Genomic DNA, 230,686 nt, shown 5'->3' with positions numbered 1-230,686 from the left:
CCGATCGAGGCGCACGCGCTGCTCGCGACCTACGGGCGGGAGCGGGCCGGGGACGACCCGCTGTGGCTGGGGTCGATCAAGTCCAACATCGGTCACACGTCGGCGGCGGCCGGTGTGGCGGGTGTGATCAAGATGGTGATGGCGATGCGGCACGGCGTGCTGCCGCGGACGCTGCACGTGGACGAGCCGTCGCCGCACGTGGACTGGGAGTCCGGGCGGGTCGAGCTGCTGACCGAGGCGCGTCCCTGGCCGGCGGGCGAGCGCCCGCGACGGGCGGGCGTGTCGTCGTTCGGCGTCAGCGGCACCAACGCGCACCTCATCGTCGAGGAGGCGCCGGCGGACGAGCCGGCCGAGACCCCCGAGGGCGAGGTCGCCCGGCCCGCCGGCGCGGTGCCGGTGGTGCTGTCCGCGCGCACCGACGCGGCGCTGCGGGCGCAGGCCGAGCGGCTGCGCGAGCGGGTGACCGCCGACCCGGACGCGTCGGTCGCGGACCTCGGGTTCTCGTCGGTCGCCTCGCGGGCGCTGCTGGAGCGCCGCGCCGTGGTCGTGGCCTCCGGGCGCGACGAGCTGATCGAGCGCCTGGCCCAGGTCGCGGCGGGTGTGGGTGCTGTCGGCGGGAAGTCGGCGTTCCTGTTCACCGGCCAGGGCTCGCAGCGCACCGGCATGGGCCTCGAACTCACGGGCGCGTTCCCGGTGTTCGACCATGCACTGACCGACGTGTGTGCGGAGCTGGACCCACGACTGGGGCGCTCGGTACGGGAGTTGATCGCGGGCGGCGGCGAGGAGCTGAACTCCACCGAGTTCACGCAGGCCGCGCTGTTCGCCGTCGAGGTCGCGCTGTTCCGCCTGGCCGAATCGCTCGGCCTGCGGGCCGACTACCTGGTCGGGCACTCGGTCGGCGAGATCGCCGCCGCACACGTCGCCGGGGTGCTGTCGCTCGCCGACGCCGCCGAACTCGTCGTCGCACGCGGCCGGTTGATGGGTGCGCTGCCCGCCGGCGGCGCGATGGTCGCCGTGCAGGCCGGCGAGGCCGACGTCGCCGAGTCGCTGGCCGGCTTCGAGGGCCGACTGGAGATCGCCGCCGTCAACGGCCCCACCGCGGTGGTCGTTTCGGGCGACGAGGACGCCGTCGAGGAGTGGCTGCCCGAGGTCGAGGGCCGCAGGACGACGCGCCTGCGCGTCTCGCACGCCTTCCACTCGCCCCGCATGGAGCCCATGCTCGACGAATTCCGTGCGGTCGCACGGAGGTTGACGTACGCCGAGCCGCAGATCCCGGTGGTCTCGAACGTCACCGGCAGCCTGGTCGAGGCCTTCGACGCCGAGTACTGGGTCCGGCACGTCCGCCAGGCCGTCCGCTTCGCCGATGGCGTGAACACCCTGTGGGAGCTGGGAGTCCGCCGCTTCCTGGAACTGGGCCCCGACGCTGTGCTGACCGCCATGGCCCGTCAGTGCGTCGACGAGGACGCGGAGGCCGTGTTCGCGGCGGCGCTGCGCGCCAAGCAGGACGAGCGGGAGACCTTCGCCGGATTCCTCGGCCGGGCCCACACCGCCGGTGCGGGCGTGGACTGGAACGCCTTCTACGCCGGCACCGGCGCCAGGACCGTCGACCTGCCGACCTACGCCTTCCAGCGCGAGCGTTTCTGGCTGGCCCCGAACGCCGGAACGGCGGACGCCGTCGCGGCCGGACTCGGCCGCATGGACCACCCGCTGCTGGCGGCGGCGATCTCCGTCGGCGACCGCGACGAGTGGGTCTTCACCGGCCGCGTCTCCACCGAGACCCAGCCCTGGGCCGCCGAGCACGTCCTCCTCGGCACCATGGTCGTGCCCGGCGTGGCACTGGTCGAACTGGCCATCGCCGCCGGCCGCCGGGTGGGCGTGCCGGTGGTGGACGAGCTGGTGCTCGAGTCGCCGCTGATCCTCGAGGACGGTGTCGCCCGGCAGCTGCAGGTCACCGTCGGCGAGCCCGACGACGACGGCCGCCGCGACGTGGCGCTCTACTCGCGCCCGGAAACCGACACGGAGGACGGCGACCGGGACATCACCTGCCACGCCCGGGGCGTCCTGGGCGCCGACGCCGCGCCCGTCGCGGACTGGCCGGCGCAGTGGCCGCCGCAGGACGCCGAGCCGATCCCGGTCGACGAGCTGTACACGCGCCTCGCCGACATCGGCTACGACTACGGCCCGCTCTTCCACGGCGTCGAGGCCGTCTGGCGCGCCGGCGACGAGACCTACGCCGAGGTGACCCTGCCCGAGGGCCACGAGGGTTTCGGCATCCACCCGGCGCTCTTCGACTCCGCCCTCCAGAGCGGCGTCATCCTGCTCACCGAGAACGGTGCCGGCGCCCACCTCATGCCGTTCAGCTGGAACGGCGTGCAGCTCGACCGCACCGGCGCCACGCGGCTGCGGGTCCGTTCCACCATGACCGGCGGCACCTCGCTGCGGCTGGACGCCGTCGACGCGGACGGGACGCCGGTGGTCTCCGTGCGCTCCCTCATCGTGCGCCCCGTCCAGCAGGCGAACCTCGAAGGTGCCGGGCGAGGCAGGCAGAACGCGCTGTTCCGGGTCGACTGGGCCGCGGTCACCGCCGAGGACTCCGCCGGGCCGGTCCGCATCGCGCTCCTGGGCGCGGGCGACACGGGCGAAGAGCACCACTACACCGATCTGGCCGCGCTGGAGGAGGCGCTCGCCGACGGCGCCGAGGCGCCGCAGGCGGTCGTCGCCGCGATCGAGGCCCCGTCCGGTGCCGCTGATGCGGCGGAGGCCGCGCGGGTGACCGCGGGCCGGGCGCTGGAGCTGGTGCAGCGCTGGCTGGCGAGCGAGTGGCTGACCGACGCGCGGCTGGTCGTGGCGACGCGCAACGCCGTCGCGGTGGGCGAGGAAGCGCCCGACGTGGCGCAGGCCCCGGTGTGGGGCCTGGTGCACAGTGCCCAGTCCGAGCATCCGGGCCGCGTCCTGCTGGTGGACCTCGACGGCGACGGCGAGCCGGACTGGAGCGGGCTGCTCGCTTCGGACGAGCCGCAGCTCGCGGTGCGCAAGGGTGAGGTGCTGGCGCCGCGGCTCGTGCGCGCCGAGACGGCGGCACCGGGTACGGGCTCGCCCCTGGATCCGGACGGCACGGTGCTGATCACCGGTGGTACGGGTGGTCTGGGCGCGCTGTTCGCCAGGCACCTGGTCGAGCGGCACGGCACGCAGCACCTGCTGCTGGTGAGCCGCCGCGGCCCGGCCGCCGAGGGCGTGGACGAGCTCGTCGCCGAGCTGGAGGCGCTCGGCGCCCGGGCGCGGGTCGCCGCCTGCGACGTGTCCGATCGCGTCCAACTAGCCGAGCTGCTGGGCTCGTTGGAGCGGCCGCTGACGGCGGTCGTGCACGCGGCAGGCGTGCTGGACGACGGTGTCGTCGAGTCGCTGACCGCCGAGCGGGTGGCCCGGGTGATGCGTCCGAAGGCGGACGCGGCCTGGCACCTGCACGAGCTGACCAAGGACCGGGACCTGTCGGCGTTCGTGCTGTTCTCCTCGGTGGCCGCGCTGATCGGCAGCCCCGGCCAGGCGAACTACGCCGCCGCCAACTCCGCCCTCGACGCGCTCGCGGCGACGCGGCGCGCGGCAGGGCTCCCGGCGACCTCGCTCGCCTGGGGCCTGTGGGCGAACGCGACCGGCATGACCGGCGAGCTGGACGAGGCCGAGCTCGCCCGGCTGGAGCGGATGGGCGTCGGCGCGCTGCCGACCGAGCTCGGGCTGGACCTGTTCGACCGGGCCCTCGGCGCGGACACCGCGCTGCTGGCGCCGGTGCGGCTGGATCCGGCCGCGCTGCGGGTCCAGGCGCGGGCCGGGATGCTGCCGGCACTGCTGCGCGGACTGGTCCGGGTGCCGGCACGGCACGCCGCAGCGGGCGGGTCGCTGGCGCAGCGACTCGCCGAGGTGGCGGAGGCCGACCGGGAACGGGTGGTGCTCGAACTGGTGCAGGCGCAGGTCGCCTCCGTCCTCGGGCACGCGTCCGCCGCCGCGATCGGCGCCGAACGGACCTTCAAGGACCTCGGGTTCGACTCGCTCAGCGCGGTCGAACTGCGCAACCGGCTCACCCAGGCCACCGAGGTGCGGCTGCCCGCCACGCTGGTCTTCGACCACCCGAGCCCGCTGGCCGTCGCCCGGCTGATCCTCACCGAGGTCGGCGCCGTCACGCAGGCGCCGCGCCCCGCGGCGCGCCCTCGGCGACGGACGGCCACCGACGAGCCGCTGGCGATCATCGGCATGAGCTGCCGTTACCCCGGCGGGGTGACCTCGCCGGACGAGCTGTGGGAGCTGGTCGCGTCGGGCCGTGACGCCGTGTCGGGGCTGCCGACCGACCGCGGCTGGGACCGCGACATCTACGACCCGGACCCCGACCAGCTCGGGAAGGTGTCCACCCGTGGCGGCGGGTTCCTGGACCGGGTGGGCGAGTTCGACGCGGAGTTCTTCGGGATCAGTCCGCGTGAGGCGCTCGCGATGGACCCGCAGCAGCGGCTGCTGCTGGAGACGGCCTGGGAGGCGTTCGAGGACGCCGGCATCGACCCGACGTCGATGCGCGGCAGCGACACCGGCGTCTTCTGCGGCGTGGTCACCACGGACTACGGCGACGCGATGACGGCGGAGATGGAGGGCTACCGCCTGACCGGCAACACGACCGCCGTGGCGTCGGGCCGGATCTCCTACACCCTGGGGCTGGAAGGGCCCGCGGTGTCGGTGGACACCGCGTGCTCCTCGTCGCTGGTGGCCCTCCACGTGGCCTCGCAGGCGCTCCGCAACGGCGAGTGCTCGATGGCGCTGGTCGGCGGCGTGACCGTGCTGGCGGGGCCGTACCTGCTCACGGAGTTCAGCCGCCAGCGGGCGGTGTCGCCGGACGGGCGCTGCAGGGCGTACGCGGCCTCCGCGGACGGCACCGGGTTCGCCGAGGGCGCGGGTCTGCTCGTCGTGGAGCGGCTGTCGGACGCGCGCCGCAACGGTCACCGCGTCCTGGGCCTGATCCGCGGCGGCGCGGTCAACCAGGACGGTGCGAGCAACGGGCTCACCGCGCCGAACGGCCCGTCGCAGGAGCGCGTGATCCGGCAGGCGCTGGCAAACGCCGGGCTGAGCGCGGCCGACGTGGACGCCGTCGAGGGCCACGGCACCGGCACCAAGCTCGGTGACCCGATCGAGGCACAGGCGCTGCTGGCGACCTACGGGCGCGAGCGGACCGATGGCCCGCTGCTTCTCGGCTCGGTCAAGTCCAACATCGGGCACACCTCGGCGGCGGCCGGTGTGGCCGGCGTGATCAAGATGGTCATGGCGATGCGGCACGGCGTGCTGCCGCGGACGCTGCACGTGGACGCGCCGTCGCCGCACGTCGACTGGGCCTCGGGCGAGGTCGAGCTGCTGACCGAGGCGCAGAAGTGGCCGGCTTCGGAGCGGCCGCGGCGTGCGGGTGTGTCGTCCTTCGGTGTGAGCGGCACGAACGCGCACGTCATCCTGGAGGAGGCGCCGGTCGAGGACCGGGCGCCGCTCCAGGGCGATCCCCGTCCGCTGGCGGCGGTGCCGGTGGTGGTGTCCGGCCGGAGTGAGGCGGCGCTGCGCGAACAGGCCGACCGCCTGCGGGCACACCTGCTCGCGCAGCCGGACGTCTCAGTCCTGGACGCCGGCTTCTCGGCGGCGACGACGCGAGCGCAGCTGGAGCGCCGCGCCGCGGTGGTGGCCTCCGACCGTCAGGAGCTGCTCGCCGGGCTGGCGGCCCTTGCCACCGCGGAGCCTGCCGCCAACGTCGTCGAGGGCCAGGCGGTCGGCAACAAGCCCGTGTTCGTGTTCCCCGGTCAGGGGGCGCAGTGGGTCGGCATGGCGGTCGAACTGCTCGATTCCTCACCGGTGTTCGCGGCGGAGATCGCCGCGTGCGGTGAGGCGCTGGCGGAGTTCGTCGACTGGAGGCTGGAGGACGTCCTTCGCGGCAGCGAGGGCGCGCCCACGTTCGAGCGGGTGGACGTCGTGCAGCCGGCCCTGTTCGCGGTGATGGTGTCGCTGGCGGCGCTGTGGCGCTCGTACGGCGTCGAGCCGTCTGCCGTGGTCGGCCACTCCCAGGGCGAGATCGCCGCCGCCTACGTCGCGGGCGGCCTGTCGCTGCGCGACGCGGCCCGGATCGTCGCGGTGCGCAGCCAACTCGTCCGCGACCGGCTCGCAGGCCTGGGCGGCATGATGTCCGTCCCCCTGCCCGTCGACCGCATCGAGGAACTGCTCAAGCCCTACGACGGCCGCCTCTCCGTGGCTGCCGTCAACGGCCCCGCCGCCGTGGTCGTCGCGGGCGAACCCGCCGCGCTGGACGAGGTGTTCGAGGCCTGCGAGCGCGACGGCATCCGGGCGCGCAGGATCAAGGTCGACTACGCCTCGCACTCCGCGCAGGTCGAGATCATCGAGACCGACCTGCTGGAGGTGCTCGCCCCGGTCGAGCCGACCAGCGGCCGGGTCCCGTTCTACTCCACCGTCGTCGGCGGGTTCATCGACACCTCGGCGATGGACGCGGCCTACTGGTACCGGAACCTGCGCGGCCAGGTCGGCTTCGAGCCGGCGATCCGCGCGCTGATCGACAACGGCACCGGCTGCTTCCTGGAGATGTCCCCGCACCCGGTGCTGACCATGGCCGTGGAGGACGTCGTCGAGGCGCAGGACGCCGACGACCGGGTCTCCGTGGTGGGTTCGCTGCGCCGTGACGAGGGCGGTCCGCGACGGTTCACGACCTCGCTCGCCGAGGCCCACGTGAGCGGCGTCGCCGTCGACTGGCCCGCGTACTTCGCCGCCAGCGGCGCACAGCAAGTACCGCTGCCCACCTACGCGTTCCAGCGCGAACGGTACTGGCTCACCCCCAGCGCAGGCACCCAGGACGCCACCGCGGCCGGACTCCACCGCGTCGAACACCCCGTCCTGGCCGCCGCCGCACAACTCGGCGACCGCGACGAATGGCTGTTCACCGGCCGCCTGTCGATCGACGCACAGCCCTGGACCCGCGACCACGTCGTCTTCGGCATGGTCCTGGTCCCCGGCACCGCCCTCGTCGACATGGCCCTCACCGCCGGCGCCACCGCCGGCTGCCCCGTCCTCGACGAACTCGTCATCGAAGCCCCACTCATCCTCGACGAGGACACCGCACGCCACCTCCAAGTCACCGTCGGCCAGCCCGGCGACGACGGCCGCCGCGAAATCGCCGTCTTCTCCCGCCCCGAAACCCACAGCCAGGACGGACAACCGGAAACCACCTGCCACGCACGCGGCTGGCTGACCACCCACGCCAAAGCCCCGGCCCCGTTCCCCCTACAGTGGCCGCCACCCGGCGCCCAGCCCGTCCCCGTCGAAACGCTCTACGCCGGCGTGAACGAGCACGCGCACCTGACCGACCTCGGCTTCGACTACGGCCCCGCCTTCCGGGCCGTGCAGGCGGCGTGGCGCCTCGGTGAGGACGTCTACACCGAACTGGAGCTGCCGGAGGTCGCAGGCTCCGCCCGGGGGTTCTGCCTGCACCCCGCCTTGTTCGACTCCGCGCTGCACGGCGGGCTCGGCATGCTCGACGAGGGCACCGACTCCCAGGGCGGGCTGCCGTTCTCCTGGTCCGGGGTGCGGATCGAGCGCGCCGGCCTCACCCGGCTGCGGGTGCGGATCGGCCTGGCCGGTGAGACCGCGTTGCGGCTCGAGATCGCCGGTGAGGACGGCCTGCCGGTCGCGAGCGTGGAGCGGCTCGACGTCCGTCCGGTGGAGCAGGCGCAGTTGGAGGCCGCCCGCCGGAGCGGGCAGCGTTCGCTGTACCGGGTCGACTGGGCCGCCGTCGCGGCCGGGAAGTCGCCTGCGCCGGCGCGGGTGGCGATCCTCGGAGAGCTGGCCGATCTGGGTGAGCGGTTCGCGGATCTGGACGCGCTGGAGAAGGCGCTCGCCGACGGCGCGGCAGTGCCGGACGCGGTCCTCGCCGGATTCGACACCCCTGCCCGGACCGGCGACGCGGCCGAGGCCGCCCGGATGACCGCGGGCCGCGCGCTGGAACTGGTGCAACGCTGGCTGGCCAGCGACCGGCTGGGCGACGCACGGCTGGTCCTCGTGACCCGCAACGCCGTCGCGGTGGGCGACGAGACACCCGACGTGACGCAGGCCCCGGTATGGGGCCTGGTCCGCAGCGCCCAGTCCGAACACCCCGGGCGATTCATCCTGGTGGACCTCGACGGCAACGGCGAGCCAGGATGGGAGTCGCTCCTCGACCTCGACGAGCCGCAACTGGCGGTGCGCAAGGGTGAGGTGCTGGCGCCGCGGCTCGTGCGCGCCGAGACGGCGGCACCGGGTACGGGGTGGTCCCTGGATCCGGACGGCACGGTGCTGATCACCGGTGGTACGGGTGGTCTGGGCGCGCTGTTCGCCAGGCACCTGGTCGAGCGGCACGGCACGCAGCACCTGCTGCTGGTGAGCCGCCGCGGCCCGGCCGCCGAGGGCGTGGACGAGCTCGTCGCCGAGCTGGAGACGCTCGGCGCCCGGGCGCGGGTCGCCGCCTGCGACGTGTCCGATCGCGTCCAACTGGCCGAGCTGCTGGGCTCGTTGGAGCGGCCGCTGACGGCGGTCGTGCACGCGGCGGGCGTGATGGACGACGGCGTGGTCGAGGCGCTGACCGCCGAGCGGCTGGCCCGGGTAATGCGCCCGAAGCTCGACGCGGCCTGGCACCTGCACGAACTGACCGCCGGGACGGACCTGTCGGCGTTCGTGCTGTTCTCCTCGATGGCCGGGCTGGTGGGCAGCCCCGGCCAGGCGAATTACGCGGCGGCCAACGCCTCCCTCGACGCCCTCGCACACCAGCGGCGCGCGGCCGGCCTGCCGGCCACCTCCCTGGCCTGGGGCCTGTGGGCGGACGCGACCGGCATGACCGGCGACCTCGGCGAAGCCGAGCTCGCCCGGCTGGAGCGGATGGGCTCCGTCGCGCTGTCGGCCGAGCTCGGGCTGGAACTGTTCGACCAGGCCGGGGACTTCGATGCGGCGCTGCTGGTCCCGGCCCAGCTGGACATGGCCGCGCTGCGGGTCCAGGCGCGGGCGGACCAGCTGCCCGCCCTGCTGCGCGGACTGGTGCGCATGCCGGCACGACGCGCGGAGCCCGCGGGCCCGTCGCTGGCGCAGCGGCTGGCCGGGGTGGCCGAGATCGGCCGGGAACGGGTGGTTCTCGAACTGGTGCAGGCGCAGGTCGCGGCCGTCCTCGGCCACGCCTCCGCCGCCGCGATCGAGCCGGACCGGCCGTTCCAGGAGCTCGGGTTCGACTCGCTGGGCGCCGTCACGTTGCGCAACAGGTTGAACCAGGCCGTGGGGGTGCGGTTGCCCGCGACGCTGATCTTCGACCATCCGACGCCGGCGGCGATCGCCCAGCTGCTCCTCTCCGAGATCGGCGGCGCCGCCACGGAGCCGCTGATCGACCAGGAGCTGAAGAAGCTGGAAGGCCTGCTCACCGCAGCCGAACCCGGCGAGCAGCAGCGGGTCGCAGGACAGCTGCGCGCGCTGCTGGCCGCCCTCACCGATGGCGGCGGCGGCCAGAGCAAGAACGATCTCATCGAGGCGGCCACGACCGCCGACGAGGTCTTCCGGCTGATCGACGCCGAGTTCGGCGAGGCCTGACGAGACCGCCCGGGTGCGGCCGCGGTCCACGCGGCCGCACCCGGGCCTCGCCTGCCGAGCACCACCGCTTATCTGTCTTGGGGACGGGGAGATCCGGAACTTATGCACGCGTACGAGGCCGAGCGACGGCCCGATGACCAGAGGATCCCGATGAACGACCATGCCGTCGCCGTGGTGGGGATGGCCTGCCGCGTCCCGGGTGCCGACGACATCCATGCCTTCTGGCGGATGCTGCGGGGCGGTGAGGACGCGATCACCGAGGCACCCGCGGACCGGGCCCACGACGTCCCGGAGCTGGCGCCGTTCCGCCGGGGCGGGTACCTCGACCGCGTCGCCGACTTCGACGCGGGCTTCTTCGGGATCTCACCGCGCGAGGCCGCGGCGATGGACCCGCGCCAGCGCATGGTGCTCGAACTGAGCTGGGACGCCCTGGAGGACGCCTACCTCCCGCCGGACAGCCTGCACGGCAGCGCCACCGCGGTCTTCCTCGGCGCCACCGGCGACGACTACGCCTCGCTGGTGCACCGCCACGGCGCCGACGCGCTGTCCCACCACTCCATCGCCGGTCTGAGCCGGGGCCTGATCGCCAACCGGGTCTCGCACCGACTCGGCCTGCACGGGCCGAGCCTGACCGTCGACACGGTCCAGTCCTCCTCCCTGGTCGCGGTGCAGATGGCCTGCGAGAGCCTGCGCTCGGGCGCCGCCCGGCTCGCGCTGGCCGGCGGCGTGCACCTGAACCTGGTGCCGGAGAGCACGCTCGCCTTCGCCCGCTCCGGCGCGCTGTCGCCGGACGGCCTCAGCTACACCTTCGACGCGCGCGCCAACGGCTTCGTCCGCGGCGAGGGCGCCGGCGTGGTCGTCCTCAAGCGCCTCGCCGACGCCCTCGCCGATGGCGACCCCGTCTACTGCGTGCTGCTCGGCGGCGCGGTGAACCACGACGGCGACGGCCAGGCGCTGACCGTCCCCGACGGCGACGCGCAGCAGGCCCTGCTGCGGCAGGCGTACGACCGGGCGGGGGTGGACCCCGGGCAGGTGGCGTACGTCGAACTGCACGGCACCGGCACGAAGGTGGGCGACCCGGTCGAGGCGAGCGCGCTCGGATCGGTGCTCGGCACGGCCCGCGACGCCGAACGGCCGCTGCTCGTCGGCTCGGTGAAGACCAACATCGGCCACCTCGAACCGGCCGCCGGCGTGCTGGGCCTGATCAAGGTCGCCCTGTCGATGAAGCACGGGATCCTCCCGGCGAGCCTCAACTACGAGAGCCCGAACCCGGAGATCCCGCTGGAGCAGTGGAAGCTGCGGGTCAACGCGCAGGCCCGGCCCTGGCCCGAGGGCCCCCGGCTGGCCGGCGTCAGCTCGTTCGGCGTCGGCGGCACCAACTGCCACCTCGTCGTCGCCGACCACCTCGCCTCCAGCCCGGCGCAGGAGGCCCCGGTGCAGGAGGCGCCGGTGCAGGAGGCGCCAGAGCTCTCCGCCCCGGTGCCCGTCGTGGTCTCGGGCGCGTCCGCGACGGCCGTGCGGGCCCAGGCCGAGCGGCTGCGGCAGTGGCTGGAGTCCCGGCCCGAGCTGCGCCCGGCCGATGTCGGCTACTCCACGGTGACGACCCGTTCGGCGCTCAAGCACCGCGGCGTCGTCGTCGCCGCGGACCGCGCCGAGTTGCTGGACGGCCTCACGGCGCTCTCGGCGGGCGAGCCGTCGGCGGCGGTCGTGGCGGGATCCCCCACGGAGACCGGCTCCGGCGTCGTGTGGGTCTTCCCGGGCCAGGGCTCCCAGTGGGTCGGGATGGCCCTGGGCCTGTGGGAGTCGTCCCCGGTGTTCGCCGCCCGGATGACGGAGTGCGAGCAGCTGCTGAGCGGCCTCGTCGACTGGTCGCTGCGGGACGTGCTCGGTGACGAGGCGGCGCTGGCCCGCGTGGACGTGGTCCAGCCCGCGCTGTTCTCGGTCATGGTCTCCCTGGCCGAGGTGTGGCGCTCGGCCGGTGTGGTGCCGGACGCCGTCGTGGGGCATTCGCAGGGCGAGATCGCGGCCGCCTGCGCGGCCGGCCTCATCTCACTGGCCGACGGGCTCCGGCTGGTCGTCGGGCGCAGCCTGGCCATCGACGCCGGGCTCTCGGGCCGCGGGACGCTGGCCTCGCTGGCCGTGCCCGCCGAGCAGGTGGACCAGTCGCGGGTCTCGGTCGCGGCGGTGAATGGCCCGAACGCGGTCGTCATCGCCGGCGCCGTCGACGCGGTGCACGAGGTCGTGGCCGAGTACGAGGCGCAGGGGATCCGCGCCAAGGTCATCCCGGTCGACTACGCGTCCCACTCCTCCCACGTGGAGGCGATCCGGGACGAGGTGCTGCGGGCCGCCGACGGCATCACGGCGACCGACAGCGGTGTCGCGTTCTATTCGACGGTCACCGCCGGCCCGGCGGAGGCGGCCGAGCTGGATGCCGAGTACTGGTACCGGAACCTGCGGCAGCCGGTGCGGCTCTCGGAGACCATCACCGCGCTGGCCGAGGACGGGTACCGCGTCTTCCTGGAGATCAGCCCGCACCCGGTGCTGACCACGGCCATCGAGGACACGGCGGCCTCTTCTGCCGTCCAGGGCGGCGTGGTGGTCCAGGGCACGCTGCGCCGGGGCGACGACGAGGCCCGCCGTCTGCTGCTGTCCATGGCCGAGCTGTACGCCCTGGGCCTTCCGGTCGACTGGAGGCCGGCCTTCCCTGACGCCCGCCGGGTGGAGCTGCCCACCTACGCCTTCGAACGGCAGCCGTACTGGGTCTCCGGCGAGCGGGCGGCGTCGCACGTGCCGCCGTCGGCCGCGGGCACCGGGATTGCCGAGACCGCCCAGACCGCCCAACCCGCCCAGCCGGAGCCCGCCGGGATGCGCGAGCAGGACCTGTGGAAGCTGGTCCGCTCGCAAGCGGCAGTGGTGCTCGGCCACCCCGACCCGGCGCTGATCGGAGCCGACAGCACGTTCAAGGAGCTCGGCTTCGACTCGGTGACGGCCGTCGAACTGCGCAACCGGCTGAACACCGCGGCCGGACTGCGGATGCCGACCTCGCTGCTGTTCGACCACCCGACCCCCGCCGCAGTCGTCCGGCACATGCGCGAACAGCTGTCCGGGCCCGGCGCCGACCGGCCCGCCCACCGGGCGAGCACCGCCTCCTCCCCCGCCGCACCGGCCGACGACCCGATCGCGGTCATCGGCATGGGCTGCCGGCTCCCCGGCGGCGTGAACTCGCCGGAGGACCTGTGGCGGCTGGTCTCCGAGGGCGGGGACGCGATCTCGGGGTTCCCTGACGACCGCGGCTGGCAGGTGGCCCCCGGCGCGGACTTCCCCCGCTGGGGCGGCTTCCTGGCCGGTGCCACGGACTTCGACGCCGCCTTCTTCCGGATCAGCCCGCGCGAGGCGCTGGCGATGGACCCGCAGCAGCGGCTCGTACTGGAAACGGTGTGGGAGGCGCTGGAGCAGGCCGGTCAGGACCCGGCGGCGCTGCGCCGCAGCCGGACGGGCGTCTTCATCGGCGCCATGGCCCAGGACTACCTCCCGCACCTGGAGGACGTCCCCGACAACCTCGGCGGCCACGCCCTGACCGGAAGCGCCACCAGCGTGGTCTCCGGCCGGGTCGCCTACGCGCTGGGCCTCGAAGGGCCGGCGGTGAGCATCGACACGGCGTGCTCGTCGTCGCTGGTGGCGATGCACCTGGCGGCCCAGTCCCTGCGCTCGGGGGACTGCTCCCTGGCGCTGGCGGGCGGAGTGACGGTGATGTCGACCCCCGGCATGTTCATCGAGTTCGCGCGCCAGGGCGGGCTCGCCGCCGACGGCCGCTGCAAGGCGTTCTCCGCCGCGGCGGACGGCACCGGCTGGTCCGAGGGCGTGGGCGTGCTGGTGCTCGAACGCCTCTCGGACGCGCGGCGCAACGGGCACCGCGTGCTGGCCGTGCTGCGCGGCAGTGCGGTCAACCAGGACGGCGAGAGCAACGGGCTCACCGCCCCGAACGGACCGTCGCAGGAGCGGGTCATCCGCCAGGCGCTGGCCGGCGGCGGCCTGTCCCCGACGGACGTCGACGCGGTCGAGGCGCACGGCACCGGCACGTCCCTGGGCGACCCGATCGAGGCCCAGGCGCTGCTGGCGACGTACGGGCAGGACCGCGAACAGCCGCTGTGGCTGGGGTCGGTGAAGTCGAACATCGGACACACCCAGGCCGCGGCGGGGGCCGCGGGCATGATCAAGATGATCATGGCCATGCGGCACGGAGTGCTGCCGCGGACACTGCACGCGCAGGAGCCGTCCCGCCAGGTCGACTGGTCGTCGGGTGCGGTCGAGCTGCTGACCGAGCAGCAGCCGTGGCCGGCGGCCGACCGGCCGCGCCGGGCCGGTGTCTCGTCCTTCGGGATCAGCGGCACCAACGCGCACGTCATCCTCGAACAGGGCGATCCCGCCGAGCCCCAGGAGCGGGCCGACGAGCAGGAGCCGGCCGGCCTCGTGCCGTGGCTGGTCTCGGCGCGCGGCAGCCGCGCGCTCGCCGGGCAGGCGAAGCGGCTGCGGGCCGCGGCGTCCGCCGAGCCGGCGCCGCGGGTGGCCGACGTGGCGCACTCCCTCGCTGCGGACCGGACGGCGTTCGACCACCGCGCGGTGGTGCTGGGCTCCGGGCGGGAGGAACTGCTGGCCGGACTGGACGCGCTGGCTCAGGGCGACCGCTCGGCGGCCGTGATCACGGGCAGCGCGGCGGCCACACCGGGCGTCGGCGTCCTGTTCTCCGGGCAGGGCAGCCAGCGGCTCGGCATGAGCCGCGAACTCGTGCGGACCTTCCCCGCCTTCGCGCGGGCCTGGGCCGAGGTCTGCGCCGAGCTCGATCCGCTGCTGGACCACGCGATCGACGACGTCGTGACGGCCGAGCCCGACTCCGGGCAGGCGCCGCTGCTGAACGAGACGGCGATGACGCAGCCGGCTCTCTTCGCCTTCGAGGTGGCGGCGTTCCGGCTGCTGGAATCGCTGGGCGTCTCCCCCTCGGTCCTGGTGGGCCACTCCATCGGCGAGCTGGCCGCCGCCCATGTGGCGGGGGTCTTCTCGCTCGCCGACGCGGCGCGCCTGGTCGCCGCCCGCGGCCGGCTGATGCAGGCCCTGCCCAAGGGCGGGACCATGCTGGCCGTCCAGGCCGACGAGGACGAGGTCACCGACGCGTTGGAGGGATACGAGGAGTCCGTCTCGATCGCCGCCGTGAACAGCCCCACCTCCACGGTGGTCTCCGGCGCCGAGGACGCGGTCGCCGAGATCGAGACGACGCTCGCCGCCATGGGCCGCAAGACGACGCGGCTGCGGGTCTCGCACGCGTTCCACTCGCCGCTGATGGAGCCGATGCTGGATAAGTTCCGCGAGGTGGCGCGGTCGGTGTCCTACGCGGCGCCGCGCATCCCGGTCGTCTCGAACGTCACCGGCGGCCTGGCCGAGGGCGGTGCGCTGGAGCAGCCGGAGTACTGGGTGCGCCACGTCCGCGAGGCCGTGCGGTTCGCCGACGGGGTGCGTGCCGCGGTGGCGGCCGGGGCGGAGGTCCTGGTCGAGGTCGGCCCGGACGGGGTCCTGTCCGCCATGGCGCGGGAGACCCTGGCCGACTCGGCACCCGACCTGCCCGTGGTCGCCGTCGTCCGCAAGGACCGGTCCGAACCCCGAGCGGCGGTCGAGGCGTTGGCGCGACTGCACGTGGCGGGCGTGCCGGTCGACTGGCAGTCCTACCTCGGCGCCGTCGGTGCCGCCGGGCGCCACGTCGACCTGCCCACCTACGCCTTCGACCGGCAGCGGTACTGGGCACAGCCCGCGAAGCCGCAGGGCGATGTCGGCAGCGCCGGACTCGCCGCGGTCGAGCACCCGTTCCTCGCCGCCTCCACCGACCTCGCGGTCGGCGACCAACTGGTCCTCAGCGGCCTGATCTCGTCGGCCGACGACCCCTGGCTGGCCGACCACGCCATCTTCGGCACCGTGGTCCTCCCCGGGGCGGCCTTCGTGGAAGCGGCGCTGCACACCCTGGACGACGCGGGGTGCCGGAGCGTGGAGGAACTGACCCTCCAGGCGCCGCTGCTCCTCGGCGAGGACGCCGTCCGGCTCCAGATCATCGTCGGCGCGCCCGAGGAGTCGGGCCGGCGCCCCATCGGTGTCCACTCGCGTCCGTCCTCGGCGGCGGGCTCGTGGACCACGCATGCGACCGGCTTCCTGTCCACCGGCACGGGGCCGGTGCCCGACGCGTCCGCCTCCGACGTGTGGCCGCCCGAGGGAGCCGCGCCCGTAGACCTGGCGGACTTCTACCCGGAGCTCGTCGACCGCGGCTACGTCTACGGGCCGGCCTTCCAGGGGCTGCGCGCCCTGTGGCGGCAGGGCGACGAGGTCTACGGCGAGGTCCGGCTGCCCGGCGACGTCCCCCGCGCCGGCGCCGGGTTCGCCGTGCACCCGGCCCTGTTCGACGCGGCGCTGCACCCGATGCTGTCGCTGCTGACCGGCTCGGATCCCACCGAGGTGCTCCTGCCGTACTCCTGGTCGGGGGTGACCGGCCACGCGCTCGGCGGCACGGACCTGCGGGTCCGGATCGCCCGCAAGGATGCCCACGAGGTGTCGCTGCAGATCACCGGCCCCGGCGGCACGCCGGTGCTGTCCGTGGAGTCGCTGACGCTCATGCCGGCGTCCGTCGAGCAGCTGGCCGGCGGGAACGCCGCGGACGCCCTGTACGCCGTCGACTGGACGGCGCTGTCCGAGGCGCCCGCCCCCGGCGGCTCGGTGCCGGGGGCGGAGTTCGCCCACGTGGCCCCGGGTGGGGACGGGGACGTCCCCACGGCGGCACGGGCGAGCGCACAGCGGGTGCTCGACCTGGTGCAGAAGCGGCTGCGGGACGAGCGGTCCGACCAGCGTCCGCTGGTGATCGTGACGCGTCGCGCGGTGGCGGTCACCCGGGACGAATCGCCCGACCTGTCCGGCGCCCCGGTCTGGGGCCTGGTCCGGTCGGTGCAGGCGGAGCACCCGGACCGGTTCGTCCTGGTCGACACCGACGAGGACCAGGCGTCGCTGCGGGCGCTGAAGACGCTGGATCTGTCCCGCGAGCCGCAGCTGGCCCTGCGCGGCGGCGTGGCGTACGTGCCGCGGCTGGCCCCCGCGCCGACCGCGCAGGCCGCACCGCCGGCCTGGAACCCGCAGGGCACGGTGCTGCTCACGGGCGCGACGGGCGCTCTCGGCGCGCTGTTCGCCCGGCACCTGGTGACCGAACACGGGGTGCGGCACCTGCTGATGCTCAGCCGGCGCGGATCGGCGGCACCGGGAGCGGCCGACCTGGCCGCGGAGCTGGCCGCGCTCGGAGCGGGCGTCACACAGGCGGCCTGCGACGTGTCCGACCCGGCCGCGCTCGCCGAAAGGATCGCGGAGATCCCGGCGGAGGCACCGCTGACGGCGGTCGTCCACCTGGCGGGCGTGCTCGACGACGGCGCCGCGGAGTCCCTGACGCCGGACCAGCTGAACCGGGTGTTCCGGCCGAAGGTCGACGCAGCCTGGCACCTGCACGAGCTGACCAAGGACCTGGACCTGTCGGCCTTCGTCCTGTACTCGTCCGTCGTCGGGACGCTCGGCAACGCCGGCCAGGCGAACTACGCCGCGGCCAACGCGTTCCTGGACGCCCTGGCCGCGCACCGCAAGGCCGCCGGCCTGCCGGCGATGTCGCTGGCGTGGGGCCCGTGGGAGCTGGGCATGGCCGGCACCCTCGGCCAGGCCGATCTGGCCCGGTTCCGGCGCAACGGGATGGTGCCCCTGGACGCCGCGAAGGGGGCCGCGCTGTTCGACACCGCGCTCGCCCTCGACACGGCGACGGTGGTGCCCGCCGTGGTCGACGCGTCCGCGTTGCGGCAGCTGGAGTCCGTGCCCGCGCTGCTGCGCGGCATGGCCCCGCCCCGGCAGCGGCGCGTCGAGGAGCGCACCGAATCGACGATCGCCCAGCGGCTGGCGGCCTTGTCGCCCGACGAACAGCGCGGTGAGCTGCTGGACCTGCTGCTCGCCACGGCGGCCGTCGTGCTGGGCTACGCGGACGTCGACGACATCGACGCCGACATGTCCTTCAAGGAGATCGGCTTCGACTCGCTGAGCGGGGTGGAGTTCCGCAACCAGGTCAAGAAGGACACGGGGGTCCAGGTCCCCGCGACGGTGATCTTCAACTACCCGACCCCGGCGGCACTGGCGGAACGGATCCGGGAACTGCTGTTCCCGGAGGACGCACCGGACGTGGAACTCCGGGAAGACGACGAGGACTCGGCAGCGGACCAGCTGGATGACGAGATCGACGCCCTGGACGTCGACGACCTCATCCAGCGCGCACTGAATGAGTAGTGGGATGATGAAATCTGAAGACCTGAAGGCCGTCCGCCGGTTCGTCAAGGAGCATCTCGACGGCCGTCACGCCGAGTTGGACGCGTTCGAGGAGAAGCCCTCGGACGTCTACGAGCGGTTCCGGGAGACCGGGCTGGCGAACTGGTGGCTGCCCGAGTCGCTGGGCGGCCGGGGCCTGAGCCTGGAGGACGGTGTCGAGATCGTCAACGAGCTCGCCTACGGCGACGCCGGTGTGGCGTTCACGTCGTTCATCTCGGTGCTGGGCACCAGCATGGTGCAGCTGTACGGCTCCGAGGAGTTGAAGGAGCGCCACCTCAGGCCGATGGTCGAGCGGGGCTCGTTCTGCGCCACGCTGGGCAGCGAGCGGACGGCGGGCAGCGAACTCGCCAAGATCGACACCGTGGTGGCCGTGGACGGGGACGAACTCGTCGTCACCGGCGAGAAGTTCTTCTCCACCAACACCGACTTCGCGGACTTCCTGCTGGTCGTCGGCCGTTCGGCCGAGGACCCGGAGCAGTCCGCCATGGTGCTGATCCCGCGCGACACCCCCGGCATCGAGATCGTGAAGCGCTGGGACGTCATCGGCGTGCGCGCCTCGTACACCTACCAGGTCAGCCTCAAGGGCTGCCGGGTGCCCGTCGCCAACCGCCTGGAGGGCTCGGGCCTGCGGCTGCTGGAGATCGGCCTCAACGCCAGCCGCATCCTGATCGCCACCACCGCGCTCGGCATCGCCCGCCGCGTCCGCGACCACTGCATGACCTACGCCAAGACCAAGCCGCTGCACGACGGCACCCTGCTGGACAGCCAGGTGTTCGCGGCCAAGCTCGGGCAGATGGAGATGCAGATCGACGTGATGAAGAGCCACCTGCTGCGCGCCGCCCGCGACTACGACGCGATCATGGCGAACCCGGACGCCGCCGACCTGTTCCACCGGCAGGGCACCCTCAAGTCCGCGCTGACCGCCAAGATGTTCTGCGGCCAGGCCGGTTGGGAGGTGGCGAGCGTCGGCTCCGAGATGTTCGGCGGGCTCGGGTACACCCACGAGTCGCCGATCGGCAAGCTGATGCGGGACATGCGCTACGTCTCCGTCGTGGAGGGCGGCGACGACGTCCTGCGCGATCTGGTGTTCGGCCGGTACGTGATCCCGGTGCCGCGCCGCTCGTAGGACCGACCGGCCCGCACGTTCGTCCGACCCCCCGGCCCTGGCCCCCGGCCCCGCGCACCGGCGCTCGGCCGGGGGCCTGCCGTCACTCCTTGGGGGCTTCCGGCTCCTCCGTGAAGTCGACCTTCTTGAACTGCCGGTTCATCGACTTGGCCAGGAACCAGGTGGCCGCGCCGAGGGCGGCGAACACGACGAAGCCGAGGAGACCGGGGGTGACCTTGGCGTCGTCGACCGCGAGGTCGGCGGCGAGGTGGAGGAGGTTCACGGGGGCGCTCATATCTCTATGGTGGCCCGGCTCACACGGAGCCGGGCCATCGGGGGGGTGGGTCAGTCGCGCGTGTCGGCGGCCTCGGCCGCCATGGTGGGGGTGCGCAGGCCGGCGAACAGGTCGTCCTCCGGCAGGTCCACATCGATCAGGGTACGGGCGAGCTCGTAGTCCTCGGTGGGCCAGACCTCGCGCTGGACCTCCAGCGGGACGCGGAACCACGGGCCGTCGGGGTCGATCTGGGTGGCGTGGGCGATCAGCGCGCGGTCGCGGGTCTCGAACCAGTCGTCGCAGCGCACCCGGGTGGTGATCTCGCGCTCCTTGCGGCCGCTCTTCTCCCAGCCCGCGATCCACTCGCCGTACGGCGAGTCGTGGCCGTGGTCGGTGAGGTACTGGTGCAGGGCGCGGATGCGGCCCATCGGGAAGCCGTGGTTGTAGTACAGCTTCAGCGGCTGCCAGGGCTCGCCGGCGTCCGGGTAGGCGTCCGGGTCGCCGGCGGCGTCGAAGGCCACCATGGTGATCTTGTGGGTCATGATGTGGTCGGGGTGCGGGTAGCCGCCGTTCTCGTCGTAGGTCGTGATGACCTGCGGCTTGAACGCGCGGATGAGCCGGACCAGCGGCTCGGCCGCCTCCTTCACGTCCTGGAGGGCGAAGCAGCCCTCGGGCAGCGGAGGCAGCGGGTCCCCCTCGGGGAGGCCGGAGTCGACGAAGCCCAGCCAGGCCTGCTTGACCCCGAGGATCGCGCGCGCCTCGTCCATCTCCTTGCGCCGCACCTCGTGGATGTTCTCCTCGATGTACGGGTCCCCCTGGAGCTTGGGGTTGAGGACCGACCCGCGCTCGCCCCCGGTGCAGGTGGCCACGAGCACGTCCACCCCCTGGTCGACGTACATGGCCATGGAGGCGGCGCCCTTGCTGGACTCGTCGTCCGGGTGGGCGTGCACCGCCATCAGTCGCAACTGCTCAGTCAACGCCTTGCGTTCCTTCCAGATAGTCCGGGCGTCCCGCGAAGTCCGGTCCGCCCGCCGTCCGAGCCGCTCACTTCGGGACCGCGTCGCCGCGGGACCGGCCGTCGTACACCCGCCGGCGCGGCCGAGCCCTGCCCCCGCCGCATCGGCCGCGGGCGTGCCCCTCCTATAGTGACGGACTGGAGGAGCGTCGCATTCCCCAGCACCACCCGCGCGGCCCTTCCCCGGAGAGGAATCGGCCCCATGAGTGCTGACACCGTCGCCCCCCAGCCGCCCCAGGGGCGCTACGGCCGTCGCGACGACCGCGATTCGGACCGCCGCCTGAAGGTGGTCGGCGCGGTCTGCGGCGTCCTGGGCCTGGGCGTGGTCGCCTGGCTGGGCGGCTCGTACCTGCTCCGGGAGACGGCGATCAACGGCTCGGTGCCGACCTTCGAGGCGGTCTCGGACGCCGAGGTGCAGCTGCACCTGGCGGTGCGCAAGAGCGACGGGACGGCCGGCAGCTGCACGGTCCGCTCGCAGGGCCGGGACGGCTCGGTGGTCGGGCTGGCCGACTTCCCGGTCCCGGCCGCCGGGTCCAGCTACGACGCGGTGGTCAGCCTGCGCACCACCGCCCGGGGCACCACGGCCGAGCTGCTGGGCTGCACGCCCGCCGGATGACCCGCGGATGACCCGCGAACCGGCCGGGTATTCGGTGGCGTCCGGCCGGGCGACCGGCGCATATTCGTCTCGGTGAACGGGCATCCAGAGAAGAGCCCCGCACCCGGTTGCTGTACACCTTGGCGCAACGCTGTCGTCAATGGCGCGCCAACGACCCTCCCGCTTGTCGGCAGGACTTGTTAGGCTCGTGGTTTCGCCCCTTCCGCACCGGATGGTACGGGAGCGGGCGTTGCTTTGTAGTTAAGACCGATATCACCACCAACCCTGCTGACGACTCACACCCTCAGCACAGCCCCAGCACCTACGAGGAGCACCTGTGACCCAGACCAGTGAGAACGTGACCTGGCTCACTCAGGCCGGCTACGACCAGCTCAAGGCCGAGCTGGATCACCTGACCGGGCCCTGGCGCATCGAGATCGCCCAGAAGATCGAGGCGGCGCGCGAGGAGGGCGACCTCAAGGAGAACGCCGGCTACCACGCCGCCAAGGAGGAGCAGGGCAAGTACGAGATGCGCATCCGGCAGCTGACCCAGCTGCTGGAGCGCGCCAAGGTCGGCGAGGCCCCCGCGGACTCGGGTGTGGTGGCCCCGGGCATGATCGTCACGGTCGCCTTCGACGGCGACGAGGACGACACCATGGAGTTCCTGCTCGCCTCGCGCGAGGTGGCCGGCGCCGACGCCCTGGACATCTACTCCCCGCAGTCGCCTCTGGGCCGCGCGATCGACGGCAAGAAGATCGGCGACGAGGCCACCTACGAGCTGCCGAACGGCAAGCAGGCCATGGTGAAGATCCTCAAGGTCACGCCGCACGCCGGCTGACCGGACGGCGACCGACGCGAAGGGCGGCCGCGGAGCTTCCGCGGCCGCCCTTCGGCGCGTCCGGGCGCCGTTCACCCCACGGCGGAGCGGTACCTGCGCACCGACGGCCAGGAGAACACCACCGTGATCGTCATGGCACCGCCGTCGCGACGACCCGGATCGGCCCCGGGGTCAGCTGGAGACGACGAACCCCGCGTCCCGCAGCTCGCCGACCACCGCCGCGCAGTGCTCCGGGCCCTTGGTCTCCAGGTGCAGGTCCACCTCGACCTCGGTCAGCCCCAGCCGCGGGTCGGTCCGCACGTGCGCGACGTCCAGCACGTTCGCGTCCACCCGTGTCAGCACGCCCAGCAGGTCGGCCAGCGAACCCGGCTTGTCCGCCAGCCGCACCCGCAGCGACAGGTACCGCCCGGCCGCCGCCAGCCCGTGCCGCAGCACCCGCTGCATCAGCTGCGGGTCGATGTTGCCGCCCGACAGGACGGCCACCACCGGGCCCTCGAAGGAGTCCGGCCGCTCCAGCAGCGCCGCGATCGGCGCGGCCCCGGCCGGCTCGACCACCAGCTTCAGCCGCTCCAGGCCCAGCAGCAGCGCCCGCGACAGCGCGTCCTCGGAGACCGTCCGGATGCCGTCCGCCAGCGTGTTGACCACCTCGAACGGGATGTCCCCGGGCCGGCCGACCATGATCCCGTCGGCCATGGTGGCGAAGTGCTCCAGCGACACCGGCCGCCCGGCCGCCAGCGAGGGCGGGTACGCGGCGGCGCCCGCCGCCTGCACCCCGATCACCCGCACGTCCGGCCGCAGCGGCTTGACCGCCGCCGCGATCCCGGCCAGCAGCCCGCCGCCGCCCACCCCGACCAGGATGGTCCGCACCTCCGGGCACTGCTCCAGGATCTCCAGCCCGACGGTGGCCTGGCCGGTGACCACGTCCCAGTGGTCGAAGGGATGGATGAACACCGCGCCGGTCGCCTCCGAGTACCGCTGCGCGGCCTGCAGCGCCTCGTCCACCGTGCCGCCGTGCAACCGGACTTCGGCACCGTACTCGCGGGTCGCCGCGACCTTGGGCAGCGGCGCGGCCACCGGCATGAAGACGGTCGAGCGGACGCCCAGCAGCGAGGCCGCCAGCGCCACCCCCTGGGCGTGGTTCCCGGCGCTCGCCGCGACCACCCCGCCGGCCCGCTGCACCGGTGAGAGTCCCGCGATCCGCACGTACGCCCCGCGCAGTTTGAACGAGCCGGTGCGCTGGAGGTTCTCGCACTTCAGGTGGACCGGCGCGCCGATCAGTGCGGACAGGTGCCGACTGCCCTCCATCGGGGTCACCCGGGCGACCCCGGCGAGCATCTTCTGGGCGCCGCGGACGTCGTCGAGGGTGATCGGCCAGTTGTGCATGACGCCAGCCTACGGCGGCGGAGGCGGGCGATCCGGGATGCCGGGGCTGTTCCCGGGTCCGCCCGGCCCGCGTACCCTGCTGGTTCTGAGCCTCCCTCACCGCACGACGATCGTGAGCCGCGATGACGACGCCCTCGCCCCAGGCCACCGACCGCACCGACCCCGTGCACACCCGACTCCAGTACGAACTGGCGCTGTTCGCCCGCCGGATGGAACAGGTCCGGACCTGCGACGGCGTCGGCACGCTGGACCGGGCCGCCTACCTGCTGCTCGACCGCCTGGAGCGGCGCGGGCCCGCCAACGTCAAGGCGCTGGCCGACGCGCTCGGCGTCGACTCCTCGACGGTGACCCGCCAGGTCGCCCCGCTGGTCGCGGCCGGGCTGGTCGGCCGGGTCCAGGACCCGGCCGACCGCCGTGCCGTCCGCCTCGCGCTGACCCCGGTCGGTGCCGGCCGGCTGGTCGAAGTCCGGGACGGGCGGGCCGAGTTGACCCGCCGCCTGGTGGCCGGCTGGCACCCGGAGGAGCAGCACGCGTTCTGCACCCTGCTGGCCCGCTTCAACCTCGCGATGGAGTCCTACACGGCGGACCGGCAGGGTCAGCACTAGCGGCCGTCAGGGGGCCAACGGCCTCAGCCCAGCGCCTGCTTGAGGTCGGCCAGCAGGTCGTCGATCGACTCGATGCCGACCGACACGCGCACCAGGTCGCCCGGCACCTCCAGCGGCGAGCCCGCCGCCGAGGCGTGGGTCATCCGGCCCGGGTGCTCGATCAGCGACTCGACGCCGCCCAGCGACTCGCCGAGGGTGAACAGCTGCGCCCGGTTGCAGACCTCGACGGCCGCCTCCTCGCCGCCCTCGACCCGGAACGACACCATGCCGCCGAAGGCCTTCATCTGCTTGGCCGCGATGTCGTGGCCGGGGTGCTCGGGCAGGCCCGGGTAGAGCACCTGGCTGACCTTGGGGTGGCTCGCCAGCAGCTCGGCGACCTTCTCCGCGTTGGCGCTGTGCCGGTCCATCCGGACGCCCAGCGTCTTGATGCCGCGCAGCACCAGCCAGGCGTCGAACGGCCCGGAGACGGCGCCCATCGCGTTCTGGTGGTAGGCGACCTCCTCGCCGAGGGTCGCGTCGGCCAGCACCAGCGCACCGCCGACCACGTCCGAGTGGCCGCCCATGTACTTGGTGGTGGAGTGCACGACCGCGTCCGCGCCGAGCGCGATCGGCTGCTGCAGGTACGGGCTGGCGAAGGTGTTGTCGACCACCAGCAGCGCGCCGGCGCCGTGCGCGATCTCGGCCAGCGCGGTCAGGTCGGTGATGCCCAGCAGCGGGTTGGACGGGGTCTCCACCCAGACCGCGCGGGTGTTGGGCCGCAGCGCGGCGCGGACGGTCGCCAGGTCCTGGGTGTTGGCGACGGAGAACTCGACGCCCCAGCGGGTCAGCACCTTGGCGAAGAGCCGGAAGGTGCCGCCGTAGGCGTCGTTGGGGATCACGATGTGGTCGCCCGGCTTGAGGATGGTGCGCAGCAGGGTGTCCTCGGCGGCCAGGCCGGAGGCGAAGGCGAGGCCGCGGGCGCCGCCCTCCAGTGCCGCGAGGCACTCCTCCAGCGCGGTGCGGGTCGGGTTGGCGCTGCGGCTGTACTCGTAGCCGCCCCGCAGGCCGCCCACCCCGTCCTGCTTGTAGGTGGACACCTGGTAGATCGGCGTGACGACGGCCCCGGTCTGGGGGTCTGCTTCCTGGCCCGCGTGGATGGCGCGGGTCTCGAAGCCCTGGGGAAGCTGGTGCTCGGTCATAGTCCGAGGGTAGTGGCCGCGCGCCCGCGCGCCGGCCGGATTGCGGGGACGGAATCGAGGGACGGTCCCTCGCGTTGAAGCCTGGGCAACCCTCCCTACCCCGATGGAGCAGGCCGTGCTGTTCAACCGCCACAAGACCTCGCTCGTCCCCGCCGACCAGGCGTTGCCCGGCCGGGAGACGCCGCTCTTCGCCCTGCGCGAACCGCACACCGTCCTCGGCCACCCGCTCACCGGCCCGTACCCGGAGGGGCTGGAGGTGGCCGACTTCGGGCTGGGCTGCTTCTGGGGCGCCGAGCGGACGTTCTGGCGCCTGCCCGGCGTCTGGACGACGCTGGTCGGCTACCAGGGCGGCTACACCCCGAACCCGACGTACGAGGAGGTGTGCAGCGGGCTGACCGGGCACACCGAGGCGGTCCGGGTGGTGTTCGACCCGGCGGTGATCTCCTACGAGCGGCTGCTGAAGACCTTCTGGGAGGCGCATGACCCGACGCAGGGCAACCGCCAGGGCAACGACGTGGGCACCCAGTACCGCTCCGCCGTCTACACCCACTCCCCCGCCCAGGCCGCCGCCGCCATCGCCACCCGGGACGCCTTCCAGCCGGCCCTGACGGCCCTCGGTCTCGGCCCGATCACCACCGAGATCGCCCCGGCCGGCCCGTTCCACCCGGCCGAGCCGTACCACCAGCAGTACCTGTCCGACGCCAAGAACCCCAACGGCTACTGCGGCCTCGGCGGCACCGGCGCCTCCTGCCCGATCGGGGTGGCCCGCACGAAGGGCTGAGCACAGACTGGAGAGACCGGTACGGCGGCCCGCTCACCTCACCGGTGACCGGGCCGCCTTCACGGAGAGGAGTGCGCCATGTCCGGTATCTTCCAACGGAACTTCGACGACCCCGAGGAAGTCCGGCCCTTCGAGGAGGGCAAGGGGGAACTGCGTCTGGTCAACCTGGACGGCGGCCCGGTGGGCCGGGCCGTGTTCGAGCCGGGTTGGCACTGGTCCGAGCACGTCAAGCCGATCGTCAAGACCGACAGCTGCCAGTCCGCCCACACGGCGTACGTCGTCTCCGGCCGGATGAAGATCGTCATGGACGACGGCCGGGAGGTCGAGATCGGCCCCGGTGATTTCACGGTCATCCCGCCCGGGCACGACGCCTGGACGGTCGGCGAGGAGCCGTGCGTGGTCGTCGACTGGCAGGGGTTCGCCGACTACGCCAAGCGGTGAGGGAGCGACGGGCCCCGAGTCCGGGGTCCGGCGGGCGTCAGACCGCGCTGCCGGCCTTCCACTCGGCCCAGCCCACGTTCCAGCCGTTCAGGCCGTTGGCCGGGTCGACGGTCTTGTCGCCGGAGTTCACGACCTCGACGACGTCGCCGATGATCGAGGACTGGAAGAACTTGTAGCCGTCCGTGCCCGAGTCCTGCGCGCCCTTGGCGTCCTGCAGGCCGACGCAGCCGTGGCTGGTGTTCTGGCTGCCGAAGATCGACGGCGAGGACCAGTAGTTGCCGTGGACGAAGGTGCCCGAGGTGGTGAGCCGCTGGGCGTGCGGCACGTCGGCGATGTCGTACTCGCTGCCGAGGTTGACGGTCTGCGAGTTCATCCGGGTCTGCTGGTACTGCTCGGAGATGACCATCTTGCCGCCCCAGGTGAGGTGGTCGGGCGCGCCGCCGGAGATCTGGTACACGGCGCTGACCTGGCCGTCGGTGGTGACGGTGAGCTTCTTGGCGGCGAGGTCGGCGACGCTGGTCTGGGCGCGGCCGATGGTGAAGCGCACGTCCTTGGACTGGGTGCCGTACACGCCCTTGGCGCCCTCGACGTCCTTGAGCCGCAACTTGAGGGTGACCTTGGTGCCCTTGGCCCAGTACTCCTGCGGCCGGAAGTCGAGGCGGGTACTGGAGAACCAGTGCCCGACGATCTCGACACCGGGCTCGGCCGTCACGGTGATCGCCTGCTGGACGGCCTTGCGGTCGGTGACCGGCTTGCTGAAGTTGATCGAGACCGGCATGCCGACGCCGACGACCGAGCCGTCCTCCGGGGTGAAGTAGCCCACGAAGGTGTTGGCCGGGGTGGCGGTGGTGAAGACGGCGTTGGCGTGCGCCTCCAGCTTGTCCTTGTCGACGGCGGTCACGGCGACGGTGTACTTGGTGCCGCTGACCGGTCCTGCGGCGGAGGTCCAGCCGGTGCCGTCGGCGCTGAGCTGCCCGGCCAGTTCCTTGCCGGTGGAGTCGGTGACCTTGACGGCGCCCAGCGTGCCGCCGGCGACGGTGACCTTGACCGGCTCGCTGAAGCTGGCGGCGGTGGCGCCGTCGGCGGGGGTGACGGTGATCACGGCGGCCGAGGTCTTCGGTGTGGCGCTGCCGCTGCCGGACCCGCCGGTGCCGCCCGAGTCGGCGCTCTTGACGCCCTCGGTGTCGTTGCAGGCCGCCAGCAGGAGGACGGGGGCTCCGATCAGGCCCGCGAGTACGCCGCGCCGGCTCCAGCTGCCCCCGGCCGACCGGCCCTGACCGTCGCGTACCGTCACGTCACGCCTCCCTGCTGATCATCCCGGGCATTACGGATACGGAAACGCAATCGGCCCGTTCACGGTTCCATCACCGAAGGGTAAGCGATCGTATGAGATGACCCAACTCCCGGTCGAATATGGACAAAACGCCCGGCCTGCAGGTGCAGACCGGGCGCTGGTGAGCCACGACGACGGGCTGTGACGACGGGCCGCTACTCGGCCGACTCGTCCACCGTGTACTCGTCCCACTCCTCGCTGTCCGGGTCGAACTCGGTCTGCGCCGACTCCCAGGTCGCCGAGGCGAGCTCGATGCCCGGCACGTCGCCGAGCAGCGCCACCGGGTCGATGAAGTGGGCGAGCGAACCCGACGGGTCCACCTCGATGGCGTCGACGGACTGAGCGCGCTCCTCGTCGTCCAGGTACTCGTCCTCGGCCACCTGCTGGAGGGCCGCCGCCTTCAGGGCGCCCTCGTCGGTGATCTCCGCGATGAGCTCGATCTTGAGCCGGACGTAGCGCGGGGCGTCCTGGCCGGTCGTTTCAGTGCTGGTCATGCGTGCGAGCGTACGGGAAGGGCCGGTCCCTCGGAGAAGGACCGGCCCCCCGCCTCCGCCTCGGCTCCCCCACCCGGGAGCCGCGCGGACGCGCCATGCGGCGCGATTGGGTGCCGCGGAAGCCGCCGCACACCCTGTCGACCGGCCGGAGCCGGACAGGGGCGGGACGACGGCGCCTCCCGCGGTAGCCCCTCCCTCCGTCACCGGTCGGGTAGGGCGGACACGGCCGGCCGAGTCAGGCCGCCCGGCGTGTCCGGAGCCGACCACGACCGCCGGGGAGCCGCTCCCGGACGGTTGCCGTCGTCTCACTCGGCGTCTCGCCGTTGACCACCACGATGCCGGGCCCGTGTTAACCACGTGCTGCGGGCAGATGACACCGGTGTACCACTTCGCCCGTGGACGAATCCTTCACATTCGGCCACGGGCGAAGCGCGGTGACATCGCGTCAGTGCGCGGCGCGACCGGTGAGGTAGCCCAGCAGATCCTGGCGGGTGACGATGCCCTGCGGCTTGCCCTCCACCAGCACCACGGCGGCGTCGGCCTTCTCCAGAACGGTCATCAGGTTGGTGACCGTCTCGCCCGAGCCGACCACCGGCAGCGGCTTGGACATCACCTTGTCCAGCGTGTCGGTCAGCTCGATCTCCTTCGCGAAGATGCCCTCCAGCAGCAGCTTCTCGACCACCGAGCCGATCACCTCGCCGGCCATGATGTCCGGGTGTCCGGCGCCCGGCGAGACCACCGGCATCTGCGACACGCCGTACTCGCGCAGCACCCGGACCGCCTCGGCGACCGTCTCGTTCGGGTGCATGTGGACGAACTGCGGGATGCCCTCGTGCTCGATGGCGTCCTTGCGGGCGAGCACCTCGCCGATGTGCGCCTCGTCGGTGGCCGACGGCAGGAAGCCGTAGTCGGCCATCCAGTCGTCGTTGAAGATCTTCGACAGGTAGCCGCGGCCGCCGTCCGGCAGCAGCACCACGACGACGTCGTCCGGGCCGAGGTCGCGGGCCACCTCCAGCGCGGCCACCACGGCCATGCCGCAGGAGCCGCCGACCAGCAGGCCCTCCTCCTTGGCCAGGCGGCGGGTCATCTGGAACGAGTCCTTGTCGGAGACGGCGATGATGTCGTCCGCGACGTTGCGGTCGTAGGCGGTCGGCCAGAAGTCCTCACCGACGCCCTCGACCAGGTACGGCCGGCCGGTGCCGCCCGAGTAGACCGAGCCCTCCGGGTCGGCGCCGATCACCTTGACCTTGCCGCCGGACGCCTCCTTCAGGTAGTTGCCGGTGCCGGAGATGGTGCCGCCGGTGCCGACGCCCGCCACGAAGTGGGTGATCTTCCCCTCGGTCTGCTCCCACAGCTCCGGGCCGGTGGAGTAGTAGTGCGAGGCGGGGTTCTCCGGGTTGGAGTACTGGTCCGGCTTCCAGGCGTTCGGCGTCTCGCGGACCAGGCGGTCCGAGACGTTGTAGTACGAGTCCGGGTGCTCGGGCGCGACGGCGGTCGGGCAGACGACCACCTCGGCGCCGTACGCGCGCAGGGTGTTGATCTTGTCGGTGGACACCTTGTCGGGGCAGACGAAGATGCACTTGTAGCCCTTCTGCTGGGCCACGATCGCCAGACCGACACCGGTGTTGCCGGAGGTCGGCTCGACGATCGTGCCACCCGGCTTGAGGGCACCCGAGGCCTCGGCGGCCTCGATCATGCGCATCGCGATGCGGTCCTTCACCGAGCCGCCGGGGTTGAAGTACTCGACCTTCGCCAGCACCGTCGCGCTGATGCCCTCGGTGACCTTGTTCAGCTTGACCAGTGGCGTGTTGCCGACCAGGTCGATGATCGAGTTGTGGTACCGCACGGGGGTCCTCCCGGTCTGTGGGCATGCGAGTGCTTTCGGTACTGCAAAGCCTAGGGCGTGCCGCGCACCCCAGCCCGCCCTTCCGCCCCACCCGCCCCCACGACAACCCGCCTCCACCCCACCGGCAACCCCCGCCCCGACCCCAACTCCCCCACCCCAAACCCCGCGCAGCGGCCCCCCGGCCCCGCCCCACCGATCGGCCCACCCCGCCGGTTAGCCCCGACCCCAATCCCCAACTCCCCCACCCCAAGCCCCGCGCAGCCGCCGCCCGGCCCCGCCCCACCGATCGGCCCACCCCGCCGGTAGCTCCGACCCCCCGGCGGGTACAGGGGAACTGCAGGCATTTCCGTGGCCCCGGAGGGGGCGGCACGAGGACGCGAAGGGGGCACCGGATGCCAGGGGCACAGGACTCGCGGGCTCGGGTGGCCCGCCGGATCGCCACCGCGGCCGCGTACGGCGGCGGCGGGCTCGGCCTCCTCGGGGTGGGGCTGGTCGGCCTGCTGCTGACCGAGAGCAAACTCGCCATACAAGCCATCGGCGTCCTGGAGGGCGACCCGCCCAAGGCCGACGGCGTCTATGGCGAGGCCTTCGCCGACACCTCCGCCGCGCCGCAGCCGCCGCTCGTGCTCGCCGTCCTCGGCGACTCCACCGGCGCCGGCCTCGGCGTGCTGCGCTCCCGCGAGACCCCGGGGGCGCTGCTCGCCGCCGGCCTCGCCTCGGTGGCCGAGCGCCCGGTCCGGCTGGTGAACGCGGCCCGCTCCGGCGGCCGCTCCGCCGATCTCTCGGGCCAGCTGGAGCAGGCGCTGCGGCACCGTCCGGAAATCGCCGTGATCATGGTCGGCGCCAACGACGTGACCCGGCACAGCCCGGCCCAGCTGGCCGTCCGCCAGCTCGGCGAGGCGGTGGCGGCGCTGCGGGCGAACGGCTGCGAGGTGGTGGTCGGCACCTGCCCGGATCTCGGGACGATCAAGCCGGTGCACCCACCGCTGCGCTGGGTGGCCCGCCGGCTCAGCCGGCAGCTGGCCGCCGCGCAGACCATCGCCGTGGTGGAGGCGGGCGGCCGGACGGTGTCGCTGGGTTCGCTGCTGGGCCCGGAGTTCGCGGCGCGGCCGGAGATGTTCTCGGCCGACCGCTACCACCCGTCGGCCCAGGGCTACGCGACCGCCGCGATGGCCGTCCTGCCGTCGCTCTGTGCCGCGCTGGGCCTGTGGCCGGAGGAGGAGCATCCGGCCGCGCCCGTGCGGGGCGAGACGGTGCTGCCGGTGGCGATGGCCGCGGCCGCGGCGGCGGGCCGGGCGGGGACCGAGGTGGCGGGGGTCGAGGCGGAGGGCGCCACCCGCCGCTGGGCGCAGCTGCGTCACCGGTTGCGGGTGGGGCCTGCCCGGCAGCTCGTGGACGCCCGAGGGACCGTCCGGGCAGGCTCCCGGCGGCCCCGGGAATACGTCGGCCAGCTCACACGCTGGTGCGGGTGACGCCTGAACTACCAGGCGGTAACTTTCCTCCCGGACGCCAGTCCGCCGTCACCCAGCGAGGAGCCCGCCATGCCCGAAGCCGTCATCGTCAGCGCCGCCCGTTCGCCGATCGGCCGGGCCTTCAAGGGCTCCCTCAAGGACGTCCGCCCGGACGACCTGACGGCCCACATCATCCAGGCCGCGCTGGCCAAGGTGCCGCAGCTGGACCCGCGCGAGATCGACGACCTGATGCTGGGCTGCGGCCTGCCCGGCGGCGAGCAGGGCCACAACCTGGCCCGGATCATCGCCGTCCAGATGGGCATGGACTACCTGCCGGGCGCGACCATCACCCGCTACTGCTCGTCCTCGCTGCAGACGACGCGGATGGCGCTGCACGCGATCAAGGCCGGCGAGGGCGACGTCTTCATCTCGGCCGGCGTGGAGACCGTCTCGCGCAGCATCAAGGGCACCTCGGACGGCCTGCCCGGCACCCAGAACCCGCTCTTCGACGACGCGGTGGCCCGGACCGCCAAGCGCGCCGAGGAGGGCGGCGGCGAGTGGCACGACCCGCGCGAGGACGGCCTGCTGCCGGACGCCTACATCGCGATGGGCCAGACCGCCGAGAACCTGGCCGCGCTCAAGGGCATCACCCGCGCCGAGCAGGACGAGTTCGGCGTCCGCTCGCAGAACCTCGCCGAGGCCGCCATCAAGGCCGGCTTCTGGGAGCGCGAGATCACCCCGGTGACGCTCCCGGACGGCACCGTGGTCAGCACCGACGACGGCCCGCGCGCCGGCGTCACGCTGGAGGGCGTGGCCGGCCTGAAGCCGGTGTTCCGCCCGGACGGCACGGTGACCGCCGGTAACTGCTGCCCGCTGAACGACGGCGCCGCCGCACTGGTCATCATGTCCGACACCAAGGCCCGCGAGCTGGGCATCACGCCGCTCGCCCGGGTGGTCTCCACCGGCGTCAGCGCGCTCTCGCCCGAGATCATGGGTTACGGCCCGGTCGAGGCCTCCAAGCAGGCGCTGAAGCGGGCCGGTCTGACCATCGGCGACATCGACCTGGTCGAGATCAACGAGGCCTTCGCCGCCCAGGTCATCCCGTCCTACCGGGACCTCGGCATCGACCTGGACCGCCTGAACGTCAACGGCGGCGCGATCGCGGTCGGCCACCCCTTCGGCATGACCGGCGCCCGGATCACCACCACCCTGATCAACTCCCTGCAGTGGCACGACAAGCAGTTCGGCCTGGAGACCATGTGCGTCGGCGGCGGCCAGGGCATGGCGATGGTCATCGAGCGCCTCAGCTGACCCCCCGCGTCAAGCCCCGGGGGTCTGGACCACCCATTCGGAGTGACGCAGAGTAATTGAGGGCCGGATCACACCGCGAGGTCGATCCGGCCCTCATTCTTTTCGTTTCCGACCCGGAAATCGACACTGCGGAGCGGATCAACTCCGCAGCGTAGAACGGTGTTACCTAACAATTTGGGGACAAGCGCGAAAGTCTCGGGCAAATTAGACATTCGCCACTGCGGTAACAGCCCCGCATGCGGCAGTGTGGACACGTAACCCCGTTCCACTCCTCGCTAGGAGTACGTTCCGTGAGCGCCGTCTACACCATCCTGCTGCTGATCCTGATCACCGTGTCGACCGCCGTGCTGCTCCACCTCCGGGGACTCACCCGCCGACTGGACGCGCAGGCCGCGCCCGCAGCGGTCGACGAGGCCGCGATACGCCGGGCCGTCGCCGAGGCGCTCGCCGCCGACCGCGAGCGGGAGATCATCGAGGCCCGGGCGTTCTGGGCCGAGCAGGAGGCCCGCGCGGCCGAGGACGCGCCACTGTTCGACTCCCCGTTCACCGGGGCGTTCTCCGCGACGGACGAATGGCCGCTCTTCTTCCCCCGCCCGACCGGGCCGCAGGACGCCGCCGACAGCACCGACAGTGCGGGCACCATGGACCCGGAGTTCGGCGAGGCGCTGCGCTCCGCGCTGGAGGACCTGATCAACGAGGGCGGCCTCACCCCCACCGAGCCCGGCACCGAGGGCGGCGCCCCGCTGCGCCCGGGCCACCCGGCCGGCGGCGACGCCCGGGCCCGCCGCGAGGCCGACCTGCTGGCCACCGGCCTGGAGGCCGGACTGCTGGACGCCGAGCCGGCCGTCGAGGACGCCCCGGTCGCCGCACCCGACTTGCGCCGCCACCCCTCCCACCCCGACTTCGTGCCCAGCCAGGCGCCGTCCCGCGAGTGGACCGACACCCGGCTGGCCGCCCTCGCCGAGGAGGCCGTCGCCCTGGTCGACGTCCGCCCTGGCCCGCTGGGCACCCTGGACGTGTACGCCTTCGCCGACGGCACCACGCTGTGCGTGGCCCCGGGCGACCGGGAGGCCGCCTACCGGCTGATCGACGCGGTCCGGGCCGGCGATCACGTCCGGCTGCTCGGCGGCTCGCGCTTCTCCGGCTCGTACTCGCTGACCTTCTCCACCGACGAGGAGGCCGTCTACGTGCTCGCCGACCGGGTGGTCGCCAGCATCTGACGCCCAGCCACAACAGCAGCGCCGAAGGCCGCCCGGGTCACGGGGTTACCGACCCGGGCGGCCTTCGCCATGTGCCGGACGCTAGGCGCAGAGCGCGGCCGTCTCGCCGACCGCGGCGACCGCCCCGGCCAGCACCGCGGACGCGTCAGCGGGCCCGCCCAGCGCCTCCGGCAGCGCCACCTCGGCGCCCTCCGGCAGGCCCTCCAGCGCGGCCGCCAGGTCGTGCCCGGCGACGGCCAGCTGGTCCCCCACCGCGAACGCCCCGGCGTCCGGGAACTCCCGCTCCGGCCCGCCCTCCACCGCCAGCGCCAGGGCTGCCAGCCGCCGGGCCAGCGCCAGCGCGGCCGCCGCCCGCGAGTCGTACCCGGGCACGGCGCCCAGCAACTTGCTCTGCGGCAGCGAGCGGAAACGATCCGCCAGTTTGTCGGCGGCTTCGACCAGGGGCTGTACGTCATGCATGGAGAGGAGCCTAGACGCCGCCGGGCCCCCGGAGCGGTGTGGCTCCGGGGGCCCGGCGGCAGTGCGGTACGGCGGGACGCGTCAGTCGTCCCCGCGCAGGCTGGCGATCAGACGTAGCATCTCGAAGTAGATCCAGACCAGCGACAGCGTGAGCCCGAAGGCGGCCCGCCAGGCCTCCTGCTGCGGAGCGCCCTCGGCGATGGCCCGCTCGATCTCGTTGAAGTCCAGCGTCAGGTAGAACGCGCCGATGGCGACGCCGATCAGGCCGACGCCGATGCCCAGCGGGCCCGACCAGGTGTTGAGGCCCCCACCGAACCACCAGGCGATCGAGTTGATCAGCAGCAGCACGGCGAAGCCCAGGCCGACCGCGATGCCGATCCGCGTGTACGCCGGGGTGACCCGGATCCGGCCGCTCTTGTAGGCGAACAGCATCGCCCCGAACACCGCCGCCGTCCCCAGCACGGCCTGAACGGCGATGCCCGGCCAGAGGGTGTTGAGGAAGTGCGTGACGGCGCCGAGGAAGACGCCCTCCAGAGCCGCGTAGGCCACGATCAGGGCCGGGCTGACGGTCGGCCGGAAGGTGATGACCAGGCCGACGACGAAGGCGATCAGCGAGGCGCCGACCGCGAAGCCGAAGTTCTTGAACGGCAGCGTGAACCAGGCCAGCGCGCCGGCGGCGACCAGGGTGAGGAGCGTCATGGCGGTCCGCGCGACCACGTCGTCGAGCGTCATCCGCCCGGTGGCGCCCGGGCCGGCCGACGGCCCGTTGTACATCGCGTACAGCTGCTCGTCGGTCAGCGGGCCCTGGCCCTGGGACTGCTGGGCGTAGGGGCTTCCCGCGTAGGGGTTGTTGCCGTGGGGACCCCCGGCCTGCGCGGTGGGTCCGAACCCCGCGTAGCCAGGCTCGCGGGTGAAGGACCCCTCCCGCGAGAAGACCGGGTTGCTGCTTCTCATTGCTCATTCCCTCCGTGGCGGCACCGCACCGCCCCGCATCAGGGTAATGGCTTGGCAAAAAAATCGGGATACGCCGCGAGGAGGATCCGCCGACGGACTCCCGGCGGGGACGCCGTCGGCGCCCCCGCAACGAACGAGCGGTGCCCGGAGCCGGACTCGAACCGGCACGGCCTCACGGCCAAGCAGTTTTAAGCTGCCCGTGTCTGCGTTCCACCATCCGGGCGTCCCGTGAACCACCCCTGAGCCTAGTCGCCCGGATCACCCTTTCGCATGTTCCCGGCCACGGAAGTTGTCATGTTTCCTTGCCATCTGACGAACAGTCCGCGATTCGGCCACGAAAGACACCGGTTCAGGCCACCGACCCGTCCTCAGGGTCCACGTCATACCGCAGGAGGAGGAAGCCGACCCGCCGTACACCCGGCGGGGGTCAGGCCAACCGTCCGGCGGAGCGACGAAGATCGGTGATCACATAAAGGAGTATGGAAGGAGGAATCCGCGACCAGAGGAGCACCCCCGTGACCACGTCGACCGCAACCGCCGTCCGCACCGGCCGGGCGGCCGCCCGCGCCACCGGTCTCAACAAGGTCTACGGGGAGGGGGAGACCCGTGTGGTCGCCCTCGACAACGTCAGCGTCACGTTCCCCCAGGGCGAGTTCACCGCCATCATGGGCCCCTCCGGCTCCGGCAAGTCCACGCTCATGCACTGCATGGCCGGCCTCGACACCGTCTCCTCCGGCTCGTCCACCATCGGCGACACCGAACTCGTCGGCCTGAAGGACAAGCAGCTCACCCAGCTGCGCCGCGACCACATCGGCTTCATCTTCCAGGCCTTCAACCTGCTCCCCACGCTCACCGCGCTGGAGAACATCACCCTCCCGATGGACATCGCCGGCCGCAAGGTCGACAAGGCCTGGCTCGACCGCGTCGTCGACACCGTCGGCCTCTCCGGCCGCCTCAGCCACCGCCCGTCCCAGCTCTCCGGCGGCCAGCAGCAGCGCGTCGCCTGCGCCCGCGCCCTCGCCGGCAAGCCCGACATCATCTTCGCTGACGAACCCACCGGAAACCTCGACTCCCGCTCCGGCGCCGAAATCCTCTCCTTCCTCCGCAACTCCGTGCGCGAACTCGGCCAGACCGTGGTCATGGTCACCCACGACCCCGTCGCCGCCTCCTACGCCGACCGCGTCGTCTTCCTCGCCGACGGCCGCATCGTCGACGAACTGACGGCCCCCACCGCCGACACCGTCCTGGACCGCATGCGCCGCTTCGACGCCAAGGGCCGCACCAGCTGACACCCAGGCAGCCCAGCAGCCCCCTTACGCGACTTCAGGACACCTCATGTATCGCACCGCACTGCGCAACGTGCTGGCCCACAAGGGCCGACTGCTGATGACGGCTCTGGCCGTCATGCTGGGAACCGCCTTCGTGGCGGGCACCATGGTCTTCTCCGACACCTTCGACAAGGCCATGCGGGACAGCAACTCCAAGAGCTACTCGGACGTCTCGGTCCAGGTCGTGGACTACGCGGCCGGCTCCCGCGCCTCCGCCAAGGAGCAGAGCGAGAGCGGCTCCGCCAAGCTCACCGACGCCACCGTCCAGCAGCTGGCCGCGCTGCCCGGCGCCGCGGGCGCCCGCGGCGTGGTCAGCGGCTTCACCGGGGTGGCCGACCACAACGGCAACCTGATCGGCCAGTCGTGGTCCGCCCGGGGCGCCAACTTCGCCCCCGGCCCGGACGGCAAGGACGCCCGGTACCCGATGGCCGAGGGCCAGGGCCCGACGAACGGCAAGGAGATCGCGCTCGACCGCAGGACCGCAGACAAGGGCGGCTACAAGGTCGGCGACACCGTCCGGGTCGCCGCCACCGGCCCGGTGATCGAGGCGAAGCTCACCGGCATCTTCACCACCGACAACCCGGTGGTGAGCAGCGGCGGCACGCTCACCCTGTTCGACCGCGCCACCGCCCAGGAGCTGCTGCTGGAACCCGGCCGGTACAGCAGCATCGTGCTCACCGCCAAGCCCGGCACCACCGAGGACGCCCTGCTCGCCCAGGTCAAGCCCACCGTGCCGTCCGGCCAGCACTTCGACACCGAGACCGGCGAGCAGCTCAAGGCCGAAGAGCAGCGCATGATCGCCGACGGCACCAAGACCCTGCGTACCGTGCTGCTCGCGTTCGCCGGGATATCGCTCTTCGTCGGCATCTTCATCATCGCCAACACCTTCACCATGCTGGTCGCCCAGCGCACCAAGGAGCTCGCGCTGCTCCGGGCGATCGGCGCCAGCCGCAAGCAGGTCACCCGCTCCGTCCTGGCCGAGGCCCTGGTGATCGGCGCCGTCTCGGCCGTGGCCGGTCTGGTCGCCGGCGTCGGGATCGGCGCCGGGCTGCAGTCCCTGGTCGGCTCGCTGAACGAGAACATGCCGTCTGCCTCGCTCGTGATCAAGCCGGTCACCATCGTCGTGACCCTCGTGGTCGGCATCAAGGTGACGGTGCTGTCGGCCCTGCTGCCGGCCATGCGCGCCTCGCGGATCGCCCCGGTGGCCGCGATGAGCAGCGGCGACCAGCCGGCCAGCCAGAAGAGCCTGATGGTCCGTAACGTCATCGGCTCGGTGCTCGCGGCCGGCGGCCTCGCGCTGATCGGCTACGGCGCCTCCACCGGCAACGACAGCGGCCGGATGCCGGTCGCGCTCGGCGCCTTCCTGGCCCTGATCGGCGTGTTCGTCCTGCTGCCGCTGCTCTCCCGCCCGGTCATCGCCCTGATCGGCCCGGTGCTGCGCAAGCTCGCCGGCACCCCGGGCAAGCTGGCCCAGCAGAACGCCGTCCGCAACCCGCGCCGCACCGCGGCCACCGCCGCCGCCCTCACCATCGGCCTGACCCTGGTCAGCGGCCTCACTGTGATGGGCGCCTCGGTCAGCGGCGCGATCGACAAGGCCATCACCAGCTCGATGAAGGCCGACTATCTGGTCGGCGCCGCCGAGGGCATGGGGCTGTCCGACAAGGTGCCCGGTGAGATCGCGGGCGCCCCCGGGGTGGTCGCCTCCTCGCCGATGACCGAGTCGTACTGGGAGCTTAACGGCGTCACCAAGGCGATCACCGGTCTGAACGCGGACAGCTTCGACCAGCTCGCCCAGATCAAGCTGATCAGCGGCTCCACCGCCGCCCTCGGCAAGGGCCAGCTGCTGGTGGACCAGAACGTCGCCACCAGGTTCAACGTCACCACCGGCTCCACCGTGACCGTGGACTTCCGCGACGGGTCGACCGGGCAGCTCACCGTCGGCGGCGTGTACGAGAAGGGCGGCATGCTCGGCCCGGCCGTCCTGGCCAACGGCGAGGTCGCCAAGCACAACCCGAAGGCGCACATCTCCGACGTCCTGGTCAAGGGCAAGGACGGCGCCACCGGCGCGCTGAAGCAGTCGCTCAAGGACGCCACCGGCGCCAACCCCGTCATCGAGGTCAAGTCCAAGCAGGACGTCCGTGACCAGTTCAGCCAGGCCATCACCGTCGTGCTGAACATCATGTACGGACTGCTGGCGATGTCCGTGCTGGTCGCCATCCTCGGCGTGATCAACACGCTGGCCATGTCGGTCTTCGAGCGCAAGCGCGAGATCGGGATGCTGCGGGCGATCGGCCTGGACCGCCGGGGCATCAAGCGGATGGTCCGTCTGGAGTCCGTGGTGATCTCGGTCTTCGGCGCCGGCATCGGCCTGCTGCTCGGCTGCTTCATCGCCTGGGCGATCATCGGCACGCTGAAGTCCAGCCTGGCCGGTCTGACCACCGTCCTGCCGTACGGCCAGCTGGCGCTGTTCCTGGGCCTGGCCGGGCTGGTCGGCCTGGTGGCCGCGCTGTGGCCGGCCCGCCGGGCGTCCAGGCTGGACATCCTGGAGAGCATCAAGACCGACTGACCGTCACCCGGGACGCCTTGGGACGCCTGAGCACCCCTCAGGCGTCCCTGGGCGTCCCTCGGGGCGTCCCGAGGCGCCCCTGGGCGTCGGTGTCGCCCGAGCACGCGGAAGGCCCCTGCCGGTTCGGCAGGGGCCTTCCTACTTCTGTACTCCGCCCGGTCGCACGGCCGGCTGAGCACCACGGAGGTCGTGGTCCGGCGACACTGCCGGGCGGAGGGCCTCCGACTCATACCCGAGTGCTCCCACACCCGGGCCTCAGTCGCTTACTTGCTGGCGAGTTCCTTCTCGACGGCCGGCTTGGCCGCCTCGACGGGCTTGGTGGGAGGCGTGACCTCCTGGATGGGCAGCTGCGGCTTCTCCATCTGGGAGAGGCCGACCATCTCGCGCTTCAGGAACATCGCGAGCGTCCAGTCCGTGAAGACGCGGACCTTGCGGTTGACGGTCGGGACCATCGCGCCGTGGTACGCACGGTGGAACCACCAGGCCAGGCGGCCCTTGAGCTTGACCTTGCCGAAGAGGATCGCGACACCCTTGTGCAGGCCGAGACCGGCGACCGCACCGAGGTTCTTGTGCTTGTACTCCTTCTGCGGGAAGCCCCGCATGCCGGAGATCACGTTGTCACCGAGGACGACGGCCTGGCGGCAGGCGTGCTGCGCGTTCGGCGGGCACCAGGCGCCCTCGCCGGCGGCGAGGTCCGGCACCTGGGCGTTGTCGCCGGCGGCCCAGACGTAGTCGAAGCCCTGGACCTGGAGGGTCGGCGCGGTGTCGACGTGGCCGCGCGGGCCGAGCGGCAGGCCGAAGTCGGCCAGCACCGGGTTCGGCTTGACGCCCGCCGTCCACACGATGGTGGAGGCGTCCATCTCCATGCCGTTCTTCAGCATGACGTGGCCGTCGATGCAGGAGTCCATCGAGGTCTCGATGTAGACCTCGATCTTGCGCTCCTCGAGCTTCTCCTTGGTCCACAGACCGAGGTCCGGGCCCACCTCGGGGAGGATGCGGTTGGCCGCCTCGACCATGACGAAGCGCATGTCGTCACGGCTGACGGTCCGGTACAGCTTCGACGCGTCGCGCGCCATGTCCTCGATCTCGGCGATCGTCTCGACACCGGCGAAGCCACCGCCGATGACGACGAAGGTCAGGGCCTTGCGGCGGACCGCCTCGTCCGTGGTGGACTCGGCCTTGTCCAGCTGGGCCATGACGTGGTTGCGGAGGCCGATGGCCTCCTCGACCGTCTTCATGCCGATGCCGTGCTCCGCCAGACCCGGGATCGGGAAGGTGCGGGAGACCGAGCCGGTCGCGACGACCAGGTACTCGAAGGGCAGCTCGTACGAGTCGCCGGCCGCGGGCTGGATCGTGGCGACCTTGCGGGCGTGGTCCACACCGGTGACCGCACCGGTGAGCACCTCCGCCTTCTTGAGGGCGCTGCGCAGCGGCGCGACGAGGTTGCGAGGCGCGACGTTGCCGCCGGCCGCCTCGGGGAGGAAAGGCAGGTACGTCATGTACGACCGCGGGTCGACGACCGTGACGGTCGCTTCGCCGTAACGCATCTTCTTGAGGATGCGCATCGCGGCATACAGGCCGACGTAACCACCGCCGACAATGAGGATGCGAGGACGCTCCGTGGTGCTCATATCCGAAAGTATCCAGCACCGTCCGGAGCAGCCTTCGTGAGCCCGGTCACAAGCTCGTGGACACCCCGTGCTACACTGCGCGGCCACAAAACGACCCCCTCGGCGACATCCCACCGCCCCCGGAGGTGCCCCGCGAGCGCCGGGGCGCACACCACCGAGCTGAGCAGCAACGATCCGTACAGCACCGGGGTTCCCGCGCGTGATTTCGAATTTCAAACCCCGAACGAGGCCTGACCTGCGATCCATCGGCCGCTACGCACGGCATACCTTCGGTCCCACATTTCGGACGTAGCGGGCGACCGGGTGCGACGATTGGCGGGGTGGCCATGTGAAGAAATTCACGAACATTCCCGCACGGGCCCGGGCGCGCCCCGGCCCCGGACCCCCGAAAGGGGCTCCGGGGCCGGTCAGGTAAGGCGTGCAGGGGGTCAGGAGGCCATACTCCAGGCGATCCCGTCCAGGATGTCGTGCTCGCTCACGACCACCTCGTCGGCGCCGGTCCGCTCCATGATCTCCAGCAGCTCCAGCGCGCCGGCCGCGATCACGTCCACCCGGCCCGGGTGCATCGACGGGATCGCCGCGCGCTCGGCGTGCGTGGCGGCGAGCAGCTCGCGGGCGATCCGGGCCACCCGCTCCCGGCCGATCCGCGAGTGGTGGATCGCCTCGGAGTCGTAGGCGGGCAGCTCCTGGGCGATCGCGGACACCGTGGTGACCGTCCCGGCCAGGCCCACCAGGGTGGCCGCGCCGGTCAGCGGGACGGCCTCCTCCGCCTTGTCCAGCTCGGCCCGCACGTGCGCCCGGGCGGCCTCGATCTGCTCCTCGGAGGGCAGCTCGGCGCCGCCGAAGTGGCGCTCGGTCAGCCGGACGCAGCCGATGTCCACCGAGCGCGCCGCCCGCACGTCGTCCTCGCCGAGCACGAACTCGGTCGAGCCGCCGCCGAGGTCGAACACCAGGTACGGAGCGGGGAACTGGCCGCCGGTCAGCTCCTTGGTGGCGCCGACGAAGGACAGGTGCGCCTCCTCCTCGCCGCTCACCACCTCGGGCTCGACTCCCAGGATGTCGCGCACGCCCTTGACGTACTCGTCGCTGTTCTCGGCGTCCCGGGAGGCGCTGGTCGCGACGAAGCGGGTGCGGCCCGGGCCGACCCCGAACCCGGTGATGATCTCCTTGTACTCCCGGCAGGCCGCGAAGGTGCGGGCCAGGGCGTCCGGGTGCAGCCGGCCGGTCTGGTCCACGCCCTGGCCCAGCCGGTTGATGATCATCCGGCGGTCGAGGTCGGTGATCTGCCCGGTCTCCGGGTCCAGATCGGCGACCAGCAGGCGGATCGAGTTGGTGCCGCAGTCGATCGCGGCCACACGGGTCATGCTCACTCGGACTCCCGGGAAGAGGATTCCTGCGCGTCGCCCTCCTCGGCGGCGCGCTTCTTGGCGGCGCGCTCGGCGGTCTTCGCCTCCTTGGCGGCGATCACGGCCTCGTGGTCCTGCTCCTTGGCCCGGTTGCGGGCGACCCGCTCACCGGCGGCCTCGACCTCGGCCGGGGAGACGCACGGGCCCTTGGCCCACCAGTCCTCCAGCATGCCGAGCGCCTCGTCGCCGAGCGGATTGACGCCCTCGCCGGCCGCCAGCGAGTGGCCGGCCAGCACGTGCAGGCACTTGACCCGGTCCGGCATGCCGCCGGCGCTCGGGAAGCCCTCCAGCACCTCGATGGCGTCGCGCCGGGCGATGTAGTCCTCGTGCGCCTTCTGGTAGGCGGCGGCCAGCTCCGGGTCCTCGGCGAGGCGGGCGCTCTGCTCCTTCATCACGCCGTCCGCCTCCAGGGTGCCGATCAGCGAGGCGGCCTTGGGGCAGGTCAGGTAGTAGAGCGTGGGGAACGGCGTGCCGTCCGGCAGCCGGGGGGCCGTCTCCACGACGTCCGGGTTGCCGCAGGGGCAGCGGTGCGCCACGGCGCGCAGGCCGCGCGGCACCCGGCCGAGCTGGGCGGCGATGGCCGCGACGTCGGCGTCGGAGACGGCGGGGTGGTTCTCAGTGGTCATGGGAGGCGGGGTCTCCAACGGGGGACGGTGGGAGCGGACGGGTGGAGGGCGGGGCCAGGGCGGCGGTGTCGGCGGCGTCCACCGAGTCCCAGATGCTGGAGTACCAGGGCTTGGCGGCCTTCACCGGGCCGGTGGCCGTGCCGCCGGCGGGGGCGGGCGAGGCGGCGGAGGACGCGGGGGCGCCCTGTCCGGCCGGGTCCACCGCGATGTACGGGGTCTCCCCCGGCATCGCGTAGTGCAGCCGGGCGCGGGCCTGCGCCTTGACGTACTCCGGGTCCTGCCAGCGGGCCTTCTCCCGGCGCAGCTGCTCGACCTGCTGCCGGGCATGCTCGGCCTTCGCCCGCTGGGCGGAGATCTCGGCGCGCTGGGAGATGAACTGCCGCGTCGGGTAGGCGAGGATCGCCACGAGCGAGCAGAGCACCAGGACGAGGACGGTCGCCCGGCTCGTGAAGCGAGGCCGGGCCGCCAAGCCCGGGATCCTCCAGCCTGCCATCTCCCGTTCCCCTCCTGGTCGCGACGGTGCCCCGCCGTCCACCCTACGGGGTGAACGGCGGGGCACCGGTCAGGCGTGCGCTCAGCCCTCGTGCTTGAAGCGCGGGAAGGCGCCGCGGCCGGCGTACTCGGCGGCGTCGTCGAGGATCTCCTCGATGCGCAGCAGCTGGTTGTACTTGGCGACGCGCTCGGAGCGGGCCGGGGCACCGGTCTTGATCTGGCCGCAGTTGGTGGCGACGGCCAGGTCGGCGATGGTGACGTCCTCGGTCTCGCCGGAGCGGTGCGACATCATGCAGCGGTAGCCGTTGCGCTGGGCCAGCTCGACGGCGTCCAGGGTCTCGGTCAGCGAGCCGATCTGGTTCACCTTGACGAGCAGGGCGTTGGCGGTGCCGGTCTCGATGCCCTTGGCCAGGCGGGCCGGGTTGGTGACGAACAGGTCGTCGCCGACCAGCTGGACCTTGTCGCCCAGCTTGTCGGTCATGGCCTTCCAGCCGTCCCAGTCCGACTCGTCCAGCGGGTCCTCGATGGAGACCAGCGGGTAGGCGGCGACCAGCTCGGCGTAGTACTCGATGAGCTCGGCGGCGGAGAGGGCCTTGCCCTCGAACTGGTAGGCGCCGTCCTTGTAGAACTCGGAGGAGGCGACGTCCAGGGCCAGCGCGACGTCCTGGCCGGGCACGTAGCCGGCCTTCTGGATGGCCTCGACGATGAGGTCGAGGGCCTCGCGGTTGCTGTCCAGGTTCGGCGCGAAGCCGCCCTCGTCGCCGAGGCCGGTGGACAGGCCGCGCTCCTTCAGCACGCCCTTGAGGGTGTGGTAGACCTCGACGCCCCAGCGGACGGCCTCGGAGAAGGACTCCGCGCCGATCGGGGCGATCATGAACTCCTGGATGTCGACGTTGGAGTCCGCGTGCGACCCGCCGTTGAGGATGTTCATCATCGGAACGGGCAGGACGTGCGCGTTCGGGCCGCCCAGGTAGCGGAACAGCGGCAGGTCGCTGGCCTCGGAGGCGGCGTGCGCGACGGCCAGCGAGACACCCAGGATGGCGTTGGCGCCGAGCGAGGACTTGTCCGGGGTGGCGTCCAAGTCGAGCATGGCCTGGTCGATCAGGCGCTGCTCGGTGGCGTCATAGCCGACCAGCTCCGGGCCGATCTGCTCGATGACGGCCAGGACGGCCTTCTCCACGCCCTTGCCGAAGTAGCGGTTCTTGTCACCGTCGCGGAGCTCCAGCGCCTCGAAGGCGCCGGTGGAGGCACCCGACGGGACAGCGGCACGACCGGTGCTGCCGTCGTCGAGGCCGACCTCGACCTCGACCGTGGGGTTGCCACGCGAGTCGAGAATCTCACGGGCTACGACGACATCGATGGACGGCACGAGGCATCTCCTTGCGGAAGCAGGGGTCCGGCTGACGGTGGTGCTGTCGGCGGGACGATTGCGGAGTCGTTACGACCAGAGCCTAACCGCACGGGCTCCCGGGGCCACGTTGACCTGGGTCCCGTCTCACCGTGTGGCCCGACTACCCACCGGTAGTTCACCTGGTTGCCCCAACAAAGGGGGCGAACGCGGACGAAGGGGGCCGGAGCCGCCGCCCCCCTTCGTCCGGTGCCCCCAGATCAGCCGAGGTCAGCCGAGGTGCAGGACCTGGCCGGGGAGGATCAGGTTCGGGTCGCCGCCGACGGTGCCGCGGTTGCCGTCGTACAGCGCGTGCCAGCCGCCGGACACGCCCTGGGCGGCGGCGATGCTCGACAGCGTGTCACCGGCGTGCACGGTGTAGTCGTGGCCGCCCTGCGGCGCGGCCGGGGCGTGGTGGGTGGCGGCGGGAGCCGACTGGGCCGGGGCGGACGGCGCGTACTGGGTCGCGGCCTGGCCGGCGTACTGCTGGTAGACGCTCTGGTGGCTGGTCCAGTACCAGGCGCCGTTGTTCTGGTACCAGTACACCTTCGCGTCGGCGTCCCAGCCGGCCTTGCCGGAGAAGCCCGGGGCCTGGGGTTGGGCCTGCTGCTGGGGCTGGGCCTGCTGGGCGTGCTGATGGGCGTGCGGCTGGGCGGCCTGCTGCTGCACGGGCTTCTGAGCCGGCTTCGGCTGGGCGGGCTTCGCGGCGGGCTGCTGGGCATGCTGCTGGGCGGCGGGCTTGGCGTCCGAGGAGGAGTCGACGACGGCCGGAGCGCCGCCCTTCGACAGGCCGGCCTTCTTCGAGCAGACCGGCCAGGCGCCCGGGCCCTGCGAGGCCAGGACCTTCTCGGCCACCGAGATCTGCTGGGACTTGCTGGCCTGGTTGGCCTGCGGCGCGTACGCGGTGCCGCCGTACGCCTTCCAGGTGCTGGAGGTGAACTGCAGGCCGCCGTAGAAGCCGTTGCCGGTGTTGATGCTCCAGTCGCCGCCGCTCTCGCACTGGGCGACGGAGTCCCAGCCGGAGGCCGGGGCGGCGGAGGCGCCGGTGGCGGTGAGGATCGGCAGTGCGAGTCCGACGCCTGCCACACCTGCGACGGCGATGGCCTTCTCGGCCTGGGTGCGACGACGGTGACGGCCAGTTCCAACGAACAGCATGAAGAGGTCCCTCTCCGCACGCCTGCGAGGTGAGCTGTCGGGTTCGGACCGGGAGGTGGCCCGGCCGCCGTCAGCGGAAACGATTCCGCATGGGCGGCTTCACCCCAAGCCGTCGAGGAACGGCAAAAATCCTGGTTCCCCCGTCCCTGCCCAGGGTCTGGTCGGTTTCCCGTGACGCGGCGGGCAGGACTCGGCGTTCCGCGTACGAGGGTCCGCAGCTGCGAACTCCAGGGAGAGTAGACCGATCCTCAGACAAATCACAAGCTCATATCGTCGACATCACACCGGAATTACGTCGCGTGTTCAATCACCGGTCAACGGCAGATGTTTGTCCGGATTGATGGGTGTTCATGCTGGCGCCCGAGGTGCATGAGCGACGTGTCGTCAGCTGGTCGAGGCGCCGAGAACGGCATGCGGGGAGCGGCTCTCCGGACTGAATTCGACCGGAAGTTCACGCAGTCCGCGCATGATCAGACCGCCGCGCCAGCGCAGATTCTCCGGGGTTTCCGCCAGCCGCAGATCGGGCAGGCGGGAAAGCAGCGTGGCCAGCGCGCTGCGTCCTTCGAGCCGGGCCAGCGGCGCGCCGATGCAGTAGTGGATCCCGTGCCCGAAGCCCAGGTGCGGGTTGTCCGTCCGGGCCAGGTCCAGGGTGTTCTCGTCCGCGAACCGGGCCGGATCCCGGTCCGCCGCGGCGAGCACCACCAGCACCGGGTCGCCGACCGGGATGTCCACCCCGCCGATGGCCAGCGGCCGGGTCGCGAACCGCCACGTCGCCAGCTCCACCGGCCCGTCGTAGCGCAGGAGTTCCTCGATCCCGGTCTCCAGCAGCGCGGTCTCGCCACGGGCCACCGACTCCTGCAGCAACGCCCGCTGTCCGGGATTGCGCAGCAGCGCGTACGTGCCGTTGCCGATCAGGTTGACGGTCGTCTCGAAACCCGCGAAGAGGAGGATGAACGCCATCGCGGCGGCCTCGTTCTCGGTCAGGTGCTCGCCGTGGTCGCTCGCCCGGATCAGGCCCGAGATCAGGTCGTCCCCGAGCTCCAACCGCTTGCGGTGGATCAGCTCCAGCAGATACGCCCGCATCCGCTTCACCGCCCGCCCCACGCCGCCGCGTTGGCCGCTGCCGTGGCCCGGCTTCGTGTGTCTCAGCATCATGCCGGCCCAGTCGCGGAAGTCGTCCTGGTCCTCGGCCGGCACGCCCAGCATGTCGCAGATCGCGTAGATGGGGAGCGGGAACGCGAACTCGTGGATCAGGTCCGCCGAGCCGCGCTGCGCGAAGCCGTCGATCAGGCGGTCGGTGAGCTGCTGCACCCGCGGCTCGAACTCGGCCACCCGGCGCGGCGTGAACGCCTTCGACACCAGGCGGCGCAGCCGGGTGTGGTCCGGCGGGTCGATGTTCAGCAGATGCGTCATCAGGTCCGCCTGCCGCTCGCCCGGGATGCCCACCCGGCCGGTGCGGTGCGCCTGCTCGCTGTGGTGCGCCGGGTTCTTCGACAGCCGGCTGTCCGCCAGCGCCTGGCGCGCGTCCGCGTACCTCGTCACCAGCCAGGCCTCCACCCCGCTCGGCAGCGTGGTGCGGTGCACCGGGGCGTGCTCGCGCAGCCAGGCGTAGGCCGGGTACGGATCGGCGGCGAACTCCCACGTGAAGAGCGGCGGGCGGGCGTCATCGGGCTGAACTGGCATGGTTCGACCGTATCCGGTGGATCAGGGTGGGCCCGGCCGGTGACGGACCGTGACCGGTTCGTCCACGGCCGGCGCAGGGTCGATCAACACCCCGCGAACGCTCCGTGCACGGCCTGTGGACGGCCTGTAGACGGGTCTTGGACAGCTCTTGGCCGTGCGGCGGGCGTGAGTCTGGTCACCTGAGGGGTAATCCCTGTTGCGGAGGGTCAGGACGTGCCTACGATCCTCGGCAGAAAATCGTGGGCGCCGGTGCGGTGCCGCCCACAGGGAGGAGCGGACCAATGAAGGTCAGCGGGGCAGTCGTCGTCATCGCGGTACTCGACGGCGGGTCGGGGGCCGACCTCGCCCGCCGGTTCACCGCGGCCGGCGCCGCCGGCATGCTGATCGCCGACCAGCGGGCCGCCGTCGCCGAGGACCTCGCCGCGGAGCTCGACCGGCCCGGCTGCCCCGTCGTCGGCGTCGGCGGGGACATCCGCCGCCCCAGCGACGTCGCCGCGCTCGTGGACACCGCCGAGAAGCACCTCGGACCGATCGACCTGTTCTGCGTCGCGGGCCCGGACGGCGAGCGGATCATCTCCCTCGCCGACCTGCCCGACCACCTCGACCTGGAGCGCCTCGCCGAACTCGTCGCCCTCGTCGGCGAGGCGATCGGCGAGGTCGTCCCGCCGCAGCGGCGCCGCGAACCGGACACCGCGACGGCGGCGTGAGCCCGCCGCCTACTCCGGCTTGAGCCCTTCTGCCGCGCGCACCGCGTCCCGGTAGCCGCGCGCGGCGGCCCGCAGCGCCGCGTCCACGTCCACCCCGGCGTCGTGCGCCCGCTGCGCCACCGCCAGCAGCAACCTGCCCGCGGACTCCGCCGTGAGCTCCGCGGGCAGCTCGTACGGCTCGTCCGGCACCCCCGCGAACCCGGCCCGGCGCACCCGCGACACCAGCTTCGCCGCGTACGCCAGCGACGGCAGCCCGGCCGGCACGCCGTCCAGCACCGACTCCCGGTCCGCCTTCTCGGCCGCCTTCAGCTGCTCCCAGTTCGCCTCCACCTCGGCGGCGCCCCGGGCCTCGACGTCCCCGAACACGTGCGGGTGCCGGTACATCAGCTTCTCGACGATGTCGCCCGCCACGTCGTCGATCGAGAACGCGTCGGTCGGGTGCTCCTCGGCGATCCGGGAGTGGAAGAACACCTGGAGCAGCACATCGCCCAGCTCCTCGCGCAGCGTCTCCCGATCCCCCTCCTCGATCGCCTCGACCAGCTCGTACGCCTCCTCCACCAGGTACTTCACCAGGCTCGCGTGCGTCTGCTCGGCGTCCCACGGGCAGCCGCCCGGCGAGCGCAGCCGGTCCATCACCGACACCAGGTCCAGCAGGCGCGCCCCGGGCAGGTCGTACGAACCCGGCAGCACCTCGATCTCCGGCACCTCGCCCGCGTGCTCCACCGCCAGCCGCGCCAGCGCCACCGTCAGCCCCGGATCCCCGTCCGGACTGCCCAGCCACACCGTCGGCCCCGCCGCCGCCGGCTGCTCCGTCAGCAGACGCGCCAGAGCCGGCGCCGACTCGGCCGACACGACCTCCACCGCCACCCCGGCCTGCCGCACCGCCGCCAGCTGCGGATGCCCGGCATCCCCCGCCAGCACCCGCCCCGCCGACCGCAGCGCCTCCCACGCCGGCCACGCCAGCAGGCCGGGAGCCACCCGGTGGGTGGTGGTGAGCAGGATCAGCTTCGCGCCCGGAACATTCGTCGTCACACCTCGAACCTACCCGCCCCGGCCACCTCGCTCGACGCGCTCCCGGGCGGGCGTCAGCGCTGGAGCCGGGTACCGGGCCCGACCGCACCCACCCGTGACCTGCGGCGCCGGGGCCGGCGCGGGAAGTCGGCCCGCCCGACTTCCCGCTCCCGCTGCTACTTCTTCGTCCCCGCCAGGTCGTCGAACATCGCCGACAGGAACTCGCTGCACCACCCCAGCAGCTCCCGCCCGACCAGCGGCTTGCCGCCGATCCGGCCGGTGCTCGGCCGGGGCACCAGCAGCTGCTGGCTGGCGGCCTTGACCTGGCTGCGCGGGTACAGCCGGTTCAGCCGCAGCTGCTGCGACTCGCGCAGTTCCACCGGCCCGAACCGGACGTTCGCGCCCTGCAGGGTGATGTCCGAGATGCCGCACCGCCGCGCGTACAGCCGCAGCGCCGCGACCAGCAGCAGGTTCTCCACCGGCTCGGGCAACTTGCCGTAGCGGTCGACGAGTTCGTCCCGGACCTGCTGGGTGTCCGCCTCCGAGTTGACCGCCGCGATCGAGCGGTACGCCTGGAGCCGCAGCCGCTCGCCGGGCGCGTAGTCGTGCGGCACGTGCGCGTCGACGGGCAGCTCGATCTTCACCTCCAGCGGCTCCTCCTCCGGCTCGCCGCCGCCCGCCAGCGACTCGCGGAACTCGGCCACCGCCTCGCCGACCATCCGCATGTAGAGGTCGAAGCCGACGCCCGCGATGTGCCCGGACTGCTCGCCGCCGAGCAGGTTGCCGGCGCCGCGGATCTCCAGGTCCTTCATCGCGACGTACATGCCGGCGCCCATCTCGGTGTGCTGGGCGATCGTGGCGAGCCGCTCGTGCGCCGTCTCGGTGAGCGGCTTCTCCGGCGGGTACAGCATGTACGCGTAGCCGCGCTCGCGCCCACGGCCGACCCGGCCGCGCAGCTGGTGCAGCTGGGAGAGGCCGAAGGTGTCGCCGCGCTCGACGATCAGGGTGTTGGCGTTGGAGATGTCGATGCCGGACTCCACGATCGTGGTCGACACCAGGACGTCGAACTCCTTCTCCCAGAAGTCGACGACGACCTTCTCCAGCTGGGTCTCCCCCATCTGCCCGTGCGCGGTGGCGATCCGCGCCTCGGGGACGAGGTCCTTGAGCCGGGCCGCCGCCTTGTCGATCGACTCGACACGGTTGTGGATGTAGAACACCTGGCCCTCGCGCAGGAGTTCACGCCGGATCGCGGCCGAGATCTGCTTCTCGTCGTAGGGGCCGACGAAGGTCAGCACCGGGTGCCGCTCCTCCGGCGGGGTGGTGATGGTGGACATCTCGCGGATGCCCGTGACGGCCATCTCCAGCGTGCGCGGGATCGGCGTGGCGGACATGGTCAGCACGTCGACGTTGGCGCGCAGCTTCTTCAGCTGCTCCTTGTGCTCGACGCCGAACCGCTGCTCCTCGTCGACGATCACCAGGCCGAGGTCCTTGAACCTGGTCTCCGAGGAGAACAGCCGGTGGGTGCCGATGACGACGTCCACCGAGCCCTCGGCGAGCCCTTCCAGCACGGCCTTCGCCTCGCTGTCGGTCTGGAAGCGGGACAGCGCCTTCACCGTCACCGGGAAGTTGGCGTACCGCTCGGCGAAGGTCGAGTAGTGCTGCTGCACCAGCAGCGTGGTCGGCACCAGCACGGCCACCTGCTTGCCGTCCTGCACCGCCTTGAAGGCCGCCCGCACGGCGATCTCGGTCTTGCCGTAGCCGACGTCGCCGCAGATCAGCCGGTCCATCGGGACGGACTTCTCCATGTCGGACTTGACCTCGGAGATGGTGGTCAGCTGGTCCGGCGTCTCCGCGTACGGGAAGGCGTCCTCCAGCTCGCGCTGCCACGGGGTGTCCGGGCCGAAGGTGTGGCCGGGCGCGGCCATGCGTGCCGAGTACAGCCTGATCAGGTCGGCGGCGATCTCCTTGACCGCCTTCTTGGCCCGCTGCTTGGTCTTCGCCCAGTCCGCCCCGCCGAGCCGGTGCAGGGTCGGGGCCTCGCCGCCGACGTACTTGGTGACCTGGTCGAGCTGGTCGGTCGGCACGAACAGCCGGTCGCCGGGGTGGCCGCGCTTGGCCGGCGCGTACTCCAGCACCAGGTACTCGCGGGTGGCGCCCTGGACGGTGCGCTGCACCATCTCGACGTACCTGCCGACGCCGTGCGCCTCGTGGACGACGTAGTCGCCGGCGACCAGGGCCAGCGGGTCGATCGCGTTGCGGCGCCGGGAGGGCATCCGGCGCATGTCCTTGGTGGAGGACTTCTGGCCGGACAGGTCGGTCTCGGTGATGACCGTCAGCTTCAGGTTCTCGTCGACGAACCCGTGCTCGATCGAGCCGCAGGAGACGTGGACGACGTCCCGGGTGGGCGCCTCGGCGAGGTCGGCGACCAGCCGGGCCGGGATGCCCTCGTTGCCCAGCACCTCCGCGAGCCGGGAGGCGGGCCCGTGGCCCTCCGTCACCATGACGACCCGCCAGTCTGCGGCCAGCCGCTCCTTGGCGTCGGCGATCGCGCGCGCGGTGTCGCCGCGGTAGGCCTCGACGGCGTGCATGCCGAGGGTGAGCGTGTTGGCGTCGAACTCCAGGATGCCGTCGACCGTCGACTCGCTGGTCGCGAACGGGCTGACGGACCACCAGGGCAGGCCGATCTCGGCGGCGTGCTCGCGGACCTCGGCGAGCGAGCGCAGCGAGGCGGCGGAGACGTCGATGGTCTCCAGGTCGATCGGGCGGTCCCCGCCGGCGGCGGCCGCGACCCAGGAGGCGTGCAGGAACTCCTGGCTGGTGGCGACCAGGTCGGCGGCCCGGGTGCGCACCCGCTCGGGGTCGCAGACCACCGTGACCGAGCCGAGCGGCAGCACGTCGACCAGCAGCTCCATGTCGTCCACCAGGACCGGCGCGAGCGACTCCATGCCCTCGACCGCGATGCCCTCGGCGATCTTGTCCAGGATCTCGGCCAGCCCGGGGTGCGCGGCCGACAGCTCGGCGGCCCGCGCCCGCACCTCGTCGGTGAGCAGCAGCTCGCGGCAGGGCGGCGCCCACAGGCCGTGCTCGGCGATCTCCAGCGAGCGCTGGTCGGCGACCTTGAAGTAGCGGATCTCCTCGACGTCGTCGCCCCAGAACTCCACCCGCAGCGGGTGCTCCTCGGTCGGCGGGAAGACGTCCAGGATGCCGCCCCGGACGGCGAACTCGCCCCGCTTCTCGACCAGTTCTACCCTCGCGTAGGCGGCGGCGGAGAGCCCGCGGGCGACCTCCTCCAGGTCGTGCGACTCGCCGCGCTGCACCGCGACCGGTTCCAGCTCGGCCAGCCCCTTCACCTGCGGCTGGAGCACCGAGCGTACCGGGGCGACGATCACCTGCACCGGCCCCGCCGCCGGATCGTCCGCCCGCGGGTGCACGATCCGGCGCAGCACGGCCAGCCGGCGGCCGACGGTGTCCGAGCGGGGCGACAGCCGCTCGTGCGGCAGCGTCTCCCAGGCCGGGAACTCGGCGACGGCGTCCGGCGGCAGCAGCGAGCGCAGGGACGCGGCGAGGTCCTCCGCCTCCCGGCCGGTCGCGGTGACGGCGAGCACCGGACGGCCGTGGTCCCCGGCCGCCGCGGCGGCGAGCGCGCGGGCCAGCGCGGCGATGGCGAACGGCCTGGCGGCGGGCGGCCCGACCAGGTCCAGGTGGCGGCGGTCACCGGCCGCGGCTCCGGTGGCGGTCGCGGCCTCGATCGCCTCGGCGAGCGCCGCGTCCCGCGCGACGACATCGAGCAGTCCGGTCAGGCTCATCTGGGGTCTCTTCTTCGTCCCGTGGCTGGTGCTGCCTCCGGGCGGCGAAGGCCCGCCGGGGCAACGCGAACGGCCCGGCACGCCGAGCGGCCGGGGGTCTCCAGCCTACGCCGCGGCACCGACACGCACGCGGCGTACCGGCCTGGTGGGGCCGGGCGCCGACGAACCACCGGACGGAACACCGGGCCCCGCCCGCGGACGCACCGGTCGAGGGTCCGTCGGGCTCCGGCTCCGCGGCCCGGCACGAACTGGCCATATTCCTGTCACTGCCCGTCCATGGAGATCGTCCACCATGGTGAACGTGCCCGCCGCACCCAACCGTGGGGGATGGCTGTGGCGGCGCAGTCGCACCCCGATGGGGGTCGGTGGTGCGAGGCCGGGCGACCCTGGGTGGGGGCGCCCGCCCAAGCGCCGGGAACCGTGGCGCCCTTTCCTGGAGGGCGCCACGGGTCTCGGCCTCGTTCGTTCCGGGGCCTTCGTCCGTTCCCGGGCGTCCGCATCAGGGCCGCGAACCACCGAGGCCCTGACCGCCGGACGGGAGGCGGTCAGGGCCCAGGACGCGAAGCCTGCCGGGGCGTCGGCTAGCGGCGGCGGTAGGTGACGGTGTTCGGGGTGGCGTAGTCGCTGCCGTCGTCCACGATGACGATCTTCGGGATGATCCGGGTCTCCTCGCTCTCCGGCTGCTCCTCGGCGGCATCGGCGGAGGCCGCCTCAGGCGGCGCGGCCGGCTTCGGCGGCACCGCGGAAGGCGCGACCGGGCCGGTCACCACGGAGGCGTCGGCGGGGGCGGCATCGGCCGGGGCCTCGTCCGCCGGGGCGGTCGGCAGTCGCAGCGCGGTCGTCGCCTTCTCCCGGGCCTCCGGCACGTCCGGCTTCCGCAGGTCGGGCGCCTTCCGCAGGTCGGGCGCCTTCCGCAGGTCGGGCGCCCTCCGCAGGCGCGGCACGGCGATCTCCCCGGTGTCCGCCTCGGAGTCCGCCCCGGAGTCCGCCGGCGCGGCGTCCGCGGCCGGGGTCTCCTCGCCGGCCTCGGCGGGCTCGGCAGGGGCTTCGGCGGGTTCACCAGGCTCGATCAGACCGACCGCCGCCCCGGTGAGCGAGGCGAGCGTGGCCTTGATGTGGTCGAGGTGCTTCTGGACCGTCTCCTGCCGCGAGGTGAACGCGCGCCGCTCGCGCTCGGTCGCCGCGTTGAGCTTCTCGGCCTCCCGGCGGGCCTGCTCGATCAGCTGGTCGGCCTTGGCCTGGGCCTCGGTCTCCAGCTGCTTGATCTGGCCCAGCACGGTCTCCCGGTGCTGCTCCGCCTCCTTGACCCGGCGTTCGGCGGTCGCCGACACCTCGGCCTCCTCGGCGTCGGCCTTGGCCTCGGCCTCGGCGAAGGCCTCGTCGGCCCTGCGCCGCCGGCCGGCCAGCTCGGTCTCGGCCTGCTCGCTCGCCTCGGCGGCGGCGACCCGCACCTTGGCGGCGTAGGCGGTGGCGGTGTCCCGGACGGTCCGGTTGTCGCGGTCGGCGTCGGCGCGGATGGTCTCGGCCTCGGCCCGGGTGCGCTCCTCGGTGCGCCGGGCGGCCTGGTCGGCCTCGGCGCGGGTGGTGGCGGCGTACTCCCTGGCGGCGTGGTCGAGCTCCTGGCCGGCGTCGTAGACCTCGTCGCGCAGGTCCTCGGCGAAGCGCTCGGCCTTCTCGCGGACGGCGCGCGCCTCGTTCTCCGCCATCGCGGCCAGTCCGGCGGCCTGTTCGCTGAGCACCTCGTAGTCGGGTGCCGGGGCGTCCTCGGCGGCCTTGCGGACCTCGGCCAGCCGGTCCTCCATCTGACGGATCCCGGCGCCGAGGACGCTGAGTCGCTCCCACGCCTCGTCACGCTGCGCGGTGAGGGCGGCGAGGGCTCGGTCGACCTGCTCGGGCGCGTAACCGCGCCGGGCCGGGGTGAAGCCGTACTGGGGGCTGGCGTCGCTCATGGGCTCTTTCCCCTCGTGTCGCGGGCTGCGGAGCCCATGATCGGACGGAACGGACGGATCCGGAACCGGTACCGAGGTCCGGTCCGGATTCCTGCGTCGGACGTATCGAGATGTGGCGAGGAACGAACGTTCAACCCCATCTTCTTGACCTATTTTGCGCAGATCCGGGCGAAACCCCAACGAGGCACCGCCGCCACGACACGCCGGAGGGGCCGTTCCGGACGCCGGAACGACCCCTCCCCACCTGCGAGGATCCATGACGGTCCGCTACAGCAGGCCGTCCCAGAACTGCTCCAGCAGCACGGCCCACCAGGTGTCCGCGTTCTGCAGGGCCGCGGGGTCGATCGCGGCGAGCTGGGCCTGGAAGTCGGTCGTCCAGCGACCGGCCTGGTCCGGCGTCAGCCCGTACCGCAGCCCCCACATCCGGCCCAGCAGGGCCAGGGAGCGGACGAACTCCGGTACACCGGTGTTGACGAACCGGGGCGGCTGACCGGTTCCGTCGGTGTCCACCGCGACCACGTTCGCGGTGCCGTACTGGACGCAGAGCTGGCGACCGTAGTCGTTGCCGAGCACCAGGTAGCCGCCGAAGTCCGGGCCCGCGGGCAGGCCGCGCTCGGCGGCCAGCTCGGCGAGCGTCGGGATCGGCCGGCCCTCCTGGGCCTGCGCCCAGAAGAACGGCCCGAACTCGCGCGGCAGACCGGCCCACATCAGGGTCTGCGCCACCGGCTCGGGCACGCCCTGGCGGGACACGGCGCGCTGCTCGAAGCGGAACACGTTCTGCTTGAAGGCGTCGGCGAGCTCGGCCGCCAGCTGCTGCGGCGGAACCGGCGGCAGCGGCGGGACCGTCCCGGGCGCGGGCAGCGGCACCCGGAACGGGCGGACCCGCTGGGCGCCCGAGGCCAGCTGGTGCAGCTCGTCCAGGTGGTCGAGCAGCTCGGCCATCCCGGCCTGCCGGGACGCGTGGTCACGGCCGTACGCGGCGGTGTGGGTGAGCCTGACGTTCGGCCAGGACGCGGCGATCATGCGGTTGCAGTAGCCGCCCGGCAGATCGCACGACTCCAGCTCGGTGTAGAGCTCCAGCACCTGCTCCGGCGGCACGTTCAGCCGCCGCAGGTCCTGGAGGATCTTCCACTCCGGGTGCGGGGTGCCGGGCTCGCTGCGGTGCAGCAGCTTCTGCTCGGAACCGTCCGGGCCGCGGTAGCTGAGCGCGGCGAAGTAGCCGGGGCCGACCGCGGGCACGCCGGGGGGCACCGAAGCGGCCTGCGGCGGCCCGGGCGCCGGCGCCGGCGCCGGGGGGACGACGCCGGCGGCGCCGCCCGCGTTCGGATAGCCGTAGCCGGCCGCGGGCGCGACCGGAGCCGCCGGGCCCCCGGGCGGCGGCGGGACGGCGGGGCCGCCGGACGGCGGGGTGCCCGGGTCCGCGGGGCCGGCACCCAGCAGCGCCGGGTCGAGCGCGCTCGCCAGCTGCGTCGCCTCGTACGCCACCCCGGCGGCCGGCGCACCCGGGGCGGGCGTGCCGCCGGCGGGCGGCGCCGCTGCACCGCGCAGGCCCGCCGGGGGCGGGGGCGGCGGGGCCGAGGCCGCGCCACGGCCGCCCGGGTTGGCGGCGGGAGTGCCCGAGCCCGGGGTCTGCCGCAGTTCGGCGGGCGGGGGCGGCGGCGGAGCGGCACCGGGGCCGCGGCCGAGCGCACCGCCGTGCGAGGCACCCGGACCGGACGCGCCCCCACGCAGTACGGCCGGCGGGGGCGGCGGTGGGGCGGAACCGGGGCTGCGGCCGAGCGCGCCACCGTGCGAGGCACCCGGGCCGGGCGCGGGGGCCACCGGTGCCGCGGGCGTACCGGCGGCCGGGGTGACCGGTGCGCCGGGCAGGCCCATCAGGCCCGGGATCCCGTCCGGCGGGGCGAGCATCGTCGGCGCGTGCTCGACCGCGGGAGCGGCCGCGGGCGGCACGGCGGGCGCGTCCGGGGCACCCGGCAGGCCCATCAGGCCGGGAATCCCGTCCGGCGGCGCGAGCATCGTCGGCGCGTGCTCGACCGCCGGAGGAGCCGCGGGCGGCACGGCGGGCGCGTCCGGGGCACCCGGCAGGCCCATCAGGCCGGGAATCCCGTCCGGCGGTGCCAGCAGCGTCGGCGCGGGCGCCGCGGCCGCCGGAGGCTGCGCGGGGGCCGGGGTGGGAGCCGGAGCCAGCGGGCCCGGCGCCGGAATCGGCGGCATCAGCGCGGTCGCGGCCTCGGACCCGGCGGGCGCGGGCCCGTCGGACAGGTCGGAGCCGAAGGTGCGCAGGCCGCCCTCCGACATCAGCACGGTCGCCGCCTCGGCCCCGACCGGAGCCGCGGGCGGCGGGACCGGCGGAGCCGCCTGGACCTGTGGCGCAACGGCCGGCTGGCCGTGGCCGGGCGGCGGGGCGAGCATGGTCGGCGCGTCCCCGGCGGGCCGGTCGGAGACCGGCGGAGCGGTCAGGACGGCCGGCGGGGTCGTCGGCGGGGCCCACGAGGCAGCCTCGGCCGGCACGCCGGGGGCCGGAACCGCAGGCTCGGCCGGAACAGCGGGCTCCACAGGAGGAGCGACCGGCTCGGCCGTACCCGTACCGAGCCGCTCCGCCTCGGCCGCGATGGCCGCCGCGCCCGCCTCCTGGAGCCACTGCGGCGGGCTGAGCAGGAAGGACGTCGCCTCGACCGGCCCGGGCGCGGGCTTGGCCGCCCCGGCCGGGTTGGCCGCGACCGGCCGCCCGTACACCTCTTCGTACTGCCGGACCACCTCGTTGACGGGCAGCGCGGGCCAGAGCGTGCTCGCCCCGGAGTCGCGGGCGATCACCAGCCGCGCCTCACCGGCGGAGCCGCTCTCCGCACCTCCCGACGATCCGTCCGACGCCGCGCCCGACGCCCCGTCCGCCGGCTGTACCGCCCAGCAGACGAAGCCCAGATCGAACTCCCGGACCCGCACCTCGCGCTGCTGCGACCGCGGCACCCCGCCGTTGATCCACTCGTCGGCGAGCTCCTGCGCCTGCGCGTACGTCACCACGCCCGGTTCACCCCTGTCCCCATCCTCGTCGTCCCCGCTCCTTCCGCCACCGCGGCCACGTCAGTCCACCGGGACGGCCCGGGCGAACCCGCCGTCCACCATCAGCTCCGCGACCGTCTCCAGCTCGGGCGGGCTGCCGGCCAGCCGGAGCAGGAAGGCGTCGAAGTCCTCGCCGCAGGGCAGCAGCAGCCGGGCGAGCCGGTCCTCCGGGGCCTCGGGGGCGCCGGTGTCGCGGGCGTCGTCGTACAGGTGGAACCAGACCGAGCCGATCCGGTCGCCCCGGACCTTCAGCGCGACGATGCCGCCCTGCACGTAGGCGATGCCGAGGTAGTCCTTGGTGAGGTGGTCGCGCAGGCACTTGTTGGCGTACACGACGTCCTCGGTGCCGTACTCCTCACTGAGCGTCAGGAACGGCTGGTCGAGCAGCATGCCGAGCTCGGTGTCCAGCGCGACGCCGACCGGGGCCCGGCCGCCGCCCAGCTTGAGGAAGGTGCGGTAGGCGCCGGGCAGACGGTAGCCGAGGCGGTCCTCGGCACGCTGCACCAGGTCCTCGGGGACGCCGATCGGGTCACTGCCGTCCCTGGCCAGCGAGAAGTGCACCGGCCGGCGCTCCTGGAGCGGGCGGGTGCCGCGGCGGCCGTGGTCGGCGGCGGAGGTGGCCAGGCCGCCGTGGTGGCGCAGCAGGGCCTTGACCTCGACCGGGACCAGCTCCATCCGCCGCCAGCCGGGCGCGGCCCGGCCGACCGCGTGGTGCCAGGTCCAGCCGGGCGGGGTGGCGACGGCGGTGTCCAGGTCGGCCCAGAGCGGGTGGCCCTGGGTGAACAGCGCGGCGTTGGCCGAGACGTAGTCGGTGAGCCGCAGCTCGTCCACGCCGAAGCCCTCCGGCGGGTCGGCGACCTCCGCCGCGGCGGCGGCGTACGGGCCGAAGTCCGGGTAGCCGTACTCGTCGACCTGGACCCCGGCGGGGTAACGCTCGGCACGGACCGGGTCCGGGAACTGCACCACCTGACCTGCGTACGCCGCGTTCGGTGCGGCGGCGACGCCGGGCCGACCTGTCGTCATCTGGGAGCCCCCACTGGCTGCTGCAAATTCTCGGTGCGCTTGCTGGACACCAGGGTAGGGGGTCGCCCTTCGGACCGGTCCCCCGCCCGGGAGACCGGCGCCCACCCCTCACCTACGCTTCACAGCCGCCCGGCGCCGCCCTGCCCGGGCCCCGGCGATGGATCCCCAACGGCCTTTGCGGGTAGCCGAGTCGGACCCACCCCGTGCGGCCCGGGCGGCCGCTTCCCTTTCGGCTCGTGGCCGGAACGGTACCGGCCAAGCCCGCACGGCTGGGGGCGGTTTCGGGAAATCAGTGGACAAGTCGTAACGGCAGTGTGCAGATTGAGTCAGGGTTCCGTCGCGATCCCGGTCTGGACCGGGTAACCGCCCGGCCTTTCGCACGTGGCCCGTTCGCCCACCCGCGTACCCCGGTTGTACGGATGTCGGTGACATTTGACAGGCTTGTCCCGGACCGGCCGCACCGGTCCGGCCGTCAGCGGGAGCGAGGAGGAGGACGCATGACCACCGGTGAGCCGGCGGGCCCGCCCGTGCTGCGCCACCACCGCGACAGCCTGCTGCCCGCCGTCGCCGCCGCGCTGTCGCTCAAGGGCGGTGAGGTGCACACCCTGGCCGGTGACAAGTCCGCGCGCCGGCCCGTCCTGCACCCGCTGGTCGGCGACTTCCTGGAGGGGCTGCCGATCGAGCTGCGGGAGCGCTTCACCGGCCGCTGCCCGGAGGCGGTGCTGCTCTCCCGGTACCTCACCGACGTGGACGGCCGGCGGTCCAAGCGCGCCGCCCGCAAGCCGATGAGCCTGCACGAGGCCCGCAAGGCGCTCAAGGGCGCCCGGATGACCACCGTCCGGATCCGCGAGGAGGCCGACCCGGCGCACGGCACCCACGCCCCGCCGTGCCGCTCCTGCGTCCCGATGCTGGAGCACTTCACCGTGCAGAGCGTCGTGGTCGGGCCGCCCGCCCGCTGACCGGCCGGCCGCTGATCGGCCGCCGCGCCCTGCCCCGTCCACGTCCCCGAGCCCCAGGAGCCCGTCCTGAATCCGCCCAGCCCGCCCCCGCCTCCGCCGGCCACCCTGGCCGCGAACTCCCGGGGGACCCGCCCGCGCTTTCCCGCCGACGTCGCCGCCGAGCTCAAGGCGGCCGGCTGGCACCCCGGCCGCTGGCAGATCGAGCAGGCCGAGGAGTGGGCCGACACCCTGGCCGGGTACGCCAGCCCGACCGGCGTGGCACACGCGGTGTTCCCGGCGGCGGTGGAGGCCTGGGCCGAGTTCGGCGGCCTCGCCTTCGACCTGTCCGGCCCGGGCCGACAGCTGGCCCGCACCCCGTTCCTGATCGACCCGCTGTGCGGGCTGCACCAGCCGCGCACCCTGGCCGACCTCGGTCGCGCCCTGGGCAGCCGGCTCGCCCCGTTGGGCGAGGAGGCGTACGGCCAGGCGCTGCTCGCCGTCGACGAGGAGGGCCGGGTCTACAGCCTGGACCACACCGGCGAGTGGTTCCTCGGCCACGGCATCGACCAGGCGATCAGCACGCTGGTCCTCGGCACCGCCCCGGAACGGCTGCGCACCGCGGACGAGTACAGCTAGCAGGCGTTCAGCGCAGCGGCTCGGCCCGGACCGTCAGCCGGGACGGCAGCACCGCCTCGACCCGGAACCCGCCGTCCGCCTCCGGCCCGGCCGAGAAACTGCCGCCCAGCGCGATCACCCGCTCGCGCATCCCGACCAGCCCGTTCCCCCCGCTGGGCAGCTTCGCCGCGCCGCGCTCCCCGCCCGGGCAGGCGTTCACCACGCTCACCCGCACCCCGTTCGGCGCGTACGCCAGCAGCACGGACACCTCCGCGCCGCCGGCGTGCTTGTGCGCGTTGGTCAGGCCCTCCTGGACCACCCGGTACGCGGTCTGCTCGGCCTCGCCCGTGAAGTCCTGCCGGCTGCCACTGACCGTCAGCGTGACCGCCATGCCGGCCGCCCTGGACTGGTCGACCAGCCGCGGCAGCGCGGCCAGCGAGTCCGGCTCCTGGGGCCGCTCGTCGTCCATCCGCAGCACGCCGAGGATCTCGCGCAGCTCGTTCAGCGCCTGCCGGCCGACCTCGCCCATCAACTTGGCACTCTGCGCCGCCTTCGCCGGGTCCTTGGCGGCGATCCGCTCCAGCGCCCCGGCGTGCACCACCATCAGCGACACCCGGTGCGCGACCACGTCGTGCATCTCCCGGGCGATCCGGGTCCGCTCCTCCAGCCGGGCCCGGCGGGCGCGCTCCTGCGCCTGCTCGGCCAGCAGGTCCAGCTCGGCCTCCAGGCCGTGCGCGCGGTCCTTGAGCGACTCGATCAGCCGCCGCCGCGCGCCCACGTACAGGCCCGTCACCACCGGCGGGACGGTCAGGCCGACGGCCACCAGCACCGACATCAGCACCTGGCCCCAGAGCGGCGTCGGGTCCGCGACGGAGTCGCCGGGCAGGAGCAGCGACACCAGCATCACGGTGACGGCCTCGGCGAAGGCCAGCGCCGACAGCCCCACGACCCGGCGCCGCCGCGAGGGCCACTCCCAGGTCGCGGCCAGCGTGTACAGCGACACCACCAGCAGCACCACGCCCAGCATCCCGGGCATCGCCACCAGGGTCACCAGCACCGGGACGGCCGGCCAGCGGCGGCGCAGCACCAGCGAGCCGCCGGCCACCGCGCCGAGCAGCGCGATCCCGGCCAGGCCCGCCGACGTCAGCTCGATCCGGGCCGACAGGAAGGCGATCGTGCTGAGCGAGCACTCCGCCGCGGCCAGCATCGCCAGCCCGATGTCCAGGAGTGCGCTGCGCGGTCGCTCCCACCACCAGAACGACCGGACCGGCGCGCGCTCCCCAGGCGACTTGCTCATGGCTGACAGCCTAAGCGGCACCCTCGCGCCGTCCCCACCGGGATGGGCACCTGACGCTTCCCCGACCCCCTGGTGGTCCAGACCACTGGACGGCCCAGGGTGATCCTGTCCGCCATCCGGCCACCTCGCGGACAGCGACCTCCCCGACACCTATGCTGGTCGCGTCGGACAGCGCGGTCCGCACGCGTCACACCCGCCACACGCGGGCGGACCTGTGACGATGAGCCGTTGCCGAACCCCACCACCACAGGGAGCCAGCCGTGACCGCTCCGGTCCCCAACCCGGCGGACAGCCCAACCTCCGTCGCCGCCGCCGGCCCAGACGCAGACAACGCGGCCCTGCGCGCGGACATCCGCCGCCTCGGCGACCTGCTCGGCGAGACGCTGGTCCGCCAGGAGGGCCCCCAGCTGCTGGGTCTGGTCGAACAGGTCCGCCTGCTCAGCCGCACCGACGGCGAGGCCACCGCCGAACTGCTCTCCGACATCGACCTGGAGACGGCCGCCAAGCTCGTCCGCGCCTTCTCCACCTACTTCCACCTCGCCAACGTCACCGAGCAGGTGCACCGCGGCCGCGAGTTCGCCACCCGCCGCACCCGGCAGGGCTCGCTGCTCGCCCAGACCGCCGACCAACTCGCCGACGCCGACCCCAAGCACCTCCAGGACACCCTGGCCCACCTGGCGGTCCGTCCGGTCTTCACCGCCCACCCCACCGAGGCCGCCCGCCGCAGCGTCCTCAACAAGCTCCGCCGGATCGGCGAACTCCTCGACCGCATCCACCGCGAGGAGCTCACCTCCGGCCTCGCCGCCGCCGACCCGGCCCGCACCAGCAGCGCCAGGCGCTCGGCCGACCGCCGCCTCGCCGAGGTCATCGACCTGCTCTGGCAGACCGACGAACTGCGCATCGCCCGCCCCGAGCCCACCGACGAGGCCCGCAACGCCGTCTACTACCTGGACGAGCTCTACCGCGAGGCCGTCCCCGAGGTCCTGGAGGAGCTGCACGAGGAGCTCGCCCGGGTCGGCCTCAGCCTGCCCGACGGCGTCCGCCCGCTCACCTTCGGCACCTGGATCGGCGGCGACCGCGACGGCAACCCCAACGTCACCCCGCAGGTCACCTGGGACGTCCTCAACCTCCAGCACGAGTACGGCATCAAGGACGCCCTCGACGCCGTCGACGAGCTCCGGGGCACCCTCTCCACCTCCGAGCGCCTGGCCGGCGCCTCGGTCGAGCTGCTCGCCTCGCTCAACACCGACCTGCACCTGCTCCCCGAACTCAGCCCGCGCTACAAGCGGATGAACGCCGAGGAGCCCTACCGCCTCAAGGCCACCTGCATCCGGCTCAAGCTGGAGAACACCCGCGAACGCCTGGCCGGCGGCACCCCGCACGTCGAGGGCCGCGACTACCTCGGCACCCGCGAACTCGTCGCCGACCTGCGGCTCATCCAGGATTCCCTGCGCGCCCACCGCGGCGAACTCATCGCCGACGGCCGCCTCGCCCGCGCCATCCGCACCATCGAGGCCTTCGGCCTCCAGCTCGCCACCATGGACGTCCGCGAGCACGCCGAGGCCCACCACCACGCCCTCGGCCAGCTCTTCGACCGCCTCGGCGAGGAGGCCTGGCGCTACGCCGACATGCCCCGCGAGTACCGGCAGAAGCTGCTCGCCAAGGAACTCCGCTCGCGCCGCCCGCTCGCCCCCACCCCGGCCCCGCTGGACGCCGCCGGCACCAAGACCCTCGGCGTGTTCAACACCATCCGGGAGGGCTTCGAGCGCTTCGGCGACGAGATCGTCGAGAGCTACATCATCTCCATGTGCCAGGGCGCCGACGACGTCTTCGCCGCCACCGTCCTCGCCCGCGAGGCCGGTCTGATCGACCTGCACGGCGGCATCGCCAAGATCGGCATCGTGCCGCTGCTGGAGACCACCGAGGAGCTCCAGAAGGCCGACCGCATCCTCGACGAGATGCTCTCCGACCCCTCCTACCGCCTGCTCGTCTCGCTGCGCGGCGACATTCAGGAGGTCATGCTCGGCTACTCCGACTCCTCCAAGTTCGGCGGCATCACCACCTCCCAGTGGGAGATCCACCGCGCCCAGCGCCGGCTGCGCGACGTCGCCCACCGCTACGGCATCCGGCTGCGCCTCTTCCACGGCCGCGGCGGCACCGTCGGCCGCGGCGGCGGTCCCTCCCACGAGGCCATCACGGCCCAGCCCTGGGGCACCCTGGAGGGCGAGATCAAGGTCACCGAGCAGGGCGAGGTCATCTCCGACAAGTACCTGCTCCCCTCCCTCGCCCGGGAGAACCTCGAACTGACCCTCTCCGCCACCCTCGCCGCCTCCGCGCTGCACACCTCGCCGCGCCAGGCCCCCGAGGAACTGGCGCGCTGGGACGCCGCGATGGACCGGGTCTCCGAGGCCGCGCACACCGCCTACCGCGCCCTGGTCGAGCAGGACGACCTGCCGAAGTACTTCTTCGCCGCCACCCCGGTCGACCAGCTCGCCTCGCTGCACCTGGGCTCCCGCCCCTCCCGCCGCCCCGACTCCGGCGCCGGCCTGGACGGCCTGCGGGCCATCCCGTGGGTGTTCGGCTGGACCCAGTCCCGCCAGATCGTCCCCGGCTGGTACGGCGTCGGCTCCGGCCTCGCCGCCGCCCGTGCGGCCGGCCTCGGCGACGTGCTGGACGAGATGTACGGGCAGTGGCACTTCTTCCGCAACTTCCTGTCCAACGTCGCCATGACGCTGGCCAAGACCGACCTGCGGATCGCCCGCCACTACGTCGAGCAGCTGGTGCCCGCCGAACTGCACCACGTCTTCGACCAGATCGTCGCCGAGCACGACCTCACCCTGCGCGAGGTGCTCCGGCTCACCGGCGAGAGCGAACTGCTGGAGCACAACCCGGTGCTGAAGCAGACGTTCACCGTCCGCGACGCCTACCTCGACCCGATCTCCTACCTCCAGGTCGCGCTGCTGCGCCGCCAGCGCGAGGAGGTCGCGGCCGGCCGGCACGAGGACCCGCTGCGCGCCCGCGCGCTGCTGCTCACCGTCAACGGCATCGCCGCCGGCCTGCGCAACACCGGCTGACGGCAGGCACGTTGAAGGGGCCGGTGTCCACCCCCGTCGGACACCGGCCCCTTCGTCGTCGGCCCCGGGCCGGTGCGGTCACCGGGACCGGACGACCTCGACGACCTGCGGGCCGTACCGGGCGGTGATCTCCGCCCGGACGTTCTCGGCCGGCTGCGCGACGTCCACCCGCACGCCGGCACCGTCGTTGCCGACCCTGGTCCCGACGATGGCCACGCCCCGGTCCTTCCAGTACGTCACGCCTTCGTCGGCGATCCGCTTGGCCAGCGCGGACAGTTCGGCCCGGGTGCCGACGGCGTCCCGGAAGTCGAGCCGGACGTTCGGCGAGAACACCCGCTCCCGCGCGACCCGGTCGAAGTCCGTACCGGGCTTGCGCATCACGTAGAGCGTGCGGGTGGCCTCGTCGCTGCAGGCGCCGAAGTACTGGTCCCGGTACCTGCCGACGGCCAGCTCGGCGACGGCGCGGGCGGCCTGGAAGAGGTCCGGATCCCGGGGGAACCCCGCCACCGGCTGGGCGCCCGCCGAGCCGGACGCCAGCGGCAACTGCCTCGTCCCACCGGTCGGCGACCCCCACGGCGTGATCGTCAGCGCCGACGAGGGCACCCCCGTGGACGGCACACCCGTGAACGGCGGCCCCGACGAGGGCACACTCGACGACGGCAGCCCCGAGGGCGGGCCGGACGACGACGAGCCCGACGACGGCGAACCCGGCGTCGGCGGCGGGCCCGTCCACCCCGGTGTCCGCAACGAGCTCGGCCCCGCCGTGCACGCGTACACCGGCCCCGCCGCCCGCCAGTCCCCGGCTCCCTCGCCCGCCCCGCCCGTCGGCGCCCCCACCACCCGCTGCGCCCCGCCACCGCCGCCCAGCTGCGTCAGCGCCCCCGCGCCGACCGCCAGCACCGCGACCGCCGTCACCCCCCGCACCGCCCCCTGCCGCCGAGCCCGCCGCCGCCCCGCCTCCCGCAGCGCGGCCAGTGGCGGGCTGCCGCCGACCGTCTCGGCCCTCGCCCCGAGCCGGACGATCAGCTCCTCCTCGAACCTGTCCTCAGCGCTCACGACCCACCAACTCCTCCACGGGTTCCAGTTCCTGTCGAAGCGCCCTGATCCCCCGCGCCAGGTGCGTCTTCGCCGTCGGCACCGAGCAGCCGAGCTCCTCCGCCACCTGCGCGACCGGCAGATCGAGGTAGTAGCGCAGCACCACCGCCGCCCGCTGCCGGCGCGGCAGCGCACCCAGCGCGGCCGCCAACTGCTCGTCCCGCTCGGCCTCCTGGGCCGCCGGGCCGTCCGGCAGTGCGGCGGTCAGCACCTCGCGCCTGGTCCGGCGCCACCGTGAGACGTGGGTGCGGATCATCGTCCGGCGGACGTACCCCTCGGTCGCCCCCGGGTCCCGGATCGCCGCGCGTTTCGCGTACACGCGGGCCAGGGCGTCGTGCAGGAGGTCCGTGGCGTCGTGCACGTCGCCGGTGATCAGGAAGGCGCCGCGCAGCAGGGCCTGGTACCGCGCCGAGACGAACTCGTCGAACGGATCGCCCGCTGCGTCCCCCGGACGCTTCGTTTCGCGCTTCATACCCCCAGGACGCCCGAGGCGCCGAAAACGGATGACAGGACGACGAAGGGGCCGGCGCCCACTTTCCGTGGACCCCGGCCCCGAGCCGTGTGTTCCTACTCCGCGGGCTCGCCCGCGCGGTGGCGCTTCAGCCACAGGGCGGCGCCACCGGCCACCACGACCAAGCCGCCGCCGACCGCCAGCAGCCCGGCGTCAGGGCCGACCGAATCACCCAGCGCCGGCGCGAACTGCGCCGCCGCCGGCTCCGGGGTCGCCCCCGGCTCGGGCTCCGCCACCGTGTCGGCGTGTGCCACCCCGCCGCCGGACAGCAGCATCCCCGCCGCCCCCAGCGCACCGGCCGTGCCCACTCGTCGTCCGAGCTGTCGCAGCCGTACCACCCGGAGCCGCCGAAGTCGGCGGACCGGACGCAATCTCCGCATCGAGAACTCCCCAGAACCCGTTCGCGCTACGGGCCGACGCTATCCGATCCCGCACAGGGTTCTCACACCAATTCAGGTTTGGAGCGCCAAGCGTTGTACGACTGTTGCGTACCGGCGCGCCGCCTTGACGGTCGCTCAGGAGCGGACGGGAGCCGTCAGGAGTTGTACGTCCCCTGGGCCCGCTCCAGGCCCTCGGACAGCAGCGCCTCCACCGCGTCCGCCGAGCGGTCCACGAACCAGTCCAGCTCCTTGCGCTCGGTGCCGGAGAAGTCCTTCAGGACGAAGTCCGCGACCTCCATCCGGCCCGGCGGGCGGCCGATCCCGCAGCGGATCCGGTGGTAGTCCGGGCCCAGCGACTTGGTGATCGACTTCAGGCCGTTGTGGCCGTTGTCCCCACCGCCGAGCTTCAGCCGCAGGGTCGCGTAGTCGATGTCCAGCTCGTCGTGGACCGCCACGACCGCGGACGCCGGCACCTTGTAGAAGTCGCGCAGCGCGGTCACCGGCCCGCCCGACAGGTTCATGAACGACATCGGCTTGGCCAGCACGACCCGCCGGCCCGCCAGCCGTCCCTCGGCCACCTGTGCCCGGCTCTTGTGGGCCTTGAACCGGGCGCCGATCCGCTGCGCCAGCAGGTCCACCACCATGAACCCGATGTTGTGCCGGTTCCGGGCGTACTGCTCACCCGGGTTGCCCAGCCCGACCACCAGCCACGGGCCGTCGTACGCGTCCTCGGCCATGCCTCTACTCCTCGCACTCGCGCTCATCGTCATCTTCCCGGACACGCCGCTGCCCCGGCCGCTCCAGCACGGGAGCGACCGGGGCAGCGGTCAAAGCAGTCAGGCGTGCGAGGCTCAGGCCTCGGCGCCCTCGGCCTCGGTGGCCTCCTCCTCGGCCGGGGCGGCCTGGGCGGCGATGACCTGCAGCACGACGGCGTCGGCCTCGACGGCCAGGGCGACACCGTTCGGCAGGGTGATGTCCTTGGCGTGGATCGAGGCACCGGCCTCCAGGCCCTCGACCGAGACGGTGACGGCCTCGGGCAGGTGGGTGGCCTCGGCCTCGATCGGCAGGGCCTGCAGGACGTGCTCCAGCAGGTTGCCGCCCGGGGCCAGCTCGCCCTCGGTGTGGACCGGAACCTCGACGGTGACCTTCTCGCCGCGCTTGACCAGCAGCAGGTCGACGTGCTCGATGGTGCGCTTGATGGCCTCGCGCTGGACGGCCTTCGGCAGCACGTACTCGTCCTTGCCCTCGATCGGCACGACCAGCAGGGCGTTCGGGGTCTTCAGGGCCATCATCAGGTCGTGGCCGGGCAGGTTCAGGTGAACCGGGGCGTGGCCGTGGCCGTAGACGACACCGGGGACGAAACCGGCACGGCGGGCGCGGCGGGCGGCACCCTTGCCGAACTCGGTACGGGTCTCAGCAGCAAGGCGGATCTCGGACACGACTGCACTCCTCGTGAAGACTGGCGCGGGGGTGCAGGCAACGCGAAAAACCGCCGGGACCACACCCTCAGTACGTTGGGGGTCACTCGGCGGCAACGACCTCTGCCGACACCCGGAAGTCCGGCACCGGCAGCGCGTCGATCACGGAGCGGGCACCCGTCGAGCGGGCACACGGCATCCCTCGCCGAGCAGTTTCACGAGTCTAACCGCATCGGCGGCCTCCCGCGAAATCGGCGGCGGCCCCGGCCCGCGAGGGACCGGGGCCGCCTGCGCGGGCCTTCGTCAGTGCACGCCCGTCAGTGCACGCCCTCGAAGAGGCTCGTGACCGAACCCTGCTCGAACACCTCGCGGATCGCGGCCGCGATCGACGGGGCGATCGACAGCGTGGTGATCTTGTCCAGCTGCAGCTGAGCCGGGGTCGGCAGCGTGTTGGTGAACACGAACTCGCTCACCCGGGAGTTCTTGAGGCGGTCCGCGGCCGGGCCCGAGAGCACGCCGTGGGTGGCCGCCACCAGGACGTCCGCCGCGCCGTTCTCGAACAGCGCGTCGGCCGCGGCGCAGATCGTGCCGGCGGTGTCGATCATGTCGTCGACCAGGACGCAGACCCGGTCCTTGACGTCACCGACGACCTCGGCCGACAGGATCGTGTTGGCCTGGGTGATGTCACGGCGCTTGTGGATGATCGCCAGCGGGGCGTCCAGGCGGTCGCACCACTGGTCGGCCACCTTCACGCGGCCGGCGTCCGGCGACACGATCGTCAGCTTGGAGCGGTCCACCCGCTCGCCGACGTAGTCGGCCAGCAGCGGCAGCGCGAACAGGTGGTCCACCGGGCCGTCGAAGAAGCCCTGGATCTGCGCGGTGTGCAGGTCCACGGCCATCAGGCGGTCGGCACCCGCCTGGCGCAGCAGGTCGGCGATCAGGCGGGCCGAGATCGGCTCGCGGCCCAGGTGCTTCTTGTCCTGGCGGGCGTACCCGTAGAACGGCAGGATCGCGGTGATGCTCTTCGCGGAGGCCCGCTTCAGAGCATCGATCATGATCAGCTGCTCCATGATCCACTGGTTGATGGGAGCCGTGTGGCTCTGCATCACGAAGCAGTCCGCGCCGCGAGCCGACTCCAGGAAGCGGACGTAGATCTCGCCGTTCGCGAAGTCGAGGGCCTTGGTCGGGACGATCTCCGTCCCCAGCGCCTCGGCCACCTCCCTCGCCAGCTCCGGGTGGGCACGGCCGGAGAAGAGCTTCAGCTTCTTCTCACCCGACGTCGTGATCCCGTTCACTGCACCGTCTCCTCGCGTTTGCGGACGCTGAACCCGCCACCCCACGCAGGCAGGCGCAGCCCGCACGCAAGGAGGGGTCGGGGAAATGTCGGTACGCCGGGACACGGGCGGCGAGCCCGGTGGCGCACGTATGTCCCCAAGGTTACGCGCCCGCGCAGAAACCGTCCGCCCCGGGACCGCCCCTCGGACGCCCGCCCGTCCCGTCAGACCTCCGCGGCCCCGCCCGTCGCGGCCTCAGCGGCCTTCGCGGACGCGGTGCCCGGTCGCTTGCGCTCCACCCAGCCCTCGATGTTGCGCTGCTGCGCCCGGCTCACGCCGAGCGCGCCCGGCGGGACGTCGGAGGTGATCACCGAGCCGGCCGCGGTGTAGGCGCCGTCGCCGACCGTGACCGGGGCGATGAACATGTTGTCCGAGCCGGTGCGGCAGTGCGCGCCGATCACCGTGCGGTGCTTGTTCACGCCGTCGTAGTTCACCGTGACCGAGGCCGCGCCGACGTTGGTGCCCTCGCCGATGGTGGCGTCGCCGATGTACGACAGGTGCGGCACCTTCGCGCCCTCGCCCAGCTCGGAGTTCTTCACCTCGACGTAGGTGCCGACCTTCGCCTTGCGGGCCAGCTTCGCCCCCGGCCGCAGGTAGGCGTACGGGCCGGCGGTGGCCAGCTCGCCCACCTCGGCGCGGTCCGCCGTGGTGTTGCTCACAACCGCGCCGGCTCCGACCGAGGTGTCCCTGAGCGTCGAGTTCGGGCCGACCTGGCAGCCCTCGCCCAGGTGGGTGGCGCCCTGCAGCTGGGTGTTCGGCAGCACGACGGCGTCCGCCTCGTACGTCACCTGCACGTCCATCCAGGTGGTCGCCGGGTCAACCACGGTGACGCCGTCGCGCATCGCGCGCTCCAGCAGGCGGTCGTTGAGCAGCCGGCGGGCCTGTGCGAGCTGCACCCGGTCGTTGATGCCGAGGATGTCCCGGTGGTCCTCCGCGACCACGGCGCCCACCCGGTGGCCGGATGCGCGCAGGATCGCCAGGGTGTCGGTCAGGTACTCCTCGCCCTGCGAGTTGTCCGTGGTGAGCTCGGACAGCGCCTCGGCCAGCAGCTTCGCGTCGAAGGCGAAGACCCCGGAGTTGATCTCGGCGATGGCCCGCTGGGTGTCGGTGGCGTCCTTCTCCTCGACGATCGCGGCGACCGAGCCGTCCTCGTCGCGCAGGATCCGGCCGTACCCGGTCGGCACCGGCACGACGGCGGTCAGCACGGTGACCCCGTTGTCCTGCTCCGCGTGCGCCTTCGCGAGGTGGCGCAGCGTCTCGCCGGTGAGCAGCGGCGAGTCCCCGGCGGTGATGATCACGGTGCCGTCCAGCTGGACCCCGTCGGCGGCCAGCGTCTCCAGCGCCGTGCGCACCGCGTGCCCGGTGCCGTTCTGCTCGTGCTGCACCACCGGCCGCGCCGCCGGGTAGTACGCCGCCAAGTGCTCCTCGACCTGCTCCCGCTGGTGCCCGACCACGACGACCAGGTGCCCCGGCGTCAGTTCCTGCGCCGCCGCCACCGCGTGCCCGACCAGCGACCGGCCGCACACCTCGTGCAGCACCTTGGGCAGCTTGTTCGACTTCATCCGAGTCCCGCCACCGGCGGCAAGCACGACAACGGCGGCAAGCGAATTGGCACCCATGCGGGGAGGCTCCTCGGTCGGTTCACAGAGAGGGCAGAACGGCCAGGGGCGAGGATCCGCACGCGTGCCCTGGCAGTTCGAGGATAGTGCGGGGCAGATCGCCGAAATGCAGCCCCCCGGCCCGCCGCGCACCGGGCAGTGGCCGTTCAGAGTGCTCCCGGAGGAGGATTCGAACCCCCATAAGCTGGACCAAAACCAGCTGTCCTGCCCTTAGACGATCCGGGACCGGCGCGCCGGCCCTCGGTGTCCCGGAGGCGCGCTGGGGCAAGACTACGGGGTCGACGGCCCCACATCTACCTCCATGGCCGACCAGTGCCCCCGGTGCCCGGGCGGGAATCGGCACTCACGACTCCTCACCGGCCGGGCCGGGGGTTCATCCATCCAGTCGGGTGAATTCACTCAACCGCCGCGCAGCGGTGTGTTCCCTTTGCCGCGAAACGCAACTTACGATGCCGTAGGTTACGGCACCGTAACCTCCGCTCCTCCGCGATCCCGCACAGGGACGCCGCACAAGGGACCGCCCATGACCATCCAGGCCGGCGAGGCGCGCGCCGGGTCCACCGCGCCGTCGATCGACACCCCCGACCTCGCCCCCAGCCGGGTGTCCGCGACCCGCGGCGGGGAGAAGCAGGGCGCCGCCGAGCGGATCGCGCTCGCGCTGTTCATCGCCGTGCCGTTCGCCGCGCTGGTGGCCGCCGTGCCGGTGGCCTGGGGGTGGAGCCTGGGGTGGACGGACGTGGCGATCACCACCGCCATGTACTTCCTCACCTGCCACGGCATCACCGTCGGCTACCACCGCTACTTCACCCACGGCGCCTTCAAGGCCGACCGCCCGATGCGCGTCGCCCTCGCCGTCGCCGGCAGCCTGGCCGTCGAGGGCCCGCTGGTGCGCTGGGTGGCCGACCACCGCAAGCACCACAGGTTCAGTGACAAGGAGGGCGACCCGCACTCGCCGTGGCGCTACGGGGAGAGCCTCCCGGCGCTGCTCAAGGGCCTGTGGTGGGCGCACATGGGCTGGATGTTCGACGAGGAGCAGACCCCGCAGCTCAAGTACGCGCCGGACCTGGTCAACGACCCGGCCATGCGGCGGATCTCCCGGCTGTTCTGGCTCTGGACGACGCTCTCGCTGCTGCTGCCCCCGCTGGTCGGCGGCCTGGTGACGCTGTCCTGGCAGGGCGCGCTGTCCGCCTTCTTCTGGGGCTCGCTGGTCCGGGTGGCGCTGCTGCACCACGTCACCTGGTCGATCAACTCGATCTGCCACGCGGTGGGCCGCCGCCCGTTCCGCTCCCGGGACCGTTCGGGCAACGTCTGGTGGCTGGCCGTGCTCTCCTGCGGCGAGTCCTGGCACAACCTGCACCACGCAGACCCGACCTCGGCCCGGCACGGTGTCCTGCAGGGGCAGATCGACTCCTCGGCGCGCCTGATCCGCTGGTTCGAGCTGGCCGGCTGGGTCCGGGACGTCCGCTGGCCGGACGCACGGCGGATCGCCGCCCGCCGCGCCGCATGAAGGCGCGCTTCCAGCATGATGGAGGGGTGAACGGGAGCAGCGCAGACAGCACAGGCGGTCATCACGGCATGCGGACGGACGCGGCGCCCGATGCGGCGCAGGCCCGTCCGCGTGCCGCCGCCCCGGCGGGCGGGGCGGCGCCGGACGGTGAGGTCGCGTCGGCGCCCCGCCGCCGTGGGGGGCGGGTGCGGATGACCGGCAAGCAGCGGCGGGAGCAGCTGCTGGAGATCGGTCGAACGGTGTTCGCGGAGCGCGGCTACGACGGCACGTCGGTGGAGGAGATCGCCGAGCGGGCCGGGGTGTCGAAGCCGGTGGTGTACGAGCACTTCGGGGGCAAGGAGGGGCTGTACGCGGTGGTGGTGGACCGCGAGATGCAGTTGCTGCTGGACATGGTCACCGGGGCGCTGACCGGCGGGCACTCGCGCGAGCTGCTGGAGCAGGCCGCCTTCGCGCTGATGGACTACATCGACACCTCGACGGACGGCTTCCGGATCCTGGTGCGGGACTCGCCGGTGGCCCAGTCGACCGGCACCTTCGCGTCGCTGATCAGCGACATCGCGACGCAGGTGGAGGACATCCTGGGCCTGGAGTTCAAGGCCCGCGGCTTCGACGCGCGGCTGGCCCCGATGTACTCGCAGATGCTGGTCGGGATGGTGGCGCTGACCGGGCAGTGGTGGCTGGAGGTCCGCAAGCCGGACAAGGCGCAGGTCGCGGCGCATCTGGTGAATCTGGCCTGGCACGGGCTCGAGGGCCTGGAGCGGCACCCGAACCTGGTCGGCGAACGCAAGGCCTGACCAGGCCCTGACCCCGGCTGTCGCTCGCCCTGGGCCAGTTTGTCCTGAGCCCGGTCGTCCCGGGCCTTCGCTTGTCCTGAGCCCGGCTACCGCTTGACGCCGACCGCGAAGATCCGCCGGAACGGGAAGACCGTGCCGTGCGGTCCGGCGGGGTAGGCCTCGCGCAGGAGCGTCCCGTACTCGGCGAGGAAGGCGGCCCGCTGCGCCGGGTCGGTGAGCCAGGTGAGGACGGGCCGCAGGGCGGTGCCCTTGACCCACTCCAGGACGGGATCGGGGCCGGGGAGCAGGGTGCTGTAGGTGGTCTCCCAGACGTCGGGGCTGCAGCCGGCCCCGACGAGGGCGTCGAGGTACCGCCCGGGCTCGTGGACGCCGGCGCGAGTGGTGTCGTCGCCGAGGGCGTCACGCCAGCGGGGGCTGCGGCGGAGCTCGGCGAGCAGGGTGTGGCTGGGCGAGCCGAAGTTGCCGGGCACTTGGAAGGCGACGGCCCCGCCGGGCCCGAGCGCAGCGGCCCAGCGCGGGATCAGCTCGATGTGACCGTCGACCCACTGGAGGGTCGCGTTGGAGACGATCAGGTCCGGCTGGGCGGGGGCCGGGTCGTAGTCGCGGGCGTCGGCGAGGAGGTAGTCGGCGGTGGGTTCGCCTTCGGCGCGGGCGGTGGCGAGCATGGGGGCGGAGTTGTCGATGCCGGTGATCCGGGCCTGCTGCCAGCGTTCGCGCAGGACGGCGGTGGAGTTGCCGGGGCCGCAGCCGATGTCGAGGATCGTCGCGGCGGGCTCGTGCGGCAGGGCGGGGACGCGGGCGAGCAGATCGCGCAGCGGGCGGGTCCGTTCGTCGGCGAAGCGCAGGTACTGGGCCGGGTCCCAGACGGGGGTGGTCATGGCACACCTCACAGGTATCTCGACATCAAGATATCTCCGTTCAGCCTCGCGGGCACATTTCTCGATGTCAAGAGACTTCACATCGACACATCCACCGATACACTGATCGTCATGGAGGACGAGGTCGACAGGCTGGTCGCAGCGTGGCGCCGGGAGCGCCCCGACCTCGACGTGGAGCCGCTGGAGGTGCTCAGCCGGGTCAGCCGACTCGCCCGGCACCTGGACCGCGCCCGCCGGACCGCGTTCGCCGAGCACGGCCTGGAGCCCTGGGAGTTCGACGTCCTGACCGCCCTGCGGCGGGCCGGCTCCCCCTACCAGCTCTCCCCCGGACAGCTCCTCACCCAGACCCTGGTCACCTCCGGCACCATGACCAACCGGATCGACCGGCTCACCGGCAAGGGCCTGGTCAAGCGCCTGCCCGACCCGGACGACCGGCGCGGCGTGCTGGTCCGGCTCACCGACGACGGCCGCGACCGCGCCGACCAGGCACTCGCCGGACTGCTCGCGCACGAGCGCGAACTCCTCGCCCAGCTCACCTCCGGCCAGCAGGGCGAACTCGCCGCACTGCTGCGACTGTTGGTCGCACCCTTCGACAACATCCCGGGCTGAGCCGCCGCTACCCCGCACCCGGCACCGTGGTCGAGGCGACGGACGGCGGTGCCGTGGGCGCGGCCGGTTCGGCGGGGCTCACCCCGGCCCGGCGGGCGACCGCGACGGCGGCGAGGGTCGAGTGCACCCCCAGCTTGCCGAGCACGTTCTGCATGTGGGTGCGGACAGTGTGCGGAGACAGGTAGAGCCGCTCCGCGACCGCCTGCCGGCCCAGGCCCGCGACCATGCAACGCAGGATCTGCTTCTCCCGCGGGGTCAGCGTCTCGACCAGCCGCTCGCTCTCGGTGCGGTCGCGCCGGGCCGTGGTGAGCTCGCGGATCACGCCGGTGAGCAGTGCGGGCGGCAGGTGCGTCTCGTCCCGCAGCACCCCCCGTACGACGGCGAGCAGCCGGGCGAGCGAACTCTCCTTCGCCACCCAGCCGGTGGCCCCCGCATGCAGGGCCCGGGCGGCGCGGTGCGGGTCGTCGGCGGTGGCCAGCACGATCGCGCGCAGTCCGGGGTGGCCGCGGCGGAGCCGGGCGAGCAGGGAGATCCCGTCCGGCGGCGGGGCGACCGGCCGCAGCTGGTCCGCGCGCAACTGGTCCGTGCGCTGGGGGTCGGGCCGCAGGGGGTTCGCGGGCCGGGCGCCCACCCCGGGCGGCGGGACGGCCGGGCGGCGGGGCAGCGGCACCGTGACGGCCGGGCGGCGGGCCGGATCCGGTGGCTCCGCGCCGGGCCGGCCGGGTCTGCGCAGGCCGGGCGGGGCGGCCTCGGCCCCGAGGTCCGCGTCGATCAGGACGACGTCGAAGGCCCGGCCCTCGACGGCGGCGCGCTCCAACGCGCGCTCGGCGGCGGCCGCGCTGCCGGCCGCACCCACCTCGACGTCGGGCTCGGCGGCCAGCGCCGCGGCCAGGGCCTCGGCGAAGATCCGGTGGTCGTCGACCACCAGGACGCGGATCCGCCCCATCGTCACTACCCCCCTGCTCAGACCGGCCCGAGCCCGGGGCGGGGACCGGCCCCGGCGCCCGCGATCCGGTCGTTACTGCCCCCCGCGCCCCTCAACCGGTACCGCACTCAGCGTACGGGCCGGGGATCGCGCTCGTGGTGGTTTGGTGAAGTTTCGTCAGGAGGTGTAGACGTGGCTGGATTTGATCAGGACATGCAGTGGCGTCACCGGGTGCAGCGCCGGGGGCAGCGCCGGTTCTCGGCGCATTCCGCACCCGGACAGGCGCAGGCGCCGCCCCGTTCGACTCGGGGCGGCGCCTGCCCTGCGGATCGGACCGGCTCAGCTGCCGTTCTTCTCCAGGGTGAACTTCCAGGCGTCGGCGACGATGTCGTCCAGGTTCGGGCGGCGCGGCGTCCAGCCCAGGGCCTGGTGGGCGCGCTCGGCCGAGGCCACCAGCACGGCCGGGTCGCCGGCCCGGCGGCCGGAGACCTGCACCGGGATCTCCCGGCCGGTGACGCGCTTGACCGACTCGATCACCTCGCGCACCGAGAAGCCGCTGCCGTTGCCCAGGTTGCAGATCAGGTGCTCGCCCGGCTTGGCCGCGTCCAGCGCCAGCAGGTGGGCGTCGGCCAGGTCGGCGACGTGGATGTAGTCGCGGATGCAGGTGCCGTCCGGGGTCGGGTAGTCGTCGCCGTACACCGCGATGTGCGGGCGCTGGCCCAGCGCGGCCTGGAAGACCAGCGGGATCAGGTGCGACTCGGGGTCGTGCCGCTCGCCGTACGCGCCGTACGCGCCGGCCACGTTGAAGTAGCGCAGCGAGACGGCGGCCAGGCCGTGGGCGACGGCCTCGCTGGTGATCAGGTGGTCGACGGCCAGCTTGGTGGCACCGTAGGTGTTGGTCGGCGCGGTACGGGCGGTCTCGGCGATCGGCACGACCTCCGGCTCGCCGTAGGTGGCGGCGGTGGAGGAGAACACCAGCTTGCGCACACCGGCGGCGCGCATCGCGCTGATCAGCTCCAGCGAGCCGGCGACGTTGTTGCGCCAGTACTTCTCCGGGTCCACGACCGACTCGCCGACCTGCGAGGAGGCGGCGAAGTGCAGCACGCCGTCGAAGGAGCCGTCCAGCACCTCGCCGGCGTCCTGGATCCGGCCCTCGACGAACTCGGCACCGGCCGGCACGCCCTCGCGGAAGCCCGTCGAGAGGTCGTCCAGGACGGTCACCTGGTGCCCGGCCTCCAGCAGGTGGGCGGCCACCACGCTGCCGACATAGCCGGCGCCACCCGTGACCAGGTACTTACTCATGATGAGACCTCCAGCGGGCGATGGTCCGCCGGATCGGGCGGGGCCATCGGAAACGTGCGAACGACTGCGGCCCATTCTCCCTGGCCGCCGGGAGTGCTCGGGACCACCCTCCGGGACTGTTCCCGGGCCGGTCCCGGATTGCTTCCGGCGGGTTCGGCCCCGGGCCGTCCGTCTCGTTCAGCCCCCGGCCATCCGCTCCAGCAGACCGGTCCTCGCGGCCACCGCCGCCGCCTCCAGCCGGGTCCGCGCACCGAGCTTCATCAGCACCCGCTGGACGTGCGTCCGGGCGGTGCTCGCGGCGATCCGCATCCCGGCCGCGATCGCCGCGGTGTCCTCGCCGTCCGCGATCCGGGCCAGCACCTGCACCTCACGGCGCGTCAGCAGGCGCAGCAGCCGCACCGCCTCGTCGTCCGGCTCGGCGGCCGGCCGCAGCAGTTGGTCGAAGGCCTCCCGCAGCACGTCCACGTCCACCGCGGCCTCGCCCGCCCGGGCCCGCCCGATCGCCCGCTCGACCACCTCGATCCGCTCGTCGCTGGGCACGTACCCCGCCGCGCCGGCCGCGAACGCGCCTGCCACGCCACGCAGTTCACCTACCGGGCCGAGCACGATCACGGCCACCTCGGGCCGCTCCCGGCGGATCCGGCGCAACCCGTCGAAGGCCCCCGGCTCGGCCGGCGCGGCCACCCCGAGCAGGCACACCTCGGGCCGCCTCCCGGCCACCAGATCGGCGGCGACGCAGGCCGGCGAACCGACCGCGAGCACCCGGTGACCGCGCAGCTGGAGCGCGGTCGCCAGCGCCTCGGCCAGCAGCCGGTGGTCGTCGACCACCACGAGTCGAACGCCCATGACGCCCTCCCGGTCGGGGTCCGGCTCGCGCCCGCACCCGTTGGGCGGGCGGCCGATGACGCACCATCACAGCGCATTCCGCACCCGGCACGCCAGACCGTCGCACGTGCCGCGCACTTTCCGGGGAAAAGCGAAAGACCCCCGCCCGAGGGCGAGGGTCTTTCAGCGGAGCCCCCATGCGGAATCGAACCGCAGACCTTCTCCTTACCATGGAGACGCTCTACCGACTGAGCTATAGGGGCGAACCGGCCGAACAAGGAAGACATTACACGGCGGGCGACCCGAAAGGGAAATCGAGTCCGCAGGCCCGACGGCCCGCCTCGACCGCGAGACTCAGCCGTCGGTGTGCGCCTGGTCGAACGCCTTGCGGGCCGCGATCATCTGCTCGGTGTGCTGCTCCGTCCAACGTCCAAGGGGCGCCAGCAGCTCGGCCAGCTCCGCGCCCAGTGGCAGCAGCCCGTACACCACCCGCGGCGGCGTCTCCGGATACACCGTGCGGCGCACCAGTCCGTCCCGCTCCAGGGTGCGCAGCGACTGGGTGAGCATCTTGCGGCTGACCCCACCGACCGCGCGCTGGAGCTCGGAGAAGCGCTGCGGGCCGCACGCGGCGAGGCTCATCAGGATCAGCATCGACCACTTGTCGACGAGTTCGGCGAACATCACGCGGCTCGGACAGCGCTGGGCGAAGATGTCGAGCGCCTCTTCGCCGTCCGCGCCCTCGCAGACCGTCTCGCGCGCCGCCTCGCAGGCCGTCCCGCGCATCGCCTCGCAGGCCTCTTCCCGGGCTGCGTCTTCCTGGGCCACGTCTCCCCGGGCCGCATCCCGTATCGCCTCCGGCCCGGCCGTCGACTGGTCCCGCCCGGGCCGGTCCCGCTCCTGCGTCGTCATGCCGTCCAGGGTACCGGCCCGGTCTCCAATCCACTCCTGGTAACCAATGGAGACCTGGTCTATATTGGAGACCGTTCGACCGGGGGCGCGGCTCGCCGCCCCACCCGGTCCTTCTCCACGCGCAGCCGCCACCGTTCGCGCTCGTCACCGCACAGGAGTGCCCACATGACCGCCATCCGCCCGACCGTCGCCATCGCCTACCACTCCGGCTACGGCCACACCGCCGTCATCGCCGAGGCCGTCGCCCGCGGCGCCGTCGCCGGCGGTGCCGAGGTCGTCTCGATCGCCGTCGACACCATCACCGACGAGCAGTGGGCCCAGCTCGACGCCGCCGACGCCGTCGTCTTCGGCTCCCCCACCTACATGGGCACCGCCTCCGGCGCCTTCCACGTCTTCGCCGAGGCCAGCAGCAAGCGCTGGTTCACCGACGCCTGGCTGGACAAGGTCGCCGCCGGCTTCACCAACTCCGCCTCCAAGAGCGGTGACAAGGCCGGCACCCTCGGCTTCTTCCAGACCCTCGCCGCCCAGCACGGCATGAACTGGGTCAACCTCGGCCTCAAGCCCGGCTGGAACTCCACCACCGCCACCGAGAACGACCTCAACCGCCTCGGCTTCTTCAACGGCGCCGCCGCCTCCTCCCCGTCCGACGCCGGCGCCGAGGCCGTGCACAAGGCCGACATCGCCACCGCCGAGCACCTCGGCGAGCGCGTCGCCAAGCACACCGCCGTCGTCCTGGCCGGCCGCGCCGCCCTCGCCGGCTGATCCTCTGATCGGCTAAGCCGCCGGATCCGCCCCGAGGAGGGGCGCCCGGCGGCTTCCGCCGTCCACAGCCCCCAGCTCCACGCCCGACGTCTCCGGCAGCAGCCGAAGGCAGAGCAGCGCCACCGCGCCCAGTCCGGCCAGGTACCAACCCGCCGGCTCCGCCGTCCCGTACGCCTCGGTCAGCCGCGTCGCCACCAGCGGTGTCGTCGCACCGCCCACCACCCCGCCCAGGTTGTACGTCAACGCCGCGCCCGTGTAGCGCACCCGGGTCGGGAAAAGCTCCGGCAGGAACGCCGCCAAGGGCCCCATCAGACACCCCAGCACCACCATCGCCCCCGCCAGCGCCACGAACATCAACGGCCGGCGCACCGTCTCCAGCAGCGGGAACAGCACCAGCGACCACGCCATCGCCAGCCCCGTCGCCCCCGTCAGGGTCCGCCGCCGCCCCCAGCCGTCGCTGCGGCGCGCACTCACCCACACCGTCGCGGCCATGCCCAGCGCGCCCACCAGCAGCATCGACAGCACCAGCGTGCTCGCCACCCCGAGCCCGGTCGTCGCGTACGCCAGCGCGTACGTCGTGGTCAGGTAGAACAGCGCGTACCCCACGGTGATCACGCCGCAGCCCACCAGCACCGTGCGCCAGTGATCCCGGAGTACCTCCACCACGGGCAGCCTCTGTGTCCCCCTTCCCTGCCCCCGAAACAGCGGAGACTCCTCCACCTTCAACCGCACGAACAACCCCACCGCCACGAGCCCGAGCGAAGCGACGAACGGCACCCGCCACCCCCACTCCCTGAACGCCCGCTCATCCAGCCCGAGTTGCAGCGCCAGGAACCCCCCATTCGCCAACACGAACCCGATCGTCGGCCCCAGCTGCAGAAACGCCCCGTACCGCCCCCTCCTCCCCGCCGGCGCGTTCTCCGCGATCAGCAGCGCCGCCCCACCCCACTCCCCACCCAGGCCGACGCCCTGACACACCCGCAGCACCACCAGCACCACCGGCGCCCACCACCCCCACACGGCGAACCCCGGCAACACCCCCACCGCCGCCGTGGCCAACCCCATCAACAGCAGCGACAGCACCAACGTCGCCTTCCGCCCCAGCCGATCCCCGAAGTGCCCGAACACCACGGCCCCCAACGGCCGCGCCAGAAACGCCACCGCATACACCGAGAACGCCGCCAGCAGCGCCCCCACAGCCCCTAGCCCGGGAAAGAACACCTCCCCGAACACCAACGCCGCCGCGGTCCCATAGACAAAGAAGTCATAGAACTCGATCGCCGTCCCGATCAACGCCGCACCCGCAGCCCTCCGCAACTGCCCCGCCCGCCAAGCTCCCTGCGTATCCATACCGCCACCCTGACGGCCGCCGTCCTCGCCGACACAGCCCCCACCCGAGTGACATCGGCGCACCCCGCCTCCCGCACGCCGGGCGTGTGCCTCCTGATCACCGACCACATTCGCACTATCGTCATAACGCCACCGAGCGCGACGCACATGGGGGGACCGTGCCGAATCCCGATCTGGCCGCAGAGTTCAAGGTGAATCCGGCCGCGCTGGAAAACACGGGCCTGAGCGCCCAGTTCATCGCGGCTCAGATACCGACCGAAACCGCGAAGATCACCGAACCGTGCAGTCAGGCCGCCGCCAGTCTGCAGGCTGGCAGACCGCCACCACCCTGCAGAGCTGCGGCACGAACTGGAAGACGCTGCTCGACAAGCTCGGCAAGGACATGGGCGACCTCGGCGCCAACCTCGTCAAGACGGCCGGCATCTACCGCCAGGACGAGCAGAGCGTGTACGCGCACCTTCAGGGCGAGGGCCGCGGGGTCCCGCGACCGACCGAGTCCGATCCCTTCGGCACAGTGCTGGTCGGTGAACCGTCCACGGCCGCCGAGAAGTCGCGCGCCGCCTCCGAGCGGAAGGCCAAGTAGCTGTGGACATCGCAACGCTCTACAACGCGAACATCAACAACATCACCACCGCCAAGAACGCGTTCGACGTTCTGGCCACCACTTTCGGCAAGGCTACGGAAGCGTGGCAGCACGAGATCGCCGATCGCCTGACCGCCGAGCACTGGACCGGCACCACGGCCACCTCGGCCGGGACCCAGATCAAGAACCTGGGCAGCGAACTCCAGGCCGCCCACCAGGAACTCTCCTTCGTCAGCAAGGCACTCGCCGATGCCGCCGAGGGCTTCGCGGCGGCTCAGGCACACCTGATCAGCGCCCTCGACGACGCCAAGAACGCCAAGCTCAACGTGGCCCCCGACGGCCGCCTCACCTGGGACAACGAGTCCACATCCCCGAACTTCGCCGGTACCGATGCCGAGGCGACCGCCAAGGAGATCAGCAAGCGGATCACCGCCGCGCTCAACGAAGCCGACCACGCCGACCAAGCGATCGAGCAGAGACTCAGCCACCTCGCCTACAACGCAAGCAGCGGCACCGGCCTGGACGCCGCCACCGTCAAGCAGGATCAGGCAGCCGTGGCCGCCCGCGACCAAGTACCTGCCACCGGTACCGACCCCGACGGCGTGAAGCGCTGGTGGGACGGCCTCACTGAGGCCCAGCAGCAGCGGTTCATCCTCAACCATCCCGACCAGGTCGGCAATCTCGACGGCGTCCCCGCCATCGCCCGCGACCAGGCCAACCGCATCAACCTGCAGCGCAGCAAGCAGGACCTTCAGCTCCAGCTCGACCACTTGGGTCCAGAGCCAGCCCATACAGTCAAGGCGGGCCGCGGCTCTGTCGAGAACGCGGACTACAGCGCATGGCGGACCAAGCACGACGACCTGCAAGAGAAACTTCATTCGATCAACGACATCGAAAGTCGGCTGGCGGGCGACAAACTCAAGTTCCGCGACAATACGCCGGCCTTTCTCCTCGGCTTCGACACCAAGGGCAAAGGCCGGGCAATCGTCTCGGTCAACAACCCCGACACAGCCGACAACGTCGTGACCTTCGTCCCCGGCACCACCTCCAGGTTCGGCACGGCCAGCGGCGACGTCGACAAGGCGGATGAGATGGCAAGGGCTGCCAAACAGGCGGACAGCACCAAGACCACCGCCACCATCGCCTGGGTCGGCTACGACGCACCGCAGAGCATCCTGCCCGAGGCAGCCTACGAATCGTGGGCTCAGAACGCGGAAAAGGATCTCGCCCGATTCCAGATCGGTCTGCGCTCAACCCACGAGGGAACGCCCTCGCACAACGTACTCATGGGACACAGCTACGGAAGTACCACCGTTGGCTACACCATGCGCGACCACAATCTGCCGGTCGATGACGTGGTCCTGGTAGGAAGTCCAGGAGTCGGCGTGGATCACGCCAAAGATCTGAACATCGACCCCTCCCACGTATATGTTGCGCGGGGTGGCGACGACATCGGCATCGCGATAGCGGCCGGCACTCTCAACTTCGGCCTTGACCCGACGTGGGATTCATTCGGAGCCAAGCATCTACCGGCGGGAAACAGCGACCACAACCACTACTGGGTGAAAGATTCACCATCAGTCAGGGCATTTGGCGAAGTGGCCGCAGGGACGTGGAGGCTTTGATGAGCTACAAGCGGTGCGTCGGGAGGTTGGTCACGACCATAACGTTGGTGTTGGCCGTGGCAGCTTGCGGCGATGACGCAAGCGGTCCAACGATGACCCGCGCACAGGCGAAGGCACAGACTGAAAGCTATATCGCCCAGGTGGTAGCCAGCTTGCCACAGCCGGTCACCACCATGACCGAGAACGACAGCGACAGCTTCTGCTTCAAGAATGATGCCCCCTCCGAGGAGGACGGTCGCGTAAACATCGACACCGAAAGGAAGTTGCCCGGCGTGCCGCTGGAGCGGCATCCAGACTACTTTGCGGCATTTCGTTCCCAGGTTGAATCCATGGGGTTCAAGCCGACCCCTGACTCCGCCCTGTCCGCTCCCTCGCTCTTCTTCACCAACAACTCGAATAACTTCAACGCCAGCATGACTGAACTCGGAGACGCGGACCGTACGCTGGAGATCACCTTCACCTCCCCATGCGTGTGGCCCAACGGCGCCAAGCCACCGAAAGGGTGAGACGGCCACATGACCGGAGGCGACGCCTCGCTCGGCAGAGGCGCCGCCATCACCTCCGATCAGGCATTGATCTTGTCTGGCCGTCGGCCACTGACACGACCCCCGACGCGATGCTCCAATTCCGCCTCATCGTCGACCATGACGTCCGCTCCGAACGACACGGCTGCCGACTACCTCGCGCACGGGTTGTCCCCTGGCGCCACGGGCGGCTCATACGACGGCGGAGGCGGCAGCAACGGAGGCTCATAAGCCGCTGCCTTGCTGGCCGCACTGCGCCGCCGCACCACGAAGAACACCACGCCTGTCACCAGCGCCAACCCGGCGATCGCAGCGATCGTGATCGGCAGCACCGCATTGCCGGAATCGGACGCCTTGTCCGCGCTCTGCGCGACCTTCGGCGGACTGGTATTCGCCGGTGCCGCAGGCACCACGGCGGGCGAGGTCGCCGGGGCAAGAGAGGCAGAAGGGGCAGTGGACGACGGCGAAGCGGAGGGCAGTGGAGCCGTCTTGCTCGGAATCGGGTAGACATCCGCCGGCCCCGGATCGCCCGGCGTCGTCAGAGCAATCCGGGGCCGCACCGCGCCGTACCCGATACTGTCGTTGCGGTTAGAGCCATCCGTCGGCTTACCCGCCGTGTTGATGAGCACGCGCAGCACTTGGTTTGCCGTCCAGTCGGCGTGCGCAGCCCAGACCATGGCCGCTGACGCGGAAACCAACGCAGCCCCATCCGACGTACCGTGGCTCTTGCAGTAGCCCGTGGGCCCGGTGCAAGCGGCGATGATGTCCACGCCGGGGGCTACGAGATCAACCTGCGGCCCCTGCTGTGACTCGGCCGTTCTCGTCACGTTCTTGTCGATGGCCCCAACGCCGACAACATAGGGCAGAGCACCCGGGTATTCGACCAGATTCCCGTCCTGCGCACTGTTTCCGACGCTCGCGACCATCAGCGAACCCTTCGCCGCCGCACGCGCGAGCACGCTGTTCAGCTTCGCCACGTCATCAGGATCTGTCGTTACTGCTTCTGTTCCCTGTGAGATGTTGATGACTTTGGCACCCTGGTCGACGGCATAATCGACGGCCTGGCCGATCTGGTCCAGGAAGAAGCGTGAACTAACCCCGCCCCCCTCAGTACCGTTATTGATCTTCACCGGAAGGATCTTGACACCTGGAGCCAAGCCATAGGCACCTTTGCCCCCCATGCCTTTGCCTGTGCCCGCGATTATGCTGGCGATCCCTGTCCCGTGCCCGCTGAGATCGGCCCCAACCCCACCGGGAGTGCCACTCACGTCCTTCCCGGGCAACAACTGACCCACCAGGTCTGGGTGATCGAACTTGAATCCGCCATCGATCACCGCAACCGTGATCCCCTGCCCGGTCGAGGTCTTCCACATCTCCGGAGCATGCATTGCATCCAGATGCCACTGATCATCACGGATAGAACCCTCCGCGGCCGCCGGAGCCACAGCCGGGCCGACCACGAAGCTGGCTGCCAGGAACGCTCCAGCGAAGACCCGCCCACGCACTCGTCCGTTCGTCAGCCGCATCACAACTCCTCGTCAGTCTCCCCGTCAGCCGAGGGCGGTGCCCCGGACAGGTCTGCCCAGCCGCCGGTAGGTCCCAACAGCCGGGCAGTCACGCCAGTTCTACTCAACCACGTTCGGGTTGCTGTGCGGCGTACCGCTGGTCCAGGTCTCCTCGTCCTCGTACAGGTAGTCGGCACGCTGGCGGCGGTCGCCGCCATTCCTCCCTGCTCCGCCCCCATGCATGCCGGGAGCCGGCATACCGTTCTGGCCATTACGAGCCGCACCCTCGACAGCCCCAGCCCGCCTGCGCAGGCCGGTCCCACCAGGAGTGAACTCACCACTGGTCGAAGGGCCTTTGCGCCCTCCAACAATCCCGCCAGGGGTCGAGGTCAAACCTCGGCCTCGTGTACCCCCACCCGAACCGCCCACTCCGTGACCAGCCACTCCGGGATGCATGCCGCCCATCCCGGGCATGCCGGATGCCCCTGCCCGACCCGGCTGAGCCTCACGGGAGCCGAAGACGGTCCCGGTGGGCAGCCCAGCGGTAGTGTCGGCATTCCCCGGAAGGGAGCCGCCACCGAAGGGGGCTGGACGGCCGGGAACCGAACCGCCGCTCTTGCCTGGGATCGAGCCACCATTCCTGGCCGGGACCGCCCCACCCTTCCCCGGGAAGCCACCAATCGGCATCGGACCGCCCCCCGGCAAACCCGCATTGCCTCCACCATCACCCGCGCGCCCTGGGAACCCTCCCAACCCGTCGAACGGGACGCTTTCTCCGCTGGGACCGACCGGACCACTCTGGCTCGGAAGGGTCGGAGTTGTTGGGAGGCTGTCGAGGCCTGTGCCAGGACGATCAATCGGCAACGACGGAACTGACGATGGTGTGAAGGCAGCCTGCTCTTGTGGCAACGGCACGTGTCCACCACTGTGCGAAGAGATCGACTCGGCGCGACTCGGTGTGTCCACCCCTTGTGAACCGGACAACGGTTGATGGAGCGCTACAGAGCCGCCGCTGTAGCCTCCGCCCGCCGACCGCTGGACACCTCCATCGCTGCCGACACTCCCACGCGGCTGGCGGACAGCACCACCTGATCCCGTAGCGCTGCCACTCCCTGGCGAGTAGTCAGCAGAGCCGTAGCGGGCCTTGCCAGAACTTCCCGCCGTGTCCGGGTCCGGCAGCGTGTTCAGCACGTCGGTCGCCGCGGAGTACGCCTGTGCCAGCTTCTCCATCTGGCGGACGGCTTCCTGGTGTTCGTTATCGATGACCGCCTTCGCCTTGTCGGCCTGAGCCTTAGTGACCCAGGACGCCCCCCAGGTCTGCGTCATATAGGCGTCAAATGCCTCCCTGGAGGGTAGCGGTGGGATGTTCGACGGAACATACCTCAGCTGGCTCGTGGCCCTGTCGTACGTGGCGATGTCTGCATGGGGAAGTTCGGGCACGACGACCTGGGCGAGGCTGAGTGCCTCGCCCGCATGATGCATTGCCTCGCCGGCCTTGCTGGAGTACTCCCCGATCTGTGCGGCCGAATTCTGGAGGTTCCGCGCCCAGGTCTTGAAACTCTCGGCGGCCGGTCCCTCCCAGCCGACGTTATCGACGTGCGACTTGAGTGCCTCGCTGAGGTCCTTCAGGGCCTGACCGGCCTCCCTCAGCTGAGTACCACGGCTCAGCACCGTACTCGCGTTGGTGGTGCTGACCATCGCCTTGAGTTGGGCGTGGTCGTAGCTGTCGAATTTCGTTCCGCCTGCCATTACCTGCTCCCCCTGTCCGTCAACCTGTCACCCACTTCACCGTTACAGGCTCTGGCCGACATCGGACGCAGGCCTGTTCGCCCCGGTCGCCTTAGTGGCGGAGCCCAAGTTCGTTCCCACAGCCTTGTGCGCGGCAGCTGTCGCTTCCTCGTTGCCCGCATAGCTGCCGGCTGTCTTCCCGACTGCAAGCTTCATCGCGTCGACCTGGGAGACGAGGTCCGAGTGGAGCTTGACGAGCTTGGTGTGAACCTTGTCGTATGCGGCTGTCAGGGCGGCAGCCTCCACAACCTCGCCGCTCTTGTCGCCGCTGATCAGAGTCGCCCCTGACAGCGTCTGCGCCTGGAGCTTGCTGGCCGAGGCCGCCGAACCGTCCATCGTCTGCAGCAGCGCCTCGACCTTCTTCGCAAACGCCGTGAGCGTTTCGAGCTCCACCTTGACGTCCTGCTTGCCGAAGGCAGACACCAGATCGGGAACGTTGGGCTTCTCCACCGGCACAACGGGGTCGTCGTACCTGTCTCGCTCGCCTCGTTTGACGTCACCCGGCACAGCACACCACCTCTTTCCCCCCGCTGCAGGCGGCAGCCCACAACACACCGTCAACTTCTCGTCCGTACAGTCGCGGTCGGCAACGGAACAACCACCCCGCTGGCAGGCTGCCGACGTGGCAATGCTAGCGATCGCCTCCGTCAGCCTTGGCGCGCCTGGACGCGATCGGTACGAACTTGACACGCCCACCACCCGGTAAGCTGACCACTACGCCCCATCTGCCGCGCAACGTCGCACAGCAGCGACCCCTGGCAGCAGAACGGACGTGACCGTATGCCATCGGAGAGCCCCGCCAGCCCGTGGTGGGCCAGGGCCGTGCGCCCCTCCCGGCTCCGTTCCCGCGAGTGTTGATGGCCCGCGCCGCCCTCGGGATGGCAACGCCCCTCACCGCCGGCCTGCTCGCGCACCGCCTCGACCTCGGGGTGTTCGCCGGGCTCGGGGCGATGCACGCGACGATGAACGACCGTGACGAGTCGATCGGGCTGCGCACGGCGCGGATCGGGACGGCGGTCCTCGCCTCCGCGCTCGGGATGCTGATCGGCACGGCCCTCCAGCACGCGCACGCCGACGCCACCACCCTCGGCACCGCGCTGACCGCCACGGCCTTCGCCTCCGGCGTCCTCAGCGCCACCGGTCCGCGCGGGTCCGCGGCCGGGATGTTGCTGCTGGTGTCGGCGGCGCTGGGCAGTGGGATGCCGCTTCCCCAGCTCTGGTGGGCGGCGGCGCCGATGATGCTCGCGGGCGCGGCGTTCGTCTTCGTCCTCGGCCTGCGCCCGACCTCCGACCCGCGCACCCGCGCGCTCGCCGCCGCTTACGAAGCGCTCGCCCGCATGCTGGCCGATCTCGGCACGCCGCAGGGCGCGGCCTCGCGCCAGGTGCTGACGGCCCGCCTGAATCAGGTGCAGGACCTGATGACGAAGCAGGAGACCGATCCACGGTACGCAGCCGTCCTCGCCGCCACCGAGGCGGCGACCGGGCTGCTGTGGGCCCTGCGCCCGGTCCCGCCCGAAGTCGCGGACGTCCCAGCCCGCCTCGCACGCGCCGTGGAGGACGACAGCACAGAGGTCACCGTCCCGGACTGGCGGCCGGACACCCCGGCCCGGCAGGCGCTGGACGTGGCGCTGCGCGCCGCCGCCGACACCGTGGCCGGCCGCGACACCGCGCTCGGCACCGCTCCCGCGCCTCCGCCCGATCCGTGGCACCTGCGCGCACGGCTGCTGTCCCGCGGTTCGGTGAGGTACGGCCTGCGCGTGGCGCTGTGCATCGCCATCGGCCAGGCCGTCAGCGCCAACTACCAGCTCAGCAAGAGCTACTGGCTCCCGATGACGATCGCGTTCGTCCTCAAGCCGGATCTCGGTTCGGTGTTCCTGCGCGCGGTGAGCCGCTCGGTGGGCACCGTGCTGGGGGTGGCACTCACCGCGATCGTCGTGGGCGTCACCACGAACGAGTGGATCCTCACCGCCGTCGCCGCCCTCTGCGTCGCCCTCCTCCCCTACGCGACGGCGGCGCACTACGGGCTGAACACGGTCGTGATAACGCCGATGGCCCTGGTCCTGATCCAACTCGGCGGTCAGAGCAGCGCAGCCGAGTTCTGGCCCCGGGTGCTGGACACGGCCCTGGCGAGCGCGATCGTGCTGCTCTTCGGCTACCTGCTCTGGCCGGAACGCCCCCGCCACCGGATCGAGCCCCGCCTGATAGAGGCGACGACCACGCTGAAGAGCTACCTGGACGCGACAACCGGGCACGGGGACCAGTCCCAGGTCTGGCTGCGCCGGACGGCCTACCGGTCCCTCGCCGACGCCCGCCACGAGGTGCAGCAAGGCCTCGCCGAGCCGCCGCCCACCGGCCGGCTGGCCGAGCAGTGGCTGCCGGCGACGGCGGCGCTGGAGCGACTGGGCGGAGCGGTGGCGGCGTACGCGGCGCAGATCCGGTACGGCGGCCGGGTGCCCGACCCGGCCGAGGTGGACCGGGTCCGCCGGGCCCTGGACGACCTGACCACGGCCGCCCGGAACCACCGCCCACCGACCGGAGCCACACCCCGCCCGACGAAGCCGCACGACCCGACGCGCAGTGCGCTGGGCCGTGCGGCGGACGAACTCGAAGTCCTGCTCACCAAATAACGATCAGACCTGCTCGGCCAGCTCCAGCCAGCTCATCTCCAGCTCCTCCTTCTCGTCCCGGACGGCCCGCAGCTGCGCGTCCAGTTCCGCGACCTTGGAGAAGTCGGCGGCGTGCTCGGCGAGTTGGGCGTGCAGCTTGCTCTCCTTCTCGTCCAGCTTGGCGATCTGCCGCTCCAGCTTCTGCATCTCCTTCTTGGCGGCCCGCAGGTCCCCGCCCGACAGCCCGGTGGCAGCCGCCTCGACGACCGGGGCAGCCGCGACCGGCACGGCGGAAGCAGCCATCCGGGCCCGCCGCTCCAGGTACTCGTCGACGCCGCCCGGCAGCATCCGCATCCGCTTGTCGCCGAGCAGCGCGTGCACCACGTCCGTCGTCCGCTCGATGAAGAACCGGTCGTGGCTGATGACGATCATCGAGCCCGGCCACCCGTCCAGCAGGTCCTCCAGCTGGTTGAGCGTCTCGATGTCCAGGTCGTTGGTGGGCTCGTCCAGGAACAGCACGTTGGGCTCGTCCATGAGCAGCCGCAGCAGCTGCAACCGCCGCCGCTCGCCACCGGACAGGTCGCCGACCGGCGTCCACTGCTTGTCCTTGCCGAAGCCGAACTGCTCGCACAGCTGCCCGGCGCTCATCTCGCGGCCCTTGCCGAGGTCGACGCGCGAGCGCACCTGCTCGACGGCCTGGAGCACCCGGATCTCCGGGTCCAACTCCGCGACCTCCTGCGACAGGTAGGCGAGCCGTACGGTCTTGCCGACCTTGATCACGCCCGACGCGGGCTGCACGTCGCCCTCGGAGGCGTACGCGTCGCGCAGGGCGCGCAGCAGCGAGGTCTTGCCAGCACCGTTGACGCCGAGCAGGCCGATCCGGTCGCCGGGGCCGAGCTGCCAGGTGAGGTTCTCCAGCAGCAGCTTCGGGCCGGCCTTCACCGTGACGCCCTCGAGGTCGAAGACCGTCTTCCCCAGCCGCGCGTTCGCGAACTTCATCAGCTCGGACTTGTCGCGCGGCTCCGGCACGTCGGCGATCAGGGCGTTGGCGGCCTCGATGCGGTAGCGCGGCTTGGAGGTGCGGGCGGGGGCGCCGCGGCGCAGCCAGGCGAGCTCCTTGCGGGCCAGGTTCTGGCGCTTCTGCTCCTCGACGGCCTCGATCCGGGAGCGCTCGGCGCGGGCGAAGACGTAGTCGGAGTAGCCGCCCTCGTACTCGTGCACGTCGCCGTGCTGGACGTCCCACATCCGGGTGCAGACCTGGTCGAGGAACCAGCGGTCGTGGGTGACGCAGACGAGCGCGGAGCGGCGCTTCCGGAGGTGCTCGGCGAGCCAGTTGATGCCCTCGACGTCGAGGTGGTTGGTGGGCTCGTCGAGGACGATGAGGTCGGGCGAGCCGAGCAGCAGCTTGGCCAGGGCGATCCGGCGGCGCTCGCCACCGGACAGCGGGCCGATGACGGTGTCCAGGCCGTCGGCGAAGCCGGGCAGGTCGAGGCCACCGAAGAGGCCCTCGATGATGTCGCGGATGCGGGCGTCGCCGAGCCACTCGTGGTCGGCCCGGTCGGCGATCACCTCGTGCCGGATGGTGGCCTCGGGGTCGAGCGAGTCGTGCTGGGTGAGGACGGCCAGCTGGAGGCCGCCGTTCCAGGTGATCCGGCCGCCGTCGGCCTCCTCCAGCTTGGCGAGGATCCGGATCAGGGTGGTCTTGCCGTCGCCGTTGCGTCCGACGACGCCGATCCGGTCGCCCTCGCTGACGCCGAGGCTGACCGCGTCCAGCAGGGTGCGGGTGCCGTAGACCTTCGTGACGGACTCGATGGTGGCGAGGTTGACGGCCACGTGTGCTGCGCTCCTGGGTTCGGCGGTCGCGGGGCGGCCCGCCGTTCGCGACCGGGCGCCCCTCTCGGGGACTCCCCGATCTCCCCAGCCTAATGGGCCGGAACGGGCACCCTCACACCCGTTTACGCCACCGCTGCCCCCGGCACCGGCCCGTACGTGGCGTGCGCCGTCCGGCAGGTGCCGGAGGCGCGCAGGGCCGCCGCGACGGCAGCGGCGCCGTCGGCGTCCTTGGCGAGGAACGCGCAGGTCGGCCCGGAGCCGGAGACGAGCGCACCGAGGGCGCCCGCGTCCGTACCGGCCCGCAGGGTGTCCGCGAGCGCGGGCCGCAGCGAGAGGGCGGCGGGCTGGAGGTCGTTGGCGAGCGCGGCGGCGAGGCCGACGGCGTCACCGTCGGCCAGGGCGGCGAGCAGCGCGGGGTCGGCGTCGGGGGTGGGGACGTCGGTGGCGGCGGAGCCGGTGCCGGCCTCGTCGCGGAGGCGGTCGCACTCGCGGAAGACGGCGGGGGTGGAGAGGCCGCCGTCGGCGACGGCGAAGACCCAGTGGAAGGTGCCCTCGACCGGGAGCGGCTCCAGGATCTCGCCCCGGCCGCGGCCCAGCGCGACGCCGCCGAGCAGTGCGAACGGCACGTCCGACCCGAGTTCGGCGGCCAGCTCCAGCAGCGTCTCGAAGGGGGTCTCGAGCTTCCACAGGGCGTCGCAGGCGACCAGCGCCGCCGCGCCGTCCGCGCTGCCGCCCGCCATGCCGCCGGCGACCGGGATGGCCTTGGCGATGTGCAGGTGCACGCCCGGGTCGGCGATGCCGTGGTGGGCGGCGAGCAGCCGGGCGGCACGCGCGGCGAGGTTGCTGTCGTCGAGCGGAACGGCGTCGGCGTCCGGCCCGGAGCAGGACAGCGTGACGCCCTCGGACGACTCCGTCGCCGTCACCTCGTCCCCGAGCGCGACCGCGAAGAAGACGTTGGCCAGGTCGTGGAAACCGTCGGCCCGCAGCCCGCCGACCCCCAGCTGGACGTTGACCTTGGCCGGCACCCGTACGGTGATCACGCGGAATCCTTCTCGCTCTGCTGAGGCTTGTGCTCGGCGATCGCGGCGAACTGTTCCACCGTCAGCATCTCGCCGCGCAGCTTGTGGTCGATCCCGGCCGCCGCGAGCGCCTGCTCGGCCCCGGCGGCGGAGCCGGCCCAGCCGGCCAGGGCGGCCCGCAGGGTCTTGCGCCGCTGGGCGAACGCGGCGTCGACGACCGCGAACACCTCCTCGCGGCTGGCGCTCGTCTTCGGCGGCTCGCGGCGGATCAGCGAGACCAGCCCGGAGTCGACGTTGGGGGCGGGCCAGAAGACGTTCCGCCCGATGGCGCCGGCCCGCTTCACGTCGGCGTACCAGTTGGCCTTGACCGACGGGACGCCGTACACCTTGTTGCCGGGCTTGGCGGCGAGCCGGTCGGCGACCTCGCTCTGCACCATCACCAGGGTGCGCTCGATGCTGGGGAAGGTGGCCAGCATGTGCAGCAGGACGGGCACGGCCACGTTGTACGGGAGGTTGGCGACGAGCGCGGTGGGCGCCGGCCCGGGCAGCTCGGTGACCTCCATGGCGTCGCTGAACACCAGGTCGAACGAGTTCGCGCGGGCGGGCATCCGGGCGGCGACGGTGTCGGGCAGGTGCTGTGCCAGCACCGGGTCGATCTCGACCGCGGTGACGTGCCGGGCCACCTCCAGCAGCGCCAGCGTCAGCGACCCGAGCCCGGGCCCGACCTCGACCACCGCGTCCTGCTCCGTCACCCCGGCGGCCCGGACGATCCGCCGCACGGTGTTGCCGTCGATGACGAAGTTCTGCCCGCGCTGCTTGGTCGGCTTCACGCCGAACGCGGCCGCCAGCTCCCGGATGTCGGCGGCGCCCAGCAGGTGGCTGTCAGGGGTGGGGTCGGTGGTGCTCACGCGCCAAGGATACGGGCGCGGGAGGTGCCGTCCGGACGCGCTGACCCGGACGGCGGCGCTCAGTAGCCGAAGGCCCGCGCGGTGTTCTCCGCGATCGCCGTCGCCAGCTCGTCCTCGTGCAGCCCGAGGGTCGCCGCCATCGACCGCACCGTGACCGGGATGAGGTACGGCGCGTTGGGCCGCCCCCGGTACGGATGCGGGGTGAGGAAGGGGGCGTCCGTCTCGACCAGGATCCGGTCGAGCGGGGTGGCGGTGAGGGCGTCGCGCAGCGGCTGGTTGGCCTTGAAGGTGACCGGGCCGGCGAAGGAGAGGTACCAGCCGTGCTCGGCGCACACCTTGGCCATCTCGGCGTCGCCGGAGTAGCAGTGGAAGACGGTCCGCTCGGGGGCGCCCTCCTCCAGCAGGACGGCGATGACGTCCTCGTGGGCGTCGCGGTCGTGGATCACCAGGGCCTTGCCGTGGCGCTTGGCGATCTCGATGTGCCGGCGGAACGACTCCTTCTGGATCTCCACGCCCTCGGGCCCGGTGCGGAAGTAGTCGAGGCCGGTCTCGCCGACGGCGCGGACCTGCGGCAGCGCGGCGAGCGCGTCTATCTCGGCGAGGGCCTCGTCCAGCGCGGCCTGTCCACCGGCCGGACGCTGCTGCCCGGACCAGCCGTCCGGGTCGCCCAGGTAGATCCGCGGCGCCTCGTTCGGATGCAGGGCGACGGCCGCGTGCACCTGCTCGTACCGGGCCGCCAGTTCGGCGGCCCAGCGCGAGCCGGGCACGTCGCAGCCGACCTGGACGACCGTGGTGACCCCGACGGAGGCGGCGCGCGCCAGGCCCTCCTCCGGCGTGCCGGACTGCATGTCGAGATGGGTGTGCGAGTCTGCCACCGCCACTGCCAGGGGTACCGGCAGCGGCGGCGGCGTGGCGCGGTCGTCCTTGGGTGCCATCAGGAGGCGGGCTTCTCTTCGAGGCGCGGGAACAGGATGTCGCCCTTGGTGACGGTGGCACCGGCGGGCAGCCGGCCCCAGTCGGCCACCGTGGCGATGGTCTGCGCGGACAGCGCGCCCAGGCCCTCGGCGGCGCCCAGCGAGTCCCACAGCTTCTCGGCGGTGGCCGGCATCACCGGGTTGAGCAGCACGGCGGTGGCGCGCAGCGACTCGGCCGCGGTGTAGAGGATGGTGGCGAGCCGGGCCCGGCCCTCCTCCGAGTCGTCCTTGGCGACCTTCCAGGGCTCCTGCTCGGTGATGTAGCCGTTGACCTGCTTGACGAACTCGAAGATCGCCGCGAGGCCGCCGGCGAAGTCGAGCTCCTCGCCGATCTTGCGGTCGGCGGTGGCGACGGCCGCGCGGAGTCCCGCCGCGACGGCCTGCTCGGCGTCACCGGGCGCGGCGGCCGCCGGCAGCACGCCGTCGAAGTACTTGCCGACCATGGCGGCGACCCGGGAAGCCAGGTTGCCGAAGTCGTTGGCGAGTTCGGAGGTGTACCGGGCGGTGAAGTCCTCCCAGGAGAACGAGCCGTCCGTACCGAACGGGATCGCCCGCAGGAAGTAGTAGCGGTAGGCGTCCACGCCGAAGTGCGAGGTGAGGTCGGTGGGCGCGATGCCGGTCAGGTTGGACTTGGACATCTTCTCGCCGCCGACCATCAGCCAGCCGTTGGCGACGACCCGCTTGGGCAGCGGCAGCCCGGCGGCCATCAGCATGGCGGGCCAGATGACGGCGTGGAAGCGGAGGATGTCCTTGCCGACCAGGTGGACGGAGGCGGGCCACAGCTCGGCGAAGCGCTCGGGGTCGCTGCCGTAGCCGGCGGCGGTGATGTAGTTCTGCAGCGCGTCGACCCACACGTACAGGACGTGCTTCTCGTCCCAGGGCAGCGGCACGCCCCAGTTGAAGGTGGAGCGGGAGATCGAGAGGTCCTGGAGGCCCTGCTCGACGAAGCGCAGCACCTCGTTGCGGGCGGACTCGGGGGCGATGAAGCCGGGGTTCTCGGCGTAGAACTCCAGCAGCTTCGGGCCGTAGGCGGAGAGGCGGAAGAAGTAGTTCTCCTCCTCCAGCCACTCGACCGGCTTCTTGTGGATCGCGCAGAGCTTCTCGCCCTCGGTGGCGCCGTCCAGCAGCTCGGCCGGGAGCTTGTACTCCTCGCAGCCGACGCAGTACGGGCCGGAGTAGCCGCCCTTGTAGATCTCGCCCTTGTCGTACAGGTCCTGGACGAACTCCTGCACCCGGTCGGTGTGCCGCTGCTGGGTGGTGCGGATGAAGTCGTCGTTGGCGATCTCCAGGTGCTCCCAGAGCGGCTTCCAGGCCTCCTCGACCAGCTTGTCGCACCACTCCTGCGGGGTGACGCCGTTGGCCTCGGCGGTCCGCATGATCTTCTGACCGTGCTCGTCGGTGCCGGTCAGGTACCACACCTTCTCGCCGCGCTGGCGGTGCCAGCGGGTGAGGACGTCGCCCGCCACGGTGGTGTACGCGTGGCCCAGGTGCGGGCGATCGTTGACGTAGTAGATCGGGGTGGAAACGTAGTACGCCGGGGCGCTCGCCCCGGTGGTGCTGTGGTCTGCAGTGGCCGCCATGGTCGGCAAGCTTAGTCGCGCGCAGGCGTGGGCCTCGACCGCGTTCCACGTGCCGGGACCGCCCTCGACCGCGTCCGCGGCGGGAGGGCGGCCCCGTGTGCGCCCCCGGCGTCAGCCCAGCAGCCGCGACCAGAACCGGGCCCAGCGTCCGCGCGGCTTGACGGGCCCGGACACCGCGGGCGCCCCGGCCGGCTCGGCGTGCGCCGGGTAGCCGGGGGCGTGCTGCCAGGGCTGGTCGGCGACGGCCACCCGGCCCTCGCGCATGATCCGGACGGTGTGTCCGCCACACCCCGGGCAGGTCGGCTTGAGCAGCGGGGACGGTACCCGGACACCGTTGGCGTGGTACTCGAACACGACGCGGCCGTCCTTGGCGATGTGGTGCTCGATGTCGTACGCCTGCTCCCACCCGTATGCGCACTTCAGGCACGCGAAGGAGTAGGCCTCCCGTACGGTCTCGACGGGAGGGTGCGGCTGGCCCGTCAGGCCGGGGTCGCTCAGTGCGTTGCCACCGAAAGGGCTACCGACGATCTCGCTCATGCGCCCACCTCGCTCCGCTCGGCGGTCGCTTCGCGAAACGCGCACCGTCTGTCGGGTCGCTCGCTGCGCTCGCTCATAGCCGTCTCCCAGCGCCCGCCGGGCCCTCGCCCGGCTGGGTCTTTCCTCTCCAGGAAATGCCCGGACCGCCCCGGCCGACGCCCCGCTTGTGAAGACTTGGATGCGGGTTGGGGGTCCCTATACGAATGGTGGGATCCTGTGCGAAAACCACGGCCAAAGCTTCAGCTCAGCGGGCGTTTACCGGGGCCTTCACTCCAAGGTACGACTCCCCGTCCGCCACGCAACCCCCCGGAATTCACTCCTTTTTCAGCCCCTCGCTCCCGGCCTCCTTCTTCGCCGCGACGACCGCGTCGAACACCTCGCGCTTCGGCAGCGACAGCTCCGCGGCGACGGCCGCGATGGCCTCCTTGCGCCGCTCCCCGGCCTCCTCCCGGAGGGCCACCAGCCGGGCGAGTTCGGCCGGGGTGAGCTCCTGCGGCGCGGCCGGCGGGGCGCCGGCGACGACCACGGTGATCTCGCCCCTGACGCCCTCGGCGGCCCAGGCGGCCAGCTCGCCGATCGGGCCGCGCTTGACCTCCTCGTAGGTCTTGGTGAGCTCCCGGCAGACGGCGGCCGGGCGGTCGGCGCCGAACGCCTCGGCCATCGCGGCGAGCGCCTCGGCGATGCGGTGGGGCGCCTCGAAGAAGACCATGGTGCGAGGCTCGGCGGCGATCGAGGCGAGCTGCCGGGCCCGGTCGCCGGTCTTGCGCGGCAGGAAGCCCTCGAAGGTGAAGCGGTCCACCGGCAGACCGGACAGGGCGAGCGCGGTGAGCACGGCGGACGGCCCGGGCACCGCGGTGACCTTGACGTCGGCGGCGACGGCCGCGGCGACCAGCCGGTAGCCGGGGTCGGAGACGGAGGGCATCCCGGCGTCGGTGACCAGCAGCACCCGGGCGCCGCCGAGCAGCGCCTCGACCAGCTCGGGCGTGCGGCCGACCTCGTTGCCCTCGAAGTAGGAGACGACCCGCCCGGCCGGGGTCACCCCCAGCGCCTGGGTGAGCCGGCGCAGTCGCCGGGTGTCCTCGGCCGCGATCACGTCCGCGGTGGCGAGTTCGGTGAGCAGCCGGGGCGGGGCGTCCGAGACGTCGCCGATGGGGGTGCCTGCGAGAACGAGTACTCCTGTCACGGACCCCATCCTTCCAGCCTCCGCGTTTATGGTGACGATTCGGGCAGCTTCCGAGGGGCTGGTCCGATGATCGGACAGCGCCCCTACGATGTGGCGGATGAACGGCGACACGGGGACGCAGACGCCCATTGGTATAGACCACACCGCAGAGGGTGGCGTCGGCGCGACGGGCCTGCCGTCCCCCGTCGTCCCGGCCCCGCGCCCGCCCGCGGCGGACCGGCCGGACACCTGGCGGCGGCGACTGGCCCTGTTCGGCTACGCGCCCCGCCCGGCCGCGCCCCTCACCGAGCGGCTGGTGCCGCCGATGCCGGACGGCCCCGGGGTGACGCCCGCGGCGGTCCCGCCGTCCCCGCTGCTGCTGCGCTTGGGCGCGTCCCTGCCGCAGGGCCTCTGGTCGTGGCTGTGCCGCTGGGCGGGCTGGCTCGGCCCGCTCGCGGTGGCGCTGTTCGCCGGGATCCTGCGGTTCACGAACCTCGGCCAGCCGCACGCGATCATCTTCGACGAGACGTACTACGCCAAGGACGCCTACGCGCTCTGGCACGGCGGCTACGAGATCAGCTGGCCGGACGGCGCCAACGAACAGATCATGAAGGACGACGGGGACGTCCCGTACCGCCCGATGGCCGGCTACGTCGTCCACCCGCCGGTGGGCAAGTGGATCATCGGCTTCGGCGAGTGGCTGTTCGGCATGAACCCCTTCGGCTGGCGGTTCGCGGTGGCGCTGCTCGGCACCCTGTCGGTGCTGATGGTGGCCCGGATCGCCCGCCGCCTGTTCCGCTCCACCCTGCTGGGCTGCGTGGCCGGCTTGCTGCTCTCGGTGGACGGCCTGCACTTCGTGCTCAGCCGCTCGGCCCTGCTGGACCTCGTGGTGATGTTCTGGATCCTCGCCGCCTTCGGCTTCCTCCTGCTGGACCGCGACCACACCCGGGCCCGGCTGGCCGCGAAGCTCGGCGGGGCCGCCGACGCCGCACTTGCGCAGCGGGTGCACCTGGGCTGGCGCCCGTACCGGATCGCGGCCGGCGTCTGCGTCGGCCTGACCTGCGCGACCAAGTGGAGCGGCCTGTACGTCGCCGCGGCCTTCGGCCTGATGACGGTGCTCTGGGACGCGGGCGCCCGCCGCCTGGCCGGGGCCCCGCGCCCGTACCTGGCGACGCTGACCCGCGACGCCCTGCCCGCCTTCGTCTCGATCGTCGTGGTCTCGCTGGGCGTCTACATCGCCTCCTGGTGGGGCTGGTTCGCCAGCAGCAACGTGCCCGGCCAGGGCGGCTGGGGCCGCGACTGGGCGGCAGGCCGCAGCACCGACTACCCGTGGATCCCCGAGGGCCTGCGCGCTCTGTGGCACTACCACGCCACGATGTACGACTTCCACACCCACCTGAGCGACCCGCACACCTACCAGTCGAACCCGTGGAGCTGGCTGGTGCTGGGCCGGCCGGTGTCCTTCTACTACGAGTCCCCGAAGCAGGGCCAGGACGGCTGCACCGCCGCCGAGTGCGCCCGCGAGGTGCTCGGCCTCGGCACCCCGCTGCTCTGGTGGGCGGCCTGCATCGCCCTGGTGTACTGCCTGTGGCGCTGGGCGGCGCGGCGGGACTGGCGGGCCGGCGCGGTGCTGTGCGGCCTGGCGGCCGGCTACCTGCCCTGGTTCGCCTACCAGCAGCGGACGATCTTCCTCTTCTACGCGGTCGCCTTCGTCCCGTTCCTGGTGCTCGCGGTGACCATGCTCGTCGGCGTGCTGATCGGCCCGCCCGGCGCGTCCCGGGACCGCCGGATCATCGGCTCCGCGACGGCCGGCCTCCTGGTCCTGCTGATCGTCTGGAACTTCCTGTTCTTCTTCCCGCTGTACACGGGGCAGACGATCCCGATGGACGACTGGCGGCAGCGGATGTGGTTCACCAGCTGGATCTAGCCGACTGGATCTTGTCGCCGGAGTGGAAGGATCGTCCGTGTGCGGTGTTCGGCACGTACCAGAACCGTCACAACTCCCGGGCGTTTCGTCGGCGCACCGAGTCCGCCTGCCTAGGGTGGGGTCCGTACCACGTTGTCGCCTGACCCCTGGGGGAGCAGCACCATGCGCAGAGGCGCGAAGATCGGCATCATCACCGGCGTGTCCGTCGTCGTGCTCGCGGGCGGCGGCTACGGGGCGTACAGCCTGGTCGGCGGCTCCGACTCCGGGTCATCCGAGGCCAAGAAGGCCCGGACGGTGGTCGCCGAGCCGCCCTCCGCGGACCAGGCGGCGAGCGGCGCGAAGGACTTCCTGGCGGCCTGGGCGGCCGGCGACGTGGCCAAGGCCGCCTCGCTGACCGACAATCCGGACGCGGCCACCGCCGCGCTGAACGCCTTCAGGGACCAGGTGAAGCCGAGCGGGCTGACGCTGACCCCGTCCGGTCCGGCCACCCCGCAGGCCTTCGCCTCGGCCACCGGCACGCCCACCCCGGCCAAGCCGTCCGCCGGCGCCTCCGCCACGCCGTCGGCCACCGGCACCCCCGGCGCGACCGACTCGCCGTCCGCCTCCGCGACGCCGGCGCCCGCCGGCGTGCTGATGGGCTTCAAGGCGCGCGCCGAGTTCGCGGGCACCGCCCGGGTCTGGGACTACAACGGCTTCCTGAGCGTCGTGAAGATGAGCGACGACACCCCGGCCGTGCACTGGGCGCCGAGCGTGATCCACCCGCACCTGAACGGGACCGAGACCATCGCCACCCAGCAGGTCTTCGCCCCGGCGGGCACCGTGGTGGACCGCAACGGCAAGCCGCTGCAGGGCGCGTCGCTCACCCCGGCGCTGCTGACCACCCTGCAGGACAACGCCCACAAGCTGCTGCCGCCGGACCCGAACAAGGACCAGGACGCGGGCAGCGCGGTGGTGATCACCGACCCGAACGGCAAGACCGCGCCCGACAAGCTGTTCACCATCGTCGAGCCCAAGCCGGCCAAGCCGTTCAAGGTGACCATCGACAACAACATCCAGGCCGCCGCCGAGAAGGCGATGACCGACCTGGGCGGCAAGTCCGGGTCCATCGTCGCGATCGAGCCGAGCACCGGCCAGGTGCTGGCCTTCGCCAACGCGCCGGCCACCGGCCAGAACCGGGCCTTCGCCGGCCTGCTCGCGCCGGGCTCGACGATGAAGATCGTCACCTCGACGGCCCTGCTGGAGGCCGGGATCAACCCGGACAGCGTGGTGGCCTGCCCGGAGAAGAGCAGCAACCCGGTGGCGATCCCGAACGACTTCCCCGGTGCCTTCCCGAACAACACGCTCCAGCAGGACTTCATGGTGTCCTGCAACACGGCCTTCATCAATCAGGGCCTGACCAGCCTCAAGCCCGAGACGCTCTCCGCCACCGCCAAGGACGTCTACGGCATCGGCCTGGAGTGGAAGACCGGCCTGCCGAACGCCGACGGCAAGGTGCCGCCGACCCCGGGCAGCAAGGACGAGCAGGCCATGAACTACATCGGCCAGGGCAAGGTCCAGATGAACCCGCTGGCCATCGCCTCGATCACCGCGACTGTCCAGAGCGGCGCGTTCAAGCAGCCCATCCTGGTCGAGGGCCTGCCGCAGCAGGTGGCGGCCCGCCCGATCTCGCCGGACGTCGCCGGCAAGCTGCGCGCGATGATGGCCGCCACCGCCCAGGGCGGTACGGCACAGGCCGCGATGGCCGGGATCACCGACAACGCGGGTGCCAAGACCGGCTCCGCCGAGGTCGCCGGCGCGGCCACCACCAACAGCTGGTTCACCGCCTACCGGGGCAACATCGCGGTCGCGGCCGAGGTGCAGGGCGGCGGCCACGGCGTGGACTCGGCCGGCCCGGCCGTCGCCTCCCTCCTCAAGGCGTTCGGCAACCGCTGAGCCGCTGGCCCCCGGAGCCCGCTCAGCCTCGCGGCAGAGCGGGCTCCGGCCTTTCCGGCCTCGGTCTCCGGCCTACCGGCCCGGGTGGGACGGGCGGCTTGCCGCTCCACCGCCGGGCCGCCATCCGGGGCCAGATCACCAGCACCACCGGCAGCGCCAAGTACCCGAACCGCCCGGCCGGGGCCAGCATGAAGGCGATCGCCAGCCCGGCGGCCAGCAGGTCGGCGGCGGCGATCGCGGACACCGGCGGCCGGGCCAGCAGCCAGATCGCCACCCCGATCCCGCCCATGGTCATCAGCGCCAGCGAGACGGTGTGCCCGGTCGGCCCGAAGCCGGCCAGCACCTTGCCGGGCAGCGGGCTGCCCGCCGGGGTGCGGATCGCGGTCAGCCCGAGCGGGAAGCGCACAACCTGCTCGCGCAGCGCGTCCGCCCGGGTCAGCGCGGACGGCAGGATCACGGCCAGGCTCACGCCGACCGCGATCAGCCCGGTCCGGGCGGCCGGGCGCCGCCCGTACAACCGCCACAGCAGCAGGACGGCGACCGGCAGCGCGGGCCAGGCCGTCCACTTGAGGGTGCAGGCGAGGGCGAGGACGAGGCCCGCACCGACGGTCCGGTCGCGCTCGGCGAGCGCCATGGCCAGGCAGCAGACGCCGATCAGCGGCAGGTCGACCCCGCCGACGGCGAGGGCCAGCGCTATCAGCGGCGAGGCGGTGAGCACGGCGAGCGGCAGCAGGGGGGCGCGGTCCCGGGAGGGCCGCAGCAGGCGCCAGCTGGCCAGCAGGCAGGCGAGGAAGGTGAGCGCGAACCAGATCCGGGCGTCCCCGGCGACCCGGGTCAGGGCGTCGCCGTTGCCGAGCAGCTGGCGCGGCATCCCGAACAGGGTCATCGCCGGCAGGTACGGGTCGTAGTCGGTGACCACGACCGGGTGCTGCAGATAGGGGCTGCCGGTGGTGAGCAGCAGATGGGCCGAGCGCTCGACCACCATCACCTCGGACTGGTGGCGGCCCTGGAGGGCGAGGAGCGCGAGCGGCACGAGGACGGCCCCGAGCAGGCCGACCGCGGCGGCGGAGCGGGCCGCGAAGCGGCGCGGCAGGATCAGGCAGAGCAGCCCTGCGAGGGCGTAGGCGGGAGCCGCGACGGCGCCCCACAGGCGCTGGTTGGGCAGGTCGGAGATGATCGGGAAGGCGGCCGCCCAGCCGGCGGCGATGGCGCAGCCGAGCAGCTGGACGCTGCGCAGCGAGGCGAGGTGGGCCGGATTCAGTCGATCGGGCGTGGGTGGAAACGTGTTCTCGCGACGCTGCCGGGGGACGTCCCGGGAGATCAGGCCGAGCCGGGGGCGGTCGGGTCTGGAGGACGGTCCTGCGGAGGTCGGGGCCGGCGTTCTGGTCCGGCCGGTGAACCGGCCGCGCGGACGGGAGAAGCCGGGCGTGCGGGTGCTCACCATGGTGGAAGGTTATTGCCGGGGCGGGGCCCTGTCGTCACCGGGACACCCGGATAGTCGCAGGTGGCACGAGAGGGGCCGCCGGGTGTCGTACCCACCGGCGGCCCCTCGTGCGCGGAATCCCGCGGCTCAGCCGGTCTCGGCGTCGGCCACGGCGGACTCCTGCTCCGGCTGCTCCTCCCGCTGCTGCTCCAGCTTGGAGTGCTTGATGCCGTAGCCGAAGTAGACGATCACGCCGACCACGAGGGCGATCGCCCCGGCCCGGAAGGTGTCGGCGTGCAGACCGGTGATCAGGTAGACGCAGAAGCCGACGCTGAGCAGCGGCACGACCGGGTAGCCGGGGACCTTGAAGCCGCGCGGCAGGTCGGGCTGGGTGCGGCGCAGGATGATCACGCCGATCGAGACGACCGAGAAGGCGATCAGGGTGCCGAGGCTGGTGATGTCGGCCAGGACGTCCAGCGGGATGAACGCGGCCAGGGCGCCCACCAGCACGCCGACCACGAGGGTGTTCCAGACCGGGGTGCCGGTGCGCGGCGAGAGCTGGGCGAAGCGCTTGGGCAGCATGCCGTCGCGGCCCATCGAGTAGAGGATGCGGGTCTGGCCGTAGATCACCACGAGGGTGATGCTGAAGATCGAGAGGATCGCGCCGACCGCGAAGACCATCGCGGGCCAGCTCTGGCCGGTGATGTCCTGGAGGATCTGAGCGAGGCCGGCCTCCTGGCCGTCGAACTGCTGCCACGGCTGGGCGCCGATGCCGGCCAGGGCGACCAGGATGTAGAGCAGGGTCACCACGACCAACGAGATGATGATCGCCAGCGGCAGGGTCCGGCGGGGGTTCTTGACCTCCTCACCGGCGGTGGACACGGCGTCCAGGCCGATGAACGAGAAGAAGATGCTGGACGCGGCGACCTGCACGCCGCCGATGCCGAGCGGCATGAACGGGGTCAGGTTGCCGGAGTGGAAGCCGGTCAGCGCGACGCCGATGAACAGCAGCAGGATGAGGATCTTGATCCCGACCATGGCCGCGTTGACCTTCACCGACTCGCTGACGCCGCGGACCAGCAGGACGCAGACCATGGCGACCAGCAGCAGCGCCGGCAGGTTGAACCAGTGGGTGCCGTCCGGCGCGCCCGACAGCTGCTCGGGGATCTTGACCCCGAAGGCCAGGTCGAGGAACTTGTTGAGGTACTCGGCCCAGCTCACCGCGATCGCGGAGGCGGAGACGCCGTACTCCATCAGCAGGCAGATGCCGACGCCGAACGCGACGCCCTCGCCGAGAGTGGCGTAGGCGTAGGAGTACGAGGAGCCGGAGACCGGGATCGCGGAGGCCATCTCGGCGTAGCAGAGCGCGGTGAGGCCGGCGGTGACGGCGGCGATCACGAACGACAGGATGACGGCCGGGCCGGCTGACGGCACCGCGGTGTTGAGCACGAAGAAGATGCCCGTGCCGATGGTGGCGCCGATGCCGATGGAGGACAGCTGCCAGAGGCCGATGGAGCGGCGCAGGTGGATGCCGGAGCGTCCGCCCTCCTCGGGCGCGCCGGACGGAACGCCGCCGTGGCCCTCGCTCTCGGCGATCAGTGACGAGACGGGCTTGCGTCGCAGCAGACGCGCACCAAGGGTGTTGCTGGCCAAAACTGCGGTCCTTCTGGGCGAGTGAGGGTGTCCTGGCGGCCGGTCACTCGACGCACATGTGGTGTCATCAGGACCAACCGAACAAAGATGGGACAGTACCGCGCGAAGGCACTAGTGACGCAAACGAACAGTCTCGATGTGCGCATTGTACGAATCGGCGAAGATGCCCGTACAAACCGGACACTTCGCAAACGGCGCATCTGCCGCCGGGCGGCTAACGCCGCAGCTCAGAGGCGGTGGGCGGGATCACCGCCCGAGCACCGCCTGCATCACCGAGCGGGCGATCGGCGCCGCCAGGGCGCCACCGGTGACGTCCGTGGCGTCGCTGTCCGCGATCACGACGGCCACCGCGACCGGCGGCACCGCGTCCGAGCCGGCCGGCTTCGCCCAGGAGATGAACCAGGCGTACGGCGTGCCGCTGTTGTCCACCCCGTGCTGGGCGGTGCCGGTCTTCCCGCCGACCACCGCGCCGCCGATCCGGGCGCCTCGGCCTGTGCCGTTGTCCACCACGTCGGTCATCAGCCGCTGCACCTGCCCGGCCACCTCCGGCGTGATCGCCTGCCGGTAAATGGCCGGTTTCATGCGCCGGACGACGGTGTCGTCGCTCCTCGTCAGCTTGTCCACAAGCTGTGGACGCATCACCGTGCCGTTGTTGGCGATCCCGGCCGCGACCATCGCCATCACCAGCGGGGTGGCCGCGGTGTCGAACTGCCCGATCGAGGAGAGCGCCACCTGCGACTGGTCCATCGTCGTGTCGACGTTGGACCGGGCCGGCCGCACCGGCATGTCGAGCCTGGCGTCGTTGAAGCCGAAGCCCTCGGCCATCGCCACCACCCCGTCCTGCCCGGTCTGCACCCCGAGGTAGCCGAGAACGCTGTTGCAGCTGGAGACCATCGCGGTGTCCAGCGACAGCCCGGGCCGGTCGCAGGCCGTGGTGTCGTTGACCAGCGGCGTCGTCGTGCCCGGCAGGACGTACGGGTAGGGCGCCGCGGTCGGCGCGTCGACGTCGGTGACCACCCCGCTGGCCAGTGCGGCGGCGGCCGTCACCACCTTGAAGGTCGAGCCGGGCGGGTAGGTCTGCCGCAGCGCCCGGTTGAGCATCGGCTGGTCGGCGTCGCTCTGTAGCCGGTTCCAGGCCGTCTGGTCGGCCGACGAGGAGCCGGCGAAGCTCCCCGGGTCGTACGACGGGGTGCTCGCCAGGGCCAGGATCCGTCCGGTGGCCGGCTCGATCGCGGCGACCGCGCCCTTCTGGCTGCCGAGCCCGCGCATCGCGGCCTCCTGGGCGGCCCGGTCGAGGGTGGTGTAGACGTCCCCGCCGGGGTTCTGCCCGCGGCTGACGGCGTCCCAGACCGCCCAGCCCGCCAGCCGGCTGTCGGCGCCGGTCAGCAGGTCGTCCTCGATCCCCTCCAGCTGGGTGTTGCCGTACCCCTGCGAGGCGAAGCCGGTGACGGCCGCGTACAGCGGGCCGTCGGTGTAGGTGCGCTTGTAGTCGTACCGGCCGCCGGTGCGAGCCGAGCCGGTGACGGTATCCGCGCCGACCAGGATGTTCCCGCGCGGCTGCGAGTACCGCTCGACGGTGAGCCGCTGGTTGGCGGAGTTGTGGTCGAGCCGCCTGGCCTCGAACACCTGCACCCGGGTGGCCTGGACGCACAGCGCCGCGATCAGCAGCAGGCAGAAGGTGCCGGCCCGGCGGCCGGTGACGGAGATGCCCGGCAGCCCCTGCGGCCCGTTCCCGCGGGGACGGATGCGCGCCATCAGGCCTCCCCGGGGGCCGGCCGGCGGGCGATGTCGCTCATGCGCACCAGCAGCGCGACGATGATCCAGTTGGTGACCACCGAGGAGCCGCCCTGGGCGACGAACGGCAGGGTCATCCCGGTCAGCGGGATCAGCGCCAGCACCCCGCCCGCCACCACGAACACCTGCAGGCCGACGATCGCGGCCAGCCCGATCGCCAGCAGCCGCCCGAACGGGTCGCGCAGCGCGATGCCCGTCCGGAACCCCCGCGAGATCAGCAGCGCGTACAGCAGGAACACCGCGACCAGACCGGTGAGGCCCAGCTCCTCGCCGATCGTGGCGAGGATGAAGTCGGACTTGGCGGCGAAGCCGATGAGCGCCGAGTGTCCGTTGCCCAGCCCGGTGCCCAGCTCCCCGCCCCAGGCGAAGGCGAACAGCGACTGGGCGATCTGGTTGGCACCCTTGCCGGCCGCGATCGAGCCGAGCGGATCCAGCCAGTCGGTCACCCGGCTGTGCACGTGCGGCGAGAGCCGGCCCACCGTCACCGCGCCGGCCGCCGCCAGGACCAGCCCGATCGCGATCCACCCGGTGCGCGCGGTGGCCACGTACAGCAGCACCACGAACAGGCCGAAGAACAGCAGCGAGGTGCCGAGGTCCGTCTCCAGGACCAGGACGCCGACGAACGCGGCCCAGATCAGCAGCACCGGCCCGAGCACCCGCCCGCGCGGCAGCCGCAAGCGCCACACCCGCCGCCCGGTGAGCGCCAGCGCGTCCCGGTGCACCGCCAGGTAGGCGGCGAAGAAGACTGCCAGCAGGATCTTGGCGAACTCCCCCGGCTGGAAGGAGAGCGGTCCGACGACGATCCAGATCCGCGAGCCGTACACCGGCGGGAAGAAGATCGGCAGCACCAGCAGGACCAGCGCCACCAGCGCCCCGAGGTATGCGTAGCGCTGGAGCCTCCGGTGGTCGCGCACCACCAGCACCACCGCGACGAACAGCGCCACCCCGAGGGCGGACCAGAGCAGCTGGGCGGGCGCCGCGCCCGGGACCGAGGTGGCCCGGTCGAGCCGGTAGATCACCACCAGCCCGATCCCGTTGAGCAGCACCGCGATCGGCAGCAGCACCGGGTCCGCGTACCGCGCCCGCCACCGGACGACGGCGTGCGCCAGCAGGGCGAGCACGCCGAGCGCGGAGCCGTACTCGGCCGCGCCGGCGGGCACCGTGCCGTCCAGGTCGACGCCGACCTCGACGTAGCCGAACACGGCGAGCAGCACGGCGGCCAGGACCAGCACGAGTTCGGTGGTGCGCCTGGTCGGCACCGGCCGGTCGGGCGGCCGGGTGGCGGCTCGGGTCACGACGGAGGTTGTCGCCACGGACCGTCCCGGGGGTCGCGGCGCCGATTGCTCACTGCGGGTCCTTCCGACGCGTCGGACGTGGGGCCGGGATCGGGCATCGGCGCGGCGGCACCCGGGCCCAGGTCGTCACCCTAACGAGCGCTATCCGTATATACGGGCTCTTCGATGCGGTGTGTCCGCTATTGCCCGGCTCCTCCGCCCGGTCACTCCGGGCGCCGCCCGGCCAGCAGCGCCGAACCGGCCGCCGTCACCGCCAGCAGCCCGGCGGCGAGCAGCAGTTCGAGCCACGGCGTGCCGACCCGGCCGGTCCGGTCGGCGTCGGCCAGGCCGCGCACCGCCGCGTTCGCCGGCGAGCCGGGCGCCACCAGCACCGCCGTCGCGAGCGCCAGCGCCACGGGGATGCCGTACGGCGCCCGCGTCAGCACCGGCCGGTTGCACAGCGCCCCGACCAGCACCCCCAGCAGCACGCAGACCACCGAGGCCAGCAGGCCGGCCAGCAGCGCCGGGCCGGCCTGCGGCTGGTCCACCTTCGGGTTGGCCACCGTGCCGCTGAGCCACCAGAGCGCCGACACCTCGCCCACCGCCAGCACCACCCCCGCCGTCGACGCGGCCAGCAGCGCGCCCAGCTGGACCCGGAACGGCCCCGCCGCCGCGACCAGGCAGGCCCGCGAGGCCGGCGGCTCGGCGTTCAGCGTGCTGCGGACGTACCAGGCGCTCACCGGCAGCAGAGCCCCCGCGCCGTAGCCGAGAGCCCCCAACAGCGGATCACCTGCTGTCACCCCCACCACCAGCATTAGCGCGTACGCCAGGAACGGCGGCAGCCAGCCGTGCCCGCGCAGCAGCAGCTCCAGGTGGTACCGAGCCAGTGCCCCGACCTGCCTCATCGCTCCTCCTCCCGGCGCCGGACGGCCAGCACCCGGACGGCCGGACGCCCGGTCAGCAGATGGCGCAGCAGCGCGTCCGAGTGCGCCGCCGCCACCGTGAGGCGCACCGCCGTCCCCGCCAGCGCGGTGAGCTCCGGCGCGCCGGGCAGCCGGCCCGGCAGCGGGCCGCCGTCCGGGACGTCCACCTCCACCTCCATCAGCGCGCCGCCGACCGCCACGGCAGGCTCCTCCGCGAGCCGCAGCGCGCCGTCCGTACCGACCCGGTAGGCGGCGGTGGTCAGCCCGGCCAGCCGCGCCGGGTCGTGGTCGACGAACAGCACCGCGCCGCCGGCCCCCGACCGCTCGGCGGCGGCCTCGTCCAGCACCGCCCGGGCCGCCGGGTCGAGCCCGGTCCAGGCCTCGTCGAGCAGCAGCACCGGCGCGTCGGCGAGCAACGCCTGTGCGACCGCGACCTTCTGGCAGGTGCCCTTGGACAGCCGGCTCAGCGGGGTGCCCGCCCGGTCCGCGATGCCGAACCGGTCCAGCCACTCCCCGGCCCGGCGCCGCGCCTCGGCGGCCGAGAGCCCGTGCACCCGGCCGACCCGCAGCAGATAGGCGGAGGCGTCGAACGGCAGCGCCGGCGGGAACCGTTCCGGTACGTACGCCGCAGTTCCCCGCCGCACCACCCGCCCGGCGCTCGGCCGCTCGATCCCGGCGACCAGCCTGAGCAGCGTCGACTTGCCGGTGCCGTTCGCCCCGGCGATCCGCACCAACTCCCCCGGCCGGACGGCCAGATCGACCCCGCGAAGGATCCACCGCCCGCCGCGCCCGTACCGCTTCCCGACGCCCGCCAGCTCCATTCCGCCCCTCTCCACCGGATTCGAGTGAAGGCTAACCACCGCGCATAAGCACAACGTGAGGCGTTCGTGCACCGCGTGAGGCGTTCGCGAGCCACCACCAGCGCGGATCCCCTACCCCCGCACGGGAGTTCACGCCGCTGCACGGCCGATCACCGACCGGACTCGTTGGCCATGGCGAACTGATGATCCCTAGGATCTGCCGCGTGACTACCGGACGACGACCAACGACCAGGCTGGGCAGCCTGCTCGCCGCCGCGGCGATAACCGGCGCCTCGCTGCTCCTCGGCCTGCCCGCCCACGCCGACGAACCCTCAGGCGGCTCCGCCGCACCCAAGGAGGCCCCCAAGGTCGACCTCGTCCTGGACGTCAGCGGTTCCATGCGGATCACTGACCTTCAGGGCAAGAGCCGCATCTCGGTGGCCCAGCAGTCGCTGGGCGAGGTGATCGACGCCCTGCCCGCGGAGACCGACTTCGGCATCCGCACGCTCGGCGCGAACTACCCCGGCGACGACAAGACGCAGGGCTGCCAGGACAGCAAACAGCTCTTCCCGGTCGGCAAGACCAACAAGGTCGAGGCCAAGACCGCGATCGCCACCCTGCGCCCCACCGGCTGGACCCCGATCGGCTTGGCGCTGCGCGGCGCCGCCCAGGACCTCGGCAAGGGCGAGGGCACCCGCCGGGTCGTGCTGATCACCGACGGCGAGGACGACTGCGCCCCGCCGGACCCGTGCGACGTGGCCCGCGAACTGGCCGCCCAGGGCATCCACCTGGTCGTCGACACGCTCGGCCTGGCCCACGACGACAAGACCCGCCAGCAGCTGCTCTGCATCGCCAACGCCACCGGCGGCACCTACACCGACGTCCGCAGCCAGGACCAGCTCACCAACAAGGTGAAGCAGCTGATCGACCGCAGCGACGACACCTACACGGTCAACCCGGTCAAGACCGCCGGCACCGACAAGTGCGAGAGCGCCCCGGTCCTCGCCCCCGGCGTCTACAGCGACCGCGAGAAGTTCTCCGAGCACCGCGTCTACAAGGTCCCGGTCAAGTCCGGCCAGGAGCTGCGCGCCTCGGTCAGCGTGTCGCTGGACCGGGCGGTGGCCCGGGACTACGGCGTCCTGCTCCAGGCCACCAGCGCGACCGGCCAGGAGCTCGTGCGCGGCACCGACGCGGACAACGGCCGCAATGACGTCATCTCCACCGGCCTGCGCTGGTCCACCAGCGACTCCAAGGGGTACGTCACCGCGACGCCCACCGCCTCGGCGAGCGCCAAGCCGGAGACCACGGTCTGCCTGGTCGTCAGCAACTCGCTGGCCCCGCAGCCCGGTGTCCAGGCCGACCCCGGCCTGCCGCTGGAGCTGACCGTGGACCTCGCCTCCGCCTCGCCCGCCCCCGAGGGTGCGGCGATGGGCCTCGGCCGCGGCTGGATCCTGCTGCTCACCCTCACCGCCGCCGGTCTGGTCTTCGGCCTGCTCTTCGGCTGGATCGCCCGTTGGCGGATCGCTGTCTGGCGGGAGAACTGACCATGCCCAATCCGATGATCCGCCGCACCCTTCGCGGGGCCCTCGCCGCCGCGGCCCTGCTGCCCGCCCTCGCGCTGGCCGCCCCGACCGCGTCCGCCGCCTCGCCGTCCCCCTCGCCGAGCGCGAGCGGCACCCCGGCCCCGGCGACCAAGGCCGGCACCTCCTTCCTGACCGCGGTCAACCTCTCCCCCGGCCAGGACGCCAACGTCGCCGCCTCCACCGGCGACTACCTGTACTGGGCGTTCGGCGCCTCCGAGGGCCAGACCCCGACGATCGGCCTGACGGTCAACCTGGCTGCCGGCACCGACCGGCACGGCCCGCAGACCTGGACCGTCGAGGTCTTCGACGGGCTGCGCCGCCGCCAGGCCTGCACCGCCGGCACCCAGAACGCGACCGGCGACCAGAACACCACCACGCTCTCGCTGAGCTGCACCCTGCGCGAGGTCCGGTCCTGGGCCGAGCCGTGGTCCGGCGACCCGCTGCCCGGCACGTACTACGTGAAGCTCGCGGTCACCGACGCCCCGCAGCCGGACCTCGGCCTCGCCGCCGCCGTCCAGCTGCACGTCGGGGCCAAGGGCAACGCGGACAACGCCCAGCCGGAGGGCGGCGAGCTCAAGGCCCCGCTGGTCCCGCCGGCCGGCGGCGGCGCGAGCACCGCCAAGGCGGCGGCCCCGGTGGAGCCCGAGGACCACTGGTACACCGGCTGGTTCTCCGGCTGGAACAGCCGCTGGTACTGGACGATCGGCGGCGGCGCGCTGGCCGCCCTGGCGGGCGTCCTGGGCTACAACCTGACCCGCCACCCGCGCGGTCACCGCCCGGCCGGCTACGGCGCGGCGGTCCCGCCGCAGGCGGCCGCGCCCCGGCCGGGGCCGTACACGGGCTCCGAGCGCCCCTGACCCACCCCGCCCCACCCCGGGGGCCGGCCGGATCCGCTCCGGCCGGCCCCCGGCCGTTTTCGCGGCCGCCGCATCCGTCCTACGCTCGATGCATGGCCCGGCAGCCCGACGGCAGGATCGTGGTCGGCGTGGACGGCTCCCCGCTGTCCCGCGCCGCCGTCCACTGGGCGGCCCGGGTGGCCGGACTCACCGGCGGCCCGCTGGAGGCGGTGGCCGTCTGGGACTTCCCCAGCGTCTACGGCGAGCACGGCCTCGTCCTGCCCGCCCTGGACGGCTTCGGGCCCGAGCGCCGCGCCGCCGAGATCCTCGACGAGACGCTGGCCGGCTGCGCCACCGCGCTCGACGTCCGCCGCCGTCTCAGCGCCGGAGCGCCCGGCCCCGCCCTGGTGGCCGCCGCCGAGGGCGCCGCGCTCCTGGTCCTCGGCAGCCGCGGCCGCTCCGCCCCACCCGGAGCCGCCCTCGGCACCGTCAGCCAGTACTGCGTCCACCACGCTCCCTGCACCGTGGTGATCGTCCGGGACTGACCGTCAGTTCTCCGCCTGCCCGCCCCGTGCCGTGACACTCGCCGACTCCCGTGCTGCGACCGACCGTTACGTCAGCCGCGGAACAGGTTGTGACCCACGTCGGACGGGACCTTGTCCTGGATCGGCGTGCTGTCCGGTCCCGGCACGTGCTCCCCGGGGATGGGGTCGGTGCCCTCCCGGTGGAGCAGGACCACCCCGCCCTCGGCCCAGATCTGCCGGTACCCGTGGTCCAGCAGCAGCCGGATCCGGTCGGCCTGCTGCCGGTCCGTGGCGAACGGGAACGACCGCTTGTCGGACCTGGTGAGCACGTACTCGCGCCCTCGCGGCGTCTCGTCCACCAGCACCACGTCCGTCCTGGCGGTCAGCCGCGGCGCGATCTGGTTGTCCGCCTCGACCGACGCGCCGTCGGGAACGAGCGCGGCCGCCCGCACCAGCGCGGCCTCGCTCGGCTTGGGCTGCCAGGAGGACGGCACGGCGAGCTGCATCAGCCCCATCGGCACGGCGACGAGCAGCGCGCAGCCCGCCGTCGCCAGGCCCAGCGTGCGGGCACGCCGAGCGGTCCGTTCCTCGGCGGTCAGCCTGCCCAGCACCTCGATGGCGGCGGTGAGCAGGATCGGCCAGAGCATGGAGTCGTAGTGGCGGGCGATCGACCAGTGGTTGGGGTTGCTGGAGAGGATCCGCTCGGTCAGCAGCGGGACGGCGCACAGCACGGTCGCCGACCGGAGCGGCAGCAGGAACATCGTGCCGAAGAGCCAGAGCAGCAGCAGCGGCTTGAGCGGCTGGTCGAAGGCCGCCTGCACCAGCAGCAGCGGGTCGTGCAGCAGGTTGCGAAGCGCACCGCCGGCATCGGGGCCGAGCGAGCCGTAGTTCCAGTAGTAGCCCGGCTCGCCGCCCATCCCGGGGATCAGCCACCTGATCGCCACCGCCGAGGCGAGCGGGCCGCCCAGCAGCAGGCCGATGCCCGTGAGGCGGCCGGCGCGATCCTGCGAACCGCGGGTCCGCAGCAGCAGCACCAGGCCGTACGCCCCCACCATGAGGCCGAGGTCCTCCTTGGTGCAGCAGAGCAGGACGGCGGCGAGCACCACCGTGCCGTACTTCCGTGCGAGGCCGCGCTCCAGCATCAGCAGGGTCAGGGGTACCGCGAAGGCGACCTCGTGGAACCCGACTCGGGAGGCGACCAGCAGCGGCCACCCGAGCGCGTAGGCGAGACCGGCCAGGTCGGCGGCACGGCGGGCGGTCCTCGGCTCGGCGAAGGCGAAGCTGTGGGCGGTGATCCGCCGGATCAGCGGCACGCCGGCCGCGAAGAGCAGGGCCTGGCCGACGATCAGCGAGCGCGGGTCGTCCCAGATCCAGTACAGCGGCGCGAGCAGCGCCAGGACCGGCGAGAAGTGGTCGCCCAGCAGGGAGAAGCCCGCCGGGAACTCGTGGTGGTAGCTCTTCAGGGACGATACGGGCAGCCCGAAGTGGGCGTACCCGCGCACGCCCTGGTCGAAGATGCCGAGGTCGAAGCCGCCGAGCGCCACGGACGCCCAGCCCTGCATGCCGATCGCGCACATGACGACGAAGCAGAGGACGCCGAGCAGCACGGTGCGCCGGGCCGGCCTGAGGGCGAGGGCCGGGGAGGGCTTCCGGACACCGGGTGCGGCGACTACCAGCGGCGGTGCGGATTCTGTCCGAGTGGTCACGTCAGATCTGATTCGTCAGTGCGGCGTCTTGGTCGGTCCTGCTGTGCGGGACGGTCCATTCTCCAGTGGCCCCGGTGTCGGCCGGACGCCATGCGCGGTACAGCCGCAGCCCCATGACGACGAGTACGGCGATGCCCAGGGGCGGGTAGATCGAGCCGGGCAGCTGCCAGAACCAGGCGACGCCGCGCCCCCACCGGTGGGGCGCGGTCCACATGGCGTGGGAGCAGAACACCACCAGCGTGACGCCGAGCAGTACGCGGCGCGCCCTGGTCCTGGCCTCCACGGCCAGCAGCGCGATGAGCGGGATGCACCAGACCCAGTGGTGGGTCCAGCTGATCGGCGAGACCAGCAGCGCGGTCAGCGCGGTGCAGACGGCGCCCCAGGCGTCGGCCCGGCGCAGCACCCGGGCGGAGCGTCCGGCCAGGACGGCCACCGCGAGGCCGAGCGTCCCGACGACGGCGGAGGCGGCGACCCCGACCAGGCCCGGGTCGTTGACGTCGAGCAGCCGGCAGACGGCGCCGCGGAGCGACTGGTTGTCCATGAGGACGGTGACGCCGACCCGGCTCGGGTCCCAGAGGTACCTGGTCCAGAACCCGTAGGAGGCCTCGGGCAGCACGAGCCAGCCGATCAGACCGGCCGCGAGGAACGTGCCTCCCGAGACCAGGGCGGCCCGGATACGGCCCGTCAGGAGCAGGTACACCGAGAACAGGCCGGGGGTGATCTTGATGGCGGTGGCCAGGCCGATGCCCACGCCCTTGAACCGGTTCCGGTCCGACCGGGTCAGGTCCCACAGGACCAGGCACAGGATGCCGAGGTTGACCTGGCCGTACTGGAAGGTGGTGTAGACCGGCTCCAGCCAGACGCCGAGGCCCGTCGCCAGCAGGACGGCGGCCGGACGGTGACGTGCGCGCGGCCATCCGATCAGACGGAGGGAGAGGTACACGGCCAGGGCGAGCAGGCCGAGGTTGAGGAGCATCACCAGGACCCGCAGGGTGCTCACGTCGAACCAGGTGCTCGGCACGAAGAGCATCGCCGCGAAGGGCGGGTAGGTGGCCGGCAGGTCCCATCCGGGCAGCCGCATCGCGTACAGGTCCTCGCCGCGAACGACCGCGGCGCCCTCGGCCCGGTAGACGAGCATGTCGACCATGGTCGCCCCGTGGAAGTGCCGCACGACGGCGAACACCGCCAGTGACACCGCCGCCCCGCAAGCCGCTACGATGGTCCAGGATTCCGATCTTGCCGGTGCCGGGGCGCCGTTCGGCTCGTCCGCCTGTGCCTGCCGTGCCCACCGTTGAAGACCGAACGCGCGCACCGCGATAGCACCCCGTTGAGTTAGACCAGATCGTTCCGTCGTCAGCGTCTGGGCCCACCCACCATAACCGACCCCTCTGAGGCCGACCGCGACTCGGCTCACTCCGGCGGTCAGTGTGACGTAACGCCCATACGAATCGTCCGGTCGCACGTCCCAGCGGACGCCATCGCCCTCCTCGCGCAGCCACCTTGAGGGTCTCTACGAGCGCGCGAAGAACGTCGCTGCCTAGGCCCTGTTCGCCACAGTCCAGCTGACGGCCGAGAACCTGCGCACCACCCAACCGGACCCGGCCGCCCGCCCGGTGGCACCCGACAGGGGATGTGGCCTTCCCCACAGGCCCGCGGCCGGTTCGACCGGACCCGCAAAACGCGAAATCCCGCCCGGAGTTTCCTCCTGGACGGGATTTCGTGAGCCGGTCACGACCGAAGTAGTGACCGGCTCGTTGGGTGGAGCTGAGGGGATTCGAACCCCTGACCCCCTCGATGCGAACGAGGTGCGCTACCGGACTGCGCCACAGCCCCAACGAGAAGAAACTCTAGCACCTTTCAGAGGGGGCTCGTGACCACCCCGGATCGGGGGCCCGATCCGGGGCCGGGGCGGGTCACTCGTTGGCGGCGCGCGGACGCGTCTCGGGGGCCGGGGGTTCGGCGTACTGGTCGAAGAGCGGGGTGCTGCGGGCTTCGGCCGGGCGGCCCGCGGTCCAGGTGCCGGGGGCCGACAGGTCGAGGCCGCGGGAGACCCGGGGGGCGACCGGCGCGGTGACGTAGGTCGGCAGCGGGACGGGCACCGGCTCCCAGGAGTCCGGGCCGGCCGCACCGCGCTCGCGCATGCCGTCGACCCACTCCTCGTGCTCGGTCGCCTCCGCCACCGCCGAGGCCGACGGCGCGGCGGCCGGGGCCTCCTCGGGCTCGGTCGCCAGCCGCAGGTGCGGGCGACGCCCGGCGTCCGCCTCGACGACGGCCGGGGCCGGCGCCCGGGCGGTGACGGCCTCGGCCCCGGCCTCCTCGTCCGCCCGGGCCTCGGAGCGCTGCTGCTCGCGCTGGCGCAGCCGCTCGGCGGCCTGAGCGGCCCGGGCGCGGTCGAGCTTCACCTCGTACCGCTGGCGCTCCAGCTTGCGCAGGTGCCCGATGTACAGGGTGAGGAGGACCGCCGGGACGGCCGGGACCCAGAGGAAGGCCAGTCCGGCCACCGCCGCGACCACCGCGCCGAGCGCGAAGGCCAGGAAGAGGGCGGTGACCATCCGGCGCCGGCGGGCCAGCAGCCGCGCCCGGCGCTGCGCCCCGGCCCACGGGGCGGCGGCCGGGTGCTCCACCGGGGGTTCGGCCTCCGGCGGCGCGGGGTCGCCGGAGGCCGCCTCGTCCCGTTCGGGAGGGCCGTCGTTGCTGTGCTTGTCGTCACGCGGTTCGTCGCCCAGGGCCCGGGCTGCCCGCCGCTCCAGCGCCGAACGCCCGGCCAGCAGGCGGATGGCGGTGCTGAAGCGTTCCGTCGGGCGCGCCTCGTTGAGCTCGTCCTGCCTGCGGAGCCACATAGGCACCAGATAGGCGGCCCAGGCCCCTACGATGACGGCGTAGATAAGGCCGCTACTGCTCACGATTCACACCGTACGGGCGCCGGGAAGGCCTGGCAGCAATTTGGCACGGCGTGTCGTGTGATCAAGCTGATTCTCCGACTATTTTGCCGGCATTTGTGACCGTCCGTCGCCACGCCGATGCCATATCGATATTTCATTCGAACATATATTCAATTACCTCGGCTGTACCCGGAACTGAGCGACCGCCAGCGGTCCAGCATCCCCTCGGGGACCTCCTCCGCGGTCAGCGCGTACACGAGGTGGTCCCGCCAGTCCCCGTCGATGTGGAGATAGCGCGGGCGCATTCCCTCCGAGCGGAAACCGAGCTTTTCCACCACCCGGCGGCTCGGGCCGTTCTCCGGGCGGATGCAGACCTCGATCCGGTGCAGTCCGAGGTTGCGGAAACAGTGGTTCACCGCGAGCGCGACGGCGGTGGGCATGATGCCCCGCCCGGCCACCGCCTCGTCGATCCAGTAGCCGACGTTGGCCGAGCACATCGAGCCCCAGGTGATGCCGCCGACGGTCAGCTGGCCGACCAGTCGGCCCTCGTGGAGCACGACGAAGGGCAGCATCCGCCCAGCCGAGGCCTCGCCGCGCAGGAAGCGGACCATCTGCCGGAAAGTCGGGCGCGACCCGGCGGCCTGGCCGGCCGGGCCGGGCGGCACGGTGGCCTCCCAGCGGCGCAGCCAGTCCCGGTTGCGGCGGCTGACCTCCTGCCACTCGCGCTGGTCGCGCGCCCGGATCGGGCGCAGCGTGACCTGCCCCTCGTGGAGTTCCACCGGCCAGCCGGCGTTCAGTGCGCTCTCCCGGAAGCCGGTGCGTCGGGCCGGGGGTGGTCCCCGCCGCCGAGCTGGTCGACGGCGTGGGCGAGCAGCGGCTCCAGGACGGCCAGGCCGTCCCTGACGCCGCCGGTCGAGCCCGGCAGGTTGACGATCAGGGTGCGTCCGGCGAGGCCGGCCAGGCCGCGCGAGAGGGCCGAGGTCGGCACCTTGTCGCGGCCGTACGCGCGGATCGCCTCGGCGATGCCGGGGACCTGCCGGTCGATCACCCGGGCGGTCATCTCGGGGGTGAGGTCCATCGGCGAGATTCCGGTGCCGCCGGTGGTCAGCACGACGTCGTAGCCGGCCGCGACGGCCTCGCGCAGGACGGCCTCCACCGGCTCGCCGTCGGGGACGACCCGGGGGCCGTCGGCGGTGAAGCCCATCGCGGTCAGACCGGCCACCAGCAGCGGGCCGCCCTTGTCCTCGTAGACGCCGGCCGAGGCGCGGTTGGAGACGGTGACGGCGAGGGCCCTCATGCGCCCACCTCGCTTCGCTCGATGCTCAGTTCGCTCATTCGGCCACCTCCGGCGCGAACCAGTCGCCGCTCTTGCCGCCGGTCTTGCTGAGCACCCTGACGGACTCGATGGTGGCGGCCTTGTCGACCGCCTTGACCATGTCGACGACGGTCAGCGCGGCGACCGTGACGGAGGTCAGCGCCTCCATCTCGACGCCGGTGCGGTCGGCGGTCTTCACGGTGGCGGTGATCTCCACCGCGTCGTCCGCGACCGCGAGGTCGACCTTGACGCCGGAGACGGCGATCGGGTGGCAGAGCGGGATCAGGTCCGGGGTCCTCTTGGCGCCCATGATCCCGGCGATCCGGGCGACTGCGAGGGCGTCGCCCTTGGGCACGCCCTCGCCGCGCAGCAGTTCGACCACCTTCGGGGAGACCCGGACCCGGCCGGCCGCGACGGCGGTGCGCGCGGTGGTGGCCTTCTCGGAGACGTCGACCATGCGGGCCGCGCCCTGGTCGTCGACGTGGGTGAGGCGGTCGCCGGGGGGAGGTGTCGTCACGGATGGCTCCAGGGGCGCGCAGGTCGAATACCGCGCTACCGTACAGCTCCCCCGGCCCGCCGCGTGGGAGGGGCCGGATCACGGGACGGGCGGCCCCGGCGCGCGGCCCTCAGGAGTCGAGCAGGACCACGTCCACCTCGCTGCCGGCGGGCAGCTCGGTGACGTCCTCGGGGACGGTGATCAGGCAGTTCGCCCGGGCCAGTGCGCCGACCAGGTGCGACTCCGTGCCGCCGACCGGCTCGACCGTGCCGTCCACCGCCGAGTACCGGCCGCGCAGGAACTGCCGCCGGCCGGCCGGGGAGCGCAGTGCCGCCGGGCACAGCGCGCGGACCACCGGGCGGTGGACGTCGGCGGCGCCGAGCATGGTGCGGATGACGGGGCGGACGAATAGCTCGAAGGAGATGTAGGCGCTGACCGGGTTTCCGGGCAGGGCGAGCAGCGGCACGCCGGCCGCGCCGCCGATCCGGCCGAAGCCCTGCGGCTTGCCGGGCTGCATCCGCAGCCGTCGGAAGTCGACGCCGCCGTACGACTCGAAGACCTCCTTGACCACGTCGTACGCGCCGACGCTGACCCCGCCGCTGGTGACGATCAGGTCGGCGCGGCCGAGCTGGTCCTCCAGGACGGCGCGCAGCCGGGCGGCGTCGTCCGGGACGCCGCCGACGCGGTAGGCGATGGCGCCGGCCTCCTGGGCCGCGGCGGTGAGGGTGAAGCTGTTGGAATCGGGGATCTGGCCCGGTCCGACCGGCTCGCCGGGCTGGACCAGCTCGCTGCCGGTGGACAGCACCACGACCCGCGGGCGCGGGCGGACCCTGACGGTGGCCCGGCCGATCGCGGCGAGCAGGCCGAGCTGGGTGGCGCCGAGCGGGGTGCCGGCCTCCAGGACGCGCGAGCCGGCCGCGACGTCGCTGCCGCGGCGGCGGATGTGGGCGCCCACGGCGACCGGGCGCAGGACCCGGACCTCCTCGTCCTCGACGGCCGCGGTCATCGCGTCGGCGGCCAGGCCGGTGCCGGTGCCGCCGTCGGTCCACTCGACCGGGGCGATGGCCTCGGCGCCGGGCGGGACGGGGGCGCCGGTCATGATCCGGGCGGCCTGGCCGGGGCCGACCCGGGGCAGCTCACCGGCGCCGGCGGCGATGTCGCCGACCACGGCGAGCACCGAGGGGTACTCGGCGGTGGCGCCGGAGGTGTCGGCGATGCGGACGGCGTAGCCGTCCATCGAGCTGTTGTCGAAGGGCGGCAGGTCGCCGCCGGCGAGGACGTCCTCGTCGAGCCGGCAGCCGCGGGCGTCCAGCAGCGGGAGCTCGATGGCGGGCAGCGGGCCGACCGAGGCGAGGACGTCGGCGAGGTGCTCGTCGACGGACCAGAGGCGGGGAGCCGCCGGTGCCGGGTCCGCGGCCCCGTCGCAGCAGGCTGCGGCGGTGCTGTCGGTGTGTTCCGTGGACCCGGTCATCGGCGGCTCGCTCTCGGTCGGTGGATCAGTCCTGCAGCTCGGAGGCGACGAACTCGCGCAGCCAGGAGCGGAACTCCGGGCCCAGGTCTTCGCGCTCGGAGGCCAGTCGGACGATGGCGCGCAGGTAGTCGGCGCGGTCGCCGGTGTCGTAGCGGCGGCCCTTGAAGAGCACGCCGTGCACCTGGCCGCCGGCCTCCGGGGAGCGGGTGGTCAGCTCGCGGAGGGCGTCGGTGAGCTGGATCTCGCCGCCACGGCCGGGCGGGGTCTCGCGCAGCACGTCGAAGACGGCCGGGTCGAGGACGTAGCGGCCGATGACGGCGTAGTTCGACGGGGCGTCGGCGGTGTCGGGCTTCTCGACCAGGTCGGTCACCTGGAAGACGTCGTCGCCGAAGCCGTTGGCCTTGACGGCGGCGCAGCCGTACAGGTGGATCTGGGAGGGGTCGACCTCCATGAGGGCGACGACCGAGCCGCCGAGCTCCTGCTGGACCTCGATCATGCGGGAGAGCAGCGGGTCGCGCGGGTCGATCAGGTCGTCGCCGAGCAGAACGGCGAAGGGCTGGCCGGCCACGTGCTGCTCGGCGACCGAGACGGCGTGGCCGAGGCCCTTCGGGTCGCCCTGGCGGACGTAGTGCATGTTGGCCAGCTCGACGGACTCCCGGACCCGGCGCAGGCGGTCCTCGTCGCCCTTGCGGGCGAGCAGCTCCTCCAGCTCGTAGGCGCGGTCGAAGTGGTCCTCGAGGGCGCGCTTGTTACGGCCGGTGACCATCAGTATGTCGGACAGCCCGGCGGACGCGGCCTCCTCGACGACGTACTGGATGGCCGGCTTGTCGACGACGGGCAGCATCTCCTTCGGCGTGGCCTTGGTGGCCGGGAGGAAGCGGGTGCCCAGTCCGGCCGCGGGTACCACGGCCTTCGTTACCGGAATTCGAGAGTTGGTCGTCGTCATGCGTAAACCTTACTAAGGCACGTTTTGCCCGCCCGGGCTCGGCCGGACGGCTAGGAGAGCCCGTCGCCGGGGCCGGCCACGGTGGCAGGCGTCTGGGAGATGACCGGCTGGGCGAGGGGGTCCCCGCCGGCACAGGGCGACAGACTACCCGGCTTTCCGGAACGGTCACGTTCGGCTGCCGGGCCGTTGTCCGCGCGGGAAGTGAGGGGCTGGGAAAGGTGCGGTGGAGACGTTCCGCGCCAGCAGTCGCCGCCTGCCGCGCGGGCGTCGGCGAGCGCCTTGTCGGCGGCCCGGAGCAGGACGGCGGCGTGGGTGCCGTCCCCGGGGAGCACGGCGACGCCGACGGCGGCGGTCAGGCCGTTGCCGCCGGCCGGGCGGGGCTCGCGCGGGCCGGAGGACCAGTCGAGCAGCAGGTGCCGGCGGACGGACCAGACCAGCCGCTCGGCGACCTGGGCGGCGCCCTCGGCGCCGGTGTCCGGCAGGACGACCAGGAACTCCTGGCCGCTGTACCGGCCGAGGGTGTCGGCGCGGCGGATCTCCATCGCGAGCCGCTGGGCGAGGTCGCGCAGTATCGCGCCGGCTCGGGCCCGGCCGTGCTCGGCGATGACCGCGTCGAAGCCGGCGATCTCCAGCAGCAGCACGGCGAGCGGCCGCGGCCCGTCCTGCCGGCCGGCCCGCTCGGCGCGGCGGGCGCGTTCGATCTCGCGGTCCAGGGTGAGCTGGAGGTGGCGGTAGTTCCACACGCCGGTGAGCGGGTCGCAGGAGGCGGTGCGCTCCAGCTCGGCGCAGCGGGCCTCCAGCTCGGCGACCCGCTCGTGCAGCCGGGCCTCCCGGGCGGCGGCCTGCTCGCCCCTGCGGCGCAGCCGCAGCCCGAGCGCGGTGGCGCCGGTCAGCGCGGGGGCGCTCAGCGCGGCCAGGGCCTGGACCAGCAGCGGGGTGGGCAATCGGGGCGACCTTTCGCGTGTCAGGCTCTGCCCGTCGAAGGCGAGAGCCGTGGAGGAGATCCCATGCACAACGAGAAGAGCGCGCTGAGGACACGGCTGCTGGCCGACCGTCGCGCGCTCACCGTGGAGGAGCGCGCGGAGACGGCGCGTGCGTTCGCCCTGCATGCCGTGGAGCTGGCGGCACCGGGCACCACCGTCGCCGCGTACGTCTCGGTCGGTGCCGAGCCGGGGACGGGCCCGCTGCTCGACGCGCTGCGGGCGCGCGGGGTGCGGGTGCTGCTGCCGGTCCTGCTCGCCGACAACGACCTGGACTGGGCGGTGTACGAGGGGATCGACGCGCTGGCCCCGGCGGGGCGCGGCCTGCTGGAGCCGGTCGGGCCGCGGCTGGGGCCGGAGGCGGTGACGGAGGCCGCGGTGGTGCTGCTGCCGGGGCTGGCGGTGGACCGGCACGGGCTGCGGCTGGGCCGGGGCGGCGGCAGTTACGACCGGGTGCTGGCCCGGCTGGAGCGGGCCGGGGCGCGGCCGGTGCTGGCGGTGCTGCTGTACGAGCACGAGTTGCTGGCGGAGGTGCCGGCCGAGTCGCACGACCGGCCGGTGGACGTGGCGGTCACGCCGTCGGGGCTGCACCGGCTCGGATAGGGCAGCACGCGCGGGGAGGAAGACGGCACGAGCTGGGATCGAAGACAGCACCGGCCCCGCTCGGAGCGAGCGGAGCCGGTGCTGTTCGGCGCGTCGGCCGTTGTGGCCTGCGTCAGCCGTTGTTGCTGAGGACGAGCTTGTGCTTGGTCGCCTTCTCGACCGCGTCCGGCGAGTACGCCCAGGTCAGCAGCCTGCCCTTGAGCCAGAGGTCGGTCTGGTCGTTGTAGTTCGCGTGGAAGGCGTGGCCGGAGGCGCCGCCCACGTTGATCCACCGCGAGCCGTCGAAGTCGCTCAGGTCGACCACCATCCGCATCGACGGGATCCAGTCGACCTGGTAGCCGGCCGCCGCGTTCCAGCCCGCCGCGTCGACCGCCGCCGAACTGCCGGAGAGGCGGTACGGGCCGCGGTTGAGCAGCTTGTGGACCACGCCGGAGGCGATCGACGACTCGTCGGTGCCGAGGGTCTGCTCGCGCAGCGTCAGCTTGTGCAGGCGGCCCCAGCTCCAGGTGGAGACGTCCTTGCTGAGCAGCGAGGTCAGGTCCTGGCGGGCGTTCTTCATCGCCTCCTTGAGCAGGTTGTCCAGGCCCTTCTGCTCCTTGTGCTCCGAGTCGATGTACGTCCACCACGAGCTGTCGGGCTTGTCCAGCTGCTGGCGCACCACCTCGGTCCAGCGGTCGCCGCCGTCCGGCTGCGCCTTGCCCGGGTCGCGGGTGCCGCACACGGTGGCGATCTTGCTGGCGCTGTCCGGCTTGGTCGGGTCGTCCTGCTGGTGGACCAGCAGGCAGTTGCCCTTGGCCCGCAGGTCGGCCGGGAACTTCTGGCCGAAGGCGAGGCTGAGCAGCTGGCGCCAGACGCCGTTGTAGTAGGCGGCGGCGGCCGAGTCGGCGTCCTGGTGGTAGTTCCAGTCCTTCAGCAGGTCCTGGGCCTCGCGCACGTAGGGGTCGTCGATCTGCTGCTTGAGCAGCAGCGGGACGAGCGTCTTGGCCATGGTGCTGGTGTTGTCCAGCTGCAGGGACTGCATGTCGTCCGGCGAGATCTTGCCGTTGTTCTTGAGCAGGCCGTCGAGCTGGTCGGTGATCTCCTTGGCCCGGGTGCCGTACTCCCAGTCCTTGGTGAGCGCCGGCTTGTAGCTCTGGTCCACCACGGCCTGGTTGGCGGTGACGATGTAGCCGGCGGGCGGGTTGAGGCTCCACGGCAGGGAGTTGAAGGGGATCGAGCCCTTCCACTGGTACGCGGAGTCCCAGCCCGGGGCCGGGAGGGTGCCGTCGCCCTTGCCGCGGATCGGGATGTCGCCCGGGGCCTGGTAGCCGATGTTCTTGGCGTCGGCGTAGATCAGGTTCTGCGCGGGGACGGCGAAGTCCTTGGCGGCGAGGCGGAATTCGTCCCAGTTCTTCGCCCGGTCCAGCCCGAACACGGCGTCCATGGTCTTGCCGGGGTTGAGCGCGGTCCACTGCAGGGCCACGCCGTAGCCGCCGGTGCCGCGGTCGGGGGCGGCGCTGCCGTTCGGGGCGTACTTGCCGACGTTCTGCTGCTCGGTGCTCTGGTCGGAGATGAGCGGGGCGCCGGTCTGGGTGGTGCGGACGGTGATGGTGCGGTCCTCGCCGCCGGCGACCTTGATGACCTCCTTGCGGAGGTCGAACTTCACGTCCTTGCCGTCGACCTGGTAGGTGTCCGGGCCGGTGACCTTCTCCAGGTACAGGTCGGTGACGTCGGCGCCGAGGTTGGTGAAGCCCCAGGCGATGTCCTTGTTGTGGCCGATCACCACGCCGGGCATGCCGGCGAAGGTGAAGCCGGAGGCGTCGAACTGGCAGGCCGGCGAGGCGGTGCGGCAGTGCAGGCCCATCTGGTACCAGACCGAGGGCAGGCCGGGGCCGAGGTGCGGGTCGTTGGCCAGCAGCGGCTTGCCGGTGGTGGTGTGGGTGCCGGCCACCACCCAGGAGTTGGAGCCGATGCCCTGGCCCGGGCGGCCGAGCAGCTGCGGCATCGCGTCGACCCGGTCGGTGAGGCCCTTGAGCAGCGCCTTGGTGGTGGCCGCGCCCTGGGCGGTGGGGGTGCCGGTGGGGGCGCCCGGGCCCGGCTGGGCGGAGCCGTCCGCCGGGCGGTAGGTGTCGCCGACGACCGTGCCGGTCTTCACGATCGTGCCGTTGCGGCTGTACGGGTACTCCGGGTACAGCTCGGCGATCTTCTCCGCACTGAAGTCCTGGGCCAGCAGCGAGCGGTCGACCTCCTCCTGGAGGTTCCCGGAGAGGTTCCAGGCCATCGCCTTGAGCCAGGACACCGAGTCGACCGGGGACCACTGCTCGGGCTTGTAGCCGCTGTTGACCGCGCCGAGCAGCGCGTACTCCAGCGAGGCGCTCTCGCCGCCCGGGTGCTCGGCCAGCCAGGCGTTGACACCGTCCGCGTACGCCTGGAGGTACTTGTTGGTCTCCGGCGACAGCTTGGTCTTGATCTCCTGCTCGGCCACCCGCCGCCAGCCCATGGTGCGGATGAAGGCGTCGGTGTCGACCTGGCTGTCACCGAACATCTCGGAGAGGCGGCCGGCGGTGATGTGCCGGCGGACGTCCATCTCCCAGAAACGGTCCTGCGCCTGGACGTAGCCCTGGGCGCGGAAGAGGTCCTCGGCGGTGTCGGCGTAGAGCTGGGGGATGCCGTTGACATCCCGCTTGACGTCGACCGGCGCGCTCAGGCCCGACACCTTGACGCTGCCGTCCACCTCCGGGAAGGACGCGCGGACCGCGGCGACCCCGCGGTAGCCGCCGTAGCCGACGCCGGCCACCAGCAGCACGACCAGCACGATCACGATCAGACGGGCGCGCCGGAACTTCTTCGAGCGGGGCATCTGGGTCCTTGCGGTCCTCGACTTCGGGGCGGGCGGGCGTGTCCAGGGCCTTCGGCCATGACAGGTCACCACATTAGGCCGAGTCGGCGCGGCGCCGTGCACGGGGGACGCCCAGCGCGGCATCGGAGGTGGTCAACGCCCCGATCGGGAAGGCCTGGTGGGGGCCGGAGAGGGAACCAAACTAAAGATATGGCAAAATGTTAGACTGAGTAACGATCCACAAGGGGAGCATTGACGGCTTCTTGACGGGTCGCCCCCCGAAACAGCACGCCCCCGCAGCACAGCCAGACACCCCGCCCGCCCCCACGCCCGCCCGAGGTGCCCCTGCGTGAACGTCGACCACCTGAACCAGCTGCTCCTCGAGTTCTCCGTGATCCTGCTGGTCGCGGTGGTCGCCGTGCGGATCTCCACCAGGTCGGGGCTGCCCAGCCTGCTGATCTACCTCGGCATCGGCGTCGCGCTCGGCCAGAACGGCATCGGCATCACCTTCAACAACGCCGAACTGACCCAGGTGCTCGGCTACGCGGCCCTCGTGGTGATCCTCGCCGAGGGCGGTCTCAAGACGAGCTGGCGCGAGGTCAGACCGGTCATGCCGGCGGCCACCGTGCTCGCCACCGCCGGCGTCGGGATCAGCGTGTTCGTCACCGCGGCCGGCGCGCACTGGCTGGTCGGGCTGGACTGGCGGACGTCGATGCTGCTCGGCGCGATCGTCTCCTCCACCGACGCCGCGGCCGTCTTCTCCGTCCTGCGGACGGTCCCGCTGCCGCACCGGCTCACCGGTCTGCTGGAGGCCGAGTCCGGCTTCAACGACGCGCCCGTCGTCATCCTGGTCGTCGCCTTCGCCACCGCCGGCGAGCTGGACTCCTGGTACGTCCTGGTCGGCACGATCGTCGCCGAGCTGGTGATCGGCGCCGCGGTCGGCTTCGCGATCGGCAAGATCGGCGCGTTCGGCATCAAGCACGTCGCCCTGCCGTCCTCCGGCCTGTACCCGATCGCCGTGATGGCGCTCGCCGTACTCGCCTACGCGGGCGGCGCGCTGCTGCACGGCTCCGGCTTCCTCGCCGTCTACACCTGCGCGGTGATCCTGGGCAACGCCAAGCTGCCGCACGGCCCGGCCGTCCGCGGCTTCGCCGACGGCCTGGCCTGGATCGGGCAGATCGGCATGTTCGTCCTGCTGGGCCTGCTCTGCACGCCCGAGACGATGGGCTCCTCCGTGGTGCCCGCGCTGGTCATCGGCGCTGTGCTGGTGTTCCTGGCCCGGCCGCTGTCGGTGGTGTTCAGCCTGACGCCGTTCCGGGTGCCCGGGAGGGAGCAGGCGCTGCTGAGCTGGGCCGGGCTACGCGGGGCGGTGCCCATCGTGCTGGCCACCATCCCGATGGTGTCGGGCGCGCCGATGGCCCAGGACGTGTTCAACATCGTCTTCATCCTGGTCGTCGTCTTCACCCTGCTCCAGGGCCCGACCCTGCCGTGGGTGGCCAGACAGCTGCGGATCGGCGAGGGCGCGATGGGCCAGGACCTCGACATCGAGTCGGCCCCGCTGGAGAAGCTGCACGGCCACCTGCTGTCGGTCGCGCTCTCCCCGACGTCCAGGATGTCCGGGGTCGAGGTCAGCGAGCTGCGGCTGCCCAAGGGGGCGGCGGTCACCCTGGTGGTGCGGGAGGGGAACTCCTTCGTGCCGGACAAGGCGACGGTGCTGCGCGGCGGGGACGAGCTGCTCGTCGTCACCACGGACGAGGTCGGCGAGGCGGCGGAGCGGCGGCTGCGGGCCGTGGACAAGGGCGGCAAGCTCGCGGGGTGGCTGTACGGGCGGTGAGCGCAGCTTGTACGGAGCGTCGCCCGCGTGGGGCGGGCTGCCTGGTTCGGCCTGAACCCTGGCGTAATCTACGCGCGTAACTGTATGGTGGCCTGACCACCGTTTTGACAACCCCAGCATCTGCCTGATGCAGAGTTGGCGCGACCGCTCGGCGGCTGCGGCCCGGTCCTCGGCAACCATGCCGGACCGGCCCGGTATCTACCCCGGTCGACGCGCGAGAGGACGACTCTCGGCGCCGTCGGGGCCACCCCTATGCCCCTTCCGCGCTACCAGGCAGCAGGAAGGACCGACCGTGACGGCCCGCCGAACGGTCGATGACGCCACGGACACCCGCACCGTCCCCGACGCCGGCCCCGCCCGCGTCGGGTACGGCGCACTGCTGCGCACGCCGGGTGCCTGGACGTTCCTGGCACCCGCGTTCGTCGCGCGGCTGCCCTACGCGATGATCAGCATGGGCATCCTGATGCTCATCACGGGCAGTGGCGGCTCGTGGGGCACGGCCAGCACGGTCGCCGCCGTCTCGGCCGTCGCCCAGGCCCTGATCGGGCCGCAGACCGGTCGGCTCGCCGACCGCTTCGGGCAGGCCGCCGTGCTGGTCCCGACCGTCGTCGTGCACGCCGTGTCGGTCGGCACGCTGATCGCACTGGCGCTCGGCCACGCGCCGGCGTGGAGCCTGTACGCGGCCGCCGCCCCGGCCGGCGCGAGCATTCCGCAGATCGGCGCTATGGTCCGGGCCCGCTGGATCTCCCTGTTCACGGCCGAGTCGGCCGGGTCCGAAGGGTCTGCAGGGGCCTCCGGGTCCGCCGGGTCCGCGGCGAAGATCGGCACCGCGTTCGCGTTCGAGTCCGTGACGGACGAGTTCACCTTCGTGGTCGGCCCGATCCTGGCCGCCACCATCGCGACCACGATCAGCCCGGCGACCGGGCTGGTGACCGAGGCCGCGCTGACCGTCGTCGGCGGTCTGGCCTTCGCCACCCAGCGGCGCACCGCCCCCGCCCGCCAGCCCCACCAGCCCGGCGCCCGGCGCGACTCCGCGCTCGCCTCGCCCGGCGTCCGGCTGCTGGTCGGGGCCTTCCTCGGGGTCGGTGCCGTGTTCGGCGGCCTGCAGGTCTCGATGACCGCCTTCGCCGACTCGGTCGGGCAGCACGGTGCGGCCGGCACCGTGTACGGGATCTTCGCCGGCGGCTCGATGCTGGCCGGCGTGCTGTACGGCGTGATCGCCTGGCGGCGGTCCGTCCAGCAGCGGATGATCGCCAGCTACGCGCTGCTGGTGCTGGGGTGCTCGACGCTGTGGGCGATGCCCAACCTGGTCGCGCTGACGGTCGCCGGGCTGGTCTGCGGTCTGGCCATCGCGCCGACCCTGATCAGCGGCTACACGCTGGTCGAGACGCTGGTCGCGGACGGCGCCAAGACGGAGGCGTTCACCTGGCTGACCGGCGCCATCGGCCTCGGGCTGGCGACCGGCGCCATGGTGGCCGGGCGGCTGATCGACGGCCACGGGCCGTCCGTCGGGTTCCTGGTGCCGCTCGGCGGCGCCGGGCTGGGCCTGGTCGCGCTGGTCTCGCTGCGGCACCTGCTGGTCGCGGCCGGCGGGGCGAGCGCGGTGGTCGCGGGCTCGGCCGAGCTCGATGAGATGCCGCAGCTGGTAGGCGCCGCCAAGGGCTGAACCGGTCGTGACCGGCGCCCGGACGGGGCTCATCTCACACCGGAGTCGCTGGACTCATCCGGCGGAATGCCGCATCATTGACCATCGTTAGCACTCATCAGGCGCGAGTGCCAGGAGGAAGACAAGTGCCCACGTACCAGTACCAGTGCACCGAGTGCGGTAACGGCCTGGAGGCGGTGCAGAAGTTCACCGACGAGGCGCTGACCACGTGCCCCGACTGCCAGGGACGGCTCCGCAAGGTCTTCTCGGCCGTGGGCGTGGTGTTCAAGGGCTCCGGCTTCTACCGGACCGACAGCCGCTCGTCCTCCAGCAGCTCGGTGGGCTCCGGCTCGTCCTCCGCCTCCTCGACGGCGTCGTCCTCGTCGTCGTCCTTGGGCGGGTCGAGCAGCTCGACCTCCTCGGCGAGCCCGGCTCCGGCCGCCGGCTGACCTCAGCAGATTTCGAAAGGCCCGTTGGCCCGCGTTTCGGCGCGGCGGCGGGCCTTTCGCGTGCCCCCGTATGCCCGTGCTGTCAATGACGGACGGCCGGCTTCATGCGGGCGGGTGTACGAAGTTGTCCACACCCCAGGGTTGTCCACAGGCTGCGGATAACGTCTTTCGCCGTTCGAAGCGGGCGCGCATCGTGAGGTTCACCAGAAACCGGCCGACCCCGGAGGTGTCCCGATGACGACGCTGAGCTGCTCCGTCCCCCTGCCTGCGCCCGCTGTGCCACCCCGGCGGGAGGTGCCGCGCTTCCCGCCGATCCGGCGCGGGGCCGGCGGGTGGCACCGCTGGCGGCACGCCGTACGGCGGCGGGCCGGGGTGCCGGCGCTGGTGCTGCTCACGGTGGCCGCGGCGCTCGCGGTCGGTCCGGCGCGGGCCGGGCTTCCACCGCCGGGCGGGGCCGCGGGCCGGGTGGGTTGTCAGTCTGCAGCGCCGGACGATCACCCGTGACCCGGCTACGGCTTCGTGTCCCCGCTCAGTCCCCGTGGTGCGGCGGGCGCTGGCTCAGGTACCAGTCCAGCCCCCGCCCACCGCCGTCCCCCGACCCGGGGCGGTCGCCCCAGCCCGCATCGGTGTCGTCCTTGGACCGCTGGTCCAGCGGGTCACCGAAGACCAGGCGCGCCTTGGCCTTGGCCGTCGCCGACGGGTCCTGCTGCTGTCCCTGCTCCTGCTCGCTCACCCTGCTCACCCTGCTGCTCGCCCTACGTTCGACCTGCCCCCAAGCCTAAGAGCTCGGCGGCATGCCACAGGCCCTGGTGCGGAGCGATCCACATCAGGGTCAGGACCGACGCCCGACCGACCGATGCCCGACCGGTGGGGGCGGCTGGTCAGGCCGCTTCGAAGCCGGCGTGGTCGGCGATCTTCTTCAGCTCGGCGAGTGCGTGCTTCTCGATCTGCCGGATCCGCTCGCGGGTCAGACCGTGCTGCTTGCCCACCTCGGTGAGGGTGCGCTCGCGGCCGTCCTCCATACCGTAGCGGGAGCGGATGATCGAGGCCGTGCGGTCGTCCAGCCGACCGATCAGGTCGTCCAGCTCCTCGCGGCGGAGCATGACCATCACGGCGTCCTCGGGGGACGTCGCCCCGGTGTCCTCGACCAGGTCACCGAACTGGGTCTCGCCCTCGTCGTCGACCGACATGTTCAGGCTGACCGGGTCGCGCGCCCAGTCCAGCACGTCCTTGATCCGGGCCTCGGTGGTGTCGAGCTCGGCCGCGATCTCGGCCGGCTCGGCCTCGCGGCCCAGCTCCTTGGACTTCTCCCGCTGCACCCGCCGGATCCGCCCGAGCTCCTCGACCAGGTGGACGGGCAGCCGGATGGTGCGGGACTGGTCCGCGATCGAGCGGGTGATCGCCTGCCGGATCCACCAGGTGGCATAGGTGGAGAACTTGAAACCCTTGGCGTAGTCGAACTTCTCGACGGCGCGCACCAAGCCCGCGTTGCCCTCCTGGATGAGGTCCAGCAGCGGGAGGCCGCTGCGCGGGTACCGGCGGGCGACCGCGACCACGAGCCGGAGGTTGGAGCGGATGAAGACGTCCTTGGCGCGCTCGGCGTCCTCGGCTATCGCCTCCAGTTCCTCGCGCTCGACGCCCTCGGGGAACTCGCCCTCGTCCAGCAGGTGCTGGGCGTACACGCCGGCCTCGATCCGCAGCGAGAGCTCGACCTCCTCGGCGGCATCGAGCAGGGGAGTCCTGGCGATCTCGTCGAGGTACATGCCGACCAGGTCACGGTCGGCCTCAAGGTTGGTCGGGCGGGCCGCGCGAGTCCGGTCGGCCCTGTCGCGAACGACGGCACGGGTGGCCATACTTGCTCCCTTTGCTGGTGTTGCCGACTTTGCTGGTCTTGCCGAGGTCTGCCTGCCTGCCCCGAGAGGGCAAGAAATGCGGGCCCACGGGCTCACACGTAACGATCCAACGAACAGATTCCGGACAACATTCCCAAGTCGCTCAGATTCTTCCCAGCGATGCAGTATCCTGCCGGTTTTCACCCGCGTTCTGGACACAGGGTGACCGGTCGGGCACCTGGGGGTGCACACCGTGCGACCGTTTCCGAGCGGCCCGGGTCAGGCGCGCGGAACCGAGCGCACCAAACTGGCTTGCGCACGAACCCCACACGCATCCCTCACACGCGAGCGCCTCACTGGTTGAACCCGCGAACCGCCGCGCACGTTCCCATGCGCCCCGATCCCAGCCCACGTCCGCGCCCCGGTGCACGCGAGTCCTCCCCACAAAAGATGCCGAATCGCTATCACTCCGGCGCCCGATCGGCGCGGCACGCTGGGAAGGTGTCAGTCATGCACCTGACCAACAGCGCGTCATCCATCACTGTGCGTCACCGCCGTCTCCTCAGGGACGCGGCGCTCGCGGTGAGTTGTGCCGCGCTGTTCGGCCTGCTGGCCACCCTGGTGGCTCGGCACTGGCAGCCACTCGACCGGTTCGACCGGGACTGGATCGGCGAACTGCACACCTACGCCAGGGAGCACCGGATCTGGACCGCCTCGGTACAGACCCTCTCCGACATCGGCGGCACGGTCACCATGCGTGTCCTGTTGGGCATCGCGGCCGCCTGGCTCTGGCTGATCGGTGCCAGGACGCTCGCCGCGTGGGTCGCCGCCCAGACGCTGCTCGGATGGGGCGGGCAGTGGGCGCTGAAGTTCGCCGTCGGCCGCCAGCGGCCGACGTTCGGGGATCCGGTCTCGCACGCCGCCGGCCCGGCCTTCCCCTCCGGGCACGCCATGGCCTCCGCGATCACCTGCGCCGTGCTGGTCGGCCTGGTCTGGCCGCGAGCCGGACGCCGCGGCCGGATCGCCGCCGGCGCGGTGGCCGTGGGGACCGTCCTGACCATCGGCTGGACCAGGGTCGCGCTCGGCGTGCACTGGCCGAGCGACGTGCTCGCCGGCTGGCTGGCCGCCGGCGTCGTGCTGGGCACCGTCACCGCCGTGATCGAGCTCTGGTGCCCGGGCGCCCTGGCCCGGGACGTCCGGCGGGTCAACTGGCGCACCAGACCCCGGGTTCAGCGCGTCGTCGTGCCGTCGTTCCGCCCGTCCCGCGGTGGCGACCCCCGGGACGAGAGCGCCGACCACCCCGACGAGGCCGTTCGATAGCTTGACGGGCATGTCCCGTATCCAGGAACCCACCCTCGCGACCCACGCCCGTTACCCCGAGCACCCGTTGCGGATCGCCACCGTCCAGGCCCAGGCCGCGGCCGGCGACATATCCGCCAACGCGACCACCGCCGCGGAACTGATCCGGGAGGCCGCCGCCTCCGGTGCCCGGCTGGTGCTCTTCGCCGAGAAGTTCCTCTCCGGCTACGAGCCCGAGCTGATCAGCAGTGATCCGCTCAAGTACGCCGTCCAGCCCGGCGATCCGCGTCTCGCGCCGATCGCCGAGGCCTGCCGCGACACGGGCACCGCCGCCGTGGTCGGCGCCGCCGTGCAGGACGGCCCCGATCTGCGCGTCTCCGCCCTTGTGTTCGGCCCGGACGGCTCCTCCGTCACCCGTTACGACAAGCAGCACCTGTTCAAGGCGGAGCGCGACTACTACCGCCCCGGGACGAACGGCTGCACCCTGGAGCTCGACGGCTGGCGGCTCGGTCTCGGCGTCTGCTACGACTCCGGCTTCCCCGAGCACGCCCGCGCCGCCGCACTGGACGGCTGCCACGCCTACCTGGTCGGCGCACTGTTCAGCGTGGGCCACGGCCACCACGAGTCCCGCACCTGGTTCCCCGCCCGCGCGCTCGACAACACCCTCTACACGGTGCTCGCCAACCACATCGGCACCACCGGCGGTTGGCACACCTGCGGCGGCAGCGCGGTCTGGTCCCCGGACGGCCGCCTGCTCGCCGAGGCGGGCGAGGACCGGCGCGAGATCGTCCTCGCCGACCTCGACCCGGTCGTCCTGCGCACCACCCGGGAGACCGAGCCCCTCCTGGCCGACTTCGCCGCCCGCCTCCCGGCCGGCCCGCGTGCCAAGTTCACCCTGGGCTAACGGCTCCTCAGCTCACACGCCCCGTGGCCGGCCCCCACCGTCACCCGCCCGATCCGGCGGGCCGGCCGCACCACAGCGCTCTCCCTGGCCGGCCCATTCGCAGCAGCACCCCGCCGGCCACCTGCTCGCGCCCCGGGCCCCAACACAAGGCCGGCCAGCACTCCCTCGCCGGAACGCCGAGAGGCCCTCCGCCCGATCGGGCGGAGGGCCTCTGCGTACGCGTGCCCCAGGCAGGATTCGAACCTGCGACACCGGCTTTAGGAGAGCCGTGCTCTATCCCCTGAGCTACTGAGGCGGGGGCCGTCTGGTGACACGGCCGTCCACAGCGTACCGGATCGGGGGTGGGGTGCGGGCGGCCGCCAATGGTGCGGGTGCCGACGGGGCGTCAGGATGGGTCAAGTAGCCTGCTGAAAATTGTTCGAAATCCGTCCGCCCGAACGAAGGATCCGATGAGACCTGCTGCGCACCCGGTCAGCCGACTGCTGGGGCACGTGTGGCTGTGGCCGGCAGTGGTCATGCTCGCGGTCGGGCTGTACCGGGTGGGGACGCCCGAGCTGTGGCGGGACGAGGTGGCGACGTGGACGGCGGCCACCCGGTCGCTGACGGATCTGCTGCGGCTGCTCCAGCACATAGACGCCAGCAACGGCGCGTACTACCTGCTGATGCACGGCTGGACGGCGGTGTTCGGGGACTCGGTGGTCGCGCTGCGGCTGCCGTCGGTGCTCGCCATGGCCGGGGCGGCGGCGTTCGTGGCACTGTCGGCCGAGCGGCTGTTCGGCGGGCGGGTGGCGGCAATCGGCGCCGGGCTGCTGTTCACCGCGGTGCCGCAGGTCTCGCGGTACGCGCAGGAGGCGCGGGTGTACGCGCTGGTGACGTGCGCGATCGCGGCGGCCACGTGGTTCCTGCTGCGCGCGCTGGAGCGGCCGACGTGGCGGAGGTGGGCGCCGTACTGCGCGGCGATGACGCTGGCGGGTGTGGGACACCTGATCTCGTTCAGCACGGTGGCCGGGCAGGCCGCGGTAGTGCTGCTGCACCTGTGGCGTACGCGCGGAGCGGTGGAGCGGCGGCTGGTGTGGCAGTACCCGCTGGCGGTGGCGGTCTCGGCCCTGCCGGTGGTGCCGGTGGTGATCCTGGGCAGCCGCCAGTCGGATCGGCAGCTGGGCTGGATCGACACGCCGTCGTTCCGGCTGCTGGTGCGGTTCGGCGAGCACCTGGCAGGCGCGCCGCACGTGTTCCAGGCCCTCGCCCTGCTGGCGGTGCCGGCGCTGGTGCTGCCGGGCCGGCGGGTGCAGGCGTGGCAGGCGCTGCTGCTGGCGGAGCTGCCGGTGGTGGGCGTGTGGGTGGTGTCGCAGGGCGGCACGTCGTACTTCATCGACCGGTACCTGCTGTTCACGGTGCCCGCCTGGGCGGCGCTGGCCGGGGGCGGGGTGGCGGCCGTGTACGAGGCGCTGGCGGGCCTCGCCCGGCCCGACAGGGAGCCGCGGAAGGCCGCTGCGGCGCTGCTGGCGCTGGGGCTGCTCGCGCTGCCCGCGGTGGCGGCGCTGCCGGCGCAGGCCACGGTGCGCTACCAGGGCGCGCACTCGGACTCCGAGGAGCCCTTCCGGGCCGCCGCCGACCTGATCGCCGCCGGATACCGCTCGGGGGACGGGGTGGCCGTCCCGCTCGGTGACCAGAGCTGGGCGATGGTGGGGCCGGGCATCAGCTACTACCTGCCGTCGGACGTACGGCCGTATCCGGTGTTCGTGGCGGAGAGCGCGGCCGAGGCGGAGGAGCTCTCGCCGACGCTCTGCGCGGAGGCGGCCGCCTGTCTGGGGCAGGGGCCGCGGATCTGGTTGCTGGTCCTCGGGGATACCGCGGACCCGCTGGCCGTCCTCCCCTCGGAGCAGGCGCAGGCGCTCCGGGCGCGGTACGGCGCACCCGACCGGGTGACGCCGCTCGGCGGGGTCACGCTCGCACTGCTGAACCGGACGGGCTGAGCCCGGACCGGAGGGGCATATCGGCGCCGCACAGGCGGCTGAAGCCCGGGGACGACAAAGCCCGCGGACGACGAAGGGGGAGCCGGTTCGAGCCGGCTCCCCCTCCGCATGAGATGCCGTACGGCATCTCATGCCGTACGAATCAGAGCATCCGGGTCAGGCGGGACAGGATGGACGGCGGGTTGAGGTCGGACTGGAGGGCCACCGGCACCTCCGTCTTGTTGTCGCCCGAGCCCGCGCGCAGCACGCCGACCTCGGCGCCGGCCTTGGCCGTGTGAGCGACCTTCGTCGCGTCCAGGCTGACGGTGCCCGTGATGCCGGGGAAGCCGGCCACGACGAGGTCCTTGGCCGCGACGACCGGGACCCTGCCGCCGAGCCCGTTGTCGACGTAGCCGACGACGTCACCCTTCTTGGCGAGGGTCTGGCCGGTGAGGCCGTTCTGCGCGGCCTGGATCTGCTTGCCGCTGACCTTCAGCACGACCGACAGGATGTCCTCGCCCTTGTTGGGCCCCGCGGGCGGCTGGCCCAGGGTGACGCCGAGGATCATCCGCCGCACGCCGCCGATCTCCTTGTAGGCGGCCCACATCAGGCAGCCGCCGGCCGGGGTGCTGGAGCCGGTCTTGACGCCGATGACACCGGTCTTCGGGTTGATCAGGTTGTTGGTGTTGGGGATCTTCTGGTTGTTGAAGTTGGTCTCCGGGGTGGAGACGATCTGCCGGAAGATCTCGTCCTGCATGACCTGCTCGGCCAGCTTCAGCTGGTCCTTGGCAGTGGACTTGGTGTCCGATTTGTAGCCGGCCGGGTCGGCGTAGGTGGTGTTGGTCATGCCGAACTTCGCCGCGGTCTCGTTCATCGCCTTGACGAACTCGGCCTCGGAGCCGGAGTGGAAGCGGGCGAGCAGCCGGGCCACGTTGTTGGCCGACGGCAGCATCAGCAGCTCCAGCGCCTGGTACTCGGTGAGCACCTGGTTCTCGGTGAGCGTGACCTTCGACTCGTCGACGTTTTCGGACTCCTGCGCGGCCTGCTTGTCGACGGTGATCTTCGGGCCGCTCTCTCCCTTCTTCAGCGGGTACTTCTGCAGGACCAGGTACGCGTTCATCACCTTGGTGACACTGGCGATCGAGGCCGGGGTCTCCTGACCGGAGCTGCCGAGGCTGCCGACGCCGACCACCTCGGCGGCGGACTGGCCCTTGGCCGGCCAGGCCAGGTCGAGCTGGTCACCCGGGAAGCCGAAGCCGGTTGCGGCGGAGAACTTCACCTTCGCGTCCGGCAGCGGGCGCAGCAACTGCGCCACGGCCGCCACGCCGAGCACCACGGCGAGGAAGACCGTCCAGATGGTGATCCGCTTGAGCGCGCGGCGCAGCGGGGAGACCGGGCGGGCGTTGAGGCTCGCCAGGACCTCCATCGCCTCGGCGGTGGTCTCCGGCGACGGCAGCGGCTCCGGGCCGGGCAGCGGCTCGGGCCCGGGCAGCGGCGGGACGGGCGGCACCGGCGGCCGGTCCGGGGTGGGCAGCGGCTCGGGGGCCGGGGCGGGGCCGGGCTTCGGCGCGGGGGTCGGCTTCGGCAGCGGCTCCGGGCCGGGCTGCGGCTCCGGCTCGGGGACGGGCTTCGGCTCGGGGTGCGGCTCGGGCACCGGCTCCGGGACGGGACCGGGCTCGGGCAGCGGCGCCGGCGCCGGCGGCTCGGGGACGGTGCCGGCGGTGGGGGTGGCCGCGAGAGGAGCGCGGAGCGGCTTCGGCTTCTCCGGCTTCTCGGACTTGTCAGCCTTGTCGGCCTCGCCAGCCTTGTCGGCCTTGTCAGCTCTATCGGCCTTGTCGCTCTTGTCGTCCTTCGCGGGCGTCTCGGCGCTCTCCGCGCTCGCGGGCTTCTCCGGGCTCTTGGCCTTGGTCAGCTTCACGCCCGACGCGGCCGGCGCGTCGTCAGCGGGCGCGTCATCAGCGGGCGCGTCGCCAGTGGTCTCGGCGGGCTCGGCGGGCTCGGGCGTGTCGCCCTCGGACGCATCGTCACCGGACACGTCGCCCTCGGGCGTGTCGCCCCCGGAAGCGGCCTCCTCGGCGTCCTCGGCGTCCTCCGCCGTCTCGTCGACCGCCGCGCCCGCGGCAGTCCGCATGGCGAGACGCGGGTCGGCGCCGGCCTTCGGCCCGGCCGTCGGCTTCGCGCCGTCAGCCGATGCCCCGGCCGACTCGGCCGACGGCTCAGCCGACGACTCGTCGGCCTCAGCTCCGGAACTCCCGTCACCGGACGGCTTCACCAGACTGTCGGGCAGCCGCAGCGCGGTGGTCGCGTTGTCCACCGGCAGCCGCAGCATCGTGGTCTTGCTGTCCACATCCCGGACACGGAGCTGTACGGTCGAACCGCCCTTGGCGCCCGCCTTCGGTGTGTCGCCGGACGCGTCGGCGGAGGCGTCGTCAGCGGCCGTACCGGCGCCGGCGGTCGCCCCGGTCCGCCCGCTTTCGCGGTCCTGCTTCCGCTCGCCGTCCCGCAGCGCCCTGTCGGGGGACTCGCCCACGTAACCCAGCCTCCTCAACCCGGCGGGGCACCGGCAGACCCGATTTCAGGAAGCCGACGCCCCGCCCCATGTACCTGTACAGTCTCCGCCACCGGTCGCCGCCCGGCCGCGCACACCCCGTCCGACCGGCGCCTATTGCCATCGCACGGCCGTATCGCACGCTGTCCACCGGTCAGACGCGGGGCCCGACGCCCCCGGTTCCCAGCCTTCACCGCAAGGTCACGATTCGGAGGCGTACTCGACAAGCCCGTGTGAGAGGCGTCACCCTGTCTCTCATCCACGCGGGGAGGCTTGGATGGGCAAGAGCCGCAGAACTGTTCCCGAGGAACTCTTGCTGCTCGCCTTGGACCCGACCACGGGTACCACGGCGCAGCCGCAGACCCTCGACCTCGGACTTGCCGGGGCGCAGCTCGTCGAGCTGTCCCTGGCCGGACGGATCGTACCGGAGGGAGACCGGATTGCCGTCGTGCTCGCACGGCCGACCGGCGACCCGACTCTGGACCACGCACTGGAGCTGCTGCGCCGCCGCGGCAGTCCGGTCCGTGCGGCGCACTGGATCGGCGGGCCCCGGCTGGGGCTTCGGCAGACCTATCTGGCGCACCTGGAGCGCTGCGGCATGGTGACCGCGGTGCCCGGCCAGGTGTGCGGGGTGCTGCCGACGACGCGCTACCAGGCGTGCGACGACTGCACCAACGCCGCGATCAAGCAGCGGCTGGACGCCGCGATCCGCACCGGCGTGCCGCCGGACCCGCGGACGGCCGCGCTCGCCGCGCTGGCGCACTCGGTGGGCCTCGGCAAGCACCTGTACCCGGGCAACGAGGGCCGGTCCTCGCGGTCGAGGCTGCGTGACCTGATCCGGTACGACCCGCTCGGCGGGATGGTCGCGCACGCCGTGATCGACGTGCAGAACGGCCTGCCGGCACAGCAGAACCGTTCGCCCCAGGCCTCCGGGACGGGTGCCGGCCGCTCCGGCGCCCGCGCGGCGGGCCGGGGTACCGGCGGCCGGGTGGCCGCCTCCCGGGTCGGCGTCCGCTGACGGACGGCCCACTCCCGGACGGCGCCGCGCCCGGCGACAGTTCCACGAACGACAGGCCTACGAGCGACAGGCCTGGGAGCGGCAGGCCTACGAGCGAGAGGCTTGCGAGCGACACGCTGGGGAGCCACAGTCCCCACGGCGCACGCCACCTCGTTCACGCCGCCCGGCGGCGCTGAGCGACCCGATGCACCACCAGCTGTTCCAGGAGCGAGAAGGGGCGGTCGCCCCGCGACGGAAGTCGCCCGGCGACCGCCCCTCTGCCGTCCCCGGGGACCCGCCAGGGCCGTTCCGGGCGTTCGGAGGGGCCGGCCGCAGCATGTGCCACCAGCGCGTGCGCCACCGGGGAGCTCAACCACAGCAGTACGAGTCCGAGTTGCCGAGCCGCATTACCACCCTGGGGCGCCCGTCGTCTCGTGGAAGCGCTTTTCCGATGATCTGTTCTACTGCGCTGCTGCGATTCCCCGGCGCCGACCTGGGCCGAGGTGACATGCTGCTCCGAGTCAGGGGGGTTGGTCCCTATTTCCACAGTGTTCCGAGGACTGCCGTTCCAACGATCACCAGAGGTCCGGCCGGAGGTCGACGTGTCCGCGAACATCAATCCCACCGTGCGCCGCCGACGCCTCGGCTCGGAGCTGCGCAAGCTCCGCGAGGGCCTCGGGATGACCGCGGAGGAGGTGGCCGGCCGGCTGATGGTCTCCCAGTCGAAGATCAGCCGGCTGGAGAACGGCCGCCGCAGCATCAGCCAGCGGGACGTCCGGGACCTGTGCGACGTGTACAAGGTGACCGACGAGCAGATGCGCAACAGCCTCATGGAGATGGCCAAGGAGTCGCGCCAGCGCGGCTGGTGGCACGACTTCAACGACATGCCGACCCCGTACAGCGTGTACATCGGCCTGGAGGCCGAGGCCTCCTCGATCCGCGCCTACGAGTCCTCGTTCGTCCCCGGCCTCCTGCAGACCGAGCAGTACGCCCAGGCCGTCGTCGAGGGCACCCAGCCGGACACCGAACCGCTCGCCGTCCAGCGCCGGGTGCAGGTGCGGATGAAGCGGCAGGACCGCGTCCAGGGGGAGAACCAGCTCGGCAGCCTCTGGACCGTCATAGACGAGGCGGTGCTGCGCCGCGAGGTCGGCAGCCGCGAGGTGATGGCCCACCAGCTGAAGCACATGCTGGAGTTGAGCCAGCGCCCGAACATCACGATCCAGGTGATCCCGTTCTCGGCCGGCGCCCACCCCGGTATGACCGGGACATTCTCCCTGCTGGAGTTCCCCGAGTCAGCCGATTCCACGGTTGTCTACTTCGAAGGTGTGACAAGTGATCTTTACCTGGAGAAGGAGGCCGATGTCCGCCGCTATACCGGTCTCTACGACCACCTCAGGGCGGCGGCGCTCGGCGTGGCGGAGAGCCGCACGCTGATAGCCGAGATTGAAGAGGGATACCACACATGAGCACCACCCACGGGAACGGGACGGCCTGGCGGAAGAGCAGCCATAGCGGCGGCAACGGTGCCTGTGTGGAGATCGCCACTCCGACCGCGGGGGTTGTCGCGGTCCGGGACTCCAAGGACCCTCAGGGCCCACGACTGCACTTCTCCGCCGACGCCTGGAACTCCTTCGCCACCGCCGCCGGTACGGGTGCGTTCGGCGAACTCTGAACCGGCCCCGTTCCCGTCGGCGGTCCGGTCCTTCAGCGCACCACGGGGTAGCGGGCGGACCACCCGACGCCCTCCGGGGTCTCCTGGCCGTGCAGTTCGGTGCCGTGCACCAGCTCCATCACGAAGTCGTCGGCGAGTTCGAGGATCGCCCCGCGGCCCTCCAGCCCGGCCACCAGACCGGGCGGCAGCGCGGTGTCGCCGTGCAGCACCCCGAGCAGGCCGCCGCAGATCGCGCCGGTGGAGTCGCTGTCCCCGGAGTGGTTGACGGCCAGCAGCAGGCCGGAGCGCACGTCGTGCGCGACCAGCGCGCAGTACACCGCGATCGCCAGCGCCTCCTCGGCGACCCAGCCCTCCCCCAGCGCCTCCACCCGGGCCGCGGACGGCTCGCCGGCCCGCACCGCGTCCAGCGCCGCCCGCAGCGCGGCGGTGGTCTCCTCGTGCCCCTGCCGCTCGGAGAGCAGCGCCAGGGCGAGATGGACGCCCTCCTCCAGGGTGCCGCCGCGGGCGATGCTCTGGACGATCACCGCGAGCGCGCCCGCCGCGAGGTAGCCGGTCGGGTGGCCGTGGGTGAGCACCGAGCACTCCACCGCGAGCTGGAACACCAGGCCAGGCTCCCACGTGGTGAGCAGCCCGAACGGCGCCGCCCGCACCACCGTGCCGCAGCCCTTGGAGTGCGGGTTCTTGGGCCGCTCCAGGGTGCCGAGCCATTCGCCGTCCGGCCCGGTGAGGCCGGAGAGGCAGCCCTGGCCGGGGGCGCGCCGCGCGTACAGCCACTCCTCGCGGCCGAGCCAGCCGAGGTCGGGGCGGCGCTCGTCCGGCCCCCAGTCGCGCTGGGTGGCGGCCCAGCGCAGGTAGGCGAGGTGCAGGTCGGTGGGCGGGTGCCAGCTGCCGGCGTCCCGGCGGATGTGGGCGCGGATCAGGCCGTCGACGGTGAAGAGCGTCAGCTGGGTGTCGTCGGTGATCGCGCCGAGCCGCCCGTGGGCGGGGACGTAGCCGGTGACGCCCTGCGGGCCGTGCTGCGCGCGGATCCCGTCCAGCGACTCGAACTCGATGCCGGCGCCGAGCGCGTCCCCGATAGCGCCGCCGAGCAGGCAGCCCCGCACCCGGCTGCGGAAGTCCTGCTGCTGTGCGCGTGACCACAGTGGCATCACGACGGGGCGCCTTTCGTCCGGGACCGGCGGGGACGGCGCGACGCTCGGCCGGTCGCGCGCCCTGGCACTGTATGCGAAGACCCGAGCGATTCAATGGGGTCCCTCGCCCACCGGCGGCCCCGCCCTGTGCCGGGGGTCCGGCCGCCCCCCGAAGGCGGCCGGACCCGGGCCCGCCTCAGTCCAGGACCGGCAGCAGCTCCGGCAGGTGCCCGTCCGAGGCCAGCGCCGCGGCCCGGCGCTCGGCCGGGACCTCGCCGTAGGTGGTGGTGCGCTGGCGGTGCGGGCGGCCCGCCGCCTCGGCGATCGCCTGGAGGTCCCGGACGGACTTGTGGCTCCCGTACGCCGAGCCGGCCATCCGCGAGATGGTCTCCTCCATGAGCGTGCCGCCGAGGTCGTTGGCGCCGGAGCGCAGCATCTCGGCCGCGCCCTCGGCGCCCAGCTTGACCCAGCTGGTCTGGATGTTGGGGATGTGCGGGTGCAGCAGCAGCCGGGCCATCGCGACCACCGCGCGGTTGTCCCGGGCGGTCGGGCCGGGCCGGGCGATGCCGGCCAGGTAGACCGGCGCGTTGGTGTGGATGAACGGCAGGGTGACGAACTCGGTGAACCCGCCGGTGCGTTCCTGGATCCCGGCGAGCAGCCGCAGGTGACCGAGCCAGTGCTTCGGGGTGTCCACGTGCCCGTACATCATCGTCGACGAGGAGCGGATGCCCAGTTCGTGCGCGGTGGTGACGACCTCGACCCAGGTGGCGGCCGGTAGCTTGCCCTTGGTGAGCACCCAGCGGACCTCGTCGTCCAGGATCTCGGCGGCCGTGCCCGGGATGGTGTCCAGGCCGGCCTCCTTGGCCTGCTGGAGCCAGTCCCGGACGGACAGGCCGGTCCGGGTCGCGCCGTTGACCACCTCCATCGGCGAGAAGGCGTGCACGTGGATGCCGGGCACCCGCTCCTTCACCGCGCGGGCGATGTCGAAGTAGGCGGTGCCGGGCAGGTCCGGGTGGATGCCGCCCTGCATGCACACCTCGGTGGCGCCGACCTCCCAGGCCTGCGCGGCCCGGTCGGCGACCTGCTGCAACGACAGCGTGTAGGCGTCCGCGTCGGTGCGACGCTGGGCGAAGGCGCAGAACCGGCAGCCGGTGTAGCAGACGTTGGTGAAGTTGATGTTCCGCGTGACGCAGTAGGTGACGTCCTCGCCGACCGCGTCGCGGCGCACGTCGTCGGCGATCCGGCAGAGCGCGTCCAGAGCCGGGCCGTCCGCGTGGAACAGGGCCAGCGCCTGGTCGTCGGTCAGCCGCGTCGGGTCGTCGGCGGCCACCGCCAGCGCCTCGCGCAGGTCCCCGGCGAGTCGCTCCGGCGCGCCCTCGGCGAGCACCTGCTCGCGCAGCACGTCCCAGTCGCCGTAGACGTCCTCGAAGTCGGCCCGGCGGTCGCCGGTGCGGCCCTCGGTGTCGATGGCGGTGTGCAGGTCGGTCCGCCCGTACGAGGCGGGCAGGTCCTCGGGCTCCTGCCACGGGTGGCCCTGGACCACGGCGTCCGGGCGGGCCAGGCCGGTCTCCGGGTCGGCAAGCGCCCGCACGTGCGGCAGCACCCGCGGGTCCAGCCACGGCTCGCCGCGCCGCACGTACTCGGGGTAGACGGCGAGCCGCTCGCGCAGCGCGAAGCCGGCCGCCGCCGAGCGCTCGGCCAGCCGGTCGATCTGCGGCCACGGGCGCTCGGGGTTGACGTGGTCCGGGGTGAGCGGGGAGACCCCGCCCCAGTCGTCGATGCCGGCCCCGATCAGCCGCTCGTACTCGCCGTCCACCAGGTTCGGCGGCGCCTGCAGGCACGCGGCCGGGCCCATGATGTGCCGGGCCACGGCCACCGTGGCGACCAGCTCGTCCAGTTCGGCGTCCGGCATGCCGCGCATCGCCGTGTCCGGCTTGGCGCGGAAGTTCTGCAGGATCAGCTCCTGGACACCGTGGTAGGCGCGGGAGACGCGGCGCAGCGCGAACAGCGACTCGGCGCGCTCCCGGTACGTCTCGCCGATGCCGATCAGCAGACCGCTGGTGAACGGGACGGAGCTGCGCCCGGCGTCCTCCAGGACGCGCAGCCGGACGGCGGGTTCCTTGTCCGGCGAGCCGAAGTGCGGGCCGCCGGGCTCGCTCCACAGGCGGGTGGCGGTGGTCTCCAGCATCATGCCCATCGAGGCGGAGACGGGCTTGAGGCGCTGGAAGTCCGTCCAGCTCAGCACCCCGGGGTTGAGGTGCGGGAGCAGGCCGGTCTCCTCCAGGATGCGGATGGACATCGCCCGCACGTAGGCGATGGTGTCGTCGTAGCCGTGCGCGTCCAGCCACTCGCGGGCCTCGGGCCAGCGGTCCTCGGGCTTGTCGCCGAGCGTGATCAGGGCTTCCTTGCAGCCGAGTTCGGCGCCGCGCCGGGCGACCTCCAGGACCTCGTCGGGTGACATGAACATCCCCGCCCCGGCCCGGCGCAGCTTGCCGGGGACGGTGGCGAACGTGCAGTAGTGGCACTTGTCGCGGCAGAGCCGCGTGAGCGGGATGAAGACGCTCTTGGAGTAGGTGATGACGCCGGGCCGGCCGGCCGCTTCGAGGCCGGCGTCGCGTACCCGGGCGGCGCTCGCGCAGAGATCCCGCAGGTCCTCGCCTCTGGCCTGGAGCAGCACGGCCGCCTCGGCGACGTCGAGCGCGACGCCGTCCCGGGCGCGGCGCAGGGCGCGGCGCATGGCGTTCTCCGTCGGGGGCTGCTGCTCGGTCGGGGGCTTCGGTCCGTCCGTGGCGGATTCGTCCTTGGCGGTTGCGTCCATGGCGCGACCCTACGCCAGGAGTCGTACACCGGGAGGAGCCAACCCTGAGGGCGTCTCAGGGTCGGTGTACCCGGGAGGTTTACCCCGAAGTGGCCCCAGAGGGCGATGACTCGGGCGGTGCGCCGGCATCTAATGGAGGGGCACGAGGCAATCGGCCGGGTTCGCAGAGGAGTTGAGGACGCCATGACCAATGACACGGCGGCGGAGGAGAAAGCGGACGGCGGCGTGCCGTACCGCTCGCGGCGACGCACCCTGATGCGGGCGGGGGTTCCGCTCGCGGTGGCCGCGGTGATCGCCGCCGGTGTCGGGCTGGTGCCCGCGCTGGCCGCCGACGCGCCGCCGGACCTGCCGGCCCTGACGGCGGAGCAGGTGGTGGCCAAGGTGCTCGGCTCGGACGCGCAGGCGCTCTCCGGGACGGTCTCGCTCTCGACCGACCTCGGGGTGCCCAGCCAGCTCATCGGCGCCGCCGCCGGCGGGCTCGGCGCGGCGGCCGGGCACGGCAGTGAGGACGGCAAGGGGTCGTCCGCGGACCCGCAGGCGAAGCTGCTGGGGCTGCTCGGCGGCGACCAGACCCTGCGCGTCGCGGTGGACGGCCCGGACCGCCAGCGGCTCGACCTGCTGGAGAACATGGCCGGCTACACCCTGGTCCACAACGGCGACCAGGCCTGGGCGTGGGACAGCTCCAGCAACCAGGCCGTGCACCTGACCGGCCAGGCCGCCCGGCACAACGGCGCCGAGCACCCCAAGGTTCCGCTGACCGGGGTGCCGGCCACCCCGCAGGAAGCCGCCAAGCAGTTCCTCACCGAGAACGCGGGCACCACCTCGGTCACCGTGGCCGGCACCGCCAAGGTCGCCGGGCAGAACGCCTACCTGCTGAGCGTGAAGCCCACCCAGTCCGGCTCGACCGTCGGCGAGGTCCGGATCGCGGTGGCCGCCGGCAACGGCGTGCCGCTCTCGGTCGTGGTCAGGGCCACCGACGGCGGCACCGTGCTGGACGTCCACTTCACCGACGTCACCTTCGCCACGCCGGCCGCCACGACCTTCGACTTCACCGTGCCCAAGGGCGCCAAGGTGACGGAGCACAAGGCGGACGAGGCACGCGGCCGGGAGAACGGGCCGGGCGGCGCCAAGGACGGTTTCAAGGGCGGTTCCAAGGACGGCTCCAAGGACGGCGACGTCAACGTGATCGGCGAGGGCTGGACCTCGGTGGTCGCCGCGCACCTGCCCAGCGGGCCGGCCGGCGCACCGCAGGACGGCCGGCACGGCGGGAAGGGCGCGTTCCGGGACCCGCAGGCGCTGGTCAAGTCGCTCGGCAAGCCGGTCGCCGGCGGCACCCTGATCAGCACCAAGGTGATCAACGTCCTGGCCACCGACGACGGCCGGGTGTTCGCCGGCGCGGTGACCCTGCCGGTCCTGCAGAGCGCGGCCGGGGTGAACTGACGGATGACCGGGACTCCCGTAACGGGGGACGTTACGGAGTCGGCCGGGGGCCGGGGCGCCGAGGTGCGCCCGGCCCCCGTTCCCGCTGCCGCCCCCTCCTCCAGAAGTGACGCCTCCGGAAGCGACTCCGGAATCGGCTCCGGAATCGGCTCCGGAAGTGACGACGTGATCCGCACGCGCGGCCTGACCAAGCGCTTCCGCGGCGGCCAGCTCGCCGTCGACGGCCTGGACCTCAGCGTCCCGCGCGGCTCGGTCTTCGGCTTCCTGGGCCCCAACGGCTCCGGCAAGACCACCACGATCCGGATGCTGATGGGCCTGATCGCCCCCACCTCGGGCGTGGCGACCGTCCTCGGTGAGTCGATGCCGCAGTCGGTCGCCACCGTGCTGCCCCGGGTCGGCGCCCTCATCGAGGGCCCCGCGCTGTACGGCTTCCTCTCCGGCCGCGACAACCTGGCCCGGTTCGACGCCGCCGACCCGACCGCCGACCCGCGCACCCGGCGCCGCCGGGTCGAGGAGGCGCTGGAGCGGGTCGGGCTGACCGCGGCGGCGGGCAAGAAGGCCCGCGCGTACTCGCTGGGCATGAAGCAGCGGCTCGGCCTGGCCTCGGCGCTGCTCCAGCCGCGCGAACTGCTGGTGCTGGACGAGCCGACCAACGGCCTGGACCCGCAGGGCATGCGCGAGATCCGGACGCTGGTGCGGGAGGTCGCGGCGGAGGGCACCACGGTGTTCCTCTCCTCGCACCTGCTCGACGAGATCGAGCACGTGTGCACCCACGCGGCGGTGATGTCCCGCGGCCGGCTGGTGGTGCAGGGCACCGTCGCCGAGCTGGCCGCCCGGGCGCAGGGCCGGCTGGTGGTCCGGACGCCCGATGTCGCGCGGGCCGCCGAGGTGCTGGCGGCCCACCGGGTCGCCGACGTCGTGCGCGGCGAGGACCGGGTGGACGGCGAGCTCGCCGAGGCGGGCGAGGCCTCGCTGCCGAAGCTGTGCGCGGCGCTGGTCGAGGCCGGCGTACGGGTGCACGGGTTCGGGCTGGAGCGGGGCACGTTGGAGGACGCCTTCGTGGCGCTGACCGGGGAGGGCTTCGATGTCGCAGGCTGAGGCGCTGCCCGTGCCCGGGCGCCGGCCGCAGACGGCCGCCGGGTTCCTGGCACTGTTCCGCAACGAGTTGCACCTGACGTTCCGCCGGATGCGGACCCTGGTGCTGCTGGGGATCCTGGCGCTGCTGCCGGTCCTGATCGGCGTGATCATCAAGGTCAACACGGACGGCCCGCACGGTGGCGACGGCGGACCGAGCTTCATCGCGCAGACCACCCAGAACGGCCTGTTCCTGGTGTTCACCTCGCTCGCGGTGGCATTGCCGATCTTCCTGCCGATGACGGTCGGCGTGGTCGCCGGGGACTCGGTGGCGGGTGAGGCCTCCACCGGGACGCTGCGCTACCTGCTGGTCGCGCCGGCCGGGCGGACCAGGCTGCTGGCCGCCAAGTTCACCGCCGGGCTGGCGTTCTGCCTGGCCGCCACCGCGGCCGTCGCGGTGACCGCCCTCGCCACCGGGGCCGCGCTGTTCCCGCTCGGCGACGTCACCCTGCTCTCCGGCGACACCGTCGGCCTGGCCGACGCGCTGCCGCGGGCGCTGCTGGTGGCCGCGATGGTGGCGCTCTCGCTGGCCGGGCTGGTGGCGATCGGGCTGTTCATCTCGACGCTCACCGGCAGCGGCATCGCGGCGATGGCCGCGACGGTGGTGCTGGTGATCACCGTGCAGATCCTGGACGGCTTCCCGCAGCTGGACGCGATCCGGCCGTTCCTCTTCACCCACTACTGGCTCAGCTTCGCGAATCTGCTGCGCGAGCCGATGTACTGGGACGACGTGCTGAAGAACCTCGGCCTCCAGGCCGCCTACGTCGCCGTGTTCGGCTCGGCGGCCTGGGCGCGGTTCGCCAGCCGGGACATCAGCGCCTGAGTCCTACCGGGTCGCCACCGGTGCCGGGGCGGGCTGCGGCGCGTTCGCCGCGGCCCGCTCCGCGCGGTCGGCCCGCACCCGGCGCAGCGCGTCCCAGGTGAGCATCGCGAGCGCCGCCCAGACCAGGGCGAAGCCGGCCCAGCGGGCGGGCGGCATCGACTCGTGGAAGACCGCGACGCCGATCAGGAACTGGAACACCGGCGCCAGGTACTGCAGCAGCCCGAGCATGGTCAGCGGCACCCGGACGGCCGCCGCGCCGAAGCACAGCAGCGGGATCGCCGTGATCACACCGCTGAGCATGAGCAGCCCCGAGTGGCCCCAGCCGTACGAGCCGGCCACCGTGTGCCCGAAGGTGCCGCGCCCGCTGATCTCCAGGTACACCAGGTAGGCGAGGGCGAACGGGAACATGAAGGCGCTCTCCGCTGCCAGGCTCTCCACGCCGCTCAGCCCGACCGTCTTCTTCAGCAGGCCGTAGGTGGCGAAGGTGAGCGCGAGGGTGAGGGCGATCCAGGGCAGCTGCCCGTAGGCGATCGTCAGCACCGCGACCGCCGCCGCGCCGATGCCGACCGCCGTCCACTGTGCGAGCCGCAGCCGTTCCTTGAGCACCAGGACGCCGAAGCCGATGGTCACCAGCGGGTTGATGAAGTAGCCGAGGCTGGTCTCGACGACGTGCCCGGAGTTGACCGCCCAGATGTAGACGCCCCAGTTGACGGAGATCACGGCCGCCGCGGCGGCCAGCATCGCGATCCGGCGGGGCTGGCGCAGCAGCGGGCGTATCCAGCCCCAGTGCCGCTGGGCGATCAGCAGCAGCACCACCGCGACCAGCGACCAGACCATCCGGTTGGCCAGGATGTCGTCGGCGGCACCGGGCTCCAGCAGCGGCCAGAACAGCGGGAAGAGCCCCCAGATGCCGTAGGCCGAGGCCCCGTACCAGAGGCCTCGGCCGCTCTCCTGCTTGGTTGTGTCCGGCATGAGCCGCCTGCCCTCCGCGCGCACGTATGTCGAGGTGACGGTAGCGGGCGGAAGGGCCCGATGTCATCTCCGTTTCCGCAGTTTGGTCATGACATTGCTTGAATGCTGGACTTCCCGGGCGCTCAGGGCCTCCGTTCAGGACTCGCGGACGGACTCGGCGAGGGCACGGTCGGACGGCCGACCAGGGGTTTTGCACGGCCGCCGCCCGGCTACCGTCTCCCCATGACCAGCACCGACGATCCGCTGCCCGGGACGGACACCCCGGAGGCCGTCCGCCTCCGTGTCACCTGCCGCCGCTGCCACCGGCCGCTGCACGACCCGGAGTCCCGCATCCTGCGGCTCGGCCCGGAGTGCCGCGACCCGGCCGAGCGCGTGCCGCGCCACGACGTCGAGCAGGACCCGCTCCCGGGCGTCGGGTAACGGCGGCGGCGTCAGCCGCGTCCGAGCAGTCTCCGGAGGAACCCGGGGCGCTGGGGCTGGGGCTCGGGTTCGGGCTCCGGGTCCGGGTCCGGGTCCGGGGCGTCCGCGGCCTCGTCGGCGCGGATGACCGCCTGGGCGAGGGCGAGATCGGCGGACGGAAGCCACGGCGCCGCGAGGGCCAGGCGGCCCACCGAACGCAGGATCGTCACCACCCGCGTGCGCCGCGCGTCGGCGCAGTAGCGGAGCCGGAGCCGGAGCTGTGCGGCGATGTCCGCGCGCGTCTCGGGGTGCGTCCAGCCGATCGCGACGAGCGCCAAGCCGGCCGCCTCGACGACCCAGTCCTCGGGCCCGAGCAGCAGGTCGACCAGCACCCGGCGGCGGTCCGAGTCCTGCCACGGCTGGTCGGTGCGGTGGTGGGCGATGCCGAGGCAGGCGAAGGTCTGGACGGCGCGCACCCACAGTTCGGGCTGGTGGGCGAGCAGCGCCCGGCCGAGGTCGTCCTCGCGCGGTGCGGGCGGGTGGGCGAGGACGCCGACGAGGTCGTCGAGCGGCAGCCCGGCGAGGCGGACGGCATGGTCGTAGGCGGCCGGGATGGTCGGCCAGACGATCTCGGCGGTGGCCCGGACGAGGTCGGCGCTCTCGGGGGCGGGCGGGGCGACGGCGGGGCGCGGGTCGGTGCCGTCCCAGGCCCACACGCGGGTGGCGGGTTCACCGGGTTCGCGCAGCGGGCGGCGCGGGTCGGGCTCGCGGACGGACTGGTAGCCGACGGTGGAGCGCGGGAGCGCGAGGTGGAGGGCCAGCTGGGAGCTGGGCGGTTCGAGGGCGGTGACGGTGCAGTCGATCTCCGAGTCCCGGGTGGTGTCGGGCGAGGCGAGGACCTGGTGGAGCACGTTGACGGTGGCCTCGGTGGCGCCGGGCAGCAGGCCGAGCCAGGGTTCCCGGTGGCTGAGCCGTTCGAGGAGGTCCTGGGCGTAGTCGTGGTCGGGGTGGGCGCGGTGGTGGTCGGCGAGGGCGAGCAGGTGGGCGGTGCTGCCGTCGACGGCGTGGCGCAGCCCGTGGATCGCCGGGGCGGCCTTGGGGTGGTCGGGTTCGGTCGCGAGGACGCGCTCCAGCCAGGGCAGGCCGTCGGCGGGACGGCCGAGGAAGCCGTACAGCTCGGCGACGTCGACGGCGAGGTAGCTGCTGTCGTTGTCGTTCGCCGGTGCGACGCGGCGGAGTTCGGCCTCCCAGACGGCGAGGGCCTGTTCGGGCCGGCCGTCGGCGCGCAGGGCGTTGCCGAGCATGACGGACGGCATGTAGCCGGGGGCCAATCGCTGGGCGTGTTCGGCGAGTTCGACGGCGCGCGCGGTGGCGCCGAGGCGCCGGGTGAGGCCGGAGGCCATCACGAGGAGCAGCGGATGGTCGGGGTGGCGGGCGACGACGGCCTGCACGAAGTCCTCGAACGGCTGGACGGCGGACGCGAGTTCGGCGGGCAGCGGGTCGGGCAGCACGCCGGCGGCGCGGGCGACGGCCTGGGCGACGGCGTCCGGGTCGACGAGGCCGGGCAGGTCCTCGCGGGCGAGCCAGGCGGCGTGGGCCCAGGGTCTGACGGGCTCGTACTGGATGGCCGAGGCGAGCAGGCCGATCGCCGTGTCCCAGTCGCCGGCGGCAGCCTCGACGTGGGCCCGGCAGACGACGGTGCCCAGGTAGACCTCGCCGTCGAGCGGGAACAGTTCGCGGGCCGCGGCCGGTCCGCCGACGGCGGCGCAGAGTTCGGCCAGCGCTTCGTGCAGTTCGGGCAGTTGCGGGTCGCCGACGATCGCGTCGGCCAGGTGGTCGGCGGCGTGCGGGAGCTCGCCGGAGTCGATCGCCAGCCGGGCGACCGCCACCTCCCCCTCGGCCGCCAGCCGCTCGTCGCCGTCGTCCGTGTGCTGCATGTCCGGTCCCCCGTCGCGCTGTCTCCGATGTGCGCGGACGAGGCTATCCCGCACACACAACGGGACGAGGATCCGACCGGGCCCGGCCCCGGACGGCGACGGTCGCCCGCCGAGGGCGGCGCAGGAAGTCGGACGGACCGACTTCCTGCTCACGGGGGCTACAGGCGGGAGGCCGCGAGGCGGGTGCCGTTCCAGTCCGGGGCGACGCTGACGGACCGCGCGTGGGAGAGGCCGGCCGCCTGAGCGGAATCCTGGACGTCGCCGGGCTCGATGTAGCCGCCCCGGCCGCTCTTGGGGGTGAGCAGCCAGATCGTGCCGCCCGCGTCGAGGAAGCCGAGGGCGTCCACCAGCGCGTCGGTGAGGTCGCCGTCGTCCTCGCGGAACCAGAGGAGGACGGCGTCGGCCACGTCCTCGAAATCCTCGTCGACGAGGTCCTGACCGGTGATCGCCTCGATGCCCTCGCGGAGGTCGTGGTCGACGTCGTCGTCGAAGCCGATCTCCTGGACGACCTGCCCGGGCTCGAAGCCGAGCCGGGCGGCGGGGTTGGTGCGCTCTTCCTCTGATGTCGCCATGGCGGTGTTTCCTTCGGTCCGGAGGCGCCGATCGCCCCGCACCCGAGTAGCCAACCAGACACGGACGGTGGCGGGCCGGGGGAGGCTCCGCGCCACGCAGAGGCCGCCTGCCCGCCACTCACCTGAACGGGCGAGTCGCGGCTCCCGGTGCCGTTCCCGCAAGGCCCTCCGCGACGGCGCGCGGTGGTCTAAGGTCGTCCCCCGTGCCTGAACTCTCGTCACATCAGATGTCCACCGCCGCCGCGTACGACGCCATCGCCGTCCGCTACGCCGAGTTCGTCCGGGACGGCCTCGCCCGTCTGCCGTTGGACCGCTCGGTGGTCACGGCGTTCGCCGAGCTCGTGCGGGCGGCCGGCGCCGGTCCGGTCGCGGATCTCGGGTGCGGGCCCGGGTACGTGTCGGCGTACCTGCGGGACATGGGGCTGGACGTCTTCGGTGTCGACCTGTCGCCCGCGCTGGTCGAGATCGCCCGCGAGACCTACCCGGGCCTGCGGTTCGACGTGGGTTCGATGGACGCGCTGAACGTGGCCGACGGCGAGCTGGGCGGCGTCGTGTCCTGGTACTCGCTCATCCACACCCCGCCGGAGCTGATCCCGTCGTACCTCGCCGAGTTCCGCCGGGTGCTGGCCCCGGGCGGCCACGTCCTCCTCGGCTTCTTCGAGTCCGAGGGCGCGCCGGTGACGGCCTTCGACCACAAGGTGGCGACGGCCTACCGGTGGCCGATCGACGGTCTGGCCGACCTGGCGGGCGAGGCCGGGTTCGCCGAGGTCGGACGGATGCTGCGCGAACCGGGCGAGGGCGAACGGTACCGGCGGGGCCATCTTCTGATGCGCGCGAAGTAGCGGCAGCGGCCCCGTCCCGTGGTCAGACCGTCGCGGCGGTGTCCTCGACCGGCTGGCTCGCGGCGGCCGGGGTCTGCGGGGTGGGTGCGGCCAGTGCTCCGGCGAGCAGAAGGCCGAACCCGACCAGGTGGAAGGGGAGGGCGATCGCGGACAGCACATTGTTCGCCATGAAGGGCCCGAACACGCGGATGATGGTTTCCCAGCCCAGCGCCGGGACGAGAACGGAGACGATCGGCCCCGGCAGCATGACCAGGCACCCCGCGAGGGCCAGTCGGGCATTGCGTCCTCTGCGGCGGATGGCCACGGCGGCCACGACGGCTCCCACCAGGGGAACGAGGACTTGGATGCTGTCGAGGAGCAGGCCCACGAGGCCGGCGGCAACCTGGTCTTGCAAGGGATTCCGTTCGGGGATCGTGCGGGAGGATCGGACGAGCGGCGCGAAGATATCGGGGCCGCCGCCGGAAAGTACAGCCACGAATAGATGTTGAAACCCCGGGCGGCGTCGTAGACATCGGCGTCCACGACACGGACGACACCTGTGGCCACGACGAAGTGGACGGAGTGTAGGGCGGCGCGCGGGATCGGTTCATCGCACTTCTGTCCGCAACAGGCCTGCGCAGGAAGTCGGACCGGCCGACTTCCTGTGCGCGGACGCCGCTTGGCGCTAATCGGCGGGTCTGGGAAGAGGGTTGAGGCGGGCCCGGGACCAGTTCGGGTTGCGGCCGGCGCCCTCGCGGTAGGCGATGCGCTGGACGGCGGTGAGGAGTCGGTAGAGGTTGAGGTCGGCGTCGGAGTGGTCGGCTGCGAAGCCGAGCTGGTGGATGAAGGCTTCGAGTTCGGGCCAGTCGAAGTCGTCCGGGGCGGCGGGGGTGACGGCGGCGGGGCCGAAGGAGTTGAACGCGGCGGCGACGGCGTAGCGGGTCGCGGCGAGGGCGTTGACGACGGGGTCGGTGGTGTCAGACATCTCAGGACTCTTCTTCGTCGGGCTTTGCAACGTTGAGAGCGGTGATGACGCCGAGGGCGACGGTGGCGATCGCGAGGGCGAGGAGGACGGCGAAGGCCGTGCCGATCAGGAAACGCACGGGTCGTCGTTGTCCCGTTCGGCATCGAGGAGGAGGTTCAGCAGGTTGAGGAGAGTCGTGACCGGGGCCGTGTTGAAGCGGACGAGGACACGGCCGTCGAGGGTCCTGTCCGTGGTGGCGGAGGGCCAGACCAGGCCGAACTTCTTTCCGCGCTCGTGGACTTCGGCGATGAGCGTGCGGATCTGGTCGTCGGTGTAGTGCCGGACGCGGGGGTCGGTGGGCTTCATCGGGTGACGGCGGCTCACGCGACGACGTCCAGCTCGAACCACACGGACTTGCCCTGCTTGCGCAGCTCGGTGCCGAAGCGGTGGGTGAGGGCACGGACGAGGTGGAGGCCTCGGCCGGACTCGGAGAGGAGGGTGGAGGGCGGGTGGTCGGGAAGGAGGTCCGGGCTGTCGTCGCTGACGGAGACGCGGAGGCGGTTGGGCCGGAGGGTGAGGACGACGAAGGGCGCGAGGTTGCCCGCGTGCAACCACGCGTTGGCGATCAGCTCGTGGAGGGCGAGTTCGGCGTCCGAGATGGTGTCGGACGGCCAGCCGGCGCCGACGAGGAGGTCGCGGAGTTCGAGCCGGGCGGCGGTCCAGTCCGGAGGGTTCAAGGCACGCATAGGAGACCTCGGGAGGGAGGAGAGGAGAGGTGGTCGACGGATACGTCGCCGTGAGCCAGGCCGGGACATGGCTGCTCTTCGGTGCTTGGGCAGCAGGCGCCTACTGCCTTGAGACAAGGCGTTACTGACGCTCCGTCGTGTGATCGGTGCAACACTGAGAGTAGGGGCCCGTCTGCCAAACTTGCAAGCCCTCAGACTCTCCATCACTCGTTGGTGGCGTCCTGCATGGGATGTGCGCGAGACTGCGCCGGAGGGAAGGACGATCGTGGGATACAAGGGACCAATCAGCCAGCGACAGCGCCGATTCGGCGAAGAGCTTCAGCGCCTGCGAACGGCCGCCGGCCTCTCGTCGGCAGAGGCCGGCGCCCTGGTCGGCATGAAGGTTCCGGCAGTGAGCCACACCGAGGCAGGCCGGATCACGCTCAACCCCGAACGCCTCGAAGTCTGGCTCGACGCCTACGGCTGCACGGATCCGACCTATCGCAGGGTTCTTGCGGAGATGGGGCGAAGCACTGGCAAGGGCTGGTGGAGCAAGTTCGAGGGCAAGGTCCCGGCCCTCGCTCTTGATCTCTCCGAGTGCGAAGATCGGGCAACCCGACTCGACAACTACGAGACACTGCACATCCCCGGCATCCTGCAACTACCCGCCTACACCGAAGCGCTCTACAACGGAGGGCCAAGGAAGTGGGATACGGCGACACAGGTCCAGTTCCGCATGGAGCGACAGCGGATCCTGACCGACGACAAGCAGCGGCATTTCCGGTTCGTCATTCACGAGGCCGCGCTGCGGATGCGATTCGCCGGAGATGATGTCACGCGAGCCCAACTGGTGCATCTGCTCAGGATCGCCGAGCTTCCCAACGTGGATCTCCAGGTACTGCCGTTCACCGCGCCGAGAATCCCACCGTTCTCAGGCTCTTTCCTCTTCTGTGATCCCGGCTGCCCTGAACTTGCGACGGTCATTTTGGATGGCCCGAAGCGCGCGGAGCACCTTGGCGAGCAAGCTGAACTGGCATCCTATGGCGAGATGTTCCAGCAACTCAGTGCCCACGCCCTGCCAGTTGCCGATCGCGAGACGGCGTTGCAAGGACTCCCTAACCGTGACTCGTGGGGGCTCCTTCATCATCTTCTGTATCTACTTCAGTCGTGAAAGGCCCGTGATGTCCAACTTCTCCTGGCAGAAGTCGTCATACAGCAACGCCGAAGGTGCCAATAACTGCCTTGAGCTGGCCGCCGGAACAGATGACCTCCGCCACCTTCGCGAATCTGACGATCCCGACGTCATCGTCACCACCACAACCGCCAAGCTCCGCGCCTTCATCCTCGGAGCCAAGGCCGGCGAGTTCGACCACCTCATCTGAACCGCGCCCTCCTCCTGCTGTCATCGCCCATTGCGCTGACAGCAGAGGCGGTGGCGCTATCTTCCGATCATGAACAGTGTCCGAACCACCAGGATCATCGGTTCGAGCTTCGGGCTCGTCTTCGTCCAAGCCAACGCCGGAGCCCTGCCGACCGCCGTCGCCATCCCGCTCCGCGTACTCGCCGTCGTCGCCTTCCTCTTCCTGGGCCTCTTCAACCGCCGCCCCGCCGCACCCGAAGCAACCACCGCCCCGAGAGCTCGCTTCGGTGGCCGCTACTGGCTCGTCGTCGCGGCCGAGGTGCTCGCCATAGCCACCGGCCTCATGGTGATCAACAAGGTCCTCCACACCCCACACGCCACGGTCGGCTGGATCGCCTTCGTCGTCGGCGTCCACTTCTTCGGCCTCGCCTCCGCCTGGCGCAGGCCCGAACTCCGCGTCCTCGGCGGGTCGATGGCGGCCTGTGGTGCGGTCGGCATGGTCCTCGCGGCCCTCGGTGCTCCCGACGCCGCCATCTCGACCGTCGCCGGAATCGCCCCCGGGGCGCTCCTGTTCGGCTCGGTCTGGTGGTCCAGCCGCACGCAGTCCGGTGCTAACTCCCGGCCAGCGGCCGTACGGTAAGCACCTGCTGCGCTGATCCGACCGGGCCGGTCGCATCGTGGAGCACGCTGCTGGTGAGCCCGTGCCCGGCCGGGCCGAAGGTGACCGTGGTGTCCAGGCCCGTCCAACGCCCCTGCGGCTGGCGGTGAAGGTGGATGGTCAGATCCACGTTCGGGAACATCCACCCCGTCGGGGGCTGCCGCACGGCGATCCCGTTGGCCGTGTCCACCAAGGCTATGAACGACGCGAGCGGGCTGCTCGGCTCCCCGGCCACCAGATCGAGCTCACTGCTGATCCAGGCCGCCGCACGCCCAGGAGCCGACTCCCGGCGCCGAACGTCGATCGAGGCGATGTAACCCCCGTCCCACAGCTCACTCATCGCCCACGGTGTGAACTCCTCGGGCGCACCGAGCCGCTCAATCGGGCTGTCGGCAACGGCGGTGGAGTCGCGGGAGACGAGGAACCAGGCACGGGCCCGGATCACCGGCCGGTCGGCGATCACCAGGACCGCCTCCACCAGCTCGATCGTCCGCCCCGGCCGGATGGTCTCCACCGTGATCTCGCACTCGTCGACGGCGATCCGGCCGAGGATGTCGTAGCTGATCCGGGCCAGCGCCAGCCCGTTGTCGGGGCCCGTCGCGCGGTGCCGCTCGATCGCGTGGACGATCAGGCCCGCCACCGGGCTGAAGTGCTGTTCGTCCGCGTTCCAGGCGCCGCCCGCGTGGACCGTGGGCTTGAAGCGGCGATCGCCGGTGCGCTGGAAGTAGCTGTCATTCACGGGGCGATCGTAGGATCCCGAACATCCAGGTGGAACGGTGACGATCCCCACACCGCTCCGGGCTCCCCCGCCGCCCGGCAACCGACTCTCCGGGGCGGAGACCGTGATCAACTCCGCATCCCTGCACCAGGTCGGTGCCCAAGCCGTCACGACCTGGTGAAGGGGCCGTCAAAGTCGTAGTCCCCGCAGCCCAGTTGCGCTATCAACATGGACCACAAGGACCTTCACCTGACGGTCCGAAGACTCGGGGGGACGACTCCACGTGAACACCTTCGCCACCAGATCGAGCATGCGCGCACTCGCCGGGCTGGCGGTGGTCGGCGTGCTGACGCTGACCGCCTGCAACGACGACACGGCGTCGTCCGACACGGCGACCACCGCCGCGCCGACGTCCGCCGCGGCCTCGACCGAGCCGAGCGCCCCGGCCACCTCGGCCGCCGCGCCGACCGCGGCCGCGCCGACCAGCTCGGCCGCCGCGCCCGCCACCGGCGCCCCGGTGCCCGGCGGCAACGGCGGCGGGCAGACCCCGGCGCCCGGGACCACCGTCAAGGTCGGCGACGCCGTCCAGATCCCGTTCAGCTCCGGCAGCACCAAGGGCGCGATCTCGCTCGCGGTCACCTCGATCGACCAGGGCGACCCGGCCGACCTTGCCCCGTTCAAGCTCGGCGACAGGGTCAAGGGCCTGGTGCCGTACTACATCCACTACAAGATCACCAACGTCGGCACCACCGACCTGTCGTTCACCAGCGTGACCCACATGAAGGGACTCCTCGCGGACGGCACCGAGGCCACCGACCTGGGGGTCATCGGCACCTTCGACAAGTGCCCGAACAACTCGCTGCCGAAGGGCTTCACCAACGGCCAGTCCTCCACCTCCTGCGCGGTGGCGCTCTCCCCGTCGGCCTCCAAGGTCGCCGGCGCCGAGTACTGGGGCGAGCCGTACACCCTCAACAAGGGCATCAACTGGAAGTCGTGACCCGTCGGTAGTTCGGACGCACGGGGTGTCCGCGATTCAGCCGGCCGCGGGCACCCCGTAGATCTTCAGGAACGCGTCGACCCCTACTGCGGCGATCCGCGCGACCTCCTCCTCCGGCACCGGCAGCGCACCCCAGAACGAGCGCTCGGCGATGCCGTGGAAGGCCAGCAGCGTGAACTGCTCGGCGGCCAGCGCCGGATCGTCGATCGCCAGCAGCCCGCGCCCGGCCAGCGCCTCGAACCGCGCCGCGAGATCCCGCAGCGAGGCGATCGGGCCGGCCTCCAGCCACGCCTCCAGGACGTCCGCCGGGATGTTGGCCACCTCGGCGCGGATGGCCCGGCCCAGCGCGCCATGGTCGCCCGCCGAAAGCACGGCCCGCGCCCGGTCGACGGCGAAGTCGGTCAGGTCCTGCCGCAGGTCCACGATCTTGCCGAGGTGGCGGTCGACCAAGTCCCGGACCTTCTCGGTCAGTTCGGCGGAGTTCTCCAGCGCCACCGACAGGAACAGGGTCTCCTTGTCGACGAAGTGGTTGTACACCGTGCGCTTCGAGACGCCCGCCTCCGCCGCGATCACGTCCATGCTCGCGCGGACGTACCCCTCGCGCCCGAACACGGCCGTCGCGGCCCGCGTGATCGCCTTGCGCTTCTCCGGCCGACCCGCTCCGCTCGTCGCCGCCACGGCCACTCCCCTCGCACCTCGCACAAAACTACTCGGTGCAGTGTAGACCCTCTTTCGGGAAACGGCCCCTCCCTTCCGCCCCGTCGGCAACAATCGAACAGCCCCGCCGGGGAGTCGCGGTCCGGGACCTTCGCCGAACAGGGGTGCTATATGCTGCGCTCGATCTCTACACCCGTGTAGAGGAAACCAGTGACGCGAGCCTGCCCCCGACCGACAGCGGGAACCGGCCGGCCGAACGCCGACGTCCAGTGAATCGGCAGCGCCCCCGACGCCCTCCCACGAGGGAACGGACGAAGGCGCACGCCGCAGCGCACGGACGCAAGAGACACCGGGGGGTGAGTGCGTGGCGGGACGACGAGGACGGACGTCCTCAAAACAGGAGACGGAGCGGCAGGCCGCGAGAACCGCGGGCCCCGCCCGGCCCCGCCCGGGCGGCCCCGCCGTGCCCGCCGCACTGGCGATCGTGCTGCCCGCCGCGGGTGCGGGGATCGACGAGACGTCCGGCCCGGGCATGGGAATCGCGTTCGCGGTCGGTGCCGTCGTCGGGACTGCCCTGGCGGCCACGCTCAGCAGCCGCAACGGCTGGTGGTGGGTGCTCTGCGCCTCGCCCCTGCTCGTCCTCGGGGTGACGGCCGCCGCCGAACTGCTCGCCAACGGCGACGCGTACCGGGGCAAGGCCCTGGCGACCGGCTCCGCGAAGTGGGTCGTCCACGGCTTTCCCGTCATGGCCGCGGCTGCGGGGGCAGCCGTGCTGGTGATCGTGGTCCGGGTGGCCCGGGACAGGAGGAAACACCATGGCTGAGAACGCCGGTAACGCCGAGAACCCGCAAGGCGGCCGGGCCGCTGCCCGCCGCACCGCGCAAGCCCCGCAGGCGCCGGCCGGACGGCGTTCGCCACTGCTCGTTGCGAGCCGGGCGGCGGCCTGTTCGGTCGCGCTGGCGGTGTTCGTCTCGAGCGGCGTCGTCTGGTACGAGTACAAGCAGCTCACCGACGGGATGACCACGTCCAACGTCATCGCGGAGACGAAGAAGGACGCGCCCAAACACCTGGACAATTCCGTCAACCTGCTGCTGATCGGCCTCGACAGCCGCAAGAACATGGACGGCTCGGACCTCGACCCGGCCTTCGTCCAGGACGAGCTGCACGCCGGCCACAGCTCCGACATCGGCGGCTACAACACCAACAGCCTGATCCTGCTGCACATCCCCGCGAACGGCGGCAAGGTACAGGCCGTCTCCGTACCGCGTGACGACTACGTCATGACCTACGACGGCGACGGCTCCCAGTTGGGCATGGCCAAGATCAAGGAGGCCTACGGCGCGGCCAAGGAGAAGGCGAACCCGGGCCTCCAGGCCAAGGGCCTCAAGGGCGCGGACCTGGAGAAGGCCGGCCGCGACGCCGGGCGTGCGGCCACCATCCGGACCGTCCAGAAGTTCCTCGACCAGCCGATCGACCACATCGCCGAGGTCAACCTCATGGGCTTCTACGACATCGCCAAGGCGGTCGAGCCGATCGAGGTCTGCCTCACCCACGACACCAAAGACCCGGCCATCGAAGGCCAGGGCTCCGGCGCCGACTTCCACAAGGGCATCAACAAGCTCAACGCCTCCCAGGCGCTCTCCTTCGTCCGCCAGCGGCACAACCTGGACGGCCCCGACGGGAACACCGGCGACTTCGCCCGCACCCACCGCCAGCAGGCCTTCATCTCCTCCGTCGTGCACAAGCTCAAGCAGGACGGCATCATCAGCGACCTCGGCAAACTCCAGAAGCTCTTCGGGGTCGTCCAGAAGGACCTCGTCATCGACAACGAGTGGAACGTCCTCGACTTCGCCCAGCAGGCCCCGGCCCTGACCGGCGGCAACGTCGAGTTCAACACCCTGACCTTCGACGGCTTCGGCAAGAAGAACGGCCAGGACGTCAACCTCGTCACCCCGTCGAAGGTCCAGAAGGTCGTCAAGCAGCTGTTCGGCTACGCCGACGCCGCCGCGCCCGCTGCCCCGGCTGAGGGCGCGACCGACGCGGCCTCCGCCTCCGCCCAGCCGACACCCACCCAGGCGCCGACCACCACCGCCAAGGCCGCCACCGTCGACGTCTACAACGCCTCCAAGGTGGACGGCGCCGCAGACTCCGAGTCCAAGGCCCTCGTGGCGATGGGCTTCAAGGAGGGCAAGTCCGGCCCCGCGACCACGAAGCCGAAGACCACCACGGTGGTCTACGGCAAGGGCGCCCAGGACGCCGCCGAGCAGATCGCCGCCCGCTACGGCGTGACCGCCACCGAGTCCTCCTCCACCGCGGCCGGCCACGTCACCGTCACCCTCGGCACCGGATTCACCGCCCCGGCCGGCGACAAGGCCGGCGCCAACCCGACCACCGGCGCCACTCCGGCGCCCTCCGACCCCGCCGCCGGCCTCCCCGTGCAGGGCCCGGGCGTCGACGCCGAATCCAACGGCGGCATCCCCTGCGTCTACTGATGCCCCACCCCCTCCCGTGAAAAAGGCGGCGCCCCCCGGCAGTTCACCGAGGGGCGCCGCTCCCGCACAGCCGTCAGTCGACCGTCCACGTGTCGCTGCCCGCCAGCAGCGTCGCGAGGTCGCCCGGGCCCCGGTGGGCCTCCGCCGTCGCCAGCTGGCTCGCCATCAACTCGTCGTACACCGGCCGCTTCACGTCCCGCAGCACGCCGATCGGAGTGTGGTGCAGCGTGTCGGCGTCGGCGATCCGGGAGAGCGCGAAGGCCGTCGCCGGGCTGGCCGAGTGTGCGTCGTGGACCAGCACCCCGGCCTCGTTCTCCGGCGTCACCGCCGCCGTGAACAGCTCGCCGTCCGCGCCGCGGAACACGCCGTTGCCGCCGTCCGCGCCGAAGCGCACCGGCTGCCCGTGCTCCAGCCGGATCAGCGCCTCGTCCCGGGTGCCCGGCTCCTTCAGCACCTCGAAGGCACCGTCGTTGAAGATGTTGCAGTTCTGGTAGATCTCCACCAGCGCCGTGCCCTCGTGCCGCGCCGCCGCCCGCAGCACCGACTGCAGGTGCTGCCGGTCGGAGTCGATCGTCCGGGCGACGAAGGAGGCCTCCGCGCCGATCGCCAGCGACAGCGGGTTGAACGGGGCGTCCAGCGAGCCCATCGGCGTGGACTTGGTGATCTTGCCGAGCTCGCTGGTCGGCGAGTACTGGCCCTTGGTGAGACCGTAGATCCGGTTGTTGAACAGAAGGATCTTCAGATTGACGTTCCGGCGCAGCGCGTGGATCAGATGGTTGCCGCCGATCGACAGCGCGTCGCCGTCACCCGTCACCACCCACACACTCAGGTCCGGCCGCGAGGACGCCAGCCCCGTCGCGATCGCCGGCGCCCGCCCGTGGATCGAGTGAACGCCATAGGTGTTCATGTAGTACGGGAAGCGCGAGGAACAGCCGATCCCGGAGACGAAGACGGTGTTCTCCCGTCTGATCCCCAGCTCCGGCATGAACGCCTGCACCGCCGCCAGGATCGCGTAGTCCCCGCACCCGGGGCACCAGCGCACCTCCTGGTCGGTCTTGAACTCCTTCGCGCTCTGCGGCCCGTCCGCCTTCGGCACCAGGCCAAGCGAGGGGAACTGGTCGCTCATCGGTGGTCCTCCTCGTCCAGGGTGCCGATCGCCGCCCACAGCACGTCCGCCAGCTGCGCCGCCTTGAACGGCAGCCCGCGCACCTGGTTGTAGGACTCGGCGTCCACCAGGTACTTGGCGCGCAGCAGCAGCGCCAGCTGGCCGAGGTTCATCTCGGGGACGATGATCTTGTCGTAACTCCTCAGCACCGTGCCCAGGTTGGCCGGGAACGGGTTCAGGTTGCGCAGGTGGGCCTGGGCGATCTCGCCGCCGTCCGCCCGGACCCGCCGCACGGCCGCGGTGATCGGGCCGTACGTCGAACCCCAGCCGAGCACCAGCACGCGGGCCTCGCCGCTCGGGTCGTCCACCTCGACCGGCGGCACGGTGATGCCGTCCACCTTGGCCTGCCGGGTGCGGACCATGAAGTCGTGGTTGGCCGGGTCGTAGGAGATGTTGCCGGTGCCGTCCTGCTTCTCGATGCCACCGATCCGGTGCTCCAGGCCGGGGGTGCCGGGCAGCGCCCACGGGCGGGCCAGGGTCTGCGGGTCGCGCTGGTAGGGCCAGAAGGCGCCGTCCTCGCGGTTCGGGCCGGTGGCGAAGTCCGGATCGATGGACGGGAGTTCGTCGATCTCCGGGATCCGCCACGGCTCCGAGCCGTTGGCCAGGTAGCCGTCCGAGAGCAGGAACACCGGGGTGCGGTAGGTGACGGCGATCCGGGCCGCCTCCAGGGCCGCGTCGAAACACTCGGCGGGCGTGGCCGGGGCGACGATCGGCACCGGGGCCTCGCCGTTGCGGCCGAACATCGCCTGCAGCAGGTCGGCCTGCTCGGTCTTGGTCGGCAGCCCGGTGGACGGGCCGCCGCGCTGGATGTCCACGACCAGCAGCGGGAGTTCGAGCGAGACGGCCAGGCCGATGGTCTCGCTCTTGAGCGCGATGCCCGGGCCGGAGGTGGTCGTCACGCCGAGCGAGCCGCCGAACGCCGCGCCCAGGGCGGCGCCGATGCCGGCGATCTCGTCCTCGGCCTGGAAGGTGCGCACGCCGAAGTTCTTGTGCTTGCTCAGCTCGTGCAGGATGTCCGAGGCCGGGGTGATCGGGTACGAGCCGAGGTAGAGCGGCAGCCCGGAGCGCCTGGAGGCGGCGATCAGGCCGTAGGAGAGCGCCAGGTTGCCGGAGATGTTGCGGTAGCGGCCGGCCGGCAGCTTCGCCGGCGGCACCTCGTAGGACACCGCGAAGGACTCGGTGGTCTCGCCGAAGTTCCAGCCCGCCCGGAAGGCGCTGATGTTGGCCTCGGCGATCTGCGGCTTCTTCGCGAACTTGCTGCGCAGGAACGTCTCGGTGCCGTGGGTGGGCCGGTGGTACATCCAGGACAGCAGGCCCAGGGCGAACATGTTCTTCGCCCGCTCGGCGTCCTTGCGGGCCAGGCCGCTGTCCTTGAGCGCCTCCAGCGTCAGCGTGGTCAGCGGCACCTTGTGCAGGTGGTAGGCCTCCAGCGAGCCGTCGGCGAGCGGGTCGGCGGCGTAGCCGACCTTGGCGAGGGCGCGCTTGGTGAACTCGTCGGTGTTGACGATGATCTCGGCGCCGCGCGGCAGGTCCGGCAGGTTCGCCTTGAGGGCGGCCGGGTTCATCGCGACCAGGACGTTCGGGGCGTCGCCGGGGGTGAGGATGTCGTGGTCGGCGAAGTGCAGCTGGAAGGACGAGACGCCCGGCAGGGTGCCGGCGGGCGCCCTGATCTCAGCCGGGAAGTTCGGCAGCGTGGACAGGTCGTTGCCGAAGGACGCGGTCTCGGAGGTGAAGCGGTCACCCGTGAGCTGCATCCCGTCGCCGGAGTCGCCGGCGAACCGGATGATCACCCGGTCCAGGCGACGGATCGGCTTGGCACGTCCGTGCGGACTCGTCGGCGCAGAGGGACCAGAGCGGCCTTCACCGGGCCCGGAGCGAACCTCGCCGCCGTCCGAGCCGTCCACTGCCTCTGACTGATCGACCTGACTGGTCACTGCCGCGGACCTCCTCGTGGGCGCCCCAGCCGCGGGCGTGACCGTGTGCCCCGTCCGCCTGGTGCACCTCTGGCATCCTATGCGCGCTTACCCGGCCGGGGACGGAACTCCCGCGTGCGGCGGGAAATCACCGGCGGACGCCTCATCGCACACGATCGACAACGTTCGGCGGCCGGAGATCATTCCGCGGACGGCCCAGGAGCTAGGAGTTGATGTAGGTCAGCACCGCCAGCACCCGGCGGTGGTCCTCCGGGCTCTGGGCCAGGCCGAGCTTGAGGAAGATGTTGCTGACGTGCTTCTCCACCGCGCCGTCCGAGACCACCAGCTGCCTGGCGATCGCCGCGTTGGTCCGGCCCTCCGCCATCAGCGCCAGCACCTCGCGCTCGCGCGGGGTCAGATTGGCCAGAACGTCGCCCTTGCGGCTGCGGCTGAGCAGCTGCTGCACGACCTCCGGGTCCAGCGCGGTGCCGCCCTCGGCGACCCGGACCACCGCGTCGGCGAACTCGCGCACCTCGGCGACCCGGTCCTTCAGCAGATAGCCGACGCCCCGGGTGGAACCGGCCAGGAGTTCGGAGGCGTAGCGCTCCTCCACGAACTGTGACAGCACGAGCACACCCAGTTCCGGGTAGCGGCCGCGCAGCTCGACGCAGGCGCGCAGCCCCTCGTCGGTATGGGACGGGGGCATCCGCACGTCGGAGACCACGACGTCCGGCAGCCCGTCGGCGGCGGCCAGGTCGTGGACGGTCCTCAGCAGCGCGTCACCGTCCCCGACCCCCGCCACGACCTCCAGTCCGCGGTCGGTGAGCAGCCGGGTCAGGCCCTCCCGCAGCAGTACGGAGTCCTCGGCGATGACGACGCGACGCATGGCGACCTTCCGGAAGGGTGAGCTGACGGGGTCAGTCTTCCCTATCCGGGCGGCGGCGCGCCGGGCGATTCGGGCAACGGCCGCCGCACCGGCCGCCGTTACATCGTGCGGATCGCCACCGAGTCGCAGAGCGCCTCCAGGGCCTCCTTCGCCGGGCAGGCCGGCAGCGGGGCGAGCAGCGCGCGGGCCTCCTCGGCCTGCCGCAGGGTCTCCCGGCGGGCCCGCTCCAGCGCGGGGTGGCGGCGCAGCAGCCGCAGCGCCTCGGCGTGCAGCTCGTCGTCGGCGAGGTCCTGGGCGAGCAGCTCGCGCAGCCGGGTGTCCTCGGGGTCGGCGGGGTCGGCCGGCATCTGCTGGAGCAGCAGGGTCGGCAGGGTCGGCACGCCCTCGCGCAGGTCGGTGCCGGGGGTCTTGCCGGACTCGTGGCCGTCGCTGGCGATGTCGAGCACGTCGTCGGCCAGCTGGAACGCGATGCCGATCCGCTCGCCGTACTCGCTGAGGGTGTCCACCACCAGCGGGTCGGCGCCGGCCATCAGCGCTCCTATCTTGCAGGAGGCGGCGATCAGCGATCCGGTCTTGCCGGCCAGCACGTCGAGGTAGTGGTGCAGCGGGTCGGTGCCCGGGCCGGGGCCCTGGGTCTCCAGGATCTGACCGGTGACCAGCCGCTCGAAGGCGTCGGCCTGGAGCCGGACCGCCTCCGGGCCGAGGTCGGCGAGCACCTGGGAGGCGCGGGAGAACAGGAAGTCACCGGTGAGGATGGCCACCGAGTTGTCCCAGCGCGAGTTGGCGCTGGGGGCGCCGCGGCGCACCGGGGCCTCGTCCATGACGTCGTCGTGGTACAGGGTGGCGAGGTGGGTCAGCTCGACGACCACCGCTGCCGGCACCACGCCCGGCGCACCGGCGTCGCCGAACTGCGCGGCGAGGAGCAGGAGCAGCGGGCGGAAGCGCTTGCCTCCGGCCTCGATCAGGTGACTGGCGGTGACGGTGATGAAGGGGACGTCACTCTTGACGGACTCGGAGAGCGCCGCCTCCACCGCGTCCAGTCCGGCCTGAACGTCCCGGGTCAGGTCGCGGTCCTGCACGCTGAGCCCGAAGGGTCCCACGACGGTCACGAAGACCACTCCTCTGTCCCTGGTCGATCTAGCGGCCTGGTCCCTGAGTGCCGCCGCTGGCCATACAGGCAGGGTATCCGGTCACGAGTGGATCACTGCACGGGCGTGCGGATCCTGTCGTGATCGGGCCGTCGTCGCAGGTCAGAGGGGTGCGAAGGCACCGTGGCGGCGGGTCAGAATTCGACCGGAATATAAGGCCCGGAGATTGCGGCAAATGCGTGTCCGGGCCGCGCACCGAAGGGCGCGGCCCGGACGAAACGGGGGAAGCGGCGGGGATACGGCGGGAAAGACGGAATGCCGGTCGAGGCCGGCGGACGACCCGGGATCAGCGGACGAAGAGCGCGGCCTTCGACGCCAGGTCGAGGAAGTACTGCGGCAGCAGCCCGAGCCCGAGCGTGACCAGGACCCCGACCCCGATCGCCGTCGCCGTGAAGGCGCTCGGGATCGCGACCGTCGGACCGCCCGGCTGCGGATCCGAGAAGAACATCAGCACGATGACCCGGATGTAGAAGAACGCGGCCACCGCCGAGCTCAGCACACCGACGATCACCAGCGGCGTCGCGCCGCCGGCCGCCGCCGCCTGGAACACCGCGAACTTCCCGGTGAACCCGGAGGTCAGCGGGATGCCCGCGAAGGCCAGCAGGAACAGCGCGAACACCGCCGCCACCAGCGGCGATCGCCGGCCGAGCCCCGCCCAGCTGGACAGGTGCGTCGCCTCGCCCTTGGAGTCGCGCACCAGCGTCACCACGGCGAACGCGCCCAGCGTCACGAAGGAGTACGCCAGCAGGTAGAAGAGCACCGAGCTGAGCCCCTGCTTGTTGACGGCGATCACGCCGGTCAGGATGAACCCGGCGTGCGCGATCGAGGAGTAGGCGAGCAGCCGCTTCACGTCCTGCTGCGTCACCGCCAGCACCGCGCCGACCACCATGGTCAGGATCGCCACACCCCACAGCACCGGCCGCCAGTCCAGCCGCACGCCCGGGAACGCCACGTAGAACAGCCGCAGGAACGCCCCGAAGGCCGCGACCTTCGTGGCCGCCGCCATGAAGCCGGTCACCGGGGTCGGCGCGCCCTGGTACACGTCCGGGGTCCAGGAGTGGAAGGGCACCGCACCGACCTTGAAGAGCAGGCCGACGGACAGCATCGCCAGGCCGATCAGCAGCAGCACGTCGGTGCGGGTGGTGCTCAGCAGCGCCGGGGTGGTCATCGCCTTGCCGGAGATGACGTCCGCGATGTCGCCCAGCTTCACGCTGCCCGCGTAGCCGTACAGCAGCGCGGTGCCGAACAGGAAGAACGCCGAGGCGAAGGCGCCGAGCAGGAAGTACTTGACCGCCGCCTCCTGCGAGAGCAGCCGGCGGCGGCGGGCCAGCGCGCACAGCAGGTACAGCGGCAGCGAGAGGACCTCCAGCGCCACGAACATCGTCAGCAGATCGTTGGCGGCCGGGAAGAGCAGCATGCCGCCGACCGCGAACATCGTCAGCGGGAAGACCTCGCCGGTGGTGAGGCCCGCCCTGGTCGCGGCCCGCTCCTGCTCGCCGCCCGGGGTGGCGGCGGCCTGGGCGGCGAACGCGTCGGCCGGCTGTCCGCCCGCCCTGGGCTCCAGGCGCCGCTCGGCGTACGTCAGCACGGCGACCACGGCGACCAGCAGGATCACGCCCTGCAGGAACAGCGCCGGGCCGTCCATCGCGACCGACTCCATGGCGAGCAGGTCCATCCTGGTGGTGCCGTGGCCCTGCGCGGCGAGGACCACCACGGCGGCGAACGCGCCGGCCAGCCCGGTCAGGGCCAGCGTCACCTGCGTCCAGTGGCGGAACCGGCGGGGCACGAAGGCCTCCACCAGGACCCCGGCCACGGCGGCGCCGAACACCACCAGCATCGGGGAGAGTTGGCCGTACTCGATGTGCGGCGCCGGGATGCTGGGGGTGTTGCCGCTCACGGCGGCGAGCATGCCCGTGGTGCTCACTTGTGCGCACCTCCTGAGGTGGCGGCGACCGGGTGTGTCGGTGCCGGGTCGGACTGGTGGACCTGCGAGAGCGTCGCGTTCACCGCCGGGTTGACGAGGTCGGTGAGCGGCTTCGGGTAGACGCCCAGCAGGATGGTCAGCGCCACCAGCGGGGCGACGACGGCCAGTTCGCGGACCTTGAGGTCCGGCATCGCGGACACCTCGGCCTTCACCGGGCCGGTCATCGTGCGCTGGTACAGCAGCAGCGCGTACAGCGCGGCCAGCACGATGCCGAAGGTCGCGATGATGCCGATCGCCGGGTAGCGGGTGAACGTGCCCACCAGGACCAGGAACTCGCTGACGAACGGGGCGAGCCCCGGCAGCGACAGGGTGGCCAGGCCGCCGATCAGGAACGTCCCGGCGAGCACCGGGGCGACCTTCTGCACGCCGCCGTAGTCGGCGATCAGCCGCGACCCGCGACGCGAGATCAGGAAGCCGGCCACCAGCATCCACGCGGCGGTGGAGATGCCGTGGTTCACCATGTAGAGGGTCGCGCCGCTCTGTCCCTGGCTGGTCAGCGCGAAGATGCCCATGATGATGAACCCGAAGTGCGAGATCGAGGCGTACGCCACCAGTCGCTTGATGTCCTTCTGGCCGATCGCCAGCAGCGCGCCGTAGATGATCCCGATCACCGACAGCACCAGGATCGCCGGGGCGAAGGTCTTCGACGCGTCCGGGAACAGCCCGAGGCAGAAGCGCAGCATCGCGAAGGTGCCGACCTTGTCCACCACCGCGGTGATCAGGACGGCCGTCCCGGCGGTGGCCTCGCCCATCGCGTTCGGCAGCCAGGTGTGCAGCGGCCACAGCGGGGCCTTCACCGCGAAGGCGAAGAAGAATCCCAGGAACAGCGCCTTCGAGGCGGTGCCGCTGAGCTGCAGCTTCCCGTCGGCGATCGCCGAGGTGAGGGTCGGCAGGTCGAAGGTCGCGAAGCCCTGGTCCTGCGCGATCACGTACAGGCCGATCACGGCGGCCAGCATGACCAGGCCGCCGAGCAGGTTGTACAGCAGGAACTTGACGGCCGCGTAGGAGCGCTGGCGCGCCGACTCGGGGCCGCCGGCCCGGTCGCCGAAGCCGCCGATCAGGAAGTACATCGGGATCAGCATGGCTTCGAAGAACACGTAGAACACGAAGAGGTCGGTGGCGTAGAAGGAGACGATCACCATCGCCTCCACCGCGAGGATCAGGGCGAAGAATCCCTGGGTGCGGCGCCTGTTCTCGAAGGTGTCGTCAGGGGCGGCCCCCGCTCCCCCGCTGGCGGCCGGGACGGGCGGGTCGGCGTCGTGCCAGGAGGCCAGCATGATGACCGGCACCAGCACGGCGGTGAGCAGGGCCAGCACCGCGCCGATGCCGTCCACGCCCAGCGAGAAGCTGATGCCGAAGGAGCGGATCCAGCTGTACGACTCGGTCAGCTGGTAGCGGGCGCCGTGCGGGTCGAACCGCACGGCCACGGCGGCGGCCAGGGCCAGGGTGACGGCCGAGACGCCCAGCGCGACGGCCTTGGTGGTCGACCGCCGGGCCTCGGTGGACCCGGCGGGCAGGGCGGCGGTCAGCACCGCGCCGGCCGCCGGGACGGCGCAGGCGGCGGTCAGCAGGGCGCTCATGCTCCCACCTCGCTTGGGGGACGAGTCATCAGACGGACCTCATCAGGAGAGTCGTGGCGACCAGCACCAGCGTGCCGCCGAACATGGAGAGCGCGTACGAGCGGACGAAGCCGTTCTGGATCCGCCGCAGCCGCCCGGAGAGGCCACCGATCGTGGCGGCCAGGCCGTTGACGAAGCCGTCCAGGCCGCGGCTGTCGAAGAAGACCAGCGTCGCGGTCAGCGCCGAGCCGGGACGGACCAGGACGGCGCGGTTGAAGTCGTCCTGGAGCAGGTCACGGCGGGCGGCCCGGGTGAGCGGGGAGCCGACCGGAGGCACCACGGGGACGGCGGAGCGGCCGTACATCAGGTACGAGACGCCGACGCCGGCCAGCATGCAGGCCGTGGTGAGCAGGGTGACCGCCAGCGGGGTGAGCGGCGAGTTGCCCTCCTCGTAGCCGGTGACCGGCTCCAGCCAGGTCAGGAACGAGTCGTTGAACACGAACAGCCCGCCGGCGAAGACCGAACCGACGGCCAGCAGGATCATCGGCACCGTCATCGTCCTCGGCGACTCGTGCGGGTGCGGGGCGTTGCCCTCCGCGTCCGCCCGCCAGCGCTGCTCGCCGAAGAAGGTCAGCAGCATCACCCGGGTCATGTAGAACGCCGTGACGGCCGCGCCGACGAGTGCGCACAGGCCGAGGAGCCAGCCCTCGGTGCCGCCCTTGGCGAAGGCCGCCTCGATGATCTTGTCCTTGGAGAAGAAGCCGGACAGGCCCGGGAAGCCGATGATGGCCAGGTAGCCGAGGCCGAAGGTGACGAAGGTGACCGGCATGTACCTGCGCAGGCCGCCGTAACGACGCATGTCCACCTCGTCGTTCATGCCGTGCATGACCGACCCGGCGCCGAGGAACAGCCCGGCCTTGAAGAAGCCGTGCGTCACCAGGTGCATGATCGCGAAGGCGTAGCCGATCGGGCCGAGGCCGGCCGCGAGGATCATGTAGCCGATCTGCGACATGGTCGAGCCGGCCAGCGCCTTCTTGATGTCGTCCTTCGCGCAACCGACGATCGCACCGAACAGCAGCGTGACCGCGCCGACCACCACCACGGCGGTCTGCGCGTCCGGCGCCAGGTTGAAGATCGCGGCGGAGCGGGTGATCAGGTAGACGCCCGCGGTCACCATGGTGGCCGCGTGGATCAGGGCCGAGACCGGGGTCGGGCCCTCCATCGCGTCCCCGAGCCAGGACTGCAGCGGCACCTGCGCCGACTTGCCGCAGGCCGCCAGCAGCAGCATCAGGCCGATCGCCGTCAGCGTGCCCTCGCTCGCCCGGCTCGCCCCGCCGAACACCGGGCCGAAGGCGAAGGAGCCGAACTCGACGAACATCAGCATGATCGCGATCGACAGGCCCATGTCGCCGACGCGGTTGACGATGAACGCCTTCTTGGCGGCCGTCGCCGCGCTCGGCTTGTGCTGCCAGAACCCGATCAGCAGGTACGAGGCGAGGCCCACGCCCTCCCAACCGACGTACAGCAGCAGGTAGTTGTCCGCGACCACCAGCAGCAGCATGGCGGCCAGGAACAGGTTCAGGTACGCGAAGAACTGGCGACGGCGCTCGTCGTGCGCCATGTAGCCGACCGAGTAGAGGTGGATCAGCGTGCCGACGCCGGTGATCAGCAGGACGAACGTCATCGACAGCTGGTCGAGCAGGAACGACACGTCGGCCTGGAAACCGTTCACCGGGATCCAGCTGAACAGGTGCGTCGTGACCGCCCGGTGCGCGGTGTCGCGGCCCAGCATGTCCGAGAACAGCGCGAGGCCGAAGCCGAACGAGAGCGCCGCGAGCGCGGTGGCCAGCCAGTGGCCGGTCCGGTCCAGCGCCCGGCCACCGAGCAGCAGCAGGGCGGCACCGGCCAACGGAGCCGCCACGAGCAGCGGAATGAGAGAGTTCACCGAAGGCCCTCCGCCTACAGCTTCATCAGGTTGCTGTCGTCGACCGAAGCGGAGTGCCTGGTCCTGAAGATGGAGACGATGATCGCGAGGCCCACCACGACCTCGGCCGCCGCGACCACCATGGTGAAGAACGCGATGATCTGGCCGTCCAGGGTGCCGTGCAGCCGGGAGAAGGTGACCAGCGCCAGGTTCGAGGCGTTCAGCATCAGCTCGACGCACATGAACAGCACGATCGCGTTCCGCCGGATCAGCACACCGGCCGCACCGATGGTGAACAACAGGGCCGAGAGATAAAGGTAGTTGACCGGATTCACTCCGCGCCCTCCTCGTCGGCCTTCGGGTGCTTCCCGTTGCCCGCGCCGTTGTCGGCCGACACCGGCTCCAGGGACTTGCGCGGCCCGGTGACCGGCGGCCGCTCGGACGACGGCCGGCCCAGCCAGTCCGCCGTGGTGTTCTCCAACTCGGCCATCCGCTGCAGCATCGCCTGACTGACGTCCCGGATCTGGCCGCGCTGACGCAGCGTCTCCATCACCGACTCCTCGGCGACCGTGCCGTCCGGCAGCAACGCCGGAACGTCCACCGCGTTGTGCCGCGCGTACACGCCCGGCGCCGGCATCGGCGGCACCTGGATGTTGTCCTTGACCCGCTGGGCGGCCAGCTCGCGCTGCGTCCTCGGGGCCGTCACGTGCTCCCGGTGGGTCAGCACCATCGCCGCGACCGCCGCCGTGATCAGCAGCGCGCCGGTGACCTCGAACGCCCAGACGTACCGGGTGAAGATCAGCCGGGCCAGACCGGGCACGTTGCCCTCGGCGTTCGCCTCGTGCAGGCCGGTGAAGTGGTCCAGCCTCGCGTTCGCGATCCCGGCGATCAGCAGCACGCCGAAGCCGAGCCCGCACAGCACCGCGGCGAACCGCTGGCCCCTCAGCTGCTCCCTCAGCGAGTCCGCACTGGTGACACCCACCAGCATCACCACGAACAGGAACAGCATCATGATCGCGCCGGTGTAGACGACGATCTGCACCACGCCCAGGAACACCGCGCCCTGGGCCATGTAACAGACCGCCAGCGCCAGCATGGTGGCCGCCAGGCAGAGCGCGCTGTGCACGGCCCTCCTCATCAGCAGCATGCCGAGCGCGCCGCCGACCGCGATCACCGCGAGCACCCAGAACTGGACGGCCTCGCCGGTGGAGGTCGTCCCAGTGGCTTCCGCGAGACGTGTGATCACTGCTGGGCCTCATTCTCCCGGTCGGTACGCTCCTGCTGGACCGTCCCCGGCGCCGCCCCCGTGATCTCGCCCCGGTAGTACGCGCCCTCGTCGGCGCCCGGGAAGATCGCGTGCGGGGTGTCGACCATGCCCTCGGACAGGCCCACCAGCAGCTGCTCCTTGGTGAAGATCAGGTCCCGGCGGGAGGAGTCCGCGAGCTCGTACTCGTTCGTCATGGTCAGCGCCCGGGTCGGGCAGGCCTCGATGCACAGCCCGCACAGGATGCAGCGGGCGTAGTTGATCTGGTACACCGCGCCGTAGCGCTCACCCGGCGAGTAACGCTCCTCGTCCCGGTTGTCCGCGCCCTCGACGTAGATCGCGTCCGCCGGGCAGGCCCAGGCGCACAGCTCGCAGCCGACGCACTTCTCCAGGCCGTCCGGGTGCCGGTTCAGCTGATGGCGGCCGTGGAAGCGCGGGGCGGTGGGCTTCTTCTGCTCCGGGTACTGCTCGGTGAGCCGCTTCTTGAACATGGCCCTGAAGGTCACGCCGAAGCCGGCGGCCGGGCCGAGGATCGACGGCCGGTCGGGCCGCTCGGGCCCTTGGGACGCAGGTGTGTGGTCGGACGGCATCCCGGATCAGCTCCCTTCGGAATGGTCGGCCCCGTTGAGGGCGTCCTGGAGTTGCTTCGGGGCGCGGCTGCGCCGGCGCGGCACGGGCGGCAGCTGCTGACCCGGCATCGGGGGCACCGGGTAGCCGCCGGCCATCGGGTCGAACTCTCCCGGCGGGTGGGGTGCCTGGGGCTCCGGCGCCTTGCGCAGGAAGTCTCGCAGCAGAGCGATCAGCAGGATCACCCCGACCGGGCCGCCGACGTACAGCACCACCTGGCCGAAGGCGTAGCCCTCGTTGCGCAGCGCCCGGACGCTGGCGATCAGCACCAGCCACACCAGCGAGACCGGGATCAGCACCTTCCAGCCGAGCTTCATGAACTGGTCGTAGCGGAACCGGGGAAGAGTGCCGCGCAGCCAGATGAAGAAGAACAGCAGGAGCTGGATCTTCAGCGTGATCCACAGCAGTGGCCACCAGCCGTGGTTGGCGCCCTCCCAGAACGTGGACACCGGCCAGGGGGCCCGCCAGCCGCCCAGGAACAGGGTGGCGGCGACGGCCGAGACGGTCACCATGTTGACGTACTCGGCCAGCATGAACATCGCGAACTTCAGCGAGGAGTACTCGGTGTTGAAACCGCCGACCAGCTCGCCCTCGGCCTCCGGGAGGTCGAACGGCGCCCGGTTCGTCTCGCCGACCATCGAGATGATGTAGACGATGAACGACACCGGCAGCAGCGCCGCGAACCACGTCGGCTGCTGGTGGGCGACGATCTCCGAGGTCGACATCGAGCCCGAGTAGATGAACACCGCCGCGAAGGACAGACCCATCGCGATCTCGTAGCTGATCATCTGCGCGGACGAGCGCAGCCCGCCCAGCAGCGGGTACGTCGAACCGGAGGACCAGCCGGCCAGCACGATGCCGTAGATGCCGACCGAGGCGGTGGCCAGGATGTAGAGCAGCGCCACCGGGAAGTCGGTCAGCTGCATCGCGGTGCGGGTGCCGAAGATCGACACCTCGTCGCCGGCCGGGCCGAACGGGATCACCGCGAAGGCCATGAAGGCCGGAACGGCGGCGACGATCGGGGCCAGGATGTAGACCACCTTGTCCGAGCCCTTGACCACCAGGTCTTCCTTGAGGGCCAGCTTCACGCCGTCCGCGAGGGACTGCAGCATTCCCCAGGGGCCGTGCCGGTTCGGCCCGATGCGCAGCTGCATCCAGGCCACCACCTTGCGCTCCCACACGATGGCGATCAGCACGGTCAGGACCAGGAAGGCGAAGCAGAAGACCGCCTTCAGCAGGACCAGCCACCAGGGGTCGTGGCCGAAGAACTGGAGCGTCTCGTACGGCTGCGGGGTCATCGGTCCTCCCCTTCGGTGGCCTCGGTGGCCTCGGTGGCCTCGGTGGCCTCTTCGCCGTCGGCCCCGTCCCGCACGGCGGGTTCGAGGTCCGCGGCGGCGATCGTGACCAGGTGTCCGACGGTGGTGCCGAGCGTGCGGTAGGCGCCGCCCGGCGTGGAGTTGAGCGGGATCCAGACCGTGCGGTCGGGCAGCGAGTCGGTGATCTCCAGCGGCAGGGTGAGCGAGCCCGCCGGGCCGGTCAGCCGCAGGGCGCGACCCGCGGTCTCGTCCGCCCCGACCTCCGCGCCGAGCTCCTTCGCGCCGAGCTCCTTCGCGGTGGCGGCCGAGATCCGGGCGACCGCCCTGTGCCGGGTGCCGGCCAGGTGCGGATCGCCCTGCTGGAGCGTGCCGTTGTCGAGCAGCTGGCGCCACCCGGCCAGCACCGCCTGCCCGGCGGCCGGGCGGGGCAGCAGGCCGGGGTGCGCGGCCGGGTCGGCGGCCCGCTCGCCGGTCCACGGCGTGAACCGGTCCAGCTCCAGCCGGGCGGCGCGGACGTCGGGCAGGCCGAGCCGGTGGCCCAGCGCGTCCGCCAGCATGTCCAGCACCCGGACGTCCGAATGCAGGTGACGGCCCATCTGCTGGTCCGGCTTGAGCGCCGACTCGAACATCCGCACCCGGCCCTCCCAGTCCAGGAAGGTGCCGGCCTTCTCGGCCACCGCGGCCACCGGCAGCACCACGTCGGCTCGCGCGGTGACGGCCGACGGGCGCAGCTCCAGCGACACCACGAACGGCACCGCGGCCAGCGCCTCGTCGGCGAGCGCCGGATCCGGCAGGTCGTCCGGGTCGACGCCGCCGACCAGCAGCGCGTCCAGCTCGCCGTGCGCGGCGGCCTTGAGGATCTGCTCGGTGTCCCGGCCGAGCCGGGACGGCAGGTCGGGGACCCCCCACGCGGCGGCGGCCTCGGCCCGCGCGGCCGGGGCGGCCACCGGACGGCCCCCGGGCAGCAGCCCGGGCAGCGCGCCCGCCTCCACCGCGCCCCGCTCGCCGGCCCGGCGCGGCACCCAGGCCAGCCGGGCGCCGGTGGCGTGCGCGAGGCGCAGCACCGTGGTCAGCGCGCCGGGGACCGCGGCCAGCCGCTCGCCCGCGAGGATCACCGCACCGGGGCTGCGCAGCAGTTCGGCGGCCTGCCCGGCGTCGTCGTTCAGCGGCTCGTCTGCGGCCAGGGCCGCGAACCACTCCGGCTCGGTGCCGGGGGCGGCCGGCAGCAGCGCGCCGCGCAGCTTGGCCAGGCCCCGGGAGGCGAACGCGGCCACCGAGAACACCTTGAGGCCGCGGCTGCGGCAGGCCTTGCGCAGCCGCAGGAAGACGATCGGCGACTCCTCCTCGGGCTCGAAGCCCGCCAGCAGGACGGCCGGCGCCTGCTCCAGGTCCTCGTAGGTGAGGCCCGCACCGTCCACGTCCACGCCGCGTCCGGCGACGGCGGCGGCCAGGAAGTCCGCCTCCTCGCCGCTGTGCGGGCGGGCCCGGAAGTCGACGTCGTTGGTGCCGAGCACCACGCGCGCGAACTTCGCGTACGCGTAGGCGTCCTCGACGGTGACCCGGCCGCCGGCCAGCACGCCGGTGCGGGCGCCGCGCAAGCCCGCGGCTGCCCGGGCCAGCGCCTCCGGCCAGGAAGCGGGCACGAGTTCGCCGTCCTCGCGGACCAGCGGAGTGGTGATCCGGTCGCGCTGCTGGGCGTACCGGAAGGCGAACCGGCCCTTGTCGCAGTTCCACTCCTCGTTGACCGCCGGGTCCTCGCCGGCCAGGCGCCGCAGCACCTTGCCGCGCCGGTGGTCGGTGCGCTGGGCGCAGCCGGAGGCGCAGTGCTCGCAGACGCTCGGCGAGGAGACCAGGTCGAACGGGCGGGAGCGGAAACGGTAGGCCGCCGAGGTCAGCGCGCCGACCGGGCAGATCTGGATGGTGTTGCCGGAGAAGTAGGACTCGAAGTCGTCGCCCTGGCCGGTGCCGACCTGCTGGAGCGCGCCGCGCTCGACCAGGTCGATGAACGGGTCCCCCGCGATCTGCTGCGAGAAGCGGGTGCAGCGCGCGCACAGCACGCAGCGCTCCCGGTCCAGCAGCACCTGGCTGCTGATCGGGACGGGCTTCTCGTAGGTGCGCTTCATCCCCTCGAAGCGGGAGTCGGCGTCGCCGGTGGACATCGCCTGGTTCTGCAGCGGGCACTCGCCGCCCTTGTCGCAGACCGGGCAGTCCAGCGGGTGGTTGATCAGCAGCAGCTCCATCACGCCGCGCTGGGCCTTCTCGGCCACCGGCGAGCTGAGCTGGGTGCGGACCACCATGCCCTCGGCGACCGGGATGGTGCAGGACGCGACGGGCTTGCGCTGGCCCTCGATCTCGACGATGCACTGCCGGCAGGCGCCGGCCGGGTCGAGCAGCGGGTGGTCGCAGAAGCGCGGGATCTGGGTGCCGATCCGCTCGGCGGCCCGGATCACCAACGTCCCCTTGGGGACCTGCACTTCGACGCCGTCGATGGTGAGCGTGACCAGCTCGACCCGGGCCTTGTCGCCCGTGGCGGCGGATGGCTCTGTGATCGTCACGCGTGCACCTCCCTTTCGGTGGCGGACTGGTGGCCGGGGCGGGACCCGTCGGCCCAGACGGTGGAGGCGGCCGGGTCGAACGGGCAGCGGCGCTCGGCCAGGTGCTGCTCGTACTCGGCCCGGAAGTGCTGCAGCGAGGAGACGATCGGGCTGGCCGCGCCGTCGCCGAGCGCGCAGAAGGACTTGCCGTTGATGTTGTCGGCGATGTCGAGGAGCTTCTCCAGATCCCCGTCGACGCCCTCACCGGCCTCGATCCGCTTGAGCAACTGGACCAGCCAGTAGGTGCCTTCGCGGCACGGGGTGCACTTGCCGCAGGACTCGTGGGCGTAGAACTCGGTCCAGCGGGTGACGGCCCGCACCACGCAGGTCGTCTCGTCGAAGATCTGCAGGGCCTTGGTGCCGAGCATCGAGCCGGCCGCGCCGACGCCCTCGTAGTCCAGCGGAACGTCCAGGTGCTCGTCGGTGAACATCGGGGTGGACGAGCCGCCCGGGGTCCAGAACTTGAGCCGGTGGCCGGCGCGGACGCCGCCGCTCATGTCCAGCAGCTGGCGCAGCGTGATGCCCAGCGGGGCCTCGTACTGGCCCGGGTTGGTGACGTGGCCGGACAGCGAGTAGAGCGTGAAGCCGGGGGACTTCTCGGTGCCCAGGCTCTTGAACCACTCCTTGCCCCGGGCCAGGATCGGCGGCACCGACGCGATCGACTCGACGTTGTTGACCACCGTCGGACAGGCGTACAGGCCCGCGATGGCCGGGAACGGGGGCCGCAACCGGGGCTGGCCGCGGCGGCCCTCCAGCGAGTCGAGCAGCGCCGTCTCCTCGCCGCAGATGTAGGCGCCGGCGCCGGCGTGCACGGTGATGTCGAGGTCGACGCCGGAGCGGAGGATGTTCCGGCCCAGCAGCCCCGCCTCGTACGCCTCCGCGACCGCCGCGTGCAGGCGGCGCAGCACCGGGACGACCTCGCCGCGCAGGTAGATGAACGCGTGGTCGCAGCGGATCGCGTACGAGGCGATGATCATCCCCTCGATCAGCGCGTGCGGGTTGGCGAACAGCAGCGGGATGTCCTTGCAGGTGCCCGGCTCGGACTCGTCCGCGTTGACCACCAGGTAGTGCGGCTTGCCGTCGTTCTGCGGGATGAACTGCCACTTCATGCCGGTCGGGAAGCCGGCGCCGCCGCGGCCGCGCAGGCCGGCGTCCTTTACCAGCGCGATCACGTCGTCCGGGGGCATCTTGAGGGCCGCCTTCAGGCCCACGTAGCCCTGGTGGCGGCGGTAGGTGGCCAGCGTCCACGGGCGCCTGTCCTCCCAGGAGGCGGACAGGACCGGGGTGAGCAGCTTCTCGGCCGGCTCGGCGGAGGTCATCACGCTTCGGTCCCTTCCTGGCCCGGCCGTTCCTCGTGGCGGGGTGACACGACCTTGGTGCCGCCGGTGCCGGGCAGGGCCTCGCCCTTGGCCAGGCGCAGGCCCGCCATCGAGGGCGCGCCGCCGGCGCCGGACTCGTCGTTGGCGCCGGGGCGCTCGTCGGGGAAGCCGGCCAGGATCCGGGCGGTCTCCTTGAAGCCGCACAGCCGGGCGCCGCGGGTGGGCCGCACCTCGCGGCCCGCGCGCAGGTCGTCGACCAGCCGCTTGGCGCTCTCCGGGGTCTGGTCGTCGAAGAACTCCCAGTTGACCATCACCACGGGGGCGTAGTCGCAGGCCGCGTTGCACTCGATGTGCTCGATCGAGATCTGGCCGTCGTCGGTGGTCTCGTTGTTGCGGATGCCCAGGTGCTCCTGGAGCTCGTCGAAGATCTGGTCGCCGCCGAGCACCGCGCACAGGGTGTTGGTGCAGACGCCGACGTGGTACTTCCCGGCCGGACGCCGCCGGTACATGGTGTAGAAGGTGGCGACCGCGGTGACCTCGGCGGTGGTGAGGTCCAGCTGCTCGGCGCAGAACCGGATGCCGGTCGGGCTGACGAAGCCCTCCTCGGCCTGCACCAGGTGCAGCAGCGGCAGCAGCGCCGAACGGGCCACCGGGTAGCGGCCGATCAGCTCCGCGGCGTCGGCGGCGAGCCGGGCGCGCACCTCCTCGGGGTACGGCCTGGCCGGCAGCGCCGGCATCCCCAACTGGACGTCTGTCACCGGTCCACGCCTCCCATCACCGGGTCGATCCCGGCCACCGCGACGATCACGTCGGCGACCTGGCCGCCCTCGCACATCGCCGCCATCGTCTGCAGATTGGTGAACGACGGGTCCCTGAAGTGGACCCGGTACGGGCGCGTCCCGCCGTCGCTGACCACGTGCACGCCCAGCTCGCCCTTGGGCGACTCGACCGCCGCGTACGCCTGGCCGACCGGGACCCGGAAGCCCTCGGTGACCAGCTTGAAGTGGTGGATCAGGGCCTCCATCGAGGTGCCCATGATCTTGCGGATGTGGTCGAGCGAGTTGCCCATCCCGTCGGGGCCGACGGCGAGTTGGGCGGGCCAGGCGATCTTCTTGTCAGCCACCATCACCGGGCCGGGACGCAGCCGGTCGAGGCACTGCTCGACGATCCGCAGCGACTGCTTCATCTCCTCCAGGCGGATCAGGAAGCGACCGAAGGAGTCGGCGCTGTCGGCGATCGCGACCTCGAAGTCGTAGTTCTCGTAGCCGCAGTACGGGTCGGTCTTGCGCAGGTCGTGCGGCAGGCCGGTGGCCCGCAGGATCGGGCCGGTCGCGCCGAGGGCCAGGCAGCCGGGCAGGTCGAGGAAGCCGACGTCCACCAGGCGGGCCTTGAACACCGGGTTACCGGTGGCGAGTTTGTCGTACTCGTGCATCCGGGAGCGCAGGACCTTGATCGCCTCGCGGATCTGGTCGACGGCGCCGGGCGGCAGGTCCTGGGCGAGGCCGCCGGGGCGGACGTACGCGTGGTTCATCCGCAGGCCGGTGACCAGCTCGAAGACGTCCAGGATCAGCTCGCGGTCCCGGAACCCGTAGATCATCAGCGTCGTGGAGCCGATCTCCATACCGCCGGTGGCGAGGCAGACCAGGTGCGAGGCGATCCGGTTGAGCTCCATCATCATGACGCGGATGACGGTGGCCCGGTCCGGGATGTCGCCGGTGATGCCGAGCAGCTTCTCGACCGCCAGGCAGTAGGCGGTCTCGTTGAACAGCGGGGTCAGGTAGTCCATCCGGGTCACGAAGGTGGTGCCCTGGACCCAGTTGCGGAGCTCCATGTTCTTCTCGATGCCGGTGTGGAGGTAGCCGACGCCGCAGCGGGCCTCCTTCACCGTCTCGCCGTCGATCTCCAGGATCAGCCGCAGCACACCGTGCGTGGACGGGTGCTGCGGACCCATGTTGACGATGATGCGCTCGTCGTCGGCCCGGCCGACCGCCTCGACCACCTCGCCCCAGTCGCCGCCGGTGACCGTGAAGACCCGGCCCTCGGTGGTCTCCCGGGCCTGGGCCTCCTCGGCCCCGGGGCTGGCTCCGGGCGCCTCTTCGTAGTGCTGAGTGCTCATCAGCTGTACGACCTCCGCTGGTCGGGCGCCGGGATCTGGGCGCCCTTGTACTCGACGGGGATGCCGCCGAGCGGGTAGTCCTTGCGCTGCGGGTGGCCCAGCCAGTCGTCCGGCATCATGATCCGGGTGAGCGCCGGGTGGCCGTCGAAGACCAGGCCGAAGAAGTCGTAGGCCTCGCGCTCGTGCCAGTCGTTGGTCGGGTAGACGCTCACCACGGACGGGATGTGCGGGTCGGCGTCCGGCGCGGTGACCTCCACCCGGATCAGCCGGCCGTGGGTGATCGAACGCAGGTGGTAGACCGCGTGCAGCTCGCGGCCCTTGTCGCCGGGGTAGTGCACGCCGCTCACGCCGAGGCACAGCTCGAAGCGGAGCGCCGGGTCGTCGCGCAGGGTGCGGACGGTCTGGAGGAGATGGCCGCGGTCGACGTGGAAGGTCAGCTCGCCGCGGTCCACGACGGTCTTCTCGATCACCTCGGCCGGGTCCAGGCCCTGCTCCTCCAGCGCTCCCTCCAGCTCGTCGGCGACCTCGTCGAACCAGCCGCCGTACGGCCGTTCGCTCGGACCGGGCAGCACGATCGGCGCGGCCAGGCCGCTGAAACCGGAGGTGTCGCCGCTGTCCCGGGCCCCGAACATGCCCTGGCGGCGGCCGACCACCTCGACCGGGATCTCGCGGACCGGCTGCTCGCGGCGGGTCTCTGGTAGCTGGTCGCTCATCGCAGCTGCCCCCGCATCTCGCCGAGCGGCACGGCCTTCAGAGCGAGCGCCTCACCGAGCTCCTCGGCCCGGCGCCTGTTCACGCCCAGCGGCTCGTGCTGGATCTTGTCGTGCAGCTTCAGGATGGCGTCCAACAGCATCTCCGGGCGGGGCGGACAGCCGGGCAGGTAGATGTCCACCGGGACGATGTGGTCGACGCCCTGCACGATCGCGTAGTTGTTGAACATCCCGCCGGAGGAGGCGCAGACGCCCATCGAGATGACCCACTTCGGGTTGGCCATCTGGTCGTACACCTGGCGCAGCACCGGGGCCATCTTCTGGCTCACCCGGCCCGCCACGATCATCAGATCGGCCTGCCGGGGGGAGCCCCGGAAGACCTCCATGCCGAACCGGGCCAGGTCGTAGCGGCCGGCGCCGGTGGTCATCATCTCGATCGCGCAGCAGGCCAGACCGAAGGTGGCCGGGAAGAGTGACGCCTTGCGCACCCAGCCGGCGGCCGTCTCCACGGTCGTGAGCAGAAAGCCGCTCGGCAGCTTCTCCTCGATTCCCATCAGATCCCTCTCAATGCCCTCAAGTCCTGTGGTTCATCGGCCGGTTCTGGCTTGTCCGCTCGCTCGGGCTTGTCCTCGTTCGGGGCTGCCCTCGTTCGGGGTGTCCCCGTTCGGGCTTGTCCGCTCGTTCACAAGGGTCCGTAGGGCCGGCGGGCGGCTGGGCGATCACCCCGCGCTCAGTCCCACTCCAGGCCGCCGCGCCGCCACACGTAGGCGTAGGCGACGAAGACGGTGGCGATGAACAGGAGCATCTCGACCAGCCCGAAAATCCCGAGGGCGTCGAACGTCACCGCCCACGGGTAGAGAAAGACGATCTCGATGTCGAAGACGATGAAGAGCATCGCCGTCAGGTAGTACTTGATCGGAAACCGGCCGCCGCCCACGGGCTGCGGGGTCGGCTCGATGCCGCACTCGTACGCCTCCAACTTGGCCCGGTTGTAGCGCTTGGGGCCGGTGAGTGAGGCCATCACGACGGAGCCGACCGCGAACGCCGCCGCGATGGCACCGAGTACGAGGATCGGCGCGTAGGCATTCATAGCCCCGCTCCCTCCGTCCAGTCGTCCTTGACTGCAGATCGGAACCGACGGGTCACGCTGAGGTGAACCCGCGCTCCAGTTCCCGAGATCCACCTCATGTGAGGCAGTTCACAAAGCCTGGAACGAGCGCATCCTATGCCCGGCGGCTTGTGATCTGCGACACGCAGTTCGCCGTCATCTTTGTGATCTACACCACCCCTGGAATGCCGGCGAATGCGAACACGCCCAGAGTTGTCAACGCAAAGCAGTCAAATGGTCACAACCAGTCGCATTTACTTGTGAAGCGGCTGGTCAGGGCCGCGCTTCTATATCAACTATGCGTCGGCGATGGCAAATTTCCGGGCGCCATGTTGACGTGTTATAGCGGCTCACCCGGAGGGGTGGCGGGGGGCGAACGTTCGCTTGACCCTTCGTTCACAAGGGTGCGAAGTCGCTTTGGGGCCTTCCCCCTCCCCCACCCGCCCGCCGCCCGCCGCCCGCCGCCCGCCCCTCTCCCACGCTGGGCCATGCCTGGCCCAGCGCGCGGCACCCACCCCGGCCTCCGCCCGCTACCCGCTACCCCGTCGTCGTCCCCTGCCCTCGCGCCCCGCACCCTGGTGCCGCCGCGCCCTCGCGCCCCTTCCCTCTACGCGACCATTCGGTCTCTCGTCCTCTCGCCCGTCTCACCCCGGGGCCCAACCCTCCTTTCCGGACCGAGCCTCGGGCCCGTGTCCTGGTCGTCCCTCCGTTCCCAGGGACCGGTTACCGGCTACCGGCCGCCTGCTCCCAGACCCAGGCCGCGATGCCCACCCGGTTACGGGCACCGAGCTTGCGCTGGACGTTGGCGAGGTGGTTCTTCACCGTCCCAGGCGAGATGAACAGTCCCGCTCCGATCTCGGCGTTCGTCGCGCCATCTGCCACCAGTTCGGCGATCTCCCTTTCTCTCGTGGTCAGTTCCTCGACCGGGCCGGCTATCGGCGGCGCCGTCGCCACGGGCCCGGTACCGGCCCGCGGGTCGTCCGCTGGCGCCGCCATGTGCCGCAACAACCGGACGGTGACCTGCGGACTGATCAACGCGTCCCCGGCCATAGCCGCCCGTACCGCCTCGATCAGCAGCACCGGCCCCGAGCGCTTCAGCAGGAATCCCGCCGCGCCGTGCCGAAGGGCCGTGTGCACGTACTCGTCCAGGTCGAAGGTGGTCACCACGATCACCTTGCACTCCCCGGCCAGTTGCCGCGTGACCTCCAGACCGTCGAGCTTCGGCATCCGGATGTCCGCGAGCACGACGTCCGGCCGAAGCCGTCGGGCCTCCGCCACCGCCGCGGCACCGTCCGCCGCCTCCGCCACCACAGCCATGTCGGGCTGGGCGTCCAGGATCATCCGGAACGCACTGCGCACATCCGCCTGGTCGTCCGCCACCAGGATGCGAATCGGCCCTGAACCGCTGCTCATCTGCGCCTCTCCCCTGCACTGGTCCTCACCGGGATCTCCGGCCGCTCCAACCCCGCCTGCCCTTCCAGCGGCAACCTCGCCGTCACGCGCCAGGCCTCCCCCTCGTCCGCACCCGCGTCGAACGTGCCGCCCAGCGCCTCCACCCGGGCTGTCAGCCCCGGCAGTCCGCTGCCGCCGCTGCGGCGGGGTCGCCCGCCCGAACCCGGCGCTCGGCCGTCGTTCGTCACGGTCAACTCCAGCCACCCGCCGGTGTGGCGCGCCCGAACATCAACCTGCCGGGCGCCCGGGGCGTGCCGCCGGACATTGGTCAGCGCCTCGACGACAATTCGATGGGCTGTCCCCTCCACCTCCCTCGGGACCGGCTCGTCCGGCAGCTCCAGCCGGACCTCCGCGCCGCCCGATGCGGTGAACCGCTCGGCCACCTCGGCGAGTTCCGCCAGCCCTGGTTGGGGGCTGCGCCCAGTCCCCTCCTCCGTGCGCAGCAACTGAACCGTCCGGTCGAGCGACGCCAGGGCCCGCTGCCCGGCCTGCTCTATCCGTTCGAACATCGCGACCGCCCGGGCCGGGTCGATCGTGGCCAGGTATGCCCCGGCTTGTGCCTGGGCGACCATTCCGCTGACGTCGTGGGCGACGAAGTCGTGCAGGTCGTGGGCCAGGTCGAGCCGTTGGGCGCGTCTGGCCTCCGCCACCGCCCGCCGCCGCCCTTCGTCGAGCCCGCGCAGGTAGAGCCCGATCAGGACAGCAGGGAGCGAGAGGACCGCACCGAAGCCGAAGAGGGTGAACACGTCGTCCGGCCCGGTGACGCCGTCGAAGCGGGACGGCCAGAGCGCGACCGCACCACCGATGGTCCAGGTCGCCGCCGCACACCGCCGGCCCTCCTCGGTGCGCAGTGTGAGCACCGCCAGCAGGAGGAGGGCGGCCAGCTCGAACAGGCCGACCAGCCCGGGCCATCGGCTCGACTCCGTCCACCGACCGGCGAACCAGACGGCGGCCGAGACCGCCACCGACGCCGCTCCGGCCACACCTGCCACGGTCGCCAGTCCGAACCGCGTGCGCGCCGCCCACGCCGGCAGAACAGCGACCGGAACTACCAGCGCCAGCATATGAGTCATCGTCACATTCTCCATTCGGCTGCAGTCACAGTACGACGCGCCAGACGCTGGGCACCTGTGCCGATCGGCATATTTCACAGGCCTGTTGAGCTGGGAGAACAGCCCGATCGGCATCTGCCGAGACCCTCGGCCGACGGCGAGGCTTGAGTCATCGGATCGGCCACCGGGGCCGAACAGGAGGGGAGTTCAGCCATGACCAGGATCGTGATCGGGGCCCGCGGAGCGAGCACCGTAAGCATCGCCGCCGTCCGGCCCGCCCCGCGCTGGGCCGAGCTCGCCGCGAAGGCCACGGTCTGGACGACGCTGCCCTCGGGGCTGTGGCGGATCGCGTTCGGGTTCGGTGTCCCCGTCGGCTTCAGCGGTCAGCTGGCCGAGGACTACGGCCGCCATCAGCCGGGTTGGGGCACGGTGTACGTGATCGCGCTGAGTGCTCTGGCCGAGGGGCTGGCTTTCCTCACCGTCGGGCTGGTCCGGCCCTGGGGCCGGGTGGCGCCGACCTGGATCCCGCTGATCGGCGGCCGGGCCGTCCGCCCGCTGGCCGCCATCGTCCCGGCGGCGCTGGGTGCGGGCATCCTGACGTGGTTGGGCATGGCCGCACTGTTCGGCGGCTGGAGCAGCAACGCGAGTGACCCCGGCGCCCCGCGCGGCTTCGCCCTGGTGGTCATGACGCTCTGCTACCTGCCGCTGGTCGCCTGGGGCCCGTTGCTCGGTGCGGTGACCTTCGACTACGCCCGCCGCACCATAGGGCGCCGATGACGACCAGGACCGATCACACGGGCGCCGGCTCGGCGGCCGGCGCCGGCTCCTCCGCCTGGCGCGGGGCGGGGGCGGTGCGACGGCCCCACTCGGTCGCGACCAGCACCAGGGCCCCACCGAGCAGGGCGAGCGGACCCATCCGGTTGCCGGCGACGGCGATACCGAAGACGGCGGCCCAGAGCGGCTCGGTGCCGAGCAGCAGGCTCACCCGGGACGGCGATGTTGCCCGGACTGCCCACATCTGAACGAAGAAGGCGAACAGCGTGCAGAACAGGGACAGATGCAGCAGCCAGGCCCACTGGGCGGGCCCGTACAAGGCCGCGAGGGTCCACGGCGGCGGGCCGACGGACAGCGCGACCGTGCAGAACACGGCCGTCGCGGTGACGAGTTGCACCCAGGTCACGGCCAGCATGTCGGTGTTCCGGAGGACACGAGCCATGGTGAGCACGTACGCGGACCGGACGAGGGCGGCGCACAGCACCAGCAGATCGCCGAGCGTGGGCGGGCGGAGCCCGCCGTCCCCGGTGAGCAGCGCGACGCCGAGCACCGCCAGGCCGGCCGCCGCCAGGAAGGCGCGCGGCGGTGCCGTCCGGCTGAGGGCGCTCTCGCCGAGCGGGGTGAGCACCATCGCCAGGCTGATGATCAGTCCGGCGTTGGTGGCGGATGTGTGCACCGCGCCGTACGTCTCCAGCAGGAAGATCCCGCTGAGCACCACCCCGAGCCCGGCCCCGCCCAGCCACTCGGTGCGGCTCAGCCCGCGCAGCGCCCGTCGGGCGACCAACCCCAGCACCGGCAGGACCATCCCGAACCGCAGCACGAGCATCGCCACCACCGTCCCCGGCTCGGCCACCCGCTGGACGGCCAGGAAGCTCGACCCCCACACCACCGCCACGAGCAGCACCGGCAGATCACGAAGAACCGACGAGGACGAGGACAAGGACGAGGAGGCACGCATGGGTCAGATCCCTCCGAGCGAACGGAACCGGCGGGTGCGAGTACCGTACGGCGTCGGACGGCCCCCGGAGCTGGGCGGACGGCGCAGCGATGGACGAGGCAGGGTGCGGAGCGGAGCGCCATCCTTGCGCACCGGCTCGGTCGCGATCAACGGCCTGTCCGCGATGCGGCGGATCAGGCGGCGAGCAGACCGTGTGCCGCGGCGATCGCCTCGATGTCGGCCGGGGTCCCGGACATGATGGTGCGGACGCGCTCGGTGACGAGCTCGACGGGCCAGTCCCACCAGGCCGCACGCAGCAGTCGCTCGACGTCGGCGTCGTCGAAACGGCGCCGGATCGGGCGGGCGGGGTTGCCGCCGACGATGGTGTAGGGCTCGACGTCGGCGGTGACCACGGCGCCGGCCGCGATGATCGCCCCGTCACCGATCCGGACCCCGGGCAGGACGGTGGCGCCGAAGCCGAACCAGACGTCGTTGCCGACCACGGTGTCACCCCTGCTGGGGAGGCCGGTGACGATGTCGAGGGTCTGTTCGGTCCAGCTGCCGCCGAACATCGTGAACGGGAAGGTGGAGACGCCGATGGTCGGGTGGGCGGCGCCGGCCATCAGGAAGCGGGTGCCGGTGGCGAGCGCGCAGTACTTGCCGATCACCAGTCGCTCGGGCCCATAGGCATAGAGGACGTTGCGCTCCTCGAAGCGGGTGGCTCCGTCCGGGTCGTCGAAGTAGCTGTATTCGCCGACCTGGATCCTCGGGTCGGTGACGAGGGGGCGCAGTAGGACCACCCGGTCATGGCCGGCCAGCGGGTGGAGGGCGGTCGGGTCGGGGATGACAGTGGCGGTCAAGGGCAAGCTCCTCTCGTAATGCGACATGAGTCGCATTACGATGAGCATGGCACGGTGGCGCCGCCACGGCAAGCCTTAACGCGACTGGAGTCGACTTTGAACGAGAACCCCGACATCCCGACCCCCTACGCCCCGACGCCCCGTCCCGGCGGCCGGAGCGCCCGGGTCCGGGCGGACGTGGTCGCCGCCACGCTCGCCGAGGTCACCGAGAAGGGGTACGACGGCCTCACCGTCGACGCGGTCGCGGCCCGCTCCGGGGTCCACAAGGCGACTCTCTACCGGCGGTGGGGCGGGGTGGACGGCCTGGTCGCGGACGCTCTGACGGCCTCCGCCGACCAGCCCTGGCCACTACCCGACACCGGAGACCTCCGCGAGGACCTCCGCCGAATCACCCACGAGGTGTTCGCCGTCTTCACCGACCCCGACCTGGGCCCGACGCCCACCGCGCTGATCGGCGCCGCCCAACGCTCCGACGCCGGCGCCGCCGCCCTGCGCGCCTTCTTCGCGGCCCGCCACCGCCAGGCCGCCACGGTGGCCGAACGGGCTGCCGCCCGTGGCGAGTTGCCGGCCGGCACGGACGGCGCCGAGGTGGTCCGAGCCGCCACCGCCCCGCTCTACTACCGTCTCTTCGTCACCGGCGAGCCGCTGGACGCCCGCACCGCCGAGCGCGCCGCCGACGCCGCCGCCCTGGCCGCCCGCGCCGGGCTGTTCACGTCCACCCCTGCCACCCCGGAAACCCCCACCCCGGAAACCCCCTCCTCGGAAACCCCCACCCTGGAAACCCCCTCCTCGGAAGCTCGCGCCTCGGAAACCCCAACCCAGTGACCCCCACCCTGCGACCCCCACCCCAGAGGCCCGCGCCCCAGAGGCCCGCGCCCCAGAATCCGCACCCCGGAGACCAACTGACTCGCCCTCGCCCACACGCTCACCGACACACCCAGGGCGCCCACGCGGAACCCGCCACCCCACCGCCCCCTACCGAATCCCCACCCGGGCATGGATGATGCCTCCATGACAATCCCGCCGTCCACCACCCCCCGGAAGGCTCGTCACGTGAAGCGCATGCACTGGGCGCTGGTCGCCGTCGCCACCGTCCTCCCGCTCGCCGCGAGCACCGGCACCGCCGTCGCGGACACCCCCGCGCCAGCGCCGAGCGCCGCCTGCAGCTACACCCCGGCCGTGCCGGCCGACAACTTCAAGGGCATCCCGGTCTTCGAACCGGAGGAGGCCGCCGAGCCCTACCGCGCGACCCTGCGGACCAGTCAGGGCCGGATCACCTTCGAGGCGTTGACCGATAAGGCGCCCTGCACCACCTTCTCGTTCCGTTTCCTCGCCGAGCACGACTACTTCGACCGCACCCACTGCCACCGCCTCACCACCCAGCGGATCTACGTCCTCCAGTGCGGTGACCCGACCGGGACGGGCAGCGGCGGCCCCGGCTACTCCTTCCCGGACGAGAACTTGACCGGAGCCACCTACCCGGCCGGCACCGTGGCCATGGCCAACGCGGGTCCGAACACCAACGGCAGTCAGTTCTTCATCGTCTGGAAGGACACCAAGCTCTCGCCCGCCTACACCCCGTTCGGCCGGGTCACGGCGGGCATGGACGTCCTGCAGAAGATCGCCGCAGGCGGCGAGGACGACCAGAACAGCCCGGGCGACGGCTACCCCAACCTCCCGGTGGACATCCGGCACGTGAAGATCAGCACCGACTGACCCGAAGCCCGGCCCGAGAACGCCCCGCCCCGGGAACGCCCTGGCCCGAGAACGCTCCGCCCCCGGGAGCGCCCCGGCCCCAGGGCCGCCGGCCGGCGCCGCTCCCGTACGGTGGCAGCAGCATCGACACCGCACGGGAGCAGCGCCGCATGGACAGCAGGATCTGGGAGAGCGTCGACCACCTGGTCGCCTGGCTCGACGAGGAGAGCACGCAGTCGCCCCAGGAGGAGCGGCTGCTTCGGCTCCTCAAGCTCTCCGAGGAGATCGGCGAGGTCGGCGCCGCCGTGATCGGCGCCACCGGCCAGAACCCGCGCAAGGGCGTCACCCACACCTGGGAGGACGTCCAGCACGAGCTCTGCGACGTCGTCTTCTCCGCCCTGGTCGCCCTCCGGACGCTCACCCCCGACGCGGCCCGGGTCTTCGCCGACCGCCTCGCCTACGTCGAGCAGCGCTCCGCCGCCTCCCGCCGCCCGGACGACCGCCCGCCCGCCGATCGATGATCAGCAGAACGACCAGGAGCACGACCGCCGTCCGCACGACCGCCGCCCGCACGACCGCCGTCCGCACGACCGCCGCCCGGACGACCGTCGACGCGCAGCACCGCACACGGTCTAGGCGTTCGGCGCGACCTTGGCGAGGCCGTTGATGATGCGGTCCATGGCGTCGCCGCCCTGCGGGTCGGTGAGGTTGGCGAGCAGCTTGAGGACGAAGCGCATCAGCATCGGGTGGGTGAGCCCGCGCTGGGTGGCGAGCTGCATCACCGAGGGGTTGCCGATGAGCTTCACGAAGGCGCGGCCCAGCGTGTAGTAGCCGCCGTAGACGTCCTTGAGGATGCGCGGGTAGGCCTGGAGGGCGCGCTCCCGCCCGCCCTCGGTGATCCGGGCGTGGGCCTGGACGATGACGCCGGCGGCGATCTGGCCGGATTCCATCGCGTAGGCGATGCCCTCGCCGTTGAACGGGTTGACCATGCCGCCCGCGTCGCCGACGAGCAGCAGGCCGCGGGTGTAGTGCGGCTGCCGGTTGAAGGCCATCGGCAGCGCGGCGCCGCGGATCGGGTCGGTCATGTTCTCGGGGGTGTAGCCCCACTCCTGCGGCATGCTCGCGCACCAGGCCTTGAGCACCTCGCGCCAGTCGAGTTCGCCGAACGCGGGCGAGGAGTTGAGGATGCCCAGGCCGACGTTGGAGGTGCCGTCGCCCATGCCGAAGATCCAGCCGTAGCCGGGCAGCAGCTTGCGCTGGTCCGCGCGGGTGTCCCACAGCTCCAGCCACGACTCCAGGTAGTCGTCGTCGTGGCGCGGGGAGGTGAAGTACGTCCGGTAGGCGACGCCCATCGGCCGGTCCTCGCGCCGGTGCAGGCCCATGGCGAGCGAGAGCCGGGTGGAGTTGCCGTCGGCGGCGACGACGAGCGGGGCGCGGAACGTGACCGGCCGCTTCTCGTCACCGAGCTTGGCGGTGACGCCGACGATCCGGCCGGTGCGGTCGTCCAGCACCGGCCCGCTGACGTTGCAACGCTCGTAGAGCCGTGCGCCGGCCTTCTCCGCCTGACGGGCCAGCAGCTCGTCGAAGTCGGCGCGCTTGCGGACGAGACCGTAGTCGGGGAAGGCGGCGAGCTCGGGCCAGTCGAGTTCCAGCCGCACGCCGCCGCCGATGATGCGCAGGCCCTTGTTGTGCAGCCAGCCGTTCTCGGTGGAGACGTCGATGCCCATGTCCACCAGCTGCTTGGTGGCCCGCGGGGTGAGGCCGTCGCCGCACACCTTCTCGCGGGGGAAGGAGGTCTTCTCCAGCAGCAGCACGTCCAGCCCGGCCTGGGCGAGGTAGTACGCGGTGGTGGAGCCGGCCGGGCCCGCGCCGACCACGATGACGTCCGCCGTGCTCTCGACGGTGCTGTCCGGCTTCGTCGGATCGGCTGCGGTCTCGGACACGGTGGACACACTCCTGGAGCTGCGGCTGGGGGACGGCGGCTTTCGTCTCCGGCAGTGTAGTTCCCGTCCCGTTCCCGTCCCCGCAGCGATGGCCGTCGGCGGCCCGGCGGCAGGCGGCCCCAACGAGCGGCGACCGCCCGATCGGCTACGCGACCTTGTACGCGCGGTGCAGCGCGACGATTCCGCCCGTCAGGTTCCGCCAGGCGACCTTCGACCAGCCGGCCTCCTGCAGCTTGGCGGCCATGGCGGGCTGGTCCGGCCAGGCCCGGATCGACTCGGCGAGGTAGACGTAGGCGTCCGGGTTGCTGCTGACGGCGGTGGCGACCGGCGGCAGGGCGCGCATCAGGTACTCGGTGTAGACGGTGCGGAACGGCGTCCAGGTCGGGGTGGAGAACTCGCAGAGCACCAGCTTGCCGCCGGGCTTGGTGACCCGGTACATCTCTCGCAGCGCCGCGTCGGTGTCGTGGACGTTGCGCAGCGCGAAGGAGATGGTGACGACGTCGAAGGTGTCGTCCGCGAACGGCAGCCGGGTGGCGTCCCCGGCGGTGAGCGCCAGCTCGGGGTGGCGGCTCTTGCCCTCGGCGAGCATGCCGACCGAGAAGTCACACGGGACGACCTTGGCGCCGGCCTCCGCGAACGGCAGCGAGGAGGTGCCGGTGCCGGCCCCCAGGTCGAGCACGAGGTCCCCCGGTCCGGCGGCCACCGCCTCGGCCACCGCCCGGCGCCAGGCCCGGGCCTGGCCGAGGGAGAGCACGTCGTTGGTGCGGTCGTACTTGGCCGCGACGTCGTCGAACATGGCGGCGACTTCGTGCGGCTGCTTGTCCAGAGAGGCTCGGGTCACGGCCCCATTGTTCACCCTGACGTCGGCGCGCGAGGCAACGGGGCGGCTCGGAGGCGCCGAACGCGCCCCTGCCAGGGCACTCCACGCACCAGAACGCGGCACCAGAACGCGGCACCAGAACGCAGCAGCACAACACGGCACCAGAAGACAACGCGAGAGCACCAGCGCGCAGCACACAGCACCTCAGTGCTGCGCGCGCCGCCCGCCCGCGCGCCGCTTCCTCCGCGAGCGCTTGCCGTGCGTGATGGCCGGCATCCCCTCGGCCAGCGCCCCGGTCGCCAGCGCGACGGTGGTGGCGAGCCTGCCCTGCATGCCGCGGACGGCGATCGCCCGCCGGTGCCGCCGGATCCGCAGCACGCAGACCAGGAACAGGACCACCGCCACCGGCACGCTGAACCGGGCGAGCCCGATGCCGACCGGCTGCGGGTAGGTGTCGCCGCAGATCCGCACCGCGCCCGCGTCGTCGGCGGCGTGCTCCAGGCAGACCGCGTCGCCGACCTTGGTGCCGTCCGCGAGCGGCAGCGCCGCGGCGGTGTGCTGCTGACCGCCCGCCCGGTAGCTGACGGCACTGTAGGTGCCGCCGCCGGTCGGGAGCTGGGTGACGACGCCCTCCACTCTCACCGGGTGGGCCGCGATCCGGTCGGCCTGGTCGGCCTGGCGCCAGCCGAGCAGGCACATGCCGACGGCCAGTACGGCGCTGAGCACGGCGGCGAGGTACCAGCCACGGCCCAACCGCGGGATGCGCGGCGGGGGGACGGTCGCGGGTTGCATGGTTCCTGTCCTGGCTTGCCTTCGGGGCCTGGGACGTGGCCCCGCCACCCGCGGGGGCGGGCGGTGGTGTGGTGAGGGTACGGAGTGAGCTGTCCGGGATGGTATCCGCTGGCGGGCCCTCAGGTCACGGCGAAGGGGGAATCACCCGGCCGTGCGGACCGCTCAGTTCGGCAGCACACGAAGGAAGTCCCGTATGCGGCAAGGAAGTCCGGATGTTCCCCGGTAGAGCCCGGCTTGCTCAGCGTCGCCGGTACACCAGCCGACCGCCGAGCACGGTCGCCAGACAGCCCCCGGGCATCGGCCGCCCACCGCCCTCGCCACCGATCGCAGACGCCGCCGGCGCCGCGGAAACCGTGAACACCGCGAAGTCCGCCCGGCCCCCGGCCACGACCCGCCCGTGCACGGCAGCCGCGAGCGGCAGCACGGCGAGCGGATCCAGCGGCCCCTCAGACGCCGCCTCCCGAGCAGCCTCGCCCTCCCCCGCGCCGGCCACCGGACCGCCCGCCGAACCGACCAGCCCCGAACGCGCCACCGCCGTCCGGACCGCGGCCCGCTCGAACGGCCCGGCCACCGCCGTCACCCCGAAGCCCAGCATCCGTTGCAGCCCCCGCCGGGCGCTCGCCCCGCACCGCGCGTCGTCGACCTCCCCGACCAGTCCGTCCCGCACCGGCTCGACGCCGATCTCCTCCCGCGGATCCGGGTGGTAGGCGCGCTCCAGCAGCCAGTGCCCGTACGGGTTGCGCAGCCCCGGCGTGAGCACGGCCTGGCCCCACTCCCGTACCCGGGCCCCGGGGTGCTCCGCCGTCAGGGCGTCGAACGATCCCACGGCCTCGACGAGTTCACCGCGCACCAGCACCGCCCCGTCTTCGAGCGACGGGGCGGTGGGATCGGCGGGATCGGGCAGCACGAACGCCGCCCGGTGCAGGGTCAGCACGGCAGTGGAGGGCTCAGTTGTCGAGGATCTTCAGTTCGGGGTGCGCGGTGCCGCCCTCGATCGCGGTCGAGGCGATGTGCGAGGCGACGCGCGGGTCGACCGGGTCGTTCGCCGGGTCGTCCAGCACCCGCAGGTGCTCGTACGTGGTCGAGCGCTGCGCTGGGACGCGGTCGGCGGCCCGGATGAGGTGGATCAGCTCGGTGAGGTTGGAGCGGTGCTTGGCGCCGGCCGCCGAGACCACGTTCTCCTCCAGCATGACCGAGCCGAGGTCGTCCGCGCCGTAGTGCAGCGACAGCTGGCCGGCTTCCTTGCCGGTGGTGAGCCAGGAGCCCTGGATGTGGGCGACGTTGTCGAGGAAGAGGCGGGCGATCGCGATCATCCGCAGGTACTCGAAGACGGTCGCCTGCGTGGACCCCTTCAGGTGGTTGTTCTGCGGCTGGTAGGTGTAGGGGATGAAGGCCCGGAAGCCGCCGGTGCGGTCCTGCACGTCGCGGATCATCCGCAGGTGCTCGATCCGCTCGGCGTTGGTCTCGCCGGTGCCCATCAGCATGGTAGAGGTGGACTCCACACCGAGGCCGTGCGCGACCTCCATGATCTCCAGCCAGCGCTCGCCGGACTCCTTGAGCGGGGCGATCGCCTTGCGGGGGCGCTCCGGCAGCAGCTCGGCGCCGGCGCCTGCGAAGGAGTCCAGGCCGGCCTTGTGGATCCGGGTGACGGCCTCCTCGATCGAGACGCCCGAGATCCGGGACATGTGCTCGACTTCGGAGGCGCCCAGCGAGTGGATCACCAGCTGCGGGAAGTCGGCCTTGATCGCCGAGAACGCGCGCTCGTAGTACTCGACGCCGTAGTCCGGGTGGTGGCCGCCCTGGAACATGATCTGGGTGCCGCCCAGCTCGACCGTCTCCGCGCAGCGGCGCAGGATCTCGTCGAGCTCCCGGGACCAGCCCTTGTCGCTCTTCGGCGGCACGTAGAAGGCGCAGAACTTGCACGCCGTCACACAGACGTTGGTGTAGTTGATGTTGCGTTCGATGATGTACGTCGCGATGTGCTCGGTACCGGCGTAGCGGCGGCGGCGCACCGCGTCGGCCGCCGAGCCGAGCGCGTGCAGCGGCGCCGAACGGTACAGCTCCAGCGCCTCCTCGGGGGTGATCCGGCCCCCGCCGGCGGCCCGGTCGAGCACGGCCTGCAGGTCGGTGCTGGGCGCATCGAGGGTGGTCGCTGCGAGCTCGGACACCTGGCGGCCTTCTCTCTCTCGGGTACCTCCGGGTACCGCTCGGGTACTGCCTCGGGTACTGCTGTTCTCGCTCTTGTACTGCTGTTCTCGCCGGTACGGCAGCCGCGACCACGTGCGTCCGGGCACGGCCGAACCAGCCTACGCCAGCCCTGTCCGGCCCCCGCGTCAGCCCGCTGCCCCGTCCGCCTTCCGCATCGTGCCGGCCGGGTTGCCGGCCACCGGGTCGGCGGAGGTGAACCGGATCGTGCCGTCGTTCTGCAGGGTGAGGGTCTCCGTGTAGGAGCCGCCGGAGCACGCGCCGGGCAGGGTGGAGCGGACGAGCCGGGACTCGAACACGAGCTTGGTCGCGGACGCCGACCTCAGCTTCCAGGCGCCTTCGCAGCTGAGCGAGATCAGGCCGGAGACGGCGTTGCGGCTCGTGGTGTTCTCCTGCCCGATCGCGGCCGGACCGATGGTGAGCGTCGTGGTGCCGGCCGGCAGGCCCTTCTCGGTGACCATGTCCCCGCGCCAGACCCCCAGGAAGGCGGACGGCACCACACTCGGACCGCTGGGCGCCCCCGTCACCTCGTCCGGCGCGGGCGACGCGCTCCCCGAGGACATCGGAGCGCCGGACGTGGGAGCGCCGGATGACGGAGCGCCGGACGACGGTGGGGCCTGCGGCTCGGTACTGCCGCTCCCGCCACCGGACACGGTGGGCGAGGAACTGCCGGAGGCCGTGACCACCGGATCCGGCTGCTGCATCCACCGGTACGTCCCGTACCCGCCGCCCCCGAGCGCCAGCAGCGCGAGCACCACCCCCGTCGCGAGCCTGGCCCGTCCGCGCGGGGAGCCAGTCGTCGACGAGGCCGACGGAGCAGAAGGCACGACCGTCGGCGTCCGCTCCACCCTCGGAGACGCCGGAGCAGACGACGCCGAGGGAGCAGAAGACACCGAAGAAGAAGGCACTGGATCGGACACCACCGGATCGGGCGCCTCCCCCTCCAGGTCCAGCAGCTCCACCGCACTGCGCCCCACCGCCGCCGCCAGCGCGGACGGCAGCCACCCGCCGTGCCGCAGCCGGGCGGAGGCCGTGCCGTCCGGGTCCAGCCGGGTACGGAGCTGTTGTGGGGTGGGCCGGGCCGCCGGGTCCTTGGCGAGGCAGTCGAGGACGATCTCGCGCAGCTGCCCGGTCAGCCCGCGGACGTCCGGCTCCTCGTGCAGGACCCGGTACAGCAGTACGGCCGCGCTGACGCCCTCCCCGAACGGGTGCAGCCCGGTGGCCGCGAAGGCGAGCACCGCGCCGAGCGAGAAGACGTCGCCGGCCGGTCCGACGGACTGCCCGTTCGCCTGTTCGGGCGACATGAAGCCGGGTGAGCCGACCACGTAACCCGACTGGGTGAAACCGCTGGCGGCGTCCAGGGCGCGGGCGATGCCGAAGTCGATCAGCCGGGGCCCGTCGAGGGTGAGCAGCACGTTGGACGGCTTGACGTCGCGGTGCACCAGCCCGAGCCCGTGCACGTGGGCCAGGGCCTCGGCGAGCCCGATGCCGAGGGTGCGCACGGCCGGCTCGGGCAGCGGCCCGAAGTCGTGGACGGCGGTGCCGAGCGCGGGGCCGGCCACGTAGCCGGTGGCCACCCACGGGTGTTCGCCCTCGGTGTCGGCGTCCAGGACGGGCGCGGTCCAGTCGCCGCCGACCCGGCGGGCGGCGGCCACCTCCTGCCGGAACCGGGCACGGAACTCGGCGTCGTCGGCCAGCTCGTCGCGCACCACCTTGACGGCGACGGTGCGGCCGCCGGCCGTCCGGCCGAGGTAGACCCGGCCCATGCCGCCCGCGCCGAGCCGTCGCAGCAGCCGGTAGGCGCCGATCCGGCGCGGGTCGTCCGGCCCCAGTGACTGCATCGCCCGCCACGCTCCCCTCGCCGCCGGCGGCCCGCCTCCCGAACTGCTCCCGGGCGTCCGCATCGCGCGCGCCCGGGAGCAGACCGTACCGGTCTCAGCCGACCGGCGCTGGCTCCAGATCCACCGGGGGCTCCGCCGCCGGCGCGACCGAACCCTCCGCGGTGATCTCCGCGGGCTCCAGCAGCCGGACGGCGACGTCGGGCGCGAAGCCGCTGTCGTGCGCGACCCGGCGGGCGAACTCTGCGACGCCGGCCAGCTGCCGCTCGCCGAGCGAGAAGTCGAGCGCCTCGCTGAAGTACCGTTCCAGCACGTCGGCGTCGAAGTCCTCCCAGCGGGCGGCCTGCTCGGCGACCTTGGCGGCCTCGACCAACGACAGGTCGCGGGACTCCAGGAAGGCCCGGTGCACGGCGGCGGTCAGGGCGGGCCGGCGCTCGGCGAAGTCACGGCGGACGGCCCAGACGGCGAAGACGAACGGCAGGCCCGTCCATTCCTTCCACATCGCGCCGAGGTCGTGCACGGTCAGCCCGAGGTCGGCGGCCTGCCCGAGGTAGGCGCGCAACGCGGGGTCGCCGATCAGGACGGCGGCGTCCGCGTCGGCGAGCATGGCGCTGAGGTCGGGCGGGCAGCTGAAGTACTCCGGGTGGACGCCCTCGCGCTCCTCCAGGAGCAGGCGGGCGAGCCGGACGGAGGTGCGGCTGGTGGAGCCGAGGGCGACCCGGCGGCCGTCGAGGTCGCCCAGCGGGACCTTGCTGACGATCACGCAGGACATCACCGGGCCGTCACTGCCGACCGCGATGTCGGGCAGGACCAGCAGTTCGTCGGCGTTGCGCAGGTACTCCACGCAGGTGATCGGCCCGATGTCGAGCGTGCCGTCGACCAGCTGGTCGCTGAGCTTCTCGGGGGTGTCCTTGGTGAGGTCGAGATCGAGCAGATTGCCGGTTCTGGCGAGACCCCAGTAGAGGGGTACGCAGTTCAGGAACTGAATATGCCCGACCCGCGGCCTGACCGGGGTGTTCTCCTGGGGCTCCCGCGTTTCCGCTTCCGGTTCTGCCACTGCGCCGCTCCCTTGCTGTTCGTGCGCCTCCCCGCAGCGTATGCCCGCGGTTTCGGAGGGCGAGCACCCACCCTCCCGACACGCGCCGTGCGCACCGCAGTTCACCCCTGGTCGTCACAGCGACCGCATGCTAGCGTTGCCCTCAGTTGCAGTTTGATTCCCCTTGCAGTACTTGAAGCCTGCGGAGCATGTAACCGCAGGCTTTTTGTAGTTTTTCAGCAATATCGAAAAACTTCGGACTCGTCCGGAGGCAGGGCGATCAGCGCAGCGGACCGGGTGCCACACGGTGTGGTCCCCGACACGCCTCGCAAGGAGAACGGCATGGCCACGGGAACCGTCAAGTGGTTCAACGCTGAGAAGGGCTTCGGCTTCATCGCCCAGGAGGGCGGCGGCCCCGACGTCTTCGTCCACTACTCCGCCATCAACGCGAGCGGCTTCCGCTCGCTGGAGGAGAACCAGGCGGTCAGCTTTGACGTCACCCAGGGTCCGAAGGGCCCGCAGGCGGAGAACGTCACCGCTATCTGACCATCCTCTGATGTTCTGATCGCTCGGGACCCCCACGGGTCCGCCGGCGGCTCCCGACAGCCGTCACCATGAGCACAAGAGCAACACCCAAGGGGGCCCGCCCATCCGGCGGGCCCCCTGCCTTTTCACCGCCGCTCGACGGACTTCACCGTCGCTCGGCCGACGTCGCCGTCGCTCAGCGGACGGTACCCGGGGCGAACGGGAACCAGTGCTGGTTGTCCCCGCCGGTGCAGTCCCACTGCCGGGCCGGGGCACCGTTGTCGGTCCGCCAGTCGGCGATCTCCAGGCACTTGCCGCTGTGCGCGTTGACCAGCTGCCAGCCGACGGCGGGGACCCAGGTCCGGATCCAGCTCTGGTTGGCACCGCCGGTGCAGTCCCACTGGCGGGCGGGGGCACCGTTGTCGGTGCGCCAGTCCGCGATCTCCAGGCACTTGCCGCTGAACGCGTTGACCAGCGACCCCGTCCCCCCGGACGTCCGGACCCCCTGGACGTTCCACTGCTGGCTGGCGCCGCCCGTGCAGTCCCACTGCCGGGCCGGGGCGCCGTTGTCGGTGCGCCAGTCGGCGATCTCCAGGCACTTGGGGTCGAACGCGACACCCCAGGTGACGGTGGTCGGGATGGTCTGCTGGTACGCGCCGGCGCTGGGCGCGCCGAGCGAGAAGAGGAGAGCGGCACCGAGGGCGCCGGCGACTATGCGGGCTCTGACAGCCATGCTGGTGACATCCAGTCGGGAGGAGGGGCTCGTACCGGTCCACGGACCGGGCACCCGGCCGGGGAGAAGATCATCCGGCGGGGCGCAGCGGACACCCTAGCGCCGCCCGCCCCGCCGGTCACCAGGGATTCGCGACTCCCTGACAGCACGCAACGGGCCCTCCCCCGTCAGGGAGAGGGCCCGTTCGGGAGAGGGCGTGTCAGGCGGCGGCCGGAGCGGCGCCTTCGGCGGCCTGGGCCGGAAAGGCGGCCGGGCCGTCCAGCAGGTCGCCGGTCGGGTTGTCGTAGGCCTCGCGGTCGATGATGCCCTCACGGGCGGCCACGATGATCGGCACCAGCGCCTGTCCGGCGACGTTCGTCGCTGTGCGCATCATGTCGAGGATCGGGTCGATGGCGAGCAGCAGGCCGACGCCTTCCAGGGGAAGGCCCAGGGTGGAGAGGGTCAGGGTCAGCATGACGATCGCGCCGGTGAGGCCCGCGGTGGCGGCCGAGCCGATGACCGAGACGAAGGCGATCAGCAGGTAGTCCCTGATGCCGAGGTCGATGTTGTAGACCTGGGCGACGAAGATCGCGGCGATTGACGGGTAGATCGCGGCGCAGCCGTCCATCTTCGTGGTGGCGCCGAACGGGACGGCGAAGGACGCGTACTCGCTCGGGACGCCGAGGCGCTCGGTGACGCGGCGGGTGACCGGCAGGGTGCCGACCGAGGAGCGCGAGACGAAGGCCAGCTGGATGGCGGGCCAGGCGCCCTTGTAGAAGTTCAGGGGGTTGAGGCCGCCGGCGAACTTCAGCAGCAGCGAGTAGACGACGAACAGCACCAGCGCGCAGCCGGCGTAGATGTCGACGGTCAGGGTGGCGAAGGGCTTGAGCAGGTCCCAGCCGTACTTGGCGACGGACTTGCCGATCAGGCCGAGGGTACCGAGCGGGGAGAGCCGGATGACCCACCACAGGGCGGTCTGGGTCAACTCCAGGACGGACTCGCTGAACCTGAGGACAGGCTCGGCCTTGCTGCCGAGCTTGATGACCGCCGCGCCGACCACGACCGCCATGAAGACGATCTGCAGCACGTTCACCTCGGTGAACGCGGTGACGATGTTGGTCGGGAAGATGCCGGTGAGGAAGTCGACCCAGGTGCCGCCGCCCTTGGGCGCCTTGAGGCCCTCGGTGCTGAGGCCGCTGCCCCGGCCGGGGTCGGTCAGCAGGCCGAGGCCGAGGCCGATGGCGACCGCGATCAGCGAGGTGATCAGGAACCAGAGCAGGGTGCGGCCGGCGAGGCGGGCCGCGTTGGTGACGCCCCGCAGGTTGGCGACGCTCACCACGATCGCGGTGAACACCAGCGGCGGGACGGCCAGCTTGAGCAGCTGGACGAAGGTCTTGCCGATGGTCTCCAGGGTGGTGGCCAGCCAGGAGATGTCGGCGGCGCGGGCCAGGTAGCCGAGGCCGACGCCCAGCACGAGGCCGGCGACGATCTGCACCCAGAACGGGGTCCTGCGGATGCGGGCGAGCACGGACGGCGACGAGGTCGCCTCGGGCGCTGTGGACATGGGGGTGCGACTCCGGGGAGCGAGGCTGACGGTGAGGTGAGGGGTGAGGCGGGGAACGGCGGCACGGCGCAAGGGACCGCACGGGAGGGGCTCGGCCCCCGGTCAGGGGCGTGCCGCCGGAATACAGCTCATGGCGCGACAACGGCGCGGGCTGTCCACAGCACCTGGCAGGCGGCACGCGCGGACGGCCGCGGGCAGGGGGCCCTGGCCGTGCGTCCGGAGTGCGTCTGAGGTGGTCACGGCCGACACGTTAGCAGTAAAGGTTTGAGGCCTTCAAAGTAGTTGTTTGAGATGGCGTTGACCGAGGCCCAGTTATACGTATAACTTTGCCGGCGTCCCCCAACCCCTGTGTGGACGACCCCTGCCCGCGCCTGCCCCCACGGGAGACCCGCCGATGGGCTATCTCGCCCTGCTCCGTGCCCCGCACGTCAGCCGCCTGCTCTTCGGCACCCTGCTCGGCCGCCTGCCGGCCGGCATGACCGCCCTGGTGATCGCCCTCGCCCTGCGCGAGGCCGGCGCGCCGTACGGCCGGATCGGGCTGGCCACCGCCGCCTACGCGATCTCCGCGGCCGTCGGCGGGCCGGTGCTCGGCCGGATCGTCGACCGCACCGGGCAGCCGCGCGTCCTGCTCGCCTCCGCCGTCGTCGCGGGCGGCGGCTACGCGCTGCTCGCCCTCGCGCCCGGCTCGGCGCTCGCCGCGCCCGTCGGCGCCGCGATCGCCGGGCTGGCCATGCCCCCGCTCGAACCCTGCCTGCGCTCGCTCTGGCCCGCCGTGGTCGAGGAGGAGCAGCTGGACACCGCCTACGCCTTCGACTCCGCCTCGCAGCAGATCCTCTACGTGGCAGGGCCGCTCGCCGTCGCCGGGATCGCGGGCCTCTTCAGCCCGGTCGCGGCGCTGTGGGTGGCGGCCGGACTGGGCCTGGCGGGCGCGCTGATCGTGGCCACCGCCGCACCGGCCCGCGCCTGGCGGGCCCCGCAGCGCGAGCACTCCGCCGGGCTCCTCGGCCCGCTGCGCTCCCCCGGCCTGGTGCTGCTGCTGATCGGGCTGGCCGGGGCCGGCTGGGCGGTCGGCGCGCAGAACGTGCTGTTCATCGCCTACGCCGAGCGCCACGCCGGCGCTCTGCCGGGTGGTGCCGGCACGCTGCTGGCGATGGCCGCGCTCGGCGGGCTGCTGGGCGCGCTCGCGTACGGGGCGGTGAAGTGGCGCAGCAGCACGGCGACCCGGACGTGGGTGATGGCGGTCGTGATGGCCGGGTCCTACCTGCCGCTGGTGGTACTGCCCGGGCCGTACCCGATGGCCGCGCTGGCGTTCCTGTCGGGGATCCTGCTGGCGCCGCTGCTGGCCGCGGCGTTCGTGCTGGTCGCCGAGCTGGCGCCGACCGGGACGGTGACCGAGGCGTTCGCCTGGCTGGTGACGCTGTTCGCGACCGGCAACTCGCTCGGCTACGCGGTGTCCGGCCACCTCGCCGAGGGCTCGCTGCAATCGGTGGCGCTCTGCGCGACGGGCGGGATCGGGCTGGGCGGTGTGCTGCTGTTCGGCGCGCGCCGCTGGTTCCGGGCGGTGCCGCTCGCGCCGGTCGCACGGCCGGTGGCGGTGGGCTGACCGGCCCCCGAGAACGGCTGCGCCCGCCGGTGGTCTGGACCGGCGGGCGCAGTTTGTTTGCGTCCCGAACGCCTGAGCCTGGGCCTCAGTGCGCCGGTGCGGTGGAGGAGCGCAGCACCAGGGAGGTCGCCAGCGGGGAGAGCGGGGCCACCCGGTCGCCGCGCAGCAGACCCGCCAGGGCGGCGGCACCCGCACGGCCCAGTTCCTCGCCGGGCAGGTCGACCGTGGTCAGCGGCGGGGCCAGCAGCGCGGCCACCGGCACGTTGTCCATGCCGACCACGGACAGCTCGTCCGGCACCCGCACTCCCAGCTCGGCGGCGGCCTGGTAGACGCCGGAGGCCACCACGTCGTCGTCGCAGATGACCGCGCGCGGGCGGTCCGGGCGCTCCAGCAGCCGGCGTGCCACGCTCCGGGCGGCGGGCTGGCCCTCGTTGATGCTCACGCCCAACTCGATGACATCCAGGCCGAGTTCGGCGGCGGCCTGCTCGAAGGCGGCCTGCCGCACCCGGAAGGTGTAGGCGGAGTGGGTGGAGCGCAGCCGCCCGATCCGGCGGTGGCCGATGCCTGCGAGGTGCTCGACCGCGGCCCGCATTCCGCCCGCGACGTCGAGCTCGATGGTCGGCCGGGCCCGGTCGGTGCCCGGGTCGGCGTCCAGGAAGACGGCGGGGGTGTCGGCGGGCAGCTCGCCGAGCTGGCTGTCGTCCGGCGAGCAGATCAGCAGGCCGTCGAAGCGGCTGGTGGTGGCGGCCTCGGCGAGGGTGGCACTCCCCCAGCCGGAGCTGACCACGACGGCCAGGCCGTGTCGCCCGGCCTCCTCGTGGACGCCCTCCAGCACCCGGCCGAAGAAGGGGCCGAGGATGTTCGGCACGGCGAGAAGGATCATCCCGCTGCGGCCCAGGCGCAGCTGACGTCCGGCCGCCTGTGGGCGGTAGCCGAGGCTGCGGGCGGCTTCCCGGACCCGCTGCCGGGTGGCGTCGGAGACCCGGGAGCCGGCCTCGGAGCCGGAGAACACCAGGGAGACGGTGGCCTGCGAGACCCCGGCGAGCCGGGCCACGTCCCGGCCGGTGGGCCGGCGCACCGGGGCCGGCCAGGTGCCGGCCGCGTCACCGGCGCGCCGGGCCTCGACGGGCGGCTCATTGGCGGACGACTCAGCGGCAGACGGCTCGGCGGCGGGTCGCTCGGGAGTCGGCTGGTCGGGAGTCGGCTGCTCGGGAGTCAGCTGGTCGGGGGCCTGCGGGAGGTCGGAGGGGGCGGGCACGGCGGCTGCGGTGAGGGCGTCCGGGGCCGGGCTCAGTTCCGCGACGCCGCGGCCGCTCGGGCGGCCTCGTCGGCGGCGTCCTCCTCGGCGTTCTGCGCGGCGATCCGCTCGGCGGTGCGGCTGCGCATGCCGGCGACCTTGGTGGAGATCTGCGCGGACATCTCGTCGCGCTGCCTGCTCAGCAGCACGTAGCTGAGCGGCGCGGAGACGATCGCGGCCAGCAGGAAGAGGAAGATCATGCCTGCTTCGCCTCTGACCGGGATGATCCCGAAGTGGCCGAGCAGCAGCGCCGCCAGCAGGCAGCCGAGGAAGATGCTGACCCGCAGCGAGGTGTAGCGGAGCGTGGCGTGCGACTTCTCGGTGCCGTTGCTGCTCACTGGGACACATCCTTACTGCACGGGAGGCGGGGGCCGGTCTCCCAGTGAAGCATGCCCGACGGCCGGAGCGGGGAACGGGTTGACCGTCCCCCGGCTCCGCGGTCCGCGTCAGCGCAGGTCGAGCCAGAAGGTGATGTCGTCGCGGTCGTCACCCGGGGCGACCCGGATCGCGGCCGGCACCCGGCCGACCTCCCGGTAGCCGCAGCGGCTGTAGAAGCTCTCCAGGCCCTGGCCGCCGCGCGCGGTCAGCCGCAGGCTCTGCAGCCCCCACTCCCGGGCGACCCGCTCCGCCTCGGCCATCAGCTGGACGCCGTAGCCGCGGCCTTGGGAGTCGGGGTGCACCATGACCCGCTTGAGCATCCGCCAGTGCTCCATGAGGTCGAAGCGCATCGACTCGAAGAACAGCACGCCGACCAGCCTGCCGGTCTCCGTCTCGTGGGCGACCAGCATCCGGTCCGGGCCGGCGGGGGCCGTGTCGGCGAACTGGCGGTCGGCGGTGTCCCGGACCTCGTCCTCCGTCACCGGGGCCACGAAGCCGACGGCGCCGCCGGCGTTGGTGACGTCGGCCCACAGGCGGACGATCGCACCGCGCAGGTCGGGGTCGGGCTTCGGGTCCAGGGTGAAGGTGAGTGTCATAGGCGCAGAGCCTAGTCGCCCATTACGACAACGCCACGGCCGCCCGGTCCCCGCGGACGGTGCGCAGTGCCAGGCAGAGGCCGACGGCCACCACGCAGAGCGCGCCGGCGCCGTACCAGGTGAGGTCGTAGTCACCGAGGGCGTCCCGGGCGAGGCCGGCCAGCCCGGCCACGGCGGCCGCGCCGATCTGGTGCGCGGCCAGCGTCCAGCCGAAGACGATCGGCGCGTCCTCGCCGAAGTGCCGGCGGCACAGCGCGACGGTCGGCGGCACGGTGGCCACCCAGTCCAGGCCGTAGAAGACGACGAAGGCCAGGATCGGCGGTTGCAGCGAGCCGGCGAGCAGCTGCGGCAGCAGGACCAGGGAGAGTCCGCGGAGTGCGTAGTAGACGACCAGCAGGAGCCGGGAGTCGACGCGGTCGGTGAGCCAGCCGCTCGCGATGGTGCCTGCCACGTCGAAGACGCCGATCAGGGCGAGCAGGCTCGCCGCGGTGGTGACCGGCATGCCGTGGTCGTGGGCGGCCGGGATGAAGTGGGTGCCGACCAGGCCCGCCGTGGTGGCACCGCAGATCGCGAAGGAGCCAGCCAGCAGCCAGAACGCCCGGGTGCGGGCGGCGTCCCGGAGCACCCGCAGCGAGCGGGCCACCGCCCGGCCGCCGGCGGGCACGGAGGGAGGCTCCTCGGTCGCGCCGTACGGAAGGAGGCCGATGTCCGCGGGCCGCTCGCGCATCAGCAGCAGGACCGGGACGGCGACCGCGCTGGCCGCGAGCGAGACCACGACCACCGCCGAGCGCCAGCCGTGCTGTTCGACCAGCCAGGCGCCGACCGGCAGGAAGATCAGGTTTCCCGCCGCCCCCGCGGCCGTCAGCACGCCGGTGACCAGGCCCTGGCGGGCCCGGAACCAGCGGCCGGTGATGGTGGTGGCGAAGGCGCCCGCCATCGAGCCGCTCCCGAGGCCCACCAACACGCCCCAGCAGAGCACCAGTTGCCAGGGCTCGCGCATCAGCATGGTGAGCCCGGAGCCGACCGAGATGGTGAGCAGCGCGCAGACCACGACCAGGCGGACGCCGAAGCGGTCCATCAGGGCGGCGGCGAAGGGGGCGGTGAGGCCGTAGAGGGTGAGGTTGACGGAGGTGGCGCTGGAGATCGTCCCGAGCGACCAGCCGAACTCGTTGTGCAGGGCGTCCATCATCAGGCTGGGCGTGGAGCGGAAGCCGGCCGAGCCGAGCAGCACCAGCAGGGAGACGCCGGCGACCACCCAGGCGTAGTGCACCCGGGGCCGGCCGGGTCGGGCGTCAGGCGTCGCATCGACAGCTGCGGCTTCATCGACGGGCGTGGGGGCGAGGACGTTGCGTTCGGTCACGCGGTCGAGTGTCGCGGTCCGGCCGGGCCACGACGAGTGGCCTGAATGCCAGCTTTCACAAGAATCGGGCCACGGCCGGGCGTACGCTGGCCCGGATCGGCACACCGGAGGGGAGAGCAGCATGACGCACCTGGTCGCGGTCCTGGCCCTGGACGGGGTGATCGCCTTCGAACTGGGCATCCCCGCCCGCATCTTCGGCGGCGCGAAGGATCCGGACGGCGGGCCGCTCTACGAGGTCGCCACCTGCACGCTGGACGGCGGGCCGGTCGCCACCAGCGCCGACTTCAGGGTGGCCGTCGACCACGGCCCCGAACTCCTGGCGCGGGCCGACACGGTGGTGATCCCGGCCTCCGCGGACTCCAGCCCGGCCGCCGTCGACGCCGCGTTCACCCCCGAACTGGCCGCCGCGCTGGCCCGGATCCGGCCCGGCACCCGGCTGCTGTCGATCTGCACCGGCTCGTTCCTGCTGGCCGCCGCCGGCCTGCTGGACGGCCGCCCGGCCACCACGCACTGGCGCTACACCGAGCGCTTCGCCGAGCTGTTCCCGAAGGTCCTGCTCGATCCGGACGTGCTCTACACCGACGACGGCGACGTCCTCACCTCCGGCGGCGTGGCCGCCGGGGTCGACCTGTGCCTGCACGTGGTCCGCCGCGACCACGGCAGCGCGGTGGCCAACGCGGTGGCCCGCAACTGCCTCGTCCCGCCGTGGCGCGAGGGCGGCCAGAAGCAGTACGTGGAGGCGCCGAGCCCGGTGGAGACCGGCGGCGGCACCGCGGCGGTGCGCGCCTGGGCGCTGGAGCACCTGGACGAGCCGCTCGCGCTGCGCCGGCTCGCCGACCGGGCGGGGATGAGCGTGCGGACGTTCACCCGGCGGTTCCGCGAGGAGACCGGCAGCAGCCCGGGCCAGTGGCTGACCGTCCAACGCACCGAGCGGGCCCGCCAGTTGCTGGAGCGCACCGATCTGACCGTCGACCAGGTCGCCCGGGAGTCCGGGTTCGGCACCGCGGCCTCGCTCCGGCTCCAGCTGCGCGGGCGGCTCGACGTGGCACCGAGCGCCTACCGGCGGACCTTCCGGGCGGTTTCCTGAGAAGTCTTCCGGGTGTGCCCCGGCCGGGTGGCCGGAAAGTGATCCTCCGGAACGGCGAATTGGATGGCGGCAGGCCGTACGCATCCCGAGCGCGGCACGGCGGGCCGCCATCCAATCGCGACGCACGGGCCCTGAACCCGCGCTCGCCCTCCGCACTCGCCGAGGAACGGCCCACGACCGGCGGTCCGCGGCCCCCCTGCTGGCATGATCCCCCTGGACAGCAGCACCGCGGCGGCGTTCGGGTGCCCCTCGGCGTCCCCTCGCGACGGAAAGCTGCACCCAAGCGTGATCAGCCGGATACGTCACGTCAATTGGGTTGTCGGAAATTCGGAATGGTTGCGTCAGGTTTCGGCCCGATGATCGCCGAGCGGCGGCCCGACCGGCGGAGCTACGGCGCGAGGGCCGCCCAGTCCGCGCTCTCCAGCGGGTCCACCGGCGGGGCATCCGTGCCGATTTCGCACCAGACCCGCTTGCCCGAGCCGTCCGGGTACCAGCCCCAGCGGTCGCAGAGCAGCTCGACCAGCTCCAGGCCCCGCCCGTTGGTGGCGTCCGCGTCCGCCCCGGCGTGCCGCGGGGCCGGCGCCACCTCGCTGGCGTCCGCGACCTCCACCCGCAGCGGGCCGGCCGGCGCACCCACCGGGGCGCCGTCCAGCGGCAGGCAGAGCCGCAGCACGGCCGGAGAGCCGGTGTGCACCACGGCGTTGGTCACCAGCTCGGAGACCACCAGCACCACCGTCTCGGCCATCGGCGCGTCCGGGTCCACCCCGTGGTTCAGCAGCCGCGAGCGCACCCACCGCCGGGCCCGGCCGACCTCGGCGGGATCCGCCTGCACCGCCAGCTGTACCTGAAGAACCTGCACCGCTCTCCACCACCCGCACTCGCAGTTCGGCCATCGTCCCGATCGGGCCGGATCGGCCGGCCGGCGGGCCCTCGGACGTCCCACCCGGTGCTGGCCGCGACGAATACGCCTCAGGATGGGTGGGCGGACGGACCGCAGCAAGCGCTTCGGGCATATTCCAGCGATCGGGGGACAGGGCAGTGCATACTGTCCCGCTCACTCTGGCGAGCCTCGCACCGGCACTCGTCCGGCACTCGTCCGGCCCGGGGCCGACCCGCAGCCGACCCGCCCGGACCGGCAGTGGCGAACCTACCGCCGCACACCCCGGACACCCGGACCGCCACTCGCGAACCACCCGTGCGACATATGTCCAGCGGCCGTCGAACAACGACATCGACGGACCGTCCCACCAGCGGATCGTCCCACCATGTGTCGAACCGGGGCCGACGGACCGAAGCTCCGCTCCCCCTTCTTCGCGGAATCCTCCCACTGCTGACGGACCGCAAGATACCGTTGGGTAAGTCAGCGATCCCCCAGGCAGGAGGGTGGTTTCCGATGGCCGCCCCCGGCACGACGGCCAGCCCCGGGAGCACCCCGCGCTGGGACGAACAGCTCCAACTGCGCCTCGCCAGCGGCGAGGAGAGCGCGCTCGGCGAACTCTACGACCAGCTCGCGCCGATGGTGCACGGTCTCGCCGCGCGCATCCTCGCCGACCAGGCCGCGGCCGCCCGGCTCACCCGGGAGATCTTCGCCCAGGTCTGGGAGCACCCCGAGGCCTTCGACTCCGCGCAGGGCTCGCTGCGCTCCTGGCTCGGCGCGCTCACCCACCGCCACGCCGTCGACCGGCTGCGCCTGCGCCGGGCCGCCGCACCCCACGCGCCGGACCCGCTCGCCGAGGACGAGATCCGCGACGTCGCCACCGCCGCACGCGTGCAGTACGTGGTCGACTCCCTGCCCCGGAGCCTGCACGAGACCATCGCGGTGACGTACTACGACGGCCGCACCTACCAGGAGACGGCCCGTCGGCTCGGCATCAGCGAGCAGGCCGCGAAGCAGCGGATGCGGCTCGGCCTGGACCTGCTCGCCACCGAACTGGCCGAGGAGCGGGCCCACCAGCGCGAGACGAACTCGGGCGACGAGTACCGGAACGGGGACGGGGGGACGTGACGACCACCGAGGAGCAGCACGACGCCCTGCGCTCGCTGCTCGGCGCCTGGGCCCTCGGCGCCTGCCCGCGCGCCGAGGCCGACGGTCTGGAACAGCACCTGCGCGCCTGCCCGGCGTGCGCCGAGGAGGCCGCCCGGCTGCGCGAGGCGGCCGGCTGGCTCGCCGTCGACGAACCGCTCGACCAGCCCGGCTCGCTGCGCCAGCAGGTGCTCGACTGGTGCCTCGCCCGCCGCCCGGCCGAACTGGCCGTCCCCGCCTGGGGCTTGCCGTACACCGCGGAGACCGCCAAGCTCGACGCGCTGCTGTGCGACCTCGGCCCGGAGGAGTGGCAGGAGGTCGCCGAACTCCCGTGGCACGGCGGCACCGAGTACCTGCGCCCGGCCGAGGTGCTGTGCCATCTCGCCGCCGTGGACGGCTATCTGGCGCTCGCCCTCGGCCTGCCCGATCCGGTGCCAACCGATCCTGTGCCAACCGGCCCGGTACTGACCGGCCCTGTCCTGACCGGCCCGGTGTCGGAAGACCCGGTGCCGCGGCAGGGCGGCCGGTTCGCCGGGATCGCCGGGCGCACCGCCCGGCTCGCCGCCGACCAGGCCGGCCGGGCACCGCAGTCGGTGCGCGCCCGCTGGCGGCGGCAGACCCAGGAGCTCGTCCGGGCCGCCGCCGCGCTGGACCCGCAGGGCAGCACCCCGGTCGACTACGGCTTCGCCACCGTCCCGCTGCGCGACGCCTTCCTGGACCGCGCCTTCGAGTGCTACGTGCACGGCGAGGACGTGGCCCGCGCTGTCGCCTACCCGTACGACCCGCCCGCGCCCCAGCACCTGCGGCAGATGGTGGACGTGGCGGTCCGGATACTCCCGCAGATCCTGGCCGGCCGGCGGTCCGCCCGGGCGGACCGTCCCGCCGCGGCGCCGACCGGGGCGCCCGCGGCACCGCCCGCGGACGGGCGACCGGGCCGGCGGCTGCGGCTGGTGATCGACGGTCCGGCGGCCGGCGAGTGGCTGATCCCCCTGGACGGGCCCGAGGACGACGGCCCTCCGGGCGGAGAGCCGGTGGCCTCGATGGTGCTGGACGGACTGGAGTTCTGCCAGCTGGCCGCAGCGCATCGCGACCCGGACCGGCTGCCGGTCGGCGAGCACGGCGACCGGGCCGCGATCCGCGAGGTGCTGCACGCGCTGCCGCTGCTGTCCCGGCCGTAAGGCGTCGTCCACACGGCCGAGGCCGCAGAACCGAGGCCCCAGAACCGAGACCGCAGAACCGAGGTCCCGGAACCAGGGCCGTGAAGCCTCAGGCGAAGACGACCGTCCGGCTGCCGTTGAGCAGCACCCGGTGCTCGCTGTGCCACTTCACCGCGCGGGCCAGCGCCTGGCACTCGACGTCCCGGCCGAGCGCGACCAGCTGGTCCGGGGTGGTGTCGTGGGTCACCCGGGCCACCTCCTGCTCGATGATCGGGCCCTCGTCGAGGTCCGCGGTGACGTAGTGCGCGGTGGCGCCGATCAGCTTCACGCCGCGCGCGTGCGCCTGGTGGTACGGCTTGGCGCCCTTGAAGCTCGGCAGGAAGGAGTGGTGGATGTTGATCACCCGGCCGGACAGCGCCTTGCACAGGTCGTCCGAGAGCACCTGCATGTAGCGGGCCAGCACGACGAGTTCGACGTTCTCCTCGGCCACCAGGTCCAGCAGCCGCCGCTCGGCCTCGGCCTTGGTGTCCTTGGTCACCGGGATGTGGTGGAAGGGGATGCCGTAGCCCTCGGTGAGGTCCTGGAAGTCGGTGTGGTTGGAGACCACCGCGGCGATCTCCACCGGCAGCGCGCCGATCCGGCTGCGGAACAGCAGATCGTTCAGGCAGTGCCCGAACTTGCTGACCATGAGGATGATCCGCATCTTCTCCTCGGTCGGGTGGATCTGCCAGTCCATCCCGAACGAGGCGCCGATCGCGGCGAAGCTGGCCCGCAGCTTGTCCGCGCTCACCGGCTCGGCGGCGGAGAAGTGCACCCGCATGAAGAACAGACCACTGTCGGCGTCCCCGAACTGCTGGCTGTCGATGATGTTGCAGCCGGTCATGAAGAGGTAGCTGGACACGGCGTGGACGATGCCCTGCTTGTCGGGGCAGGACAGCGTGAGAACGTACTGGGCACTGGCCGACTGCTGCTCCACGAGTGGGTATCCCGTCCTGTCATCGCGCGTTCGTGAATGGTCCAGCGTGTCACATCCTGGACACCCGCCGCCCCGGTGCCCGCACTGCGGGACGGCGGCGCTCACGACGGGGACGCCCCGGGGCTCAGACGGAGGTGAGGATGCGCAGCACGTCCAGTGACCTGGGCGCGGCGTCCGGGTCGTCGCCGTCGCTCACCGCCAGCGCGACGTGGGCCTCGCGGGCGGCCCGGACGGCCTCCGGCCAGCCGGGGTGGCCGAGGTACGCGGAGGCCGGGGCGTCCGCGCCGACCTCGTGCAGCAGGCTGACCACCCGCAGCACGGCGACGTCCACCAGCGCGGCCTCGGCCGAGTCGCGGAAGATCGTGCCCACGTACTTCTCGGCCGACCAGCGGTCCAGCCAGGTGTCCTCGACCAGCCGGTAGACGGCGTCGGTCACGTCTCCGTACCCCTCCCGGCCGGAGAGCCAGGTCTCCTGCTGGAAGCCGGGGTCGGACAGCATGTGGAGCGCCGAGCGCAGTCGGGCTCGCCAGCGCCACCAGGGCAGGTCGTTGAGCGGCATGCCGCCCATGGTGCTGGAGCGGTGGCCCGGACGAGAAGGGGTTCGGGCGGACCGGTGCGAAGAATCTGTGGTGGCCGACATGGAGAACGATCGTACGTTCCCCGGCTGTTCGTACTCCACTCGCCGTCTACACGCGTACCCACCGGGAGTTCGGCACCCGTTTCCCGACCATTCGCATTTCGGCCCTCTCGGCTTGTGGCGCCCGGGCTTGGCTGGGTCCGGTGCGCCGAAGGGCGCCCAGAGAGGGAGGACCGATGACCAGCCGAAGGGGCTCGTTCCAGCCTCAGCACCAGGTCGGGCGGCGCCGCCGCCCGATCGCCGCGGCCGTCTGCGCCGCGGCCCTGCTCCCCGCCCTCCTCTCGGCCTCCGCGTGCGGCGGAGCGGCCGACGCCTCCACCGGCGCCGACGACCTCACCGTGATGACCTGGGCCCCGGCCGGCACCGGCTCGGCCGACCGGCCCGGAATGACCGCGCTCGCCGAGGCGATCGGCCGGGACATCAACCTCAAGGGCGGATTAAACGGGCGCCGGCTGCGGGTGCTCACCTGCAACGAGCACAACACCGCCGAGGGCGCCAAGGCCTGCGCGCAGCAGGCGGCGGACGCGGGCGCCATCGCGGTGCTCGGCTCCTACAGCCAGTACGGCGACGACTTCATGCCCGTGCTGGAGCGCGCCGGCATCCCCTTGATCGGCGGGTACGGGCTCTCCCAGCCCGAGTTCAGCAGCCCGCTGTCCTACCCGGTGGACGGCGGCATGCCGGCGCTGATCGGCGGCAGCGGCCGGCAGCTGGTGGAGGCCGGCTGCCGGAGCGTCGCGCTGGTCCGCCCGGACACCCCTGCCGGCGACAACCTGCTCGGCTACCTGGCCAACGCGCTCAAGCCGGCCGGGATCAAGCTGCTCGACGTCAAGGCGCCCGAGAAGTCCAGCGACTACTCCGCGGTGGTCCGCAAGGCGATCGGCAGGGACGACCCGGGCAACTGCATCACCAGCGCGCTCGCCGCCGAGCCGACCGGCACCATGCTGGACTCCTACCGGCGGCTGGGGCCGAAGAACACCCGGATCGCCTCGGTGATCGGCAGCGTGCAGCAGTCGGTCGTCGACTCCACCGGCGGCGACGGCGGCCCGCTGGCCGGCGCCTACGTCACCAGCTGGTACCCGCCGGAGTCGGCGAAGGTGTGGGACGGGCTGCGCGCCGTGGTGCGCGCCGACACCACCGGCGGCAGGACCATCGACGTCTCCGATCCCGGCGTGCAGACCACCTGGGTCTCGTACGAGGTGTTCCGCGCGGTCTCCGACAAGCTGGCCGCGGCCGGCAGGCAGATCACCGCGAAGACGGTGTCCGGGCTGCTGGACAGCGGCGAGGGCGTCGACGTCGGCCTCACGCCGCCGCTGAACTGGGGCACCACCAACATGCTGCCGAGCACCGAGTCGCCGCGGCTGGTGAACACCTGGGTCACCTACCAGGTGGTGAAGAACGGGCGGATGACCTTGCAGCAGCCCGGCTTCGTGGACGTCCGCTGGGTGCTCACCGGGGGCAAGCCGCCGGCGTGACGGCCCTGCCGCCGTTACGGCCCCGTCGTCCCCGTCACAGGTCCCCGTCGGTGCGCGAGGGCAGGCCGCTCTGGGTCGCGATCGCGTTCCAGAGGTTGGCAGCCTGCTTCTTCGCGGTGGTCGCCTGGCCGCTGGCCGTGACCGCGTTCTTGTAGTGCTGGTTGTCGCCCTTGCCGCAGGCGCCCGGGGCCTGCGAGTCCGAGGCCCAGGCCGCGTACTCGTCGTCGGCCTGGGCCGAGGCGGTCCAGGCCGCGTTGAGCTGCTCGACCAGCTGCTGTCCGCCGGGCAGCTTGTCCGTCTTCAGCTGGCCGAGCTTGGTCTGGAGCTCGCGCCGCTTGCCGGCCGCACCGGTCAGCGCCTGCTGCGACTCGGGCAGCTTGTCGCACTTCTGCACCGAGCTGACCGCGCCGACCACCGCGTTGCGGCTGTCGCTCGCGGTGCCGAGCAGGTCCGACAGCGGCTGGGCCTGGGCCTTGACGTCCGGGTCGATGGCGGCGCCCGAGCCGCTCGCGGTCGCCGGGCCGGGGGCGGCGCTGCTGGTGGCGGCCACCGGGGTGGTCTTCTTGTCGCTGCCGCCCTTGCTGTCGTCGCCGCCCACCAGGACGGCGACCAGGATGCCGGCCACCGCGCAGCCGGCCACGACTCCGCCGATGATCAGCTTGTTGGACGGGCGGTTGCTCCCGCGGCGCTCGGGGAACGGCACGGCGGTCGTCTCGAAGACGCGGGGGTCGCAACCCAGAACCGGCTGGGCCTGCGCCTGCGGATGGCCCTGGTACCCGGGGTAGCCGGCGTCCGGCTGCGGCGGGTAGGCCGGCCCGGGCTGCGGGTAGCCGGGCTGGGCGGCCGGGTAGCCGGCGCCCGCGTTCGGGTCCCCGGTCGGGTACGGCGGGAGGTGCTGCGTCTCCGGGGCCGGGTCACCCTGCGGGTAGCCGTAACCGGGCGCGGGGGCGCCCTGCTGCGGCGCGGGGCCCCACGGCGCGCCCTGGGCCGGTATCGCCTGGGTCGGCATCGCGTGCACACCCTCGCCGAGGTACTCCGGCTGCCCGGACGGCTGCCCCACCGGCGGCATCGGCTGACCCGGGTGTGCCTGCGGCTGGCCGTACGGGGCCTGCGGCTGGCCCTGCTGGGCCGGCTGCTGGCCGGGTTCGGGGCGGAACAGGTCGTCCAGGTTGAAGTCACCCGAGTTGGGGTACGAGCGGCGCTGACTCAACGCGATTCCTCACCTGTGCACGACCGCGCGCTGACGGCGGACCACATCTCGTCGGTTCTTGGGAGCATCACAGTTCCTTGGACGTCGCGCCCACGCTACCGGTTCGCCGAACCGGCTGACCACGTGGGCGGGACAATCCACCACACTCCCCGCGCGCCGCGCCGCACCGTGCTCAGGCGGCCTCCGCGTCCGCCCGGGCGTGGAACTCGCGGACCACCCGCTGCTCCCGGAACGGCTCCAGCCGGCGCCGGAACTCGTCCAGGTACTCCACGCCGCGGTTGGACCGCAGTCCGCTCAGCAGCCGGACCGCCTGCGCGCCCGTCTCGCAGGCGCGCTCCAGGTCGCGCTGCTGCAACTGCGCCGTGGCCAGCAGCACGAGGTCCACCGCGCGCCGCCGGACCCGCGTCGGCGGGTGCAGGTCGAGCGCCCGGCGGGCGTAGTGCTCGGCCTGGCCGGCCTGTTCGAGGTCCCGGTGGCAGTGCGCGAGCTCGTCCGCGAGGTAGGCGTCGTCGAAGTGGACGATCCAGTCCGGGTCGTCCTCCGGGCGGCGCTTCTCCATCATCTCCAGCGCCCTGGCCGCCACCGTCTCGCAGGACCGGGCGTCCCCGAGCAGGGCATGGCCGCGGGCCTCGGCGGCGTAGAACATCGCCATCGCCGTCGGGGTGGCCACCGTCCGGGCGCCCTCCTGCGCGGCGCGGGCGAGTTGGGCGATCTCCCGCGGGTTGCCCAGCGTCGCCGCCAGGTGGCTCATCGACGCCGCCAGCACGTAGCCGCCGTAGCCGCGGTCGTCCGCCGCCTGGGCCAGCCGGAGCGCCTGGATGTAGTAGCGCTGGGCGAGCCCGGGCTGCCCGGTGTCCACCGCCATGTAGCCGGCCAGTTCGGTCAACCGGGCCACCGCGGCGAAGAGTTGCCGCCCCGTCTCCTCCCGGTACGCCCCGCCGAGCAGGCCGGAGACCACCGAGTTGAGGTAGTGGACGACCACCGGGCGGACGTGCCCGCTGCCGAAGCGGTGGTCCAGGTCGACCAGCATCGCCGTGGTCGCCCTGATCGCGGCCACGTCCGTCGGGCCGACCCGCGGACCGCCGGTGCGCGCCACCACCGGGTCGGGCGGGGTGATCAGCCAGTCCCGGCTGGGCTCGACCAGCGCGGAGGCCGCGACCGTCGCCCCGGTCAGGAAGTCCCGGCGGCCGACGTCGCTGCGCCAGAGCTCGCAGACCTGCTCCAGCGCCGCGTTCAGGGTCGGCGCGAACTGCAGCCCGATGCCGGAGCTGAGGTTCTTGCCGTCGGCCATGCCGATCTCCTCGACCGACACGCCGCGGCCCAGCTTGCGCCCCAGGGCCTCGGCGATCACCGCCGGCGCCTGCCCGCGCGGCTGCTGTCCGCGCAGCCAGCGCGCGACGGAGGTCTTGTCGTAGCGCAGGTCCAGCCCGTGCTCGGCGCCGCAGAGGTTGACCCTGCGGGCGAGGCCGGCATTGGAGCAGCTGGCCTCCTGGATCAGTTGCTGCAGACGCTCGTTGGGCTGTCGTGCGACGAGTGGTCTCGCGGCCATTGGGCTTCGCCTCCCCACACCCTCCGGCCCCGGCCGGCGGGCGACGATTCTGCTGATCTGTTGCCGACTGTCCGACCGTCCAAGGAATCTGACACCAGGTTAGCGATCAGCAACGCCAGCGGGATACCCACGGTGACGAACCGCACCCCCCACGCGCCCTGGGAAATGCTCCCGTGCGCCCCCACTGCGCCTGCCACCGCCCGCTCCAATTCGGTTGAGTCACCGGATCGGGTGACATCGCCAGGATGCACCTATTCGGCCCCAACCGGGCCGTAACCAGGCTCACGCACGGTAGTTGAGCAGCGCGTGAACGAGATCCCCGACTCCCCCGACCAGGGCGGGAACGCCCAACTGCCCCCGCTCCTCATAGAAGCCGTCGGCTACGCCGAATCCCGCCACTGGGAGGTCACCCCGGGCGCCTGGCTGATCGACGACGACGGGCCCGCCCGCTGCTCCTGCGACGACCCGCGCTGCCCGTTACCGGGCGCCCACCCGCTGGACGCGGACTGGGCCCGCAAGGCGAGCGCCGGGCCGGGGGCGGTGCGGCGCTGGTGGACCGACCGGCCGCAGGCCTCCATCCTGCTGCCCACTGGCCGCTCCTTCGACGTCCTGGACGTCCCGGAGACGGCCGGCTGCCTGGCCCTGGCCCGGATGGAGCGGATGGACCTCCAGCTCGGCCCGGTCGTCGTCCTGCCCGCCTCGCCCGGGCGGGTCGGCCGGCGGCTCCACTTCCTGGTGCTGCCCGGGGTCGCGGCCAAGCTGCCGGAGATGCTCCGCAAGCTCGGCTGGCCGCCCGGCCGGCTCGACCTGGTCGCCCGCGGCGAGGGGGACTGGACGGTCGCCCCGCCGTCCCGGATCGGCGGCACCGGGTACGCCCAGTGGGCCCGCTCCCCCTCGGCGCTCAACCGCTGGCTGCCGGACGCCGCCGAACTGATCAGCCCGCTGGCGTACGCGTGCGGGCGCGAGGCCCCCGCGACCCGCCCCCGGCCCGTCCTGCGGGCGGCAGCGGTGCGCTGAGTGGTTCCGCCGAGCACCGCGCCGAGCTGACTCACCGCCCCCTGGACGGTCGCTGAACGGCCGCCCTACGCCTATCGGGTGAGGGCGTGCACCGCGCGACACAACGCGCGCGAGTGACGGGCCTCGTCTCCCACCGGAGACGGGGCCCGTCATACGCATGTGCGGATAAGGCTTCGGTGTACCCGCTGGTCAACGGCGAAAGCCCCTCGTACGAGTGACAGCGCTCAAGGATTGCCATGATCGGCCGAGGGGATGATCTGCGGTGCGAGGGGACGCCGGAAGGGACGCTCGGACGGGGAAGCCGGGCGGGGCGGTGGAGGGGACGGGAGGGAGCGGAGGGGACGGGAGGGACAGGAGGGGAGAGGGGGACGGGGAGGGTGAGAGGGCCCGCTGCAGGGGTCCCGTCCGGCCGAAGGCCGGCGGAGAGCAGCGGGCCCTCCTCGTCGTGCGTGCCGGTGTCGTGCGTGCTGCCGTCGTGCGTTCTGCTGTCGTGCGTGACTCAGGCCTGGGCGACGAAGACGTGCTGGGCGATGTCCTTGCCCAGCTCCGCCGCGTTCTCGCCGGTGCCCACGAGGACGCCACCGACACCGGGGCTCACCTTGACCGTGGAGCCCGGCCGGACGCCGGCCCGGCGCAGCGTGCGCATCAGGCCCTCGTCGGTCTGGATCGGCTCGCCGATCCGGCGGACCACCACGCTGACGCCCTCCTCGCCCGGCTGGACCGAGTCCAGCTGGACGAGCGCGGCGTCGAAGCCCTCGCCCTCGGCCTTGGCGTCGCCGAGCTCGTCAAGGCCCGGGATCGGGTTGCCGTACGGGGACTGGGTGGGGTGGCCGAGCATGGCGAGCACCTTGCGCTCGACCGTCTCGCTCATCACGTGCTCCCAGCGGCAGGCCTCCTCGTGCACCTGCTCCCACTCCAGGCCGATCACGTCGACCAGGAGGCACTCGGCGATGCGGTGCTTGCGCATGACGCGCACCGCGAGCCGGCGGCCCTCCTCGGTGAGCTCCAGGTGACGGTCCCCGGCGACCTGGAGCAGCCCGTCGCGCTCCATGCGGCCGACCGTCTGGCTGACCGTGGGACCGCTCTGCTCCAGGCGCTCGGCGATCCGGGCGCGCATCGGGGTGATGCCCTCCTCCTCCAGCTCCAGGATGGTGCGAAGGTACATCTCTGTGGTGTCGATCAGCCCAGACATCGCCGCTGGCTCCGTTCTTCGGTGTCCTCACCGCCAATTCTGACCTACCGCACCGACTACCGGGCTCGCCCAGGCGCTACCGACAGCGGTTTTCGTTCCTGTTGACAGCGGCGGCGCCCAGGCGCCAGCGTGCTCGCCGTAGCTTTCTCCACTGGCGGCCCGGACCACCCCGGCCGCCCCGCCCGGCCGGCCCCCTCACCGGCAGAGAGCGAAGACAGCAGATGAACGACCTGGTCGGCCGGTACTTCGACGCCGCGATCTCCCACCTCCAGCGGGTCCGCGAGGAGGAGGCCGGCACCATCGAGGCCGCCGCCGCCCTGCTCGCCGAGGCGATCACCGAGGGCCGCCGGGTCTTCACCTTCGGCGCCGGGCATTCCTCGCTGCCCGCCCAGGACGTGGTCTACCGGGCCGGCGGGCTGGTGCCGATGAACCTGCTGAACGTCCCGGGGATGGCCGGGGTGACGGTGATGCCCGCACCGCTGGCGAGTGCGCTGGAGCGGGTCTCCGGCCTGGCCACCGCCGGCCTGGACCACACCCCGGCGACGGCGGGCGACGTGCTCTTCGTGATCTCGCTGTCCGGCCGCCAGGTCATGCCGGTCGAGCTGGCCCGGCACGCCCGGGAGCGCGGGCTGACGGTGATCGGGGTCACCTCGCTCGCCTACCCGGGCGAGGTGCCCTCGGCGCACCCGTCCGGGACGTATCTGAAGGACCACTGCGACGTGGTGCTGGACAGCAAGATCGCGGTCGGGGACGGCGAGCTGACCCACCCGGCCGCGCAGACCACCTTCGGCCCGGTCTCCACCGTCGTCACCAGCGCGCTGATGCAGGCCGTGGTGGCCTCGGCCGTGGGCCGCCTGGCGGACGCGGCGGCCGCGGGCACCGGGGACGCCCCGCCGCTGTTCCGCTCGGGGAACGTGCCGGGCGGGACGGAGTGGAACGTCCGGCAGATGAACGACAACGCGGAGCGGATCTTCTACACCTACTGACGGCCACTGACGCGACGGCGAGGGCCCGTGCGGTTGTTCGGGCCGCCCGCCGGACAACGACCCGGGGGTTCCCGGCCATTGCGGGCCGGGCGGGCCGTCCGCAGGCGTACGGGGGAGCCCGCCGGGGCAGGAGAGCGGTGCGACCGGAGCGACGGGTGGGGGCCGAACATGGCGTCTGGTACGGGGCGGACCGGGTGGGTGCGGGAGCGGGATCTGATGCCCGAGCTCTTCTGGACCGCCGACTCGGCCTCGCTGCAGGGCCAGAACCGCGCGGTGATCCTCTCCGCGTGGGAGCTGATCCTCCTGGTGGTCGCCGCCGCAACCGGCTCCGCCGACGGCGAGCCGTGGGCGTGGCCGGCCGCCGTCGCGTACCTCGGCGCGATCGCCCTCTCGGTGGTGATCAGCCGGCAGAACCCGCAGGGCCTCTGGTACGAGGGCCGGGCCGCCGCCGAGTCCGTCAAGACGCTGGCCTGGAAGTTCGCCGTCCGGGCGGACGCCTACCAGCCCCCGCCGCGCACCCTGCCGGACGCGGAGGGCCTGTACCGCTTCCAACTCGGCCGGGTGCTGGGCGCGTTCCGCGGCAGCCGGGTGATCGGGCCGGACACCGGCGTGGAGCTGGCCGAGATCACCGAGGCGATGCGCGGCCTGCGCGAGCAGCCGCTCGCGGTGCGCCGCGAGGTGTACCTGCGGGAGCGGATCCAGGTGCAGCACGACTGGTACCGCTCGAAATCCCGCCACTGCGCCCGGGCCGGCCACTGGGCGGGCGTGCTGGGCGTGGTGCTCCCGGCGCTCGGGCTGGTGCTGGCGGTGCTGCGGGCGCTCGGCGCGTTCACCTACGACGCGCTGGGCACGGTCTCGGCGGTGGCCGCCTCGGTCACCGCGTGGGCGCAGCTGCGCCAGTACCGGCCGCTGGCGGCCGCGTACGGACTGGCCGCCGACGAACTGGAGCTGATCAGGCGTCAGCTCACCAGGCTGGACGTGGAGTCGGCGGACGCCGAGGAGATCTGGGCCCGGCTGGCCCGGGACGCCGAGGACGCGGTCTCCCGCGAGCACACCACCTGGCAGGCCCGCCGGGAGATCCGCACCACCACCGACCGGGACCACTGAGGAGGCCGCGGGTGGCGTTACGAATGGTCAAGGCGGCGGACGGCCGCGCGCTCGCCGTGGAGTCCCTGGGCGACCCGCGCGGCCGTCCCGTGTTCCTGCTGCACGGCATGCCGGGCAGCCGGGTCGGCCCGCATCCGCGCAGCACGGTGCTGTACCGGCTGGGCGTGCGGCTGATCTCCTACGACCGGCCCGGCTACGGCGACTCGACCCGGCTGCCGGGGCGCCGGGTGAGCGCGGCGGCGGCGGACGTGCGGACCATCGCGGACGATCTCGGGCTGGACGGCTTCGCGGTGCTCGGCCGCTCCGGCGGCGGCCCGCACGCGCTGGCCTGCGCGGCGCTGCTGCCGGAGCGGGTCAGCCGGGTGGCGGTGCTGGTGGGCCTGGCGCCGCGGAACGCGACCGGCCTGGACTGGTACGCCGGGATGACCCCGTCGAACGTTCGCGCCTACCGGGAGGCGGAGCGCGGGCATGACCGGATCGCCGACACGATGGAGTTCCGGTCCCGGCAGATCAAGGACGACCCGGTCCGGCTGCTGAAGGGGTTACGACCCGAACTGTCGCCCGCCGACCGGGAGGTGGTGGCCGACACCGGGCTGCGGCGGATGCTGCAGAGCAACTACCGGGAGGCGTTCCGGCACGGCGCGGACGGCTGGATCGACGACGTGCTGGCGTTCACCGCCGACTGGGGGTTCAAGGTCGAGGACGTCGCGGTGCCGACCTGGCTGTGGCACGGCGCGGACGACCAGTTCTCCCCGGTCGGGCACTCCCGCTGGCTGGCCGATCACATCCCGGGCGCCGAGCTGTTCCTGGAGCCCGGCGCCGCGCACTTCGGCGCCTTCCGGGTGCTGACCACCACCCTGGCCTGGGCGGCGGGCCAGAGCTTCACGCGCCCCTAGGGCTTCACGGGCTGGAGCTTCACGGGGCTAGGGCTTCACGGACTGGGGCTTCACGGGCGTCACGGGCTCGCCCCCGGCGAGCACCGCGAGGATGTTGTCCACCGCGAGGCCACCCATCGCCTGCCGGGTGCGGACGGTGGCGCTGCCGAGGTGCGGGGCCAGCACGGCGCGCTCCTGGGCGAGCAGGGCGGACGGTACGGCCGGCTCCTGCTCGAAGTTGTCGACGGCCGCGGCGAACAGCGCGCCGGACTCCAGCGCCGCCGCCAGCGCCTCCTCGTCCACCACGCCGGCGGTCATGCTGACCACCACGGCCCCGTGCGGCAGTTGCGCCAGCCTCCGGGCGTCCAGCAGGTGCCGGGTGGCTGCGCTGAGCGGGCAGGTGACGACCAGCACGGTCGAGGTGGCGAGCAGGTCGTCCAGGGACTTCCAGGCGGCGCCCTCGGCCTGCTCGGGCGGCAGTTCGCCGCGGTTGTGGTAGGCGACCGGCATGTCGAAGGCCCGGGCCCGGCGGGCGACCGCCTGCCCGATCCGGCCCATGCCGAGGATGCCGAGCGGGGTGCCGGCCAGTTCCATGCCGAGCAGGAAGTTCGGCGCCCACACCCAGGGGCGGCCGGAGCGCAGCAGGCGTTCGCCCTCGCCGAGCCGGCGCGTGGCGGCGAGCAGCAGCGCCCAGGCCATGTCGGCGGTGGCGTCGGTGAGCACGCCGGGGGTGTTGCTGACCAGCACGCCGCGTTCGGCGCAGGCGGCGAGGTCGATGTTGTGGTGGCCGACGGCGTGGTTGGCGACGATCCGCAGCCCAGGGCCGGCCGCGTCGAGGAACTCCGCGTCCACCCGGTCGTCCAGGGTGGTGAGGACGGCCCGCCGGCCGCGCACGGCGGCCAGCAGCTCCGGCCTGGGCATCGCCAGGTCGGAGTCGTGGCAGGTGACGGCGTGGTGCCCGGTGAGCCGTCCGATCACGCCGGGCGCGAGGCGGCGGGTGACCAGGACCGGAGGCAGGGGCGGGGACTGCATGCTCATGGGCCCGCAGCGTACCCGCCCCCGCGATCAGACCGGCTGCGGTTCGAGGTCGCGGTTGATCCGCTTCCAGCCGCGCGCCGACACCGTGTTGGGATGCTCCTCGCCGAACTGCCGGATCAGCTCGGCGATCGAGCGGGCCCGCAGTTCGGCGGCCTGGGTGTGCCGGCCGGCCGCCCGCAGGGTGATCGCCAGGTTGGCCTCGCAGGCGACGGCGTCCGGGTGCCGGGGCGTGTAGCGGGCGCAGAGGCCCTCGTAGGCGGCGCGGCCCAGTTCCTCGGCGCGCTCGATCTGGCCGTCCTCCCCGTAGGCGCTGGCCAGGTTGATCATCGCGTTGAGGGTGTACGGGTGGTCCGGCCCGACCGAGCGGGTCAGCCCGTCGACGGTGGCCAGGCCGCGCTCGATGGCGCCCCGGACGTCGCCGCTGCCGCGCAGGTAGATGCCGAGGTTGTTGGCGCAGGCCAGGGTGAACGGGTGCTCGTCGCCGAACAGCCGCCGGTGGCCCTCGTAGACGGTGGCGCACAGGTCGCGGGCGGTCTCCTTGTCGCCGGAGGCGCTGTGGTCGGCGGCCAGGTTGAGCGCGCAGGCCAGCGCGTCGGGCGCGTCGGCGCCGTAGCGCTCCAGGTAGCGCTCGTAGGTCTCCTTGGTGATCCGGCGGGCCTCGGCGAGCTGGCCGATCCGGCGCAGCGAGACGGCGAGCGACTTGGCGTTGCGCAGGTTCTCCGGCAGGTCGGGGTCGAGCACGTCGCCGAGGTCGGCGGTGACCTCCTGGAGGAGTTCCACCGAGCCCTGGTAGTCGCCGAGTTCGCGCAGGTCGCGGGCGAGGTTGGACTTGGTGGAGAGGGTGTAGGGGTGCTTGGGGCCGAGGACGGCGGTGCGCCGGTCCAGGGTCTCCTGGTCGAGTTCGCGGGCGAGTTCGCTCTCGCCGACCAGCCGGTAGTCGATCGCCAGGTTGTTGGCCATGGCGAGGGTGCGCGGGTGGTCGTCGCCGAACAGCTCGCGGAACTGGGAGAGGATCTCGCGGTCGAGTTCGAGGGCGGCCTGGAACCGGCCGAGCGCCCGGCGGTCGGCGCCGAGGGAGCCGGCGGTCATCAGGGTGTACGCGTGGTGCTCGCCGAGCAGGGCCCGCTGGCGCTCCAGGGTGTCCTCGTCCAGGGCCAGCGCCTCGGCGTAGTTGCCCTGCGAGCGCAGCACGTTGGCGAGTTGGAAGCGCAGCAGCAGGGTCTGCCGGTCGCCCTCGCCGAGCTTGCGGGTCCACTCGGTGTCGAGGGCGTGGCCGAGGTCGCGGGCGCGGTCGAGTTCGCCGCGCTTCCACAGGTAGCGGACGCGGTCGATGAGCAGCTGACGGGTGTCCGCCTCGTCGCAGTTGTGCGCCTTGGACGGCGACAGGTGCGGCCAGATCTCGTCGAAGGCGGGCCAGTTGGCCGGGTCGTCGGTGTCGCCGAGGACGGGCCGGGCGCCGGTGAGGATGCGGTGCACCTCGTGGACGGCGACCTCCTGCTCCTCGTCGCTCATCTCGGCGCGGATCACCGCCTGCACCAGCCGGTGCACCTGGAAGCTGTTGCTGCCGGCGTCGACCTTGGCCAGCGCGTACCGGCCGATCGCCTGGATCACCTTGCCCAGCATGAACTTGTCGCTGAGGTCGGCGTCGTACTTCACCAGCGCCCGGATCATCTGGTCGCTGTAGAAGAGGTTCATCGAGATCGGCTCGGGCGCGAAGAACGCGCACAGCTGGAGCAGCCGGACGGCGGCCGGGGACTGCTGGCGCAGCCGGCCGATCGACACGTTCCAGGTGGCGCCGACCGGCGTCGGGTAGTCGGCCGGGCGGGCGACGGCCAGTGCGCGGGCCGCCTCGGCGTGCAGCTGGGTGACGTACGTCTCGACCGGGGTGCCGGTGGTGTCCAGCCACGCGGCTGCGACCTCGACGGCGAGCGGCAGGTCGCCGACCGCCTCCGCGACCCGGTCGGCGTCCGGGCGGGACAGGCCGCGGGCGCGCCGGCACAGGTGCTCGACGCTCTCGCCACGGGTGAAGACGTCGACCTCCAGCGCCTCGGCGTGCCCGCTCCAGGCCTGGTTGCGCGAGGTGACCAGGATGTGGCCGGAGCCGCCGGGGAAGAACCGGCGGATCTCGGCCGGCTCGTCGGCGTTGTCGAAGATCAGCAGCCAGCGCGGGGTGGGCACGCCGCGGCGCAGCGCCTCGCGGGCGGCCTCGGCGGCCTCGGTGACGGAGTCGCCGACGCGCAGGCCGAGGCGCCGGGCCAGCTCGGCGAGGGACGGGGCGACGAGTTCGGTCTGCTCGGCGTCGATCCACCACACGAGGTCGTAGTCGGACATGAAGCGGTGCGCGTACTCCAGCGCGACCTGCGTCTTGCCGACGCCGCCGAGCCCGTACAGCGTCTGCGGGGTGGGCAGGACGGCCGCCATGCCGCCGCGCAGCTGGTTGCGCAGCTGCTCCAGGACGGCGGCGCGGCCGGTGAAGGAGGGGTTGCGCGGCGGCACGTCCCACACGGATGGCTTGCTGCCGGGGTAGCGCGGCCCGCCGCCGGCGTCGTCGGCGAGCGCGACGTCGCCGCGGCCGAGCGCGCGCAGCAGGGTCTGCACGGACTGCGCCTCGTCGCGGCCGACCAGGTCGACCGGGTTGCGGTTGCTGAACGGCGCGGTGAGCCGCACGTCGCCGACCCGGACGGGGACGAGCTGGCGGCGGGTGCCGGACGGGTCGGAGCTGACCACGGACTCCCACAGCGCCCGGGCCTGCGGGGAGCGCTGGTAGGCGGGCGAGAGCACGGCGACCGTCCGGTAGGCGGCGTCGATGCCGCGTTCGGTCTCCTCGCGCGGGTCGGTGCCGGCGCTGAGGTCCCGGGGCAGCACCCGGAAGCCGGCCCGGGTGAGCACGGACTCGATCCAGTCCGCCCACATCCGGTCCTCGGGCACGTAGGACAGGTAGAGGTCGGCGGGCACGGACGGGCGGCGGCGGGTGAAGGCGTCCACGTAGCGCAGCCGCACCTCCTCGTCCACCGCCGGCAGCCCGGTGACCCTGCCCTCGGTGATCACCGAGGTGAGCCGCTCGCAGGCGGCGAGCATCGAGGTGGGGGTGCCGGTCTGGTCGCCGAAGGTGGCGAGGATCTCCTCGTAGGCGTAGAACGGCCGGTACGGGATCTCCACCGAGCCCCAGTACTGGTTGAGTTCCTCGCCGCCCAGGCCGGCCGGCAGGCCGTCGAAGCGGACCCGGGCGAGCGCCCGCCCGGCGTCGGCCTTCTCCTTCTCGCCCTCGTCGATGCGCATCGGCACGGGCAGGATGCGGATGCCGCGCTCGCGGTAGCGGTCGTGGATGTGCTGGGCTATGCGCGAGGCGCCGTCGATGGACTGGTCGCTGAGGGTGAAGCAGACCACCAGGTCGTCGGGCATCTGGACGGTGCAGATCTCGGCGATGTCGGACAGGCCGGTGCGGGAGTCGATCAGCACGTAGTCGTACCGCTTGGCCATGTCGGCCTTGAGCGCGTCGAAGAACTGCCCGCCGTCGAACCGGTCGTAGAAGATGTCCCAGTCCAGGTGGGTGACGGCCTCGGAGTAGTCGCGGTTGAACTGGCCCGCGGAGAGGAAGTCCAGGCTGCCGCCGTCCGGGAACAGCGGCCAGGACAGCGACAGCGCGTGCGGGTGCACCCGGGCGAAGTCGAGGTGCCAGCCCTCGGCGTGCTCGACGGGCCGCAGCGCCTCCTCGCGGTACTCGGCGATCAGGTCCATCATCCCGGTGGTGCCGGCGAGCGAGGCCGGGTCCAGGAACGGGTGGAAGAACTTGGCCAGGCCGGGCGCCTCCAGGTCCCAGTCCACGGTGAGCACGCGGAAGCCGTTGGCCGCCAGGATCCAGGCGGTGTTGGCGAGCGCCATGGTGCGCCCGGTGCCGCCCTTGTAGGAGTAGAAGGTGATGATCCGGCCGTTGCGGTCCTGCTCCTCCGCCTGACGCCGGGCCTCGCGCCAGGCGTCGCGCTGGGCGGCCACTTCGGCGGCGGAGAGCCCCCCGACGCGGAGGTTCCTGGTGCGGTTCTCAGTCATCGGTGAGGTCCTCCCACGGGCGCCATCCCGTCGCCGGGTTCGTCGCCGTCGTCACGGTCTGGGTGGTCGTCCTGGCCGAAGGGGCCCGGGCCCGCGTCGCGCCGGAACGCGTCCCGCAGGCTGGGCCGCGGCGGCGGCGGGTCGTCCGGCTCGGCCCGGGTGCGGCCCTCGAAGGCGTACTTGGCCTTCATCGCGGCCCGGGGCAGCGCGTCGTCGAACTCGTCCAGGGTGGTCAGCCCGGGCGGGCCGCCGGTCGCGCCGAGGAAGCTCGGCCGGCTGGCGCGGCGGGTGATCCGCAGGATCCGGTCGCTCAACTCGCCGAGCTCGCGTTCCCGTTCCTCGCACTCCGGGTCGTCCAGGTTCCACGGCTCCAGGACGCTCACCCAGGTGGCGTCCGAGCGGTCGAAGCGCCGTACCAGCTCGCGGCGCCGCTCGTCGCGCAGCGCCCACCGGTCCAGCAGCAGCAGGCCGGGTGCGGTGGCCTCGCCGCCGATGATCGCCTCCGCCTCGTCGTCGAACTCGTGCACCGTCGGCTGGAATCCCAACTGCCGGGCCAGCCGCACCGCGTGCTGCGCGATCGGGGAGCCGGACGGGCGGTAGGGGTGCCAGTCTGTGCGCTTGGCGCCGTAGTAGTCGGAGCTGCGGTCCTCCGGCAGTTCGCCCTGATGGTAGGAGAGTACGGAGATCCGCAGCTGCTTGGTGGGTGCGGACACGTTGAACGCGCTCGGCAGGGAGTTGAAGTCCATCGGGCGACCGACCGGGATCACCGTCTCCTCCGCGACCTGCACGATCCGCGCCGCCAGCCGGTGCACCGCCAGCTCGTACGCGGACCGGAAGTAGGTGAGCTTCATCAGCGCGTACAGGCCCTCGGTGGCGTAGTCGGGGCCGAACCCGGCGTGGTTGAACTGGAGTTCACTGGCCACCTTGGGCAGCCGGTAGCGACTCATCGGCGCCCACAGCACCGGCACGATCCCGCTGGTGCGCTCCGAGTCGATGTTCGCCGGGTACACCGGGCGCCGGGTGAAGGCGTACCACTCCTGTCCGCACGGGACGCTGTTGAAGTACCGAGGCGAGTACAGCGGCACGAACACCCGGCAGGTCGCCAGCTCCTGCGACAGCCGCTCCGCCCACAACTCGCCCTGGTGCATGGACTCGTCCATGAACCCCACCGGTGCCCCGGCGGGCACCGTGGTCAGCTGCAGGACCGCCTCGCAGAGGTCCCGGTACAGCTGCCGCACCCAGTGGTTGGGATCGCCGGCTCCGCGTGCGCCGGCCTTCGGGGTGTGGGCGTAGGAGAGGAAGAAGTACGGCCGGGTGTCGTCCTCGTCCCAGCCACGGTCGTTCACACGCGCCTCCCCCGGGCCCGTCGGCAACCTGGTTCCCGCAGCCCCCGTGCGCGGGGCTTCAGTGTAGGAACGACTGACGCCCCAATGGAATAGCACAACGACTCGCACGAATTGACATGACCGAAACGACGTGCTGGTCAGCTACCGGTGGCCGACTGCTTGATGGACGTCAGGTCGATGATCTGATCGGCGGGCGGGAGGCTGACGGTGACCTGGGCGTCGTAGTCGGAGAAGTCCATCGTCGTGCCGTCCGTGCTCCCCTCCACGTGCGACGACTCGACCCGGACCGGGCGCGCGGGGCCGTCCACGGCGACGTACCCGTTGAACGCGCCGTCCTTCTGGGTGGACGAGACGACGGTCACCGCCTTCTGCCCGTTCACCGTCGTGGTGCCGTCGGAAAAGACCTGCTTGTACCAGTCACCGTCGCCGAACACCGGAATGCCCTTGAGCTCGCAGAACGTGGTGATCGAGGCCAGGTCGTCACCCGGCTTGATCCGGATCCAGCGGTCCTTCCCCAGCTCCACGGCCTTCGCCCCGCCCTGCTTGGCGAGGAGTTGGGCATCCTCCTTGACCAGCGTCTGCCCGGCCGCGCGCAGCAGCTCGGCCCGGCCCTGACCCGTTCCGAAGTCGAACGACCCCGCGCAGTCGCCGTTGGCGGCGGCCGAGATCGTGAAGGTCGTCTTCTGGCCGCCTTCGACCTCACTCCCGGTGATCTTCACGGACTTGGCCTGCGCGAACTCCTTGTGCCCCGCCGAAAGGATCGTCCCGCCGGTGGCCGATTCCAGCCGCTCGCTGGTGGCGCTCGGGCTCGCCGCGTTCCCGTTCCCCGTCCTGGCATCTCCCCCGCACCCGGCGACGGCGGCCAGGGCAAGAACGACCCCGCCGACCACGGCAGCCCGCTTGACGATCACGATGAACCCTTCGTACGGCAATCACCTGTGCGGATCCTACGCGGCGGGCCCGACAGGGCGGGCCCGACCGGGGCGGCGGCCGGGCCCATGCACCATCTGTGACACCTACCCCCGGTCGCGGATCTCCTGGAGCCGCCGGAACCGCCGCGAGCAGGCCTCACCGGCCCCGCCGACGACGGCGGCCAGGAGGATGAGGAGGAGCATGCCGATCACGGTCGGCTCCGGTGGCGCCTGTACTCGCGCAGGAGCGCGAGGAGGTTGATCAGCGTGCTCGCCGGGACGTTGCCGAGGGAGACGAGGACTCGGCCGTTGAGGACGGTCTCGCCGGGCTGGGCGGAGGGCCAGAGGAGCCCGAACTCGCGGCCTTCGGCTCGGAGTTCGACGATCAACTCGGCGATCTGCCGCCCGGTGAGGTGCCGGACGGCCGGATCGGCCGGCTGGATCGGGTGGAGGGCGTTCACGCGACGCCGTCCAGCTCGAACCAGACCCGCTTGCCGAGCTTCTGCGGCTCCACGCCCCAGCGGTGCGTGAGACCCGCGACGAGCTGGAGCCCTCTCCCCGATTCGGCGAGCCCACCGGGCTTCCGCCGCTCGGGGAGGTCGGAGCTCCGGTCGGCGACGGTCACGCGGAGCGTGCTGTCGAGCATGTCGACGAGGACGACGGGCGCGGCGGTGCCACCGTGCCGCCACGCGTTGACGATCAGCTCGACGAGCGCGAGTTCGGCGTCGGCGATGGCGGAGGAGTCGTAGCCGGCGCGGGTCATCAGGTCGCGCAACGCTTCGCGGGTCACGGTCAGGGAGGGGGAGTTGAGCATGGGGTTACACACGGGGGATCTCCCAGCGGTGCAGTGGAGGGGAGCACCTGTCGGGTACGTCGCCGTGAGCCAGTTCGCGATGCGAGTGCTCTGCGGAGCCCGCCGGGGCAGCCGGTACCAACTGCCATGCGTGCGGACGTTACTGACTGCCCATCCGGTGCGCGATGCCACAGCGACTGTAAGGGAAGAGTTCCAACGATGCAACACACCATGTAATCGCCCTTACACTGCGGGTAGGGATGCGGCAGCCCGCGCGAGGAGGTACGTACGTGGGACTCAGGACCGAGGTCAGCGAACGACAGCGCCGCTTCGGCGAGGAGTTGCGACGTCTACGCGATGCCGCAGGCGTGTCGGCGCCGGAGATGGGCGCGATGATGGGCATGAAGGGGCCTGCTGTCAGCCACACCGAGGCTGGAAGGTTGAGTATCAACCTTGACCGCCTGCATATCTGGCTCGAAGCCTGCCGAGTCACGGACCCTGACTACCGTGCTGCTCTGATCGCCATGAGCGAGAGCACGGGCAAGGGCTGGTGGACGAGCTACAGAGGTCTCGTGAGGCCCACCGCCATCGACCTCGCCGAAGCCGAGGCGAGTGCCACGGCACTGGACAACTACGAGACCTTCCTGATCC

186 protein-coding genes, 5 tRNA genes, 2 pseudogenes and 1 riboswitch (2 of these 194 cut by a window edge) are annotated in these 230,686 nt (G+C 72.5%); of the genes and pseudogenes, 67 read left to right on the top strand and 126 right to left on the bottom strand.

Going from position 1 to position 230,686, the window contains the following annotated elements:
• From F7Q99_RS16280 to F7Q99_RS16270, 3 genes are all read left to right on the top strand, one after another.
• A protein-coding gene (locus F7Q99_RS16280; protein WP_230210238.1) for a type I polyketide synthase crosses the window boundary here: on the top strand, window positions 1-9,624 show its 3' portion. Its footprint begins 1,086 nt before the window's first position; only the last 9,624 of its 10,710 coding nucleotides appear in the window; its start codon lies off the left edge, out of view; the stop codon is at window positions 9,622-9,624.
• Between the two features lie 150 nt (window positions 9,625-9,774).
• Window positions 9,775-17,964, top strand: coding sequence for a type I polyketide synthase (locus tag F7Q99_RS16275; RefSeq protein WP_153462262.1), 8,190 nt, complete (start codon window positions 9,775-9,777; stop codon window positions 17,962-17,964).
• Window positions 17,965-17,968: 4 nt separating this feature from the next.
• The gene (locus tag F7Q99_RS16270; protein WP_230210237.1) at window positions 17,969-19,129 is read left to right on the top strand and encodes an acyl-CoA dehydrogenase family protein; all 1,161 of its coding nucleotides are present in this window, start codon (window positions 17,969-17,971) and stop codon (window positions 19,127-19,129) included.
• A gap of 82 nt (window positions 19,130-19,211) precedes the next feature.
• On the opposite strand, the gene F7Q99_RS16265 is transcribed toward F7Q99_RS16270, so the two are convergent.
• Both F7Q99_RS16265 and mca read right to left on the bottom strand, forming a co-directional pair.
• A complete protein-coding gene (locus tag F7Q99_RS16265) occupies window positions 19,212-19,403 on the bottom strand; it encodes a hypothetical protein (RefSeq protein WP_153462260.1) in 192 nt (63 codons plus the stop codon).
• Between the two features lie 50 nt (window positions 19,404-19,453).
• Window positions 19,454-20,359, bottom strand: a complete 906-nt coding sequence (gene mca / locus F7Q99_RS16260; protein ID WP_153462258.1) for a mycothiol conjugate amidase Mca — start codon at window positions 20,357-20,359, stop codon at window positions 19,454-19,456.
• Window positions 20,360-20,599: 240 nt separating this feature from the next.
• On the opposite strand from mca, the gene F7Q99_RS16255 reads away from it, so the two are divergent.
• Together F7Q99_RS16255 and greA are read left to right on the top strand one after the other, a co-directional pair.
• Window positions 20,600-21,013, top strand: coding sequence for a DUF4307 domain-containing protein (locus tag F7Q99_RS16255; protein ID WP_153462257.1), 414 nt, complete (start codon window positions 20,600-20,602; stop codon window positions 21,011-21,013).
• 316 nt (window positions 21,014-21,329) lie between these two features.
• Complete coding sequence (greA, locus tag F7Q99_RS16250) at window positions 21,330-21,830, top strand: transcription elongation factor GreA (RefSeq protein ID WP_326846732.1); 501 nt, start codon at window positions 21,330-21,332, stop codon at window positions 21,828-21,830.
• Between the two features lie 171 nt (window positions 21,831-22,001).
• Here the strand turns inward: greA and ilvA are convergent, their stop codons facing one another.
• Window positions 22,002-23,213 (bottom strand): threonine ammonia-lyase, encoded by a 1,212-nt coding sequence (gene ilvA, locus F7Q99_RS16245; RefSeq protein WP_153462254.1) that lies wholly within the window; start codon window positions 23,211-23,213, stop codon window positions 22,002-22,004.
• A 122-nt stretch (window positions 23,214-23,335) separates the two neighbouring features.
• Between ilvA and F7Q99_RS16240 the strand changes: the two genes are divergently transcribed.
• Window positions 23,336-23,818 carry a MarR family winged helix-turn-helix transcriptional regulator gene (locus F7Q99_RS16240; RefSeq protein ID WP_153462252.1) on the top strand — a complete coding sequence of 161 codons (483 nt, stop codon included), beginning with the start codon at window positions 23,336-23,338 and terminating at the stop codon, window positions 23,816-23,818.
• A 23-nt stretch (window positions 23,819-23,841) separates the two neighbouring features.
• Here F7Q99_RS16240 and F7Q99_RS16235 read toward each other — a convergent pair whose 3' ends face one another.
• The gene (locus tag F7Q99_RS16235; protein WP_153462249.1) at window positions 23,842-24,996 is read right to left on the bottom strand and encodes a cystathionine gamma-synthase; all 1,155 of its coding nucleotides are present in this window, start codon (window positions 24,994-24,996) and stop codon (window positions 23,842-23,844) included.
• 115 nt (window positions 24,997-25,111) lie between these two features.
• Here F7Q99_RS16235 and msrA point away from each other — a divergent pair, with 115 nt between their 5' ends.
• On the top strand, window positions 25,112-25,777 hold the full coding sequence (gene msrA / locus F7Q99_RS16230) for a peptide-methionine (S)-S-oxide reductase MsrA (protein ID WP_326846731.1): 666 nt from the start codon (window positions 25,112-25,114) through the stop codon (window positions 25,775-25,777).
• A 78-nt stretch (window positions 25,778-25,855) separates the two neighbouring features.
• The gene (locus tag F7Q99_RS16225) at window positions 25,856-26,218 is read left to right on the top strand and encodes a cupin domain-containing protein (RefSeq protein ID WP_153462244.1); all 363 of its coding nucleotides are present in this window, start codon (window positions 25,856-25,858) and stop codon (window positions 26,216-26,218) included.
• Window positions 26,219-26,255: 37 nt separating this feature from the next.
• Here the strand turns inward: F7Q99_RS16225 and F7Q99_RS16220 are convergent, their stop codons facing one another.
• The 3 genes from F7Q99_RS16220 to F7Q99_RS16210 all read right to left on the bottom strand — a co-directional run bounded on the left by F7Q99_RS16220 (window position 26,256) and on the right by F7Q99_RS16210 (window position 29,891).
• Window positions 26,256-27,512, bottom strand: a complete 1,257-nt coding sequence (locus F7Q99_RS16220; protein WP_326846730.1) for a L,D-transpeptidase — start codon at window positions 27,510-27,512, stop codon at window positions 26,256-26,258.
• A gap of 194 nt (window positions 27,513-27,706) precedes the next feature.
• Window positions 27,707-28,045, bottom strand: a complete 339-nt coding sequence (locus tag F7Q99_RS16215; protein ID WP_153462242.1) for a hypothetical protein — start codon at window positions 28,043-28,045, stop codon at window positions 27,707-27,709.
• 445 nt (window positions 28,046-28,490) lie between these two features.
• On the bottom strand, window positions 28,491-29,891 hold the full coding sequence (locus tag F7Q99_RS16210; RefSeq protein WP_326846729.1) for a cystathionine beta-synthase: 1,401 nt from the start codon (window positions 29,889-29,891) through the stop codon (window positions 28,491-28,493).
• A gap of 392 nt (window positions 29,892-30,283) precedes the next feature.
• Here F7Q99_RS16210 and F7Q99_RS16205 point away from each other — a divergent pair, with 392 nt between their 5' ends.
• The 3 genes from F7Q99_RS16205 (at window position 30,284) to F7Q99_RS16195 (ending at window position 33,873) form a co-directional block, all read left to right on the top strand.
• Window positions 30,284-31,363, top strand: a complete 1,080-nt coding sequence (locus F7Q99_RS16205; RefSeq protein WP_153462240.1) for an SGNH/GDSL hydrolase family protein — start codon at window positions 30,284-30,286, stop codon at window positions 31,361-31,363.
• A 69-nt stretch (window positions 31,364-31,432) separates the two neighbouring features.
• Window positions 31,433-32,653 carry an acetyl-CoA C-acetyltransferase gene (locus F7Q99_RS16200; protein ID WP_153462238.1) on the top strand — a complete coding sequence of 407 codons (1,221 nt, stop codon included), beginning with the start codon at window positions 31,433-31,435 and terminating at the stop codon, window positions 32,651-32,653.
• Between the two features lie 290 nt (window positions 32,654-32,943).
• A complete protein-coding gene (locus F7Q99_RS16195) occupies window positions 32,944-33,873 on the top strand; it encodes a hypothetical protein (RefSeq protein ID WP_326846728.1) in 930 nt (309 codons plus the stop codon).
• An 81-nt stretch (window positions 33,874-33,954) separates the two neighbouring features.
• Here F7Q99_RS16195 and F7Q99_RS16190 read toward each other — a convergent pair whose 3' ends face one another.
• From F7Q99_RS16190 to F7Q99_RS16180, 3 genes are all read right to left on the bottom strand, one after another.
• Entirely contained in the window at window positions 33,955-34,332 is a 378-nt protein-coding gene (locus F7Q99_RS16190; protein ID WP_153462234.1) for a hypothetical protein, read from the bottom strand.
• A gap of 81 nt (window positions 34,333-34,413) precedes the next feature.
• Window positions 34,414-35,286, bottom strand: coding sequence for a Bax inhibitor-1/YccA family protein (locus tag F7Q99_RS16185; RefSeq protein WP_153462232.1), 873 nt, complete (start codon window positions 35,284-35,286; stop codon window positions 34,414-34,416).
• A 141-nt stretch (window positions 35,287-35,427) separates the two neighbouring features.
• Window positions 35,428-35,509: transfer RNA gene (locus F7Q99_RS16180), tRNA-Leu, on the bottom strand.
• Between the two features lie 256 nt (window positions 35,510-35,765).
• Here F7Q99_RS16180 and F7Q99_RS16175 point away from each other — a divergent pair.
• Complete coding sequence (locus F7Q99_RS16175; RefSeq protein ID WP_153462230.1) at window positions 35,766-36,575, top strand: ABC transporter ATP-binding protein; 810 nt, start codon at window positions 35,766-35,768, stop codon at window positions 36,573-36,575.
• A 46-nt stretch (window positions 36,576-36,621) separates the two neighbouring features.
• Window positions 36,622-39,180, top strand: a complete 2,559-nt coding sequence (locus F7Q99_RS16170) for an ABC transporter permease (RefSeq protein ID WP_153462228.1) — start codon at window positions 36,622-36,624, stop codon at window positions 39,178-39,180.
• Window positions 39,181-39,443: 263 nt separating this feature from the next.
• On the opposite strand, the gene F7Q99_RS16165 is transcribed toward F7Q99_RS16170, so the two are convergent.
• The 7 genes and pseudogenes from F7Q99_RS16165 to F7Q99_RS16135 form a co-directional block, all read right to left on the bottom strand.
• On the bottom strand, window positions 39,444-40,811 hold the full coding sequence (locus F7Q99_RS16165; RefSeq protein WP_153462226.1) for an NAD(P)/FAD-dependent oxidoreductase: 1,368 nt from the start codon (window positions 40,809-40,811) through the stop codon (window positions 39,444-39,446).
• Between the two features lie 428 nt (window positions 40,812-41,239).
• Window positions 41,240-42,175, bottom strand: coding sequence for a Ppx/GppA phosphatase family protein (locus tag F7Q99_RS16160; protein WP_153466251.1), 936 nt, complete (start codon window positions 42,173-42,175; stop codon window positions 41,240-41,242).
• Between the two features lie 158 nt (window positions 42,176-42,333).
• A pseudogene (locus F7Q99_RS16155) lies at window positions 42,334-42,861 on the bottom strand (DUF501 domain-containing protein); the annotation flags it as partial.
• Window positions 42,833-43,312, bottom strand: coding sequence for an FtsB family cell division protein (locus F7Q99_RS16150; RefSeq protein WP_230210236.1), 480 nt, complete (start codon window positions 43,310-43,312; stop codon window positions 42,833-42,835). The gene F7Q99_RS16150 and the pseudogene F7Q99_RS16155, both read right to left, overlap by 29 nt.
• Window positions 43,313-43,417: 105 nt before the next feature.
• Window positions 43,418-44,704, bottom strand: a complete 1,287-nt coding sequence (eno, locus tag F7Q99_RS16145) for a phosphopyruvate hydratase (RefSeq protein ID WP_326846727.1) — start codon at window positions 44,702-44,704, stop codon at window positions 43,418-43,420.
• A 249-nt stretch (window positions 44,705-44,953) separates the two neighbouring features.
• On the bottom strand, window positions 44,954-45,877 hold the full coding sequence (locus F7Q99_RS43170) for a transglycosylase family protein (RefSeq protein WP_153462220.1): 924 nt from the start codon (window positions 45,875-45,877) through the stop codon (window positions 44,954-44,956).
• A gap of 5 nt (window positions 45,878-45,882) precedes the next feature.
• Window positions 45,883-46,050, bottom strand: a riboswitch (cyclic di-AMP (ydaO/yuaA leader).
• A gap of 211 nt (window positions 46,051-46,261) precedes the next feature.
• On the bottom strand, window positions 46,262-47,560 hold the full coding sequence (locus tag F7Q99_RS16135; RefSeq protein ID WP_153462218.1) for a cytochrome P450 family protein: 1,299 nt from the start codon (window positions 47,558-47,560) through the stop codon (window positions 46,262-46,264).
• 281 nt (window positions 47,561-47,841) lie between these two features.
• Here F7Q99_RS16135 and F7Q99_RS16130 point away from each other — a divergent pair, with 281 nt between their 5' ends.
• Window positions 47,842-48,267: an SDR family NAD(P)-dependent oxidoreductase gene (locus F7Q99_RS16130; RefSeq protein WP_153462216.1), complete on the top strand. Its 426-nt coding sequence runs from the start codon at window positions 47,842-47,844 to the stop codon at window positions 48,265-48,267.
• Window positions 48,268-48,276: 9 nt separating this feature from the next.
• Here the strand turns inward: F7Q99_RS16130 and F7Q99_RS16125 are convergent, their stop codons facing one another.
• From F7Q99_RS16125 to F7Q99_RS16105, 5 genes are all read right to left on the bottom strand, one after another.
• The gene (locus F7Q99_RS16125) at window positions 48,277-49,299 is read right to left on the bottom strand and encodes a MazG family protein (protein WP_326846726.1); all 1,023 of its coding nucleotides are present in this window, start codon (window positions 49,297-49,299) and stop codon (window positions 48,277-48,279) included.
• A gap of 155 nt (window positions 49,300-49,454) precedes the next feature.
• Window positions 49,455-53,084 (bottom strand): transcription-repair coupling factor, encoded by a 3,630-nt coding sequence (gene mfd / locus F7Q99_RS16120; protein ID WP_153462214.1) that lies wholly within the window; start codon window positions 53,082-53,084, stop codon window positions 49,455-49,457.
• A gap of 581 nt (window positions 53,085-53,665) precedes the next feature.
• On the bottom strand, window positions 53,666-55,033 hold the full coding sequence (locus F7Q99_RS16115) for a hypothetical protein (protein ID WP_153462212.1): 1,368 nt from the start codon (window positions 55,031-55,033) through the stop codon (window positions 53,666-53,668).
• Between the two features lie 267 nt (window positions 55,034-55,300).
• Entirely contained in the window at window positions 55,301-58,054 is a 2,754-nt protein-coding gene (locus F7Q99_RS16110) for an SUKH-4 family immunity protein (protein WP_326846725.1), read from the bottom strand.
• Window positions 58,055-58,114: 60 nt separating this feature from the next.
• On the bottom strand, window positions 58,115-59,116 hold the full coding sequence (locus tag F7Q99_RS16105; protein WP_153462210.1) for an HNH endonuclease: 1,002 nt from the start codon (window positions 59,114-59,116) through the stop codon (window positions 58,115-58,117).
• A gap of 497 nt (window positions 59,117-59,613) precedes the next feature.
• Between F7Q99_RS16105 and F7Q99_RS16100 the strand changes: the two genes are divergently transcribed.
• Window positions 59,614-60,075: a YwqJ-related putative deaminase gene (locus tag F7Q99_RS16100; protein ID WP_230210235.1), complete on the top strand. Its 462-nt coding sequence runs from the start codon at window positions 59,614-59,616 to the stop codon at window positions 60,073-60,075.
• 105 nt (window positions 60,076-60,180) lie between these two features.
• A complete protein-coding gene (locus F7Q99_RS16095; RefSeq protein ID WP_153462201.1) occupies window positions 60,181-60,690 on the top strand; it encodes an SUKH-3 domain-containing protein in 510 nt (169 codons plus the stop codon).
• Window positions 60,691-60,697: 7 nt separating this feature from the next.
• Here the strand turns inward: F7Q99_RS16095 and F7Q99_RS16090 are convergent, their stop codons facing one another.
• The gene (locus F7Q99_RS16090) at window positions 60,698-61,966 is read right to left on the bottom strand and encodes a sensor histidine kinase (protein WP_153462199.1); all 1,269 of its coding nucleotides are present in this window, start codon (window positions 61,964-61,966) and stop codon (window positions 60,698-60,700) included.
• 260 nt (window positions 61,967-62,226) lie between these two features.
• Here F7Q99_RS16090 and ppc point away from each other — a divergent pair, with 260 nt between their 5' ends.
• A complete protein-coding gene (gene ppc / locus F7Q99_RS16085; protein ID WP_407697790.1) occupies window positions 62,227-65,040 on the top strand; it encodes a phosphoenolpyruvate carboxylase in 2,814 nt (937 codons plus the stop codon).
• A 78-nt stretch (window positions 65,041-65,118) separates the two neighbouring features.
• Here the strand turns inward: ppc and F7Q99_RS16080 are convergent, their stop codons facing one another.
• The 8 genes from F7Q99_RS16080 to F7Q99_RS16045 all read right to left on the bottom strand — a co-directional run bounded on the left by F7Q99_RS16080 (window position 65,119) and on the right by F7Q99_RS16045 (window position 71,622).
• Window positions 65,119-66,096, bottom strand: a complete 978-nt coding sequence (locus tag F7Q99_RS16080) for a hypothetical protein (protein WP_153462197.1) — start codon at window positions 66,094-66,096, stop codon at window positions 65,119-65,121.
• On the bottom strand, window positions 66,086-66,607 hold the full coding sequence (locus F7Q99_RS16075; RefSeq protein WP_153462195.1) for a SigE family RNA polymerase sigma factor: 522 nt from the start codon (window positions 66,605-66,607) through the stop codon (window positions 66,086-66,088). The genes F7Q99_RS16080 and F7Q99_RS16075 overlap by 11 nt, the downstream gene beginning before the upstream one ends.
• A gap of 95 nt (window positions 66,608-66,702) precedes the next feature.
• Entirely contained in the window at window positions 66,703-67,026 is a 324-nt protein-coding gene (locus F7Q99_RS16070) for a hypothetical protein (protein ID WP_153462193.1), read from the bottom strand.
• 155 nt (window positions 67,027-67,181) lie between these two features.
• Window positions 67,182-67,763: an aminoacyl-tRNA hydrolase gene (pth, locus tag F7Q99_RS16065; protein ID WP_153462191.1), complete on the bottom strand. Its 582-nt coding sequence runs from the start codon at window positions 67,761-67,763 to the stop codon at window positions 67,182-67,184.
• A gap of 114 nt (window positions 67,764-67,877) precedes the next feature.
• Window positions 67,878-68,465, bottom strand: coding sequence for a 50S ribosomal protein L25/general stress protein Ctc (locus F7Q99_RS16060; RefSeq protein ID WP_326846724.1), 588 nt, complete (start codon window positions 68,463-68,465; stop codon window positions 67,878-67,880).
• Window positions 68,466-68,761: 296 nt separating this feature from the next.
• Entirely contained in the window at window positions 68,762-69,739 is a 978-nt protein-coding gene (locus F7Q99_RS16055; RefSeq protein ID WP_326846723.1) for a ribose-phosphate diphosphokinase, read from the bottom strand.
• Between the two features lie 203 nt (window positions 69,740-69,942).
• Window positions 69,943-71,397 (bottom strand): bifunctional UDP-N-acetylglucosamine diphosphorylase/glucosamine-1-phosphate N-acetyltransferase GlmU, encoded by a 1,455-nt coding sequence (gene glmU, locus F7Q99_RS16050; protein ID WP_153462187.1) that lies wholly within the window; start codon window positions 71,395-71,397, stop codon window positions 69,943-69,945.
• A gap of 154 nt (window positions 71,398-71,551) precedes the next feature.
• Window positions 71,552-71,622, bottom strand: a tRNA-Gln gene (locus F7Q99_RS16045).
• 298 nt (window positions 71,623-71,920) lie between these two features.
• Here F7Q99_RS16045 and F7Q99_RS16040 point away from each other — a divergent pair.
• A complete protein-coding gene (locus F7Q99_RS16040) occupies window positions 71,921-72,904 on the top strand; it encodes an acyl-CoA desaturase (RefSeq protein ID WP_153462185.1) in 984 nt (327 codons plus the stop codon).
• Window positions 72,905-73,095: 191 nt separating this feature from the next.
• The gene (locus tag F7Q99_RS16035) at window positions 73,096-73,698 is read left to right on the top strand and encodes a TetR/AcrR family transcriptional regulator (protein WP_153466247.1); all 603 of its coding nucleotides are present in this window, start codon (window positions 73,096-73,098) and stop codon (window positions 73,696-73,698) included.
• Window positions 73,699-73,784: 86 nt separating this feature from the next.
• Here the strand turns inward: F7Q99_RS16035 and F7Q99_RS16030 are convergent, their stop codons facing one another.
• On the bottom strand, window positions 73,785-74,576 hold the full coding sequence (locus tag F7Q99_RS16030; protein WP_153462183.1) for a methyltransferase domain-containing protein: 792 nt from the start codon (window positions 74,574-74,576) through the stop codon (window positions 73,785-73,787).
• A gap of 111 nt (window positions 74,577-74,687) precedes the next feature.
• Between F7Q99_RS16030 and F7Q99_RS16025 the strand changes: the two genes are divergently transcribed.
• Complete coding sequence (locus F7Q99_RS16025; RefSeq protein ID WP_153462181.1) at window positions 74,688-75,185, top strand: MarR family winged helix-turn-helix transcriptional regulator; 498 nt, start codon at window positions 74,688-74,690, stop codon at window positions 75,183-75,185.
• Window positions 75,186-75,192: 7 nt separating this feature from the next.
• On the opposite strand, the gene F7Q99_RS16020 is transcribed toward F7Q99_RS16025, so the two are convergent.
• The 5 genes from F7Q99_RS16020 to F7Q99_RS16000 form a co-directional block, all read right to left on the bottom strand.
• Window positions 75,193-76,131, bottom strand: coding sequence for a response regulator transcription factor (locus F7Q99_RS16020; protein WP_153462179.1), 939 nt, complete (start codon window positions 76,129-76,131; stop codon window positions 75,193-75,195).
• Between the two features lie 318 nt (window positions 76,132-76,449).
• Window positions 76,450-77,412: a UDP-glucose 4-epimerase GalE gene (gene galE, locus F7Q99_RS16015; protein WP_153462177.1), complete on the bottom strand. Its 963-nt coding sequence runs from the start codon at window positions 77,410-77,412 to the stop codon at window positions 76,450-76,452.
• A 177-nt stretch (window positions 77,413-77,589) separates the two neighbouring features.
• On the bottom strand, window positions 77,590-78,258 hold the full coding sequence (locus tag F7Q99_RS16010) for a response regulator transcription factor (protein WP_153462175.1): 669 nt from the start codon (window positions 78,256-78,258) through the stop codon (window positions 77,590-77,592).
• A gap of 169 nt (window positions 78,259-78,427) precedes the next feature.
• A tRNA-Thr gene (locus tag F7Q99_RS16005) sits at window positions 78,428-78,500 on the bottom strand.
• 91 nt (window positions 78,501-78,591) lie between these two features.
• Window positions 78,592-79,146, bottom strand: coding sequence for a winged helix-turn-helix transcriptional regulator (locus F7Q99_RS16000; protein ID WP_230210234.1), 555 nt, complete (start codon window positions 79,144-79,146; stop codon window positions 78,592-78,594).
• Window positions 79,147-79,311: 165 nt separating this feature from the next.
• Between F7Q99_RS16000 and F7Q99_RS15995 the strand changes: the two genes are divergently transcribed.
• Window positions 79,312-79,908: a flavodoxin family protein gene (locus tag F7Q99_RS15995; RefSeq protein ID WP_153462173.1), complete on the top strand. Its 597-nt coding sequence runs from the start codon at window positions 79,312-79,314 to the stop codon at window positions 79,906-79,908.
• Window positions 79,909-79,920: 12 nt separating this feature from the next.
• Here the strand turns inward: F7Q99_RS15995 and F7Q99_RS15990 are convergent, their stop codons facing one another.
• Window positions 79,921-81,258 (bottom strand): MFS transporter, encoded by a 1,338-nt coding sequence (locus F7Q99_RS15990; protein WP_153462171.1) that lies wholly within the window; start codon window positions 81,256-81,258, stop codon window positions 79,921-79,923.
• 280 nt (window positions 81,259-81,538) lie between these two features.
• Here F7Q99_RS15990 and F7Q99_RS15985 point away from each other — a divergent pair, with 280 nt between their 5' ends.
• From F7Q99_RS15985 to F7Q99_RS15975, 3 genes are read left to right on the top strand one after another with little or no spacing between them, the layout of a single operon-like run.
• On the top strand, window positions 81,539-81,841 hold the full coding sequence (locus tag F7Q99_RS15985; protein ID WP_153462169.1) for a hypothetical protein: 303 nt from the start codon (window positions 81,539-81,541) through the stop codon (window positions 81,839-81,841).
• A 2-nt stretch (window positions 81,842-81,843) separates the two neighbouring features.
• Window positions 81,844-83,466 carry an alpha/beta hydrolase gene (locus F7Q99_RS43165; protein WP_153462167.1) on the top strand — a complete coding sequence of 541 codons (1,623 nt, stop codon included), beginning with the start codon at window positions 81,844-81,846 and terminating at the stop codon, window positions 83,464-83,466.
• A complete protein-coding gene (locus F7Q99_RS15975) occupies window positions 83,466-83,972 on the top strand; it encodes a hypothetical protein (RefSeq protein ID WP_153462165.1) in 507 nt (168 codons plus the stop codon). Before F7Q99_RS43165 ends, F7Q99_RS15975 begins: the two co-directional genes overlap by 1 nt.
• Window positions 83,973-84,142: 170 nt before the next feature.
• On the opposite strand, the gene F7Q99_RS15970 is transcribed toward F7Q99_RS15975, so the two are convergent.
• Both F7Q99_RS15970 and F7Q99_RS15965 read right to left on the bottom strand, forming a co-directional pair.
• Window positions 84,143-85,516, bottom strand: a complete 1,374-nt coding sequence (locus F7Q99_RS15970) for a S8 family serine peptidase (protein WP_153462163.1) — start codon at window positions 85,514-85,516, stop codon at window positions 84,143-84,145.
• Between the two features lie 1,770 nt (window positions 85,517-87,286).
• A complete protein-coding gene (locus F7Q99_RS15965; RefSeq protein WP_153462161.1) occupies window positions 87,287-87,790 on the bottom strand; it encodes a hypothetical protein in 504 nt (167 codons plus the stop codon).
• A 371-nt stretch (window positions 87,791-88,161) separates the two neighbouring features.
• Here F7Q99_RS15965 and F7Q99_RS15960 point away from each other — a divergent pair, with 371 nt between their 5' ends.
• Window positions 88,162-89,910 carry an FUSC family protein gene (locus tag F7Q99_RS15960; protein WP_153462159.1) on the top strand — a complete coding sequence of 583 codons (1,749 nt, stop codon included), beginning with the start codon at window positions 88,162-88,164 and terminating at the stop codon, window positions 89,908-89,910.
• Between the two features lie 3 nt (window positions 89,911-89,913).
• On the opposite strand, the gene F7Q99_RS15955 is transcribed toward F7Q99_RS15960, so the two are convergent.
• From F7Q99_RS15955 to rsmI, 7 genes are all read right to left on the bottom strand, one after another.
• Window positions 89,914-91,722: an ABC-F family ATP-binding cassette domain-containing protein gene (locus F7Q99_RS15955; RefSeq protein WP_326846722.1), complete on the bottom strand. Its 1,809-nt coding sequence runs from the start codon at window positions 91,720-91,722 to the stop codon at window positions 89,914-89,916.
• Window positions 91,723-91,844: 122 nt separating this feature from the next.
• The gene (locus F7Q99_RS15950) at window positions 91,845-92,762 is read right to left on the bottom strand and encodes a 4-(cytidine 5'-diphospho)-2-C-methyl-D-erythritol kinase (RefSeq protein ID WP_326846721.1); all 918 of its coding nucleotides are present in this window, start codon (window positions 92,760-92,762) and stop codon (window positions 91,845-91,847) included.
• Window positions 92,759-93,649 (bottom strand): 16S rRNA (adenine(1518)-N(6)/adenine(1519)-N(6))-dimethyltransferase RsmA, encoded by an 891-nt coding sequence (gene rsmA / locus F7Q99_RS15945; RefSeq protein WP_326846720.1) that lies wholly within the window; start codon window positions 93,647-93,649, stop codon window positions 92,759-92,761. The genes F7Q99_RS15950 and rsmA overlap by 4 nt, the downstream gene beginning before the upstream one ends.
• A 59-nt stretch (window positions 93,650-93,708) precedes the next feature.
• Window positions 93,709-94,584, bottom strand: a complete 876-nt coding sequence (locus tag F7Q99_RS15940; protein ID WP_153462155.1) for a TatD family hydrolase — start codon at window positions 94,582-94,584, stop codon at window positions 93,709-93,711.
• Window positions 94,584-96,203 carry a methionine--tRNA ligase gene (gene metG, locus F7Q99_RS15935; RefSeq protein ID WP_153462153.1) on the bottom strand — a complete coding sequence of 540 codons (1,620 nt, stop codon included), beginning with the start codon at window positions 96,201-96,203 and terminating at the stop codon, window positions 94,584-94,586. Before metG ends, F7Q99_RS15940 begins: the two co-directional genes overlap by 1 nt.
• 111 nt (window positions 96,204-96,314) lie before the next feature.
• Window positions 96,315-96,740 carry a hypothetical protein gene (locus F7Q99_RS15930; protein ID WP_230210233.1) on the bottom strand — a complete coding sequence of 142 codons (426 nt, stop codon included), beginning with the start codon at window positions 96,738-96,740 and terminating at the stop codon, window positions 96,315-96,317.
• A 313-nt stretch (window positions 96,741-97,053) separates the two neighbouring features.
• Window positions 97,054-97,923, bottom strand: coding sequence for a 16S rRNA (cytidine(1402)-2'-O)-methyltransferase (gene rsmI, locus F7Q99_RS15925; protein WP_326846719.1), 870 nt, complete (start codon window positions 97,921-97,923; stop codon window positions 97,054-97,056).
• Between the two features lie 97 nt (window positions 97,924-98,020).
• Here rsmI and F7Q99_RS15920 point away from each other — a divergent pair, with 97 nt between their 5' ends.
• Window positions 98,021-99,829, top strand: a complete 1,809-nt coding sequence (locus F7Q99_RS15920) for a dolichyl-phosphate-mannose--protein mannosyltransferase (RefSeq protein ID WP_153462149.1) — start codon at window positions 98,021-98,023, stop codon at window positions 99,827-99,829.
• A 162-nt stretch (window positions 99,830-99,991) separates the two neighbouring features.
• On the top strand, window positions 99,992-101,761 hold the full coding sequence (locus tag F7Q99_RS15915; RefSeq protein ID WP_153462147.1) for a penicillin-binding transpeptidase domain-containing protein: 1,770 nt from the start codon (window positions 99,992-99,994) through the stop codon (window positions 101,759-101,761).
• A 22-nt stretch (window positions 101,762-101,783) separates the two neighbouring features.
• On the opposite strand, the gene F7Q99_RS15910 is transcribed toward F7Q99_RS15915, so the two are convergent.
• The 6 genes from F7Q99_RS15910 to F7Q99_RS15885 form a co-directional block, all read right to left on the bottom strand.
• The gene (locus F7Q99_RS15910; protein WP_153462145.1) at window positions 101,784-103,205 is read right to left on the bottom strand and encodes a glycosyltransferase 87 family protein; all 1,422 of its coding nucleotides are present in this window, start codon (window positions 103,203-103,205) and stop codon (window positions 101,784-101,786) included.
• A gap of 126 nt (window positions 103,206-103,331) precedes the next feature.
• Entirely contained in the window at window positions 103,332-104,837 is a 1,506-nt protein-coding gene (locus F7Q99_RS15905; protein ID WP_153462144.1) for an amino acid permease, read from the bottom strand.
• A gap of 246 nt (window positions 104,838-105,083) precedes the next feature.
• The gene (locus F7Q99_RS15900; protein ID WP_153462142.1) at window positions 105,084-106,592 is read right to left on the bottom strand and encodes a penicillin-binding transpeptidase domain-containing protein; all 1,509 of its coding nucleotides are present in this window, start codon (window positions 106,590-106,592) and stop codon (window positions 105,084-105,086) included.
• Window positions 106,592-107,926 carry an FtsW/RodA/SpoVE family cell cycle protein gene (locus F7Q99_RS15895; RefSeq protein WP_326846718.1) on the bottom strand — a complete coding sequence of 445 codons (1,335 nt, stop codon included), beginning with the start codon at window positions 107,924-107,926 and terminating at the stop codon, window positions 106,592-106,594. Before F7Q99_RS15895 ends, F7Q99_RS15900 begins: the two co-directional genes overlap by 1 nt.
• 203 nt (window positions 107,927-108,129) lie before the next feature.
• Window positions 108,130-108,810 (bottom strand): ABC transporter, encoded by a 681-nt coding sequence (locus tag F7Q99_RS15890; RefSeq protein WP_153462140.1) that lies wholly within the window; start codon window positions 108,808-108,810, stop codon window positions 108,130-108,132.
• Complete coding sequence (locus F7Q99_RS15885) at window positions 108,807-109,649, bottom strand: ATP-binding cassette domain-containing protein (RefSeq protein ID WP_153462125.1); 843 nt, start codon at window positions 109,647-109,649, stop codon at window positions 108,807-108,809. The genes F7Q99_RS15890 and F7Q99_RS15885 overlap by 4 nt, the downstream gene beginning before the upstream one ends.
• Before the next feature lie 203 nt (window positions 109,650-109,852).
• Here F7Q99_RS15885 and F7Q99_RS15880 point away from each other — a divergent pair, with 203 nt between their 5' ends.
• The 3 genes from F7Q99_RS15880 (at window position 109,853) to F7Q99_RS15870 (ending at window position 112,592) form a co-directional block, all read left to right on the top strand.
• Window positions 109,853-111,172: a VWA domain-containing protein gene (locus F7Q99_RS15880; RefSeq protein ID WP_326846717.1), complete on the top strand. Its 1,320-nt coding sequence runs from the start codon at window positions 109,853-109,855 to the stop codon at window positions 111,170-111,172.
• 2 nt (window positions 111,173-111,174) lie between these two features.
• Window positions 111,175-112,068, top strand: coding sequence for a peptidase (locus F7Q99_RS15875; protein WP_230210232.1), 894 nt, complete (start codon window positions 111,175-111,177; stop codon window positions 112,066-112,068).
• Window positions 112,069-112,160: 92 nt separating this feature from the next.
• Window positions 112,161-112,592 (top strand): universal stress protein, encoded by a 432-nt coding sequence (locus tag F7Q99_RS15870; protein ID WP_153462121.1) that lies wholly within the window; start codon window positions 112,161-112,163, stop codon window positions 112,590-112,592.
• A gap of 71 nt (window positions 112,593-112,663) precedes the next feature.
• On the opposite strand, the gene F7Q99_RS15865 is transcribed toward F7Q99_RS15870, so the two are convergent.
• From F7Q99_RS15865 to F7Q99_RS15820, 10 genes are all read right to left on the bottom strand, one after another.
• A complete protein-coding gene (locus tag F7Q99_RS15865) occupies window positions 112,664-114,277 on the bottom strand; it encodes a DUF2079 domain-containing protein (protein WP_326846716.1) in 1,614 nt (537 codons plus the stop codon).
• Between the two features lies 1 nt (window position 114,278).
• Window positions 114,279-115,472, bottom strand: coding sequence for a glycosyltransferase 87 family protein (locus F7Q99_RS15860; protein WP_326846715.1), 1,194 nt, complete (start codon window positions 115,470-115,472; stop codon window positions 114,279-114,281).
• A gap of 564 nt (window positions 115,473-116,036) precedes the next feature.
• A tRNA-Ala gene (locus F7Q99_RS15855) sits at window positions 116,037-116,110 on the bottom strand.
• 80 nt (window positions 116,111-116,190) lie between these two features.
• Window positions 116,191-117,180, bottom strand: a complete 990-nt coding sequence (sepX, locus tag F7Q99_RS15850; RefSeq protein WP_326846714.1) for a divisome protein SepX/GlpR — start codon at window positions 117,178-117,180, stop codon at window positions 116,191-116,193.
• Window positions 117,181-117,329: 149 nt separating this feature from the next.
• Window positions 117,330-117,938 carry a GNAT family N-acetyltransferase gene (locus F7Q99_RS15845; RefSeq protein WP_326846713.1) on the bottom strand — a complete coding sequence of 203 codons (609 nt, stop codon included), beginning with the start codon at window positions 117,936-117,938 and terminating at the stop codon, window positions 117,330-117,332.
• Between the two features lie 14 nt (window positions 117,939-117,952).
• Window positions 117,953-118,456: a MogA/MoaB family molybdenum cofactor biosynthesis protein gene (locus F7Q99_RS15840; RefSeq protein ID WP_153462116.1), complete on the bottom strand. Its 504-nt coding sequence runs from the start codon at window positions 118,454-118,456 to the stop codon at window positions 117,953-117,955.
• A 34-nt stretch (window positions 118,457-118,490) separates the two neighbouring features.
• Window positions 118,491-118,991: a cyclic pyranopterin monophosphate synthase MoaC gene (moaC, locus tag F7Q99_RS15835; protein WP_326846712.1), complete on the bottom strand. Its 501-nt coding sequence runs from the start codon at window positions 118,989-118,991 to the stop codon at window positions 118,491-118,493.
• Between the two features lie 109 nt (window positions 118,992-119,100).
• Entirely contained in the window at window positions 119,101-120,441 is a 1,341-nt protein-coding gene (gene glp / locus F7Q99_RS15830; RefSeq protein ID WP_153462114.1) for a molybdotransferase-like divisome protein Glp, read from the bottom strand.
• Window positions 120,442-120,466: 25 nt separating this feature from the next.
• On the bottom strand, window positions 120,467-121,387 hold the full coding sequence (galU, locus tag F7Q99_RS15825; protein WP_153462112.1) for a UTP--glucose-1-phosphate uridylyltransferase GalU: 921 nt from the start codon (window positions 121,385-121,387) through the stop codon (window positions 120,467-120,469).
• A 50-nt stretch (window positions 121,388-121,437) separates the two neighbouring features.
• Window positions 121,438-122,331 (bottom strand): GGDEF domain-containing protein, encoded by an 894-nt coding sequence (locus F7Q99_RS15820; protein WP_195911082.1) that lies wholly within the window; start codon window positions 122,329-122,331, stop codon window positions 121,438-121,440.
• Window positions 122,332-122,394: 63 nt separating this feature from the next.
• On the opposite strand from F7Q99_RS15820, the gene F7Q99_RS15815 reads away from it, so the two are divergent.
• The gene (locus F7Q99_RS15815; RefSeq protein ID WP_153462108.1) at window positions 122,395-122,970 is read left to right on the top strand and encodes a 5-formyltetrahydrofolate cyclo-ligase; all 576 of its coding nucleotides are present in this window, start codon (window positions 122,395-122,397) and stop codon (window positions 122,968-122,970) included.
• A 112-nt stretch (window positions 122,971-123,082) separates the two neighbouring features.
• Here F7Q99_RS15815 and F7Q99_RS15810 read toward each other — a convergent pair whose 3' ends face one another.
• A complete protein-coding gene (locus tag F7Q99_RS15810; protein ID WP_153462106.1) occupies window positions 123,083-125,809 on the bottom strand; it encodes a penicillin acylase family protein in 2,727 nt (908 codons plus the stop codon).
• A gap of 328 nt (window positions 125,810-126,137) precedes the next feature.
• On the opposite strand from F7Q99_RS15810, the gene F7Q99_RS15805 reads away from it, so the two are divergent.
• From F7Q99_RS15805 to F7Q99_RS15795, 3 genes are all read left to right on the top strand, one after another.
• Window positions 126,138-127,622 carry a potassium/proton antiporter gene (locus tag F7Q99_RS15805; protein ID WP_326846711.1) on the top strand — a complete coding sequence of 495 codons (1,485 nt, stop codon included), beginning with the start codon at window positions 126,138-126,140 and terminating at the stop codon, window positions 127,620-127,622.
• 292 nt (window positions 127,623-127,914) lie between these two features.
• Window positions 127,915-129,288 (top strand): MFS transporter, encoded by a 1,374-nt coding sequence (locus F7Q99_RS15800; protein WP_326846710.1) that lies wholly within the window; start codon window positions 127,915-127,917, stop codon window positions 129,286-129,288.
• 125 nt (window positions 129,289-129,413) lie between these two features.
• Window positions 129,414-129,716: an FmdB family zinc ribbon protein gene (locus F7Q99_RS15795; RefSeq protein ID WP_326846709.1), complete on the top strand. Its 303-nt coding sequence runs from the start codon at window positions 129,414-129,416 to the stop codon at window positions 129,714-129,716.
• A 529-nt stretch (window positions 129,717-130,245) separates the two neighbouring features.
• Here F7Q99_RS15795 and F7Q99_RS15790 read toward each other — a convergent pair.
• Both F7Q99_RS15790 and F7Q99_RS15785 read right to left on the bottom strand, forming a co-directional pair.
• Window positions 130,246-130,449: a hypothetical protein gene (locus F7Q99_RS15790; protein WP_153462102.1), complete on the bottom strand. Its 204-nt coding sequence runs from the start codon at window positions 130,447-130,449 to the stop codon at window positions 130,246-130,248.
• A gap of 148 nt (window positions 130,450-130,597) precedes the next feature.
• Complete coding sequence (locus F7Q99_RS15785; protein WP_153462100.1) at window positions 130,598-131,569, bottom strand: sigma-70 family RNA polymerase sigma factor; 972 nt, start codon at window positions 131,567-131,569, stop codon at window positions 130,598-130,600.
• A 489-nt stretch (window positions 131,570-132,058) separates the two neighbouring features.
• Here F7Q99_RS15785 and F7Q99_RS15780 point away from each other — a divergent pair, with 489 nt between their 5' ends.
• Both F7Q99_RS15780 and F7Q99_RS15775 read left to right on the top strand, forming a co-directional pair.
• A complete protein-coding gene (locus F7Q99_RS15780) occupies window positions 132,059-132,868 on the top strand; it encodes a phosphatase PAP2 family protein (RefSeq protein ID WP_195911081.1) in 810 nt (269 codons plus the stop codon).
• Between the two features lie 10 nt (window positions 132,869-132,878).
• Window positions 132,879-133,751, top strand: coding sequence for a carbon-nitrogen hydrolase family protein (locus F7Q99_RS15775; protein ID WP_153462097.1), 873 nt, complete (start codon window positions 132,879-132,881; stop codon window positions 133,749-133,751).
• A 222-nt stretch (window positions 133,752-133,973) separates the two neighbouring features.
• Here F7Q99_RS15775 and F7Q99_RS15770 read toward each other — a convergent pair.
• Window positions 133,974-134,046, bottom strand: a tRNA-Arg gene (locus F7Q99_RS15770).
• Between the two features lie 154 nt (window positions 134,047-134,200).
• Here F7Q99_RS15770 and F7Q99_RS15765 point away from each other — a divergent pair.
• Entirely contained in the window at window positions 134,201-135,727 is a 1,527-nt protein-coding gene (locus tag F7Q99_RS15765; RefSeq protein WP_195911080.1) for a glycosyltransferase family 39 protein, read from the top strand.
• A 142-nt stretch (window positions 135,728-135,869) separates the two neighbouring features.
• On the opposite strand, the gene F7Q99_RS43160 is transcribed toward F7Q99_RS15765, so the two are convergent.
• Window positions 135,870-138,236 carry a serine hydrolase gene (locus F7Q99_RS43160; RefSeq protein ID WP_153462093.1) on the bottom strand — a complete coding sequence of 789 codons (2,367 nt, stop codon included), beginning with the start codon at window positions 138,234-138,236 and terminating at the stop codon, window positions 135,870-135,872.
• A 295-nt stretch (window positions 138,237-138,531) separates the two neighbouring features.
• On the opposite strand from F7Q99_RS43160, the gene F7Q99_RS15755 reads away from it, so the two are divergent.
• The 3 genes from F7Q99_RS15755 (at window position 138,532) to F7Q99_RS15745 (ending at window position 140,923) form a co-directional block, all read left to right on the top strand.
• Complete coding sequence (locus F7Q99_RS15755; RefSeq protein WP_153462091.1) at window positions 138,532-139,272, top strand: GOLPH3/VPS74 family protein; 741 nt, start codon at window positions 138,532-138,534, stop codon at window positions 139,270-139,272.
• A 581-nt stretch (window positions 139,273-139,853) separates the two neighbouring features.
• Window positions 139,854-140,717, top strand: a complete 864-nt coding sequence (locus F7Q99_RS15750) for a helix-turn-helix domain-containing protein (RefSeq protein WP_326846708.1) — start codon at window positions 139,854-139,856, stop codon at window positions 140,715-140,717.
• A complete protein-coding gene (locus F7Q99_RS15745; RefSeq protein WP_153462089.1) occupies window positions 140,714-140,923 on the top strand; it encodes a DUF397 domain-containing protein in 210 nt (69 codons plus the stop codon). Before F7Q99_RS15750 ends, F7Q99_RS15745 begins: the two co-directional genes overlap by 4 nt.
• A gap of 32 nt (window positions 140,924-140,955) precedes the next feature.
• On the opposite strand, the gene F7Q99_RS15740 is transcribed toward F7Q99_RS15745, so the two are convergent.
• Together F7Q99_RS15740 and F7Q99_RS15735 are read right to left on the bottom strand one after the other, a co-directional pair.
• Window positions 140,956-142,071 (bottom strand): ADP-ribosylglycohydrolase family protein, encoded by a 1,116-nt coding sequence (locus F7Q99_RS15740; protein ID WP_153462087.1) that lies wholly within the window; start codon window positions 142,069-142,071, stop codon window positions 140,956-140,958.
• Window positions 142,072-142,249: 178 nt separating this feature from the next.
• The gene (locus F7Q99_RS15735) at window positions 142,250-144,871 is read right to left on the bottom strand and encodes a bifunctional FO biosynthesis protein CofGH (protein ID WP_153462085.1); all 2,622 of its coding nucleotides are present in this window, start codon (window positions 144,869-144,871) and stop codon (window positions 142,250-142,252) included.
• Window positions 144,872-145,054: 183 nt separating this feature from the next.
• On the opposite strand from F7Q99_RS15735, the gene F7Q99_RS15730 reads away from it, so the two are divergent.
• The 3 genes from F7Q99_RS15730 (at window position 145,055) to F7Q99_RS15720 (ending at window position 148,268) form a co-directional block, all read left to right on the top strand.
• On the top strand, window positions 145,055-146,311 hold the full coding sequence (locus F7Q99_RS15730) for a LolA family protein (protein WP_153462083.1): 1,257 nt from the start codon (window positions 145,055-145,057) through the stop codon (window positions 146,309-146,311).
• A 165-nt stretch (window positions 146,312-146,476) separates the two neighbouring features.
• A complete protein-coding gene (locus F7Q99_RS15725; protein WP_407697789.1) occupies window positions 146,477-147,409 on the top strand; it encodes an ABC transporter ATP-binding protein in 933 nt (310 codons plus the stop codon).
• Window positions 147,396-148,268 (top strand): ABC transporter permease, encoded by an 873-nt coding sequence (locus tag F7Q99_RS15720; RefSeq protein WP_153462078.1) that lies wholly within the window; start codon window positions 147,396-147,398, stop codon window positions 148,266-148,268. The genes F7Q99_RS15725 and F7Q99_RS15720 overlap by 14 nt, the downstream gene beginning before the upstream one ends.
• A gap of 3 nt (window positions 148,269-148,271) precedes the next feature.
• On the opposite strand, the gene rarD is transcribed toward F7Q99_RS15720, so the two are convergent.
• Window positions 148,272-149,240, bottom strand: a complete 969-nt coding sequence (gene rarD / locus F7Q99_RS15715; RefSeq protein WP_153462076.1) for an EamA family transporter RarD — start codon at window positions 149,238-149,240, stop codon at window positions 148,272-148,274.
• A gap of 222 nt (window positions 149,241-149,462) precedes the next feature.
• Here rarD and F7Q99_RS15710 point away from each other — a divergent pair, with 222 nt between their 5' ends.
• On the top strand, window positions 149,463-149,660 hold the full coding sequence (locus F7Q99_RS15710) for a DUF6011 domain-containing protein (RefSeq protein ID WP_153462074.1): 198 nt from the start codon (window positions 149,463-149,465) through the stop codon (window positions 149,658-149,660).
• Window positions 149,661-149,671: 11 nt separating this feature from the next.
• On the opposite strand, the gene F7Q99_RS15705 is transcribed toward F7Q99_RS15710, so the two are convergent.
• Complete coding sequence (locus F7Q99_RS15705) at window positions 149,672-151,576, bottom strand: tetratricopeptide repeat protein (RefSeq protein ID WP_153462072.1); 1,905 nt, start codon at window positions 151,574-151,576, stop codon at window positions 149,672-149,674.
• Window positions 151,577-151,734: 158 nt separating this feature from the next.
• Window positions 151,735-152,148, bottom strand: coding sequence for a DUF3052 domain-containing protein (locus F7Q99_RS15700; protein WP_153462070.1), 414 nt, complete (start codon window positions 152,146-152,148; stop codon window positions 151,735-151,737).
• 227 nt (window positions 152,149-152,375) lie between these two features.
• Here F7Q99_RS15700 and F7Q99_RS15695 point away from each other — a divergent pair, with 227 nt between their 5' ends.
• The gene (locus F7Q99_RS15695; RefSeq protein WP_153462068.1) at window positions 152,376-152,990 is read left to right on the top strand and encodes a class I SAM-dependent methyltransferase; all 615 of its coding nucleotides are present in this window, start codon (window positions 152,376-152,378) and stop codon (window positions 152,988-152,990) included.
• Between the two features lie 22 nt (window positions 152,991-153,012).
• Here the strand turns inward: F7Q99_RS15695 and F7Q99_RS15690 are convergent, their stop codons facing one another.
• From F7Q99_RS15690 to F7Q99_RS40420, 4 genes are all read right to left on the bottom strand, one after another.
• Complete coding sequence (locus tag F7Q99_RS15690) at window positions 153,013-153,465, bottom strand: hypothetical protein (RefSeq protein WP_153462066.1); 453 nt, start codon at window positions 153,463-153,465, stop codon at window positions 153,013-153,015.
• 189 nt (window positions 153,466-153,654) lie between these two features.
• Window positions 153,655-153,954, bottom strand: a complete 300-nt coding sequence (locus F7Q99_RS15685) for a hypothetical protein (RefSeq protein WP_153462064.1) — start codon at window positions 153,952-153,954, stop codon at window positions 153,655-153,657.
• 105 nt (window positions 153,955-154,059) lie between these two features.
• Window positions 154,060-154,317, bottom strand: a complete 258-nt coding sequence (locus tag F7Q99_RS15680) for a hypothetical protein (protein WP_195911079.1) — start codon at window positions 154,315-154,317, stop codon at window positions 154,060-154,062.
• A complete protein-coding gene (locus tag F7Q99_RS40420) occupies window positions 154,314-154,670 on the bottom strand; it encodes an ATP-binding protein (protein ID WP_195911078.1) in 357 nt (118 codons plus the stop codon). The genes F7Q99_RS15680 and F7Q99_RS40420 overlap by 4 nt, the downstream gene beginning before the upstream one ends.
• A 274-nt stretch (window positions 154,671-154,944) precedes the next feature.
• Between F7Q99_RS40420 and F7Q99_RS15670 the strand changes: the two genes are divergently transcribed.
• The 3 genes from F7Q99_RS15670 (at window position 154,945) to F7Q99_RS15660 (ending at window position 156,658) form a co-directional block, all read left to right on the top strand.
• Window positions 154,945-155,829 (top strand): helix-turn-helix domain-containing protein, encoded by an 885-nt coding sequence (locus F7Q99_RS15670; RefSeq protein ID WP_195911077.1) that lies wholly within the window; start codon window positions 154,945-154,947, stop codon window positions 155,827-155,829.
• A gap of 10 nt (window positions 155,830-155,839) precedes the next feature.
• Window positions 155,840-156,040, top strand: a complete 201-nt coding sequence (locus tag F7Q99_RS15665) for a DUF397 domain-containing protein (protein WP_153462056.1) — start codon at window positions 155,840-155,842, stop codon at window positions 156,038-156,040.
• Between the two features lie 69 nt (window positions 156,041-156,109).
• Window positions 156,110-156,658, top strand: a complete 549-nt coding sequence (locus tag F7Q99_RS15660) for a hypothetical protein (protein ID WP_153462054.1) — start codon at window positions 156,110-156,112, stop codon at window positions 156,656-156,658.
• Here F7Q99_RS15660 and F7Q99_RS15655 read toward each other — a convergent pair.
• On the bottom strand, window positions 156,630-157,415 hold the full coding sequence (locus F7Q99_RS15655) for a thioesterase family protein (protein WP_326846707.1): 786 nt from the start codon (window positions 157,413-157,415) through the stop codon (window positions 156,630-156,632). The two genes, F7Q99_RS15660 and F7Q99_RS15655, sit on opposite strands and share 29 nt — an antisense overlap.
• 37 nt (window positions 157,416-157,452) lie before the next feature.
• Between F7Q99_RS15655 and F7Q99_RS42595 the strand changes: the two genes are divergently transcribed.
• Window positions 157,453-157,575 (top strand): hypothetical protein, encoded by a 123-nt coding sequence (locus F7Q99_RS42595; RefSeq protein WP_268267550.1) that lies wholly within the window; start codon window positions 157,453-157,455, stop codon window positions 157,573-157,575.
• A 129-nt stretch (window positions 157,576-157,704) separates the two neighbouring features.
• The gene (locus F7Q99_RS15650) at window positions 157,705-158,391 is read left to right on the top strand and encodes a hypothetical protein (RefSeq protein ID WP_195911076.1); all 687 of its coding nucleotides are present in this window, start codon (window positions 157,705-157,707) and stop codon (window positions 158,389-158,391) included.
• A 36-nt stretch (window positions 158,392-158,427) separates the two neighbouring features.
• Here the strand turns inward: F7Q99_RS15650 and F7Q99_RS43155 are convergent, their stop codons facing one another.
• Window positions 158,428-159,069, bottom strand: coding sequence for a TetR/AcrR family transcriptional regulator (locus F7Q99_RS43155; protein ID WP_326846706.1), 642 nt, complete (start codon window positions 159,067-159,069; stop codon window positions 158,428-158,430).
• Window positions 159,070-159,511: 442 nt separating this feature from the next.
• On the opposite strand from F7Q99_RS43155, the gene F7Q99_RS15640 reads away from it, so the two are divergent.
• Together F7Q99_RS15640 and F7Q99_RS15635 are read left to right on the top strand one after the other, a co-directional pair.
• Window positions 159,512-159,871, top strand: coding sequence for a DUF6542 domain-containing protein (locus F7Q99_RS15640; protein WP_153462050.1), 360 nt, complete (start codon window positions 159,512-159,514; stop codon window positions 159,869-159,871).
• Window positions 159,864-161,540: an LCP family protein gene (locus F7Q99_RS15635; protein ID WP_153462048.1), complete on the top strand. Its 1,677-nt coding sequence runs from the start codon at window positions 159,864-159,866 to the stop codon at window positions 161,538-161,540. The genes F7Q99_RS15640 and F7Q99_RS15635 overlap by 8 nt, the downstream gene beginning before the upstream one ends.
• Before the next feature lie 73 nt (window positions 161,541-161,613).
• Here the strand turns inward: F7Q99_RS15635 and F7Q99_RS15630 are convergent, their stop codons facing one another.
• The 20 genes from F7Q99_RS15630 to F7Q99_RS15535 all read right to left on the bottom strand — a co-directional run bounded on the left by F7Q99_RS15630 (window position 161,614) and on the right by F7Q99_RS15535 (window position 185,698).
• Window positions 161,614-162,666: a 2-oxoacid:ferredoxin oxidoreductase subunit beta gene (locus tag F7Q99_RS15630; RefSeq protein ID WP_153462046.1), complete on the bottom strand. Its 1,053-nt coding sequence runs from the start codon at window positions 162,664-162,666 to the stop codon at window positions 161,614-161,616.
• Window positions 162,663-164,495, bottom strand: coding sequence for a 2-oxoacid:acceptor oxidoreductase subunit alpha (locus F7Q99_RS15625; protein ID WP_407697788.1), 1,833 nt, complete (start codon window positions 164,493-164,495; stop codon window positions 162,663-162,665). Before F7Q99_RS15625 ends, F7Q99_RS15630 begins: the two co-directional genes overlap by 4 nt.
• A gap of 346 nt (window positions 164,496-164,841) precedes the next feature.
• Window positions 164,842-165,504 (bottom strand): response regulator transcription factor, encoded by a 663-nt coding sequence (locus tag F7Q99_RS15620; RefSeq protein ID WP_153462044.1) that lies wholly within the window; start codon window positions 165,502-165,504, stop codon window positions 164,842-164,844.
• A 98-nt stretch (window positions 165,505-165,602) separates the two neighbouring features.
• Window positions 165,603-166,613: a polyprenyl synthetase family protein gene (locus F7Q99_RS15615; RefSeq protein WP_326846705.1), complete on the bottom strand. Its 1,011-nt coding sequence runs from the start codon at window positions 166,611-166,613 to the stop codon at window positions 165,603-165,605.
• A gap of 325 nt (window positions 166,614-166,938) precedes the next feature.
• The gene (gene nuoN, locus F7Q99_RS15610) at window positions 166,939-168,561 is read right to left on the bottom strand and encodes an NADH-quinone oxidoreductase subunit NuoN (protein ID WP_153466234.1); all 1,623 of its coding nucleotides are present in this window, start codon (window positions 168,559-168,561) and stop codon (window positions 166,939-166,941) included.
• 11 nt (window positions 168,562-168,572) lie between these two features.
• Window positions 168,573-170,216 (bottom strand): NADH-quinone oxidoreductase subunit M, encoded by a 1,644-nt coding sequence (locus tag F7Q99_RS15605; protein WP_153462040.1) that lies wholly within the window; start codon window positions 170,214-170,216, stop codon window positions 168,573-168,575.
• 28 nt (window positions 170,217-170,244) lie between these two features.
• The gene (gene nuoL, locus F7Q99_RS15600; RefSeq protein ID WP_326846704.1) at window positions 170,245-172,140 is read right to left on the bottom strand and encodes an NADH-quinone oxidoreductase subunit L; all 1,896 of its coding nucleotides are present in this window, start codon (window positions 172,138-172,140) and stop codon (window positions 170,245-170,247) included.
• A gap of 14 nt (window positions 172,141-172,154) precedes the next feature.
• Entirely contained in the window at window positions 172,155-172,454 is a 300-nt protein-coding gene (gene nuoK, locus F7Q99_RS15595) for an NADH-quinone oxidoreductase subunit NuoK (RefSeq protein ID WP_195911268.1), read from the bottom strand.
• Window positions 172,451-173,362, bottom strand: coding sequence for an NADH-quinone oxidoreductase subunit J (locus tag F7Q99_RS15590; RefSeq protein WP_326847208.1), 912 nt, complete (start codon window positions 173,360-173,362; stop codon window positions 172,451-172,453). The genes nuoK and F7Q99_RS15590 overlap by 4 nt, the downstream gene beginning before the upstream one ends.
• Window positions 173,362-173,973 carry an NADH-quinone oxidoreductase subunit NuoI gene (gene nuoI, locus F7Q99_RS15585; protein ID WP_153462038.1) on the bottom strand — a complete coding sequence of 204 codons (612 nt, stop codon included), beginning with the start codon at window positions 173,971-173,973 and terminating at the stop codon, window positions 173,362-173,364. The genes F7Q99_RS15590 and nuoI overlap by 1 nt, the downstream gene beginning before the upstream one ends.
• Window positions 173,974-173,979: 6 nt before the next feature.
• Window positions 173,980-175,308 (bottom strand): NADH-quinone oxidoreductase subunit NuoH, encoded by a 1,329-nt coding sequence (nuoH, locus tag F7Q99_RS15580; protein WP_153462036.1) that lies wholly within the window; start codon window positions 175,306-175,308, stop codon window positions 173,980-173,982.
• A complete protein-coding gene (locus F7Q99_RS15575) occupies window positions 175,305-177,881 on the bottom strand; it encodes an NADH-quinone oxidoreductase subunit G (protein ID WP_326846703.1) in 2,577 nt (858 codons plus the stop codon). The genes nuoH and F7Q99_RS15575 overlap by 4 nt, the downstream gene beginning before the upstream one ends.
• Window positions 177,878-179,239, bottom strand: a complete 1,362-nt coding sequence (gene nuoF / locus F7Q99_RS15570) for an NADH-quinone oxidoreductase subunit NuoF (RefSeq protein ID WP_153462032.1) — start codon at window positions 179,237-179,239, stop codon at window positions 177,878-177,880. The genes F7Q99_RS15575 and nuoF overlap by 4 nt, the downstream gene beginning before the upstream one ends.
• Complete coding sequence (gene nuoE, locus F7Q99_RS15565) at window positions 179,239-179,997, bottom strand: NADH-quinone oxidoreductase subunit NuoE (protein ID WP_326846702.1); 759 nt, start codon at window positions 179,995-179,997, stop codon at window positions 179,239-179,241. Before nuoE ends, nuoF begins: the two co-directional genes overlap by 1 nt.
• Complete coding sequence (locus F7Q99_RS15560) at window positions 179,994-181,355, bottom strand: NADH-quinone oxidoreductase subunit D (protein WP_153462030.1); 1,362 nt, start codon at window positions 181,353-181,355, stop codon at window positions 179,994-179,996. Before F7Q99_RS15560 ends, nuoE begins: the two co-directional genes overlap by 4 nt.
• Window positions 181,355-182,068, bottom strand: a complete 714-nt coding sequence (locus tag F7Q99_RS15555; RefSeq protein ID WP_153462028.1) for an NADH-quinone oxidoreductase subunit C — start codon at window positions 182,066-182,068, stop codon at window positions 181,355-181,357. Before F7Q99_RS15555 ends, F7Q99_RS15560 begins: the two co-directional genes overlap by 1 nt.
• Window positions 182,065-182,619: a NuoB/complex I 20 kDa subunit family protein gene (locus F7Q99_RS15550; RefSeq protein ID WP_153462026.1), complete on the bottom strand. Its 555-nt coding sequence runs from the start codon at window positions 182,617-182,619 to the stop codon at window positions 182,065-182,067. Before F7Q99_RS15550 ends, F7Q99_RS15555 begins: the two co-directional genes overlap by 4 nt.
• A gap of 176 nt (window positions 182,620-182,795) precedes the next feature.
• Entirely contained in the window at window positions 182,796-183,155 is a 360-nt protein-coding gene (locus tag F7Q99_RS15545; RefSeq protein WP_030060100.1) for an NADH-quinone oxidoreductase subunit A, read from the bottom strand.
• A 741-nt stretch (window positions 183,156-183,896) separates the two neighbouring features.
• Window positions 183,897-184,586 carry a response regulator gene (locus F7Q99_RS15540; protein ID WP_153462023.1) on the bottom strand — a complete coding sequence of 230 codons (690 nt, stop codon included), beginning with the start codon at window positions 184,584-184,586 and terminating at the stop codon, window positions 183,897-183,899.
• Entirely contained in the window at window positions 184,583-185,698 is a 1,116-nt protein-coding gene (locus F7Q99_RS15535) for a sensor histidine kinase (RefSeq protein ID WP_153462021.1), read from the bottom strand. The genes F7Q99_RS15540 and F7Q99_RS15535 overlap by 4 nt, the downstream gene beginning before the upstream one ends.
• A gap of 192 nt (window positions 185,699-185,890) precedes the next feature.
• On the opposite strand from F7Q99_RS15535, the gene F7Q99_RS15530 reads away from it, so the two are divergent.
• Window positions 185,891-186,454 (top strand): hypothetical protein, encoded by a 564-nt coding sequence (locus F7Q99_RS15530; protein ID WP_230210231.1) that lies wholly within the window; start codon window positions 185,891-185,893, stop codon window positions 186,452-186,454.
• A 13-nt stretch (window positions 186,455-186,467) separates the two neighbouring features.
• On the opposite strand, the gene F7Q99_RS15525 is transcribed toward F7Q99_RS15530, so the two are convergent.
• Together F7Q99_RS15525 and F7Q99_RS15520 are read right to left on the bottom strand one after the other, a co-directional pair.
• Window positions 186,468-187,409, bottom strand: coding sequence for a DMT family transporter (locus F7Q99_RS15525; protein WP_153462019.1), 942 nt, complete (start codon window positions 187,407-187,409; stop codon window positions 186,468-186,470).
• 173 nt (window positions 187,410-187,582) lie between these two features.
• Complete coding sequence (locus F7Q99_RS15520) at window positions 187,583-188,275, bottom strand: CatB-related O-acetyltransferase (protein ID WP_153462017.1); 693 nt, start codon at window positions 188,273-188,275, stop codon at window positions 187,583-187,585.
• Window positions 188,276-188,344: 69 nt separating this feature from the next.
• On the opposite strand from F7Q99_RS15520, the gene F7Q99_RS15515 reads away from it, so the two are divergent.
• From F7Q99_RS15515 to F7Q99_RS15505, 3 genes are all read left to right on the top strand, one after another.
• Window positions 188,345-189,073 carry a TetR/AcrR family transcriptional regulator gene (locus F7Q99_RS15515; protein ID WP_230210229.1) on the top strand — a complete coding sequence of 243 codons (729 nt, stop codon included), beginning with the start codon at window positions 188,345-188,347 and terminating at the stop codon, window positions 189,071-189,073.
• A 186-nt stretch (window positions 189,074-189,259) separates the two neighbouring features.
• Window positions 189,260-189,964 carry a peptidylprolyl isomerase gene (locus tag F7Q99_RS15510; RefSeq protein ID WP_153462013.1) on the top strand — a complete coding sequence of 235 codons (705 nt, stop codon included), beginning with the start codon at window positions 189,260-189,262 and terminating at the stop codon, window positions 189,962-189,964.
• A 149-nt stretch (window positions 189,965-190,113) separates the two neighbouring features.
• The gene (locus tag F7Q99_RS15505) at window positions 190,114-190,464 is read left to right on the top strand and encodes a MazG-like family protein (protein WP_153462010.1); all 351 of its coding nucleotides are present in this window, start codon (window positions 190,114-190,116) and stop codon (window positions 190,462-190,464) included.
• 111 nt (window positions 190,465-190,575) lie between these two features.
• Here the strand turns inward: F7Q99_RS15505 and F7Q99_RS15500 are convergent, their stop codons facing one another.
• From F7Q99_RS15500 to F7Q99_RS15470, 7 genes and pseudogenes are all read right to left on the bottom strand, one after another.
• Entirely contained in the window at window positions 190,576-191,886 is a 1,311-nt protein-coding gene (locus F7Q99_RS15500; RefSeq protein ID WP_326846701.1) for a geranylgeranyl reductase family protein, read from the bottom strand.
• Window positions 191,887-192,031: 145 nt separating this feature from the next.
• Window positions 192,032-192,727: a demethylmenaquinone methyltransferase gene (locus tag F7Q99_RS15495; protein WP_326846700.1), complete on the bottom strand. Its 696-nt coding sequence runs from the start codon at window positions 192,725-192,727 to the stop codon at window positions 192,032-192,034.
• A 183-nt stretch (window positions 192,728-192,910) separates the two neighbouring features.
• Entirely contained in the window at window positions 192,911-193,498 is a 588-nt protein-coding gene (locus tag F7Q99_RS15490; RefSeq protein ID WP_153462004.1) for a hypothetical protein, read from the bottom strand.
• A gap of 238 nt (window positions 193,499-193,736) precedes the next feature.
• Entirely contained in the window at window positions 193,737-194,432 is a 696-nt protein-coding gene (locus tag F7Q99_RS15485) for an amidohydrolase family protein (protein ID WP_326846699.1), read from the bottom strand.
• Between the two features lie 13 nt (window positions 194,433-194,445).
• Window positions 194,446-195,666: a cyclic dehypoxanthinyl futalosine synthase gene (mqnC, locus tag F7Q99_RS15480; RefSeq protein ID WP_326846698.1), complete on the bottom strand. Its 1,221-nt coding sequence runs from the start codon at window positions 195,664-195,666 to the stop codon at window positions 194,446-194,448.
• A gap of 165 nt (window positions 195,667-195,831) precedes the next feature.
• Window positions 195,832-197,544 (bottom strand): serine/threonine-protein kinase, encoded by a 1,713-nt coding sequence (locus tag F7Q99_RS15475; RefSeq protein ID WP_153462002.1) that lies wholly within the window; start codon window positions 197,542-197,544, stop codon window positions 195,832-195,834.
• 172 nt (window positions 197,545-197,716) lie between these two features.
• Window positions 197,717-198,598, bottom strand: a pseudogene (locus F7Q99_RS15470) (menaquinone biosynthetic enzyme MqnA/MqnD family protein); the annotation flags it as partial.
• A 321-nt stretch (window positions 198,599-198,919) separates the two neighbouring features.
• Between F7Q99_RS15470 and F7Q99_RS15465 the strand changes: the two are divergent.
• Window positions 198,920-199,123 carry a cold-shock protein gene (locus tag F7Q99_RS15465; RefSeq protein ID WP_030060085.1) on the top strand — a complete coding sequence of 68 codons (204 nt, stop codon included), beginning with the start codon at window positions 198,920-198,922 and terminating at the stop codon, window positions 199,121-199,123.
• 175 nt (window positions 199,124-199,298) lie between these two features.
• Here the strand turns inward: F7Q99_RS15465 and F7Q99_RS15460 are convergent, their stop codons facing one another.
• Window positions 199,299-199,835, bottom strand: coding sequence for an RICIN domain-containing protein (locus F7Q99_RS15460; protein ID WP_153462000.1), 537 nt, complete (start codon window positions 199,833-199,835; stop codon window positions 199,299-199,301).
• Between the two features lie 199 nt (window positions 199,836-200,034).
• A complete protein-coding gene (locus F7Q99_RS15455; RefSeq protein ID WP_153461998.1) occupies window positions 200,035-201,378 on the bottom strand; it encodes a dicarboxylate/amino acid:cation symporter in 1,344 nt (447 codons plus the stop codon).
• A 394-nt stretch (window positions 201,379-201,772) separates the two neighbouring features.
• Here F7Q99_RS15455 and F7Q99_RS15450 point away from each other — a divergent pair, with 394 nt between their 5' ends.
• Entirely contained in the window at window positions 201,773-202,981 is a 1,209-nt protein-coding gene (locus tag F7Q99_RS15450) for an MFS transporter (RefSeq protein ID WP_153461996.1), read from the top strand.
• Window positions 202,982-203,066: 85 nt separating this feature from the next.
• Here F7Q99_RS15450 and F7Q99_RS15445 read toward each other — a convergent pair whose 3' ends face one another.
• The 4 genes from F7Q99_RS15445 to F7Q99_RS15430 all read right to left on the bottom strand — a co-directional run bounded on the left by F7Q99_RS15445 (window position 203,067) and on the right by F7Q99_RS15430 (window position 206,612).
• The gene (locus F7Q99_RS15445; RefSeq protein WP_153461994.1) at window positions 203,067-204,239 is read right to left on the bottom strand and encodes a LacI family DNA-binding transcriptional regulator; all 1,173 of its coding nucleotides are present in this window, start codon (window positions 204,237-204,239) and stop codon (window positions 203,067-203,069) included.
• Between the two features lie 32 nt (window positions 204,240-204,271).
• A complete protein-coding gene (locus F7Q99_RS15440; RefSeq protein WP_326846697.1) occupies window positions 204,272-204,616 on the bottom strand; it encodes a DUF4229 domain-containing protein in 345 nt (114 codons plus the stop codon).
• A 108-nt stretch (window positions 204,617-204,724) separates the two neighbouring features.
• A complete protein-coding gene (locus tag F7Q99_RS15435) occupies window positions 204,725-205,252 on the bottom strand; it encodes a GNAT family N-acetyltransferase (protein WP_153461992.1) in 528 nt (175 codons plus the stop codon).
• A gap of 22 nt (window positions 205,253-205,274) precedes the next feature.
• The gene (locus F7Q99_RS15430) at window positions 205,275-206,612 is read right to left on the bottom strand and encodes an MFS transporter (RefSeq protein ID WP_326846696.1); all 1,338 of its coding nucleotides are present in this window, start codon (window positions 206,610-206,612) and stop codon (window positions 205,275-205,277) included.
• A gap of 121 nt (window positions 206,613-206,733) precedes the next feature.
• Here F7Q99_RS15430 and F7Q99_RS15425 point away from each other — a divergent pair, with 121 nt between their 5' ends.
• Window positions 206,734-207,699: a GlxA family transcriptional regulator gene (locus F7Q99_RS15425; protein WP_153461988.1), complete on the top strand. Its 966-nt coding sequence runs from the start codon at window positions 206,734-206,736 to the stop codon at window positions 207,697-207,699.
• A 388-nt stretch (window positions 207,700-208,087) separates the two neighbouring features.
• On the opposite strand, the gene F7Q99_RS15420 is transcribed toward F7Q99_RS15425, so the two are convergent.
• A complete protein-coding gene (locus tag F7Q99_RS15420) occupies window positions 208,088-208,558 on the bottom strand; it encodes an ATP-binding protein (RefSeq protein WP_326846695.1) in 471 nt (156 codons plus the stop codon).
• Between the two features lie 534 nt (window positions 208,559-209,092).
• Between F7Q99_RS15420 and F7Q99_RS15415 the strand changes: the two genes are divergently transcribed.
• Together F7Q99_RS15415 and F7Q99_RS15410 are read left to right on the top strand one after the other, a co-directional pair.
• Complete coding sequence (locus F7Q99_RS15415) at window positions 209,093-209,704, top strand: sigma-70 family RNA polymerase sigma factor (RefSeq protein ID WP_153461986.1); 612 nt, start codon at window positions 209,093-209,095, stop codon at window positions 209,702-209,704.
• Window positions 209,701-210,900: a zf-HC2 domain-containing protein gene (locus F7Q99_RS15410; RefSeq protein ID WP_326846694.1), complete on the top strand. Its 1,200-nt coding sequence runs from the start codon at window positions 209,701-209,703 to the stop codon at window positions 210,898-210,900. The genes F7Q99_RS15415 and F7Q99_RS15410 overlap by 4 nt, the downstream gene beginning before the upstream one ends.
• 88 nt (window positions 210,901-210,988) lie before the next feature.
• Here the strand turns inward: F7Q99_RS15410 and purU are convergent, their stop codons facing one another.
• Together purU and F7Q99_RS15400 are read right to left on the bottom strand one after the other, a co-directional pair.
• Window positions 210,989-211,855 carry a formyltetrahydrofolate deformylase gene (gene purU, locus F7Q99_RS15405; RefSeq protein ID WP_326846693.1) on the bottom strand — a complete coding sequence of 289 codons (867 nt, stop codon included), beginning with the start codon at window positions 211,853-211,855 and terminating at the stop codon, window positions 210,989-210,991.
• 124 nt (window positions 211,856-211,979) lie between these two features.
• Window positions 211,980-212,414, bottom strand: a complete 435-nt coding sequence (locus F7Q99_RS15400) for an SCO4402 family protein (protein WP_407697787.1) — start codon at window positions 212,412-212,414, stop codon at window positions 211,980-211,982.
• 254 nt (window positions 212,415-212,668) lie between these two features.
• On the opposite strand from F7Q99_RS15400, the gene F7Q99_RS15395 reads away from it, so the two are divergent.
• Window positions 212,669-213,964: an ABC transporter substrate-binding protein gene (locus tag F7Q99_RS15395; protein ID WP_153461982.1), complete on the top strand. Its 1,296-nt coding sequence runs from the start codon at window positions 212,669-212,671 to the stop codon at window positions 213,962-213,964.
• A 34-nt stretch (window positions 213,965-213,998) separates the two neighbouring features.
• Here the strand turns inward: F7Q99_RS15395 and F7Q99_RS15390 are convergent, their stop codons facing one another.
• Together F7Q99_RS15390 and F7Q99_RS15385 are read right to left on the bottom strand one after the other, a co-directional pair.
• Window positions 213,999-215,174, bottom strand: a complete 1,176-nt coding sequence (locus F7Q99_RS15390) for a hypothetical protein (protein ID WP_153461980.1) — start codon at window positions 215,172-215,174, stop codon at window positions 213,999-214,001.
• 172 nt (window positions 215,175-215,346) lie between these two features.
• On the bottom strand, window positions 215,347-216,723 hold the full coding sequence (locus tag F7Q99_RS15385; RefSeq protein ID WP_153461978.1) for a tetratricopeptide repeat protein: 1,377 nt from the start codon (window positions 216,721-216,723) through the stop codon (window positions 215,347-215,349).
• Window positions 216,724-217,029: 306 nt separating this feature from the next.
• On the opposite strand from F7Q99_RS15385, the gene F7Q99_RS15380 reads away from it, so the two are divergent.
• Window positions 217,030-217,740, top strand: a complete 711-nt coding sequence (locus F7Q99_RS15380; RefSeq protein ID WP_407697786.1) for a bifunctional DNA primase/polymerase — start codon at window positions 217,030-217,032, stop codon at window positions 217,738-217,740.
• A gap of 499 nt (window positions 217,741-218,239) precedes the next feature.
• On the opposite strand, the gene F7Q99_RS15375 is transcribed toward F7Q99_RS15380, so the two are convergent.
• Window positions 218,240-218,932: a metal-dependent transcriptional regulator gene (locus F7Q99_RS15375; RefSeq protein ID WP_153461975.1), complete on the bottom strand. Its 693-nt coding sequence runs from the start codon at window positions 218,930-218,932 to the stop codon at window positions 218,240-218,242.
• Between the two features lie 221 nt (window positions 218,933-219,153).
• On the opposite strand from F7Q99_RS15375, the gene F7Q99_RS15370 reads away from it, so the two are divergent.
• The 3 genes from F7Q99_RS15370 (at window position 219,154) to F7Q99_RS15360 (ending at window position 221,921) form a co-directional block, all read left to right on the top strand.
• Window positions 219,154-219,918, top strand: coding sequence for a sugar isomerase domain-containing protein (locus tag F7Q99_RS15370; protein WP_153461973.1), 765 nt, complete (start codon window positions 219,154-219,156; stop codon window positions 219,916-219,918).
• Window positions 219,919-220,134: 216 nt separating this feature from the next.
• Window positions 220,135-221,025, top strand: a complete 891-nt coding sequence (locus F7Q99_RS15365) for a DUF4231 domain-containing protein (protein WP_195911075.1) — start codon at window positions 220,135-220,137, stop codon at window positions 221,023-221,025.
• Window positions 221,026-221,048: 23 nt separating this feature from the next.
• Window positions 221,049-221,921, top strand: a complete 873-nt coding sequence (locus tag F7Q99_RS15360) for an alpha/beta fold hydrolase (protein WP_153466220.1) — start codon at window positions 221,049-221,051, stop codon at window positions 221,919-221,921.
• Between the two features lie 27 nt (window positions 221,922-221,948).
• Here the strand turns inward: F7Q99_RS15360 and F7Q99_RS15355 are convergent, their stop codons facing one another.
• The 6 genes from F7Q99_RS15355 to F7Q99_RS15330 all read right to left on the bottom strand — a co-directional run bounded on the left by F7Q99_RS15355 (window position 221,949) and on the right by F7Q99_RS15330 (window position 230,068).
• Window positions 221,949-222,938, bottom strand: coding sequence for a 2-hydroxyacid dehydrogenase (locus F7Q99_RS15355; protein ID WP_153461970.1), 990 nt, complete (start codon window positions 222,936-222,938; stop codon window positions 221,949-221,951).
• Between the two features lie 27 nt (window positions 222,939-222,965).
• Window positions 222,966-226,985: an FxSxx-COOH system tetratricopeptide repeat protein gene (fxsT, locus tag F7Q99_RS15350; RefSeq protein WP_153461968.1), complete on the bottom strand. Its 4,020-nt coding sequence runs from the start codon at window positions 226,983-226,985 to the stop codon at window positions 222,966-222,968.
• Complete coding sequence (locus F7Q99_RS15345) at window positions 226,982-228,331, bottom strand: TIR-like protein FxsC (protein WP_153461965.1); 1,350 nt, start codon at window positions 228,329-228,331, stop codon at window positions 226,982-226,984. The genes fxsT and F7Q99_RS15345 overlap by 4 nt, the downstream gene beginning before the upstream one ends.
• Before the next feature lie 137 nt (window positions 228,332-228,468).
• Window positions 228,469-229,242, bottom strand: coding sequence for a hypothetical protein (locus F7Q99_RS15340; RefSeq protein ID WP_153461963.1), 774 nt, complete (start codon window positions 229,240-229,242; stop codon window positions 228,469-228,471).
• Window positions 229,243-229,451: 209 nt separating this feature from the next.
• Window positions 229,452-229,703: a hypothetical protein gene (locus tag F7Q99_RS15335; protein ID WP_153461961.1), complete on the bottom strand. Its 252-nt coding sequence runs from the start codon at window positions 229,701-229,703 to the stop codon at window positions 229,452-229,454.
• On the bottom strand, window positions 229,700-230,068 hold the full coding sequence (locus tag F7Q99_RS15330; protein WP_153461958.1) for an ATP-binding protein: 369 nt from the start codon (window positions 230,066-230,068) through the stop codon (window positions 229,700-229,702). The genes F7Q99_RS15335 and F7Q99_RS15330 overlap by 4 nt, the downstream gene beginning before the upstream one ends.
• 257 nt (window positions 230,069-230,325) lie before the next feature.
• On the opposite strand from F7Q99_RS15330, the gene F7Q99_RS15325 reads away from it, so the two are divergent.
• Window positions 230,326-230,686: the 5' portion of a helix-turn-helix domain-containing protein gene (locus F7Q99_RS15325; protein ID WP_195911074.1), read on the top strand. It continues 509 nt past the right edge of the window; the window shows 361 of its 870 coding nt (coding positions 1-361); it begins with the start codon at window positions 230,326-230,328; its stop codon lies off the right edge, out of view.

Origin of the sequence: Streptomyces kaniharaensis (genome assembly GCF_009569385.1) — a bacterium.
Lineage (GTDB): Bacteria > Actinomycetota > Actinomycetes > Streptomycetales > Streptomycetaceae > Kitasatospora > Kitasatospora kaniharaensis.
The sequence above is the reverse complement of the archived record's forward strand: the minus strand, read 5'-3'. Positions and strand labels throughout refer to the sequence as shown.

Coding starts and splice junctions, on each gene's coding strand:
- F7Q99_RS16275 (WP_153462262.1), top strand. CDS start 9,775: ATGAACGACCATGCCGTCGCCGTGGTGGGGATGGCCTGCCGCGTCCCG.
- F7Q99_RS16270 (WP_230210237.1), top strand. CDS start 17,969: ATGATGAAATCTGAAGACCTGAAGGCCGTCCGCCGGTTCGTCAAGGAG.
- F7Q99_RS16265 (WP_153462260.1), bottom strand. CDS start 19,403: ATGAGCGCCCCCGTGAACCTCCTCCACCTCGCCGCCGACCTCGCGGTC.
- F7Q99_RS16255 (WP_153462257.1), top strand. CDS start 20,600: ATGAGTGCTGACACCGTCGCCCCCCAGCCGCCCCAGGGGCGCTACGGC.
- ilvA (WP_153462254.1), bottom strand. CDS start 23,213: ATGCACAACTGGCCGATCACCCTCGACGACGTCCGCGGCGCCCAGAAG.
- F7Q99_RS16240 (WP_153462252.1), top strand. CDS start 23,336: ATGACGACGCCCTCGCCCCAGGCCACCGACCGCACCGACCCCGTGCAC.
- F7Q99_RS16235 (WP_153462249.1), bottom strand. CDS start 24,996: ATGACCGAGCACCAGCTTCCCCAGGGCTTCGAGACCCGCGCCATCCAC.
- F7Q99_RS16225 (WP_153462244.1), top strand. CDS start 25,856: ATGTCCGGTATCTTCCAACGGAACTTCGACGACCCCGAGGAAGTCCGG.
- F7Q99_RS16215 (WP_153462242.1), bottom strand. CDS start 28,045: ATGACCAGCACTGAAACGACCGGCCAGGACGCCCCGCGCTACGTCCGG.
- F7Q99_RS16205 (WP_153462240.1), top strand. CDS start 30,284: ATGCCAGGGGCACAGGACTCGCGGGCTCGGGTGGCCCGCCGGATCGCC.
- F7Q99_RS16200 (WP_153462238.1), top strand. CDS start 31,433: ATGCCCGAAGCCGTCATCGTCAGCGCCGCCCGTTCGCCGATCGGCCGG.
- F7Q99_RS16190 (WP_153462234.1), bottom strand. CDS start 34,332: ATGCATGACGTACAGCCCCTGGTCGAAGCCGCCGACAAACTGGCGGAT.
- F7Q99_RS16185 (WP_153462232.1), bottom strand. CDS start 35,286: ATGAGAAGCAGCAACCCGGTCTTCTCGCGGGAGGGGTCCTTCACCCGC.
- F7Q99_RS16175 (WP_153462230.1), top strand. CDS start 35,766: ATGGAAGGAGGAATCCGCGACCAGAGGAGCACCCCCGTGACCACGTCG.
- F7Q99_RS16170 (WP_153462228.1), top strand. CDS start 36,622: ATGTATCGCACCGCACTGCGCAACGTGCTGGCCCACAAGGGCCGACTG.
- F7Q99_RS16165 (WP_153462226.1), bottom strand. CDS start 40,811: ATGAGCACCACGGAGCGTCCTCGCATCCTCATTGTCGGCGGTGGTTAC.
- F7Q99_RS16160 (WP_153466251.1), bottom strand. CDS start 42,175: ATGACCCGTGTGGCCGCGATCGACTGCGGCACCAACTCGATCCGCCTG.
- F7Q99_RS43170 (WP_153462220.1), bottom strand. CDS start 45,877: ATGCTGTTCGTTGGAACTGGCCGTCACCGTCGTCGCACCCAGGCCGAG.
- F7Q99_RS16135 (WP_153462218.1), bottom strand. CDS start 47,560: ATGCCAGTTCAGCCCGATGACGCCCGCCCGCCGCTCTTCACGTGGGAG.
- F7Q99_RS16130 (WP_153462216.1), top strand. CDS start 47,842: ATGAAGGTCAGCGGGGCAGTCGTCGTCATCGCGGTACTCGACGGCGGG.
- mfd (WP_153462214.1), bottom strand. CDS start 53,084: ATGAGCCTGACCGGACTGCTCGATGTCGTCGCGCGGGACGCGGCGCTC.
- F7Q99_RS16115 (WP_153462212.1), bottom strand. CDS start 55,033: ATGAGCGACGCCAGCCCCCAGTACGGCTTCACCCCGGCCCGGCGCGGT.
- F7Q99_RS16105 (WP_153462210.1), bottom strand. CDS start 59,116: ATGACGACAGGTCGGCCCGGCGTCGCCGCCGCACCGAACGCGGCGTAC.
- F7Q99_RS16100 (WP_230210235.1), top strand. CDS start 59,614: ATGACCACCGGTGAGCCGGCGGGCCCGCCCGTGCTGCGCCACCACCGC.
- F7Q99_RS16090 (WP_153462199.1), bottom strand. CDS start 61,966: ATGAGCAAGTCGCCTGGGGAGCGCGCGCCGGTCCGGTCGTTCTGGTGG.
- F7Q99_RS16075 (WP_153462195.1), bottom strand. CDS start 66,607: ATGAAGCGCGAAACGAAGCGTCCGGGGGACGCAGCGGGCGATCCGTTC.
- F7Q99_RS16070 (WP_153462193.1), bottom strand. CDS start 67,026: ATGCGGAGATTGCGTCCGGTCCGCCGACTTCGGCGGCTCCGGGTGGTA.
- pth (WP_153462191.1), bottom strand. CDS start 67,763: ATGGCCGAGGACGCGTACGACGGCCCGTGGCTGGTGGTCGGGCTGGGC.
- glmU (WP_153462187.1), bottom strand. CDS start 71,397: ATGGGTGCCAATTCGCTTGCCGCCGTTGTCGTGCTTGCCGCCGGTGGC.
- F7Q99_RS16040 (WP_153462185.1), top strand. CDS start 71,921: ATGACCATCCAGGCCGGCGAGGCGCGCGCCGGGTCCACCGCGCCGTCG.
- F7Q99_RS16035 (WP_153466247.1), top strand. CDS start 73,096: ATGACCGGCAAGCAGCGGCGGGAGCAGCTGCTGGAGATCGGTCGAACG.
- F7Q99_RS16030 (WP_153462183.1), bottom strand. CDS start 74,576: ATGACCACCCCCGTCTGGGACCCGGCCCAGTACCTGCGCTTCGCCGAC.
- F7Q99_RS16025 (WP_153462181.1), top strand. CDS start 74,688: ATGGAGGACGAGGTCGACAGGCTGGTCGCAGCGTGGCGCCGGGAGCGC.
- F7Q99_RS16020 (WP_153462179.1), bottom strand. CDS start 76,131: ATGGGGCGGATCCGCGTCCTGGTGGTCGACGACCACCGGATCTTCGCC.
- galE (WP_153462177.1), bottom strand. CDS start 77,412: ATGAGTAAGTACCTGGTCACGGGTGGCGCCGGCTATGTCGGCAGCGTG.
- F7Q99_RS16010 (WP_153462175.1), bottom strand. CDS start 78,258: ATGGGCGTTCGACTCGTGGTGGTCGACGACCACCGGCTGCTGGCCGAG.
- F7Q99_RS16000 (WP_230210234.1), bottom strand. CDS start 79,146: ATGACGACGCAGGAGCGGGACCGGCCCGGGCGGGACCAGTCGACGGCC.
- F7Q99_RS15995 (WP_153462173.1), top strand. CDS start 79,312: ATGACCGCCATCCGCCCGACCGTCGCCATCGCCTACCACTCCGGCTAC.
- F7Q99_RS15990 (WP_153462171.1), bottom strand. CDS start 81,258: ATGGATACGCAGGGAGCTTGGCGGGCGGGGCAGTTGCGGAGGGCTGCG.
- F7Q99_RS15975 (WP_153462165.1), top strand. CDS start 83,466: ATGAGCTACAAGCGGTGCGTCGGGAGGTTGGTCACGACCATAACGTTG.
- F7Q99_RS15970 (WP_153462163.1), bottom strand. CDS start 85,516: ATGCGGCTGACGAACGGACGAGTGCGTGGGCGGGTCTTCGCTGGAGCG.
- F7Q99_RS15960 (WP_153462159.1), top strand. CDS start 88,162: ATGGCAACGCCCCTCACCGCCGGCCTGCTCGCGCACCGCCTCGACCTC.
- F7Q99_RS15940 (WP_153462155.1), bottom strand. CDS start 94,584: ATGGCACCCAAGGACGACCGCGCCACGCCGCCGCCGCTGCCGGTACCC.
- metG (WP_153462153.1), bottom strand. CDS start 96,203: ATGGCGGCCACTGCAGACCACAGCACCACCGGGGCGAGCGCCCCGGCG.
- F7Q99_RS15930 (WP_230210233.1), bottom strand. CDS start 96,740: ATGAGCGAGATCGTCGGTAGCCCTTTCGGTGGCAACGCACTGAGCGAC.
- F7Q99_RS15920 (WP_153462149.1), top strand. CDS start 98,021: ATGAACGGCGACACGGGGACGCAGACGCCCATTGGTATAGACCACACC.
- F7Q99_RS15915 (WP_153462147.1), top strand. CDS start 99,992: ATGCGCAGAGGCGCGAAGATCGGCATCATCACCGGCGTGTCCGTCGTC.
- F7Q99_RS15910 (WP_153462145.1), bottom strand. CDS start 103,205: ATGGTGAGCACCCGCACGCCCGGCTTCTCCCGTCCGCGCGGCCGGTTC.
- F7Q99_RS15900 (WP_153462142.1), bottom strand. CDS start 106,592: ATGGCGCGCATCCGTCCCCGCGGGAACGGGCCGCAGGGGCTGCCGGGC.
- F7Q99_RS15890 (WP_153462140.1), bottom strand. CDS start 108,810: ATGAGGCAGGTCGGGGCACTGGCTCGGTACCACCTGGAGCTGCTGCTG.
- F7Q99_RS15885 (WP_153462125.1), bottom strand. CDS start 109,649: ATGGAGCTGGCGGGCGTCGGGAAGCGGTACGGGCGCGGCGGGCGGTGG.
- F7Q99_RS15875 (WP_230210232.1), top strand. CDS start 111,175: ATGCCCAATCCGATGATCCGCCGCACCCTTCGCGGGGCCCTCGCCGCC.
- F7Q99_RS15870 (WP_153462121.1), top strand. CDS start 112,161: ATGGCCCGGCAGCCCGACGGCAGGATCGTGGTCGGCGTGGACGGCTCC.
- F7Q99_RS15840 (WP_153462116.1), bottom strand. CDS start 118,456: ATGAGGGCCCTCGCCGTCACCGTCTCCAACCGCGCCTCGGCCGGCGTC.
- glp (WP_153462114.1), bottom strand. CDS start 120,441: ATGACCGGGTCCACGGAACACACCGACAGCACCGCCGCAGCCTGCTGC.
- galU (WP_153462112.1), bottom strand. CDS start 121,387: ATGACGACGACCAACTCTCGAATTCCGGTAACGAAGGCCGTGGTACCC.
- F7Q99_RS15815 (WP_153462108.1), top strand. CDS start 122,395: ATGCACAACGAGAAGAGCGCGCTGAGGACACGGCTGCTGGCCGACCGT.
- F7Q99_RS15810 (WP_153462106.1), bottom strand. CDS start 125,809: ATGCCCCGCTCGAAGAAGTTCCGGCGCGCCCGTCTGATCGTGATCGTG.
- F7Q99_RS15785 (WP_153462100.1), bottom strand. CDS start 131,569: ATGGCCACCCGTGCCGTCGTTCGCGACAGGGCCGACCGGACTCGCGCG.
- F7Q99_RS15780 (WP_195911081.1), top strand. CDS start 132,059: ATGCACCTGACCAACAGCGCGTCATCCATCACTGTGCGTCACCGCCGT.
- F7Q99_RS15775 (WP_153462097.1), top strand. CDS start 132,879: ATGTCCCGTATCCAGGAACCCACCCTCGCGACCCACGCCCGTTACCCC.
- F7Q99_RS15765 (WP_195911080.1), top strand. CDS start 134,201: ATGAGACCTGCTGCGCACCCGGTCAGCCGACTGCTGGGGCACGTGTGG.
- F7Q99_RS15755 (WP_153462091.1), top strand. CDS start 138,532: ATGGGCAAGAGCCGCAGAACTGTTCCCGAGGAACTCTTGCTGCTCGCC.
- F7Q99_RS15745 (WP_153462089.1), top strand. CDS start 140,714: ATGAGCACCACCCACGGGAACGGGACGGCCTGGCGGAAGAGCAGCCAT.
- F7Q99_RS15740 (WP_153462087.1), bottom strand. CDS start 142,071: ATGCCACTGTGGTCACGCGCACAGCAGCAGGACTTCCGCAGCCGGGTG.
- F7Q99_RS15735 (WP_153462085.1), bottom strand. CDS start 144,871: ATGGACGCAACCGCCAAGGACGAATCCGCCACGGACGGACCGAAGCCC.
- F7Q99_RS15730 (WP_153462083.1), top strand. CDS start 145,055: ATGACCAATGACACGGCGGCGGAGGAGAAAGCGGACGGCGGCGTGCCG.
- F7Q99_RS15720 (WP_153462078.1), top strand. CDS start 147,396: ATGTCGCAGGCTGAGGCGCTGCCCGTGCCCGGGCGCCGGCCGCAGACG.
- rarD (WP_153462076.1), bottom strand. CDS start 149,240: ATGCCGGACACAACCAAGCAGGAGAGCGGCCGAGGCCTCTGGTACGGG.
- F7Q99_RS15710 (WP_153462074.1), top strand. CDS start 149,463: ATGACCAGCACCGACGATCCGCTGCCCGGGACGGACACCCCGGAGGCC.
- F7Q99_RS15705 (WP_153462072.1), bottom strand. CDS start 151,576: ATGCAGCACACGGACGACGGCGACGAGCGGCTGGCGGCCGAGGGGGAG.
- F7Q99_RS15700 (WP_153462070.1), bottom strand. CDS start 152,148: ATGGCGACATCAGAGGAAGAGCGCACCAACCCCGCCGCCCGGCTCGGC.
- F7Q99_RS15695 (WP_153462068.1), top strand. CDS start 152,376: ATGTCCACCGCCGCCGCGTACGACGCCATCGCCGTCCGCTACGCCGAG.
- F7Q99_RS15685 (WP_153462064.1), bottom strand. CDS start 153,954: ATGTCTGACACCACCGACCCCGTCGTCAACGCCCTCGCCGCGACCCGC.
- F7Q99_RS15665 (WP_153462056.1), top strand. CDS start 155,840: ATGTCCAACTTCTCCTGGCAGAAGTCGTCATACAGCAACGCCGAAGGT.
- F7Q99_RS15660 (WP_153462054.1), top strand. CDS start 156,110: ATGAACAGTGTCCGAACCACCAGGATCATCGGTTCGAGCTTCGGGCTC.
- F7Q99_RS15650 (WP_195911076.1), top strand. CDS start 157,705: ATGCGCGCACTCGCCGGGCTGGCGGTGGTCGGCGTGCTGACGCTGACC.
- F7Q99_RS15635 (WP_153462048.1), top strand. CDS start 159,864: ATGGCTGAGAACGCCGGTAACGCCGAGAACCCGCAAGGCGGCCGGGCC.
- F7Q99_RS15630 (WP_153462046.1), bottom strand. CDS start 162,666: ATGAGCGACCAGTTCCCCTCGCTTGGCCTGGTGCCGAAGGCGGACGGG.
- F7Q99_RS15620 (WP_153462044.1), bottom strand. CDS start 165,504: ATGCGTCGCGTCGTCATCGCCGAGGACTCCGTACTGCTGCGGGAGGGC.
- nuoN (WP_153466234.1), bottom strand. CDS start 168,561: ATGCTCGCCGCCGTGAGCGGCAACACCCCCAGCATCCCGGCGCCGCAC.
- F7Q99_RS15605 (WP_153462040.1), bottom strand. CDS start 170,216: ATGAGCGCCCTGCTGACCGCCGCCTGCGCCGTCCCGGCGGCCGGCGCG.
- nuoI (WP_153462038.1), bottom strand. CDS start 173,973: ATGCCGTCCGACCACACACCTGCGTCCCAAGGGCCCGAGCGGCCCGAC.
- nuoH (WP_153462036.1), bottom strand. CDS start 175,308: ATGACCCCGCAGCCGTACGAGACGCTCCAGTTCTTCGGCCACGACCCC.
- nuoF (WP_153462032.1), bottom strand. CDS start 179,239: ATGACCTCCGCCGAGCCGGCCGAGAAGCTGCTCACCCCGGTCCTGTCC.
- F7Q99_RS15560 (WP_153462030.1), bottom strand. CDS start 181,355: ATGAGCACTCAGCACTACGAAGAGGCGCCCGGAGCCAGCCCCGGGGCC.
- F7Q99_RS15555 (WP_153462028.1), bottom strand. CDS start 182,068: ATGAGCGACCAGCTACCAGAGACCCGCCGCGAGCAGCCGGTCCGCGAG.
- F7Q99_RS15550 (WP_153462026.1), bottom strand. CDS start 182,619: ATGGGAATCGAGGAGAAGCTGCCGAGCGGCTTTCTGCTCACGACCGTG.
- F7Q99_RS15545 (WP_030060100.1), bottom strand. CDS start 183,155: ATGAATGCCTACGCGCCGATCCTCGTACTCGGTGCCATCGCGGCGGCG.
- F7Q99_RS15540 (WP_153462023.1), bottom strand. CDS start 184,586: ATGAGCAGCGGTTCAGGGCCGATTCGCATCCTGGTGGCGGACGACCAG.
- F7Q99_RS15535 (WP_153462021.1), bottom strand. CDS start 185,698: ATGACTCATATGCTGGCGCTGGTAGTTCCGGTCGCTGTTCTGCCGGCG.
- F7Q99_RS15530 (WP_230210231.1), top strand. CDS start 185,891: ATGACCAGGATCGTGATCGGGGCCCGCGGAGCGAGCACCGTAAGCATC.
- F7Q99_RS15525 (WP_153462019.1), bottom strand. CDS start 187,409: ATGCGTGCCTCCTCGTCCTTGTCCTCGTCCTCGTCGGTTCTTCGTGAT.
- F7Q99_RS15520 (WP_153462017.1), bottom strand. CDS start 188,275: ATGTCGCATTACGAGAGGAGCTTGCCCTTGACCGCCACTGTCATCCCC.
- F7Q99_RS15510 (WP_153462013.1), top strand. CDS start 189,260: ATGACAATCCCGCCGTCCACCACCCCCCGGAAGGCTCGTCACGTGAAG.
- F7Q99_RS15505 (WP_153462010.1), top strand. CDS start 190,114: ATGGACAGCAGGATCTGGGAGAGCGTCGACCACCTGGTCGCCTGGCTC.
- F7Q99_RS15490 (WP_153462004.1), bottom strand. CDS start 193,498: ATGCAACCCGCGACCGTCCCCCCGCCGCGCATCCCGCGGTTGGGCCGT.
- F7Q99_RS15475 (WP_153462002.1), bottom strand. CDS start 197,544: ATGCAGTCACTGGGGCCGGACGACCCGCGCCGGATCGGCGCCTACCGG.
- F7Q99_RS15465 (WP_030060085.1), top strand. CDS start 198,920: ATGGCCACGGGAACCGTCAAGTGGTTCAACGCTGAGAAGGGCTTCGGC.
- F7Q99_RS15460 (WP_153462000.1), bottom strand. CDS start 199,835: ATGGCTGTCAGAGCCCGCATAGTCGCCGGCGCCCTCGGTGCCGCTCTC.
- F7Q99_RS15455 (WP_153461998.1), bottom strand. CDS start 201,378: ATGTCCACAGCGCCCGAGGCGACCTCGTCGCCGTCCGTGCTCGCCCGC.
- F7Q99_RS15450 (WP_153461996.1), top strand. CDS start 201,773: ATGGGCTATCTCGCCCTGCTCCGTGCCCCGCACGTCAGCCGCCTGCTC.
- F7Q99_RS15435 (WP_153461992.1), bottom strand. CDS start 205,252: ATGACACTCACCTTCACCCTGGACCCGAAGCCCGACCCCGACCTGCGC.
- F7Q99_RS15425 (WP_153461988.1), top strand. CDS start 206,734: ATGACGCACCTGGTCGCGGTCCTGGCCCTGGACGGGGTGATCGCCTTC.
- F7Q99_RS15415 (WP_153461986.1), top strand. CDS start 209,093: ATGGCCGCCCCCGGCACGACGGCCAGCCCCGGGAGCACCCCGCGCTGG.
- F7Q99_RS15400 (WP_407697787.1), bottom strand. CDS start 212,414: ATGCCGCTCAACGACCTGCCCTGGTGGCGCTGGCGAGCCCGACTGCGC.
- F7Q99_RS15395 (WP_153461982.1), top strand. CDS start 212,669: ATGACCAGCCGAAGGGGCTCGTTCCAGCCTCAGCACCAGGTCGGGCGG.
- F7Q99_RS15385 (WP_153461978.1), bottom strand. CDS start 216,723: ATGGCCGCGAGACCACTCGTCGCACGACAGCCCAACGAGCGTCTGCAG.
- F7Q99_RS15375 (WP_153461975.1), bottom strand. CDS start 218,932: ATGTCTGGGCTGATCGACACCACAGAGATGTACCTTCGCACCATCCTG.
- F7Q99_RS15370 (WP_153461973.1), top strand. CDS start 219,154: ATGAACGACCTGGTCGGCCGGTACTTCGACGCCGCGATCTCCCACCTC.
- F7Q99_RS15365 (WP_195911075.1), top strand. CDS start 220,135: ATGCCCGAGCTCTTCTGGACCGCCGACTCGGCCTCGCTGCAGGGCCAG.
- F7Q99_RS15360 (WP_153466220.1), top strand. CDS start 221,049: ATGGTCAAGGCGGCGGACGGCCGCGCGCTCGCCGTGGAGTCCCTGGGC.
- F7Q99_RS15355 (WP_153461970.1), bottom strand. CDS start 222,938: ATGAGCATGCAGTCCCCGCCCCTGCCTCCGGTCCTGGTCACCCGCCGC.
- fxsT (WP_153461968.1), bottom strand. CDS start 226,985: ATGACTGAGAACCGCACCAGGAACCTCCGCGTCGGGGGGCTCTCCGCC.